General features: G+C 60.5%; 207 protein-coding genes, 3 tRNA genes and 2 pseudogenes (1 of these 212 running past the window's edge). 102 read left to right on the forward strand and 110 right to left on the reverse strand.

All coding sequences use genetic code 11. The annotated features are described in order from the left end of the window. Positions 1-1,002, reverse strand: partial view of a glycogen/starch/alpha-glucan phosphorylase gene (locus tag AC1RME_RS12265; protein WP_493091291.1) — the 5' portion only. 1,449 nt of this gene lie to the left of the window's left edge; 1,002 of the gene's 2,451 nt are visible here — the first part of the coding sequence; it begins with the start codon at positions 1,000-1,002; its stop codon lies off the left edge, out of view. Positions 1,003-1,260: 258 nt separating this feature from the next. Here AC1RME_RS12265 and AC1RME_RS12270 point away from each other — a divergent pair, with 258 nt between their 5' ends. After that, entirely contained in the window at positions 1,261-1,698 is a 438-nt protein-coding gene (locus tag AC1RME_RS12270) for a YkgJ family cysteine cluster protein (RefSeq protein ID WP_025110918.1), read from the forward strand. Between the two features lie 114 nt (positions 1,699-1,812). On the opposite strand, the gene typA is transcribed toward AC1RME_RS12270, so the two are convergent. After that, the gene (gene typA / locus AC1RME_RS12275) at positions 1,813-3,633 is read right to left on the reverse strand and encodes a translational GTPase TypA (RefSeq protein WP_096821971.1); all 1,821 of its coding nucleotides are present in this window, start codon (positions 3,631-3,633) and stop codon (positions 1,813-1,815) included. A gap of 139 nt (positions 3,634-3,772) precedes the next feature. Then, complete coding sequence (gene thiI / locus AC1RME_RS12280) at positions 3,773-5,227, reverse strand: tRNA uracil 4-sulfurtransferase ThiI (RefSeq protein ID WP_096821970.1); 1,455 nt, start codon at positions 5,225-5,227, stop codon at positions 3,773-3,775. 328 nt (positions 5,228-5,555) lie between these two features. On the opposite strand from thiI, the gene glnA reads away from it, so the two are divergent. The 6 genes from glnA (at position 5,556) to ntrC (ending at position 13,107) form a co-directional block, all read left to right on the forward strand. Further along, positions 5,556-6,962, forward strand: coding sequence for a glutamate--ammonia ligase (glnA, locus tag AC1RME_RS12285; protein ID WP_085712782.1), 1,407 nt, complete (start codon positions 5,556-5,558; stop codon positions 6,960-6,962). A 75-nt stretch (positions 6,963-7,037) separates the two neighbouring features. Beyond that, positions 7,038-9,134: a toxin-antitoxin system YwqK family antitoxin gene (locus tag AC1RME_RS12290; protein ID WP_493091292.1), complete on the forward strand. Its 2,097-nt coding sequence runs from the start codon at positions 7,038-7,040 to the stop codon at positions 9,132-9,134. Positions 9,135-9,227: 93 nt separating this feature from the next. Next, positions 9,228-9,737, forward strand: coding sequence for a DUF4124 domain-containing protein (locus AC1RME_RS12295; protein ID WP_493091294.1), 510 nt, complete (start codon positions 9,228-9,230; stop codon positions 9,735-9,737). After that, the gene (locus tag AC1RME_RS12300; protein WP_493065865.1) at positions 9,734-10,357 is read left to right on the forward strand and encodes a DUF4124 domain-containing protein; all 624 of its coding nucleotides are present in this window, start codon (positions 9,734-9,736) and stop codon (positions 10,355-10,357) included. Before AC1RME_RS12295 ends, AC1RME_RS12300 begins: the two co-directional genes overlap by 4 nt. Positions 10,358-10,588: 231 nt before the next feature. Then, positions 10,589-11,674 (forward strand): nitrogen regulation protein NR(II), encoded by a 1,086-nt coding sequence (glnL, locus tag AC1RME_RS12305; RefSeq protein WP_096821967.1) that lies wholly within the window; start codon positions 10,589-10,591, stop codon positions 11,672-11,674. After that, positions 11,671-13,107 (forward strand): nitrogen regulation protein NR(I), encoded by a 1,437-nt coding sequence (gene ntrC, locus AC1RME_RS12310; RefSeq protein ID WP_096821966.1) that lies wholly within the window; start codon positions 11,671-11,673, stop codon positions 13,105-13,107. Before glnL ends, ntrC begins: the two co-directional genes overlap by 4 nt. A gap of 410 nt (positions 13,108-13,517) precedes the next feature. Here ntrC and AC1RME_RS12315 read toward each other — a convergent pair whose 3' ends face one another. Next, positions 13,518-13,958, reverse strand: a complete 441-nt coding sequence (locus AC1RME_RS12315; protein WP_096821965.1) for a hypothetical protein — start codon at positions 13,956-13,958, stop codon at positions 13,518-13,520. On the opposite strand from AC1RME_RS12315, the gene trmL reads away from it, so the two are divergent. After that, positions 13,957-14,412, forward strand: a complete 456-nt coding sequence (gene trmL / locus AC1RME_RS12320; RefSeq protein WP_096821964.1) for a tRNA (uridine(34)/cytosine(34)/5-carboxymethylaminomethyluridine(34)-2'-O)-methyltransferase TrmL — start codon at positions 13,957-13,959, stop codon at positions 14,410-14,412. The two genes, AC1RME_RS12315 and trmL, sit on opposite strands and share 2 nt — an antisense overlap. 65 nt (positions 14,413-14,477) lie before the next feature. Here the strand turns inward: trmL and secB are convergent, their stop codons facing one another. Genes secB through AC1RME_RS12335 form a run of 3 tightly spaced genes read right to left on the reverse strand, consistent with a single transcriptional unit; the run spans position 14,478 to position 15,690 of the window. After that, a complete protein-coding gene (secB, locus tag AC1RME_RS12325; protein WP_085733279.1) occupies positions 14,478-14,963 on the reverse strand; it encodes a protein-export chaperone SecB in 486 nt (161 codons plus the stop codon). Positions 14,964-15,020: 57 nt separating this feature from the next. Further along, positions 15,021-15,275 (reverse strand): glutaredoxin 3, encoded by a 255-nt coding sequence (gene grxC / locus AC1RME_RS12330; RefSeq protein ID WP_096821963.1) that lies wholly within the window; start codon positions 15,273-15,275, stop codon positions 15,021-15,023. 1 nt (position 15,276) lies between these two features. Next, on the reverse strand, positions 15,277-15,690 hold the full coding sequence (locus AC1RME_RS12335) for a rhodanese-like domain-containing protein (RefSeq protein ID WP_096821962.1): 414 nt from the start codon (positions 15,688-15,690) through the stop codon (positions 15,277-15,279). Between the two features lie 153 nt (positions 15,691-15,843). On the opposite strand from AC1RME_RS12335, the gene gpmI reads away from it, so the two are divergent. From gpmI to AC1RME_RS12360, 5 genes are all read left to right on the forward strand, one after another. After that, positions 15,844-17,370, forward strand: coding sequence for a 2,3-bisphosphoglycerate-independent phosphoglycerate mutase (gene gpmI / locus AC1RME_RS12340; protein ID WP_493091296.1), 1,527 nt, complete (start codon positions 15,844-15,846; stop codon positions 17,368-17,370). Positions 17,371-17,506: 136 nt separating this feature from the next. Then, positions 17,507-18,811: a murein hydrolase activator EnvC family protein gene (locus tag AC1RME_RS12345; protein ID WP_096821960.1), complete on the forward strand. Its 1,305-nt coding sequence runs from the start codon at positions 17,507-17,509 to the stop codon at positions 18,809-18,811. 34 nt (positions 18,812-18,845) lie between these two features. Next, on the forward strand, positions 18,846-20,165 hold the full coding sequence (locus AC1RME_RS12350) for a S41 family peptidase (RefSeq protein ID WP_096821959.1): 1,320 nt from the start codon (positions 18,846-18,848) through the stop codon (positions 20,163-20,165). Between the two features lie 2 nt (positions 20,166-20,167). Continuing rightward, positions 20,168-20,944: a divergent polysaccharide deacetylase family protein gene (locus tag AC1RME_RS12355; protein ID WP_493091299.1), complete on the forward strand. Its 777-nt coding sequence runs from the start codon at positions 20,168-20,170 to the stop codon at positions 20,942-20,944. A gap of 108 nt (positions 20,945-21,052) precedes the next feature. After that, entirely contained in the window at positions 21,053-22,453 is a 1,401-nt protein-coding gene (locus AC1RME_RS12360) for a Vps62-related protein (protein ID WP_493091301.1), read from the forward strand. Here the strand turns inward: AC1RME_RS12360 and AC1RME_RS12365 are convergent. The 7 genes from AC1RME_RS12365 to AC1RME_RS12395 all read right to left on the reverse strand — a co-directional run bounded on the left by AC1RME_RS12365 (position 22,434) and on the right by AC1RME_RS12395 (position 28,246). Continuing rightward, positions 22,434-23,189 (reverse strand): substrate-binding periplasmic protein, encoded by a 756-nt coding sequence (locus AC1RME_RS12365; RefSeq protein ID WP_493091303.1) that lies wholly within the window; start codon positions 23,187-23,189, stop codon positions 22,434-22,436. The genes AC1RME_RS12360 and AC1RME_RS12365 overlap by 20 nt on opposite strands. Positions 23,190-23,265: 76 nt before the next feature. After that, positions 23,266-24,036, reverse strand: a complete 771-nt coding sequence (hisF, locus tag AC1RME_RS12370) for an imidazole glycerol phosphate synthase subunit HisF (protein ID WP_007897430.1) — start codon at positions 24,034-24,036, stop codon at positions 23,266-23,268. A gap of 9 nt (positions 24,037-24,045) precedes the next feature. Continuing rightward, complete coding sequence (gene hisA / locus AC1RME_RS12375) at positions 24,046-24,783, reverse strand: 1-(5-phosphoribosyl)-5-[(5-phosphoribosylamino)methylideneamino]imidazole-4-carboxamide isomerase (RefSeq protein WP_003220753.1); 738 nt, start codon at positions 24,781-24,783, stop codon at positions 24,046-24,048. A 42-nt stretch (positions 24,784-24,825) separates the two neighbouring features. Next, on the reverse strand, positions 24,826-25,086 hold the full coding sequence (locus AC1RME_RS12380) for a DUF2164 domain-containing protein (protein WP_096821955.1): 261 nt from the start codon (positions 25,084-25,086) through the stop codon (positions 24,826-24,828). Continuing rightward, on the reverse strand, positions 25,087-25,725 hold the full coding sequence (gene hisH, locus AC1RME_RS12385) for an imidazole glycerol phosphate synthase subunit HisH (RefSeq protein ID WP_085712765.1): 639 nt from the start codon (positions 25,723-25,725) through the stop codon (positions 25,087-25,089). After that, a complete protein-coding gene (gene hisB, locus AC1RME_RS12390) occupies positions 25,725-26,318 on the reverse strand; it encodes an imidazoleglycerol-phosphate dehydratase HisB (protein ID WP_085712764.1) in 594 nt (197 codons plus the stop codon). Before hisB ends, hisH begins: the two co-directional genes overlap by 1 nt. Before the next feature lie 263 nt (positions 26,319-26,581). Further along, the gene (locus AC1RME_RS12395) at positions 26,582-28,246 is read right to left on the reverse strand and encodes an OFA family MFS transporter (RefSeq protein WP_096821954.1); all 1,665 of its coding nucleotides are present in this window, start codon (positions 28,244-28,246) and stop codon (positions 26,582-26,584) included. A 353-nt stretch (positions 28,247-28,599) separates the two neighbouring features. Between AC1RME_RS12395 and AC1RME_RS12400 the strand changes: the two genes are divergently transcribed. The 6 genes and pseudogenes from AC1RME_RS12400 to AC1RME_RS12425 all read left to right on the forward strand — a co-directional run bounded on the left by AC1RME_RS12400 (position 28,600) and on the right by AC1RME_RS12425 (position 33,093). Further along, positions 28,600-30,831 (forward strand): AsmA family protein, encoded by a 2,232-nt coding sequence (locus AC1RME_RS12400; RefSeq protein WP_096821953.1) that lies wholly within the window; start codon positions 28,600-28,602, stop codon positions 30,829-30,831. Further along, positions 30,828-31,895 carry an A/G-specific adenine glycosylase gene (gene mutY / locus AC1RME_RS12405; protein ID WP_096821952.1) on the forward strand — a complete coding sequence of 356 codons (1,068 nt, stop codon included), beginning with the start codon at positions 30,828-30,830 and terminating at the stop codon, positions 31,893-31,895. Before AC1RME_RS12400 ends, mutY begins: the two co-directional genes overlap by 4 nt. Continuing rightward, a complete protein-coding gene (locus AC1RME_RS12410; RefSeq protein ID WP_007952551.1) occupies positions 31,892-32,164 on the forward strand; it encodes an oxidative damage protection protein in 273 nt (90 codons plus the stop codon). Before mutY ends, AC1RME_RS12410 begins: the two co-directional genes overlap by 4 nt. 103 nt (positions 32,165-32,267) lie before the next feature. Further along, a tRNA-Phe gene (locus AC1RME_RS12415) sits at positions 32,268-32,343 on the forward strand. 208 nt (positions 32,344-32,551) lie between these two features. Next, positions 32,552-32,707: pseudogene (locus AC1RME_RS12420) on the forward strand (Arm DNA-binding domain-containing protein); the annotation flags it as partial. Positions 32,708-32,721: 14 nt separating this feature from the next. Continuing rightward, positions 32,722-33,093, forward strand: a complete 372-nt coding sequence (locus AC1RME_RS12425) for a hypothetical protein (RefSeq protein WP_255261956.1) — start codon at positions 32,722-32,724, stop codon at positions 33,091-33,093. Between the two features lie 186 nt (positions 33,094-33,279). Here the strand turns inward: AC1RME_RS12425 and AC1RME_RS12430 are convergent, their stop codons facing one another. Continuing rightward, positions 33,280-33,837: a hypothetical protein gene (locus tag AC1RME_RS12430; RefSeq protein WP_096821950.1), complete on the reverse strand. Its 558-nt coding sequence runs from the start codon at positions 33,835-33,837 to the stop codon at positions 33,280-33,282. 323 nt (positions 33,838-34,160) lie between these two features. Between AC1RME_RS12430 and AC1RME_RS12435 the strand changes: the two genes are divergently transcribed. The 3 genes and pseudogenes from AC1RME_RS12435 to AC1RME_RS12445 all read left to right on the forward strand — a co-directional run. Further along, positions 34,161-34,946 carry a hypothetical protein gene (locus AC1RME_RS12435; RefSeq protein WP_096821949.1) on the forward strand — a complete coding sequence of 262 codons (786 nt, stop codon included), beginning with the start codon at positions 34,161-34,163 and terminating at the stop codon, positions 34,944-34,946. A gap of 708 nt (positions 34,947-35,654) precedes the next feature. Further along, positions 35,655-36,737, forward strand: a complete 1,083-nt coding sequence (locus AC1RME_RS12440; RefSeq protein ID WP_096821948.1) for a hypothetical protein — start codon at positions 35,655-35,657, stop codon at positions 36,735-36,737. 296 nt (positions 36,738-37,033) lie between these two features. Then, positions 37,034-37,228 (forward strand): annotated as a pseudogene (locus AC1RME_RS12445) (hypothetical protein); the annotation flags it as partial. 45 nt (positions 37,229-37,273) lie between these two features. Here the strand turns inward: AC1RME_RS12445 and AC1RME_RS12450 are convergent. Next, on the reverse strand, positions 37,274-38,314 hold the full coding sequence (locus tag AC1RME_RS12450; RefSeq protein WP_096821947.1) for a DMT family transporter: 1,041 nt from the start codon (positions 38,312-38,314) through the stop codon (positions 37,274-37,276). A gap of 919 nt (positions 38,315-39,233) precedes the next feature. Here AC1RME_RS12450 and AC1RME_RS12455 point away from each other — a divergent pair. Both AC1RME_RS12455 and AC1RME_RS12460 read left to right on the forward strand, forming a co-directional pair. After that, entirely contained in the window at positions 39,234-39,740 is a 507-nt protein-coding gene (locus AC1RME_RS12455; protein ID WP_217993312.1) for a helix-turn-helix domain-containing protein, read from the forward strand. A gap of 805 nt (positions 39,741-40,545) precedes the next feature. Further along, complete coding sequence (locus AC1RME_RS12460; protein ID WP_096821946.1) at positions 40,546-40,857, forward strand: hypothetical protein; 312 nt, start codon at positions 40,546-40,548, stop codon at positions 40,855-40,857. 43 nt (positions 40,858-40,900) lie between these two features. Here the strand turns inward: AC1RME_RS12460 and AC1RME_RS12465 are convergent, their stop codons facing one another. After that, positions 40,901-41,350 carry a hypothetical protein gene (locus tag AC1RME_RS12465; protein WP_096821945.1) on the reverse strand — a complete coding sequence of 150 codons (450 nt, stop codon included), beginning with the start codon at positions 41,348-41,350 and terminating at the stop codon, positions 40,901-40,903. Between the two features lie 261 nt (positions 41,351-41,611). Between AC1RME_RS12465 and AC1RME_RS12470 the strand changes: the two genes are divergently transcribed. The 4 genes from AC1RME_RS12470 (at position 41,612) to AC1RME_RS12485 (ending at position 44,617) form a co-directional block, all read left to right on the forward strand. Further along, positions 41,612-42,670, forward strand: a complete 1,059-nt coding sequence (locus tag AC1RME_RS12470; protein ID WP_493071457.1) for a PDDEXK nuclease domain-containing protein — start codon at positions 41,612-41,614, stop codon at positions 42,668-42,670. Positions 42,671-42,739: 69 nt separating this feature from the next. Continuing rightward, positions 42,740-43,714 carry an alpha/beta hydrolase family protein gene (locus AC1RME_RS12475; protein WP_096821943.1) on the forward strand — a complete coding sequence of 325 codons (975 nt, stop codon included), beginning with the start codon at positions 42,740-42,742 and terminating at the stop codon, positions 43,712-43,714. Positions 43,715-43,744: 30 nt separating this feature from the next. Further along, complete coding sequence (locus tag AC1RME_RS12480) at positions 43,745-44,158, forward strand: hypothetical protein (RefSeq protein WP_096821942.1); 414 nt, start codon at positions 43,745-43,747, stop codon at positions 44,156-44,158. Positions 44,159-44,164: 6 nt separating this feature from the next. Continuing rightward, entirely contained in the window at positions 44,165-44,617 is a 453-nt protein-coding gene (locus tag AC1RME_RS12485) for a hypothetical protein (RefSeq protein WP_096821941.1), read from the forward strand. A 70-nt stretch (positions 44,618-44,687) separates the two neighbouring features. Here the strand turns inward: AC1RME_RS12485 and gabP are convergent, their stop codons facing one another. Then, positions 44,688-46,079 (reverse strand): GABA permease, encoded by a 1,392-nt coding sequence (gene gabP / locus AC1RME_RS12490; RefSeq protein ID WP_096821940.1) that lies wholly within the window; start codon positions 46,077-46,079, stop codon positions 44,688-44,690. Between the two features lie 552 nt (positions 46,080-46,631). On the opposite strand from gabP, the gene AC1RME_RS12495 reads away from it, so the two are divergent. The 8 genes from AC1RME_RS12495 to AC1RME_RS12530 all read left to right on the forward strand — a co-directional run bounded on the left by AC1RME_RS12495 (position 46,632) and on the right by AC1RME_RS12530 (position 53,349). Next, positions 46,632-47,405, forward strand: a complete 774-nt coding sequence (locus tag AC1RME_RS12495; RefSeq protein WP_007897462.1) for an ABC transporter ATP-binding protein — start codon at positions 46,632-46,634, stop codon at positions 47,403-47,405. Positions 47,406-47,418: 13 nt separating this feature from the next. Continuing rightward, on the forward strand, positions 47,419-48,168 hold the full coding sequence (locus AC1RME_RS12500; RefSeq protein WP_096821939.1) for an ABC transporter substrate-binding protein: 750 nt from the start codon (positions 47,419-47,421) through the stop codon (positions 48,166-48,168). A gap of 78 nt (positions 48,169-48,246) precedes the next feature. Continuing rightward, positions 48,247-48,942 carry an ABC transporter permease gene (locus AC1RME_RS12505; protein ID WP_096821938.1) on the forward strand — a complete coding sequence of 232 codons (696 nt, stop codon included), beginning with the start codon at positions 48,247-48,249 and terminating at the stop codon, positions 48,940-48,942. Further along, on the forward strand, positions 48,939-49,628 hold the full coding sequence (locus AC1RME_RS12510; RefSeq protein WP_007952568.1) for an ABC transporter permease: 690 nt from the start codon (positions 48,939-48,941) through the stop codon (positions 49,626-49,628). Before AC1RME_RS12505 ends, AC1RME_RS12510 begins: the two co-directional genes overlap by 4 nt. Further along, positions 49,609-50,844, forward strand: coding sequence for a methyltransferase (locus AC1RME_RS12515; RefSeq protein ID WP_493091308.1), 1,236 nt, complete (start codon positions 49,609-49,611; stop codon positions 50,842-50,844). The genes AC1RME_RS12510 and AC1RME_RS12515 overlap by 20 nt, the downstream gene beginning before the upstream one ends. Before the next feature lie 344 nt (positions 50,845-51,188). Continuing rightward, positions 51,189-52,025 (forward strand): FkbM family methyltransferase, encoded by an 837-nt coding sequence (locus AC1RME_RS12520; protein ID WP_493071464.1) that lies wholly within the window; start codon positions 51,189-51,191, stop codon positions 52,023-52,025. Between the two features lie 75 nt (positions 52,026-52,100). Further along, positions 52,101-52,176 (forward strand) — tRNA-Thr (locus AC1RME_RS12525). 348 nt (positions 52,177-52,524) lie between these two features. After that, positions 52,525-53,349: a 2OG-Fe(II) oxygenase gene (locus AC1RME_RS12530; protein ID WP_096821935.1), complete on the forward strand. Its 825-nt coding sequence runs from the start codon at positions 52,525-52,527 to the stop codon at positions 53,347-53,349. A 188-nt stretch (positions 53,350-53,537) separates the two neighbouring features. On the opposite strand, the gene AC1RME_RS12535 is transcribed toward AC1RME_RS12530, so the two are convergent. The 4 genes from AC1RME_RS12535 to AC1RME_RS12550 all read right to left on the reverse strand — a co-directional run bounded on the left by AC1RME_RS12535 (position 53,538) and on the right by AC1RME_RS12550 (position 56,023). After that, positions 53,538-54,248 (reverse strand): SDR family NAD(P)-dependent oxidoreductase, encoded by a 711-nt coding sequence (locus tag AC1RME_RS12535; RefSeq protein ID WP_493091311.1) that lies wholly within the window; start codon positions 54,246-54,248, stop codon positions 53,538-53,540. A gap of 33 nt (positions 54,249-54,281) precedes the next feature. After that, on the reverse strand, positions 54,282-54,926 hold the full coding sequence (locus AC1RME_RS12540) for a DsbA family oxidoreductase (RefSeq protein ID WP_096821933.1): 645 nt from the start codon (positions 54,924-54,926) through the stop codon (positions 54,282-54,284). After that, entirely contained in the window at positions 54,923-55,141 is a 219-nt protein-coding gene (locus AC1RME_RS12545; protein WP_007952610.1) for a tautomerase family protein, read from the reverse strand. The genes AC1RME_RS12540 and AC1RME_RS12545 overlap by 4 nt, the downstream gene beginning before the upstream one ends. 372 nt (positions 55,142-55,513) lie before the next feature. Then, entirely contained in the window at positions 55,514-56,023 is a 510-nt protein-coding gene (locus tag AC1RME_RS12550; protein ID WP_493091313.1) for a PBECR2 nuclease fold domain-containing protein, read from the reverse strand. A 447-nt stretch (positions 56,024-56,470) separates the two neighbouring features. On the opposite strand from AC1RME_RS12550, the gene AC1RME_RS12555 reads away from it, so the two are divergent. Continuing rightward, complete coding sequence (locus tag AC1RME_RS12555) at positions 56,471-57,397, forward strand: LysR family transcriptional regulator (RefSeq protein ID WP_085712740.1); 927 nt, start codon at positions 56,471-56,473, stop codon at positions 57,395-57,397. Here the strand turns inward: AC1RME_RS12555 and AC1RME_RS12560 are convergent. The 6 genes from AC1RME_RS12560 to AC1RME_RS12585 all read right to left on the reverse strand — a co-directional run bounded on the left by AC1RME_RS12560 (position 57,314) and on the right by AC1RME_RS12585 (position 62,012). Further along, positions 57,314-57,631 carry an AzlD domain-containing protein gene (locus AC1RME_RS12560; protein ID WP_007909127.1) on the reverse strand — a complete coding sequence of 106 codons (318 nt, stop codon included), beginning with the start codon at positions 57,629-57,631 and terminating at the stop codon, positions 57,314-57,316. The two genes, AC1RME_RS12555 and AC1RME_RS12560, sit on opposite strands and share 84 nt — an antisense overlap. Next, a complete protein-coding gene (locus AC1RME_RS12565) occupies positions 57,610-58,326 on the reverse strand; it encodes an AzlC family ABC transporter permease (protein WP_192559507.1) in 717 nt (238 codons plus the stop codon). The genes AC1RME_RS12560 and AC1RME_RS12565 overlap by 22 nt, the downstream gene beginning before the upstream one ends. Beyond that, positions 58,323-58,700, reverse strand: a complete 378-nt coding sequence (locus AC1RME_RS12570; RefSeq protein ID WP_096821986.1) for a GNAT family N-acetyltransferase — start codon at positions 58,698-58,700, stop codon at positions 58,323-58,325. The genes AC1RME_RS12565 and AC1RME_RS12570 overlap by 4 nt, the downstream gene beginning before the upstream one ends. Positions 58,701-58,779: 79 nt before the next feature. Beyond that, positions 58,780-59,526 carry a 2OG-Fe dioxygenase family protein gene (locus AC1RME_RS12575; RefSeq protein ID WP_096821932.1) on the reverse strand — a complete coding sequence of 249 codons (747 nt, stop codon included), beginning with the start codon at positions 59,524-59,526 and terminating at the stop codon, positions 58,780-58,782. Between the two features lie 232 nt (positions 59,527-59,758). Next, positions 59,759-61,045 carry an OprD family porin gene (locus tag AC1RME_RS12580; RefSeq protein ID WP_096821931.1) on the reverse strand — a complete coding sequence of 429 codons (1,287 nt, stop codon included), beginning with the start codon at positions 61,043-61,045 and terminating at the stop codon, positions 59,759-59,761. Positions 61,046-61,343: 298 nt separating this feature from the next. Continuing rightward, a complete protein-coding gene (locus AC1RME_RS12585) occupies positions 61,344-62,012 on the reverse strand; it encodes a DsbA family protein (RefSeq protein WP_493091316.1) in 669 nt (222 codons plus the stop codon). Between the two features lie 266 nt (positions 62,013-62,278). On the opposite strand from AC1RME_RS12585, the gene AC1RME_RS12590 reads away from it, so the two are divergent. After that, positions 62,279-64,366, forward strand: a complete 2,088-nt coding sequence (locus AC1RME_RS12590; RefSeq protein ID WP_102620615.1) for a TonB-dependent receptor — start codon at positions 62,279-62,281, stop codon at positions 64,364-64,366. A gap of 64 nt (positions 64,367-64,430) precedes the next feature. On the opposite strand, the gene AC1RME_RS12595 is transcribed toward AC1RME_RS12590, so the two are convergent. From AC1RME_RS12595 to AC1RME_RS12605, 3 genes are all read right to left on the reverse strand, one after another. Further along, positions 64,431-64,643: a hypothetical protein gene (locus tag AC1RME_RS12595; RefSeq protein ID WP_065257771.1), complete on the reverse strand. Its 213-nt coding sequence runs from the start codon at positions 64,641-64,643 to the stop codon at positions 64,431-64,433. 245 nt (positions 64,644-64,888) lie between these two features. Next, entirely contained in the window at positions 64,889-65,995 is a 1,107-nt protein-coding gene (gene aguA, locus AC1RME_RS12600; protein ID WP_493091318.1) for an agmatine deiminase, read from the reverse strand. Between the two features lie 179 nt (positions 65,996-66,174). Beyond that, a complete protein-coding gene (locus AC1RME_RS12605) occupies positions 66,175-69,087 on the reverse strand; it encodes an aminotransferase (RefSeq protein ID WP_493091320.1) in 2,913 nt (970 codons plus the stop codon). 175 nt (positions 69,088-69,262) lie between these two features. On the opposite strand from AC1RME_RS12605, the gene rfbC reads away from it, so the two are divergent. From rfbC to AC1RME_RS12625, 4 genes are all read left to right on the forward strand, one after another. Further along, on the forward strand, positions 69,263-69,808 hold the full coding sequence (gene rfbC / locus AC1RME_RS12610) for a dTDP-4-dehydrorhamnose 3,5-epimerase (protein ID WP_096821926.1): 546 nt from the start codon (positions 69,263-69,265) through the stop codon (positions 69,806-69,808). Between the two features lie 106 nt (positions 69,809-69,914). After that, a complete protein-coding gene (locus tag AC1RME_RS12615) occupies positions 69,915-71,723 on the forward strand; it encodes a sensor histidine kinase (protein ID WP_096821985.1) in 1,809 nt (602 codons plus the stop codon). Next, positions 71,720-73,105, forward strand: coding sequence for a sigma-54-dependent transcriptional regulator (locus AC1RME_RS12620; protein WP_102620613.1), 1,386 nt, complete (start codon positions 71,720-71,722; stop codon positions 73,103-73,105). Before AC1RME_RS12615 ends, AC1RME_RS12620 begins: the two co-directional genes overlap by 4 nt. After that, positions 73,102-73,557, forward strand: a complete 456-nt coding sequence (locus tag AC1RME_RS12625; protein WP_096821924.1) for a YiiD C-terminal domain-containing protein — start codon at positions 73,102-73,104, stop codon at positions 73,555-73,557. The genes AC1RME_RS12620 and AC1RME_RS12625 overlap by 4 nt, the downstream gene beginning before the upstream one ends. Positions 73,558-73,588: 31 nt before the next feature. On the opposite strand, the gene cysQ is transcribed toward AC1RME_RS12625, so the two are convergent. Continuing rightward, on the reverse strand, positions 73,589-74,422 hold the full coding sequence (gene cysQ / locus AC1RME_RS12630) for a 3'(2'),5'-bisphosphate nucleotidase CysQ (protein WP_096821923.1): 834 nt from the start codon (positions 74,420-74,422) through the stop codon (positions 73,589-73,591). A 5-nt stretch (positions 74,423-74,427) separates the two neighbouring features. Further along, the gene (gene nudE / locus AC1RME_RS12635; RefSeq protein ID WP_102620611.1) at positions 74,428-74,994 is read right to left on the reverse strand and encodes an ADP compounds hydrolase NudE; all 567 of its coding nucleotides are present in this window, start codon (positions 74,992-74,994) and stop codon (positions 74,428-74,430) included. 88 nt (positions 74,995-75,082) lie between these two features. Here nudE and yrfG point away from each other — a divergent pair, with 88 nt between their 5' ends. Beyond that, positions 75,083-75,745, forward strand: coding sequence for a GMP/IMP nucleotidase (yrfG, locus tag AC1RME_RS12640; RefSeq protein WP_096821922.1), 663 nt, complete (start codon positions 75,083-75,085; stop codon positions 75,743-75,745). 42 nt (positions 75,746-75,787) lie between these two features. Here the strand turns inward: yrfG and lysM are convergent, their stop codons facing one another. Then, positions 75,788-76,228, reverse strand: coding sequence for a peptidoglycan-binding protein LysM (lysM, locus tag AC1RME_RS12645; protein ID WP_008080501.1), 441 nt, complete (start codon positions 76,226-76,228; stop codon positions 75,788-75,790). 137 nt (positions 76,229-76,365) lie between these two features. Between lysM and AC1RME_RS12650 the strand changes: the two genes are divergently transcribed. The 4 genes from AC1RME_RS12650 (at position 76,366) to AC1RME_RS12665 (ending at position 81,220) form a co-directional block, all read left to right on the forward strand. Continuing rightward, positions 76,366-77,253 (forward strand): LysR family transcriptional regulator, encoded by an 888-nt coding sequence (locus AC1RME_RS12650; RefSeq protein WP_085712727.1) that lies wholly within the window; start codon positions 76,366-76,368, stop codon positions 77,251-77,253. Between the two features lie 92 nt (positions 77,254-77,345). Next, entirely contained in the window at positions 77,346-78,185 is an 840-nt protein-coding gene (gene fdhD / locus AC1RME_RS12655) for a formate dehydrogenase accessory sulfurtransferase FdhD (protein ID WP_096821921.1), read from the forward strand. Further along, complete coding sequence (locus tag AC1RME_RS12660) at positions 78,182-80,530, forward strand: FdhF/YdeP family oxidoreductase (RefSeq protein ID WP_096821920.1); 2,349 nt, start codon at positions 78,182-78,184, stop codon at positions 80,528-80,530. The genes fdhD and AC1RME_RS12660 overlap by 4 nt, the downstream gene beginning before the upstream one ends. A gap of 210 nt (positions 80,531-80,740) precedes the next feature. Next, on the forward strand, positions 80,741-81,220 hold the full coding sequence (locus tag AC1RME_RS12665) for a glycine zipper domain-containing protein (RefSeq protein ID WP_248738654.1): 480 nt from the start codon (positions 80,741-80,743) through the stop codon (positions 81,218-81,220). A gap of 64 nt (positions 81,221-81,284) precedes the next feature. On the opposite strand, the gene AC1RME_RS12670 is transcribed toward AC1RME_RS12665, so the two are convergent. The 3 genes from AC1RME_RS12670 to AC1RME_RS12680 all read right to left on the reverse strand — a co-directional run bounded on the left by AC1RME_RS12670 (position 81,285) and on the right by AC1RME_RS12680 (position 85,010). After that, positions 81,285-81,716 (reverse strand): acyl-CoA thioesterase, encoded by a 432-nt coding sequence (locus AC1RME_RS12670; protein WP_096821918.1) that lies wholly within the window; start codon positions 81,714-81,716, stop codon positions 81,285-81,287. Positions 81,717-81,747: 31 nt separating this feature from the next. Next, positions 81,748-82,971 (reverse strand): 3-hydroxyacyl-CoA dehydrogenase, encoded by a 1,224-nt coding sequence (locus AC1RME_RS12675; protein ID WP_192559501.1) that lies wholly within the window; start codon positions 82,969-82,971, stop codon positions 81,748-81,750. 110 nt (positions 82,972-83,081) lie between these two features. Then, the gene (locus AC1RME_RS12680; RefSeq protein WP_493091324.1) at positions 83,082-85,010 is read right to left on the reverse strand and encodes a RecQ family ATP-dependent DNA helicase; all 1,929 of its coding nucleotides are present in this window, start codon (positions 85,008-85,010) and stop codon (positions 83,082-83,084) included. Between the two features lie 234 nt (positions 85,011-85,244). Here AC1RME_RS12680 and AC1RME_RS12685 point away from each other — a divergent pair, with 234 nt between their 5' ends. Beyond that, the gene (locus tag AC1RME_RS12685) at positions 85,245-85,379 is read left to right on the forward strand and encodes a hypothetical protein (RefSeq protein ID WP_255261955.1); all 135 of its coding nucleotides are present in this window, start codon (positions 85,245-85,247) and stop codon (positions 85,377-85,379) included. 17 nt (positions 85,380-85,396) lie between these two features. Here the strand turns inward: AC1RME_RS12685 and AC1RME_RS12690 are convergent, their stop codons facing one another. Beyond that, positions 85,397-85,900, reverse strand: coding sequence for a polysaccharide deacetylase (locus AC1RME_RS12690; protein ID WP_096821915.1), 504 nt, complete (start codon positions 85,898-85,900; stop codon positions 85,397-85,399). 304 nt (positions 85,901-86,204) lie between these two features. On the opposite strand from AC1RME_RS12690, the gene AC1RME_RS12695 reads away from it, so the two are divergent. From AC1RME_RS12695 to AC1RME_RS12715, 5 genes are all read left to right on the forward strand, one after another. Beyond that, positions 86,205-86,486: a hypothetical protein gene (locus AC1RME_RS12695; protein ID WP_176504883.1), complete on the forward strand. Its 282-nt coding sequence runs from the start codon at positions 86,205-86,207 to the stop codon at positions 86,484-86,486. Between the two features lie 102 nt (positions 86,487-86,588). Further along, positions 86,589-87,716: a hypothetical protein gene (locus AC1RME_RS12700; protein WP_493091326.1), complete on the forward strand. Its 1,128-nt coding sequence runs from the start codon at positions 86,589-86,591 to the stop codon at positions 87,714-87,716. 347 nt (positions 87,717-88,063) lie between these two features. Beyond that, positions 88,064-88,363 (forward strand): hypothetical protein, encoded by a 300-nt coding sequence (locus tag AC1RME_RS12705; RefSeq protein ID WP_096821913.1) that lies wholly within the window; start codon positions 88,064-88,066, stop codon positions 88,361-88,363. 294 nt (positions 88,364-88,657) lie between these two features. Then, the gene (locus AC1RME_RS12710) at positions 88,658-88,828 is read left to right on the forward strand and encodes a YhfG family protein (RefSeq protein ID WP_096821911.1); all 171 of its coding nucleotides are present in this window, start codon (positions 88,658-88,660) and stop codon (positions 88,826-88,828) included. Then, on the forward strand, positions 88,828-89,427 hold the full coding sequence (locus AC1RME_RS12715; RefSeq protein WP_096821910.1) for a Fic/DOC family protein: 600 nt from the start codon (positions 88,828-88,830) through the stop codon (positions 89,425-89,427). The genes AC1RME_RS12710 and AC1RME_RS12715 overlap by 1 nt, the downstream gene beginning before the upstream one ends. Before the next feature lie 121 nt (positions 89,428-89,548). Here the strand turns inward: AC1RME_RS12715 and AC1RME_RS12720 are convergent, their stop codons facing one another. Together AC1RME_RS12720 and hslO are read right to left on the reverse strand one after the other, a co-directional pair. Next, positions 89,549-91,090 carry a phosphoenolpyruvate carboxykinase gene (locus tag AC1RME_RS12720; RefSeq protein ID WP_096821909.1) on the reverse strand — a complete coding sequence of 514 codons (1,542 nt, stop codon included), beginning with the start codon at positions 91,088-91,090 and terminating at the stop codon, positions 89,549-89,551. 181 nt (positions 91,091-91,271) lie between these two features. Then, positions 91,272-92,174 carry an Hsp33 family molecular chaperone HslO gene (gene hslO / locus AC1RME_RS12725; protein ID WP_096821908.1) on the reverse strand — a complete coding sequence of 301 codons (903 nt, stop codon included), beginning with the start codon at positions 92,172-92,174 and terminating at the stop codon, positions 91,272-91,274. A gap of 104 nt (positions 92,175-92,278) precedes the next feature. Between hslO and AC1RME_RS12730 the strand changes: the two genes are divergently transcribed. Then, positions 92,279-93,079 carry a phosphatase PAP2 family protein gene (locus tag AC1RME_RS12730; RefSeq protein WP_493071484.1) on the forward strand — a complete coding sequence of 267 codons (801 nt, stop codon included), beginning with the start codon at positions 92,279-92,281 and terminating at the stop codon, positions 93,077-93,079. A 67-nt stretch (positions 93,080-93,146) separates the two neighbouring features. Here the strand turns inward: AC1RME_RS12730 and AC1RME_RS12735 are convergent, their stop codons facing one another. Then, positions 93,147-93,554 (reverse strand): RNA-binding S4 domain-containing protein, encoded by a 408-nt coding sequence (locus AC1RME_RS12735; protein ID WP_096821906.1) that lies wholly within the window; start codon positions 93,552-93,554, stop codon positions 93,147-93,149. A gap of 218 nt (positions 93,555-93,772) precedes the next feature. Between AC1RME_RS12735 and rimB the strand changes: the two genes are divergently transcribed. Both rimB and rimK read left to right on the forward strand, forming a co-directional pair. After that, positions 93,773-94,252 (forward strand): retropepsin-like aspartic endopeptidase RimB, encoded by a 480-nt coding sequence (rimB, locus tag AC1RME_RS12740; RefSeq protein WP_102620599.1) that lies wholly within the window; start codon positions 93,773-93,775, stop codon positions 94,250-94,252. After that, complete coding sequence (gene rimK, locus AC1RME_RS12745; RefSeq protein WP_007949201.1) at positions 94,249-95,154, forward strand: 30S ribosomal protein S6--L-glutamate ligase; 906 nt, start codon at positions 94,249-94,251, stop codon at positions 95,152-95,154. The genes rimB and rimK overlap by 4 nt, the downstream gene beginning before the upstream one ends. 35 nt (positions 95,155-95,189) lie before the next feature. Here rimK and AC1RME_RS12750 read toward each other — a convergent pair whose 3' ends face one another. Both AC1RME_RS12750 and ompR read right to left on the reverse strand, forming a co-directional pair. Continuing rightward, a complete protein-coding gene (locus AC1RME_RS12750; protein WP_096821905.1) occupies positions 95,190-96,503 on the reverse strand; it encodes an ATP-binding protein in 1,314 nt (437 codons plus the stop codon). Between the two features lie 114 nt (positions 96,504-96,617). Then, positions 96,618-97,358 carry an osmolarity response regulator transcription factor OmpR gene (gene ompR / locus AC1RME_RS12755; RefSeq protein ID WP_007952694.1) on the reverse strand — a complete coding sequence of 247 codons (741 nt, stop codon included), beginning with the start codon at positions 97,356-97,358 and terminating at the stop codon, positions 96,618-96,620. A 360-nt stretch (positions 97,359-97,718) separates the two neighbouring features. Here ompR and AC1RME_RS12760 point away from each other — a divergent pair, with 360 nt between their 5' ends. From AC1RME_RS12760 to AC1RME_RS12800, 9 genes are all read left to right on the forward strand, one after another. Next, entirely contained in the window at positions 97,719-100,043 is a 2,325-nt protein-coding gene (locus AC1RME_RS12760) for a Tex family protein (protein WP_096821904.1), read from the forward strand. Further along, on the forward strand, positions 100,043-100,426 hold the full coding sequence (locus AC1RME_RS12765) for a PaaI family thioesterase (protein ID WP_085712709.1): 384 nt from the start codon (positions 100,043-100,045) through the stop codon (positions 100,424-100,426). Before AC1RME_RS12760 ends, AC1RME_RS12765 begins: the two co-directional genes overlap by 1 nt. 214 nt (positions 100,427-100,640) lie before the next feature. Next, positions 100,641-102,224: a glutamate--cysteine ligase gene (gene gshA, locus AC1RME_RS12770; protein WP_493091330.1), complete on the forward strand. Its 1,584-nt coding sequence runs from the start codon at positions 100,641-100,643 to the stop codon at positions 102,222-102,224. 247 nt (positions 102,225-102,471) lie between these two features. After that, entirely contained in the window at positions 102,472-103,449 is a 978-nt protein-coding gene (gene tauA / locus AC1RME_RS12775) for a taurine ABC transporter substrate-binding protein (RefSeq protein ID WP_192559494.1), read from the forward strand. A 16-nt stretch (positions 103,450-103,465) separates the two neighbouring features. Next, positions 103,466-104,260, forward strand: coding sequence for a taurine ABC transporter ATP-binding subunit (gene tauB / locus AC1RME_RS12780; RefSeq protein WP_493091332.1), 795 nt, complete (start codon positions 103,466-103,468; stop codon positions 104,258-104,260). Beyond that, positions 104,257-105,096 (forward strand): taurine ABC transporter permease TauC, encoded by an 840-nt coding sequence (gene tauC, locus AC1RME_RS12785; RefSeq protein WP_493091334.1) that lies wholly within the window; start codon positions 104,257-104,259, stop codon positions 105,094-105,096. Before tauB ends, tauC begins: the two co-directional genes overlap by 4 nt. A gap of 57 nt (positions 105,097-105,153) precedes the next feature. After that, positions 105,154-105,996, forward strand: coding sequence for a taurine dioxygenase (gene tauD / locus AC1RME_RS12790; protein ID WP_493071493.1), 843 nt, complete (start codon positions 105,154-105,156; stop codon positions 105,994-105,996). Positions 105,997-106,110: 114 nt separating this feature from the next. Then, the gene (locus AC1RME_RS12795; RefSeq protein ID WP_222833883.1) at positions 106,111-106,788 is read left to right on the forward strand and encodes a hypothetical protein; all 678 of its coding nucleotides are present in this window, start codon (positions 106,111-106,113) and stop codon (positions 106,786-106,788) included. 3 nt (positions 106,789-106,791) lie between these two features. Then, positions 106,792-107,994 carry a helix-turn-helix domain-containing protein gene (locus AC1RME_RS12800; protein WP_493091336.1) on the forward strand — a complete coding sequence of 401 codons (1,203 nt, stop codon included), beginning with the start codon at positions 106,792-106,794 and terminating at the stop codon, positions 107,992-107,994. Between the two features lie 74 nt (positions 107,995-108,068). Here the strand turns inward: AC1RME_RS12800 and mgrA are convergent, their stop codons facing one another. Genes mgrA through AC1RME_RS12815 form a run of 3 tightly spaced genes read right to left on the reverse strand, consistent with a single transcriptional unit; the run spans position 108,069 to position 112,692 of the window. Then, positions 108,069-109,106, reverse strand: a complete 1,038-nt coding sequence (mgrA, locus tag AC1RME_RS12805; protein ID WP_493091338.1) for an L-glyceraldehyde 3-phosphate reductase — start codon at positions 109,104-109,106, stop codon at positions 108,069-108,071. A 39-nt stretch (positions 109,107-109,145) separates the two neighbouring features. After that, positions 109,146-110,465: an LLM class flavin-dependent oxidoreductase gene (locus tag AC1RME_RS12810; RefSeq protein WP_493091340.1), complete on the reverse strand. Its 1,320-nt coding sequence runs from the start codon at positions 110,463-110,465 to the stop codon at positions 109,146-109,148. Position 110,466: 1 nt separating this feature from the next. Next, positions 110,467-112,692 carry a TonB-dependent receptor gene (locus AC1RME_RS12815; RefSeq protein ID WP_493091342.1) on the reverse strand — a complete coding sequence of 742 codons (2,226 nt, stop codon included), beginning with the start codon at positions 112,690-112,692 and terminating at the stop codon, positions 110,467-110,469. Positions 112,693-112,898: 206 nt separating this feature from the next. On the opposite strand from AC1RME_RS12815, the gene AC1RME_RS12820 reads away from it, so the two are divergent. Both AC1RME_RS12820 and AC1RME_RS12825 read left to right on the forward strand, forming a co-directional pair. Then, a complete protein-coding gene (locus AC1RME_RS12820) occupies positions 112,899-113,936 on the forward strand; it encodes a LacI family DNA-binding transcriptional regulator (RefSeq protein ID WP_493091344.1) in 1,038 nt (345 codons plus the stop codon). 64 nt (positions 113,937-114,000) lie between these two features. After that, the gene (locus tag AC1RME_RS12825; RefSeq protein WP_096821896.1) at positions 114,001-114,261 is read left to right on the forward strand and encodes a hypothetical protein; all 261 of its coding nucleotides are present in this window, start codon (positions 114,001-114,003) and stop codon (positions 114,259-114,261) included. Positions 114,262-114,285: 24 nt separating this feature from the next. Here AC1RME_RS12825 and betT read toward each other — a convergent pair whose 3' ends face one another. Both betT and epsC read right to left on the reverse strand, forming a co-directional pair. Further along, entirely contained in the window at positions 114,286-116,247 is a 1,962-nt protein-coding gene (gene betT, locus AC1RME_RS12830) for a choline transporter BetT (protein WP_173861336.1), read from the reverse strand. A 288-nt stretch (positions 116,248-116,535) separates the two neighbouring features. Then, positions 116,536-117,462, reverse strand: a complete 927-nt coding sequence (gene epsC / locus AC1RME_RS12835) for a serine O-acetyltransferase EpsC (protein ID WP_096821894.1) — start codon at positions 117,460-117,462, stop codon at positions 116,536-116,538. A 190-nt stretch (positions 117,463-117,652) separates the two neighbouring features. Between epsC and AC1RME_RS12840 the strand changes: the two genes are divergently transcribed. The 12 genes from AC1RME_RS12840 (at position 117,653) to AC1RME_RS12895 (ending at position 129,655) form a co-directional block, all read left to right on the forward strand. After that, a complete protein-coding gene (locus AC1RME_RS12840; RefSeq protein ID WP_493091346.1) occupies positions 117,653-118,645 on the forward strand; it encodes a D-cysteine desulfhydrase in 993 nt (330 codons plus the stop codon). Between the two features lie 246 nt (positions 118,646-118,891). Continuing rightward, a complete protein-coding gene (gene tcyJ, locus AC1RME_RS12845; protein ID WP_096821892.1) occupies positions 118,892-119,692 on the forward strand; it encodes a cystine ABC transporter substrate-binding protein in 801 nt (266 codons plus the stop codon). Beyond that, on the forward strand, positions 119,692-120,357 hold the full coding sequence (gene tcyL, locus AC1RME_RS12850; RefSeq protein ID WP_085733348.1) for a cystine ABC transporter permease: 666 nt from the start codon (positions 119,692-119,694) through the stop codon (positions 120,355-120,357). Before tcyJ ends, tcyL begins: the two co-directional genes overlap by 1 nt. A 4-nt stretch (positions 120,358-120,361) precedes the next feature. Further along, a complete protein-coding gene (tcyN, locus tag AC1RME_RS12855) occupies positions 120,362-121,111 on the forward strand; it encodes an L-cystine ABC transporter ATP-binding protein TcyN (RefSeq protein WP_493071503.1) in 750 nt (249 codons plus the stop codon). A 473-nt stretch (positions 121,112-121,584) separates the two neighbouring features. After that, positions 121,585-122,349, forward strand: a complete 765-nt coding sequence (locus AC1RME_RS12860; protein ID WP_493091348.1) for a hypothetical protein — start codon at positions 121,585-121,587, stop codon at positions 122,347-122,349. Positions 122,350-122,558: 209 nt separating this feature from the next. Next, positions 122,559-123,800, forward strand: a complete 1,242-nt coding sequence (locus AC1RME_RS12865) for an SfnB family sulfur acquisition oxidoreductase (protein ID WP_102620589.1) — start codon at positions 122,559-122,561, stop codon at positions 123,798-123,800. Between the two features lie 38 nt (positions 123,801-123,838). After that, positions 123,839-125,032, forward strand: coding sequence for an SfnB family sulfur acquisition oxidoreductase (locus tag AC1RME_RS12870; RefSeq protein ID WP_096821888.1), 1,194 nt, complete (start codon positions 123,839-123,841; stop codon positions 125,030-125,032). Beyond that, on the forward strand, positions 125,032-126,396 hold the full coding sequence (locus AC1RME_RS12875) for an LLM class flavin-dependent oxidoreductase (RefSeq protein WP_493091350.1): 1,365 nt from the start codon (positions 125,032-125,034) through the stop codon (positions 126,394-126,396). Before AC1RME_RS12870 ends, AC1RME_RS12875 begins: the two co-directional genes overlap by 1 nt. A gap of 13 nt (positions 126,397-126,409) precedes the next feature. After that, a complete protein-coding gene (locus tag AC1RME_RS12880) occupies positions 126,410-127,219 on the forward strand; it encodes a MetQ/NlpA family ABC transporter substrate-binding protein (protein ID WP_096821886.1) in 810 nt (269 codons plus the stop codon). A gap of 2 nt (positions 127,220-127,221) precedes the next feature. Then, entirely contained in the window at positions 127,222-128,346 is a 1,125-nt protein-coding gene (locus AC1RME_RS12885; RefSeq protein WP_085712685.1) for a methionine ABC transporter ATP-binding protein, read from the forward strand. Beyond that, a complete protein-coding gene (locus AC1RME_RS12890; RefSeq protein WP_096821885.1) occupies positions 128,336-128,980 on the forward strand; it encodes a methionine ABC transporter permease in 645 nt (214 codons plus the stop codon). Before AC1RME_RS12885 ends, AC1RME_RS12890 begins: the two co-directional genes overlap by 11 nt. Positions 128,981-129,028: 48 nt before the next feature. Further along, positions 129,029-129,655 (forward strand): class I SAM-dependent methyltransferase, encoded by a 627-nt coding sequence (locus AC1RME_RS12895; RefSeq protein ID WP_096821884.1) that lies wholly within the window; start codon positions 129,029-129,031, stop codon positions 129,653-129,655. 34 nt (positions 129,656-129,689) lie between these two features. Here AC1RME_RS12895 and AC1RME_RS12900 read toward each other — a convergent pair whose 3' ends face one another. Genes AC1RME_RS12900 through AC1RME_RS12910 form a run of 3 tightly spaced genes read right to left on the reverse strand, consistent with a single transcriptional unit; the run spans position 129,690 to position 134,898 of the window. Continuing rightward, complete coding sequence (locus AC1RME_RS12900) at positions 129,690-132,737, reverse strand: efflux RND transporter permease subunit (protein WP_096821883.1); 3,048 nt, start codon at positions 132,735-132,737, stop codon at positions 129,690-129,692. Then, the gene (locus AC1RME_RS12905; protein WP_096821882.1) at positions 132,734-133,798 is read right to left on the reverse strand and encodes an efflux RND transporter periplasmic adaptor subunit; all 1,065 of its coding nucleotides are present in this window, start codon (positions 133,796-133,798) and stop codon (positions 132,734-132,736) included. Before AC1RME_RS12905 ends, AC1RME_RS12900 begins: the two co-directional genes overlap by 4 nt. Further along, positions 133,795-134,898 (reverse strand): efflux RND transporter periplasmic adaptor subunit, encoded by a 1,104-nt coding sequence (locus AC1RME_RS12910; protein WP_096821881.1) that lies wholly within the window; start codon positions 134,896-134,898, stop codon positions 133,795-133,797. Before AC1RME_RS12910 ends, AC1RME_RS12905 begins: the two co-directional genes overlap by 4 nt. A gap of 144 nt (positions 134,899-135,042) precedes the next feature. Here AC1RME_RS12910 and AC1RME_RS12915 point away from each other — a divergent pair, with 144 nt between their 5' ends. Beyond that, on the forward strand, positions 135,043-136,239 hold the full coding sequence (locus AC1RME_RS12915) for an AAA family ATPase (RefSeq protein WP_096821880.1): 1,197 nt from the start codon (positions 135,043-135,045) through the stop codon (positions 136,237-136,239). 46 nt (positions 136,240-136,285) lie between these two features. On the opposite strand, the gene AC1RME_RS12920 is transcribed toward AC1RME_RS12915, so the two are convergent. The 13 genes from AC1RME_RS12920 to AC1RME_RS12980 form a co-directional block, all read right to left on the reverse strand. Next, positions 136,286-137,164 (reverse strand): transporter substrate-binding domain-containing protein, encoded by an 879-nt coding sequence (locus tag AC1RME_RS12920; protein WP_096821879.1) that lies wholly within the window; start codon positions 137,162-137,164, stop codon positions 136,286-136,288. Next, positions 137,161-137,943: an amino acid ABC transporter ATP-binding protein gene (locus tag AC1RME_RS12925; protein WP_096821878.1), complete on the reverse strand. Its 783-nt coding sequence runs from the start codon at positions 137,941-137,943 to the stop codon at positions 137,161-137,163. Before AC1RME_RS12925 ends, AC1RME_RS12920 begins: the two co-directional genes overlap by 4 nt. Continuing rightward, positions 137,940-138,599, reverse strand: coding sequence for an amino acid ABC transporter permease (locus AC1RME_RS12930; RefSeq protein WP_096821877.1), 660 nt, complete (start codon positions 138,597-138,599; stop codon positions 137,940-137,942). Before AC1RME_RS12930 ends, AC1RME_RS12925 begins: the two co-directional genes overlap by 4 nt. Continuing rightward, positions 138,580-139,245, reverse strand: coding sequence for an amino acid ABC transporter permease (locus tag AC1RME_RS12935; RefSeq protein WP_096821876.1), 666 nt, complete (start codon positions 139,243-139,245; stop codon positions 138,580-138,582). Before AC1RME_RS12935 ends, AC1RME_RS12930 begins: the two co-directional genes overlap by 20 nt. A gap of 472 nt (positions 139,246-139,717) precedes the next feature. Further along, entirely contained in the window at positions 139,718-140,515 is a 798-nt protein-coding gene (locus AC1RME_RS12940) for a MetQ/NlpA family ABC transporter substrate-binding protein (RefSeq protein WP_493091354.1), read from the reverse strand. A gap of 164 nt (positions 140,516-140,679) precedes the next feature. Beyond that, the gene (locus AC1RME_RS12945; RefSeq protein ID WP_096821874.1) at positions 140,680-141,612 is read right to left on the reverse strand and encodes a sigma 54-interacting transcriptional regulator; all 933 of its coding nucleotides are present in this window, start codon (positions 141,610-141,612) and stop codon (positions 140,680-140,682) included. Positions 141,613-141,668: 56 nt separating this feature from the next. After that, positions 141,669-142,250, reverse strand: coding sequence for an alpha/beta hydrolase (locus AC1RME_RS12950; RefSeq protein ID WP_085712674.1), 582 nt, complete (start codon positions 142,248-142,250; stop codon positions 141,669-141,671). Between the two features lie 169 nt (positions 142,251-142,419). Next, a complete protein-coding gene (locus AC1RME_RS12955) occupies positions 142,420-142,821 on the reverse strand; it encodes an ExbD/TolR family protein (RefSeq protein WP_003220570.1) in 402 nt (133 codons plus the stop codon). Between the two features lies 1 nt (position 142,822). Then, the gene (locus AC1RME_RS12960) at positions 142,823-143,548 is read right to left on the reverse strand and encodes a MotA/TolQ/ExbB proton channel family protein (protein WP_011331927.1); all 726 of its coding nucleotides are present in this window, start codon (positions 143,546-143,548) and stop codon (positions 142,823-142,825) included. A gap of 45 nt (positions 143,549-143,593) precedes the next feature. Further along, positions 143,594-144,406 (reverse strand): energy transducer TonB, encoded by an 813-nt coding sequence (locus AC1RME_RS12965; RefSeq protein WP_041475106.1) that lies wholly within the window; start codon positions 144,404-144,406, stop codon positions 143,594-143,596. Between the two features lie 379 nt (positions 144,407-144,785). Next, the gene (locus AC1RME_RS12970) at positions 144,786-145,112 is read right to left on the reverse strand and encodes a hypothetical protein (RefSeq protein ID WP_007952780.1); all 327 of its coding nucleotides are present in this window, start codon (positions 145,110-145,112) and stop codon (positions 144,786-144,788) included. A 189-nt stretch (positions 145,113-145,301) separates the two neighbouring features. After that, the gene (locus AC1RME_RS12975; protein WP_493091356.1) at positions 145,302-146,645 is read right to left on the reverse strand and encodes an aryl-sulfate sulfotransferase; all 1,344 of its coding nucleotides are present in this window, start codon (positions 146,643-146,645) and stop codon (positions 145,302-145,304) included. Positions 146,646-146,668: 23 nt separating this feature from the next. Then, positions 146,669-149,029: a TonB-dependent receptor gene (locus tag AC1RME_RS12980; protein WP_096821872.1), complete on the reverse strand. Its 2,361-nt coding sequence runs from the start codon at positions 149,027-149,029 to the stop codon at positions 146,669-146,671. A gap of 165 nt (positions 149,030-149,194) precedes the next feature. Between AC1RME_RS12980 and AC1RME_RS12985 the strand changes: the two genes are divergently transcribed. Next, a complete protein-coding gene (locus tag AC1RME_RS12985; protein WP_096821871.1) occupies positions 149,195-150,139 on the forward strand; it encodes a LysR family transcriptional regulator in 945 nt (314 codons plus the stop codon). A gap of 101 nt (positions 150,140-150,240) precedes the next feature. Continuing rightward, entirely contained in the window at positions 150,241-151,851 is a 1,611-nt protein-coding gene (locus AC1RME_RS12990; RefSeq protein ID WP_096821870.1) for an alkaline phosphatase family protein, read from the forward strand. Positions 151,852-151,900: 49 nt separating this feature from the next. On the opposite strand, the gene AC1RME_RS12995 is transcribed toward AC1RME_RS12990, so the two are convergent. Further along, positions 151,901-152,821, reverse strand: a complete 921-nt coding sequence (locus tag AC1RME_RS12995) for a TauD/TfdA dioxygenase family protein (protein ID WP_096821869.1) — start codon at positions 152,819-152,821, stop codon at positions 151,901-151,903. A gap of 181 nt (positions 152,822-153,002) precedes the next feature. Here AC1RME_RS12995 and AC1RME_RS13000 point away from each other — a divergent pair, with 181 nt between their 5' ends. Beyond that, positions 153,003-153,923: a LysR family transcriptional regulator gene (locus tag AC1RME_RS13000; protein ID WP_039764497.1), complete on the forward strand. Its 921-nt coding sequence runs from the start codon at positions 153,003-153,005 to the stop codon at positions 153,921-153,923. 39 nt (positions 153,924-153,962) lie between these two features. Here AC1RME_RS13000 and AC1RME_RS13005 read toward each other — a convergent pair whose 3' ends face one another. Next, positions 153,963-154,976, reverse strand: coding sequence for an ABC transporter substrate-binding protein (locus AC1RME_RS13005; RefSeq protein ID WP_011331920.1), 1,014 nt, complete (start codon positions 154,974-154,976; stop codon positions 153,963-153,965). Positions 154,977-155,280: 304 nt separating this feature from the next. Between AC1RME_RS13005 and AC1RME_RS13010 the strand changes: the two genes are divergently transcribed. The 3 genes from AC1RME_RS13010 to AC1RME_RS13020 are packed head-to-tail and all read left to right on the forward strand — an operon-like array spanning position 155,281 to position 159,316. Further along, entirely contained in the window at positions 155,281-156,879 is a 1,599-nt protein-coding gene (locus AC1RME_RS13010; protein WP_493091360.1) for an ABC transporter permease, read from the forward strand. Continuing rightward, positions 156,876-157,691 carry an ABC transporter ATP-binding protein gene (locus tag AC1RME_RS13015; RefSeq protein ID WP_096821867.1) on the forward strand — a complete coding sequence of 272 codons (816 nt, stop codon included), beginning with the start codon at positions 156,876-156,878 and terminating at the stop codon, positions 157,689-157,691. The genes AC1RME_RS13010 and AC1RME_RS13015 overlap by 4 nt, the downstream gene beginning before the upstream one ends. Before the next feature lie 14 nt (positions 157,692-157,705). Next, positions 157,706-159,316, forward strand: coding sequence for an arylsulfatase (locus tag AC1RME_RS13020; RefSeq protein ID WP_096821866.1), 1,611 nt, complete (start codon positions 157,706-157,708; stop codon positions 159,314-159,316). A gap of 52 nt (positions 159,317-159,368) precedes the next feature. Here the strand turns inward: AC1RME_RS13020 and AC1RME_RS13025 are convergent, their stop codons facing one another. Then, positions 159,369-160,442, reverse strand: coding sequence for a fatty acid desaturase (locus AC1RME_RS13025; protein WP_096821865.1), 1,074 nt, complete (start codon positions 160,440-160,442; stop codon positions 159,369-159,371). Positions 160,443-160,542: 100 nt separating this feature from the next. Here AC1RME_RS13025 and AC1RME_RS13030 point away from each other — a divergent pair, with 100 nt between their 5' ends. Beyond that, positions 160,543-161,547: an AraC family transcriptional regulator gene (locus tag AC1RME_RS13030; RefSeq protein ID WP_096821864.1), complete on the forward strand. Its 1,005-nt coding sequence runs from the start codon at positions 160,543-160,545 to the stop codon at positions 161,545-161,547. A gap of 3 nt (positions 161,548-161,550) precedes the next feature. On the opposite strand, the gene AC1RME_RS13035 is transcribed toward AC1RME_RS13030, so the two are convergent. Next, positions 161,551-162,234, reverse strand: coding sequence for a Crp/Fnr family transcriptional regulator (locus AC1RME_RS13035; protein WP_096821863.1), 684 nt, complete (start codon positions 162,232-162,234; stop codon positions 161,551-161,553). A gap of 85 nt (positions 162,235-162,319) precedes the next feature. Here AC1RME_RS13035 and AC1RME_RS13040 point away from each other — a divergent pair, with 85 nt between their 5' ends. Then, complete coding sequence (locus AC1RME_RS13040) at positions 162,320-162,844, forward strand: Mpo1 family 2-hydroxy fatty acid dioxygenase (protein WP_096821862.1); 525 nt, start codon at positions 162,320-162,322, stop codon at positions 162,842-162,844. Between the two features lie 84 nt (positions 162,845-162,928). Here AC1RME_RS13040 and AC1RME_RS13045 read toward each other — a convergent pair whose 3' ends face one another. The 6 genes from AC1RME_RS13045 to dibA all read right to left on the reverse strand — a co-directional run bounded on the left by AC1RME_RS13045 (position 162,929) and on the right by dibA (position 169,135). Beyond that, positions 162,929-163,918 carry a sulfate/molybdate ABC transporter ATP-binding protein gene (locus tag AC1RME_RS13045; RefSeq protein ID WP_096821861.1) on the reverse strand — a complete coding sequence of 330 codons (990 nt, stop codon included), beginning with the start codon at positions 163,916-163,918 and terminating at the stop codon, positions 162,929-162,931. A gap of 3 nt (positions 163,919-163,921) precedes the next feature. After that, positions 163,922-164,794, reverse strand: a complete 873-nt coding sequence (gene cysW / locus AC1RME_RS13050; RefSeq protein ID WP_064361637.1) for a sulfate ABC transporter permease subunit CysW — start codon at positions 164,792-164,794, stop codon at positions 163,922-163,924. 13 nt (positions 164,795-164,807) lie between these two features. Then, positions 164,808-165,626 carry a sulfate ABC transporter permease subunit CysT gene (gene cysT / locus AC1RME_RS13055; protein ID WP_007952818.1) on the reverse strand — a complete coding sequence of 273 codons (819 nt, stop codon included), beginning with the start codon at positions 165,624-165,626 and terminating at the stop codon, positions 164,808-164,810. 70 nt (positions 165,627-165,696) lie between these two features. Next, positions 165,697-166,710, reverse strand: a complete 1,014-nt coding sequence (locus tag AC1RME_RS13060; protein WP_096821860.1) for a sulfate ABC transporter substrate-binding protein — start codon at positions 166,708-166,710, stop codon at positions 165,697-165,699. Positions 166,711-166,842: 132 nt separating this feature from the next. After that, a complete protein-coding gene (oscA, locus tag AC1RME_RS13065; RefSeq protein WP_085733386.1) occupies positions 166,843-167,025 on the reverse strand; it encodes a sulfur starvation response protein OscA in 183 nt (60 codons plus the stop codon). A 190-nt stretch (positions 167,026-167,215) separates the two neighbouring features. Next, the gene (gene dibA / locus AC1RME_RS13070) at positions 167,216-169,135 is read right to left on the reverse strand and encodes a phosphodiesterase DibA (protein WP_493091363.1); all 1,920 of its coding nucleotides are present in this window, start codon (positions 169,133-169,135) and stop codon (positions 167,216-167,218) included. Positions 169,136-169,281: 146 nt separating this feature from the next. Between dibA and desA the strand changes: the two genes are divergently transcribed. Beyond that, positions 169,282-170,466 (forward strand): delta-9 fatty acid desaturase DesA, encoded by a 1,185-nt coding sequence (desA, locus tag AC1RME_RS13075; RefSeq protein WP_096821858.1) that lies wholly within the window; start codon positions 169,282-169,284, stop codon positions 170,464-170,466. Between the two features lie 145 nt (positions 170,467-170,611). Then, positions 170,612-171,601 carry a GGDEF domain-containing protein gene (locus AC1RME_RS13080; protein ID WP_096821857.1) on the forward strand — a complete coding sequence of 330 codons (990 nt, stop codon included), beginning with the start codon at positions 170,612-170,614 and terminating at the stop codon, positions 171,599-171,601. Positions 171,602-171,626: 25 nt separating this feature from the next. On the opposite strand, the gene AC1RME_RS13085 is transcribed toward AC1RME_RS13080, so the two are convergent. From AC1RME_RS13085 to gabD, 3 genes are all read right to left on the reverse strand, one after another. Then, positions 171,627-172,838 (reverse strand): response regulator, encoded by a 1,212-nt coding sequence (locus tag AC1RME_RS13085; RefSeq protein ID WP_096821856.1) that lies wholly within the window; start codon positions 172,836-172,838, stop codon positions 171,627-171,629. A gap of 141 nt (positions 172,839-172,979) precedes the next feature. Further along, positions 172,980-174,257, reverse strand: coding sequence for a 4-aminobutyrate--2-oxoglutarate transaminase (gabT, locus tag AC1RME_RS13090; protein WP_007957613.1), 1,278 nt, complete (start codon positions 174,255-174,257; stop codon positions 172,980-172,982). Positions 174,258-174,442: 185 nt separating this feature from the next. Continuing rightward, the gene (gabD, locus tag AC1RME_RS13095; RefSeq protein ID WP_085712649.1) at positions 174,443-175,885 is read right to left on the reverse strand and encodes an NADP-dependent succinate-semialdehyde dehydrogenase; all 1,443 of its coding nucleotides are present in this window, start codon (positions 175,883-175,885) and stop codon (positions 174,443-174,445) included. 445 nt (positions 175,886-176,330) lie between these two features. Between gabD and AC1RME_RS13100 the strand changes: the two genes are divergently transcribed. Next, positions 176,331-176,407, forward strand: a tRNA-Arg gene (locus AC1RME_RS13100). A gap of 66 nt (positions 176,408-176,473) precedes the next feature. On the opposite strand, the gene AC1RME_RS13105 is transcribed toward AC1RME_RS13100, so the two are convergent. The 16 genes from AC1RME_RS13105 to AC1RME_RS13180 all read right to left on the reverse strand — a co-directional run bounded on the left by AC1RME_RS13105 (position 176,474) and on the right by AC1RME_RS13180 (position 194,535). Further along, positions 176,474-176,752 (reverse strand): hypothetical protein, encoded by a 279-nt coding sequence (locus tag AC1RME_RS13105; RefSeq protein ID WP_255261954.1) that lies wholly within the window; start codon positions 176,750-176,752, stop codon positions 176,474-176,476. Positions 176,753-176,772: 20 nt separating this feature from the next. Continuing rightward, positions 176,773-177,390: a hypothetical protein gene (locus tag AC1RME_RS13110; RefSeq protein WP_096821854.1), complete on the reverse strand. Its 618-nt coding sequence runs from the start codon at positions 177,388-177,390 to the stop codon at positions 176,773-176,775. Then, a complete protein-coding gene (locus AC1RME_RS13115; protein WP_255261958.1) occupies positions 177,387-177,968 on the reverse strand; it encodes an RNA polymerase sigma factor in 582 nt (193 codons plus the stop codon). The genes AC1RME_RS13110 and AC1RME_RS13115 overlap by 4 nt, the downstream gene beginning before the upstream one ends. A gap of 29 nt (positions 177,969-177,997) precedes the next feature. Continuing rightward, positions 177,998-179,689: a vWA domain-containing protein gene (locus AC1RME_RS13120; protein ID WP_096821983.1), complete on the reverse strand. Its 1,692-nt coding sequence runs from the start codon at positions 179,687-179,689 to the stop codon at positions 177,998-178,000. An 87-nt stretch (positions 179,690-179,776) separates the two neighbouring features. After that, positions 179,777-180,337 (reverse strand): YbhB/YbcL family Raf kinase inhibitor-like protein, encoded by a 561-nt coding sequence (locus AC1RME_RS13125; RefSeq protein WP_085733396.1) that lies wholly within the window; start codon positions 180,335-180,337, stop codon positions 179,777-179,779. A gap of 103 nt (positions 180,338-180,440) precedes the next feature. Continuing rightward, positions 180,441-180,971 (reverse strand): poly-beta-1,6-N-acetyl-D-glucosamine biosynthesis protein PgaD, encoded by a 531-nt coding sequence (gene pgaD, locus AC1RME_RS13130; RefSeq protein ID WP_096821852.1) that lies wholly within the window; start codon positions 180,969-180,971, stop codon positions 180,441-180,443. Continuing rightward, positions 180,968-182,323, reverse strand: coding sequence for a poly-beta-1,6-N-acetyl-D-glucosamine synthase (gene pgaC, locus AC1RME_RS13135; protein WP_096821851.1), 1,356 nt, complete (start codon positions 182,321-182,323; stop codon positions 180,968-180,970). Before pgaC ends, pgaD begins: the two co-directional genes overlap by 4 nt. Before the next feature lies 1 nt (position 182,324). Continuing rightward, positions 182,325-184,322, reverse strand: coding sequence for a poly-beta-1,6-N-acetyl-D-glucosamine N-deacetylase PgaB (gene pgaB / locus AC1RME_RS13140; protein ID WP_096821850.1), 1,998 nt, complete (start codon positions 184,320-184,322; stop codon positions 182,325-182,327). Between the two features lie 12 nt (positions 184,323-184,334). Continuing rightward, positions 184,335-186,818, reverse strand: a complete 2,484-nt coding sequence (gene pgaA / locus AC1RME_RS13145; protein ID WP_096821849.1) for a poly-beta-1,6 N-acetyl-D-glucosamine export porin PgaA — start codon at positions 186,816-186,818, stop codon at positions 184,335-184,337. 258 nt (positions 186,819-187,076) lie between these two features. Next, entirely contained in the window at positions 187,077-188,588 is a 1,512-nt protein-coding gene (locus tag AC1RME_RS13150; protein ID WP_096821848.1) for a YdgA family protein, read from the reverse strand. A 200-nt stretch (positions 188,589-188,788) separates the two neighbouring features. Beyond that, entirely contained in the window at positions 188,789-189,424 is a 636-nt protein-coding gene (locus tag AC1RME_RS13155) for an NADH:ubiquinone oxidoreductase subunit N (protein ID WP_096821847.1), read from the reverse strand. A gap of 93 nt (positions 189,425-189,517) precedes the next feature. Then, entirely contained in the window at positions 189,518-190,960 is a 1,443-nt protein-coding gene (locus tag AC1RME_RS13160; protein ID WP_096821846.1) for an efflux transporter outer membrane subunit, read from the reverse strand. Then, positions 190,957-191,844, reverse strand: coding sequence for an efflux RND transporter periplasmic adaptor subunit (locus tag AC1RME_RS13165; protein WP_096821845.1), 888 nt, complete (start codon positions 191,842-191,844; stop codon positions 190,957-190,959). The genes AC1RME_RS13160 and AC1RME_RS13165 overlap by 4 nt, the downstream gene beginning before the upstream one ends. Further along, positions 191,841-192,050 (reverse strand): DUF1656 domain-containing protein, encoded by a 210-nt coding sequence (locus AC1RME_RS13170; protein WP_007957657.1) that lies wholly within the window; start codon positions 192,048-192,050, stop codon positions 191,841-191,843. Before AC1RME_RS13170 ends, AC1RME_RS13165 begins: the two co-directional genes overlap by 4 nt. Further along, positions 192,047-194,110: an FUSC family protein gene (locus tag AC1RME_RS13175; RefSeq protein ID WP_096821844.1), complete on the reverse strand. Its 2,064-nt coding sequence runs from the start codon at positions 194,108-194,110 to the stop codon at positions 192,047-192,049. Before AC1RME_RS13175 ends, AC1RME_RS13170 begins: the two co-directional genes overlap by 4 nt. Continuing rightward, positions 194,107-194,535, reverse strand: coding sequence for a MarR family transcriptional regulator (locus AC1RME_RS13180; RefSeq protein ID WP_176504882.1), 429 nt, complete (start codon positions 194,533-194,535; stop codon positions 194,107-194,109). Before AC1RME_RS13180 ends, AC1RME_RS13175 begins: the two co-directional genes overlap by 4 nt. 203 nt (positions 194,536-194,738) lie before the next feature. On the opposite strand from AC1RME_RS13180, the gene AC1RME_RS13185 reads away from it, so the two are divergent. Beyond that, on the forward strand, positions 194,739-195,017 hold the full coding sequence (locus AC1RME_RS13185; protein ID WP_096821982.1) for an antitoxin of toxin-antitoxin stability system: 279 nt from the start codon (positions 194,739-194,741) through the stop codon (positions 195,015-195,017). Beyond that, entirely contained in the window at positions 195,014-195,295 is a 282-nt protein-coding gene (locus tag AC1RME_RS13190; protein WP_096821842.1) for a type II toxin-antitoxin system RelE/ParE family toxin, read from the forward strand. Before AC1RME_RS13185 ends, AC1RME_RS13190 begins: the two co-directional genes overlap by 4 nt. Before the next feature lie 3 nt (positions 195,296-195,298). On the opposite strand, the gene AC1RME_RS13195 is transcribed toward AC1RME_RS13190, so the two are convergent. Next, positions 195,299-195,544 carry a DUF2789 domain-containing protein gene (locus AC1RME_RS13195; RefSeq protein WP_096821841.1) on the reverse strand — a complete coding sequence of 82 codons (246 nt, stop codon included), beginning with the start codon at positions 195,542-195,544 and terminating at the stop codon, positions 195,299-195,301. A 130-nt stretch (positions 195,545-195,674) separates the two neighbouring features. After that, positions 195,675-196,136, reverse strand: coding sequence for an aminoacyl-tRNA deacylase (locus tag AC1RME_RS13200; protein ID WP_096821840.1), 462 nt, complete (start codon positions 196,134-196,136; stop codon positions 195,675-195,677). 195 nt (positions 196,137-196,331) lie between these two features. Here AC1RME_RS13200 and AC1RME_RS13205 point away from each other — a divergent pair, with 195 nt between their 5' ends. Both AC1RME_RS13205 and AC1RME_RS13210 read left to right on the forward strand, forming a co-directional pair. Then, entirely contained in the window at positions 196,332-196,862 is a 531-nt protein-coding gene (locus AC1RME_RS13205; protein WP_096821839.1) for an NfeD family protein, read from the forward strand. 2 nt (positions 196,863-196,864) lie between these two features. After that, a complete protein-coding gene (locus AC1RME_RS13210) occupies positions 196,865-197,623 on the forward strand; it encodes a slipin family protein (RefSeq protein ID WP_007957673.1) in 759 nt (252 codons plus the stop codon). On the opposite strand, the gene AC1RME_RS13215 is transcribed toward AC1RME_RS13210, so the two are convergent. From AC1RME_RS13215 to AC1RME_RS13245, 7 genes are all read right to left on the reverse strand, one after another. After that, the gene (locus AC1RME_RS13215) at positions 197,589-198,563 is read right to left on the reverse strand and encodes a sulfotransferase family protein (RefSeq protein WP_096821838.1); all 975 of its coding nucleotides are present in this window, start codon (positions 198,561-198,563) and stop codon (positions 197,589-197,591) included. The two genes, AC1RME_RS13210 and AC1RME_RS13215, sit on opposite strands and share 35 nt — an antisense overlap. Beyond that, the gene (locus tag AC1RME_RS13220) at positions 198,551-199,336 is read right to left on the reverse strand and encodes an aspartyl/asparaginyl beta-hydroxylase domain-containing protein (protein WP_096821837.1); all 786 of its coding nucleotides are present in this window, start codon (positions 199,334-199,336) and stop codon (positions 198,551-198,553) included. Before AC1RME_RS13220 ends, AC1RME_RS13215 begins: the two co-directional genes overlap by 13 nt. Then, positions 199,333-199,938: an adenylyl-sulfate kinase gene (cysC, locus tag AC1RME_RS13225; RefSeq protein ID WP_096821836.1), complete on the reverse strand. Its 606-nt coding sequence runs from the start codon at positions 199,936-199,938 to the stop codon at positions 199,333-199,335. Before cysC ends, AC1RME_RS13220 begins: the two co-directional genes overlap by 4 nt. Next, positions 199,922-201,436: a TolC family protein gene (locus AC1RME_RS13230; protein WP_096821835.1), complete on the reverse strand. Its 1,515-nt coding sequence runs from the start codon at positions 201,434-201,436 to the stop codon at positions 199,922-199,924. Before AC1RME_RS13230 ends, cysC begins: the two co-directional genes overlap by 17 nt. Positions 201,437-201,483: 47 nt before the next feature. Then, positions 201,484-208,782 (reverse strand): Ig-like domain-containing protein, encoded by a 7,299-nt coding sequence (locus tag AC1RME_RS13235; protein WP_493091370.1) that lies wholly within the window; start codon positions 208,780-208,782, stop codon positions 201,484-201,486. 52 nt (positions 208,783-208,834) lie between these two features. After that, a complete protein-coding gene (locus tag AC1RME_RS13240; RefSeq protein ID WP_096823018.1) occupies positions 208,835-209,671 on the reverse strand; it encodes a sulfotransferase family protein in 837 nt (278 codons plus the stop codon). A 145-nt stretch (positions 209,672-209,816) separates the two neighbouring features. Then, entirely contained in the window at positions 209,817-211,412 is a 1,596-nt protein-coding gene (locus tag AC1RME_RS13245) for a glycosyltransferase family 39 protein (RefSeq protein ID WP_493091372.1), read from the reverse strand. A 242-nt stretch (positions 211,413-211,654) separates the two neighbouring features. On the opposite strand from AC1RME_RS13245, the gene AC1RME_RS13250 reads away from it, so the two are divergent. The 7 genes from AC1RME_RS13250 (at position 211,655) to AC1RME_RS13280 (ending at position 219,512) form a co-directional block, all read left to right on the forward strand. Further along, on the forward strand, positions 211,655-212,242 hold the full coding sequence (locus AC1RME_RS13250) for a phage tail protein (RefSeq protein WP_192559447.1): 588 nt from the start codon (positions 211,655-211,657) through the stop codon (positions 212,240-212,242). Positions 212,243-212,298: 56 nt separating this feature from the next. Beyond that, positions 212,299-212,610 (forward strand): DUF6916 family protein, encoded by a 312-nt coding sequence (locus tag AC1RME_RS13255; protein ID WP_096823021.1) that lies wholly within the window; start codon positions 212,299-212,301, stop codon positions 212,608-212,610. 178 nt (positions 212,611-212,788) lie between these two features. Continuing rightward, positions 212,789-214,858 carry a type VI secretion system Vgr family protein gene (locus AC1RME_RS13260; RefSeq protein ID WP_493091374.1) on the forward strand — a complete coding sequence of 690 codons (2,070 nt, stop codon included), beginning with the start codon at positions 212,789-212,791 and terminating at the stop codon, positions 214,856-214,858. Next, positions 214,855-215,703: a DUF4123 domain-containing protein gene (locus tag AC1RME_RS13265; protein ID WP_096823023.1), complete on the forward strand. Its 849-nt coding sequence runs from the start codon at positions 214,855-214,857 to the stop codon at positions 215,701-215,703. The genes AC1RME_RS13260 and AC1RME_RS13265 overlap by 4 nt, the downstream gene beginning before the upstream one ends. After that, positions 215,700-216,476 carry a hypothetical protein gene (locus AC1RME_RS13270; protein WP_096823024.1) on the forward strand — a complete coding sequence of 259 codons (777 nt, stop codon included), beginning with the start codon at positions 215,700-215,702 and terminating at the stop codon, positions 216,474-216,476. Before AC1RME_RS13265 ends, AC1RME_RS13270 begins: the two co-directional genes overlap by 4 nt. Before the next feature lie 12 nt (positions 216,477-216,488). Beyond that, complete coding sequence (locus tag AC1RME_RS13275) at positions 216,489-217,313, forward strand: hypothetical protein (RefSeq protein WP_255261979.1); 825 nt, start codon at positions 216,489-216,491, stop codon at positions 217,311-217,313. Between the two features lie 12 nt (positions 217,314-217,325). Next, the gene (locus AC1RME_RS13280) at positions 217,326-219,512 is read left to right on the forward strand and encodes a lipase family protein (RefSeq protein WP_096823025.1); all 2,187 of its coding nucleotides are present in this window, start codon (positions 217,326-217,328) and stop codon (positions 219,510-219,512) included. Position 219,513: 1 nt separating this feature from the next. Here the strand turns inward: AC1RME_RS13280 and AC1RME_RS13285 are convergent, their stop codons facing one another. The 8 genes from AC1RME_RS13285 to AC1RME_RS13320 all read right to left on the reverse strand — a co-directional run bounded on the left by AC1RME_RS13285 (position 219,514) and on the right by AC1RME_RS13320 (position 229,391). Next, positions 219,514-220,011: a GNAT family N-acetyltransferase gene (locus AC1RME_RS13285; RefSeq protein ID WP_096823026.1), complete on the reverse strand. Its 498-nt coding sequence runs from the start codon at positions 220,009-220,011 to the stop codon at positions 219,514-219,516. A gap of 11 nt (positions 220,012-220,022) precedes the next feature. After that, positions 220,023-222,119, reverse strand: coding sequence for a site-2 protease family protein (locus AC1RME_RS13290; RefSeq protein ID WP_096823027.1), 2,097 nt, complete (start codon positions 222,117-222,119; stop codon positions 220,023-220,025). Further along, positions 222,120-223,439, reverse strand: coding sequence for an efflux RND transporter periplasmic adaptor subunit (locus AC1RME_RS13295; protein WP_096823028.1), 1,320 nt, complete (start codon positions 223,437-223,439; stop codon positions 222,120-222,122). Continuing rightward, the gene (locus AC1RME_RS13300) at positions 223,436-224,215 is read right to left on the reverse strand and encodes an efflux RND transporter periplasmic adaptor subunit (RefSeq protein WP_096823029.1); all 780 of its coding nucleotides are present in this window, start codon (positions 224,213-224,215) and stop codon (positions 223,436-223,438) included. The genes AC1RME_RS13295 and AC1RME_RS13300 overlap by 4 nt, the downstream gene beginning before the upstream one ends. A gap of 83 nt (positions 224,216-224,298) precedes the next feature. Next, positions 224,299-225,750 carry an efflux transporter outer membrane subunit gene (locus AC1RME_RS13305; RefSeq protein ID WP_096823030.1) on the reverse strand — a complete coding sequence of 484 codons (1,452 nt, stop codon included), beginning with the start codon at positions 225,748-225,750 and terminating at the stop codon, positions 224,299-224,301. After that, positions 225,747-226,817, reverse strand: coding sequence for an HlyD family secretion protein (locus tag AC1RME_RS13310; RefSeq protein ID WP_096823031.1), 1,071 nt, complete (start codon positions 226,815-226,817; stop codon positions 225,747-225,749). The genes AC1RME_RS13305 and AC1RME_RS13310 overlap by 4 nt, the downstream gene beginning before the upstream one ends. Before the next feature lie 18 nt (positions 226,818-226,835). Beyond that, positions 226,836-228,371 (reverse strand): MFS transporter, encoded by a 1,536-nt coding sequence (locus AC1RME_RS13315; protein WP_096823032.1) that lies wholly within the window; start codon positions 228,369-228,371, stop codon positions 226,836-226,838. 102 nt (positions 228,372-228,473) lie between these two features. Next, on the reverse strand, positions 228,474-229,391 hold the full coding sequence (locus AC1RME_RS13320; RefSeq protein WP_011331856.1) for a LysR family transcriptional regulator: 918 nt from the start codon (positions 229,389-229,391) through the stop codon (positions 228,474-228,476). Between the last annotated feature and the right edge of the window lie 25 nt (positions 229,392-229,416).

Below are 229,416 nucleotides of genomic sequence, written 5' to 3' on the forward strand. Positions count from 1 at the left end.
CAGTTCGGCGACGGCGATCGAGGGGTGAGTGTCGTTGAGCTGGATCGCCGCGTGATCGCCCAGGGTCAGCACCGAGGTGTGCATGTTGCGATGACGGCGCAGCAGATCCTGAAGCGAGGCGGCGACGAAGAAGTATTCCTGACGCAGGCGCAATTCCTGGCCGGCCTCAGTGCTGTCCGCCGGATAAAGGACGCGGGAGATGCTTTCGGCCCGGGCCACTTCGGCGACGGCGCCCAGGTGGTCACCCGCGTTGAAGCGCTCCAGGTGCAAATCTTCCATGGCCCGGGCCCGCCACAGGCGCAAGGTGTTGACGCTCGCCCCGCGCCAGCCGACCACCGGGGTGTCGTAGGCAATCGCCCGGACAGTTTCCGCCGGGTGCCAGACCTGTTTGCTCTTGCCGCTGACATCAGTGACGGTCTCGACACTGCCGCCAAACCCGATGGAATACACAACCTCCGGCCGTTCGAATTCCCACGGGTTGCCGAAATCCAGCCAGTGCTCGGTCTGTTCCTGCTGCCAGCCATCGACTATCGCCTGACGGAACAACCCGTGTTCGTATCGGATACCGTAACCATGACCGGCGATGCCGAGGGTCGACATGCTTTCCATGAAGCACGCTGCCAGCCGTCCGAGGCCACCGTTGCCCAGTGCCGCGTCAGGCTCCAGCAGGCGGATGCGCTCCAGATCCACGCCCAGTTCGGTCAATGCTTCACGGGCGACGTCGAGCAGGCCGAGGTTGCTCAGGCTGTCGTACAGCAAACGACCGATGAGGAATTCCAGCGAGAGGTAATACACCCGCTTCTGACCTTTGCGGTAGATCTGCCGGGTGTGGTCCATCCAGTGCTCGACCATGTGATCGCGCGCCGCCAGGGCGATGGCTTCGAACCAGTCATGGTCAAAGGCGTGATCCGGGTCTTTGCCCACCGCGTAGGTGAGTTTGGTCAGGACGGAGTCGCGGAATGCGGCCACCTCTGCTTCGCGAACTAGTGGTTCTTGAGTCATCGATAGGACCTCGAGCGAGCGGGGAATTGTCAGAGCCTAGACGGTCTGACCGACGGTGTTGGCTCTGGTTCGGCAGTTTTTCCTGAGAGTGAGCGTTCGTCCGGCACTACCCTGGCGAATGCCTGAATGAATGCAGGGGCCGTGCCGAATTGCCGACCTTGGTCGCGGCATGAATAAAAAATCTGGCGAAAGGTTGTTCAAAAATCCACCAGTCCCGGTATGATCGCGCGCCCTGATGCACATGCCTGGTAAACCCCGATGATGAAGCCCAACCTGATCGCCGCAGCCGAGATCGACCGTCTCGATACCTGGGCCAAATATTCGGCCCCGATGTGCGGTTCGTGCATGTCCAGCTGCTGCACGCTGCCGGTCGAGGTCAAGATCAAGGATCTGGTGCGCATCGGTGTGGTCGACGAATTCGAACTGGGCGACCCGCCGAAGAACATCGCCAAGCGCCTGCAAAAGGAAGGCCTGGTGGAACGCTTCAACCAGAAGTCGGGGATCTTCACCCTGCAACGCATGAGCAACAACGATTGCTACTACCTGGATCGTAAGAGCCGGCTGTGCACCATTTATGACAAGCGCCCGGACACCTGCCGCAACCACCCGAAAATCGGCCCGCGTCCGGGGTATTGCGCGTACAAGCCGAAGGAAGTGGAGCGGGTGCAGAATTTCCGGGCGATCGAGAAGTTCTGATCTGCCCTTGATCATTCCCACGCCTTGCGTGGGAACGAGACATCAAAAAAACCCGGACAAACAAAAACGCCCCCGGTCTCTCGACCGGGGGCGTTTTTTTAAGCCTGGGCTAAATTACGCCTTGGCTTTCTTGGCAGCGCGGGTACGCTCGCTTTCGTCCAGGATCTTCTTGCGAAGACGGATGGACTTAGGAGTAACTTCGCACAGCTCGTCTTCCTGGATGTATTCCAGAGCCTGTTCCAGGGTGAAGCGAACAGGTGGAACCAGAGCGATGGTTTCGTCTTTACCCGAAGCACGCATGTTGTCGAGCTTCTTGCCTTTGGTTGGGTTTACACCCAGGTCGTTGTCGCGGGAGTTCTGACCAACGATCTGACCGTTGTAGATCTCCTGGCCGTGTTCTACGAACAGCTTGCCACGAGCCTGCAGGGTTTCCAGGGAGTAGGTCAGCGCCTTGCCGGTTTCAACCGAAACCAGAACGCCGTTCTGACGGCCGGACATGTGGCCCGACTTCACTGGAGCGTAACGATCGAAGATCGAGGTCAGGATGCCAGCACCGTTGGTCAGGGTCAGGAACTGGTTACGGAAACCGATCAGACCGCGAGCAGGGATGTTGTATTCCAGACGAACACGGCCCTTGCCATCCGGCACCATGTTGCTCAGGTCGCCTTTACGCAGACCCATCTCTTCCATGACCTTGCCCTGGGATTCTTCAGGGATGTCGATGGTTACGTTTTCGAACGGTTCCTGCTTCACGCCGTCAACTTCACGGATGATCACTTCAGGACGGCCCAGGGCCAGCTCGAAGCCTTCGCGACGCATGGTTTCGATCAGTACCGAGAGGTGCAGCTCACCACGGCCGGAAACCTTGAACTTGTCAGCCGAGTCGCCTTCTTCAACGCGCAGTGCAACGTTGTACAGCAGCTCTTTGTCCAGACGATCCTTGATGTTACGGGAGGTCACGAACTTGCCTTCTTTACCGCAGAAAGGCGAGTCGTTTACCTGGAAGGTCATGGAAACGGTTGGCTCGTCAACGGTCAGAGGCTTCATCGCCTCGACGGTGTTGATGTCACACAGGGTGTCGGAGATGAACAGCTCGTCGAAACCGCTGATGCAGACGATGTCGCCGGCCGCTGCTTCTTCAACGTCGATGCGGTGCAGACCGTGGTGACCCATCAGCTTCAGGATACGGCCGTTGCGGCGCTTGCCGTTGGCGTCGATAGCGACAACCGGAGTGTTCGGCTTGACGCGACCACGAGCGATACGGCCAACACCGATAACACCCAGGAAGCTGTTGTAGTCCAGAGCGGAGATCTGCATCTGGAACGGGCCGTCACGGTCAACAGCAGGCGCTGGAACGTGGTCGACAACCGCTTGGTACAGCGGGGTCATGTCTTCCGCCATGGCGGTGTGGTCCAGACCGGCGATGCCGTTCAGGGCCGAAGCGTAAACAACCTGGAAGTCCAGTTGTTCTTCGGTTGCGCCCAGGTTGTCGAACAGATCGAAGATCTGGTCCAGAACCCAATCAGGACGCGCGCCCGGACGGTCAACCTTGTTGATAACCACGATTGGACGCAGGCCGGCTTCGAAAGCCTTCTTGGTCACGAAACGGGTTTGCGGCATAGGGCCGTCTTGAGCGTCGACCAGCAGCAGCACGGAGTCAACCATGGACATTACGCGCTCAACTTCGCCGCCGAAGTCGGCGTGGCCCGGGGTGTCCACGATGTTGATGTGGTAGCCGTTCCAGTTGATGGCGGTGTTTTTCGCCAGAATGGTAATGCCGCGCTCTTTTTCCTGGTCGTTGGAGTCCATCACGCGCTCGTCGTTGAGCTCGTTGCGCTCCAGAGTGCCGGATTGACGCAGGAGTTTGTCTACCAGGGTGGTTTTACCATGGTCAACGTGGGCAATGATGGCGATGTTGCGTAGATTTTCGATCACTTGTGTATCTCGATCAGAGGATTCGGTTTGCTGACAAGTCTTGGCAGCGATTAGCAGTAGTGTCCGGCATGGCCGTTACAGCTTGACGGCGGTGTCGGGGGGCCGGTGACGCAGGCCACAGGCAAACAGCCCCGGGCACTTAGCTCGGTCGATAAACGCGCACATTGGCATGCCCCTCACTGAGCAAATGGTGAGCATGCAGGCGACTCATCACGCCTTTGTCGCAATACAGCAGGTACTGGCGAGTCGGATCCAGCTCCTTGAAACGAGCGTTCACTGCGTAGAACGGCATCGTCTGTACTTCTATGCCCTCGAGCTCCAGCGGCTCATCCTCGGCGGCATCCGGGTGACGGATGTCGATGACGATCTGGCCGGCCAGTGCTTCGCTGACTTCTTCGATTTGCAAATCCTGGCCCAATTCGTCGATCACCCGATCGATCGGCACCAGTCTGGCGTTTGCGAGCGCACGCTCAAGCACCGCCATGTCGAATTCCTGCTCTTCGTGCTCAACGCGACCACGCTTGGCGGCGGTCTTCGGATTGACCGAAATGACCCCGCAGTACTCCGGCATGTGCCGGGCGAAATCGGCGGTGCCGATCTCGTTGGCCGTGTCGATGATGTCCTGCTTGTGGGCGACGATCAGCGGACGCAGGACCAGTTTGTCGGTCACGCAATCGATCACCGACAGGTTCGGCAGCGTCTGGCTCGACACCTGGGAGATCGCCTCGCCGGTGACCAGCGCATCAATGTGCAGACGCTCGGCGATGGCCGAGGACGCGCGCAACATCATACGCTTCAATACGACGCCCATATGACTGTTATCGACTTTGCCGAGAATTTCGCCCAACACTTCTTCGAACGGAACACTGACAAATAGCACGCGTTGCGAGCTGCCGTACTTCTTCCAGATGAAATGCGCGACTTCCATCACGCCCAATTCGTGGGCACGACCGCCCAGATTGAAGAAGCAGAAGTGCGCCATCAGGCCGCGACGCATGATCTGGTAGGCGGCAACCGTCGAGTCAAAGCCGCCGGACATCAATACCAGCGTCTGCTCCAGCGCACCGAGCGGGTAGCCGCCGATGCCATTGTGCTGGCTGTGGATCACGAACAACCGTTTGTCGCGAACTTCGATGCGGACTTCGATTTCCGGCTGTTTCAAGTCGATTCCGGCAGCACCGCACTCACGGCGCAGCTTGCTGCCGACGTATTTTTCGACGTCCATCGAGCTGAACGCATGCTTGCCCGCACGTTTGCAGCGCACCGAGAAAATCTTCCCGGCCAGTGCATCGCCGTAGTGCTCTTTGCACTTCTCGGTGATGTCGTCGAAGTCGCCCAGCGGGTACTCGTCGATCTGCAGAAAGTGCGCGATACCCGGCATGCAGGTCAGGCGCTCGCCCATCTCTTTCAGGGCCTTGGGGTCGGTAACGCGGGTTTCCAGCTCGAGATTGTCCCACACACCGTTCACCACCACGGCCGGGTCCAGGTCGCGGAGCACGGTGCGGATGTTCTTGGCCAGCTGGCGGATGAATTTCGTCCGGACAGGTCGGCTTTTGATGGTGATCTCGGGGAAGACTTTTACGATTAGTTTCATGAAAACAGCGCGCGCAGGGCCAGCCGAAAAAGGGGGGCGCGGATTATAGCGGAAATTGCTCAAGGTTTAACCAGTTAATGTGCAGAAGGTTTTGCATGCACCAAAACGGGTCATTTTCGACTTAAAGCGCTACATTAAAGGGCGAGATTTTCACCCTTTATGCACTTCGCACCTTTATAAGCGTGAATTTGGGGCAAAAAACCCATGCTGGGGCACTGGCATGCAATTTGCTCCCTTGTGAGGCAGGTTGCCTTGGCAGAGTATTCGCGCCGGCATCACCAACATTTAAGGGCATCCACTACCAGCCCTAAGCCACCCGGAGGACACTATGTCGAAGTCGGTTCAACTCATCAAAGATCATGACGTCAAGTGGATTGATCTGCGCTTCACGGACACCAAAGGCACTCAGCACCACGTGACCATGCCGGCTCGCGATGCGCTGGAAGACGACTTCTTCGAAGTTGGCAAGATGTTCGACGGTTCCTCCATCGCTGGCTGGAAAGGCATCGAAGCCTCCGACATGATCCTGCTGCCGGACGACGAAACCGCCGTTCTCGACCCGTTCACCGAAGAGCCGACCCTGATCCTGGTCTGCGACATCATCGAACCGTCGACCATGCAAGGCTACGATCGCGACCCGCGCGCCATCGCCCACCGTGCCGAGGAATATCTGAAGACCACCGGTATCGGTGACACCGTTTTCGCCGGTCCAGAGCCTGAGTTCTTCATCTTCGACGAAGTGAAGTTCAAGTCCGACATCTCCGGCTCGATGTTCAAGATCTACTCCGAGCAAGGCTCGTGGATGTCCGACCAGGACGTGGAAGGCGGCAACAAAGGCCACCGTCCAGGCGTGAAAGGCGGCTACTTCCCGGTTCCGCCGTTCGACCACGACCACGAAATCCGTACCGCCATGTGCAACGCACTGGAAGAGATGGGTCAGACCGTTGAAGTTCACCACCACGAAGTGGCAACTGCCGGTCAAAACGAAATTGGTGTCAAGTTCAACACCCTGGTGAAGAAAGCTGACGAAGTTCAGACTCTGAAATACGTTGTACACAACGTGGCCGATGCCTATGGCCGCACCGCGACCTTCATGCCGAAGCCTCTGTACGGCGATAACGGTTCGGGTATGCACGTTCACATGTCCATCGCCAAAGATGGCAAGAACACCTTCGCTGGCGAAGGCTATGCCGGCCTGTCCGAAACCGCCCTGTACTTCATCGGCGGTATCATCAAGCACGGTAAGGCCCTGAACGGCTTCACCAACCCGGCCACCAACTCCTACAAGCGTCTGGTGCCAGGTTTCGAAGCTCCGGTGATGCTGGCCTACTCGGCTCGCAACCGTTCCGCCTCGATCCGTATTCCTTACGTCAACAGCCCACGTGGCCGTCGTATCGAAGCACGTTTCCCGGATCCGGCTGCCAACCCGTACCTGGCTTTCGCAGCACTGCTGATGGCCGGTCTGGACGGTATCCAGAACAAGATCCACCCAGGCGATGCGGCTGACAAAAACCTGTACGACCTGCCGCCTGAAGAGGCGAAAGAGATCCCGCAAGTTTGCGGCAGCCTGAAAGAAGCCCTGGAAGAGCTGGACAAGGGCCGCGCGTTCCTGACCAAGGGCGGCGTGTTCTCCGACGACTTCATCGACGCCTACATCGCGCTGAAATCCGAAGAAGAAATCAAGGTTCGCACCTTCGTACACCCACTGGAATATGAGCTGTACTACAGCTGCTGATCCGGTAGCGCTGCACTACGCGGCGTGACAAAAGAGAGGCCTCCTTCGGGAGGCCTTTTTTGTGCCCGCTCATCCATGGATAATCCGCCGCTTTCGCGCCATGACCGGCGCCTTGACGAAGGGATTCGCATGAAGTGGTTACGGGCTATCGCCCTGATGGCGGGCCTCGCCTGCTCGACAGCCGGCGCTGCCGAGTTCTATGAAGACAAGCCGCTGGCTCACCCGCTGATCGAAGGGTTACAGGAAAGCTCGGCGACCCTGGCGTTCATAAAAGAGCCAGGTGGCGTCAAAGGCTACTACTGCCTTTGCAACACGTCCGAGGGAAGCCCTCAGTTGCTGGATGACTTTGGTCAGGCGAACATCGAGTCGGTGTTCCTCACCCAACTCGACAGCGAAGGTCCTATCCGCCTCGTTCTCTTCAAACAGCAGGCGAAGTACCGGGTTTATGCCTACAAATACGACCCCAGCCAAGAACGCTACAGTCGCCTCCAGGGGCTGCAAAAAGCCCTTGACCGTATTACCGAAGGCCAGAAACGCCTCGACGCCCTCACCATCAAGAAAGCCCTGGCCCAGCTCACGCCCATCAACTACGGCATCCGCTACCAGACCTCCGGCATCGACGAGTTCGACCAACTCGACCTGACTCAGGGAACACTGGTGAGCTATTACGGCCAATACCACGACCCTCTGCACAACCCGACGCCGGATGACGAACCGTACTTCTTTAAAAAGACCTATCAGGAAAAGGACGGGCGCTTCCTGACCGTCACCTTCTGGCGCGCCGCCGATACTACCGTCGGTGAAGGCCAACACACGCTCTACAACTACCAGGTCAGACGCATCGCCTGGGAGACCGCGCCGGCGCAGTTCACGGGCAGTGAAGACGGTCAATCGGCGTCCTACTACTTCGGCAATGTCTCGGCCCAGGGTGCTTACCAGCACGGCTTGCGTAGCGGTACGTGGATGCTTTCCAACGACGAAAAACAGTCGGAGTCCGGTGAATACGTCAACGGCAAACGCGAGGGGCAATGGACCGAAGATGACGATGCGCAAGGCAAGAGCGGCGAATACCGCAATGACTTGCGCGAAGGTCGCTGGGTGTTTTCCAACGAAGCTGAAATGGGGTGGATCGCTACCGGGTTCCAGACCTATGCCCACGGCCAACTCAACGGCCCCAGCGAACTGACCGTCGGCAGCACCACCGAACATGGCAACTATCTCGACGATAAACGCCAGGGCCCATGGGTGACCGATTCAGGCAGCGGCAACTACACCGATGGCCTGCAAAGCGGTCCGTGGACACTCAAGGCCGGCGACGGTCATCGCCAAGCGGTGAACTTCGTCGCCGGCAAAAAGGACGGGGAATTGCGCGACACCGACGCCAATGGCGTACTGATATTCATCGAGCATTACAAGGCAGGCGTCCTGTCAGGCAGTCGTGAAGGCTACGCGCCAAACGGCAAGCTTACCTTCGTGGAAAACTACACCGACGGAAAACTCGACGGGCACGCCCAGCATTTCAGTGCCAATGGGGAACGTTTGCTCAAGGACTTCAACTGGCGCGCCGGTGTGGTCGATGGGCCTTATCGCGATTTCTTCGATGATGGCAGGCTCGCCAGCGACGGCGTCTACGAAAACGGCAAGTTTATTGGCCTCTGGATTGACCAAAACCCCAAAAGCCCCCTGCTGATAGAAACCCGCTGGTGCAGCTTCGATGAAAACGGCCCAAAGGTAGACCGCTGCGGAAAATACCGTGTTTTCGAGAATGGAAAACTGAGAACCGAAAGCGACTATCTCTATGGCCGGGAACAAACCAATGTGGAATACAACGTCCAGACGGGGAAAAAAACCAAGGAAACGATTATCGGCGAGGACGATCAGGTGACCGTCAATGGCTATGGCCCTGATGGCACTCTTTCCTGCAAACAGTCGAAAAAAGGCTTCACGCTGATGACCATCAACCAGCAGCCCGTCAAAAATTACGACGGTGCAAAACTGTATGGTGAACAGCTGTGTTATTACCCGAGCGGTGTTGTCCGCAATCGCTACTATTTTGACCGTGGCTATCTCGGCTGCGTGATCGATTACGACGAGTCGGGCAAGGAAATCCCGCAACGCTGTGCTCCATTGACACCGGAAATGGAACGACGCATGCAGAAATTCCTCCACTGATATTGAGGCTGCGTAAACCGGAGAGTGTTCTATGCTGGCAGCCAGGGAATTCCATTGTCGGAGCCATCCTTGCTGCTCACCGGGGGGGGCTTGATGCGGCCATTTTTGTTGTTTTTGATGCTGACTTTCGCATTTCCAGTGACGGCGCAGATCTACAAATACACCGACGCCAGCGGCAACACGGTGTACAGCGATCATGCGCCGGACGGCGTGAAGGCGCAGCCGGTGGAGTTGCCGCCGCTCAACAGCGTCCAGCCTCAGGCACCGAGCGCGCCGTCGTCGGACACGACCAGCCGGGCGTCTGCGCGCAATGCCTATGACGTGCTGGAACTGACCGGCCTGCCCACCGAAGAGGCCCTGCGCGCCAACAACGGCACGTTCACCGTCAGCGTGCTGATCAAGCCGCGCCTGCAACCGCCACATCAATTGCGCCTGCTGCTGGACGACGCGCCTTATGGCCAGCCGAGCAACGTGCCGATCCTGCAGCTGGTGAACATTGACCGGGGCGAGCATCGGCTGGCGGTTCAGGTGATCAATGGCGAGGCGATCATTCAGCAGAGTCCGGCAGTGGTCTTCACTGTGCAGCGGGTGCACAAGCCATGACTCGCGGATTGATTGCCGTGTGTCTGGTTCTGTTCGCGCTTGGCGCATCCGCCGAGGTCTTCACGTATGTCGATTCGCAAGGCAATCGGGTCTACACCGATCAACCGCGCGGCAATGCCAAGCGTGTGCCGCTGGCCACCAGCAATCGCATGGCCTCCAACCCGACCGGGGCGGCGCCCATTACCAAAGCTAAAAAATCACCGGAGCAACCGCTGTTCCGCTACGACATGCTGCGGGTGCTGGTTCCCGAACCGGACGCGACCATTCGCAGCAGCGCCGGCGAATTGATCGTCAGCATCACCAGTGAACCGGGCCTGCAAAAAGGTCATCGCTATCGCCTGCTGCTGGACGGCCAGGCCACCGGCGAGCCCGGCCTTAGCCCGGTGTTCCCGCTGAGCAATATCGATCGCGGCAGCCATAACCTGTCGGTGGAGATTCTCGACGCGCAGGATCGCATCGTCGAGCGCACCGCCAATCAGCCATTCCATATGCAGCGCATCTCGCTGGCGCAGAAACGCCAGGTCAAACCCTGCACCACCGAAGACTACGGCGTTCGCCCGGAATGCCCGCTGAAAGACAAACCCGCCGAACCGAAAAATCCCTTCCTGCGTTTCTTCTAACGCCGTTCAGCTTTGCGCACTATATTGGTGCAACAGTCTGCACCGTACCCACATTGCAACCCATTTTGGTTCGAAAGTACCCGCCAGGGCCGGCCGATCGCCACGCAAACGAGCGTCAAACGCCCGTTTCAGGGGTCGAACGCTTCTTTTCGGAGCCTTGGTTTGGTTTTTGCATTTTCCTGATATCGGCGCTTGGTTCCTTGCGCACGCCTTGCTCCAAAAGAGGTCCTGATGACCATAAGCGACGCACTCCACCGTTTGCTGCTCGACAACCTGACCACCGCCACCATCCTGCTCGATGCCGAATTGCGCCTCGAGTACATGAACCCGGCGGCGGAGATGCTGCTGGCCATCAGCGGTCAGCGCAGCCATGGCCAGTTCATCAGTGAGCTGTTCACCGAGTCCACCGAGGCGCTCAATTCGTTGCGCCAGGCGGTTGAACAGGCGCACCCGTTCACCAAGCGCGAAGCAATGCTCACAGCCCTCACCGGCCAGACCCTGACCGTGGACTACGCGGTGACGCCGATCCTCAGCAACGGCGCGACCCTGCTGTTGCTGGAGGTTCACCCTCGCGACCGCTTGCTGCGGATCACCAAGGAAGAGGCGCAACTGTCGAAGCAGGAAACCAGCAAGATGCTGGTGCGCGGCCTCGCCCACGAGATCAAGAACCCGCTGGGCGGCATCCGTGGCGCCGCGCAACTGCTGGCCCGGGAACTGCCGGAAGACAGCCTGCGCGACTACACCAACGTGATCATTGAAGAGGCCGACCGCCTGCGCAATCTGGTCGACCGCATGCTCGGCTCGAACAAACTGCCGTCGCTGGCCCTGTGCAACGTCCACGAAGTGCTGGAGCGCGTTTGCCAGTTGGTCGAGGCCGAAAGCCAGGGCTGCATCACGCTGGTGCGCGATTACGACCCGAGCATTCCCGACGTATTGATCGACCGCGAGCAAATGATTCAGGCCGTGCTGAACATCGTGCGCAACGCGATGCAGGCGATCAGCAGCCAGAACGAGTTGCGCCTGGGCCGCATCAGCCTGCGCACCCGCGCCATGCGCCAGTTCACCATTGGCCACATCCGCCATCGCCTGGTGACCAAGATCGAGATCATCGACAACGGTCCGGGGATCCCGGCGGAACTCCAGGAAACCATTTTCTTTCCCATGGTCAGCGGCCGTCCGGACGGTACCGGGCTGGGCCTGGCCATCACCCAGAACATCATCAGCCAGCACCAGGGCCTGATCGAGTGTGACAGCCATCCAGGCCACACCACGTTCTCGATCTTTCTGCCACTGGAACAAGGAGCCACATCGACATGAGCCGTAGTGAAACCGTGTGGATCGTCGATGACGACCGTTCTATCCGTTGGGTCCTGGAAAAAGCCCTGCAACAGGAAGGCATGACCACCCAGAGCTTCGACAGTGCCGATGGCGTGATGAGTCGCCTGGCGCGCCAGCAGCCGGACGTGATCATCTCCGACATCCGCATGCCGGGTGCCAGCGGTCTGGACCTTCTGGCGCGGATTCGCGAGCAACACCCACGACTGCCGGTCATCATCATGACCGCTCACTCCGATCTGGACAGCGCTGTCGCCTCCTATCAGGGCGGTGCCTTCGAGTACCTGCCCAAACCGTTCGATGTCGACGAAGCGGTGTCTCTGGTCAAACGCGCCAATCAGCACGCCCAGGAACAACAGGGCCTGGAAGTCGCGCCGACCCTGACCCGCACCCCGGAAATCATCGGCGAAGCGCCGGCGATGCAGGAAGTGTTTCGCGCCATCGGGCGCTTGAGCCACTCCAACATCACCGTGCTGATCAACGGCGAGTCGGGCACCGGTAAAGAACTGGTGGCTCACGCCCTGCACCGCCACAGCCCGCGTGCGGCCTCGCCGTTCATCGCGCTGAACATGGCGGCGATCCCGAAGGATCTGATGGAGTCCGAGCTGTTCGGCCACGAGAAAGGCGCCTTCACCGGCGCGGCCAACCTGCGTCGCGGGCGTTTCGAGCAGGCTGACGGCGGCACGCTGTTCCTCGATGAAATCGGCGACATGCCGGCGGACACCCAGACCCGACTGCTGCGGGTACTGGCCGACGGCGAGTTCTACCGCGTCGGCGGGCACGTGCCGGTCAAGGTCGATGTACGAATCATCGCCGCGACTCACCAGAATCTGGAAACCCTGGTTCACGCCGGGAAATTCCGTGAGGACTTGTTCCACCGCCTCAACGTGATCCGCATCCACATTCCGCGCCTGTCGGACCGTCGCGAAGACATCCCGACCCTGGCCAAGCACTTCCTCAGCCGCGCAGCACAAGAACTGGCGGTAGAGCCAAAACTGCTGAAAAGCGAGACCGAGGAATACCTGAAAAACCTGCCATGGCCGGGCAACGTGCGTCAGCTGGAAAACACCTGCCGCTGGATCACGGTGATGGCGTCCGGGCGCGAGGTGCACATCAGCGACCTGCCACCGGAACTGCTGAGCCTGCCGCAAGACTCGGCACCGGTGACCAATTGGGAACAGGCGCTGCGTCAGTGGGCCGATCAGGCGTTGGCGCGTGGCCAGTCGAGCCTGCTCGACAGCGCGGTACCGGCGTTCGAGCGGATCATGATCGAGACGGCGCTGAAGCACACCGCCGGGCGTCGTCGTGACGCTGCCGTGTTGCTGGGCTGGGGCCGGAACACCTTGACCCGCAAGATCAAGGAACTGGGAATGAAGGTCGATGGCGGGGATGACGACGAAGGCGAAGAAGGCTGACCTTCAGCGCCCGCCTGCACCGCCGCAAGGCACCGTGACCCGTAATCGGGCACGGCCGCTGGCTCATTCCTGCACCGCAACCCGCTGAAAAAACCATCCGGTGAAAAGACGAAGGCCCCGTATTACGGGGCCTTCGTCGTTGTATCGGGCTTTTTTGTTTCAAAACGATAAAAACTGGCACGCCCCCTGCAATAACCCAATCAGGTGATTCGTTTCACCAACCCTTTCGGGGGCCTTGGTACAGGCAGGCCGGGGATTCCCCTCTTTACACCGGACTCATCGAGTCCACCCTTTTGAGGCCCTTGATACAGGCAGGTCAGGGGTTCCTTCTTTACACCGGCTCAGTACGCAATGCGATGAGCCCGCCCGTTTCGGGAACCTTGGTACAGGCAGGCCGGGGATTCCCTCTTTTATTGCTCCCGGAGATGGATCTCCAGCCGCCAGCGGTCATCGACCTTGCTGCCGGCCCACTCCCCTTGCAGCGGTCGCGCTGCTACCAACGTCAGCAACAGGCCCCCATCACTCAATCGCGTCCGCCAGTTCACGTCCTTGCCGTTGAGCTTGAGCTGGCCCTTCTGCGCCTTGCCTTCGGCCTCGAACAACAGCGCAACGCTGCCATCGACGATCTCGCCGTGCAGCTTCGGCTCGTTGTTGAACCAGACCGTCAGACCGCCATCAGCCACCTCGACCTGTTGCAAGACGCTCGGGTCAGGCGTGGTCAAACGGCCGATCATCATCCCGACCATCACACCGACGATCGCCAGCGACGCCATCACCCGCGGGAATAGTTTCGAACGCGGGTCGGCTTGCGGCGTAGAATGCGCGTCATCTTTACCTTCGGAGCCGTGCATGTTTCACGTCATCCTTTTTCAACCGGAAATTCCACCGAACACCGGTAACGTTATCAGGCTGTGCGCCAACAGCGGCTGCCACCTGCATTTGATCGAACCGCTGGGCTTCGAGATGGACGACAAGCGCCTGCGTCGCGCCGGTCTCGACTACCACGAGTATGCCACTCTGCAGCGCCATGCCGACCTGGCCAGTTGCCTGGAAAGCCTCGATAACCCTCGGTTGTTCGCCTTCACCACCAAGGGTTCGCGACCGTTTCACGATGCGGCGTTCGTCCCCGGCGATGCCTTCATCTTCGGCCCGGAAAGCCGTGGCCTGCCGCCGGAAGTGCTGGATGCCCTGCCCGCCGAACAGCGCCTGCGCCTGCCAATGCGTGAAGGTTGCCGCAGCCTGAATCTGTCGAACACCGTGGCAGTGGCCGTGTACGAAGCGTGGCGGCAGAACGACTTCAAGTAACACCATACGATCGCCCAAGAAAAAAGCGCCTGTAACGGCGCTTTTTTCGTTGTTGCATCGACCGCTTACTGAACGGTCGGGGTCTCGCCGGCTTCCTGCATGCGCTGCAGCTCTTGCGCGTACAGGGCGTCGAAGTTCACCGGGGCCAGCATCAGGGCCGGGAACGAACCGCGGGTCACCAGGCTGTCCAGGGTTTCGCGAGCGTACGGGAACAGAATGTTCGGGCAGAACGCACCCAGGGTGTGGCTCATCGAAGCCGCGTCCAGGTTCTTGATCAGGAAGATACCGGCCTGTTGCACTTCAGCGATGAAGGCGACTTCTTCACCGTTTTTCACGGTGACGGACAGGGTCAGTACGACTTCGTAGAAATCGCCTTCCAGCGCCTTCTGACGGGTGTTCAGATCCAGACCGACCGCCGGGTCCCACTGCTGGCGGAAGATCGCCGGGCTTTTCGGGGCTTCGAAGGACAGGTCGCGTACGTAGATGCGCTGCAAGGAGAATTGCGGTGCGGTTTCTTCTTCGCTGGCTGCAGTGTTCTGTTGGTCAGTCATCTCAGATCCTTTCTGATCTTGGGTCTTTTAGGGTTCTTGGTTTGCAGGTGCAGCAGTTCAGGCCTTGAGCAGCGCGTCGAGCTTGCCGGCGCGCTCCAGGGCAAACAAATCGTCACATCCGCCGACGTGGGTGTCGCCGATCCAGATCTGCGGCACGGACGTGCGTCCGGCCTTCTGGGCCATGGCGGCGCGCACTTGCGGCTTGCCATCGACCTTGATCTCTTCGAAGGCCACGCCTTTGTTCGCGAGCAGGTACTTGGCGCGCGAGCAGTAAGGGCAGTAATCGCTGGAGTAGACGATGACTTCGCTCATGTCACTTCACCAGCGGCAGGTTGTCGCCTTTCCAGCTGGAAATCCCGCCGGACAGCTTGGCAGCGGTGAAGCCGGATTTCATCAGCTCGCGGGCGTGGGTGCCGGCCGTCTGGCCCAGGGCGTCGACCAGAATGATGGTCTTGGCCTTGTGTTTTTCCAGCTCGCCGATACGGGCGGCCAGTTTGTCCTGGGGAATGTTCACCGCGCCAACGATGTGACCGGCGGCGTAATCCTTGCTCGGACGGATGTCCACCACCACGCCGGCTTCCTTGTTGACCAGTGCGGTCAGCTCGCCCGTGCTCAGGCTTTTACCGCCGCCCTGCACTGTGTGCGCCAGCAGCAATGCCAGCAGTACGACGAAGATACCGACAAGAATGTAGTGGTTAGTGGCAAATTCAATCAGGTGAGCAACCATCGAAGGAGGTTCCAGGGCGTTAAAATGTCGGCCAGTATACACAGCCACTATGGTGGGCCAAACCCCGTCCGGCGGTGACGCGGTCGGAACTTCGCTTTAAACTCCAACTCCCTTTTCCATCGCCCTCTTCTTTATTAGCCACGAGTGGATTCCATGACTACCACGCCTAAACCTTTGGTCCTGATGATTCTCGACGGCTTCGGTCACAGCGACAGCCCCGAATCCAACGCCGTCTTCGCGGCCAAAAAGCCTGTGCTGGATCGCCTGTGGGCCACCGTGCCGAACGGCCTGATCTCGGGCAGCGGCATGGACGTCGGCCTGCCGGACGGCCAAATGGGCAACTCCGAAGTCGGCCACATGAACCTCGGCGCCGGCCGCGTGGTGTATCAGGACTTCACGCGCGTGACCAAAGCGATCCGCGACGGCGAGTTCTTCGAGAACCCGACCATCTGCGCCGCCGTGGACAAAGCCGTGGCCGCCGGCAAGGCCGTGCATTTCATGGGTCTGCTGTCGGACGGCGGCGTTCACAGTCACCAGGATCATCTGATCGCCATGGCCGAACTGGCCTTCAAGCGTGGCGCCGAAAAAATCTACCTGCACGCCTTCCTCGATGGCCGTGACACGCCGCCGAAAAGCGCCGCTTCGTCGATCGAGCTGCTCGACGCGACCTTTCAGGCACTGGGTAAGGGCCGCATCGCCAGCATCATCGGCCGCTACTTCGCCATGGACCGCGACAACCGCTGGGATCGCGTTTCCCAGGCCTACAACCTGATCGTCGACGGCAAGGGCGAATTCAATGCCGCCACCGCTCAGGAAGGCCTGGAAGCCGCTTACGCCCGTGGCGAGAGCGACGAATTCGTCAAGGCCACCAGCATCGGTGAGCCCGTGCAAGTCGAAGACGGCGACGCCGTGGTGTTCATGAACTTCCGCGCCGACCGTGCCCGCGAGCTGAGCCGCGTGTTTGTCGAAGACGGTTTCAAGGAATTCGAACGCACCCGCCAGCCAAAAGTGCAGTACGTGGGCCTGACCCAATACGCCGCCAGCATCCCGGCCCCCGCAGCCTTTGCGCCGGGCAGCCTGGAAAATGTTCTCGGCGACTATCTGGCGAAAAACGGCAAGACCCAGCTGCGCATCGCCGAAACCGAAAAGTACGCCCACGTGACCTTCTTCTTCTCCGGCGGTCGCGAAGAACCGTTCCCGGGCGAAGAGCGCATCCTGATCCCGTCGCCGAAAGTCGCCACTTATGACCTTCAGCCGGAAATGAGCGCACCGGAAGTCACCGACCGCATCGTCGATGCCATCGAGAATCAGCGCTACGACGTGATCGTGGTCAACTACGCCAACGGCGACATGGTCGGCCACAGCGGTGTGTTCGAGGCGGCGGTAAAAGCCGTGGAATGCCTGGACACCTGCGTCGGCCGCATCGTCGAGGCGCTGGAAAAGGTCGGCGGCGAAGCGCTGATCACCGCCGACCACGGTAACGTCGAACAAATGGCCGACGAAGCCACCGGCCAGGCGCACACCGCTCACACCACCGAACCGGTGCCGTTCATCTATGTCGGCAAACGCGACCTCAAGGTCCGTGAAGGCGGCGTGCTGGCGGACGTGGCGCCGACCATGCTCAAACTGCTGGGGCTGGAAAAACCAGCGGAAATGACTGGCACTTCGATTCTGGTCTGATATCAAAAACGCCCTGTAATCAGCCTGAAACGGCTTTTTATGACGAACGCCTCAAAGCAGTTGGCTTTGAGGCGTTTTTTTTGCCGCGTGGGGCGGGCATACTAGGCCGTCCCTTACCCTGGTGCCGCCCGCCTCTATGCTTCGCGTCCTGATCGCCCTCGCTCTGACATGCCTGCTCCAACCGGCCTTCGCTGACGAGCGCGCGCAAACCCAACAACAGTTGGACGCCACGCGTCAGGATATCGCCGAGCTGAAAAAGCTGCTGGGCAAGCTCCAGGAAGAAAAATCCGGCGTTCAGAAAGAGCTCAAGGGCACTGAAACCGAGATGGGCAATCTCGAGAAACAGGTCGACGCCCTGCAAAAAGAGCTGAAAAAGAGCGAATCCGAGCTGCAGCGGCTCGATGCGGAGAAAAAAAAACTCCAGAGCGCGCGCACTGAACAGCAACGACTGATCGCCATCCAGGCCCGCGCGGCCTATCAGAACGGCCGGCAGGAATACCTCAAGCTGCTGCTCAACCAGCAGAATCCCGAGAAATTCGCCCGCACCCTCACCTATTACGACTACCTGAGCCAGGCCCGCCTGGAGCAGCTGAAGAATTTCAACGAAACCCTGCGCCAGCTGGCCAATGTCGAAAAAGACATTTCCACGCAGCAAGCCCAGTTGCTGGTGCAGAAAAGCGACCTGGATACCCAGCGCGACGCACTCGACAAGGTTCGCAAGGAGCGCCAGCAGGTGCTGGCCAAGCTCAACGACGACGTGAAGGCGCGCGATCAGAAACTGGCCTCCCGCGAGCAGGATCAGGCAGACCTGTCTAAAGTCCTTAAAACCATTGAAGAAACCCTGGCCCGCCAGGCCCGTGAGGCAGAAGAAGCGCGACAGAAAGCGCTCATCGCCCAGCAGGAAGCCGAAAAAAAGCGTTTGCGTGAGGCCCAGGCCCGCGCCGACGCGGACTCGGACACCAGCGACGCCCCGCGAAAACAAGCCAGACCCACACCTGGCGCGCTGGTTTCCAGCAGCGGCGAGACATTCGGCGGCCCTTTTGCCGCCACCCGGGGAAAACTTCCATGGCCGGTTGATGGTCGACTGCTGGCACGCTTCGGTGAAACCCGTGGCGACGATGCCCGCACCAAGTGGGATGGCGTGATGATCAGCGCCTCCGCCGGCAGCCAGGTGCACGCCGTACACGGCGGGCGCGTGGTGTTTGCCGACTGGTTGCGCGGTGCCGGGCTGCTGGTGATCCTTGATCACGGCAACGGTTTTCTGAGCCTTTACGGTCATAACCAGACGCTGCTGAAGTCGGCTGGTGACGTGGTAAAAGCCGGTGAGTCCATCTCCACTGTCGGTAGCAGTGGCGGGCAGGACACACCAGCGCTGTATTTCGCAATTCGTCAGCAGGGTCACCCGAGTGATCCGGCGCAATGGTGCCGCGCGCAAGGATAGGCGTTGAGTCACCAACTTTAGGAGTTCGTTCGACATGCTGCATTTGTCCCGTCTTACCTCGCTGGCCCTGACGATCGCCCTGGTGATCGGCGCGCCTCTGGCGTTCGCCGCTCAACCGGCTCCGGCTGTCGCTCCGGCAGGCACTGCCGCGACTTCCAAGGCCCCGCTGCCGCTGGAAGAGTTGCGCACCTTTGCCGAGGTCATGGACCGGATCAAGGCCGCTTATGTCGAACCGGTGGACGACAAGACCCTGCTGGAAAACGCCATCAAGGGCATGCTCAGCAACCTCGACCCGCACTCGGCCTACCTCGGCCCGGAAGATTTCACCGAGCTGCAGGAAAGCACCAGCGGTGAGTTCGGCGGCTTGGGCATCGAAGTCGGCTCGGAAGACGGTTTCATCAAGGTTGTGTCGCCAATCGACGATACGCCAGCGTCGAAGGCCGGCATTCAGGCCGGTGACTTCATCGTCAAGATCAACGGCGCGCCGACCCGTGGCCAGACCATGACCGAAGCCGTGGACAAGATGCGCGGCAAGATCGGCCAGAAAATCACCCTGACCCTGGTCCGCGACGGCGGTACGCCGTTCGACGTGACCCTGGCCCGTGCGGTGATCCAGGTGAAGAGCGTCAAGGCGCAACTGCTGGAATCGGGTTACGGCCTGATCCGCATCACCCAGTTCCAGGTCAAGACCGGCGAGGAAGTCTCCAAGGCCCTGGCCAAGCTGCGCAAGGACAACGGCAAGAAGCTCAACGGCATCATCCTTGACCTGCGCAACAACCCGGGCGGCGTGCTGCAGGCAGCGGTGGAAGTGGTCGACCACTTCATCACCAAAGGCCTGATCGTCTACACCAAAGGCCGGATCGCCAACTCCGAACTGCGCTTCTCCGCCACCGGCAAGGACGAAAGCGAAGCCGTGCCAATGGTCGTGCTGATCAACGGTGGCAGTGCCTCGGCCTCGGAAATCGTCGCCGGCGCCCTGCAAGACCAGAAACGCGCCGTGGTCATGGGCACCACCAGTTTCGGCAAAGGCTCGGTGCAAACCGTGCTGCCGCTGAACAACGACCGTGCGTTGAAGATCACCACCGCGCTGTACTTCACGCCGAACGGCCGCTCGATCCAGGCCCAGGGCATCGTCCCGGACATCGAAGTGCGCAAGGCCAAGATCACCAACGAAGCGGACGGCGAATACTTCAAGGAAGCCGACCTGCAGGGTCACCTGGGCAACGGCAACGGCGGCGCAGACAAACCGACCGGCTCCGGCGCGAAACCGAAAGCCATGCCGCAGGATGACGATTACCAGTTGGCCCAGGCCCTGAGCCTGCTCAAAGGCCTGAGCATCACGTCCGGCCGTTGAGGATGTCTTTGCGTCTTGTCTTTGTCCTGCTGTGCTGTCTGGCGGGTGCTGCTCACGCAGAGCCTGCCAGACCGACACCACAAAAAGCCTACCTGACACTGATCATCGACGACCTGGGGCAGAACCTGCCCCGGGATCGCCGCGTGCTGGCCCTCCCCGGGCCCGTCACCACGGCAATCATGCCCGACACCCCGCACGCCACCGAATTTGCCCGCGAAGCCCATCGCGCCGGCAAGATCGTGATCCTGCACATGCCGATGGACCCGGCCACCGGCCCGTTTGCCTGGCATCCTGAACTGCCCATCGAAGAACTTGAGAAACGCCTCGACGCCGCATTCAAGAGGGTCCCCTACACCGCCGGCATCAACAACCACATGGGCAGTCGCATGACCGCACAACCAGTGGCGATGGCCTGGTTGATGGGTGAGTTGCAGCGCCGTCACAAGTTCTTCGTCGACAGCCGCACCAGCGCGCAAACGGTCGCTGCTCAACAGGCACAGAAGATCGATCTGGCGAGCGTCTCGCGGGATGTGTTTCTCGATGACGAGCGCACTGAAGCGGCGATTTTCACCCAGTTGCAGACGGCGATCAGCCTGGCTCGCAAGCAGGGTTCGGCGGTGATGATCGGCCATCCTTATCCACAGACTCTGGCTGTGCTGGAACGGGAACTGCCGAAGCTGAAAGCCCAAGGCATCGACTGGATCGACATCAAGCAGATGATCAGCGTGCGCAGCAATCGCGCCACGGCCGCTCATGGCAAAGACGGCGTCTACCGGTAACAAGCTGTCACGAAGCAATAGATAGATACCGCAGCCAGCCCCCTCCATACCCGGATATTGAGACCCGTCGCGGCGACACCAAGCCGCTTTCTTTATTCGGGATCAATCATGAACACCCAAACTTCTCTCAACTCATCTGTTCGGCAGATGGAGCCCATTGCAGTTGAAAACCTGCTGATCAATTTCACCACCGAGTTTCACCGGATCTGGGACAACACAGGCTCGAATTCAAAACCCGGCAGCTTCTGGCGCCCGACACCGGCTCCCGACCTGCTGCCCGGCTATTTTTCCTTGGGCGATCTCGTTGTCTCCGGACGGGACAATATCAACGACAGGCAGGTGATGGCGGTTGTCCGCGAGGGCGATCCGCAGAATGCCGAAGCCGGCAAGGGGCCGGCACTGAGCAGGCCTGATGATTACCAACGGGTATGGAGCGATTCAGGTTCGCGCGCCAACGGTGACTGCTCCGTATGGCGGCCGATTCCTCCCGAAGGCTATGTGGCAGTCGGAATGGTATGTTCCAACGACCGCAACAAGCCGTCCTTCAACGCCGTTCGTTGTGTACGTGCAGATCTGGTGGTCGCCGCAAGCGCCAACGCACTGATCTGGAGCGACAAGGGTAGCGGAGCCGACCGCGATTTCAGCACCTGGAGCGTCAAGCCTCCGACCGCACCTGCCGGGGAGATATTCTTTGCACCCGGCACGTTTATCGGTGCCAACGGCTACAGCAAACCTGCTGCATCCATCACGGCCTATGCCTTACGGATGCCTATTGCGCTTCAGGTCGATACGCCTCCGGCGGCCCCTGTACTGACCGGGCATGATGCCTCCGCCATCCTGACGCCACCCAAGATTACACAGGTCGTCCGATTGCCGTGGTTCACGGTCAGCGACCCGGCGATGACAAGCCTTGTACAGCTACGCACTTCACCGTTTTATCGTATGGAAAGAACTGATCGCTACTTGCTCGTCGGCCAAGACCAGAACAGCACAGACATGCATCGCCCTTTCAGGTGGAGAGCCGGCCGAGCCCAATCCTTCGAAATGGTGCGCACGTTCACGCGCAAAACCGGAATCGACATCGGCAGCCAATGGCCGTCGGCATTGTCTGCGCCTGAGTCGGCCATCACCTGCTCAGCCAGGTTGGGCGACAGTTTCTGCAACACCGAATCGGCACCCTATGAATGGGTGAACTCCGAACAGGCAGAAGTTATTGCGCTGGTTGCGAAAAACCGGTTCGCAGCGATTTATCTTATGCAGAGCGACTACCGATTGCTGCGCGAAGACGGTTCACAAGTGGAAGGCCATCTCAGCTATACCGATATGAATAGCCTGCATCTGACTGACTACCCGGCCGAGCCGGAACCGTCAAAGGATACGAAGAAAGAACTTGAGAAACCGACTGCCATCGAGCCAGAGAAGGAACCTGAAAAGCTGCCGGCTGCGGAGCCCGTGGCAGGTCCGCAATCAACGAAAGAATCAGCAACAGTTACAGATACCGCCCCATGATCTCGTCGACCACGCCGTCCTTGCGCATCTGATCAAGCGCTGCCTGAAGCTTGGCAACGGCTTCGTCCGGCACTTCCTTGTTCAGCGCCAGATACAGTTCGGCGCTGTTGAAGCGAAGTACGGTTTTCAACCCGGTCACGCCATCCTGCCGCGCCAGATAACGGCCGGCGGGATCGCCGGTAGCCCACAGGTCGATCTGACCGCTGACGAGCTTTTTGGCGTTGTCCTGATCGCGCAACACCACCACCGGTTTCAGGCCCTGCTTGGCTAGGGTCTCGGCAATCGCATCGCCTTTGTAAGCGCCGATCTTGTACTTGCGCGCATCGTTCAGGGTTTCGAGGGTGATCTTGCTGTCGGCTTTGGCCAGCATGACCCAGTCATCCGGGCCGATGGGGCCGACCCACTTGAACAGCGTCTCGCGATCCGGCAGGCGTGCCATGACGAAAGCACCGTAACCGGGGTTCTCCAGCGCGAGCTTGTAGACCCGTTCCCAGGGGAAGCGCAGGGTCAGACTGTAAGTGATGCCGGCACGCTTGAACATCTCGCGCACAATGTCTGTGGCGATGCCGTTGATGTTTTCGTCTTGAGCGAAATTCTTGCCGTTCTTCGCCATGTTGTACGGCGGGAAGTTTTCGGTGAGGAGCACCAGATCGGTGTCGGGACTTTCTTCGGCGTGGCCAGTGTTGATCAACAACACGGAGGCACTGGCGAGAGCGAGAAGCAGGCGTTTGATCATGTCGGGCTACCGAAATCCATGGCGTGCCCAAGAGTGCCTTGGGTACGCCATGCTGTCCACTGGCCTGTATGGATGTTTAACGCATTACGATGCCGCGGTGAGCCATGTAAGCCTTGGCTTCCTGAACCGTGTATTCGCCGAAGTGGAAAATACTCGCCGCCAGTACGGCACTGGCGTGGCCTTCGAGGATGCCATCGGCCAGATGCTGCAGGTTGCCGACGCCACCGGAAGCGATCACCGGGATCCCCAGCGCATCGCTGATGGCGCGGGTCACACCCAGGTCGAAACCGTTTTTCATGCCGTCCTGATCCATGCTGGTCAGGAGGATTTCACCGGCACCCAAGCCTTCCATTTTCTTCGCCCACTCGACCGCGTCGAGGCCGGTCGGCTTGCGACCGCCGTGGGTGAAGATTTCCCAGCGCGGGGTTTCGCCCGGGCCCGAAACCTTCTTCGCGTCGATGGCGACGACGATGCATTGCGAGCCGAAATGCTGCGCCGCTTCGCCGACGAATTCCGGGTTGAACACGGCAGCGGTGTTGATCGACACCTTGTCCGCACCGGCATTGAGCAGATTGCGAATGTCCTGCACGGTCCGCACGCCGCCGCCGACGGTCAGCGGAATGAACACCTGGCTGGCCATGCGCTCGACGGTATGCAGCGTGGTGTCGCGACCATCGACACTGGCGGTGATGTCGAGAAAGGTAATCTCGTCGGCACCCTGCTCGTCGTAGCGACGGGCGATTTCCACCGGATCGCCGGCGTCACGGATGTTCTCGAATTTCACACCTTTGACGACCCGGCCGTTGTCCACGTCCAGGCAAGGGATGATGCGTTTGGCCAGCGCCATGGTCAGTCCTCAGCCTTGGTACGAGTCGCAGAAAGCTTGCGCTTCGGCGACGTCGAGAGTGCCTTCGTAGATCGCCCGGCCGGTGATGGCGCCGATGATGCCTGGCGCCTTGGCGTCGAGCAGCGACTTGATGTCACCCAGGTTGTGAATGCCGCCGGACGCGATCACCGGGATCTTAGTGGCAGCAGCCAGCGCAGCGGTGAACGGTACGTTGCAGCCCTGCATCATGCCGTCTTTGGCGATGTCGGTATAAACGATCGAGGACACGCCGTCGGCTTCAAACTGTTTGGCCAGGTCGATGACCTGCACGGTGCTGATTTCAGCCCAGCCATCGGTGGCGACAAAACCGTCTTTGGCATCCAGACCGACGATGATCTTGCCCGGGAACGCACGGCAGGCTTCCGCGACGAACGCCGGATCCTTCACCGCTTTGGTGCCGATGATCACGTAGCTCACGCCGGCCTTGACGTAGTGTTCGATGGTTTCCAGCGAACGGATGCCGCCGCCGATCTGGATCGGCAAAGTCGGGTAGCGCTTGGCGATGGCGGTCACCACTTCGCCGTTGACCGGTTGGCCTTCGAAAGCGCCGTTCAGGTCGACCAGATGCAGACGACGGCAACCGCCCTCCACCCACTTGGCAGCCATGCTCACCGGGTCATCGGAGAACACTGTGGAATCTTCCATGCGGCCCTGGCGCAGACGTACGCAGGCACCGTCTTTGAGATCGATAGCGGGAATAATCAGCATCTGGCAAACCTTCAAATTTGAATGTTCAGCTTGGCTCGGAAATCAGTTTTTCTCGAGCGCCCACAGGTCGCTTTCGATGCTTTCAAACCGCTCCTTGAGGTGGGTCTGCACATCGAAAATCGCCCTGTTGTAATAGTGCGGAGCAATTTCGCGGGTAAACAGCTCAAGAATTTCCGCCGCCTCGAACGAACCCAGGTCCAGTTCGAAACGATCCTCCATGAACCGCTGGATCTTGCGATTGGCGTCGCTTTCCTGCTCGGGCGTGAGGGTCAGGATCGGCGGCTTGGATTTCTTGACGGCCATTTACCAGCGACCATCCCACGCAGCGAAGTTCTGCAGCAATTGCAGGCCATGGGTATGGCTCTTCTCCGGGTGGAACTGCACGGCGAAACGCGAACCCTCGGCCAGCGCCGCGGCGAAATCGACACCGTAATGACCGCTGCCGACCACCTGCCGCGGGTTACCGGCGGCGATGTAGTAGCTGTGCACGAAGTAGAAACGCGCCAGGTCCGGAATGTTGTGCCACAGCGGGTGATCCACCGACTGTTTCACTTCGTTCCAGCCCATGTGCGGGACTTTCAGGTGCTCGCCGTCTTCATGCAGGTCTTTGCCGAAGAACTTCACCGCGCCCGGGAACAGACCGATGCAGTCGACACCGTCGTTCTCTTCGCTGGTGTCGAGCAAGGCTTGCATGCCGACGCAGATGCCGAGGAACGGGCGATCCTGGCTGACTTCACGTACCAGCGAGTCGAAACCGAGGCGACGGATCTCCGCCATGCAATCGCGAATCGCGCCGACACCGGGAAAAACCACGCGGTCGGCTTCGCGGATCACGTCCGCATCGCTGGTGATCAGCACTTTGCCGGCGCCAACGTGCTCGAGGGCCTTGGCCACCGAGTGCAGGTTGCCCATGCCGTAGTCGATTACCGCAACCGTCTGCATTACAGCACGCCCTTGGTCGAAGGCATCTGGCCGGCCATGCGGTCGTCCAGCTCGACGGCCATGCGCAGCGCGCGGCCGAAAGCCTTGAACACGGTTTCGATCTGGTGGTGAGTGTTGGTGCCACGCAGGTTGTCGATGTGCAGGCTGACCAGCGCGTGGTTGACGAAGCCCTGGAAGAATTCCTGGAACAGGTCGACGTCGAAGCCGCCGACGGTGGCGCGGGTGTACGGCACGTGCATCTGCAGGCCCGGACGGCCGGAGAAGTCGATCACTACGCGCGACAGCGCTTCATCGAGCGGCACGTAGGCATGGCCGTAGCGACGGATGCCTTTCTTGTCGCCGATGGCTTGCGCGAAGGCCTGGCCGAGAGTGATACCGACGTCTTCCACGGTATGGTGGTCGTCGATATGCAGATCGCCCTTGCATTGGATATCCAGGTCGATCAACCCGTGACGGGCGATCTGATCCAGCATGTGCTCAAGAAAAGGAACACCGATATCGAATCGGGCCTTTCCGGTGCCATCAAGGTTGATCGAGGCTTTGATCTGGGTTTCCAGAGTGTCGCGCTCGACAGACGCCTTACGTTCGGCCATCACCAGCTCCGCAAAATCATTGGGCGAAAAAGGCAGCCATTATAGGGGCGTGGGGCCGAAACAGAAACACGAGACGTGATATGGCAGACGGATAGAAGCCCGTACTGTCGGGGATAGACATGTCCATACAAGCCATTTCGGACAGCCCAAAACAACTGTGGGAGCGTGCTTGCTCGCGATGAGGGCCACACATTCAACATCACTGTCGACTGTCAGACCGCTATCGCGAGCAGGCTCGCTCCCACAGGGTTACGACGTTTTACTTAGTGGAACAGCACCGCCGTCTTCTGCAGGGTCACCCACACACCCCACGCCAACGGAATCCCGACCGCCAGCCACGCAGCAACCGCCAACGGCTTGCTGCCCGGCGCGGCTTTCCACTCAAGCACGGTACTGCTGTCAGCACCCTTGTCGTGGCCCAGCGCCTGCTCGGCAGCCAGTTCGGCGTCGGTCATGAAGTACTTGTCTGCCACCGGACGCACCAGCAGGTTGCACAGAAAACCCAGCACCAGCAGGCCGGCGAGGATGTACAGGGTGATGTCGTAAGCCGCCGCGCGTTCAACGCCGATGCTCAGTTGATACTCACGCAGGTAGTTCACCAGCACCGGACCCAGCACGCCAGCAGCAGCCCATGCCGTCAGCAGACGACCGTGGATCGCGCCGACCATCTGCGTGCCGAACAGGTCGGCCAGATATGCCGGAACGGTTGCGAAGCCACCGCCGTACATCGACAGGATGATGCAGAACGCCGCCACGAACAGCGCAACGTTGCCCAGATGGCCGAGGTTCGGAATCAGCGCGTACAGCGCAAAGCCCAGCGCGAAGAACACGAAGTAGGTGTTCTTGCGACCCAGGTAGTCCGAGAACGACGCCCAGAAGAACCGGCCGCCGATGTTGAACAGGCTCAGCAGACCAGTGAAACCGGCCGCAATCGCTGCGATCGACGCCAGTTGCCCGGCATCCAGCTGACCGAACGGCAGATCATTGCCCAGCAGCTTGCCGCCGAACACTTCCTGCAACAGTGGCGAAGCCATGCCGAGGATGCCGATACCGGCGGACACGTTCAGGCACAGCACCAGCCACACCAGACGGAATTGCGGGGTTTTCCACGCCACATTCACGTGTACGTGACGGTGGGTGATCATCGCATTCGACGCTTTCTTCGCTGGCGCGGTCCAGCCTTCAGGCTTCCAGCCGGTCGGCGGGACGCGGTACGACAGCGCACCACCGATCATGAACACGAAGTAGATCGCGGCCATGGCCACAAAGCTCTGCCACACACCCACGCCAGCCGGCGAAGCGAAATGGCTCATCAGAGCGGTCGCCAGTGGCGCACCGACCATCGCACCACCACCGAAGCCCATGATCGCCATGCCGGTGGCCATGCCGCGCTTGTCCGGGAACCATTTGATCAGGGTCGACACCGGCGAGATGTAGCCCAGGCCCAGACCGATACCGCCGATCACGCCGGAGCCGATCCACATCAGCCAGATCTGATGGGTATAAATACCCAACGCCGAGATCAGCAGACCGCCACACCAGCACAGTGCCGAGACCACACCGGCCTTGCGCGGGCCGGCGTGTTCGAGCCAGCCACCCCAGATCGCTGCCGAGCAGCCGAGGAAGATGAAGAACAGGGTGTAGATCCAGCCGAGCATGGAGATCGGCCAGTCGCATTGCGACGAGAAGACTTGTGCGATGAAGCTCATGTCCGGCGCGCAAGCCACCGGAGCGGTGATGCCCAGCGCCTTGGACAACGGCAGCCAGAACACGGAAAAACCGTAGGCCATGCCGATGCACAGGTGAATGGCCAGAGCGGCCGGTGGTACCAGCCAGCGGTTGAAACCGGGCTTGGCGATGATGCGTTCCTTGGACAGGAACGCAGGCTGGGCGGCGCTGAGGCCGTCCGCCGTAATGCTCGTGCTCATTGTGTATCCCCCAATTATTAGTATGGTTCGCCAGCCACTGCTCACCCCCGGCCTTTATGCACGCAGGCATGACCGTGTTGGTGGGTGAAGCTCCTTGAGGCGCGACCAAAAGTCGCAGAAGGGCGGACGAACGGGCGAAGGTTACCATCTGCACGTGACAGAAAAACCAAACTGATATCACCTTTTTTGAGTCATCTGATCTCCTGTGACCGGGGAACCCTCCTGCCGACCGTTGTCGAAGCGCTGCACGTCGCGGATCAACAGGTTCCTCAGGACGCCGCACCAGCGCGGGGTTATGCAGCGCTATACTCCCCGGCTAAATTACGAATTCGACTAACTACAAGGACTCGCCCATGAAAGCGTTCGGCAAAATCCTGGGTCTGGTACTTCTCGGGCTGTTGCTGATCATTGTGGCGGCGGGCTTCGCCCTGACCCACCTCTTCGATCCCAACGACTACAAAGACGAGATCCGCCAGATAGCCCGCGACAAGGCCCACATCGAGCTGACGCTCAATGGCGATATCGGCTGGAGCCTGTTCCCGTGGCTCGGCCTGGAATTGCACGAGGCCAGCGTCGCCACCCTGATCAAGCCTGCCGAACCGTTTGCCGATCTGCAGATGCTCGGTCTGTCCGTGCGCGTGCTGCCGCTGTTGCGCCGCGAAGTGCAGATGAGCGATGTGCGTGTCGAAGGCCTGAACCTGCGCCTGAACCGTGACAAGAACGGTCACGGCAACTGGGAAGACATCGGCAAGCTGCCTGCCGCAGCGCCTGCGCCGGGCAGCACCCCGCCGGTTGCCGCTGGCGAACCGGTTGCTGAAACGCCTGCCCAGCCGGAAAAACCGCCGCAGCCGATCCGCCTCGACATCGACAGCCTGACCGTCAACAACGCCCGCGTTGAATACAACGACGAGCAGACCGGCAAGCAGTTCAGTGCCGAAAGCATCCAGCTGAGCACCGGCGCTGTACACGATTCAACCAACATTCCGCTGAAAGCCACGGCGTTCCTCAGCACCAATCAGCCCGTGTTGCGAGTACGCACCGAGCTCAATGGCGAGTTGCGCATCGAGCGCGCCCTGCAACGCTACAAGTTCGAAGACTTGAAGCTGTCCGGCGAACTGACCGGCGATCCACTGCAAGGCAAGGCCATGACGTTCTCCGCCCAGGGGCAAATGCTGCTGGACAAGGCTGCGAACGTCGCCGAATGGACCGGGATCAAGATCTCCGCTAACCAGTTGCGCGCCTTGGGTGAGCTGAAGGCCAACGATCTCGACAAGACCCCGCAGATCACCGGCGGGATTTCCATCGCCCAGTTCGATCTGGCGAAATTTGTCGACAGCATCGGCCAGACCCTGCCGGCCATGGCCGAAGGCAGCCTGAGCAAGGTCGAGCTGGTCAGTCGCGTGTCTGCCACGCCCACCAGCGTGGCGCTGGACAACATCAACCTGAAACTCGACGACAGCAGCTTCAGCGGCCGCATCGCCGTCGAAGATTTCGCCAAGCAATCGCTGCGGGCGATCCTCAAGGCTGACACCTTCAACATCGACCGCTACCTGCCGCCAAAATCGGAAAAAGCCACCAGCGCCACCCAGGCACGTCAGACCGAAGTCGCCAGCACCGAAGCCGATGCCATGGCCGGCGCCGGCAGCACCCCGCTGCCGGACAAACCGAGCAAAAGTGCCTGGAGCACCGAGCGACTGTTCCCTGTTGAGCGCCTGAGCAAACTCGACGTGAACGCTGATCTGACCTTCGGCCAGTTGACCCTCGACAAGCTGCCGATCCAGAACGCTGCACTGAAAGCCACCGGCCAGGGCGGCCTGTTGACCCTGGAGAATCTGCGCGGCGAGCTGTACAACGGCGACTTCGAAGCCAAGGGCACGCTGGATGTACGCCAGACCGCGCCAGTGCTGAATCTGCAAACCCGGATCAACCGCGTGCCGGTGGAAAAAATCCTCGAAAGCCAGGGCAAGAATCCACCGGTCAAAGGTCTGGTGAACCTCACCAGCACTGTCACCGGTAGCGGCAACAGCCAACAGGCGCTGATCGACACCCTCAACGGCAACGCCAGTTTCGTGATCAACAACGGCGTGCTGCTCAATGCCAACCTTGAACAGCAACTGTGCAAAGGCATCGCCACGCTCAACCGCAAATCCCTGAGCGGCGAGCCACGCGGCAAGGACACGCCGTTTCAGGAGCTCAAGGGCAACCTGACCTTCCGCAACGGCGTCGCCAGCAACCCGGACCTGAAAGTGCGGATCCCGGGCATGACCGTCAACGGTGACGGCGACATCGACCTGAAAGTGCTGGGCATGGACTATCGCGTCGGCATCATCGTCGAGGGCGACACCAGCGCCATGCCGGACCCGGCCTGTCAGGTCGGCGACAAATTCGTCGGCATCGAGTGGCCGCTGCGCTGCCGTGGCCCGCTGGAGCTCGGTGCCAAGGCTTGCCGTGTGGATAACGAGCGGCTCGGCCAGGTCGCGACCAAAATGGCCGGCGACAAACTCAGCGAAAAAATCGAAGAGAAACTGGGCGACAAAGTCAGCCCTGAACTGAAAAACGCATTGAAGGGGCTGTTCAAGCGATGAGAGCGGAGCAGTTTTCCACGGCGGTGCTGGAATGGTTCGACCGCCACGGCCGCCATGATTTGCCTTGGCAACAGGACATCAACCCATACCGGGTGTGGGTGTCCGAGATCATGTTGCAGCAAACCCAGGTCAGCACCGTGCTCAATTACTTCGACCGGTTCATGGCCGCGTTGCCGACGGTCGAAGCCCTGGCCGAAGCGCCGGAGGACGAAGTGCTGCACCTGTGGACGGGCCTGGGTTACTACACCCGCGCGCGCAATTTGCAGAAGACCGCGAAGATCGTCGTCAGCCAGTACGGCGGCGAGTTTCCCCGCGATGTCGAGAAACTCACGGACTTGCCGGGCATCGGCCTGTCCACCGCTGGCGCGATTGCCAGCATCAGCATGGGCCTGCGCGCACCGATCCTCGACGGCAACGTCAAACGGGTGCTGGCGCGCTTTACCGCGCAGGAGGGCTACCCCGGCGAGCCGAAGGTGGCCAAACAGCTGTGGGCCAACGCAGAACGCTTCACGCCGCAGGACCGAGTCAACGCCTACACTCAGGCGATGATGGATCTGGGCGCAACGCTCTGCACCCGCAGCAAGCCGAGCTGCCTGCTGTGTCCGCTGGAGAAGGGCTGCGAAGCGCATATGCTCGGCCTGGAGACGCGCTACCCGATTCCCAAACCGCGTAAAGCCATCCCGCAGAAACGCACGCTGATGCCGCTGCTGGCCAACGAGGAGGGCGCGATTCTGCTTTATCGCCGCCCCTCCAGCGGATTGTGGGGCGGTTTGTGGAGCCTGCCGGAACTCGACGACCTCGACGACCTGCAACACCTCGCCGCGCAGCACTCGCTGGAACTGGGCGAGCAGCAGGCGCTGCCAAGCCTTGTCCACACCTTCAGTCACTTCCAGCTGTCCATCGAACCCTGGCTGGTTCAGGTGCAGGAAGCCGGCGGTCACGTGGCCGAGGCCGACTGGCTCTGGTATAACCTCGCCACCCCGCCGCGCCTGGGCCTCGCCGCCCCGGTCAAAACCTTGCTCGAACGCGCGGCCGCCGTCTTGAATGCAGGAGAGTCGACATGACCCGCACCGTAATGTGCCGCAAGTACAAAGAACAACTCGAAGGTCTGGAGCGCCCACCGTACCCGGGCGCCAAGGGCCAGGACATCTTCGAACACGTCTCGGCCAAGGCCTGGGCCGACTGGCAGAAACACCAGACCCTGCTGATCAACGAAAAACGCCTGAACATGATGAACGCCGAAGATCGCAAATTTCTGCAGGGCGAAATGGACAAGTACTTCTCCGGCGAGGAATACGCCCAGGCGGAAGGCTACGTGCCGCCAGCGGAATAACCCCCGAAAATCGGGGGTCGGATCGTAAGCGACGGAATTAATTTAAGAAATTTTAAAAAAGTGTTTGACGTAAATCCGAAAAACCCTTTTAATGCGCCCCGTTGCCCAGATAGCTCAGTCGGTAGAGCAGGGGATTGAAAATCCCCGTGTCGGCGGTTCGATTCCGTCTCTGGGCACCACCTTTCGTTTTCAGGTGATGCCAAGCACACCAGAAAGCACACAAGAAGCCCGCCTAGTGCGGGCTTTTTGCTTTCTACGGTTCCCAACCGTTCCCTTGTAAGCCCAAACATATGTGAGTAGATTCGTGAGTAGATCCAGTTCGGTCTAGAAATCTACTTACACCGTAGCGGCAAGATGCCCGCCTGGTGCGGCCTGCAAGGAGGCTGCGTGCCACTCTCAGATACCACCATCCGTACTGCCAAGCCGAAGGACAAGCTATACCGGCTGACTGACGCCAATGGCCTATGCCTAGAAGTGACCCCGACCGGCTCTAAGCTGTGGCGCTATCGATACCGCTTCAACGGCAGCGCGAACTGGCTGGCTGCTCCAGTACACCGGTGAACCAGGCTTCGGCGAAGCAGGTACCCGCATCGCGAACATTCGCTTTTCAGGCTGACGTGCCGGGCGGTGCGAAGTTGGTGGTTAGTCGAGACAAGGGATTTTTGGCATCAGGCGGGTGCTATGCGATGGTACTGGTCGACGGCAGGAAAGCGGCTCGAATCGACACAGGCGAAACGGTGAGTTTCAAGCTCAAGCCGGGTCGTCACATCATCGGCATAGCAGGTGATGACGACGGCAACGGTGTATGCGCTCTACAGATCGGCCAACCAGTGAAGGAGACTTCAGGCGACCTGAGCGTGGGGGAAGTGCAGAAGTTCAGAGTGTCCGGTACCCCAAACGGAACGGATATTCATCCTAGCTCACTTTGAAAAAATGGAGCGACTCACGGCCGCATGAATAATCCGATCCAACGCTTATGATCGAACTGCGCGGAACTCACCAGGCTGCCCCTACAGCCCGGTGGCCTGTTATCCAATTTAAGCAAACACCTCGGAGAGTGGCAGTGCGTGACATTGAACCGTCACTGTTGCCACCCTACGACGGGAAATATGCTCTCAATAAATTGAACAAACGTTCCGATCGGGGATGATTTCCCCGGCAATTTGATTCTGCGCACAAACTGCAACATCCACTCCGAATGGAAGCGGCAGATGTACGATCTCGCCGTAGGCGACATTGATTGTCTTCGAGATCACATGGTTGGCTTGCAATGCATGGACATCAGAAGGTATCTCCAACTTGAAGCGCTGACCGTTGGAGTCAGCTGAGTAGCTACGACCTACCCGGTAATTCAGGTTGATTGCCACTGTTGCGCCGGTTGCGCTCGCCGAGATGATTTCAGCGTTCCCATCAACGACACCAATACCCAACGAGCAGCTTGTATTAGATTGGTTGCAACTGCGCACATCCATGGGTGGAAAGCTGAGCTGGGAGGCCACTCCCTCACGCACATCTAAACGTCCTCCTACACCATGCGCGTGCTTACCGAACAGATCCGGCCCGTACGCGGAAACGGTGACAACTGCCGCATCCCTCGCGACAGGCTTCCCCCCAGCACAGCCAGCAATCAGTGCGAATGCAAAAAACGCAGCGAATCGAAAACCCATCTGCATGTAGCGAAATCCTTGAAATTGAACGGTTGCGCCTCCCTGAATGTTCGGCGCCAGGAGGTAACATATCGAGTCAGCAGGAAGAATGCATTCCAACTGCGTGCAGTTGTGAGGGCTGGAAATTCGACGCGTAACTGAGATGGTCGCCGCCCTTTTCTATGAGCTCAGACCGTTCGCTCGGTGGTGACCATGCGCGGTGACCACCGTTGGTGACCGCCCCTCCTAGTCACTGACGCATCGAATCCCCTTTGCCGAAACAACCCATGAAAGCTAAGGGCAAGTCCCGACTACACTGCGACACATTCGCTAAGCATACGGAGATGTCTATGTATATTTACGAGCTCGTGGTTCCTGGCACCTGGTTGGATTACGAGGATCGGGACTGGTCCTGGAGCGTCGAAGGGCTGCTACGCAATCTCCAGTCGCAGTTTTTTGAAGCTAATTTAGCGCTCAACCTATTTTCGAGCTCGCAACAGGGCCGACCCTTTCCCACCATGAATCAAGAGAAATGGGAACGCGACACCCAGCGTCGTAGCGAAATTCAACAAGTCGTTGAAATGGAAAAGGGAAGCATGAACTCTCATGAAAACTGGGAAGAAGTACGATTTGAAACCGATGTGCGTTTTAAGCGGGAGCAGTGGGCCGGGGGGGCTATTCCCAGAGAGTTCGAGTACAACACCTCGTTCCTTTATGCGCGGGCTTTTTTGTACGCCCTCGACGGGTTCGACAAGTTTTTAAGAGTTCTGGCGAAAACTGAAAACGTCCCACCTCAAGTAACTGATATCCACCAACGAATGGCCAAAGCTTTTCCAAACCTTCGTGGAGTTCGGAACTCGGCACAGCATCAGGAAGATCGCGTCCGGTCGCTGGGAGTCGGTGGCAAGCCCCTCGACCTTAAGCCAATAAACAATGGGATGGTGAGCGCCCCAAGAGGCGGCGTGCTCATGCTCAACTGCCTAAACGGTTCAAATTATGGATCTACTATGGCCGATGGGCATTACGGTGAGGTCGATGTGTCTCCAGATTCGATGAGCGCCCTTCAAGAACTGCTCTCGGAAGTACTCAACGCATTTATATGGAAGGGCCCCAAGCAGCATGCGCCAGGCTTCTAGGACATTGCTGCTCGGTATCCGCTCCGGTACACACGGTTTGGAGTTGATCATGGTTGATGCCCGGGCGGTGACCAGACGCAGTGACCGCCTTCATTGGCCACTTTGGGCCGGTCACAACCATCAGGATGCCCGATTCGCGAAGTTGTGCCCCCAGCAAGATTCACGCAGTGTCTTCACGCACGCGGGAAGCTGGAAACGCCTGTGGGAGCGAACTGTTTGGCGTTGGTGCGCATCCAGGTACGCACGATAGGTACGCGTCCTCCGGTGCGTATCAGCACCAGGTTCGCACTTCTGGTTCGCACCCTCCTACGCGAGGCTAATGCGAACCCCGCAAGTAGTTACCACGCTGGTTAACGCCAAAAATCACCATTTCAAAGGGTTTCCATCAGTGGTTTCCTCTACGGTTTCCACAAAAAGTGGTGAATACGCACGCAAGGCACGTTGCTCATTGCCTTCGCCACTGAGTAACAGTCGCTGGATGAGTGGTGGCACACTTCACCGGGCAGTAATCTACAATGCCGCCCGCATTGCTCGACGCAATGCTTCGAGATAGCGCAAAAACGATAGAACGATCCTTTTTTATGAGGTGTCGACTTTCGCAGAGCTCAAGCTGTAAGGTGATTAGGGCTAAGAACCATCTGGGCTTGACGAAATTCAGCCTGACGCTGTTACTCAACTTACAAAATCTGAAAACGCAAAGGACTGACAATGAAGCCACTAGTAATCTCAAATGACAGCGAAGCACTAGATCTGCTTGAAAGAATTCTCGACGGAGAAGCAAAGCTGCCAGAGGTTGAATTTAAAAACTGGCCGCGATTTGAGATGAAAGTGGAGGGGGAAATCTATAAGTCAACGATCACCCCAGATTTAATGAAAGGATTTCTTGAACTCCAAACAGCAATTAACAAGTCTTATGCGCTTGCAAGATACTCCGCATCAAGTCGAAATCTAAAAGATGCAGACAGAGAAGAGCTTCAGCTTATTTTGCAAGTAAAAGATGGTAGCTCCGAATTCTTTGCTAAACTCATCGAGCAAATTGATAAAATTGGTGATGCTTTCATGCAAATGGAATCCAAAGACAAAGTAAAAACGATACTAATTATCGGCTTATTCGTTCTTGGAGGAATATCCTATAACTCTTACCTTAATAACAAGGTGGAACTCCGCACGCTGGATGTTCAAGCTATCACCCACGAGGCAGATCGCAACGAACGCCTTGAAACACTACGTCTAGTAGCGAAACAGAGCTCTCCGGAATCCGAAAGAGCGGATGTAGTTTATTCCAAAGCTGTCGAGCAATATCCAGAAGTTAAGTCCATGGAAGGATACGTAGCCCAAGCTTACGACAAGCTTCTATCAGGAACCAAGGATGCTGACTCCGTTAATATCCAAGGTAGAAAGCTACCAGGCGCTGCGGTTAATGAAATTAGCAGCAGTAAGCGCCAAGCCTCTATTGGCGATGTTGTAACGGGCGTATACAAGATTTTAGGCGTAGATCACAGCGTTGACGCGCATTACAAATTCAAACTGCGCGACGTGCTTCGCGGCGAGGAGTTTTCTGCGACTCTTCCAAAAGATGGCGCAATGGTTACAGATCAAATACTTGATGTATTGCAAGACGCGGAATGGAATAACAAAGTTGTATTAATGAAGGTGCTAACAAAAAACAATCACGGCAAAATTGTAAACGCGCAAATTGAAAAAGTAACAGAAATAACAGACCAAGAAATATATAGCGATTCCTCCAAGCAAGCCAAGCCAGACAGCACTTCGAAGGTGGCAAAGAAATAAATTTTAGCCCGGCCAAGCGCCGGGCTTTTCAGTTAAATGGTCTCAGCCAACGAGAGCTGCCTTCTTGTGAGTTTAAGACGAGAGCTAGGCGCATCAACGCCGGACCAAAACACTTTGACCACGCTTTGACGGAATGTGAGACAGGCATGAGACGAAACCCGCGCCTAGTCGGCGTTTGAGGCTTTATCCATGCGGGAGCCGTCAAACAGGCGGGCTTGGTCGTCTCATACCCCTGTCAGGCCCAAGACAATGATCGAGGCGTCAGTGCTAGGCTTCCTCAAAACTCGGAGCACACCATGACGGACACCAACTTAATCGCCAGCCTTTTTGATCGCTTGAACCATAACCAGATCGCGCTCGGCGCCGCGATCGAGGAGCTTTCCAACTGGGTCGAACAGCGTGGATCGGCGGATATCGCCAGCAACGTGCGCGGGGCACTCGAAACGCTCGACGAGAACCAGGTGTTCATTCGTGAGGGTATCGCTGAGCTGACCGTCGCCGGCAGTCTTCGGGATCACCGACTCAATCAAGCCCAATCAGTGTTTGTGGCGATGATGAATGTCGGGAAAATGCGCGTGACTGTGTCGGATCGGCGCGTGCTCATGCGGGTGGCTGTGTGGCTCGGTGCCATCCCACTCAAAGCCATGCTCATGCTGATGGTGCTCGTCGTGCGTATGGCGATGGCCGTGTTTGAGGGGATCATGCTGGTGCTCGTGAGCATGATTTTCCATCAAGTGAATCCAGACACCGATGGCCATTAATGCGGCAGCGAGCAAGAACATGAGCGATGCCGACTCGCCTAGGATCAGGATCGAGATAACCGCTCCCAGGAAAGGAGCCGTGGAAAAATACGCCCCGGTGCGCGCGCTTCCTAGCCCGCGAAGGGCAAGTACAAACAACACTAAACTGACTCCATACCCGAGAAACCCAACCAACATAATTGGCCCCAACGTGGTCATGGGTGGCAGTTGTGAACCGATGGCCAATGCCAAGCAGCAGTTGACTACGCCCGCCACCAGGCCTTTGCTGCCTGCTATAAAAAGCGAATCTGAGGCAGAGACTTTGCGGGTCAAGTTGTTATCGATAGCCCAGCAAAGACAGGCAAACGCCACCGCCAGCGGCCCAATCCAATCATGAGCGGTCGCAGTCTCTTGCGGCCATGACAGAACGATACCGCCCAAAACAATAGCGATCATGCCGATTACGATCCGGCGATCAGCGTTTTCCTTGAACACCACCCACGCCAGCACCGCCGTGAGGACTGATTCGAGATTGAGCATCAACGACGCGGTTGCCCCCGCTGTGCGGGTGAGGCCGAACATGAGAGCCACAGGAGCAAGCACTCCCCCAAAGACTATGGCACCAATCAACCAAGGCCATTCTCCAGCGGGAAGCCCGGGCCGCTGCCAGCCGTGATCGCGAGCAAAGCGGACAATGGTCAGACCGAGGCCACTGCCCAGATAGAGCAGCCCTGCCAGCAGGATGGGCGGAGTATCCACACCCAATAGCTTGGCGAGCGGTGTGCTTGCGCCGAACAACGCCGCTGCAACTAACGCGTAGAGAACACTCAAATTCATAATGGGGCCGCCCTATCAGGCTCATTACATACCGGAGAGCATCTTAGCTTTGCCCGGGTAAGAATTATGTGAAGAGCAGATTCGCGCCCGGATGAATTCTGGACAGGCTCTAGACAGCCGAAGAGGTCTCAAATCATGCACCTCGGCCCAAGAGTCAAAACCAGCACGGGCTAGCGGCAGATCGGATGGGTGGCCGGATAGCTACTTGTCCAGAAACACGTAGGGGCCGCGACGGGCCCTTACGGGGCAAAGTCGCACGGCCACCCCCAAAATACTCCGCCATTATCCTTGACCAGCCTTGACGGATTTTTTGACAGGTCTTGACGGATTTCTCCGGCGCCACCACTAGTTTGAACGCTGAAAGCCACGTAGTTCATGACTTTGCTGGCATTCACGTAGCTTGGCCAGCACCAGCCTCGTCAAAAATCCTAGAGGTTACCGTCAAGGTAACTGCTCTATCATTTGCCAGGTCCACGCTGTCGGGATGGGGTGGTGAAATACCGAGCCAGATAAATCCTTAGCGCGCCAGGCAATACTAGACAGGCTCTAGACGGACTTTCGCATCTGACCAACCCACCAAGCTCCTGAGCCTCTCTCCTGCGCGCACTCCAGCGGGAACGAACCGAGATGATGACCCATGCCCGTCTGTAGCGGTCAGCTACCAAGGTGCCCCAGAAACCTAAAACCAGAACAGACTTTCCATACATGGCTTCCTGTGCATGGTACTGGATTTTTTCCTTACTTAACCTCCCAATTTTTACGCGCCCTTGACGTCAAGCGGCCTTGTTTTTCATAGCTTAATGTTCCCGTCAGGAATATGAACATTCTATTAAGTACACAATATAGGAACACTGCAATTCCCATAGAGACGTCGCCATGATAGGATTTCTTCGTTAATCGCCAACCAATGAGAACCGTAATGACCGACTACCCCAAAATCACTACCTACACCAGCATCTGCGTGATTCTTCTCAGAGAACTGCGCATCGAGCGAGGAATTCATCAAGCCCAAGTCGCTGACTGGATTGGGAAATCACCCAGCGCATGGACCAAGGTGGAGGCAGGTAAGAGCCCCCTCCAGTTTGAGACGTTCGCTCGCGTATGCTTGAGCTTCCAGGTACAACCATCAACCGTCATGGCCGCAGCCGAGCGCTATTCGCAACTCCTGCGCCAGCATCAATGGGCAGTATTGGCAACCGAGCTTAGCCTCGATGAAGATGGCCTACTCCGGGCGGCTCAGGACTATTGGGTATCTCCGGGATACCGGAACTTTGTTCCTACTCCATGGGCTCCGTCGGTCCTGAACGGCCCGCTGTATAACCCCGACAACAGCATCACCTTGGCCTTATCAGTAAGATTTGCTCTTGATAAGGCTTTCCACGAAGCGCAGCTGGTTACGAAGACTTCGCTTAATGGCCCTGCGTGAAACACCATCCCACCGCAGCGGAGCGGCAATGCGCCGTTCCACTGGTCGGTGACTTTTCTCGACAGAGCAGACGAGAGAGATGCTCAGCTCTGCTCGCAAGACCGTGTCGTCGCCAAGTGAACGATTCGCCTTCCCCGCCTCAGACTTGGAAAACTTCAAATCCCTGCGGTCAGAAATGTTTACGAAATGGATTGATATCTAGTAATCCGCGAATGGATCTACAAACCAGACCGGCATCATCTGCGTGCGTCATAAAACGGCAAGACCTAATTCAGTGACGCCTGTCTTGTCCATTAATCAAGCGATACCGTCGAACTTGCCGGTCTTGCAACGAAAGAAACACCTCGGGCGATTGACAGGAATATCCGCTCCCCTGATTCGGGGTAGTGCTGACTAGGCACCTGAGTATGGAAGCATCAAACAGCGCCACCATCTCCGCAAAAATATAGCTACGCCTTTGCACCGGCGCCGGGTTTATCAAGATGGGGCTACCGCTCGTCGGGCATCGACAGAGGAAATCAGCATGGCTTTGGTCGCCACCGACAGGTTCAAAACAGAGCAGCATTTGAAAAAGAAAGTAGATTCGTGAGTAGATTTACATACCAAACAAAGGAAAACCCTTTAAAATCATGCCAAGTAGACAGTCGTTCGATTCCGTCTCTGGCACCAAATACCGAAAACCCTGAATCGCAAGATTCAGGGTTTTTTTATGCCCGCGATTTGATGGAGGCTGGATCCCGCGCTTCTTGCAGGCCGGAATTCGCGATATTTTTCCCAGCCCTTACGGAAGAGGGTCATCCAGTCGATGAACCAGAAAAGAACCCGCATCCCCCTGCCCCATCCACCACCCTATCGCCAGAGCCGGACTTCGTTCTGGCTGACGCTTCTTGTTGGACTTTTGTTAACGTTCGCCATTGGCGCGTCGATCTACATGATCATCGACAGCCTGATCAGTGGCTCGATCACCACAACCAATCGCGGCCCGCGCATGACTTACCTCCGGGATCTGCAACCGCACAGGTACTGGTTCGAAGTCGTGTGGCAAAGCCTCGTCCCCCTGTTGCTGGTGAGCGTTGCGCTGTTCGGGTTACGGATCTACCTGAAGGTACGCAAGTGATCGTAACGGACGGGATTCAGCCCGAACCCCGTCCCGGTCGACGCTATTGATGCCAATCCCAATGGAACACCAGGTTACTTGCCCCGCCGCTGCCAACATTGGCAACGTCCCGCCGCACCTCACCATTGCGCGTGGCAACCACGGTGTATTTGCCTGGCGGCAGTTGCGCATAGACCAGCGGCCCGATCTGACTCAGGTTCAGCACCGGTTGTCCTGTCGCTTTCTGGACAACCAGGTCGACGTCCGAGGTGTACAGATTTTGTGCGCCGACGGAGAAGGTCATGTGCAGGTTGTAGCCGGCGGCTTGCTGAATGGCTCGCGACTCGTCCAGGCCAATCCCTCCGGACAGGTAATTGATACCGTTTTGCTGTTGTTGCTGGACTTGCACACCGGCACTGTCGATCGGCTCGGCGCTGCTCGCCTGCGCCATGAGCGGGAACATCAGAACAGCCACTGCAGCGACCGGCAGCATGAATGAAATGACGCGTTTCATGATGAGTACTCCCGGGTTCTCGCAGAACCCAATCGTTACTCCTGTTTAGATTTTGCGATGCAAGGCTGGTTTTAGATTGATTGGGAGTTGTCTTGAATGCGAAAAGGACTACGCGTTGTATTCCCCAATCGCTATCTTCGTCGGTCGCATCCTGCAAAACCCGCCCCCTCTTCCTTCGGTAGAGCCAGACACGGCCGGCATCGCCAGTCCGTGAATTATTGGCATGCTCTTGCTTCTGTTTCTCCTGAGCCGGAAGACCTGATGAGCCAACTTGAACCTGCTGATACGCAAGATCCAAAACTCGATTCGCTGTTGGGCGATCTGGGTGACCTGATACGCCAGGCGCGGCAGAAAGTGTTGCGAACGGTCGACACGATTCAGGTCCAGACCTGCTGGCAGATCGGGCGACATATTGTCGAGTTCGAACAACAGGGAGCCCGACGGGCGGGGTATGGAAAACAACTTCTGGCTACGTTGGCAAAAGAACTGACTGCGGACTTTGGGAAAGGCTTCGATTCTTCAAACCTTCGCTACATGCGTTTGTTTTATCAGGCATTTCCAATTCGTGACGCACTGCGTCACGAATTGAGCTGGACCCACTATCGCAAGCTATTGGGGATAGAAAGCGAATCAGCCCGCCAGTGGTACATGAACGAAGCCGCCACGCAAAACTGGTCAAGCCGCGCCCTGGATCGCCAGATCAACACGCTCTACTACGAACGTCTGTTGATGAGCCGAGACAGAACCGACGTCTATGCAGAGGCAGCGACCAACATTGCCGCGATGAAAAGCAATCCCCGGGAATTCATCCGCGACCCCGTCCTTCTGGAGTTTCTCGGCCTGCCATCACCGGGCAAGCTTCAGGAATCAGAACTGGAACAGGCCTTGATCGATCAGCTCCAGGGTTTTCTCCTCGAACTGGGCAAGGGCTTCGCTTTTGTCGGCCGTCAGCAACGCATCAGCGCTGGAGACGATGATTTTTACATCGATCTGGTGTTCTACAACTATCTGCTCAAATGCTTCGTCATCCTGGATCTGAAGCGCGGCAAACTCAGCGCTCGGGACGTGGGACAGATGGACATGTACATACGCATGTACGACGACCTGAAACGCAGTGAGGGCGACGGGCCTACGGTGGGGATCATTCTCTGTGCACAACAAAATGAATCGGTTGCGCGCTACACAATCCTCAAGGGCAATGAACAACTGTTCGCCAGCAGCTACAAACTGGTGCTGCCGAGCGAAGAGGAATTACGAGCGGAGCTAAACCGGGAACACACACTGCTGGAAGAACGCTTGATTGATCAGCCGGATGATTAACCGACGACGGATTGTTCACCGAGCCGCCTGAGACTATCGTTGGCAGCTACTCCGCGAAGGTCGAGAGCCATGGGTTTTCAAGAGACGCACGCACTGGAAGATGCCCGGAACAGAACCGCGCTCGCAAGCGATGTTCAGGACGCACCCTTTCAGGAGCCCGCCGCCGATGGCTATCGCCTTGGTGGTTTCACCTGGCGCCACGCTTCGCCCGCCCCACAGCGCCCGGTGGTGATCATCAACGCCGCCACTTCCGTGCGCTGCCGTCACTACTCGCGCTTCGCGACGTATCTGTTCGCCAACGGCTTCGACGTGATCATTTATGACTACCGGGGAATTGGCGAGTCGCGCCCGAAGTCGATGAGGCATTTGCAGGCCTCGTGGACGGACTGGGGCGCGCTGGATTTCGAAGCGATGCTCAAACGCGCGCAGCGGGAGTTTCCCGGTCAGCCGATCGATGTGGTCGGGCACAGCTTCGGTGGCTGCGCAGCAGGTCTGGGGGCCTCCGGGCAGGTAATCCGACGATTGGTTATGGTCGGCGCGCAATTCGCTTACTGGCGCGATTACGCGCCCGAGCATCGCTGGCGGATGTTCGGCAAATGGCATCTGCTGATGCCACTGGTCACGCTGCTCTGTGGCTACTTTCCGGGCAAACGCCTCGGCTGGCTGGAAGACACGCCCGCGGGCGTAGTGCGCGACTGGAGCACGCCTGGCGCACGTTATGAGCAGCGTCCGAGCGGTCGGGCGATGCTGGCGAAAAACGGCCGCCTGCCCTTCTCCAATGTCCACGCAAACACCCTGGCAATCAGTATCGGCGACGATCCTTACGGGACCATTCCGGCAACCGAACGCCTGCTCGATTACTTCCACAACGCCCGAAAGATCCACCTGCGAATCGAACCCCAGGACATTGGCGAACAAGAAGTCGGACATTTCGCCTTTTTTCGCAGCGCATACCAAGCCACACTATGGCCCATCGCTCTGACCTGGCTGCAAACCGGCGCACTGGCCCCCGACACACCGGGGCGGCAAGTACCGCGCAGCTGAACCCCTCCAACGCACCACGGAACACACACCATGGCTTCCGCCAACAAGCAGCAAAAACGCGCCGCCCGGGCCAAGACCAAGGCCAAGCAGAACCGCACCAAACGTGCGGAAGCGCCGGTCGAGCTGGACCCGAACGACGACCGCATCGATTTCGAATCGGTGGACCTGACCGAGCTGTTCAAGAAAATGATCGACGCCGAGAAGATCAGCCAGCAGGCCATGTGCGCTGCGTTCCTCGAAGACCCGTTGCTGGAACTGGTGTACGAACAGGAAGGCGAAGAAGGCGCGATGGACTTCATCCTCGCCGCACTGATCGAGTACCGCCAGTGGTCCACCGAGACCGACGAGGCCGGCGCCTTGGCGTGGATTGAATCGCCTGCCTTCCAGAAAGACTATGTGGCCGCGTCCGACGCAATCGCCGCACAAACCCAACAGAAAAACTGAGTCCCCATGGCATCCCTTAACAAGCAGCAGAAACGCGCCAAACGCGCCAAGGCCAAAGCCAAGCAGATCCGCATGGTCGGCCGCAAACCTCTGGCCCAGGACGATGACCTCGGTCACCTGGCCGAGCCGATCCCGGAATACACCCTGGCGATGTTCAGCAAGATGCGCGACGCCGAAGCCGTCAGCCGCAACGACATGCTGCTGACGCTGCTGCGGGAGCTGGCGTTCATCATCGTTGATCATCCTGAACTGCTGGACATGGAAAACGCCGACAACGAAGGCATGGCCGCCACCCACCTGGCCGCCGACATGCTGATCGACTACCGCATGTGGGCCGACGGCATGGACCGCGAGACCGCCCAGGCCTGGCTGAGCGAACCGCAGTTCATCACCGACTTCGGGATTGCGCTGGATAGCTACGGTCAGTCGGTTGATGCACCGGAAGAGAAGAGCGAATAAACCCCGCTCAGTAACAAAAACGGCCGCTTGTCATCACTGACAGCGGCCGTTTTGCATTACGCGATACGGATCAGTTCAGAACCGCCGCACCACGGTTTTCCGCCTTGCGACGGCGAGCGACCAACAGACCGGTCGCCACAACGACCAGACTCAGCAGGCCGGTCGCGAGGATTTCCACACGGTGGGCGTCCTGGAACAGCATGATGGTCAGGGCTGCCACGATGAAGGCGATCACCGCGTAGGTCAGGCCCGGGAACAGCCACATGCTGAAGACGATTTTTTCGCCGCGAGCCATGCGTTGTTTACGCATGCGCAGTTGCGAAATCGCGATCACCAGGTACACCAGCAGCGCGATGGCGCCGGAGCTGGCCAGCAGGAACTCGAACACCGCAGCCGGGGCCACGTAGTTGGCGAAGGTGCACAGGAACGCCGCGCCAGTGGACAGCATCACCGCCCAGTAAGGGGTGCCGCTTTTGTTGGTGCGGGTTGCCATGGCAGGAGCATCGCCACGCTTGCCGAGGGAGAACAGCATGCGCGACGAGGTGTACAGCGCCGAGTTCAGGCAGCTGGTCACCGCGACCAGTACCACGATGTCGACGATCATCTTGGCGTTCGGGATGCCCATGCGCTCAAGCACAGTCTGGTAGGAGCCGAGGCTCGCCAGAACCGGGTCGTTCCATGGCACCAGGGCCACAACGATGAAGATCGATACGAGGTAGAACAGGCCGATCCGCCAGATCACCGAGTTGGTGGCCTTGGAGATCTGCTTGCCAGGGTTCTTCGATTCCGCGGCCGCGATGGTCACGATCTCGGTACCCATGAAGGAGAACATGGTGGTCAGGATCGCGCCCAACACCGCGCCCATGCCGTTTGGCAGGAAGCCCTGGGTGTCGAAGATGTGCGAAACGCCGCTGACCTGGCTGTTCGGCAGGAAGCCGAAAATGGCCGCGATACCGAGGATGATGAAACCGATGATCGCCACGACTTTGAGCAGGGCGAACCAGAATTCGAACTCACCGTAGTTTTTCACGCTGAACAGGTTGGTCACCGTCAGCAGCATGGTGATGATCAGCGCGAAGGCCCAGATTTCCACGCTCGGGAACCAGGCGTGCAGGATGGTCGCGGCGGCGTTGGCCTCCAGCGGGATCACCAGTACCCAGAACCACCAGTACAGCCAGCCGATGGTGAAACCGGCCCAATGGCCGATGGCGCGGTCGGCGTAAGTCGAGAACGAGCCGGTGTCAGGCGAAGCAACAGCCATTTCGCCGAGCATGCGCATCACCAGCACAACCAGCGCGCCAGCAGCGGCGTACGCCAGCAGAACAGCGGGACCAGCGGCGGCGATGGCGTGGCCGGAGCCTACGAACAGACCTGCACCGATCACCCCGGCGATCGACAGCATGGTCACATGACGCGGTTTGAGCCCCTGTTCGAGGCCATTGGAGCTTTGGGTACTGCTCATTGAAACTACCTTTGCGAGGAAAGCGATTCAGTCCGTCCCGTCTGGCGTTCTTTCTCGTAAAAAGAATCCAACGGGGCGTTCCGGATTCTGCACGCAATAATTGCGCCAAAATGTTTCAAACTCTTCTGGCCTGCGGTTTTCAGCGCGACCGGACAGTCATCGCAAGTCCTTGAGAATACTGGCCTTTCGCCAAAGCGTTACCCTGCGACTCACTTTTTAAACGAATCAGCGCACCAGAAACACACTGAAAAAGTGTGGGATGCACAATAAAAGGGCGAATGAGGAACGTTCGGCCGGTTAGCGCTTCCAACACCCCGCCAAAGGTGGCAACATCGCGCCTTTTTTTACGCGGCACCCACGGGAATCAACGTTCAAACACCCGTTCGGTTGTTGATGGGGCGACAGTCTGCTGCGCCGATGCGACAACCTGCCACACGCCATCCGTTTACCGCCCGAAGCGCTGTTGGCTGCCATTGAAACGCTATGCTAGCTTGGCCGCCTCGCCAGGAAGGCCAACCAACAGCAGGAGCGCAACATATATGAGGAACGCACATGGCTGAGGCCACGCCCGCGCTTGAAATCCGCAACTTGCACAAACGCTACGGACAGCTTGAGGTGCTCAAAGGCATCTCGCTGACCGCCCGCGACGGCGATGTGATCTCGATCCTGGGTTCCTCCGGTTCCGGCAAGTCCACGTTCCTGCGTTGCATCAACCTGTTGGAAAACCCGCATCAGGGCCAGATCCTGGTGGCCGGGGAAGAACTCAAGCTCAAGGCCGCCAAGAATGGCGAGCTGGTTGCCGCCGACGGCAAGCAGATCAATCGCCTGCGCTCCGAGATTGGTTTTGTGTTTCAAAACTTTAATCTGTGGCCACACATGAGCGTGCTCGACAACATCATCGAAGCCCCGCGCCGCGTGCTCGGCCAGAGCAAGGCCGAAGCCATCGAAGTCGCCGAAGCCCTGCTGGCCAAGGTCGGCATCGCCGACAAGCGCCACGCCTACCCGGCGCAACTGTCCGGTGGCCAGCAACAACGCGCGGCGATTGCCCGCACGCTGGCGATGCAGCCCAAGGTGATCCTGTTCGACGAGCCCACCTCCGCCCTTGACCCGGAAATGGTCCAGGAAGTACTTAATGTCATCCGCGCATTGGCCGAAGAAGGCCGCACCATGCTGCTCGTGACCCACGAAATGGGGTTCGCCCGTCAGGTTTCCAGTGAAGTGGTATTCCTCCACCAGGGCCTGGTCGAAGAGCAAGGATCGCCACAGCAGGTGTTTGAAAACCCGCTTTCGGCGCGCTGCAAACAATTCATGTCCAGCAACCGCTAACGGAGCTACCCGCATGCAGAACTACAAAAAGGTCTTCCTGGCCGCCGCCGTCTCCCTGGCGTTCAGCGCCGGCGCCATGGCCGAGACCCTGAAGATGGGCATCGAAGCGGCTTACCCGCCGTTCAACAACAAAGATGCCAGCGGTAACGTCGTCGGCTTCGACAAAGACATCGGCGATGCCCTGTGCGCCAAGATGAAAGTCGAGTGCTCCGTGGTCACTTCCGACTGGGACGGCATCATCCCGGCCCTGAACGCCAAGAAGTTCGACTTCCTGATCTCTTCGATGTCGATCACCGACGAGCGCAAGCAAGCGGTGGACTTCACCGACCCGTACTACTCCAACAAGCTGCAATTCATCGCGCCGAAAAACGTCGACTTCAAAACCGACAAGGCTGCACTGAAGGGCAAAGTGATCGGCGCCCAGCGCGCGACCCTGGCCGGCACCTTCCTGGAAGATCACTTCGGTGACGACATCACCGTCAAGCTCTACGACACCCAGGAAAACGCCTACCTCGACCTGACTTCCGGTCGCCTGGACGGCATCCTCGCCGACAAATACGTCAACTACGAGTGGCTGAAAAGCGACGCCGGCAAAGCCTACGAATTCAAGGGCGACCCGGTGGAAGAAAGCGACAAGATCGGTATCGCTGTACGTAAAGGCGACGCCATCCGCGAGAAGCTGAACGTCGCGCTGAAGGAAATCGTTGCCGACGGCACCTACAAGAAGATCAACGACAAGTACTTCCCGTTCAGCATCTACTGATCCTGACCTGCCGGATCGACGCCGCTACAGAGTGGCGCCGATCCCCGGCCTTGCCTGCCGCGATTTGAAAAGAAATCCATGATTATCGACCTCTACGGATTCGGCCCGGCGCTCGCCGCCGGCGCGCTGATGACCGTCAAACTGGCACTCTCGGCCCTGTGCCTCGGGCTGGTGCTCGGTCTGCTCGGCGCCTTGGCCAAGACTTCCCCGTACAAGCCGCTGCAATGGCTTGGCGGCACTTATTCGACCCTGGTGCGCGGCGTCCCGGAATTGCTCTGGGTGCTGTTGATCTACTTCGGTACGGTCAACGCCATGCGCGCCCTCGGTGAGTTCTTCGGCAATCCCGATCTGGAACTCAGCGCCTTCGCCGCCGGCGTCATTGCGCTGGGCCTGTGCTTCGGCGCCTACGCCACGGAAGTGTTCCGCGGCGCGATCCTCGCCATTCCCAAAGGCCACCGTGAGGCCGGCGTGGCCCTGGGCCTGTCGAAATGGCGGATCTTCACCCGGCTGATCATGCCGCAGATGTGGCGCATCGCCCTGCCCGGTCTGGGCAACCTGTTCATGATCCTGATGAAGGACACCGCACTGGTGTCGGTGATCGGTCTGGAAGAAATCATGCGTCACGCGCAGATCGGCGTGACCGTATCCAAACAGCCGTTCACCTTTTATATGGTCGCCGCCTTCATGTACCTGGGCCTGACCGTACTGGCCATGACCGGCATGCACTTCCTGGAAAAACGCGCCGCACGCGGCTTCGCGAGGAGCGCTCAATGAACTGGGAAGTCATCATCAAGTGGCTGCCGAAACTGGCTCAGGGCGCGACCCTGACCCTGGAACTGGTGGCCATCGCCGTGATCGCCGGATTGCTGCTGGCAATCCCGCTGGGCATCGCCCGTTCTTCGAAGCTGTGGTACGTGCGCGCATTGCCCTACGCCTACATCTTCTTTTTCCGTGGCACGCCGTTGCTGGTTCAGTTGTTCCTGGTCTATTACGGCCTGGCGCAGTTCGACGCGGTGCGTAACAGCTCGATGTGGCCGTACCTGCGCGATCCGTTCTGGTGCGCTACCGCGACCATGACACTGCACACCGCGGCGTACATCGCCGAGATCCTGCGCGGCGCGATCCAGGCGATTCCCCCGGGTGAAATCGAAGCGGCGCGGGCGCTGGGCATGTCCCGGCCGAAAGCGCTGTTCTACATCATCCTGCCGCGTGCTGCGCGCATCGGCTTGCCGGCCTACAGCAACGAAGTGATCCTGATGCTCAAGGCCAGTGCCCTGGCCAGTACCGTGACTTTGCTGGAACTGACCGGCATGGCCCGCACGATCATCGCCCGCACTTACTTGCCGGTGGAGATCTTCTTCGCGGCCGGCGTGTTCTATCTGGTAATGGCCTACGTGCTGGTTCGCGGTTTCAAGCTGCTGGAACGCTGGCTGCGCGTCGATGCCTGCCAGGGACGCTGATTCTTCTTACGTGCTGACGGGCGAGGACCTGCTCGCCCGCTTCACGGCACTGGATACATTTCTCACGGCGCATCAGGCGCTGTGGAAACCCCGCCCGTTCACTCATCTGCAACTGCCCTGGGAATCGTTCTACCCGGAGCTGGCCTTGTGGCTACGTGGACGGTCGCTGGAAGATGCGGAAAACGCCCATAACCAACCTGCCGAGCTTTTGAATGCGCCGGAGCCGTTTGCTTCATTGGCGGCGTTGTCGCTTGAGTTGAGCTCGGTGGGTGAATTACCTGCACAGGAGCTGGAAGCTTCCAGCCATCGACTGAATGTCGATGTGCCGGGGCGCAAATGGCAGCAGATCGAGGCCTTCGCCAGCCGTTTGTCGTTTGCCTCACAACCGAAGCACTGGCTGGATTGGTGTTCGGGCAAAGGTCATTTGGGCCGGCGTCTGCTTGGGGCTGACCAGCAACTCACATGCCTTGAATATGACCCGGCGCTGGTCGCCAGCGGTCAGGCATTGAGTCAGCGTCATCGCCTGCATGCGCTGCATGTCGAACAGGATGTGCTCGCGGCGAACACCGCTTTATTACTGAACGCCGAGCACACACCCGTCGCCCTGCACGCTTGCGGCGACCTGCATGTGCGGCTGATGCAACTGGCTTCCGACGCTGGCTGCCGACAATTGGCGATCGCACCGTGCTGCTACAACCGGATCAGTCGTACTGAATATCAGGCATTGTCCTCCGCTGGTTCGCGATCAGACCTACAGCTCTCGCTGGAAGATCTGTCCCTACCGATGAGCGAAACCGTCACTGCCGGGGCCCGCGTCCGACGTCAACGTGATACCTCCATGGCCCGTCGGTTGGCCTTCGATCTGCTGCAACGGCAAGTGCGGGGCATCGACGAGTACCTCCCGACGCCTTCCCTGCCGAGCGCCTGGCTGGACAAGCCGTTCGCCGATTTCTGCCGCGATCTGGCGGCGTTGAAAGAGTTATCCACAATCGGCGAGCAAGACTGGCCGGCACTGGAAGCCGCCGGTTGGCAGCGATTGGCCGAAGTTCGCAACCTGGAATTAATGCGTGGACTGTTCCGACGCCCGCTGGAGCTTTGGCTGAATCTTGATCGGGCACTTTTCCTCACCGAACAGGGATACTTCGTACGTCTCGGCACCTTCTGCGAAGCGTCGCTCACACCCCGCAATTTCCTGCTGCTGGCCGAACGCGCCTAATTCTTTACAGCCTGTGGATAACTCTGTTGATGGATTTCTCGTGGATCCAATATCCACGGCTGTTTCAAGCCATTAACAGCCCTGGTCATTTTTTGTTCATATGAATAAAAAACCGGTAAAACAGGGATTTGCGATTCAAATGAGAACCCGTCCACAAAATCCCGCCTGAGCCTGTCGAATTAAACGCCTGTTGTGCATAAGCCCTCAAGCAAAAGGACATAACCGCCGAATCACGGACGCCGGCAACCGAAAATTGCGCCTGCCCACCACCCTTGCTATACAGGCTCACACCGTGCCGGCAGCGCACGCACGAACAAGAAGAACCTGACCGACAGGGAGCGACCGTGACGTTCATCTCTTACGCACAGAATTTCGAAGACATCCGCCTGTGGCGCGCCCTCAAGTTCTTTGAAAACGGCTTCTACATCGATGTCGGTGCCAACGACCCGACTCACGATTCGGTGACCAAGGCGTTCTACGATCGCGGCTGGAGCGGCATCAACGTCGAGCCGATGCAGAACTTCCACGACGCCCTGTGCGAACAACGCCCGCGCGACACGACCTTGCAATGCATCGCCAGTGATAAGCCCGGTGAAGTGACCTTCTACGGCATTCCCGGGACCGGCCTGTCCACCGCCGACCCCGTCACCGCCCAGGAGCGCCGCGATCTCGGCCTCGATGTGCGCAGCCTCACTGTCCAGGCCCGGACCCTGACCTCGATTTGCGAAGAACACGCCAGCGGCCGCGAAATCCATTTCCTGAAAATCGACGTCGAAGGCCACGAGGAAACCGTGCTGCGCGGCATGGACTTCAGCCGCTTCCGTCCATGGATCATCCTCATCGAAACCCCGTTCGAACGCGACCACACCTGGGAACACCTGGTCACCGACGCCGGCTACACCAACGTTTGCTTCGACGGCCTCAACAGCTATTTCCTGGCCGACGAACACCTGAATCTGAAACCGGCCTTTGACATGGCGCCCTGCCAACTCGACAACTTCCAGCTATGCCTCGGCCACCCCTTCGCCCACCCCGTCAGCCCCGGCGAAGCCGACGCCTTGGCGCAAATCAGCGCCGCTCTGCAACGCGCCGAACACGCCGAAGCCCAACTGCGCGCCATCCAGAACAACCGCGCCTGGCGAGCGATCCAGAAACTGCGCAACGTCCTGCGTCGGGCTTGATCGGAGCCCGCGCAAAAATAGTCTGAATTCAGGGGTTTACAGAAGCAACCGAGTCGCTATAATCGTCGCCCACACGCCGGTATAGCTCAGATGGTAGAGCAACTGACTTGTAATCAGTAGGTCCCGGGTTCGATTCCTGGTGCCGGCACCATACAAAACGAAGCCCCTGCAGAAATGCAGGGGCTTTGTTGTTTCTGGAGTGTCCAAATTTCGTCTACATCTCCGATCATCAGTAATCGTGTTGCCAGTTTTAATCGGAACAATCCATAGACTGATCACTTCAAGCCGGTTGCAGATTCCTGAGCACCTTCATGGATGTCACGCTTGCCGAATGGCCATAACGGCGCTTGTACTGCTCGGCATCGAGTGCATTGATGGGTGCTCTTATCCGGCAATCCCAGCGTGGTCGCAAATGCAACCCGCTGCTTCCGTTTGAATACGATGATCCGTTTCGGGGAGAATGTTGGTCGCTCAAATGCCACCAGGCCAAGGATCTCAAATGGAAGTCACACAAATCGCTGCGCTTATCGTCAATCGGCTTGACGAAATGGGCACTGACATTCAGAGACAGTGGAACAATCCCGAGGGCACCCACACTCGCCACTTCTTCGTTGACGACCTGCTCACGGACGAAATGGCCGAGGCGATTTATGAGGCGTTCCCGCGTAATGCTGATGGGTTCTTTGACCGCCAGTCGTTCCGGGAGAAGAAAAAAACGCTGACCAATCTCTCCGACTATCCGCAGATCCTGAGCGCCGTGACCTACGCAATGCAGCACGAATCTGTTGTGGCCAAGGTTGCACAACTGGTCGGGATGGATGATGTCGTGCCGGACCCAAGCCTGTACGCCGGCGGTCTGTCGATGATGTTCCAAGGCGACTTTCTGAACCCTCACATCGACAACAGCCACGACGGCACACGCAACCTGTACCGCCGCCTGAATCTGCTCTATTACGTGTCACCCGACTGGGCGCTTGAAAATGGCGGCAACTTTGAGCTGTGGGATCCGAAGGTCAAGCAGCAGAAAACGATCGTGTCCAAGTGCAATCGCCTGGTGGTGATGGAAACCAACAAACACTCCTGGCACTCGGTGAGCGGTGTTCGCGCCGAAATGCCTCGGTGCTGCGTTTCGAACTATTACTTCTCGGCAACTTCGCCGGATGATCACGAGTACTTTCACGTAACGTCGTTCAGTGGCCGCCCGGAGGAAACAGGTCGTCGCCTGCTGGGTATTGTGGACAACAGCCTTCGTAATGTGGTCTCGAAAGTGCTGCGAGTGGGACGAGGAACCAAGCTGATCAACAAAAAGGATCAAAATGATTGAGCCGAATTTCAGCGATCCGTTCGGTATCAAATTGATTCTGCAATCCTGGTTTCATTGACAGGCTAAAAGCAAAACAAGCCCCTCTGCGGCTTGATCCTATCGCTCACGATTCTGTATGGATGCAGCTGACCGAAGCCTCGGCCAGCCGCATCAGGTCAATCAACTGCACCCGATCGACACACCAACGGTCAGTGCCCGGCGCTCTGCCCGCCATCCACATGCAGAATCTCACCGGTCACAAACGCCGCGTTATCCAGATACACCACGGCCTGCGCGATATCGTCGACCTCGCCCATGTGCCCAACCGGGTGCAAAGCCCCCAGTGCCGCGTGGGTTTCCTCGCCATGCATCGGCGTCTTGATGATGCCAGGCGAAACCGCGTTCACCCGGATCCCGCGTTTAGCGTATTCGATGGCCAGGGATTTGGTGGCGGCGTTGAGACCGCCCTTGGTCAGTGAGGCGAGGACCGAGGGCACGCCGTCGACCGCGTGGTCGGTCAGGCTGGTGGTGATGTTGACCACGTGGCCCTTGCCCTGTTTTTCCATTTCGGCGATGGCCAGTTGGGTGATGTAGAAGAAGCCGTTGAGGTTGACCGACAGCACTGCGGCGTAGTCTTCCGGGGTGTAGGCGGTGAACGGTTTGGCGACGAAGATGCCGGCGTTGTTGACCAGGGTGTCGATGCGGCCGAAGCGGGCCACGCCTTCGCTGATCACGCGTTGAGCGGTGGCCGGGTCGCCGATGTCGCCGGCGATGGTGAGGATCTGCGGGTCGCTCGACGGTTTGATCGTGCGCGAAGTGGCGACGATGTTGTAGCCCAGCTCACGGAAGGCCTTGACCATGCCTTCGCCCAGACCTTGGGAGGCGCCAGTGATGACGACGGTTTTTTTCGAGTGGCTCATGATGAAATCCTCAATCAATAAGTAGGTGTTGAATCAGGCCGCAGCCAGTTGTTTAAGCATTTGTTCGTAGTACTCGACCGATTGCGAACCGGACACCAGGTGCTTGCCGTTCAGGATCAGCGCGGGCACCGAATTGATCCCGTGCTGCCGGTAGAACGCCTGCAGTTGCCGCACTTCGCTGGCGAATTCGTCGCTGGCCAACACCTTGCGGGCCCTCGCCGTATCCAGCCCTGCTTCGCTCGCCAGACGTATCAGCGTCGAGTGATCGTTGGGGTTGTCGCCGTCGCGGAAATAAGCCCGCAGCAGGATCTTCTTCAGCGCGATCTGCCGCCCTTCCTGCGCCGCCCACATCAGCAAGCGATGGGCGTCGAAGGTGTTATGGAAGTGCGTGCGTTTCTCCAGGTCGAACTCGAAACCGATGGCCTTGCCGCGTTCGATTTGCATCTTCTTGCCGGCGGTGACGTCTTCGGCTGTACGGCCGTATTTGCGCATCAGGTGCTGCACTGCCGGTTCGCCTTCGGCGGGCATGTCCGGGTTCAGTTCGAAGGGCTTGTAGGTCAGCTCCACCGAAACCTCGCCGGCCAGATTGCCGATCGCCTGCTCCAGCGCTGTCGCCCCGAGTGCGCACCAGGGGCACACCACGTCGGAGACGAAATCGATGGTCACGGTCGGGGTCATGACTGGCCCCGTTCCGCCAGTTGTCGGCGGTATTCGGTGGTGGTGATGCCAGCGTAACCCCAGTTATCGGTGTCGACTTCTTCGATCACGATGTGGGTCAGGTCCGGGCGCTTGTTGAGGACGCGTTCCAGGGTTTCAGTGATTTCGGCGATCACCTGAGCTTTCTGCTCGCGGGTAACACCGTCGCGGGTGATGCGTACGCTGACAAATGGCATGACGACGACTCCAGTGACCTGCCCTCGGGATGATGGTCAGGTGTTGGAGCTCAATTTAGGCGTGTGCAGAGAGGGGAAAAAGTAGGGGTGGGGTACTTCATTTGTGATGCGGTGTAATGAATTGAAACACCTACGTCGCTCCCACTTACCCCCTGAAGTCTTGGGTTGACACATCGAATTCAGTGGCCGAGAATCGGCCCCAAGAGCGCGAAACCGACTGTCATCAGGTGGCTATAGTCGGCGTTAGGAACCCCGTTGATGACCTGAAAATCAGCGTTCGGGTGAGACCTCTTCTCCCCGGCTTGAGGGAGCACAATATCAAGCAACTTTTTCGTGAAGGGCAGCCTGTTAAGGCTGCCCTTTTTGTTTGGGTCATCGGTAACGTTGAAACAGCAGCTCTCCATGCCGATGCTTGTTCAGTCCCTTTTTGTCACAGTTCATGAAGTTCCAGAGTACGTTGCCATGATCGACATGGATCACGACCAGCATCTGGTATTTCGTGTTGTAGGCCCCGATATATGAGAGCCGGAAAGAGTCGTCATCGTAGGAAATCTTCCAGATTTCTAACGGCTTTTTCAGGGTGTCCTGCGCGAAGTCTGTGAAGCGCTCCCGAGCATTCGGACGTTTTTCCACAATGTGCAACAAGTGCTCGCGCCTCACCAGAACTGGGCAAATGGGTGTCTCAATCACTTTTGAATTGAGGCCGTCCTGAAGTCCGAAGCCTTCGGCAACTTGCTCCCATGCAGCCTCCAGACTCTCGGCGCCCGGACGCTCTCTGATCGCAGAAGTCAGCAACTCGGGATCAATGTCCCGAATGTCTGGTAAATCAAGATCCTTCCAGTTCTTTTGTTCAGGTAACGCCCTGCTCCCAGGCACACTCATTGGCATCTTCTCGCTAGCTTCGCGGATGCCGGCATTGCCTGGATATCCAATGGCCTCGGACTGAAAAAGTCCCGAAATTAACTACCTGATATTTCAGCTACTTGTGCTGCGGTAATAAATCAGCCCGTTCTTGTCTTTCAATAGGACGCTTCCGGCATCAACGCTGAACAGCGCGAGATAGCTGTACGAAATAGTCCCAGCCGCTGTAACCCAACCGCACAAAAAAAGTGCCCGCCTCCTTCGAGTCGGGCACTTTTTTTGACCCCAATCACCCCCGCGTCACCAAAAACCCCGATCCTGTGTCAGCCTCCAGCCATCGGCAGGGACATCAATTCGCTACTAATTGCGCGACAACTATGCTCAGGTGCAGGAATATAGCCGGCAAATGGAGCCGTTCAGGCCGTCACGTACACAACAATACCCAGCCCACTTCAGAGGGCATTACCCATGGATAGCAGAACCTTACGCAACCTCATGCGCATCGTGCAGACCGGCTCGTTGTCGGCCGCAGCCGAGCATTCGTGCCTGACTGTGCAGGCCCTGGCCGCGCAGTTGAACAAGGTCGAAGAACAGTTCGGTTTCCGCTTGTTTCGCCGTTCCAACAAAGGGCTGACGCTGACGCCGCAAGGCACGGAGCTGACGCCCTATATGGACCGAGTGCTGATAGCCACGCGGCAGATGGAAGAGAAAGTCGAGGCGTTGAAGGTGCCGGGACAGCGCACGTTGAAAGTGGCGCTGAACACCACGCTGGACCCGGATTTCAACCGACGATTGATCGGACGCCTGATCGACGTGTTTCCCGACTACCAGATGGAATTCAGCTACGCCGAGTCGATGGAAAACCTCAGCAAGCTGAAGAACGAGGACTTCGACCTCGCGGTGTTGATCGGCCCGCAGCGTCCGGGTTTGCCGAGCATTGTCCTGCCTGAAGTGCAGGTGCAAGTGGTCGGCGCGCATTGCGGTCAGGAAAACGATCCGCTGACGTTGCTCGGCAACAAGTTTCAGGTGCGTCCGGCAGAGGATTGTCCGTATTCCCACAGCTTTTTGCGTTTTCTCGACGCCGGGCTGGGCAATCACGAGAACAGCCAACGGACGATTTATTCCTGCAGCGAAACGCTGACCCTGTCGCTCATCACGCAGATGGACGCGGTCGGCATGGTCTCCCGCGAGGCCGCACAGAAGAACGGCCTGACGATTTTCCCCGGGTTCGAGGATTTCCTCGAAGTGCGCCTGGCGGTGAACAACCCGGATCTGTCCGGCCAGGCGTTGAACGATGTGGTCGATCTGCCGCTACATGAACGAGCCGAGCGCAATGTACGCAGCCGTCCCAACCGCCACACTGAGAAAGAGGTTTTTGCTGAAATACGCACATAACAGCGTCGGAATCGCTGCATAGAATTCCGGGCGATCGAGCTGTATGTGCTGATCCTTGATCAACAAGGGAGTCAGGCTGATCGCAGCGACGATCGCCACCGGCAGGTATTCCAGCGCCCGGGCGATGAAGGGCGGCCAGTGCTCGGTGTTGACCTGCAGCGGCAAGGCACGCGGCAGGAAGGTCACGGCCATCATCAGCGCGACCACCAGAATCAGGAACGTTTGGTCAGGCATACACCCACTCCGCAGCCCACAAACGTGGCGATGAAAACGTTGAATGGCGAGCTGCCGACCAGGCTCAGTGCGCCCATGCAGACCACAGCGGCCAGTGCGGCGATGAGTTTGTTGCGGGTGTTGCACAGCGAGACCAGCACGTAGAGCATCATCGCGGTCAGCGCATAGTCGAGCTGGTATTTGATCAGATGCGACGCGTACTGCGCGCACAGGGCGCCGAGCAATCCGCCGATCACCCAGGAGGTGTGGCAGAACAGGTTGAAGCCGATCAGATAACGGATGTTCACCGGCACCCCGGTGCCGAGCTTGACGCTGTGGAAGGCGAACGATTCATCGGTCAGGCCGCCGGCGTAGCACCAGCGCTCCATGCGGCTCAGGCCCAGCGCCCGCAGGGCCTTCGCCATGTAAACCGACATCAGCATGTGCCGCGCATTGATCAGAAATGTGGTCAGCACGATGGTGGTCAGTGACGCCCCGCTGCTGATCAGCGCCAGCGCCGCGAATTGCGAAGCCCCGGCATACACGAACAGACACATGGCCACCGGCAGCCACAGCGGCAACCCGGCGTTGACCGCCATCAGCCCGAACACGAACGACACGGTGAAATAACCGGCCACCACCGGGCTGGCTTCGGCAAAAGTGCGCGACGGCTGACGGTCGACCATCAGCGGCGCACTGCCGGATGTTTCATTCATAGATCCCTCTCAAATGTCCGCTCGCCGTGTGGTTCGCAAAAACCCTGGGCAGTCCAGAAACGCTTGCCCGCGAGGTTAGCATCATCGACGAACAGGAACATCCGCAGCACACCGACCCGTTTCATGTCGGCCGACGCCGCTTCCACCAGCCGCTGGCCGACGCCTTGGCTGCGATAGCGCGCGCTGACCGCCAGATGGTTGATCGTGCCGCGACTGCCCAGCATGCCACCCAGCACCGCGCCGACGATCTCGCCTTCGACATCGAAGGCCAGATACGCCGTGGTGGTTTTCTGGATCAGCACACCGCGCAGGCATTTGGCGTCCTGCCATTCGCAGAATGACACTTCGTCGAACTGGCGGAAGAAGCGCTCCATGCGCTGCGCATCCTTGGCCGTCGCGCGCCGCAGCACCACCGGCGTCGAGCATTCGACGCCGTCAATTTGAGTGATCTGATTAGCGAACAATGTCGAAAGCGGTCCCGGGCCGCGAGAAGGAAATCGCCAGAATCTGCCGGTACGCCATGGCATGGGAGTGGGTATTGCGTGCCGGTGTTACGTAGTGGCGCATGTCGCGGTCGAGGAAGTAAGTGGTGTCGAGGATTTCCAGGTAAGTGGTCGACGCCAGTTGCTGCTCGTGAATGTCGTACAAACGACTTTCGGCGCCCTCGACATTGTTGCGGCCCCAGAAGTGCACACCGCTGAACGGGTAACCGTCGCAATGAATGCCTTCCGGCGTGATTTCCAGTTGTTTGCCGGGTTTGATCTCGATGCGGATCTGATGGATCTGGCATTGCCAGATTTCATCGTGCAGCTCTTCCGGCAACACGCTTTTGTACACTTCGAAATCGGTGTCGATCAGGCTGCGCATCACCGGCGAACTGATGACTTCATCAGAGAAGTCCTGGAAGTGCCGTACAACGCCGCCCACGTAAGCATTGTTTTCCTTGGACTGCACGTACGCGCGATGTTCCAGTTGCTTCAGTTCGCGTGTCTTGGGGTTGTACTCAAAGTCGCTGTAACGACGGTAACGCATGCCGGCTTCGGCCTGACCGTAGTAACTGTCAGGCTCCATGTTTTCCCAACTTTTGGTCAGTCTGACGAAGTCGGCGAAATGACCGTAGAGATTGAAGTCAGCACCCTGCACATTGGCGTACTTGTCACGCCGTAGCGATTCGCCCACTTCTCTGGTTAAAACGATCATTACCAAATTCTCCGCTGCATTGAGCGGCCTAATCTATTAGGTGGAGAATTTGCGTCCATGAGAAAGAATTTCAGGCATTTAAAGCCCTGTTTGAAACGCGATTTGAAACGCCTTCAAAGTGCGTTTCAAATGACAAAAACACGGGTTTTTATGCTTTTTTTTCAAAAAACGTCAAAAAAAAACCCCGAACCAGTCGGGGTTTTTTATGGCGTTTCGCAGCCTTAACCGATCATCAGAAGATGTTGATCGGGTAATCCACGAACACACGCAGCTCGTTGCCGCTGACGTTGTATTCGCTGGACTTCTGCGAAACACGCAGGATCGAGCTGCGCAGTTTCACGCTCAGGTCTTTGGCCGGGCCACTTTGCACGACGTACTTGAACTGGTTGAAGATTTCGCGCTCGGTGCCGCCTTCGCTGGTGGACGTGGTGATGTTGTCGCCACGCACATAAGCGAAGTTGTAGCTCAGACCCGGTACGCCGAATGCGCCGAAGTCCAGGCCGTAGCCCAACTGCCAGCTGCGCTCGTCTTCAGCGTTGAAGTCCGACCAGTAGGAGTTGGCCAGGTAGATGGTGTTGCCACCGTCACCCACGCGACCTTGACCTTTCTGGTAGCCGCCATAGGCGTAACCCAGGTTGCTGTCGCCGGTGGAACGCTGGTGCGCCACGGTGAACGAGTGCGGACCGGTGGCGAAGGTCGCTGCCAGGCTCCAGATCTTGTTGTCGTCGCCGGTCACACCGTTTTCGCGGACATAGGAGTTGTCCAGCTTGGTGCGGTAACCGTTGAAGTCCAGGGTCAGGGACTGATCCTTGTCGATCGGGAACACGTAGTTGGCGTTCACGTATTGCTTCTTCAGCACGTCTTCGACGTCGGAAGCGTACAGCGCAGCCTTGAACTGTTCAGTGAACTGGTAGCTACCGCCCAACACGTTGATCGACTTCAGACCACCGCTGTCACGGCCTTCAGCGCTTTTGCGCGATTCGGCAGTGAAACGACCGGCATCCAGTTGCAGACCTTTGATCTCTTTGGAAGTGATCAAGGTACCGGTGTAGCTTTCCGGCAGCAGGCGCGAGTTGTCGTAGTTCAGCACCGGCAGGGCCGGCATCTGGTCACCGTAAGTCAGGGTGGTGTTGGACAGGCGGAATTTCACCGCTGCGCCGCCCTTGGACAGGTCGTTGGCCGGGTGGCCGCTGTCGCCCTTCTTGAAGAAGTCGATACCCTGGGCGCCGCTGCGATCTTCGCTGCGCTCCAGGTTCAGGGCGTACAGACCGAATGCGTCAACGCCGACACCGACAGTACCTTGGGTGAAACCGGACGAGAACGTACCGATGGCCGCTTGGCCCCACTCGGATTTGTCCTTGTTGCCGTCTTTGTAGTCACGATTGATGTAGGCATTGCGCAGCAGCACTTTGAGGCTGCTGTCTTCAACAAAACCCTTGGACTCGGCCTGGTCGTTAGCCATGGCCTGAGTGGCGCTCAACATCCCCAATGCGATCAGACTGATCCGCTTGTTCAACATTTTGTTTTCCTTATTACGGGTTGAAACGCGCTGTGTCGAACGGCTGAAACGGCGCTAATGCACTCTTTTTTCACCCCGAAACAAAAAGGCCCGCCCACGACAAAGTCGTGGCGGGCCTTCTTATTATTTTTGAGTCATGGCGGTTGGCCACAGGCGTTGGGCCGAATCGTAGCCGCGCCCTGAACAATGTGTCAATTTCAAGAATCGTCTTTAAATAGGCAAAAATCGTCTAAAAAAAGTAAATTTTTCGATGGCTGCGTGCAGGGAAACGCCTGTAATCAGGGATTTTGATGCCGTCTCACGCGCAACCGTCGAGGCCGCAAACCGGCAAGGTTTGCGCCGATGGTGCCGACGGAATCGACTCGCTCAACCATTCTGCAAAGGCCTGCGGTTTGCCGAGCCACGGACCGATATCGATCAGGGTGAACTTGCCGTCCTGCTCCAGCGCGAAGGTGGGAAAGCCTTGGCCGCCGAGTTTCGCCAGCAGTGCGCGGCTGTTCTTTATGTGTTGATCGGTGTCAGTCGCTTTGAGGGTTTTGAGGAACGTATCCGCCTCGTAGCCCATCTCTGCCGCGCACTCCACGAGCACGGCTTCATCGGCAATTCGCCGGCCTTCTACATAGTGTGCGGTTTGCAAACGGCCAAGCAGTTCCAGGCCACGCTCATCGATGCTTTCTGCTGCCATGACAGCAGCAATCGGTGGCGCGGAATCAAAAACCGCCGTGTGATCGCGCAACAGACCTTCGAAATAGGCTTCTCCGAACGGCTGTCCGGTGTATTCGGCGATGCGTCGGTCGTGAGGCATCACGTAATTGCGCAGTTGCGGTGAAACACTCTGGCGGTTGGCACCGGTCATCATGCCGCCCGCGTGGGCGATCACCGGCAGCACTTGTTGTGCGGCTTGTACCAGCGGTTTGGCGCCATAGCACCAGCCGCACAGAGGGTCGTAGATGTAATGAAGCGTCATCGGAAAGCTCCGGCAAGAAGGTGGGAAAAACGATGTCGCCACCTTAATCCTCTGGTCGTTGCGGAAAAACGCCGGAATGGCTTTCAGTCTGTTTCGGCAATCGGTCGAATGGGGTCGTTGTCATTCTTGTAACAGTCTTGAAAAAGACCTGAAACAAAATGAAACAATCAAACAACGGAACCTTTCAGGAATAATTAACGGAAGTAAATGCAAAGCATTACCATTCGCGCACTCGAATTCTTCCACCCTTCCGGATGCGCTTTTCAATGCCTGCCCCGTTCCGTCTCACGCCCGTCACGCTTGGGCTTTCTGCCTTTTTGTCCTCTGGTTTCGCTTACTCCGCGACCGAACTTCCCGCCACTTCGATCAGTGCTGAAGCGCAGGCCGACGACCCGCGCGTAAAGGTCAGCAACACCGCAACCCGCACGTCCACCCCCGTGCGCTACGTGCCGCAGGCGATCGATTCGATCAAGACCGCCAACGTCGCGGATTACGGCGTCAATGACATCGAAGATGCCCTGAGCGGGATTCCCAACGTCAGCGGCGGAGGCGACACGCGCTTCGACAGCCTGCGCATCCGTGGTTTCGACGCCAGCAACGACTTCTATCTGGACGGCATCCGCGACGACAGCCAGTACAAGCGCGATCTGCACAACATCGAACGCGTCGAAGTGCTCAAGGGCCCCGCCGCCGTGCTGTACGGCCGTGGCAGCCAGGGCGGGATCGTCAACCGTGTGAGCAAGGCGCCCGAGTTCGGCCGCCGCTCGACCATTGAGGCCCAGGGCGGCAGCGAGGATCTGCGCAGCCTGTACGCCGACCTCAGCGCCGACCCGAGCGAGAACATCAGCCTGCGCCTGAACATGGGCAACATGGACGAGAACAGCTTCCGCGACGGTGTCAGCGGCAACCGCAAACTGTTTGCGCCGTCGATGAGCTGGCAGCTCACGCCTGACCTGAACTGGCTGGTGCAATACGAATACAGCCGCTACAACCGCACGCCGGATCGCGGCATTCCCGGGGTCGGTGGACGTCCGGCGGATGTTGGCCGGGACACGACCTACGGCAACGATCACGACTTCATCGACGACAAGACGCAGTCCCTGCGCTCGAAACTGAGCTATGAAATCAACGACAACTGGCAACTGCGCCACACGCTCGGTGTGTTCAAGCTCGACAGCGATTTCGACAACACCTACCTCACCGGCTTCGACGCGAAGACCAACAAGGTCACCCGCCAGCACTGGCAACAGGACCTGACCACCCGCAACGTGTTCAACAACGTCGAACTGGAAGGCGGCTTCGATACCTTCGGCCTCGAACATCGACTGCTGACCGGAATCGAAACCGGCAGCCAGCGCCGCGACCCGACGCTGTACAACGCGGCCACTGGCCGTGGCACCCAACCGGTGCCGTCGCTGGATCTGTACAACCCGGATCGCAGCCAGCGCCACACCGGGCGCATGCAGGTGTCGAGCAGCAGCCACACCGAAGTCGAAAGCCGCGCGATCTATGTTCAGGATCAACTGCGCCTGAACGATGAATGGCAACTGCTGGCCGGTCTGCGCTACGACACTTTCGATATCGAGTCGACCAACAAACTGCGCAACATCTCCGAGGACCGCGACAGCCACAGCACCAGTCCGCGTTTCGGCGTGGTCTGGACGCCGCTGCAGAATCACTCGTTCTACGCTTCATGGACCAAGACGTTTTCACCGGTTGGCGGCGGTCTGATCGGTATCACCCCCGGTGCGGCCGGCAACACCAACGACCTGAGTCCGGAGCTGACCAAGCAAAAGGAAATCGGGGTCAAGAGCGACTGGCTCGACGATCGCCTGAGCACCACCCTCGCCGTCTACGAGCTGGAACTCTACAACCGCCGCACTACCGACCCGGTCGATCCGACGCTGACCGTGATGAGCGGTTTGCAGCGCTCGCGCGGGATCGAACTGACCGGTACTGGCAAGATCGTCGGCAACTGGTACGTGCGCGGTGGCGTTGGTGTGCAGGACGCGACCATCGAGAAGGACAACAACGGCCTGGAAGGCAAACGCGTCAACAACGTCGCCAAGCACAACGGCAGCCTGTTCCTGACCTGGAAACCGGAGATGGGCTGGTACGGCGAAACCGGTCTGACCATGGTCGGTCAGCGTTACGCCGACAACGCCAACACCACCGTATTGCCGGGCTACGGTCGCTGGGACGCCCTGGTCGGCTACCGCCACAAGGACTGGGACTTGCGCGCAGCGCTGAACAACATCACCGACCGCGAATATTACTCGTCGGCCACCAGCGCCTTCCAGATCCAGCCAGGCGCACCACGCAGCCTGGTCATGACCGGCACCTACAGCTTCTGATTCACGCCCATAAAAAAAGCGCTGCCATCCCGGCAGCGCTTTTTACAATCCTTGTCTGTTCTTCTTATCCTTCCATCACATCCCACAATGCGTCCAGTTCGGCCTCGCTGAACAGGCCAGCGGGGTAACGCTCGATCATCATCCGGCGCGGATCAGGTTCCCTGATCTGACGCGTTCCATTGGATTTCAACCAGTGCGCGACAATCTGGAGCGACTCACTATTTACAGCCATGGGATGCAACGTCCGCTCGCTGATTACGTTCACTTCGGCGTTCATTTCAGCGCTCTCTCCCCGTTCGTGAGCGGCTACGTTATCCAAGGTTTATGACAGAACTGTTGAAGTTCTCCCCCCTCCCTAGTGCGTCATGAGCGATACAAGAGCTATGCCAATGTGTTGAAAATACCGACAGGCGGATATAAAGAAACCCGCAGTCCTGACGGGCTGCGGGTTTCTCTTCAAGCGTGGGCAACAAATGACTGCCCGGTCGATTTTTCAATCAACTCAAGCTGTTACATCCGCACTCACTCTTTGTGCGGCGCGGGTTGCTGTTGGGTAAGGCAGTGAATGTTGCCGCCACCCAGTAACAGTTCACGACCCGGCACCATCACCACTTCGTGTTGCGGGAACAGGTTCTGCAGGATTTCGCGGGCCGGGGCGTCCATTGGATCGTCGAAACTCGGTGCGATGATGCCGCCGTTGACGATCAGGAAGTTCACGTAGGACCCGGCCAAACGCACGCTCGGGTTGCGCTCCTGAGTGCCGTCCACCGGGTCCACGCCCGCGCATTCTTCTTCGGTGGCAAACAGCGGCCCCGGAATCGGCATCTTGTGCACCGTGAACGGGCGGCCCTTGGCGTCGGTGCTGCTTTCCAGCACTTTCATCGCAGCCTGGCATCGCGGGTAGTTCGGATCCTGCGGATCGTCGGTCCACGCCAGCAGCACTTCGCCCGGACGCACGTAGCAGCAGAAGTTATCCACATGGCCGTCGGTTTCGTCGTTGAACAGGCCATCCGGCAGCCAGATGATCTTGTCCACCGACAGGTTTTCGCTGAGCACCGCTTCGATTTCGTCGCGGCCCAGGTGCGGGTTGCGATTGCGGTTGAGCAGGCATTCTTCGGTGGTGATCAGGGTGCCTTCGCCGTCGACGTGAATCGAGCCGCCTTCAAGCACGAAACCTTCAGTGCGGTAGCGTGGGCTGCGTTCGATCTCGAGGATCTTGCCGCCGACCTGAGAATCACGGTTCCACGGCGAATACAGGCCGCCGTCAAAGCCGCCCCAGGCGTTGAAGTCCCAGTTCACACCGCGCACTTCGCCGCTGTTGTTGATCACGAAGGTCGGGCCGCTGTCGCGGACCCAGGCGTCATCGCTGGACATCTCGACCACGCGGATATTCGGCACGTCGAGGCGAGCGCGAGCGTTTTCGTACTGGCCGGCGGACACCGCCACGGTCACCGGTTCGAAACGCGCGATGGCCTTGGCCACGGCGGCGTGAGCGGCCTGCGCGGGCTTGCCGCCCAGACGCCAGTTGTCCGGACGCTCGGGCCAGATCATCCAGGTCTGGGTTTGCGGCGCCCATTCGGCCGGCATGTGGAAGCCATCGGCGCGTGGGGTACTTTTCAAGGTGGTCATGTCGATCAGGACTCCAGGGAACGGTCGAGGGTGTTCAACGCGCCGAACAGGTTTGGACGACGGACTATGGCGACTTTATAAACGATAAATATCGACTTTAAAAGCTAAAAACAAATGATCGCTTTTGAATCTACCGATTAATGCCGATACAAATCGGCATTAATCGGCCTATCACAGGCTCAGAGGCCTTCTTCCAGCACCTTCGACAGCATGTCGACAAAGAAATCCACGCTCTGACGCGAAGTGACCATCGGCGGTTTGATCTTGAGGATATTCAGGTCATCGCCGGTCGGCTGCATGAAGATGCCCAGCTCTCGCAGGCGATCGCACAGCAACGTGGTTTCTTCGGTTGCCGGCTCCAGGGTCTGCCGATTGCGGATCAGTTCGACCCCCAGATAGAACCCCGAGCCATGCACCGCGCCGACCAGCGGATGTTTATCGATCAATGCCTCCAGCCGCTGCTTGAAGTGCCCGCCGACCACCTGGGCGTTTTCCCAGAGTTTTTCTTCTTCCATCACATCGAGCACGGCCATGCCGATCTGGCAACTCACCGGACTGCCGCCCGCGGACGAGAAGAAGTAACCCTCGGCTTCCAGCGCTTCGGCGATTTCCCGGCGGGTGATCACGGCGCCCAGTGGCTGGCCGTTGCCCATGCCCTTGGCCATGGTGATGATGTCCGGCACCACGCCTTGCTCTTCGAAGCCCCAGAAGAAGTGGCCCATGCGCCCGTAACCGACCTGCACCTCGTCGGCGATGCACACACCGCCCCGGGCGCGCACCAATTCATAGACTTTTTTCAGATAGCCCGGCGGCAGCGAGATCCCGCCCGCATTGCCGTAGACCGGCTCGCAGATGAACCCGGCCAGTTGGCGTTTCTGCTCGTCGATTTTGGCCAGGTTGTGTTCGACGCTGCGCACGTAGTCAGACGCCGAATCAAGCCCACGGAATTCGCCGCGATAGATATTCGGCGCAGTCACCGGGTGCACCCAGTCCGGACGACTGCTCAGGGCCTGCGGGTTGTCGGCAATCGAGGTCGACACTGCATCCGCGCCGACCGTCCAGCCGTGATAGGCCTCCAGCACACTGAGCATGTCGCGCCCGCCGCTGTAGGCCCAGGCCAGACGGATCGCCAGATCATTGGCCTCGCTGCCGCTGTTGACCAAAAACACCCGGTCCATGCCTTCCGGCGCCAGTTTCAGCAAGCGTTCGGAAAACTCGGCGACCGCCGCATAGTTGAACCGCGAGTTCGTGTTGAGCAACGACCACTGCCGGCTCGCAACCGCGGCCATGCGCGGATGACCGTGCCCGAGCACCGCGACGTTATTGAGCATGTCGAGGTAGGAACGGCCCTGCATGTCGATCAGGTGATTGCGCCAGCCGCGTTCGATGCGCGGCGGGTCGACGTAATAATGTTTCTGGGTGCGGGCGAAACTGGCATCACGGCGCGCCAGCAGGGTTTGCGCATCCAGTTCCGGCTCAGCGTCGCAGGCCAGGCCCAGTAGCGCCGCTGGCGATGGCGACAGCGCCTGCCACGCCGGCGCGCGGGTCGGCGTGCAGAACAGCGGTGCCTCCAGGTGCGCATCGCGAACCAGTTGCACGATCAACGGGCCCTCCACCGAACCCAGCACCTGGCCTTTGACCAGCGCCGCGCCGCTGTGCAGCGACGGCGTCACACCCCACAGGCGCACGCTCAGTTGCGGGCCGTCGAGTCGCAGCGCGCCGTCAGCCGACAGATGCAGAACGCCCGCAAACGGCGCTTCCACCGTCGTACCCTGAGGTACGCGCAACTCAACGTGCAGCGGGAATGTTTCTGGCTCCTCGGCGCTGTCAGGCCGGGTGCGGGACAAACGGTATTGCCCGTATCGACTGGCGGCCAGACCGTGGATGGCGGCGGCCTCGTTCAACAGACGTTGATCAATGCCCGATTGCTCCCAATTGCCCGCCTCGAAGTGCGCACTCAACACACCCAGATCAATCAGCGCGAACTCGCGCCCGACCAGACCGGGCAACAACGGCGCGAAGCCTTCACTGTCGATGGCCGGCAACGTCCGCCCGACCGCCGAGAGGATCGCCGCCTCCATCAGCGCCAGCGGCACCGAGGTGGCGACCCGAAAGATTTCCCATTCATGGGTGAGGTTGTCGCGACTGTAGGTGTTGCCCGGATCAATGCTGACCTGTTGCTCGCCACTGAGCACCAGCACCGCCGCGCGCGCCACGATCAGCGGCCACAGCGCCTGCAATTCTTCGTGTTGCAACGGATTGACCGCGTGGTAGGCCTGCACTGCCGGCAGGATCACGAACGGATCGCCCCCGGCGTGATGCAGCAACGCCGCACAGGTGACCGACAGATCGGTGATACGCCAGGTGCGCACCAGATCACCGAAATCGATGACGCCCTGTAACTGCCAGTGTCGCCGGGCATCACGCTGCCAGACCACGTTGTCGTCGGTGATATCCATGTGGATCGCCTGCACCGGCAGCTTTTCCAGCAACGGTTGCAGACGGCGACCAGCCTGTTCGGCGGCCTCGGCGATCAGTGCGCGCTGGCGCTGATCCTCGATCACCGGCAGCAGGTGCTCGATCAGGGCACTGGCGTGGCGCGCATCCCATTGCAACGTGCGCGCGAGCCCCGGATGGTCGAACCCGGCCAGGGCCAGGTCCATTTCACCGCAGAGCCGGCCGAATCCGGCGACGACTTCGTGGCCAAGATGATCGAGCGCCGTCAGCGGCTGGCCTTCGATGTAATCGAGCAACCGCACATGCACCGCTTCACCGCCGATCTCCAGCGACAACAGGTCCTGGCCGTCATTGGCCGGGATGACCCGGGGAACATGGACATCGCAGTGTTCGGCCAAATATTTCAGGCCAGCGTGCTGGGCCTGCAACTCCACCAGCGAATAGTCGCCCCGGCAGATTTTCAGCACGAATCGCCCGCGCTCGCTGTCCACGCGATAGTTGAGGTCCTGCTGGCTACCCAGTGCCTGCAACGTGCCGTTCAGCCCGTAATGCTGCGCCAGAACCTGCAACGCCTGCTCCGCAGTGACCTGTGGGCCTGGCAGACTGGCGCGATGAATCAACGTGGCGAACGACATGGAACGACCCCTGAAATTTTATTAGGCGCCTATATCGCCATTGCTTTGGACGATTCGCAACCCCTGCTCCGTCGGACGGGATCGCAAGTTCGGGCGAAATGTTTCAGACCACTCGCGCCCACCGGCACTTTGCGCAAGAATGTCGACCATTCACACCTCTCACTGGAAAAAACTCATGAATGTAATCGCTACCGATCTGCCCGGCGTTCTGATCATCGAACCCAAGGTGTTTGGTGACGAGCGTGGTTTCTTTTACGAAAGCTTTAATGCCAAGGCTTTTCAGGAAGCGACCGGTCTGGATACGCAATTCGTCCAGGACAACCATTCGCGCTCGCAGAAAGGCGTGCTGCGCGGCCTGCATTACCAACTGGAAAACACTCAGGGCAAACTGGTCCGTGTCACCGTTGGTGAAGTGCTCGACGTGGCGGTAGATATCCGCCGCAGCTCGCCGAACTTCGGCAAATGGGTTGCTGTACGGCTGTCGGCCGAAAACCACCGCCAACTCTGGGTACCGGAAGGCTTCGCCCATGGCTTCGTGGTGTTGAGCGAATTCGCCGAGTTCCTCTACAAGACCACCAACTACTACACCCCGTCCGCGGAGCGCAGCATTCGCTGGAACGACCCGGATCTGGGCATCGACTGGCAGTTGGACGAAGAACCGAAACTGTCGGCCAAGGATCAGGCGGGTGCACTCCTCAAGGACGCCGACGTCTTTTCCTGAATGCCTGTGTGAAACTTCAGCGCTGCTGTGCACCCGACAACGGGTGCGCAGACTGCGACTGCAAGCCTAGGCATAATGCGCCTGTATCCACAGGCGCTCGATGCTCATGACTCCGACCCTTCCCCGCCGCCCCCGCTGGCGCAGCCTCGCCCTGCTGGCCCTGTGCCTGGCCCCGCTGCTGTGGCCGCTGGAGCATCTCGCCGAGCGTTACTACCGCAGTGAGCTGGCTGGCCAGAACCGCCAGACCCTCGACCTCTACGTCGCCAACCTGCTGGGCACTCTGCATCGTTACGAAGTGCTGCCACAGATCCTCGGCGATCTGCCGGCCCTGCGCGCGGTCGTCGGCGCGCCGGACGACGGTGTCACTCAGGGCAATGCCAACCGCCTGCTGAAGAACATCGCTTCCCAGACCGGCGCCGAAGTCATGTACCTGATGGACACCACTGGCCGAACGCTGGCGGCGTCGAACTGGGACAAGCACGACAGTTTCGTCGGGCGCAATTTCTCGTTCCGGCCCTACTTCAGCGAAGCCATGGCCGGACGCCTGGGCCGCTTCTTCGGCCTTGGCACCACCTCCGCCAAACGCGGCTATTTCTTCGCAGCGGCCGTGCGCAATGGCGAGAAAATCATCGGTGTGCTGGTGATCAAGGTCGACCTCGACCACACCGAAAGCCTGTGGGGCAAAACCCCGGAACAACTGCTGGTGACCGATCACAACGGCGTGGTCATTCTCACCTCGCGCCCGGAATGGCGCTTCCGCTCCACCCGTCCATTGAGTAACGACGAACGCTCAGCAATCACCGCGATCCAGCCGTACCCGACTCGCGAGCCGCGGCCATTGAACCTCAGCCCGACCGCCTGGCTGACCCAGACCCGGGACATCGAAGAAACCGGCTGGAGCGTCAGCATTCTTGCGCCGCGCACCCTGATCGACCGTCCGGTGCGCACCGTGGTGGCCGTCGGCGGCGCCACGTTGCTGGTGGTCATGCTGTTGCTCGGGCTGATGATGCAGCGCCGCCGCCATTACCTGGAACGGATCGCTTTCGAAGCCAAGGCAAGACGGGAACTCGAAGGCCGGGTCGCCGAGCGCACCAGCGATCTGGAGGGGCTCAACCGGCGCCTGAAACAGGAAGTGCTGGAGCGTGAACAGGCCCAGCAGGAACTGGTCCGGGCCCAGGACGACCTGGTGCAGGCCGGCAAACTGTCAGCGCTCGGGACGATGTCGGCGAGCATCAGCCACGAACTCAACCAGCCGCTGGCGGCGATCCGCAGTTACGCGGAAAACGCCGAGGTGCTGCTTGACCATCAGCGCACCGACGACGCTCGTGGCAACCTCAAGTTGATCAGCGAACTGACCGGGCGCATGGCGTCGATCATCGCTCACCTGCGCGCCTTCGCCCGCCGCGATCGCCACGCCCCGGAAAGCGTGGCCCTGCAACCGGCACTGGACGATGCATTGGCGCTGCTGGCCAAACGTCGCCGGAGCATGGACGTCGAGCTGATCCGCGACCTGCCCGCCGCAACCTTGTGGGTTGAAGCCGGGGAAACCCGTCTGCGCCAGGTCCTCGGCAACCTGCTGGCCAACGCCCTCGATGCCCTGACCGAGAAAGGCCCGCCGCGCAAATTGTGGCTGAGTGCCGAATCCACCGGCGAGGGCGTCAATCTGTACATTCGCGACAATGGCCCGGGTTTTTGCATGGAAGCGCTGGGCCGCGCCAGCGAACCGTTTTACACCACCAAGACCCGCACTCAGGGGCTTGGCTTGGGGTTGGCCATCTGCGAAACCCTGATGCGCGCCTTCGGCGGTGAACTGTCGTTCGCCAACCACAAGCAAGGTGGCGCCTTGATCACCCTGCGGCTGCGCGCCGGCGCGCCCGGGGTCAGCCTGCAACCGTCCGAGGATCGAAGTGCATGACCATCGACAACCGCATTCAGGTGGTGCTGATCGACGACGATCCGCACCTGCGTCAGGCCCTGGGCCAGACGCTGGATCTGGCCGGCCTGAAAATCCTCCCGCTGTCCGAAGCCAAGGGCCTGGCCGCCCAACTGGAGCGTGACTGGCCGGGTGTGGTGGTCAGTGACATCCGCATGCCCGGCATGGACGGTCTTGAGTTATTGAGCGAACTGCACGCTCAGGACCCTGAGCTGCCCGTGCTGCTGATCACCGGCCATGGTGACGTGCCGCTGGCCGTGCAGGCCATGCGCGCCGGCGCCTACGACTTCCTCGAAAAACCGTTCGCCAGTGACGCCCTGCTCGACAGTGTGCGCCGCGCATTGGCCCTGCGGCGTCTGGTGCTGGACAACCGCAGCCTGCGCATGGCCCTGAGCGACCGCAACGAACTGAGCGCGCGACTGGTCGGCCAGTCGGCGCCGATGGCGCGCCTGCGCGAGCAGATCGGCGCACTGGCCGCGACCAAGGCCGACGTCTTGATCCTCGGCGAAACCGGTGCCGGCAAAGAAGTTGTCGCCCGCGCATTGCACGACCTGTCGAGCCGGCGCAACGGCCCGTTCGTGGCGATCAATGCCGGGGCGCTGGCCGAATCGGTAGTGGAAAGCGAACTGTTCGGCCATGAGCCCGGCGCGTTCACTGGTGCGCAAAAGCGCCGGATCGGCAAGTTCGAATTCGCCAATGGCGGCACGCTGTTCCTCGATGAAATCGAGAGCATGAGCATGGACGTGCAGGTCAAACTGCTGCGCATGCTGCAGGAGCGAGTCGTCGAACGGCTGGGCGGCAATCAGTTGATCCCGCTGGACATCCGCGTCATCGCCGCCACCAAGGAAGACCTGCGTCAGGCCGCCGATCAAGGGCGGTTCCGGGCCGACTTGTATTACCGCCTCAATGTAGCGCCACTACGTATCCCGCCATTGCGCGAACGGGGCGAAGACGCGCTGGTGCTGTTCCAGCACTATGCCGACGAAGCCAGCGCCCGCCACGGTTTACCGCCTCATGAACTGCAACCGGCGCAACGGGCATTGCTGCTGCGTCACTCATGGCCGGGCAATGTGCGGGAATTGCAGAACGCGGCAGAGCGTTTCGCCCTTGGCCTGGAGCTGGCGCTGGACAACACTCAGCCTGACGGCAGCAGCACCGCCATCGAGGTCACCAGCGGTGGCCTCAGTGAACAGGTGGAGAATTTCGAGAAGTCATTGATCGCCGCCGAGCTGGCCCGCTCGCACAGCTCGGTACGCAGTCTCGCCGAAGCCTTGGGCATTCCGCGCAAGACTCTGCACGACAAACTGCGCAAGCACGGTCTGAATTTCGCCGACAGCAGCAGCCATGGAGACGAATCCGAATGAATCGCGACAGCCGCTATCTGGAATCCGTCCTCCATCACGACATTCCGCTGACCCGGGAGATGGGCCTTAAGGTGCTCGACTGGCAGGAACAGCAACTACGCCTGCATTTGCCGCTGGAAGCCAACGTCAACCACAAGAGCACCATGTTCGGCGGCAGTCTGTATTGCGGCGCGGTGCTGGCCGGCTGGGGCTGGCTGCACTTGCGTTTGAAAGAAGAAGGCATCACCGACGGACACATCGTGATCCAGGAAGGACAGATCAGTTATCCGCTGCCGGTAACCGGCGATGCCAACGCCATCTGTGCGGCGCCGAATGCGGCCGTGTGGAAGAAGTTTCTGACGATGTATCAGCGCTACGGGCGGGCGCGATTGACGCTGCATACGCGAGTCGTCAATGCGGGGAGCGATGAGGATGCGGTGACCTTCAGCGGGCAGTACGTTCTGCACCGCTGAAGGCTGAGCGTTCCCGAGTCCGGGAACGCGCTTACGAACGGGCCAGTTCCAGCAACTTCGAACGCCACGCCGCTTTCGCCGGCAGCGCCAGAAAGAACGCGTTGCGCAACGATTCCCGCGGTGGATAACAGAACGCATCACCGTTCAAATCCAGCACCTCGCCACCGGCACCTTCCAGCACACCCTGAGCCGCCGCCGTGTCCCACTGGGACGTCGGCGCCAGTCGCGGATAACAATCCGCCGCACCTTCGGCCACCAGACAGAACTTCAGCGAACTGCCGATATTGGCCAATTGCAACTCGCCAAGGCTTGCGCTCAAACCGGCCAGCAAGCGTTCCTGTTCCGGGCTCGAATGCCGACGGCTGGCAACCACAGTGAAGGCTTCGCCAGGCCCCGGCACGTCACGAACCTGAATCGCCACCGGCGTGCCGCCCGTGTCGCCACGCCAGGCACCGAGCCCGGCACCGCCAACGTAGTAACGCCCATTGGTCGGCATCGATACCACGCCAAAGACCACCCGGCCATTTTCGATCAGGGCAATGTTGACGGTGAACTCTTCGCTGCCGCTGATGAACTCCTTGGTGCCATCCAGCGGATCCACCAGCCACCAGCGCTGCCAGCCGGCACGCACGCTTTGCGGGATGTTGGCGTCCTCTTCGGACAACACCGGGATGCTCGGATCCAGGGCGGTCAGGCCGGCGACGATCACATGGTGCGCAGCGATATCCGCAGCGGTCACCGGCGAATCATCGGACTTGGCGGTCACCGCCACATCGGCGCGCCAGAACGGCAGAATCGCCTCGCCGGCCCGCAGCGCCAGTTCAACCACCGGCGCCATCAACGGATGGGAAAAACTCATAGACATCTCACTCATGACTGGAAAAAACCGCGCTGGGTCAGCAGATCGCGGGCCAGGTACAACGCCGCCAAGGCACGACCTTCGGAAAACTGCGGATTTTGCGCCAATGAAGAGAGATCCCGCAGGTTGATCTTGTCCACCCGCATCGGCTCCGGCTCGTCGCCTTCCAGTCGCTCCTCGTACAGATCGCTGGCAAGCACCACCTGGATTTTCTGGCTCATGTAGCCGGGGGACAACGACAACTCGGTCAGGTGTTCCAATTGCCGGGCACCAAAGCCCGCCTCTTCCTTGAGCTCACGCTCGGCCGCCGCCAGCACATCCTCGCCCGGCTCGATCAAGCCTTTGGGCAGGGACAATTCGTACTCGTCGGTACCGCCGCAGTATTCCTCGACCAGCACCGCGTGCTCGGCATCGAGCATGGCCACAATCATCACCGCGCCGTAACCGGCGCCCTTGCCCACCAGCCGCTCGTAGGTGCGCTCCACGCCGTTGGAAAAGCGCAGTTTCAGCTCTTCCACGCAGAACAGACGACTGGTGGCGACGATTTCGCGGGCAAGTACGGTTGGTTTCTGGCGCATGCAAAGCTCCTTGGCGTGAACGCGCTACTATAACGCGGCTTTTCCGATTGTTTGCGTCGGATATCTTTCTACCGTTCGAGACGTTGCCATGCCTTCATTACCGTGGTCCGACATCGATACCGTTCTGCTCGACATGGACGGCACGTTGCTGGATCTGCACTTCGACAACCACTTCTGGCTGGAGCACTTGCCGCAGCGCTACGCCGAACTGCATGGCGTGAGCCGGGCCATGGCGGAAATGGAATTGCAGCCGTTGTTCGAACGTCATGCCGGTCAATTGCAGTGGTATTGCCTGGACTTCTGGAGCGCGGAATTGAAGCTGTCGGTGCGCGAGCTGAAGCTGGAAACTGCCCACCTGATTGCCCTGCGCCCGGACGCCGACACTTTTCTGGCCGCGATCAAGCGGGCCGGTAAACGCGTGGTGATGATCACCAACGCGCACCGCGATTCGCTGTCGCTGAAACTGGAACGGGTTGAACTGGCGCCGTACTTCGAGCGGCTGATCAGCTCCCACGATTACGGTTTTCCCAAGGAGAACCCGCAGTTCTGGGATGCCTTGCAGGCCGATATCGGTTTTGACCCGGCGCGCAGCCTGTTCATCGACGACACCCTGCCGATCCTGCGCAGTGCACGGGACTTTGGTGTGGCACATCTGTTGGCCGTAAAGGAGCCGGACAGTCGCAAGGGGCCGAAGGACACGGCGGAGTTTGTGGCCGTCGAAGATTATCGGGACTTGATAGCAGGACTCTGAACGTTGCAGGAGCTGCCAGAGGCGGCTCCTGCAAGTCTGTTGTTACTCAGGAATACGCAGCGTCTGCCCCGGATAGATCTTGTTCACGTCCTTGAGCAGCGGCTTGTTGGCCTCGAAAATCTTGTTGTACTGGTTGGCATTGCCATACACCGCCAGGGAAATCGCGCTGAGGGTGTCGCCCTTTTTCACCACCACGAAACGTGCGGCAGCCACTACCGGCCCAGTGACCGTGATCTGGTCATCGACACTGCCGACGCCTTCGATATTGCCCACCGCCAGCAGAATCTTTTCTTTCTCTTCCTGGCTCGCCACCTCGCCGGTGACCGTCACCTTGTCGCCATCCACCGTCGCCTGAACATTCGGGTTACCCAACCCGACCTTGCTGATGTGTTCCTTCAATTGCTCGCTGGCATTGGCGTTGCCAGGGGTCAACAGGTCGATCAGCTTCTCACCGGCCTCTTTTACAAAGCTCAAAAGACTCATAGCGCACACTCCTTGATTTAAGTTCCAGACGCCCAAGCCTAGACCACCACAAACTAACCCGGTTCCAGACCGACCAATGACCCTGTCGCCGCGCAAACGGTAGAATCGCCCACCCTTGCCAGCGCCCCGGAGCGAAGATGGACATCAAGCAGCTGAAATTCCTCATCGCCCTCGACGAAACCCGCCATTTCGGCCAGGCCGCCGCCCGGTGCCACATCACCCAGCCGACTCTATCAATGCGCCTGCGCAGCCTCGAAGAAGAACTCGATCTGCCGCTGGTCAATCGCGGCCAGCGCTTCGAAGGTTTCACCGCGCCAGGCGAGCGAGTGCTGGCCTGGGCCCGTACGGTGCTGGCGGCTTATGACGGCTTGCAGGCGGAAGCGGCGGCCTGTCGCGGCAACCTGATCGGTACCTTGCGCCTGGGAGTGGTGCCGCTGTCGAGTTTTGATCCGCTGCCGTTGATGCAACGCCTGCACGCTGCACACCCGGAACTGCGCTTCGAATTGTCGGCACTGAGTTCGGAACAGATCCTCGAACAACTGGCGGACAACCGGATCGACATCGGCGTGTCCTACCTGGATCGTCTCGACAACGAGCGTTTCGAATCCCTGGCGTTCGACGAAACCCGCATGGGCCTGCTCTACGATCAGCGTTCCTTCAGCTTCGGCGAGGCGCCATTGAGCTGGCAGGCGCTGATCGAACTGCCGCTGGGCATGCTCACCAGCGGTATGCACTTTCGCCAGTCCATCGACCACAACTTCCACAGCCGGGGCCTGACACCGCAGCCGTTGTTGCAGACCGACGCCGTGCATCAATTGTTACAAGCTGTGCACGGCGGATTCTGCTGCGCGATCATGCCGCTGGACGGCGGCCTCGAAAGCCTCACCGATCACCTGCGCCTGCAACCGATCGAAAACGCCCAGACCCTCGCCCGGCTGGGCCTGATCATGCGCCGCGGCGCCCCGCGTTCGGCACTGGCCGAGGCCTGTTTCGCGCTGTATCAGAAATCGCCAGCGGCCGCTTGATCGACGGCATCTATCGATAGATCGACACTAGCGATTAGACGCGACAAGTTGCCGCGCCTAGTCTTAACGTTGATCAATCCGTCGGTGATGCCATGAACGCCAAGCGCCCGGCCTGCGCGGCGCCTGCACTCGAAACGCCCGCGCCCGCCGCCAGTCAGACCTACAGCTACAGCGACCTGCCCCTGGCGGAGTCGGCCAGCACCGCGCTGGCCGAGGAAGTCGCACTGGCGATTGCCTACAACGGCATCAGCCAGGCCGTGATGCTGGTGACGCCAACCGACCTCGAAGACTTCATCGTCGGCTTCAGCCTGGGCAGCGGCATCATCGAAGACGCCTCGGACATCTATGACCTGCAACTGACCGGTTCAGGCTCGGCGCAATACGCCCAGGTGACCATCGCCAACCGCGCCTTCTGGAATCTCAAGCAGCAGCGTCGGCAACTGGCCGGCACCAGCGGTTGCGGTTTGTGCGGCGTGGAGGCGGTGGAACAGGCGTTACCCGATCTCAAGGTCTTGCCCGGCGCCCCTTTGCCGCCGATTGAATGGCTCGACGGTTTGCGCCAGCGCATCGGTGCGTTCCAGCCGCTGGGCCAGCATTGCGGCGCGGTGCACGCGGCGGTGTTCATGAACGCCAGCGGTGAATTGCTGCTGGGCCGCGAAGACATCGGCCGACACAACGCCCTCGACAAACTGATCGGTGGCCTGATCCGGCAAAAGATCTCCACCACCGGCGGCCTGGCGATTGTCACCAGCCGTTGCAGCCTCGAATTGATCCAGAAAGTCCTGCGCGCCGGGATCCAGACCCTCGTCAGTCTGTCCGCGCCCACCGGCCTCGCCGTGCAATGGGCCCGCCGCCACAACCTCAATCTCATCCACCTGCCGCAGAAGAACGCGCCGCGGGTGTATAGCCCAGAAATGGAGAAACACTCGTGAGCCAACACCATCAAGCCGACCAGAAACCCGTCCCGCGCTACAAGCCCTACAAGGGCGCAGCCGGCGGCTGGGGCGCACTGATCAGCGTGGCCCAGGCCTGGTTGACCAGCGACAACGCGCTGAAGAACCTGCGCATGATGCTCAAGACCAACCAGAACGGCGGCTTCGACTGCCCGGGTTGCGCCTGGGGTGACTCGCCGGAAAGCGGCATGGTCAAGTTCTGCGAGAACGGCGCCAAAGCGGTGAACTGGGAAGCGACCAAACGTCGGGTGGACGGCAAGTTCTTCGCCAAACACAGCGTCACCTCGTTGCTGGAGCAGAGCGACTACTGGCTCGAATATCAGGGCCGTCTGACCGAACCGGTGGTGTATGACGCCGAAACCGACCGCTACAAGCCGATCAGTTGGGACGATGCCTACGCGCTGATCGGCAAGCACCTGCAAGCCCTGCCGAGTCCGGACCTGGCCGAGTTCTACACCTCGGGTCGTGCCAGCAACGAAGCCGCCTATTTGTATCAACTGTTCGTGCGCGCCTACGGCACCAACAATTTCCCCGACTGCTCGAACATGTGCCACGAGGCCAGCGGCGTGGCGCTCGCGCAAAGCGTCGGTGTCGGCAAAGGCACCGTGACCTTCGACGATTTCGAACACGCCGATGCGATTTTTGTCTGGGGCCAGAACCCCGGCACCAACCACCCACGCATGCTCGAACCGCTGCGTGAAGCGGTGAAGCGCGGCGCTCAGGTGGTCTGCATCAACCCGCTGAAAGAACGCGGTCTGGAACGCTTCCAGCATCCGCAGCACCCGATCGAAATGCTCACCAACGGCGACAAGCCGACCAACACCGCGTATTTCCGCCCGGCACTGGGCGGTGACATGGCAGTGCTACGCGGCATGGCCAAGTTCCTGCTGCAATGGGAACGCGATGCGCAGAAGGCCGGTGCGCCGGCGGTGTTCGATCACGACTTCCTCAATGAACACAGCGTCAACGTGCTGGAATACCTCGGCGTCGTTGATGACACGCCGTGGGAGCAGATCGTTGCGCAGTCCGGCCTGACGCTGGTTGAAATCGAGCAAGCGGCGCGCATGTACGCCAAAGGCAAGAACGTGATCATGTGCTGGGCGATGGGCATCACCCAACACCGCCATTCGGTGCCGACCATCCAGGAAATCGCCAACCTGATGCTGCTGCGCGGCAACATCGGCAAACCCGGCGCCGGTCTGTGCCCGGTGCGCGGTCACAGTAACGTGCAGGGCGACCGCACCATGGGCATCAACGAGCGTCCGCCGGTGGCGTTTCTCGATTCCTTGGAGCGTCGCTTCCAGTTCAAGGTGCCGCGCCACAACGGGCACAACGTGGTCGAAGCGATTCACGCGATGGCTGAAGGCCGCGCCAAAGTGTTTATCGGTCTGGGCGGCAACTTCGCCCAGGCCACGCCGGACAGCCCACGCACCTTCCAGGCCCTGCGCAACTGCGACCTGACCGTGCAGATCAGCACCAAGCTCAATCGCAGCCACCTGGCCCACGGCAAAGACGCATTGATCCTGCCGTGCCTGGGTCGTACCGACATCGACATCCAGACCGAAGGCCCGCAGGCCGTCACCGTGGAAGACTCGTTCAGCATGGTGCACGCCTCCAACGGCCAGTTGCAGCCGCTGTCGAACCAGATGCGCTCGGAGCCGTCGATCATTGCCGGCATCGCCGCCGCGACCCTGGGCAGCAAACCGGTGGACTGGAACTGGCTGGTGGCCGACTACCGGCGCATCCGCGAACTGATCGCCGACACCATCCCGGGCTTCAAGGACTTCAACGAGAAGGTCAAGAACCCGGGCGGTTTCTACCTCGGCAACAGTGCCGGCGCGCGCAAGTGGAACACCACGTCGGGCCGGGCCAACTTCAAACCGAACATGCTGCCCAAAGACCTGATCCACGAACGCACTCGCGCCACCGGTCAACTGCCGGATCTGATCTTGCAATCGATGCGCTCTCACGATCAGTACAACACCACGATTTATGGTCTCGACGATCGTTATCGCGGGGTGAAGGGACAGCGTGACGTGCTGTTCGCCAACGAGGCGGACATCATCCGTCTGGGCTTCAAGCCTGGGCAGAAGGCTGACATCGTGTCGCTGTGGGACGATGGCCGTGAGCGTCGCGTGAAAGGCTTCACACTGCTGGCGTTCGATATTCCGGCGGGGCAAGCGGCGGCTTACTACCCTGAGGTGAACCCGTTGGTGCCGCTGGAAAGCACCGGGGACGGCAGCCATACGCCGACGTCGAAGTTCATTGCGATCCGGTTGGAAGCGGCGAGCGAGACAGGGCTGATCATGGCCAGGTCGGCCTGACACCAAACTTTTCAGCGCCCACAAAAAAGGCCGCTTTTGTATAAAAGCGGCCTGTCCGAAGCAGTTAAAGACCGGTGAAAATCGGTTAAGTTCCACCCAAAAATCAGTAACTTGCATAATTGTATACAAGTCGTGTTATTCGTCGGATTTCGATTGTCAGCCTTGTTACACAGCCTCAGGATCGCGCCGTCATCCCTTTGAGGCTCCTCTATGAAGTTCTCCCAGATTCTCTTGTTGTCCCTTGGCCTGGTCAGTGGCTTCGCTTCTGCCGGAGGCACCACCGAAGCAGGTGTGGGCGGCGCATTGGGCGGGGTTCTTGGCTCGGTCGTCGGTCAGTCTTTAGGCGGCAGCACAGGTTCAACCATTGGCGCGGCCCTGGGCGGCGCGGGTGGTAGCGCGGTGGGCGCCAACAAACACAGCCGTGGCGAAGCGGCCATTGGCGGTGCGTTGGGCGCAGCCGGCGGTAACGTGGTTGGCCGCAGCATGGGCGGCACCACCGGCAGCCTGATCGGCGCCGCAGCAGGTGGCGGCGCCGGTGGCGCGCTGGGTAACTACATGGGCAACGAGAGTAATCGCGAAGACCGCAATTACGATCGCGGCCGTGACCGTGGTCGCTACTACCGCGACGACCACCGTGGTCGTGGCCACGCCTACGGCCATCGCAAGCATCACCGCTACTACCGCGACTGAGGCTTGACCTCGTTGCCGGTACAGCCAGATCGCAGCTCCCCCGAGCTGCGATTTTTTTTGCCTGTCAAACCGCCAGCCGTTCCAGCGCTCCGCGTAACCCCGCAGGGATCGCCACCGGCTGATTCGATGCACGATCAACGAACACATGCACGAAACGCCCCGCCGCACAGGCTTCATGCTCGCCAGCCTTGAACACGGCCAGCTCGTATTGCACTGAACTGTTGCCCAGTTTGCCGACCCGCAAACCAACTTCGATCAAGTCCGGGAACGCAATCGAGGCGAAGTAATCGCAAGACGAACTCACCACAAACCCCACCACCTCCCCATCGTGGATATCCAGGCCACCGACCTGAATCAGGTAGGTGTTCACGGCCGTATCGAAAAAGCTGTAGTAGGTGACGTTGTTGACGTGGCCGTAGGCATCGTTGTCATGCCAGCGCGTGGTGATCGGCTGGAAATGTGGGTAATCGGCGCGTTGCGGCATCGGGTTGGACATCAGTGTCGATTCCTTGAGTGATCGGCCCAGTCTAAAGGTAAAAACCTTTGCCTCGTGCCGCCAGCTCGCCAATCAGTTGCGCCGGCCGCCATTGATCACCCTGTCGTGTTTCCAGCGCCAGCAGTCGTTTATGAATGTCTGCCAGCCCCTGATCGTCCGCCCAGGCCATCGGCCCGCCTCTCTCAGCCGGGAAGCCATAGCCGTTCAGGTAAACCTGATCGATGTCATGCGCCGACTCGGCAATCCCTTCCTGCAGAATCTTTGCGCCCTCATTGACCAACGCCAGAAGACAGCGCTCAAGGATCTCCTCAGATCCGATCTCACGGCGATGAAACCCCAGACCTTCACTGACACTCAACACCAGTGCATCCACCTCAGGATCATGTTCGGCCTGACGACTGCCCGGTTCGTAGTGGTAGTAACCATTGCCAGACTTCTGCCCGAACCGACCCAACTCGCACAAGCGGTTATCCACCTGAACCTCTGGCGCATCCTGGCCCTTGCCGGCCAGCTCACGAGCACGCCACTCAAGATCGATGCCGACCACGTCGTACATGCGAAACGGCCCCATGGCAAAACCGAAGCCCTGCAATATCGCGTCGATCTGCTGCGGCCAGGCCCCCTCAAGCAGCATCTTGCGCGCCTCGAGCACGTAAGGATGGAGCATGCGATTGCCGATGAATCCGTGGCAGTTGCCCGACACCACACTGACCTTGCCCATACGCTTGCCCAGCTCGAGTGCAGCCTCAAGCACGGCTGGCGAGGTCTGTGCACCACGGACTATTTCCAGCAGTTTCATTATATGCGCCGGGCTGAAGAAATGCAGACCCAGCACTTGCGTCGGTCGTCGTGTCGCGGCGGCAATCGCATCGATGTCCAGTGCCGAGGTGTTGCTCGCCAGCAGGGCTTCGGGTTTCAGCAAGCCATCGAGCTCACGGAAGATCTTCTGCTTGAGTTCGAGATTCTCGTACACCGCTTCGATCACCAGGTCGACATTGCGGATCGCAACATAATCCGCCGCCGCACTGATCCGGGCGATTCGCGCATCGGCCTCGGCCTGATCGATCCGACCCTGACGCACGTTGTGCGCATAGGTATCGGCCACCGTCTTCAGCGCCTGCTCAAGCATCTGTGGATTGTTATCGACCCATTGCACTGACACGCCGGCGTTGGCCAGGCACATGACAATGCCACGGCCCATGGTGCCGGCGCCGATCACGGCGGCCTGCCGAATTTCGAAGGATGTCTGGCTCATTGTTGTTCTCTTGTTGGAGATCCAAAGACAGCCTTCACCATAGTCAGCCAACGGGTATTTTTGAAGTTTATTGCTGTGATGATCGACATTCAGCAAATGGATTCGTTGCTTCAGAGATGCGCCTGAGCCCAAGCCCGCACGTCCGCGTAGGGATACGCCTCCAGCGCCGCATACCCGGAAATGGTCCGTGCCTTGAGCTTGGTGAACAGCGGCACACTGATCCCGCACAGAAAGCGCGTCAGCCGCTCCGCTGAAGGCGCACTGCCTGTCTGCTGCTCATGCCTGTGGATAAAATCGCCGCACAACGCCGAGAAACTTTTATCCACAAGCGCCAGCAATTCCGGAGGCGCCGGGAGCCGGGCAACCTGCCCGTGGCACACCGAGCAATGCCCGCACTGCTCGGGGGCGTTGTGATCACCGAAGTACTCCGCCAGTCGATAGCCCAGGCACCGCTCGGTGGCGAACAATTCGAGCATGGCGTGAATCCGCGCCACTTCGGTCTGTTCGTGGCGAGAGAAATAATCATGTAGCTCGCCACTCAAGACCTGGCTGTCGAAGGCGCTGTGCAGCACGTTGTAGACTTCGGTCATCTGCTTGCTTTCCAGCTCGACCCAGCCTTTCTCCTGGAAGTAATCCAGCGCCTTCACCACACGATTGCGCTCAGCCGAATACTGCGTGTACATCGCCTCGAAATTCACCGTGGCCCAGGTCCGCGCGCGATTCGAGGTCTGGATGATCGCCGCAACGAAATCCCTGCGCTCGCCCTCGAAACGCTCTAGCAGCGCCTCGGGTTCCAGCAGGTATTTGAAACGGTATTCGGCGTAGTACGCGTAGCGCGGGGCAATCAGCCCTCGCAGCTCCAGTTGCACCAGCAACGTCTTCAATGGCAGCGCACGAATGTTGCTCTGATCCGCCAGCGGCCCGAGCAAAAACTCCCACTGACCTTCAGGCGCAGCGGCCTGCAACTCGTCCAGCACATGGCGAATGCCATCGCGCTCCGGCGTGTCGCCGTAGACAAAGTTTTCCAGCACATTGAGGCTGTCGCGGTTGGCCAGCACCAGACAGTCGGACGGTTGCCCGTCACGCCCGGCGCGGCCGATTTCCTGGCTGTAGTTTTCGATGGATTTGGGCAGGTCGAAATGCACCACGTTGCGGATGTCACTCTTGTCGATGCCCATGCCGAACGCGATGGTGGCGACGATGCAATTGGACTGCCCACCCATGAAGCGTTTCTGAATCGCTTCCCGTTGCTCGTGGGGCAGCCCGGCGTGGTAAGCCTCGGCCTGAATGCCATTGCGCCCCAGATGCTCGGCGATGTGCTCGGCGGTTTTCTGCAGGGTGACGTAGACGATGCTCGGTTGACCCGCCCGCTCGGCCATCCACTGCACCAGCCGTCGACGCTTGTCCTCACCGCGCACCGGCTCCACCAGCAGATTGAGATTGGGCCGATAGAAACCCGTGGTCACAACGTCTTCGGCAGCGATGGCGAATTTCGCCTGCATGTCGGCGATGACTTTCGGTGTTGCCGTGGCGGTCAGCAGCAAGGTTTGCGGGATGTTGAACTGACGCTGGTAGTCCGGCAGCTTGAGGTAATCAGGCCGGAAGTTGTGGCCCCATTCGGAGATGCAGTGCGCCTCATCCACCACCAGCAGCGAGATCGGCACCTGCTGCAAAAAATTGCGGAAGCGCTCGTTCTTCAGGCGCTCCACGGAAATCATCAGGATCTTCAGTTCGCCCGATCGGGCACGAGCCATCACATCATTGGCGTCTTCACGACTCTGCGCCGAATCGATGCTGCCTGCCGAAATGCCATGTCGCTGCAGAAGCGCCAACTGATCCTGCATCAGCGCGAGCAACGGCGAGACCACCAGCGTCAGGTGCGGCAGCAGGAGAGCCGGCACCTGGTAGCAAAGGGATTTTCCGGAGCCCGTGGGAAAGATCGCCGCCGCCGAGCGCCCGGCCAGCACGGCGCTGATTGCCGCTTCCTGACCGGGTCGAAATTGTGGATAACCGAAAACCTGTTCCAGGGTGTTGTGCATTCGCTGTCACTCCGTTGACCGCTGTGATGCCAACAGCCTAGCGGGCGATCGCAGCGAGTCGAGAAAAGGTCGGGGGGCAAATCGATACGGGATGATACAGCGTCGGCAGCTCCGCCACGGGATCAAACAAATGAAACACTTTGTTCATCGCCGCGTGAATCGACCCGAGGGTAATGTCCGTCACGCCTCGAGCCAGGACGGCCGAGGCGCATGGATTTTTATCAAGGAGTGAACATGTCGAACAACCTGAAACTGCCTGTCGCCCTGGTCTTTGCATCCCTGTTGCTGGGCGCATGCACGCCAGTTCCCGATGGCTTCCCACCGCCCTTGGCGATCGCCGTGACAGCGGATGAAGCCTCGTCGACTTAGCAGCCGCAAGCGCGCTGCTATGGCCGCAATACGGCTACCCGCAATTGCTCATCCAGTACCCGCTCATGCACATCCAGGCTCTTGCTCGCCCACAGTGCATGGGCCGGGCTGATGCCGCCAGTGAATGCCGCCGCCAACTGACGCAAGTCGGCGACGCTGCGCACCCGTGGGCAAAACGCTTGCTCGTCGCAATTCTGGCTGGCGTTGCGGTAGGTGTTGAGCAAGCGATCCCACAGACCGTCGCGCACTTGCCTGATCGACTTGAGCTGCATTTGCTGCACGCCCAGTCGTTGCTTGAGTCCTGTTTCGTCCAGCGCTTCGCTCGCCAACAGAGCCTTGCCGAAGATCAGCACCTCAGCGCGGGAGGCTGTGTCGATGCTGGCCTGAGTGGTGAGTGCATCGGGCCAACCGCTGCGCTCCAGGTTGGCAAGCGCCAACCCATTGCCCGTGTCGGAGGCCACCGTCAAACGACAACCACTGGCCCACAGCAAAATGATCGAGGCCATTCGTAGCCACTGCATACCTAATTCCCTTTAAGCGTGTGTCGGACGTCTGGAAACGCCCTACGGATTCTGGCGCGCACCATACAGAGGTTTACCGGGAATCGCCCGACAAACACGTGGGAAATTTCTCTCCTCAGGGTTTGGCTGTGAAAACGCCGCAAAACCGCGTAGGGCAAATGCCCGAACCCCGGAAAAACCCCTACGAATCCTGTCCATTGTGGCTGTCTTGTCCCACTCGATGGCGCCCTTCTATAGTGGCCGGCGCGGCTGAAAACACTGTGTCGGCCCACCGACGCGACTTCGTAAAGGACACGCCTCAATCATGAACATGTTCAAACCGCTGAATACTCGTTTTCGCCCTCTCAAAACCTGCGACGGCGACATCCCGGTCATGGTCATCGACACCGAAGCCAAACCTGGGGATCTGCTCAATGCTGCCGATCAACGCCTCCGTGCCGCCAGCGATCTGCTGGAAACTCTTTACTGCCTGTGTTTCAAACAGGCCGACGTGAAAGACATCCCCAACATCGTCAATGCGCTGTATTTGTTGACGCAGGACGGCTGTGACTTGCTGGAAGTTGCCAGACAACGAATAAATAATTAACGCCACCAGCCAAACTTACAAAGTTCGCAACAACCCATCGCTTCCATTACTGCAAAGTTCAGAACTAGCCTGTTTGCTCTTACATCAACCAAGAGCAACAACATGACTACGCTGACTATTTTCTTTTGCGGTACAGGTTCGACAAAGTTTGATAATGCCCATGAAAACTATTGGGATGGCGAGCTGGTTTCAACACTCGCCTCCCATCATACCGGTCGCGAGTTTGCCGAATGGATCGTGGTCGATGGCCCCGGCACCAGCAACCTGCAGGCCGATGACCTGTTCACCAAATCCAAGGACTATGGCCTCAGCGGAACCCTGTTCGGCAAGGGCTGGGAGGAAAACGTCCAGCACGCGATGAACATCATCAAAGGCCAATGCGACTGGCAGCGCGAGCAACTGACCGAAGCAGAGTACAACCGCCTCAAAGCCGCCGGCATCCCCATTGAAGATGTAAAAGTCGAGGGCTCCTGGCTGTGGCGCAAATACAACTATGGTGATCGCAGCGTCACGCAACAGAAGTTACAAGAGCAAATCATTAAAACGTTCCGCAAGGACGGCGTTATTCCAACAAAGGTTAATCTGGTGGGCTGGAGCCGTGGCGGCATTAGTTGCCACATGCTGGCCAATTCCATGTTCAACGACAGTGCGCTGAAAAATATACCGGTGAATATCTTCGCTATTGATCCCGTGCCCGGTATCGGTAACTTTCAGGAACACCGGGTGAAGCTCAATTACAACGTAAAAGAGTACGTGGGTTTCTATGCACGGGACGAACGCTCCAAGGGTTTCAGCTGCGTCATCCCGCAAACCGCGACCGGCACCAAAACCAGCATCTTCCCCATGCCCGGCCGTCACGCCACCCTGGTCGGCAACGCCTCCGCCGATGGCAACAGTGGACCAAAAGTGCTGGCCGAACCCGGTCTCATCGTCCGCCACTTTGCCGAGGTCTGCCTGAAACGCTGGGGCACCGTGCTCGACAAGAACCTCAACCTCACCGACGCCGACCTGCGAAACCACACCGCCGCCATCGTCAACGCGGCAGCGAAATACAAGGCCATGGAGAAGTGCTCCTACACCTGGTTCACCGAACTGGATCAGGGTGAACGCTACGTTTCACTGGGCAGCAAAGGCGTCCCGTTCTCGACGGTGAAAGGCACGATCTACACACCGGCGAGCGGGCTGACGACGAGTGTGCTGGATGTTGAGGCGTATCGGGCGATTCGTTGAAAACCGTGATTGATCTGTAGGAACGGCCTGCCCAGATTTGCATCCTGTTCCTATAGGCAGCGGCGCCTTGTCTTCTATCGGCGCCGGTGGGCCAAAACCTATAGTTGTGACTGTCGCTGCCAATTCAGCGGCTCGGGCTTGGTCACCCGAATGGATCATGCATTCGCGTCCGCTGTATGCTGCCGGCACTTAATTGCCAGCAGCGTTATGGTGGCTGTGTTTGGGACGCTTTCGAGCGTGCCGGGTATGTGCATGATCCTCACCGGTTGACCAACCCGAACACAGTCGCCTCCAGTCGCTTGGTCACGATGTGGTGGCTTCATTCGAAGCAATTGAGGATCTAAAAAATGAAATCATGGAACGAGCTCCACTCCGATCGCTACCGTCCACTCGACTCCAACCTCACCGACACCAAGCCCTTGGTCATCGACACCGAGGCCAACCCGCAAGACATCCTCGAATGCGCCGTCCAGCGCCTGCGCGCCTCCAGTGACCTGCTGCAAACCCTCTACTGCCTCTGCTTCAAACACGCCGACGTCGAAGATATCCCGCACATGACCCACGCCCTCTACCTGCTGACCAAAGACGGCTATGACCTGCTCCAGGTCGCCCAGCAGCGAATGCTTAACTGGAAAGCGCCGGCCTGAGGCTGAGTGATCGAATCGCTCTCACGCATTACCTGAGAGCGATCTAAAAAACAGCAATCGAACAATGGAGATTCCGGTGAGCAAATTTTTTGATGAGCTGATGGAAAGCGTTAAACAGGCAGACGAAATCTTTCGTCGTGAGCACCGAGCCGACTGCCAATCGAGTTTCGATGGATTTCCCAAAGAACCCCATCAGCCCAATGATAGGCAACGCATATGTAAGCATCGAAAATCCCGACCGATCCGGGAACACGATTGCGCTACACTGGAATCCAGCACAAAGAGGCATATGACATGAGCGAGTTGACGTTCCAGCAAAAGCAGGCTTATTACGACAAGGTCCGCCGGTCCAACTATCTGGCGAGTCTGCGGCTTGAAGGCTTTGACACCACCCGTGCCGACGCTGAAAAACCACTTCCTTCGCGGGAATCGGTTATCGAAAAATATCGTCAAAACGGCCGTTAATGGTGGACAAGTACGGGGTTGGGCAAGACCCTTATTGTTACCCTGGCACCGATGTTTTGCGTAATTTGCTCAACATCCATTGTGAAGAACAACTTCAAAAAGCAGAGCGAGAGCTCTCTGAAATCGCAATCAGCCGATTTCATCTTCTCCCCCCTCCTTATGACCTCAGCCGCTTGCAGCACGTCCATGAAGTTCTTTTTTGCGACGTCTATGATTGGGCTGGACTGCTGCGTACCGTTAACATCCAAAAAGGCGAAACATTTTTTTGCACTGCGGAGAGGATCCTCCCGGAAGCTGACAAAATTTTTCTCTCTATGGAACGCTCCGCATGGTTCGAGGGGCTGGAAAGGTCAGATCTTGTAGTAAAAGTTGCTGAAGCCTACGGCGATCTGAACGTCATTCATCCTTTTCGTGAAGGCAATGGTCGTGCCCAACGCATTCTTTTTGAGCACATAATCATCAATGCTGGTTTTGCAGTAGATTGGTGGTTGATCAAGGATGAGGCCTGGATTCCGGCAAACATCGATGCTGTGGCATGCGATTACCGGGGCCTTGAGGCAATTTTTGATCGCTGCATTGGCGAAAAGCTTGCATCTTAAGTAGCAGAATTCTGGCAGTTCACACCGTATCGTGCGGGAATAATGGTACTTACTCGAGAACTGAACGCCCACAAAAAAGCCGCCCACAAGAGGCGGCTTTTTCATTCACCAGAACCCAGTCTTACAACTTAGGCCCGGCAGCCTTGATCGCGTCGCTCACTTCGAACTTCTTGAAGTTCTCGATGAACAGACCGGCCAGTGCTTTGGCAGCTTCGTCGTACGCAGCCTTGTCAGCCCAGGTGTTGCGTGGGTTGAGCAGGTTGGTTTCGACGCCCGGTACGGCCAGTGGCACGTCCAGGTTGATGGTGTCCAGGTGTTCGGTTTCGGCACCGATCAGTGCACCGCTCTGGATCGCTGCGATCACGGCGCGGGTGGTCGGGATGTTGAAGCGTTTGCCGACGCCGTAGCCACCGCCGGTCCAGCCGGTGTTGACCAGGTAGACCTTGGAGCCGAAGCCCTTGATGCGCTTGATCAGCAGTTCAGCGTATTCGCCAGCCGGACGCGGGAAGAACGGTGCGCCGAAGCAGGTGGAGAAGGTCGACTTGATGCCGCTGCCCGAACCCATTTCAGTCGAGCCCACCAGTGCGGTGTAGCCGGACAGGAAGTGGTAAGCCGCTTGCTCGTTGTTCAGGATCGACACTGGCGGCAGTACGCCGGTCAGGTCGCAAGTCAGGAAGATTACAGCGTTCGGCTCGCCGCCCAGGTTCTTCTCGGAACGCTTGGCAACGTGCTCCAGCGGGTAGGCCGCGCGGCTGTTCTGGGTCAGGCTGACATCGGCGTAGTCGGCGTGCTTGGCATCGTCGATCACGACGTTTTCCAGCACAGCGCCGTGCTTGATGGCTTTCCAGATGACCGGCTCGTTCTTCTCGGACAAGTCGATGCACTTGGCGTAGCAGCCGCCTTCGATGTTGAAGACAACGCCTTCACCCCAGCCGTGTTCGTCGTCACCGATCAGGTAACGGCTTTCGTCGGCGGACAGGGTGGTCTTGCCAGTGCCGGACAGACCGAAGAACAGGGTCACGTCGCCCTCTTCGCCGATGTTGGCAGCGCAGTGCATTGGCAGCACGTCAGCGGCCGGCAGCAGGAAGTTCTGCACCGAGAACATGGCTTTCTTCATTTCACCGGCGTAACGCATGCCGGCGATCAGCACTTTTTTCTGGGCGAAGTTGAGGATCACGCAACCGTCGGAGTTGGTGCCGTCACGCTCAGGCACGCACTCGAAATTGGCTACGTTCAACACTTGCCACTCGTCACGACCGGCCGGGTTGTACTGAGCCGGGTTGATGAACAGGCAACGACCGAACAGGTTCTGCCAGGCAGTCTGAGTGGTCATCTTCACGGCCAGGTAGTGATCTTCGGCCGCGCCTACATGCACGTGGGAAACGAAATGCTCTTGCGCGTTGTTGAACGCCTCGACACGAGCCCACAGCGCGTCGAACTTGTCGGCCGGGAACTTGCGGTTGATCGGGCCCCAGGCGATTGCGTCCTGGGTGGAAGGCTCTTCAACGATGAAACGGTCGACTGGCGAACGGCCGGTGCGGTGACCGGTGCGAACTACCAGAGCGCCGGTATCGGCAAGCTCGCCTTCACCGCGTTTCAGGGCTTCTTTTACCAGATCATCAACACTCAGATCGGTGTACACGGCGTTATTGGCTTGCGTCATGAGGTTCCCCGTCGGCCAGTGGCCGAGTGTGCTCCAAACGTTTTGTAGTAGAAAGTCGTGCACTACTACCGCGAAAAAAGTGGGCCGGATTATGCCAGAAAAGCCCAAAAAGAGTAGGGCCCTCCCGTCGTAACGGCGTTATTCCGTCGTTGAGCAGTGAATTTACCTGCGCTGAACCGTTTTAGTGCCGGGTATCTGACGGCGTCTCGACACCCGCACCAGCGAACAATTGAGCGATATCCGCCGCGTCGAACAGGTAGCGCTGGTTGCAGAACTGGCAATCGATCTCGACGCTGCCACCCTGCTCGGCCACCAATTGCTGCGCATCTTCCAGACCCAGGCTGACCAGTGCGTTGCCCGAGCGTTCGCGGGAGCAGCTGCAATGGAAGCGCAGTTTCTGCACATCGAACAGACGGACCTGTTCTTCATGGTAGAGGCGATGCAGAACCGTTTCGTTGTCCAGGCTCAACAGTTCATCAGCGGTCAGGGTGTTGCCCAGCGCGGTGATGTGCTGCCAGCTGGCGGCGCGTTCTTCTTCATCTTTCAGGCGATCGGCAGGCAGTTGCTGCAGCAGCAGGCCACGGGCGCGACGGCCATCGGCGCACAGCTTGAAGCGGGTGCCAACCTGCTGGGACATGACGAAGTAGTTGGTGAAGCAGTCGGACAGGGTTTCGCCGTCGAGGTCGACGATGCCCTGGTAGCGCTGGCCCACCGTCGGATCGACAGTCAACGCCAACACGCCGTTGGGCATCAGGTCGGAGAGGGTCGCATCAGCGGCGATCAAGTCGGCTTCATAACGGGCCAGGCCACGAATTTCGCGGTCACTGGAGCACTCGATCATCAGCAGCGGGATCGGGCCTTCGGAGCGCGCCTGAAGAATCAGCAAGCCATCGAATTTCAGGGTGCCTACCAGCAACGACGCAGCAGCCATCAGTTCGCCCAGCAATTGCGCAACCGGCTCCGGATACGGGTGCTTGGCGAGCACTTCGGCGTAGCTGCGTTCCAGCGACACCAGTTCGCCGCGCGTGTCGCTGTCATCGAAGATGAAGCGTTGGGTGTAATCGGTATCGAGGAAATCGGTCATAGGTCTAGGTATCTGATTTTAATGACAAAAAGGTTACAAAGAATGAAAATCCCGCGCTTCTGGCATCCATTTTGATGCCTATGTTCAGCCACGGGAGGCATTTTATGAACAATCCGGGTTTGTTCCAATCAAGGTGGAACCTCGGCCGGCTGGTTCTGTGCAATGCAGTGCCTTTGGCACTACTGGCTTTCTGGTTATGGCCTACGGGTCAGATGCTGTGTGTGATTTTCGACGAGTGGCTGTTCCGCTCACTCAATGCACCGCTGGCCAGCAACCCCATATGGCTCCACATCTGGGCAATTGCAAGTCTGCGCCCGTTCGACGTTGTCGTCGGACTGATCCTGCTGACCCTGCTGATCAAGGGCGACTGGGTGTTCAAGGCGATTGACGTGCGTCGCGCCTTCTTCGGATTTTTCTCGATCCTGCTGCTGATGGTGGTGATCCGCGCGCTGTTTTCCAAATTCGCCGACCACATGGGCTGGCAGCACAATAGCCCATCCATGGTGCTCCAGGGCGCCGTTCATATGAGCGACTACTTCCCGCATCTCGAGAAGACCTTTGAGCTGAAGGACCGTTCGAGCCAGAGCTTCCCCGGTGACCATGCTTCGGTGCTGTTGATCTGGGCGCTGTTCATGGGCGTTTTCAGTCGCTCCGCCGGCCAGTTCCTGACGATCTGGGGTCTGGCGCTGCTGTTCATGCTGCCGCGTCTGGTGGCCGGCGCGCACTGGGGCCAGGACGATTACATCGGTGGCCTGCTGTTGGCGGTGTGGGCGTTGGGCTGGGGTTACTACACACCGTTTGCCTATCACGCAGCGAACTTCTGGCTGAAGATCACAGCGCCGATTTTCAGGCTGGTGGGCAAGTTGCCGGTGGTTTCGCGGATGAGTGTGGTGGCGCTCCGCTAATTCGATGCGCCTGAAAAGATCGCAGCCTCCGGCAGCTCCTCAGGGAGCGCATGCAGGCTGCGATTTTTTATTCGCCGCTACTGTTCCCACGAAATTTAAACAAGTCCCGACGCTGTTTCTTGCTCGGTTTGCCGTCGGTGGTCACGCCCAACGCGCCCGCCTTGCGCATCGCCGCGGCCGCCTCGCGCTTGGCGATACTGGCTTCGGTTTCCGCATACAGCGTCTGCGCTTCCGGCGCGCCACGGCGCACGATCGACAGAGCCTGGACCACGACAGTCTTTTCATCGAAGCCGGTACGAATCTCGAATTCATCGCCGATGCGTGGCTCTTTGCCAGGCTTGCAGCGCTCTCCCCGACAATGCACCTTGCCACTTTCGATGGCGGCTTTGGCCAAGGCGCGGGTTTTAAAAAAACGTGCAGCCCACAGCCATTTGTCGAGACGGACCTTGTCGTCCTCTTCGCTTTTTTGTGCCATGGAATTTCCTCATTCTGAAATATTGATGAACTGTACTACCGTTTCTGTCGTGCCATGAATTGTGCTGTCCCGGATTACAATGCACACATTCCGGGGCGTGCTTGAGAGCGCGCAAATCCGGGCCGTAGATATCTGTCGCCTTTTAACCACTATTCTGCGTGAATACCGCAAATCCGGCCCCCTGCGGGCTGATCGGTTTTCACCGGTTGAGCATTTTTTTGAAGACATTTGACCATTTGACCGTTGTCGGTCTGCGCGAGTGGGTGGCGCTCCCAGGTTTGGGAGTCGCAGGCCTTCGGGCGAAAATCGACACCGGTGCCAGTACCTCCAGCCTGCACGCCACCGACATCGAACCGTTCGAGCGGGACGGCGAGAAGTGGGTGCGTTTCACCGCGCACCTGGGCACGGTGGTGCAATTGCGCCACCGGCGTTGCGAAGCACCGCTGGTCACCCGCAAGACCATCAAGAGTTCCAACGGCCAGGCCCAGGTGCGCTATGTGATCAGCACCACCCTGGCCCTCGGTGATCGGGTCTGGCCGGTCGAGTTCACCCTCGCCTGCCGCAAGTCCATGCGCTATCGCCTGTTGCTCGGTTCCAAAGCCCTGATCGACGGCCAGTTGGTGGTCAATCCGGGTATCAAGTATGTACAAGACAAGCCGGTGTTCCCGGTATCTACCTCCTCCACAGGTGTTGCATGAAGATCGCTGTGCTGTCGCGGAATCCGCGTCTGTATTCCACCCGTCGTCTGGTCGAAGCCGGCACCGAACGCGGGCATGAAATGGTGGTGATCGACACCTTGCGCGCCTACATGAACATCGCCAGCCACAAGCCGCAGATCCACTATCGCGGCAAGCCGCTGGAAGGGTTCGACGCAGTGATTCCACGGATCGGCGCGTCGGTGACGTTTTATGGCTGCGCAGTGTTGCGTCAGTTTGAAATGATGGGGGTGTTTCCGCTCAACGAATCGGTGGCCATCGCCCGTTCCCGGGACAAGCTGCGTTCGCTGCAATTGCTGTCGCGCCGGGGCATCGGTTTGCCGGTGACCGGCTTCGCCCACTCACCGGACGACATTCCCGACCTGATCGACATGGTCAACGGCGCGCCGCTGGTGATCAAGGTGCTGGAAGGTACTCAGGGCATCGGCGTGGTGCTGTGCGAAACCGCGACGGCGGCGGAGTCGGTGATCGAGGCGTTCATGGGTCTCAAGCAGAACATCATGGTGCAGGAATACATCAAGGAGGCCGGCGGCGCGGACATCCGCTGCTTCGTGGTCGGCGACAAGGTAATCGCGGCGATGAAGCGTCAGGCCAAGCCCGGGGAATTCCGCTCCAACCTGCACCGTGGCGGCAGCGCCAGCCTGATCAAGATCACCCCGGAAGAGCGCATGACCGCGTTGCGCGCCGCCAAGGTCATGGGCCTGGCGGTGGCGGGTGTGGATATCCTGCGTTCGAATCACGGGCCGCTGGTGATGGAAGTGAACTCGTCGCCGGGCCTGGAAGGGATCGAGACCACCACCGGCAAGAACGTGGCGGGGATCATCATCGAACACCTTGAGAAAAATGGCGGGCCGAACATGACCCGTACCAAAGGCAAGGGTTGAACCTTGAATCAGGCGGCCGCAAGGCCGCCTGAAACTTAAACCGCGTCCCGCGGCAGCATCAACCCCAGCGGCAAGCGCACCCGCGCCTCCAGCCCGCCACCGGAGCGGTTGCGCAGCTCGACATTGCCGCCATGCATCGAAGCAATCCGCTTCACGATCGCCAGCCCCAACCCGGTACCCTTTCCGCCCCGCGCACGGTCGCCACGGGTGAACGGATTGAAGATCGCCTCTAGCTCCGACGGATCAATCCCCGCGCCACGGTCCATCACGCTCAGCACCACGTACGGCGCACTGGTATCGCCGGACACGTAAGCCGCAACTTCGACGCCGCTGCCGGCATGATTCAACGCATTGCCAATCAGGTTGTTCAGCAAACGCTTCATCGATACCCGGCGTAGCGGAAACGGCTGGATCGGCTCCAGACGCAAGCGCACCTTCTCTTCGCTCTGGTTGTACGGCGCCGCGACTTCGCGCACCAGATCGCTCAGATCCACCTCTTCCACCGACTCGTCCCGACCATCGCGAATGAACGCGAGGAACTGGTCGAGAATCGCGTCCATGTCTTCGATGTCGCGCACCATGTCGTCGGTCAGGTCGGTGCGGTCACCCATCAGTTCCAGCGACAGCCGTAGACGGGTCAGCGGCGTGCGCAGGTCGTGGGAAACCCCGGCGAGCATCAGTTCACGTTCACGGCCGGCCTGTTCGACGTCCTCGGCCATCTGGTTGAAGGCGCGATAAACCTCGGTCATTTCGCTCGGTGTGTCACTGATCGGCAGGCGCACGCTGCGGCCCTGGCCGAGTTGCCGTGCGGCATACACGAGACGCTTCAAAGGCTGATTGAGCTGGCTGACGAAGATCCATGCCGACGCGGTCGAGAGCAACCCGATGGCGAGGAACCAGCCGAGTACGTTCCAGATTTTCTGGCCGCGCAATGGATGCGGGTACAACGGCACTTTCAGCCAGCCATCACCCAGGCTCGGCGCACGCACCCACAACGCCGGCGGCGAATGCATGCGCAAGCGAACCTCGGTGTCGGCACCCAGTTCCGCCTGCATCTGCCGCTGGTAGATTTCGCTGTACGGCCAGTGCTGCTCGCCTTCCGGCACACCGGCACCGACCACCCGGATCAGGGTCGCGGCATCAGCGATCTTCGCGCGGTTTTCTTCATCGGCAGCCCAATAGGCACGCAGCGTCAGGGCGACGCCGTGGCTGTATTGACGGTCCACCAGCACGTCCTCGTTCATCAGCAGATAAACCAGGGTCAGTGCCTTGGAAAACAATACGACGATGAGCACCAGCCAGAGGGTGCGGGAGAAGAAACTTTGGGGGAACCAGACAGGGGTTTTCATGGATAACCGCTACGCACTTGCAGGAGCGAGCAATGCTCGCATATTGCGGATAACGAGTCTGCGGAGGCGGCATTTTTGACCGTTCTACACAGACCCGCTCCTACAAATCACCCGTCACTTGGTGGAGTTGCCATCCGGCACGAACACATAACCCACGCCCCAGACAGTCTGGATGTAGCGCGGTTTGGACGGATCGGGTTCGATCATCCGGCGCAGACGGGAAATCTGCACATCGATGGAACGCTCCAGGGCATCCCACTCCCGGCCACGGGCCAGGTTCATCAGTTTGTCGCGGGTCAGCGGCTGACGGGCGTTCATCACCAGGGCCTTGAGTACCGCGAACTCACCGGTGGTGAGCATGTGCACTTCGTCGCCGCGCTTGAGTTCGCGGGTGGCCAGGGACAGCACGTAGTCACCGAACGTGACGTTCTCTTCTTCGCTGCCCGGCGCGCCCGGCACCGGTGCGGCCTGACGGCGCAGCACGGCTTTGACGCGGGCCATCAACTCGTCCGGGTTGAACGGCTTGGCCAGGTAGTCGTCGGCGCCCAGTTCCAGGCCCTTGATACGGCTCAACTCGTCGCCCTTGGCGGTGAGCATGATGATCGGGATCTGATTGTTCGCGCCACGCAGGCGACGGCAAGCGGTCAGGCCGTCTTCGCCCGGCAGCATCAGGTCGAGGACGACCAGGTTGAACACTTCACGCGACAGCAGACGATCCATCTGCTCGGTATTCGGTACGGCTCGGGCGCGGTAGCCCTTGCTGACGAAGAAGCGTTCCAGCAGGCTGCTCAGCCCCGGATCGTCATCAACAATAAGAATTTTTTCGCCTTCAGCAGTTTGTGCAGTGCTGCTCATTGGATGCTCCTTTTAGCTCGGCGCGCATTATGGCGTAGCTGCCGTTATACGCACCGTGTGCATTGTTAGCAGATTTTTCCTTCACTGCCAGAAAACCGGGGCTTGAGCCTACAGACTGTGTCGCCCCCGAATGACAGAACGCTGGTTATAATGCGCGGCCTTTTGTGTCAGGCAACGTCTGAATCGTTACCGCAGGTGGCCGTCTCTTATTTTCCGGGCCGTCGCAGTAATTGTTCGATTTCACGGGTCAATGGGATGCCTTTTGACCCAGGCAGCGGCAAGCGTCAGGCCGCCCAACCAGACTCCGGGCCTTTATTTACGTGCCTGCGAGCCTGCTTTCACAATTTGTCAGGTGGTTTTATGGACAGCATCAACAGCCGCATCGCCGAGGAACTCGGCGTACGCCCACAACAGGTCGAAGCGGCCGTCGCGCTACTCGATGAAGGCTCTACCGTTCCCTTCATCGCCCGTTACCGGAAAGAAGTGACCGGCAGCCTCGATGACACTCAACTGCGTCATCTGGAAGAGCGTCTGCGCTACCTGCGAGAACTCGACGAACGGCGCATCAGCATTCTTTCCAGCATCCAGGAGCAGGGCAAACTCACCCCTGAACTGGAGCGCGAAATCAAACTCGCCGACACCAAGACCCGCCTCGAAGACTTGTACCTGCCGTACAAGCAGAAGCGCCGCACCAAGGGCCAGATCGCCCTGGAAGCCGGCCTCGGCGAGCTGGCCGACGGTCTGTTCAACGACCCGAGCCTGGCCCCGGAAGCCGAAGCCGTACGCTTCATCGACGCCGAAAAAGGTGTGGCCGACGTCAAGGCTGCGCTGGAAGGCGCCAAGTACATCCTCATGGAGCGCTTCGCCGAAGACGCCAACCTGCTGGAAAAACTGCGCACTTACCTGAAGCAGGAAGCCACCCTCAGTGCCCGCGTGATCGCCGGCAAGGAAGAGGAAGGCGCCAAGTTCCGCGATTACTTCGAACACGACGAACCGCTGAAAAGCATGCCGTCGCACCGCGCGCTGGCGATTTTCCGTGGCCGCAATGAAGGCATCCTAAGCTCCGCGCTGAAGGTCGGCGATGAACTGCCGGGCACCATGCATCCGTGCGAAGGCATGATCGGCCAGCAAGTCGGCATCCAGAACCAGAACCGTCCGGCCGACAAATGGCTGGGTGAAGTGGTGCGCTGGACCTGGAAGGTCAAGCTCTACACCCACCTGGAAACCGACCTGCTCGGCGAGCTGCGCGACGGCGCCGAAACCGAAGCGATCAACGTGTTCGCCCACAACCTGCACGACCTGTTGCTGGCTGCCCCGGCCGGCCCGCGCGCCACCCTGGGTCTCGACCCGGGCCTGCGCACCGGCTGCAAGGTCGCGGTGGTCGACTCCACCGGCAAGCTGCTGGATCACGCCACGGTTTACCCGCACGTGCCGCACAACAAATGGGATCAGACCATCGCGATCCTGGCCGCTCTGTGCGCCAAGCACTCGGTCGACCTGATCGCCATCGGCAACGGCACCGCCAGTCGTGAAACCGACAAACTGGCCATCGAGCTGATCAAAAAATATCCAGCGATGAAAATGACCAAGGTCATGGTCTCCGAAGCCGGCGCATCGGTGTACTCGGCATCGGAACTGGCAGCCAAGGAATTCCCGGATCTGGACGTGTCGATTCGCGGCGCGGTATCGATTGCCCGTCGCCTGCAAGATCCACTGGCCGAACTGGTGAAGATCGATCCGAAATCCATCGGTGTCGGCCAGTACCAGCACGACGTGTCGCAGCTGAAACTGGCGCGCGGCCTGGACGCCGTGGTCGAGGACTGCGTGAACGCCGTGGGCGTGGACGTGAACACCGCCTCCGTGGCGCTGTTGGCGCGGATCTCCGGCCTCAACGCGACCCTGGCACAGAACATCGTGACTCACCGTGACGAACACGGCGCGTTCAAGACTCGCGCTGCACTGAAGAAAGTCGCGCGTCTGGGCGAAAAAACCTTCGAACAGGCCGCCGGCTTCCTGCGCGTGATGAACGGCGACAACCCGCTGGATTCCTCGGCGGTTCACCCGGAAGCCTATCCGCTGGTGCAACGCATCGCCGCTGAAACCGACCGCGACATCCGCTCGCTGATCGGCGACGCCGGGTTCCTCAAGCGTCTGGATCCGAAGAAATTCACCGACGAGACCTTCGGTCTGCCAACCGTCACCGACATCCTGCAGGAACTGGAAAAACCGGGCCGCGACCCGCGTCCGGAGTTCAAGACCGCCGAGTTCCAGGAAGGCGTCGAGGACCTGAAAGACCTGCAACTGGGGATGATCCTCGAAGGCGTGGTGACCAACGTGACCGCGTTCGGCGCGTTCGTCGACATCGGCGTGCATCAGGATGGTCTGGTGCACATCTCGGCGCTGTCGGAGAAGTTCATCAAGGATCCACGCGAAGCGGTGAAGGCCGGTGACGTGGTGAAAGTGAAGGTCATGGAAGTCGACATCCCGCGCAAACGCGTCGGCCTGTCGATGCGCATGAGCGACACCCCGGGCGAGAAAATCGACGGTGCCCGTGGCGCGCGTCCAGGCTCGGCGCCACGCCAGTCGCAGGGTTCGGCGCCGCGCAAGGAAAGCACCCCGGCGGCTCCGGCGAACAACGCCATGGCGTCGCTGTTCGCCAACGCCAAGCAGTTGAAGAAACGCTGATGGAGATTCCGGCCGGGCTCGTCGAGAGCGCGTTTTTCAAGCTGTTGGGCTGCCGCCTGCACAGCCTGGAAACCGGGGTGGCGCAAGTCGCCCTGGTGCTGGAACCCGAACTGCGCAACCGCGGCGGCAAGCTGCACGGCGGCGCGCTGTTCAGTCTGGTCGATATCGCCATGGGGCTGGCCTGCTCCAGCACCCACGGCTTTGACCAGCAAAGCGCGACCATCGAGTGCAAGATCAACTACATCCGCGCCGTCTCCGAGGGCGAGGTGATGTGCACGGCGCGGGTGATCCACCCGGGCCGGCGCACGCTGGTGGTCGAAGCCGACGTGATGCAGGGCGACAAACTGGTCGCAAAAGCGCAAGGCACGTTCGCTGTCCTGTAGATGTTGTTCATCATTTTGAGTTAATTTCGGCGCTGTGATCGCAGCGTCGGAGTTTTCCTCGCCCGCGTCTGCCAGATTCAGGGACTGAAGTTGGCGTTTCCAATGGGGCTTTCATGGCCCGAAAACCAGGCGAAAACGCCAGTTTCAACTTCACCCTTGTAGACCGTCCTGCCCACCCCCATATTGGGGCGACTGACGCGTGAAGGAATCCAAATTGAGCGAACTTCTCAACCGCCGCCTGGCTCTGCTCGGTGAGCGCGCCAACCTCTCTCTGCTCGAGCAGTGCCTGCACGGTATCGAACGTGAATGCCTGCGCGTGACCGGCGAGGGACGTCTGGCGCAAACGCCGCACCCTGAAAGCCTGGGTTCCGCGCTGACCAACGAACAGATCACCACCGACTATTCCGAGTCGCTGCTGGAATTCATCACGCCTGCCCTGCCAGACCCGGCCGAGACCCTGGCCAGCCTGGACAAGATTCATCGCTTCGCCTACAGCAAGCTCGGCAACGAGTACCTGTGGAGTCCATCGATGCCGTGCCCGTTGCCGGCCGAGGAAGATATCCCGATCGCCTATTACGGCACCTCCAACATCGGTCAGCTCAAGTACGTCTACCGCAAGGGCCTGGCCCTGCGTTACGGCAAGACCATGCAGTGCATTGCCGGGATTCACTACAACTTCTCCCTGCCGGAAAAACTCTGGCCGCTGCTGAAAGAAGCCGAAGGCTTCGTCGGCACCGACCGGGATTTCCAGTCGTCGTCCTATATCGCGCTGATCCGCAACTTCCGTCGCTACAGCTGGCTGCTGATGTACCTGTTCGGTGCTTCGCCGGCGCTGGACGCGGGGTTCCTGCGCGGCCGTTCGCATCAGCTGGAACAGTTGGACCCGGACACTCTGTACCTGCCTTACGCCACCAGCCTGCGCATGAGTGACCTCGGTTACCAGAGCAACGCCCAGGCTGGCCTGACCCCTTGCTACAACGACCTGGCAAGCTACACCGACAGTCTGCGCAAGGCGGTGGCCACGCCATACGCGCCGTACGTAGAAGTCGGCACGCACCAGGATGGCGAGTGGGTGCAACTGAACACCAACATCCTGCAGATCGAAAACGAGTACTACTCCAACATCCGCCCGAAACGCGTGACCTACACCGGCGAGCGGCCGATCCAGGCGCTGGTCGCCCGTGGCATCCAGTACGTCGAAGTGCGTTGCCTGGACATCAACCCATTCCTGCCGATGGGCATCGACCTCACCGAATCGCGCTTCCTCGACGCGTTCCTGCTGTACTGCGCACTGAACGACAGCCCGCTGCTGACCAACATCAGCTGCGGCAACGCCACGTCGAACTTCCTCAGCGTGGTCAAGGAAGGTCGTCGTCCGGGCCTGCAATTGCAGCGTGACGGCCAACCGGTCGAACTGAAGGAATGGGCCGCCGAACTGCTGGAAAAAATTGCTCCACTGGCGGCGCTGCTGGATCAAAGCCATGGCGGCGATGCCCACAGCAAGGCACTCGACGCACAACTGGCCAAGGTCAAGGATTCGTCCCTGACGCCTTCGGCCCAGGTGCTGGCGGCGATGGCCGAGCACAAGGAAAGCTTCGCGCAATTCTCCCTGCGCCAGAGCCAGGCTCACGCCGAGCTCTTCCGCAGCGAGCCGTTGGCGGCTGAGGAACAGGCGAAGTTTGAAGAACTGGCGCGGTCGTCGCTGGCGCAACAGGCTGAGCTGGAGCAGAACGAGGTGGGCGATTTCGACGTGTTTGTCGGGTCGTATCAGGCGAGTATTCTGGCGATCAGCAACTGACACTTCCTTCTCCGATCATTCCCACGCTCCGCGTGGGAATGCAGGTCCTGACGCTCCACGTCACTGTCACCGGGACGCAGAGCGTCCATTGAGGCGTTCCCACGCAGAGCGTGGGAACAATCTGCTCTGCCTTCCCTTAGATTTTTCCGCTCATAAGCTAAGTCTAAAAAGTTATTTATTTCTAGATTCTTAGATCATTTAGTCTCCTTTCACGCCGACGCTCGGTCGCCTGATATGGAGCTCTTCAATGAAACTGAATGTCCCGCTTCGCCTGCTGGCCGTGGCCTCTCTGGCTGCCGCGAGTTTCCTGGCTCAGGCCGCCGACCTCACCGTCGCCTACCAGACCACAGTCGACCCGGCGAAAGTCGCCCAGGCCGACGGCGCCTATGAAAAAGCCACCAAGGCCGACATCAGCTGGCGCAAATTCGACAACGGCGCGGACGTCATCACCGCCATCGCTTCCGGCGACGTGCAGATCGGTTACCTCGGTTCCAGCCCGCTGACCGCTGCGATCACCCGCAAAGTCCCAGTGGAAACCTTCCTCATCGCCACCCAGATCGGCGCTGCCGAAGCGCTGGTCGCCCGCGACGGCTCCGGCATCAAGACGCCGCAGGATCTGGTCGGCAAGAAAATCGCCGTGCCATTCGTGTCCACCGGTCACTACAGCCTGCTGGCCGCGCTGAAGCACTGGAACATCGACCCTTCGAAAGTCACCGTCCTCAACCTCGCCCCGCCAGCGATCATTGCCGCGTGGAAGCGCGGTGACATCGATGCCACCTACGTTTGGGATCCGGCGCTGGGTGTGGCCAAGGAAAACGGCAAAGTGCTGATCACTTCCGGCGAACTGGCCAAGTTCGGCGCGCCAACTTTCGACGCCTGGATCGTGCGCAAAGACTTCGCCGAGAAGCACCCGGAAATCGTTACCGCATTCGCCAAGGTCACCCTCGACGCCTACGCCGACTACCGCAAGGATCCAAAAGCCTGGATCGCCAATCAGAGCAACGTCGACAAGCTGGTGAAACTGTCCGGCGCCAAGGCCAGCGACATTCCATTGCTGCTGCAAGGCAACGTCTACCCGCTGGCGGCGGATCAGGTCAGTGACCTCGGCGCGCCGACCACCAAAGCCATCACCGACACCGCTGCGTTCCTCAAGGAGCAAGGCAAGGTCGAAGCGGTACTGCCGGACTACGCGCCGTACGTCAGCGCCAAGTACATCACCAACTGATCGGGAGTTAATTACGATGGCCTTGCTACAGCTGGAGCGCATCAGCGCACAGTATCCCGGCAGCCCGGAACCGGTACTGGCGGATATCTCTCTGACCCTGGGGCCCCAGCAATTGCTGGTCGCCCTCGGCCCGTCCGGCAGTGGCAAGACTTCGCTGTTGAACCTGATTGCCGGTTTCGTCGAACCGAGCGCCGGGCGTATCACCCTCGACGGTGTGCCGGTCAAAGGCCCGAGCGCCGAGCGCGGCGTGGTGTTCCAGGACGACGCCCTGCTGCCCTGGCAGGACGTGCTGGCCAACGTCGCCTTCGGCCTTGAGCTGGCCGGTGTGGCCAAGGACAAACGCGAACAGCGCGCCCGGGAAATGCTCGCGCTGGTCGATCTCTCCGGGTTTGAAAACCGTCGCATCTGGCAACTCTCCGGTGGCCAGAAGCAACGTGTCGGCCTGGCCCGCGCCCTCGCGGCCGACCCGCGCGTGCTGCTGATGGACGAACCCTTCGGTGCCCTCGACGCCTTCACCCGCGAACAGATGCAGGAACTGTTGCTGCAAGTCTGGCAACGCACCGCCAAACCGGTGTTCCTGATTACCCACGACATTGAAGAGGCGGTGTTCCTCGCCACCGACCTGATTCTGCTGGCGCCGAATCCGGGACAGATCGTCGAGCGCCTGCACCTCGACTTCGGCCAGCGCTACGCCGCCGGCGAATCGGCGCGAGCGATCAAGTCCGATCCGCGCTTCATCGAAACCCGCGAGCACGTGCTCGCCAAAGTGTTCTCGCAACGCAGCGCCGTTCAGCGGCAGGAGCGCGCATGAGCAGTTACGACGTTTCCGCCACCGCAGTGAAACCCGCCGCCACGTCGGTGGTGATTCCTGTGCGTCGCAGCCTCAGCACGCGCTGGATCAGCCTGCTGACCTTGTTCGCGTTGCTGGTGATCTGGTGGGCCGTCACGGCCACCGGCCTGATCGAACCGCTGTTCCTGCCGACACCGTCCGCCGTGCTGCAAAAAGGCTGGTTACTGGCGACCACGGGTTACATGGATTCGACGTTGTGGCAGCACCTGGGCGCGAGCCTGAGCCGCATCGGTCTGGGCCTGGGTTTTGCGATTCTGACCGCGGTGCCGGTGGGCATTGCCATCGGCGCCAACCGCATCGCCCGAGGTGTGCTGGATCCGCTGATCGAGTTCTACCGCCCTATTCCGCCACTCGCCTATCTGCCGCTGATCGTGATCTGGTGCGGTATCGGCGAGTTGTCGAAAGTGCTGCTGATCTACCTGGCGATTTTCGCTCCGATCGCGATTGCTACCGCCACCGGCGTGCGCACCGTCGACCCGGCCAAACTGCGCGCTGCGCAATCGCTGGGGGCGACTCGCGCACAACTGATTCGCCACGTGATTTTGCCGAGCGCGCTGCCAGACATTCTGACCGGTGTGCGCATCGGTCTGGGTGTCGGCTGGTCGACTCTGGTCGCCGCCGAACTGATCGCGGCCACCAGCGGCCTGGGCTTCATGGTGCAGTCGGCCGCGCAGTTCCTGGTCACCGATGTGGTGGTGCTGGGGATTCTGGTCATCGCCCTGATCGCCTTCGCCATGGAAATGGGCCTGCGCGCCCTGCAACGCAAACTGGTGCCGTGGCACGGCCAGGCCCACTGATTTTTCAGCACTGACTACCCCGACAGTTTCGGGGCCCCGGAATTGAAGAGAACCACCATGAGCAGCCTGAACATCACCCCGTTAAGCTCGGCCCTCGGCGCACAGATCAGCGGCGTCGACATCAGCCAGCCGCTGAACCTGGAACAGCGCGACGCCATCGAGCAGGCGCTGCTCAAATACCAGGTGCTGTTCTTCCGCAATCAGCCGATCGAGCCGTCGCAACAGGCACGTTTCGCCCACTATTTCGGCGACCTGCACATTCACCCGATCTACCCGAATGTGCCTGAGCAACCGGAAGTGCTGATCCTCGACACCGCCGTCACCGACGTGCGCGACAACGCGATCTGGCACACCGACGTCACCTTCCTGCCAACCCCGGCCATGGGCGCGGTGCTCAGCGCCAAGCTGTTGCCGGAGTTCGGCGGCGATACGTTGTGGGCCAGCGGGATTGCCGCGTATGAGGCACTTTCTGCGCCGATGAAAGCGCTGCTCGAAGGGCTGACCGCGACTCACGACTTCACCCGCTCGTTTCCGCTGGAGCGCTATGGCAACACGCCGGAAGCACTGGCGCAGTGGGAAGAGGCGCGGCGCAAGAATCCACCGCTGTCGCATCCGGTGATTCGCACGCACCCGGTGAGCGGGCGGCGTTCGTTGTTCGTCAACGAAGGCTTCACGTCGAAGATCAATGAGCTGTCGGAAACTGAGAGCGAAGCGGTGCTGAAGTTTCTGTTCGCCCACGCGACGCGGCCGGAGTTCACCATTCGCTGGCGCTGGCAGAAGGATGACATTGCGTTCTGGGATAACCGCGTGACGCAGCATTACGCGGTGGATGATTACCGGCCGGCGCAGCGGGTGATGCAGCGGGCTACGGTGTTGGGGGATGTGCCGTTTTTTCGCTGAACACTACAGAAGCTACCACTCATCAGTTTAGCTGTATAAAACAACAGTCATTGCTTCCATAACGAATAAAAACGGCGTAAAAATCCGCTTACCGATTAGTTAGTGGTGAAACGCATGGTCACAAAAGAAGAAATTCAAAGTTTCATTCGTGCACAAGTGGACAAAGAGTTTTTTGATGAGCTTGGGGTTTTGATTCCTCAAACCTTTCAAAAAGCGTTAAAGGAGGTCGAAGATCTCCTAATCCATACTCCTCATGAAGACCTGCGAGGTCACTTGCGCCATTCACTGGTTCAAGAGGCCTTGGCAGGAATGAAGCGTTGGAGCCCACTCATCAAATCGACCGATCCCAAGGGGCACAACTATGTCCTGCTTGAGATGGGGAGTCTGCGCATCACCTCAGTCGTGCTGCCTTGGCAGAAAGAAATTCGTACAGCAAAACATCGAACTGAACTGAAAACGCTCAACGAGTCTTTAGCTTCCCCCCAGATGGATTGGATTGACGGCCTCACTCAAACTGTTAACGAACAGTTGATTCATGCGCTTGTCGTAGTCCATGCCCCCCCGCCGCGCTCACAGGATCAATCAGAGCCTTTGGCAATCACAATGGCAGTGCCATATTTCAGTGGGAGAGGCTTCCATATGGATTGCACACTCGAAGACCTTCTTCAGAGCTACTCTGATAATCCGGCCACTGATCAAAAACGAGTTGAACTGGTGACATTGCGAGATAAGATGCGCCGCGCAGAAAAAACTGAAGACCAAATTGATGATGAGCAGAAGTCCGAGAGGTGAAGCATGAGAACTGGAGTCGCAGGCTTCCAATCAGCGCGTCTCAAGCAGTTACGGCTCACGTTTGGTATTACCCAGACCGCTTTGGCTGAAATGGTTGGGCGCGCCTCTGGAAACATCTCTAAATGGGAGAACGGGGTTCAGGTTCCTGAAGCCGATGCTTTCCAACGACTATGTGAGGTCTTCGGCGTCAGTGAGAATTGGCTGCTTGAAGAACAAATCGTAACGAGTGAGCGTACACCGTTCTTTTTTCGATCTCAGGTAAGCGCCACGGCAAACGCCAGGGAAATAGCGGAAGTACGCTTGGAATGGCTTCAAGACGTTTCCTACAAGCTTCAAGAAAGCCTGGAATTCGTGGCAGTAAATGTTCCTCATCTGGAAGAAAGTAACTGCTTGCTGATTTCGGACGAAGAAATCGAGAGAATGGCCAGCGAATGCCGCCGAGCCTGGGGACTTGGGACTGCTCCCATCCCCAATGTCATTCAGACCCTCGAAAACGCAGGTATCGTCTGCACTCGGACCACACTGGGTCATTTGAAAATGGACGGTGTTTCAAATTGGTACGAGTTGGATCAGCGGCCTTATGTCCTCCTTGTAGCAGACAAGGCAAACGGCATACGAAACCGATTCGATGCTGCACATGAATTGGGGCATATCGTTCTACATCGTCATGTTTCGAAGGAGCAGTACGAATCGAATTACGATCTACTTGAGTCGCAGGCTCATCGATTCGCCAGCGCATTCCTGATGCCAGCAGAGAGCTTCCTGAGAGAAATTCGATGGCCTACCTTGGATACTTTGCTAGCGCTGAAACCACGCTGGAAGGTCTCTGTAGCAGCGATGGTTCGTAGATGCCAGGATCTGGAAATAATCAACGAAACCACTACAACGAGACTGTGGAAGGCCAGGTCAGCAAGAGGATGGGTCAAAGGTGAGCCGATGGACGCTGACTTCGACTTTGAAAGGCCTCAGTTGATTGCACGAGGGGTAAAAATGCTCGTGGAAAATAAAGTCCTTTCTCGATCTCAACTCAGACAGTTGCTCGGACTACCGCTACCTACACTGGAAAGCCTATGCAGTTTGGACAAGGGTTACTTCACCCTGCCAGATCAGTCACAGGTGATCGACATGCAACTGAGAAAACGAACCGCAAGAGATTCCTTTTTCAGCGAGGCCGCAGAAGTACTCGGGTTCCCGAGCAAAAAGTAAAACTACAGAAAATCACGGAGAAACCTCGTCCAGTGAGGTTTCTCCGTAATGACGCTTCAAGTCTTCGAAACCACCTATTCCGCCGTCGAAGGCTTCTCCCAAAGATTGATCCCGCCCTCCTGGGCAAACCGGTCGATCTCCGCCAACTCTTCCGCACTGAAACTCAGGTTCTTCAACGCGCCGACGTTCTCGACAATCTGCTCCGGCCGGCTCGCGCCGATCAGGGCCGAGGTCACTCGCGGATCCCGCAACGTCCACGCCAATGCCAGTTGCGCCAGGCTCTGGCCACGACGCTTGGCGATCTCGTTCAACGCCCGCACATGAGCGATGTTGGCCTCGGACAAATGTGAAGCCTGCAACGAACCACCCCCCGGACGATTGACTCGCGCATCCGCCGGCACGCCGTTGAGGTATTTGTCAGTCAGCAGACCTTGCGCCAGCGGGGTGAACGCAATCACGCCGGTGCCGAGTTCGTCGGTGGTGTCGAGCAGGTCCTTTTCCACCCAGCGGTTGAGCAGGTTGTAGGCCGGCTGGTGAATCAACAACGGCACTTTCCACTCTTTGAGCAGCGTGGCGATCTCGCGGGTTTTCACCCCGGAGTACGACGAGATACCGATGTACAGCGCCTTGCCCTGCTGCACCGCAGTGGCGAGGGCGCTGGCGGTTTCTTCCAGCGGGGTGTCCGGGTCGAAGCGGTGCGAATAAAAGATATCCACATAGTCCAGGCCCAGGCGTTGCAGGCTCTGGTCGAGGCTGGCCAGCACGTACTTGCGCGAACCGCCGCCCTGACCGTAAGGGCCGGGCCACATGTCCCAACCGGCCTTGCTGGAGATGATCAGTTCGTCGCGATACTGCTTGAAGTCTTCGCGCAGCAAGCGGCCGAAATTGGTCTCGGCGCTGCCGTAGGGCGGGCCGTAGTTGTTCGCCAGGTCGAAGTGGTTGATCCCCAGATCGAACGCGGTGCGCAGCAAGGCGCGCTGGGTGTCGATCGGCGTGCTGTCGCCGAAGTTGTGCCACAGGCCCAGGGACAGCGCCGGCAGCACCAGACCGCTGCGTCCGACGCGGCGGTAAGGGATGGAGTCATAACGGTTTTCGGCAGCGGTGTAAGTCATCGAATCCTCTCTTGTCGGTCTTGAATTGGGTGTCGATTGCTACGCAAATCGGTTGCCAGGCCGGGCGAGGCCAAGGTTCTGGCGCAAGGTCCGGCCCTCGTATTCGGTTCTGAACAGTCCGCGCCGTTGCAGTTCCGGGACCACGCCATTGGCGAAGTCTTCGAGCCCACCGGGCAGGTGCGGCACCAGCACGTTGAAGCCGTCCGCCGCGCCCTGCTCGAACCACTCCTGCAAGCGGTCGGCAATCTGCGCCGGCGTGCCGACGACGCTGTAATGCCCGCGGCCGCCGGCGATTCTGCGGCCCAGTTCGGCCAGGGTCAGATGCTCGCGACCGGCCAGTTCTGTCAGCAGTTTCTGCCGGCTCTGCTGGCCGCTTTCAGTCAGCGGCAATTCCGGCAGCGGCCCGTCCAGCGGGTACTTCGACAGGTCGAAGTTGCCCAGCATACGCCCAAGCAGGGCGACGCCAACCTCGGGTTCGACCAATTGCTGAAACGTTTCATATTTTTCCTGCGCTTCTGCTTCTGTCTGCCCCACCACAACAAACACGCCGGGCATGATTTTCAGTGAATCGGCGCTGCGTCCGTACTTCGGCAAGCGGCCCTTGAGGTCGGCGTAAAACGCCTGGGCGCTGGCCAGTGAGGTCTGCGCGGTGAACACCACTTCGGCCGTCTGCGCCGCCAGTTCACGCCCGGTTTCCGACGAGCCGGCCTGCACGATCACCGGCTGACCCTGTGGCGAACGTGCGACGTTCAGCGGGCCCTTGACCCGGAAGTGCTCACCGAAGTGATCCAGCACATGCAATTTTTCCGGGTCGTAATACGCTCCGCTGGCCTTGTCGCGGAGGAAGGCGTCGTCCTGCCAACTGTCCCAGAGCCCGGTCACCACCTGATGAAATTCTCGGGCGCGGCTGTAGCGTTCTGCATGGCCGATGTGTTCGTCGCGGCCGAAATTCTGCGCTTCGGCGGCGTTGTCCGAGGTCACCAGATTCCACCCCGCTCGCCCGCCCGAGAGGTGATCGAGCGAAGCGAATTTACGCGCCACGTGATACGGCTCGTTGTAGCTGGTGGTGGCGGTGGCGATCAGGCCGATGTGTTCGGTCACCGCGCTCAAGGCCGAGAGCAACGTCAGCGGCTCGAAGTGATCCGAACGGGCCATCCGGCTGGCGATATCCTGGGTCGGCGCAGCGACGCTGTCGGCGACGAACAACGCATCGAACTTCGCCGCCTCGGCAATCTGCGCCAGACGTTTGTAATGGGCGAAATCCAGCCCGGCGTTGGCCGGCACATCCGGATGACGCCACGCGGCGACGTGGTGCCCGGTGGCCATGAGAAACGCGCCGAGTTTCAGCTGTCTGCTCATCTCAGAAGTCCTTGCGCAGTTGCACGCCGAAGTAGCGCTCGTCGTCGCGAGGCACGGCGCGGTAGATGTAATTGCCACCGCTGGCGAGCAACGGCGAATACGACTTGTCGGTGAGGTTCTTGCCCAGCAATGCCACGCGCCAGCCGTTGGTGTAATCGGCCAGGGCCACGCTGGCATTCCAGAGTCCGTAGGCGCCCTGCTTGGTGTCGGCGTTCTGGCTGATGTCGTACTGCACTTCGCTCTGCCAGCTGTAATCGGTGCCGAGTTCGATATCCAGGCCGTTTTCCAGCGGGATGGTGTAGTCGGCGCGCACGTAGCTTTTCCAGTCCGGGCTGAACGGCAGCGGCTTGCCATTGACGTTGCACGACGCCGCCGCACCCGCCGGGCAGGCGAACTGGTCGATGCGGGCGCGGGTGTAAGCCAGCGCGCCGGAGAACTTCAATTGCTGGGTTGCCAGCAAGGCGTAATCGAGTTCCACGCCTTCGGTGCTGACGCTGCCGGCGTTGATCAGGCGCGTTACCACTTGCCCGGCGACGGTGTCGAAAAAGTTCGCCTGATAGTTGTCGTAGTCGCTGTGGAAAACCGCGAGGTTGGTGGTCAGGCGATTGCTCCACGACGAAGCTTTGATCCCCGCCTCCCAGGTGTTGGAGGTTTCCGGTTTCAGTGCTTCGGTATCGCGCGGCTGCATGTTGAAGAACACGTTGTAGGCCGGGCCTTTGTAGCCGCGCGAGTAGGTCAGATAAGTGGTGACGGTATCGCTCAGGTCGTACTGCAAACCGAGCCGACCGGACCAGCCGTCCTCGTCCACCGAGCCAGAGCTGCTGGTCGCCGGTTGAATGCCGCTGACCGTGGTTGCAGAAGTGGAAACGCGACGGTGATCGTATTCCAGATCGTCGTGGGTATAGCGCAGGCCGGCGATGCCACGGAAATCCGAGGTGAAATTCAGCGTGCTCTCGCCGAACACCGCGTAGCTGTCGCTGGTGGTGCTGTAGTCAGCGACGCCGCGATCGGTGCGCGTGGTGGTGGTCAGCGTGCGCTGATAGGTCTCTTCATCCTTGCCGTGCATATAGAACAGGCCGCCGACGTATTCGAGGAACTCACCTTTCGGCGAGGCCAGACGCAACTCCTGCGAGTACTGGTCGAAGGCCAGGTCGCCCTTGTCCGCCGTGCCGGGGAACGCGGCCGTCACCGTGCCGAGGCGGTCGCCATCCTGATACTGGGTGTTGTCCCAGCCACGCCACGCGGTGATCGACGTCAGGGTGTAGTCGCCCAGTTGCCAGTCGAGCTGGCCGGACAGGCCCTTGTTGGTGTCTTCGACGTGGGTGCGGGTGTCGGTGTTGATGTCGCGGTTGTGGCTGGTGGCGCTGACCGGACTGAGCGCGTTGGCGAAGGCCGGGGTCAACGACTTGGTGACGACGCCGTTGGGGCCGTCATCGTGGGACTGCATGTAGTCGGCGATCAGGGTGAAGGTGACGTCGTCGTTCGGGGTGAATTCCAGTTTGCCGCGTACGCCGCGATGGTTGTAACCGTTGACCTCCTGGCCATTGTGCTTGTTATCGACGTTGCCGTCGTAAGTGCCGAACAAGGTGCTGATCGAACCCTTGAGCGTGTCCGGAATCAGGCTGCCGCCAATGCCGAAACGGGTGCGGCTTTCGTTGCCGCTGTAGTACGACTGATCGATGTAACCGTGGGTCTCGGCGGTCGGCGCCTTGCTGGTGATGTTCAGCACGCCGGCCGACGCGTTCTTGCCGAACAGCGTGCCTTGCGGGCCACGCAGAACCTCGACGCGCTCCAGATCCAGCAGATCCAGAGTCGACTGGCCAGGACGGGCGTAGACCACGCCGTCAATCACCGTGGCCACCGTCGGTTCGACGCCCGGCGAGGTGGAAATCGTCCCCACGCCACGCACGAACAACGAGGTGTCCTTGTTCGACGCGCCAGTGCGGAAATTCAGCGACGGCACTTGCTGGACGATGCTCGCCACGCTGTTGCGGTTGTCGCGCTCCAGTTGCTCGCCGTCGATCACCGACACCGCCACCGGGACCTTTTGCAGCGACTCTTCGCGGCGGGTGGCGGTGACCGTGACGGACTTGAGTGTCGGCTCCTGATCGGTGCTGTCGGCGGCGAACGCGGCGGGCAGCGGCAGCGCGGCCAGCCCGGTGAGTAGCCAGCCCGCAGCGCGGATCGATTGCGCCAGTTTGTGTGTCGCCCCAGGAATGTTGTGCATGTTTGCCCGCTCGAAAAGTTGCCCTGAACCGCTGTCGTTCTGCGACGACAGCGCCTGTCTCGGTGTCTTGGGCATTCGCTCGAGCGAGTAGCAGACAACGCGCTTTGTTAGCGCTAACATCGCCAGTATTGGCAAGCCGGACATAGACCGTCAAATACTGAAAAATTACTTTTATATGCGTTTTGGTTTTTAAGAAGGATCGAGCCTTGAGCGAAGAAAAGCCCCGAAAACGCCGTGGCGCCGGTCGCGTGACCCTCAACGCGGTGGCGCGCCAGGCCGGTGTTTCGGCAATCACCGTGTCGCGCTATTTCAACCAGCCGGAACAGGTCTCGCCCGAACGCCGCGAGCGGATCGCGGCGGTGGTCGCCGAGCTGGGTTATGTGCCGAATCTGGTGGCCGGCGGGCTCGCCTCAGCGCGGGGAAAAATCGTCGGCATGGTGATCCCGAACATCTCCGGGCCGATCTTCGCCAACACCATTCAAGGCTTCAGCGACACCCTCAGCCGCCACGGTTATCAGTTGCTGCTGGCCTCGAGTTACTTCAGCGCCGAGCAGGAAGAAAACGCGGTACGGGCCTTCCTCGGCTGGTCGCCGGCGGCGCTGGTGGTCACCAGTCACTTTCACAGCGCGGGCACGGAAAAGATGCTCGCCGAAGCGGATATCCCGGTGATCGAAACCTGGGATTACCAGCCGGATCGCGAGCCGATGCAGATCGGTTTTTCGCACTTCGAGGTGGGTGTCAGCGCCGCTCGTTATCTGCACGGCAAAGGCTATCGGCGAATCGCCTTCGTGCAGAACAGCGCACCAGGCGACTTCAGCGCACTAGAACGCCGCGACGGTTACGCAGCGACCGTCCGCGAGCTGGGCCTGGAACCCTGGGTATTCGCACCAGATGCCGATCGCGCCCCGTTCGAGGCCGGCAAGCAAGCGATGGAAGCGCTGATGAACACCTCACCGCGCCCGGACGCCATCATCTTCGCCAACGACAACCTCGCCGCCGGCGGCCTGCTCGCCGGGCAACGGGCCGGCCTCAGAATCCCCGAAGACTGCGCCGTCCTCGGCTTCGGCGACTACCCGTTCGCCGAGATGCTGCTGCCGAGCCTGAGCACGATCAAACCGCCGGCGCTGGAGATCGGCGTACTGGCGGCGACGCGAGTACTGGAAAGTCTGGGCGTGCTGCCGAGCGATGAGGTGCAGCGGTTGAATCTGCTGCAATGCACGGTCATTGAGCGGGAAAGTACCTGATGAGCACAGCGTGGGCTGAGTTGGCTATGCTCTAGGTGATACCGCACATCCCGCAGGGGCGACCATGCACACCGCAATCATCATCTTCTTCGGCCTGATCCTGCTGGCGCTGATGTTCTATATCGGCGAGCGCATCGGCTTCAGCCGGCAGACGCTGGCCTACGGCTTCGCGGCGTTGTGGCTGGCGTTGACGGTGATCAATGGCGCGGTCGGCGTGGTGCACGCCGGGCAGCCGCTGGGGTCGGAGATCGCGATTGGCAGCGCCGTGTTCGGCGTGCCGATCGCCGCGATGGTTTTGTTCATGGTGCTGAGCGCCGAGACCTGAATCCGTCCCGGCGCCCTGCCCCGATCAACGCACCAGATGCAGGAACTGCATGTGCCGTTCGTACTGGTCGAGGATGTCGTTGATGATCTGTTCTTTCGTGTAACCGACCAGATCGTAGTCCTGGCTGCCCTCGCTCAGGTGCACTTCGGCGCGGTAGTAGCGGCGGTTGTTAAGCTGCTTGGAACCCATGCCACCACGAGCGAACGATGGCGTGAAGTAGCCACGCATTTGCACCTGGTAGATGAACGGGTGCAACTCACCATGGCCGATTTCCAGGCTGACGCTGTCATGGGCCGGGTCCGGTTGGGTGACCACGTTCAGACCTTTTTCGACGAACACCGCCGTCACTTCTTCGATGGCCGGTTTTACCGTGGTGTCCATGAAGCGGTACACCTCGTCCCGCGACGGGAAGTGCACGGCCTGACTCAGGCGCTGGCGCCAGCCACCCTTGCCACGTCGTGAACCGGACACAGGCGCCAGCGAATGCAGTTGCGCGATCTGCTTCTGCGATTCCAGATAGAACGCCTTGTGCAGCCCCCACATCATCAGCAGCAGAATCAGCGAGAACGGCAGCGAGGTCAGCACCACCGCTGACTTCAGCGCATCGATGCTGCCGGAGAACAGCAGCGCACTGGTGATCAGTGCGGTCATCGCGCCCCAGAACACCCGCAGCCATTTCGGCCCGTCTTCATCCGGGTTGCCGCCCTTGGCCGACAGCGTCGAGAGCACCACCGTGCCGGAGTCGGCGGACGTGACGAAGAACACGAAGCTGATGAACACCGTCACCGCGATGACAGTTTTGCTCCACGGGTAGGTTTCCAGCAGCAGGTACAGGGTCATCGACGGGTTGTCGAGGGCCGACATGCCAAGAGCCGACATCCCGTGATTGAGCACCTGATCGATAGCGCTGTTGCCGAAGATCGACATCCACGCCAGGGTGAAACCGAGCGGGATCAACAACACGCCGAAGACGAATTCGCGGATGGTCCGGCCACGGGAAATCCGCGCGATGAACAGGCCCACGAACGGCGACCACGCAATCCACCAGGCCCAGTAGAACACCGTCCAGCCACCGAGCCAGTCGCTCGGTTTGTCGTAGGCGTAGAGGTCGAAACTCTTCATCGGCAACGCGCCGAGGTAGTCGCCGAGGTTCTGGATCAAGGTGTTGAGCAAATGCTGGGTGGGACCGGCGAACAACACGAACAGCAGCAGCGCACAGGCCAGCAGCATGTTGATGTCGGACATGACCCGCACGCCTTTATCCACTCCGGAAACGGCGACGATGATCGCCGCGCCCATCATCAGCGTGATCAGGCCGACCTGAATCCACTGGGTGTGGGCGATGCCGAACAGGTAGTCCAGACCGGAATTGAGGTGCAACACGCCGAAGCCCATGTCCGCACCGAGACCGAACACCGTGGCGATGATGCCGAAGCCGTCCACCGCGTAGCCGATGGGGCCGTTGATGCGTTTGCCGATCAGCGGGTACAGCGCCGAACGCAGGGCCAGTGGCAGGTTGTGCCGATAGGCGAAATACGCCAGCGCCATGCCGACGAAAGCGAACACGCCCCAGCCGTGCAGGCCCCAGTGCAGAAACAGAATCTGCATCGCCTGACGCGCCGCATCGGCCGTGCCGGCCTCGCCTTGGGGCGGCTGGAGCATGTGGGTCAGCGGTTCGGACACACAGAAGAAAAACAGCGTGATGCTGATCCCGGCGGCGAACAGCATGCCGGCCCAGGACAGGTAACTGAATTCGGGTTCGTCGTGGTCGGCACCGAGTTTGATCTTGCCGTAGCCCGATAACGCGGTGACCACCACGAAGACCAGATACAGGGTCATCGCGAGCATGTAGTACCAGCCGACCGTATTGGCCGCCCAGTTTTGCGCTTCAAGGAGCCAGGCACCGGCCTGTTCCGGCATGGCGATGACAACCAGGCCAAACAGCAGAATCACTGTCGCGGCGAACCAGAACACCGGCGGATTCATGCGTACCAGGCCGCTGGCAGGGGTGGACGATGCACTCATGAACGGTGCACCTCAAGGGATTGGAAAATGGCTGAAATGATCGGACTCAGCAAAGGCAAGCCTCCTGTTGTGAGCGGGCAGCGAGCTACCGGTTTAACTTGAATGAACGTTCAAGTTAAACATGGATAGCACGCTAAGGACTAATCGCAGGGCTCAGCGGTCGCTTTCGTACGCTAGCTCAAGGAGGGGTATGACGCTGTGGCGAGGGCGTTCGTTCCCACCTCGCGCGGGAACGAACGGACAGGAAAATTACTTCTGCGTCCCGTCATCATGCTGCAGGTTGGCCTGGGTCAGGTTGCACCCGGCCGGCACGCTGCGGGTCAGCCATACGTTGCCGCCGATGGTCGAACCCTGGCCGATGGTGATGCGCCCGAGAATCGTCGCCCCGGCGTAAATCACCACGTCGTCCTCGACAATCGGATGCCTAGGATGGCCCTTCTGCAACTGGCCGTCCTCGTCCGCCGGGAAGCGTTTGGCGCCGAGGGTCACTGCCTGATAGATCCTGACGCGCTCGCCGATGATCGCGGTCTCGCCGATCACCACGCCGGTCCCGTGGTCGATGAAGAAACTGCGGCCGATCTGCGCGCCCGGATGGATATCGATACCGGTCGCCGAGTGGGCGATTTCCGAACTGATCCGCGCCAGCAACGGCAGACCCGCACGATACAAATGGTGCGCCAGACGATGGTGGATCACCGCCAGAATCCCCGGATAGCACAGCAGCACTTCATCGACGCTGCGCGCCGCCGGATCGCCGTGATAGGCGGCCAGCACGTCGGTGTCGAGCAGGCTGCGCAGGCCCGGCAATGCGAGGGCGAAGTCCTGGATGATCCTGATCGCCTGCGCCTCGACTTCGGTGTCGGCCCGGGCGCTGTGGCGGGCGACGTAACGCAGTTCGAGTCGCGCCTGCGCCAGCAATGCATTCAACGCAACGTCGAGGGTGTGACCGACGTAAAAATCTTCGCTTTCTTCTCGTAGATCAACCGGCCCCAGACGCATCGGGAACAACGCGCCGCACAAGGCTTCGAGAATCTGCGCCATCGCATCACGGGACGGCAATTCGCGCCCGCCCTGTTCGCCGCTGGCGCGGCCATTTTGTGTGCGCCACTGATCCCGGGCGGTACGCAGTTGGCTGACGATGGTCTGCAATTGCCAATGGCTGGAACGCTCGCTCACGGTAAAGACTCCTCACGGGCGGCCGGACTGTCTGGCCGCGTCAACGGCCACTACTTTACGGCAACGCCTAGGAGGCGAATTAAGAACCGATAGTGCTGGCCTAAGCACATTTGGCTATAAGCGATTGGCGGTTGCCCCGGTAAATCGGCGTGCCTATAGTCCTGACATCTCCTTGCATCAGTACGGACTCATGATCAAACAACAGCTGGACCGCTTCAACCGCCTCGACCTGCTCGGCCAACCGACCCCACTGGAAAAGCTCGAGCGCCTGTCCACCTGGCTCGGCCGCGATGTCTACATCAAGCGCGATGACCTGACGCCGCTGGCCATGGGCGGCAACAAGCTGCGCAAGCTCGAATACCTCGCCGCCGATGCCCTCGCCCAAGGCGCGGACACCCTGATCACCGCCGGCGCACTGCAATCGAACCACGTTCGCCAGACCGCCGCACTGGCCGCGAAACTCGGCCTGGGCTGCGTGGCGCTGCTGGAAAATCCGCTGGGCACCGAAGACAGCAACTACACCGGCAACGGCAACCGCCTGCTGCTGGATCTGTTCGACACCAAGGTCGAACTGGTCGACAACCTCGACAACGCCGACGAACAACTGGCCGCCCTCGCCGTGCGCCTGCGCAGCAACGGCAAGAAGCCATATCTGGTGCCGATCGGTGGCTCCAACGCCCTCGGCGCACTGGGTTACGTACGCGCCGGCCTGGAGCTGGCGGAACAGATCAAGGACACCGGCCTGCAATTTTCCGCCGTGGTGCTCGCCTCGGGCAGCGCCGGCACGCACAGCGGCCTGGCACTGGCCTTGAGCGAAGCGCTGCCGCAACTGTCGGTGATCGGCGTGACGGTATCGCGCAGCGAAGAAGATCAGCGCCCGAAAGTGCAGGGCCTGGCCGAGCGCACTGCCGATCTTTTGGGCGTGGCGCTGTCGGAGAGTTTCAAGGTCGAGTTGTGGGACGAATACTTCGGCCCGCGCTATGGCGAGCCAAATGCCGGGACACTGGCGGCCGTGAAACTGCTGGCGAGTCAGGACGCCGTGTTGCTGGATCCGGTCTACACCGGCAAGGCCATGGCCGGGTTGCTCGACGGCATCGGTCGCGGGCGTTTCGATGACGGCCCGATCATTTTCCTGCACACCGGCGGAGCCCCGGCGCTGTTTGCCTACAAGGATTTTCTCTAGGCTGAAGCGCGTTCCCGCACCCTGCGTGGGAACGCTCAGCACCAGCTTGAATGCATATTCATTAAATGCATAACAAATAGAAAATTCATTATTTTCCATTCTAAAAGAACCGTCTTATAGTCTCGCCGCAGGCGAATTTCGCGAGAGACGCATAAGCTGCTTTAAGGCAGGATAGCGCTGTCGTTCAACTCCCGGATTCGCCAACTTTCCTTAAGCGTCTTCCATAAGAAAACACAGGGGCTTGTCATGATTCTTTCCGCACTACGTCGAAATCTGCTGGTAGGTTCGCTGGGCCTGGCACTGAGCGCCGGTCTGATCAGCAGCGCCGTTGCCGGTGAGCAACTGCAACAGATCAAGGACAAAGGCGTTATCAACGTCGGCCTGGAAGGCACTTATCCACCGTTCAGCTTCGTTGATGCCGACGGCAAGCTGTCGGGCTTCGAAGTCGAACTGTCCGAAGCCCTGGCCAAGAAGCTGGGCGTCAAGGCCAAGATTCAGCCAACCAAGTGGGACGGCATCCTCGCCGCGCTGGAATCCAAGCGTCTGGACGTTGTGGTCAACCAAGTGACCATCTCCGACGAGCGCAAGAAGAAGTATGACTTCTCCGAGCCGTACACCATCTCCGGGATTCAGGCGCTGGTGCTGAAGGACAAGGAAGCTGCGCTGAACATCAAGTCCGCCGCTGACCTGTCCGGCAAGAAAGTCGGCGTAGGCCTGGGCACCAACTACGAGCAATGGGTTCGCGCCAACGTGCCGGGTGCCGACGTGCGCACCTATGACGATGATCCGACCAAGTTCGCCGACCTGAACAACGGTCGTACCGACGCGATTCTGATCGACCGTCTGGCCGCGCTCGAATACGCCAAGAAAGCACCGAAAACCGTAGCGGCCGGTCAGGCGTTCTCCCGTCAGGAATCCGGTATTGCCCTGCGCAAAGGCGAGCCTGAGCTGCTGGCGGCCGTGAACAAGGCCCTCGACGAGCTGCGTGCCGACGGGACCCTGGCCAAGATCTCGGAAAAGTACTTCCAAGCTGACGTCACTAAATAATGGAAGCAGCTTTCCAACTCGCACTGGACTCCGCGCCCTTTCTGCTCAAGGGCGCGTACTACACGGTAGTCCTCAGCCTCGGCGGCATGTTCTTCGGCCTGCTGCTGGGCTTTGGCCTGGCGCTGATGCGCCTGTCGCGTTTCAAATCGGTCAGCTGGCTGGCCCGCATCTACGTGTCGTTCTTTCGCGGCACGCCATTGCTGGTCCAACTGTTCGTGATCTATTACGGCTTGCCGCAAATGGGTCTGGAACTCGATCCGCTGCCGGCGGCCCTGATCGGCTTCTCGCTGAACATGGCCGCTTACGCCTGTGAAATCCTGCGGTCCGCGATCGGTTCGATCGAACGAGGCCAGTGGGAAGCGGCTGCGAGCATCGGCATGACCCGCGCGCAGACCCTGCGCCGGGCCATCCTGCCGCAAGCGATGCGCACGGCGTTGCCGCCGCTGGGCAACAGCTTCATTTCACTGGTCAAGGACACCGCGCTGGCTGCCACCATCCAGGTGCCGGAGCTGTTCCGTCAGGCACAACTGATTACCGCCCGGACTTTCGAAGTCTTCACCATGTATCTTGCCGCCGCGCTGATCTACTGGATTCTGGCCACAGTGCTGTCGCACTTCCAGAACAAGTTGGAAGAGCGGGTCAATCGGCACGACCAGGAGTCCTGACCCCATGATTGTCGTGGAAAAACTGACAAAGCAGTTCAAGGGTCAAGTCGTGCTCAACGGCATCGATCTTGAAGTGAAGGAAGGCGAGGTCGTGGCAATCATCGGCCCCAGCGGTTCGGGCAAGACCACGTTCCTGCGCTGCCTGAACTTCCTCGAACAACCCACCAGCGGCCGGATCAAGGTCGGCGATATCGAGATCGATACCAGCCGCCCGCTGAACCAGCAGCAAAGCCTGGTGCGCAACCTGCGCCAGCATGTGGGCTTCGTGTTCCAGAACTTCAACCTGTTCCCCCACCGCACCGCCCTGGAAAACGTCATCGAAGGCCCGATCGTGGTCAAGAAGATGCACCGCGACGCAGCCATTGCCCTGGGCAAGAAGCTGCTGGCCAAGGTCGGCCTGGCGGGCAAGGAAGACGCCTACCCACGGCGCCTGTCCGGTGGTCAGCAACAGCGCGTGGCGATTGCCCGGGCGCTGGCGATGGAGCCGGAAGTTATCCTGTTCGACGAGCCTACATCGGCCCTCGACCCGGAACTGGTCGGCGAAGTACTGGCGACCATTCGCGGCTTGGCCGAAGAAAAACGCACCATGGTTATCGTGACTCACGAAATGGCGTTCGCCCGTGACGTGGCCAACCGCGTGGTGTTTTTCGACAAGGGTGTGATCGTCGAGCAAGGCGAAGCCAAGGCGCTGTTTGCCAATCCGAAAGAAGAACGCACACGACAGTTTCTCAGCAAGTTCCGCAACAACGGCTGATAACTTCGCAAGTGCTATCACTCACTTCCATGGATGGAAGTAGTGTTTTCCCCGCCATACAATCCCCCTCCAAAAATAAACAATAAAACCCTTCAAAGCGCAGTACATATATATGTCCTGCAACACGTTCCCTGTGCGTAAAATTCGCCGCGTCTTGATTTTCCGCTTCGGTAGAACTCACAGCGAAACAGGCTGAAAACCGCAGCAATCTGTAGCTCTCTTCCTTACAAAGCCTAGGCTGACAGCCGCGACAATGTAGGAACCTTCTGATTAATCCGTAATTCACGGATTAACTAATCCACTCGCTTGACACCTCTTCCGGCGAACTCTTATCTAGTCTCCAACCGGCACACACTAGTTCAACAAGACACTTTCAAACTTGTACGGAACTCCGAAGTTTTATTGCCGGGTAATTCACGCCATTCGTTCTTTCGAAAACGGACTTCGCTGCAAGGCTTCAAGGAGAGAAACCGATGACCTGCATTTCAAACACCCCGCTGCTGGCACCACCGACCCTGGAAAAATCCCACGGGGCCGGTATCAACCTCATGGCGGCCGCCAACCTGACGGTCGACATCAGGCCCTGGCACGACATGGACAGTGGCGACCTGATCGAGCTGTTCTGGGATGGCTGCTACGTTGCTTCCCGCGTGCTGAATGCCGGGGATGTCGGAAGCACGGTCAGCCTGCGGGTGCCGGAAAGCTTCATCATCAGCGGTTCGCCGCGCGTGCATTACCGGGTCATGCAGGTCGGAAGAAACCCGGCTCTGTCGGCCAGCGCACGGTTCCAGGTCAAGCTCGACTGCCCGGGCGGGCAATTCGCGGCAGACTGCGCGGAGGAAAACCAGTACCTGCTGCCGGTCAGTCTTCCCGAGGTCATTCGCCGACGCGGGATCAACCCGAACCAGATCAAGCGCGGCGTTCCCCTGACTATCGAGCCTTACCTGAACATGGCCGAGGGTGACGAAATCACCCTGCGCTGGGGCGATGTACGCATGGATCTGCCGCCTATTACCCAATCCGATATCGGTCACGGCATTCAGGTCTGGGTGCCCCCGGCAATCATCGTCGAAGCCGGCGAAGACCTGCGGCTGGATGTGACCTATTGCATCATCGACCGGGTCGGCAACAACTCGCGTTGGGCACCATCACAGACGCTGAAAATCGGTTGCGTGAATCCTTATCTGAAAGTGCCCTTGAGGCAGATTCCCATGGCCGCGGAGCGTAAAGCCGAGTGAGCTTTTGATCTTCTATGCATATTCCTAAAAGTTAGTTTATTTAATATTTATACGCGCTTAGGGTATATGAACCGGACCACCGGACATTCTTTCGTTCGCCGCACTTTTGCGGCGTTTTTCATGAGATGTGAGGTAGGTAACATGGTCCGGAACACAATCACCCCAGTGCAAATCGCCAGGGCATTGCGTGCAGCCAAGGAGTGGCACTGATGTCCAGTCTGGCAGACGCAAACGTCCAGAGTGACCTGGACATCGCCCCGCTGTTGTTGCCCGCGCAAGTGCTGCGCAACGACGCTCAAGCCATCAAGGCTGCACATGAACTGGCGCAAGTCGCCCGCGTGCAGGCCGCCAAACGTGACCGCCAGCGCAAGCTGCCGTGGTCGGAAGTCGAACAGTTCACCCGCAGCGGCCTGGGCAGCATCGCGATTCCGCGCGAGTACGGCGGCCCGCAGGTTTCCTTCGTCACCCTGGCCGAGGTGTTCGCGATCATTTCCGCGGCCGACCCGGCACTGGGACAGATCCCGCAGAACCAGTTCGGCATCATCAACCTGATCCTCGGCAGCGCCACCGAAGAGCAGAAAAAACAATTGCTGCAGAGCGTGCTCGAAGGCTGGCGCATCGGTAACGCCGGGCCTGAACGCGGCACCAAAGACACCCTGGAGCTGAAAGCGCGCATCACCGCCGATGGCGATGACTACGTGATCAACGGCCAGAAGTTCTATTCCACCGGCGCCCTCTTCGCCCACTGGGTCGCGGTCAAGGCACTCAACGATGACGGCAGGCAAGTGCTGGCCTTCGTCCGTCGTGGCACACCGGGATTGCGCATCGTCGACGACTGGTCCGGTTTCGGCCAGCGCACCACGGCCAGCGGCACAATCCTGCTGAACAACGTGCGGGTCGATGCTGGTCTTGTGGTAGACAACTGGAAGATCAACGAAAAGCCCAACACCCAGGGCGCGGTGTCGCAGCTGATTCAGGCGGCCATCGACGCCGGCATCGCCCGTGGCGCCATCGATGACGCCATCGAATTCGTCAAGACCCGCGCCCGGCCGTGGATCGATGCCAAGGTCGAACGCGCCAGTGATGACCTCTACGTGATCGCCGACATCGGCAAACTGAAAATCGAACTGCACGCCGCCGAAGCGCTGCTGCGCAAGGCCGGTCAGGTGCTGGATCAGGTGCACGCCGCGCCACTCACCGCAGAGTCCGCCGCCCGCGCCTCGATTGCCGTGGCCGAAGCCAAGGTGCTGACCACCGAAATCTCGCTGCTGGCCAGCGAAAAGCTCTTCGAACTGGCCGGCAGCCGCGCCACCCTCGCCGAATTCAACCTCGACCGTCACTGGCGCAACGCACGGGTGCACACCCTGCACGACCCTGTGCGCTGGAAGTACCACGCGGTCGGCGCCTATCGCCTCAACGGCAAGTTGCCCGCTCGCCATTCCTGGATCTGACGACCAGAACACTTTTGACCAGATCTCTGGAGAAACACATGACTCTTTCTCATCCCGTCGCGGTCATCACCAGCGACGAGCAAGCCCTGATCGTCGCCAGCGACCTGGCCGAAGACTTCCAGCGCGACAGCAACCTGCGCGACCGCGAACGCCGCCTGCCGCTGCCGGAACTCGACGTGTTTTCCCGCTCCGGCCTGTGGGGCATCAGCGTGCCCAAGGAATACGGCGGCGCCGGCGTGTCCAACGTGACCCTGGCCAACGTCATCGCCCTGATCGCCCGGGCCGATGGCTCGCTCGGGCAGATTCCGCAGAACCATTTCTATGCCCTCGAAGTACTCCGGGTGAATGGCAGCCACGAGCAGAAACAACGTCTGTACGCCGAAGTCCTCGCCGGCCAGCGCTTCGGCAATGCCCTGGCAGAACTGGGCACCAAGACTGCCCACGATCGGGTTACCAGCCTGAAACGCGACGGCAGCGGTTATCGCATCAACGGTCGCAAGTTTTATGCAACCGGCGCCATTTACGCCCAACGCATCCCGACCTCAGTGGTCGATGAAGACGGAGTGCAGCAACTGGCGTTTGTCCCGCGTGACAGCAAAGGCCTGACGGTGATCGACGACTGGAGCGGCTTCGGCCAGCGCACCACCGGCAGTGGTTCGGTGGTGTTCGAGGACGTGTATGTCGCCGCCGAAGATGTCATTCCGTTCCAGAGCGCTTTCGAACGCCCGACCACCGTCGGCCCGCTGGCGCAGATTCTTCACGCCGCCATCGACACCGGCATCGCCCGCGCCGCCTACGAAGATGCGCTGCACTTCGTGCGCAGCAAGACCCGGCCATGGATCGACTCGGGCAACGACAAAGCCACCGAAGACCCACTGACCCTCAAGAGTTTCGGCCACTTGAGCATCCGCCTGCACGCCACCGAAGCCCTGCTCGAACGCGCCGGCGAATTCCTCGATGCGGCCCAGGCCGAGAGCAACGCCGAGACGGTTGCAGCAGCCTCGATTGCCGTCGCTGAAGCACGGGCGATCAGCACTGAAATTTCTCTGGCCGCCGGCAGCACGTTGTTCGAACTGGCCGGCAGCCAGGCCACCCTGATCGAGCACGGCCTCGACCGTCACTGGCGCAACGCCCGGGTGCACACCCTGCACGACCCGGTGCGCTGGAAGTATCACGCGGTCGGCAATTACTACCTCAACGATGAAAACCCTCCGCTGCGAGGGACCATCTGATGAGCAAGAAAAAGATCCTGCTCAATGCGTTCAACATGAACTGCATCGGCCACATCAACCACGGGTTGTGGACCCATCCACGGGACACCTCGACCCAATACAAGACCATTGAATACTGGACCGAACTGGCGCAATTGCTGGAGCGTGGGCTGTTCGACGGTCTGTTCATCGCAGACATCGTCGGCGTGTACGACGTCTACCAAAACTCAGTGGACGTCACGCTGAAAGAGTCAATCCAGCTGCCGGTCAACGATCCGCTGCTGCTGGTGTCGGCCATGTCAGCGGTGACCAAAAATCTGGGTTTCGGCCTGACCGCCAACCTCACCTACGAGCCGCCGTATCTGTTCGCCCGACGCATGTCGACCCTCGATCACCTGAGCCGTGGACGGGTGGGCTGGAACATCGTCACCGGTTATCTGGACAGCGCCGCCAAGGCCATGGGCCTCAGTGAACAGGTCGAGCATGACCGGCGTTACGACCAGGCCGACGAGTACCTCGAAGTCCTCTACAAACTCTGGGAAGGCAGCTGGGAAAACGATGCGGTGCTCAACGATCCGCAGCAGCGGATCTACGCGCAGCCAAACAAGGTGCACAAGGTCGAGCACAAGGGCGAGTTCTATCAGGTCGAGGGTTATCACCTCTGCGAGCCGTCGCCGCAGCGCACGCCGGTGCTGTTCCAGGCCGGCAGTTCGGAGCGCGGTCTGCTGTTCGCCGGGCGTCATGCCGAGTGCGTGTTCATCAGCGGTCAGAACAAACCGTCGACCAAAGTGCAGGTGGACAAGGTCCGCGCCAGCGCCGTCGAGGCAGGTCGCAATCCCGAGGACATCAAGGTGTTCATGGGCCTCAACGTGATCGTCGGCGAGACCGAGGACGCGGCCTGGGCCAAGCATGCCGAATACCTGAGCTACGCCAGCGCCGAAGCGGGCGTGGCGCATTTTTCGGCGTCCACCGGCATCGATTTTTCCCAGTACGAAATCGACGAGCCCATCCAGTACGTCAAGAGCAACGCAATCCAGTCCGCCACCAAAAACCTGCAGAACAACGACTGGACCCGCCGCAAGTTGCTCGACCAGCACGCCCTCGGCGGGCGCTACATCACCGTGGTCGGCTCGCCGCAGCAAGTGGCGGATGAACTGGAATCGTGGATCGCCGAAACCGGCCTCGACGGCTTCAACCTGACCCGCATCGTCACCCCGGAAAGCTATGTGGATTTCATCGATCTGGTGATTCCGGAACTGCAACGGCGCGGCTCGTACAAGACCGCGTACGACACCGGCAGCCTGCGGGAAAAACTGTTTCACGGCGAAGCACATCTGCCGCAGCAGCACACCGGTGCCCACTACCGACACACCTCCTCGCACTGACTGGAAAACCACCATGACCAAGAAACGCCTGTCCCACCCAGTCAAAGCACTGGCCCTGGCCTTCGGCCTGTTCAGCTCGGCGGTTTTCGCCGCCGACGCGCCGTTGAAAATCGGCACCACCGCAGCCTTCGCGATTCCGCTGGAAGCGGCCGTCGAGGAAGCCTCCAAACAAGGCCTGAAAGTCGAGCTCGTGGAGTTCACCGACTGGATCGCGCCGAACGTCAGCCTCGCCGCCGGCGACATCGACGTGAACTACTTCCAGCACATCCCGTTCCTGGAAAACGCCAAGGCGGCCTCCGGTTTCGACCTGGTGCCGTTCGCCCCGGGGATCATCAACAACGTCGGCCTGTACTCGAAGAAATACAAAAGCTTCGCTGAGCTGCCGGAGGGCGCCAGCGTCGCCATCGCCAACGACCCGATCAACAGCGGTCGCGGCCTGCAACTGCTGGCCAAGGCCGGTCTGATCACGTTGAAACCGGGCGTCGGCTACAAGGCCACCGAAGACGACATCGTCGCCAACCCGAAGAAGATCAAGATCCTGCAAGTCGAAGCCGTGCAACTGGTACGCGCCTACGATGACGCCGATCTGGTCCAGGGCTACCCGGCCTACATCCGACTGGCGAAGACTTTCGACGCCGGCTCCGCGCTGCTGTTCGACGGCCTCGACCACAAGGAATACGTGATCCAGTTCGTGATCCAGCCGAAGAGCAAGACCGATCCGCGTCTGATCAAGTTCGTCGACATCTACCAGCATTCGCCGGCCGTACGCGCCGCGCTGGATAAAGCCCACGGCAAGCTGTACCAGGCCGGTTGGGAAAGCTGAGGATGACCGCGGCCATTCAACGGCGACTGGATCTTCCAGAGCCACCCGCGCTGGCACAGCGCACCGAGCTGCATCCCGAACTGAACCGCGCCCATGTGCGTTTCGTCGGGCTCGGCAAAACCTACGACGGCAAGCAAGGCCCGGTCGCAGCCCTGCAAGGCATCGACCTGGCGATCCAGCGCGGTGAAGTGTTCGGCATCATCGGTCGCAGCGGCGCCGGCAAGTCGTCGCTGATCCGCACCATCAACCGCCTCGAACAACCGACCTCGGGCCGAGTGCTGATCGATCAGGTGGACATCGGCGAGTACGACGAGGATCGCCTCGTCGCCCTGCGTCGGCGGATCGGCATGATCTTCCAGCACTTCAATCTGATGTCGGCAAAAACGGTGTGGCAGAACGTCGAACTGCCGCTGAAAGTCGCCGGTGTCCCGAAGGAGCAACGGGAAAAAAAGGTTCGCGAACTGCTGGAGCTGGTGGGCCTGCAAGCCAAGCACAAGGCGTATCCGGCGCAGCTGTCCGGCGGGCAGAAACAGCGCGTCGGCATCGCCCGCGCACTGGTGCACGACCCGGACATTTTGCTGTGTGACGAAGCCACTTCAGCGCTGGATCCGGAAACCACTCAGTCGATCCTCGGCCTGCTGCGCGAGATCAACAAACGCCTGGGCCTGACCATCGTGCTGATCACTCACGAGATGGCCGTGATCCGGGAAATCTGCGACCGCGTCGTCGTGCTGGAACATGGCCGCATTGTCGAGCAAGGCCCCGTCTGGGAAGTGTTCGGCAACCCGCAGCACGAAGTCAGCCAGACCTTGCTCGCACCGCTGCAACACGCCTTGCCCGAAGAATTGCAAAGCCGTTTGCAGGCGCAACCATCGTCGTCCGATGCCTCTGTGGTGTTGCGCTTGCAGTTCACCGGCAGCCAGCAGGACGAACCGGATCTGGCCGCGCTGTTCGCCGCGCTCGGCGGTCGGGTGAAATTGCTGCAGGGCGGCGTGGAACGGATTCAGGGGCACGCGCTCGGGCAACTGTTGCTGGCGGTGGCAGGCTCGAAGCTGAACGCCGAGGAATTGCGTCAGCGCGCCGGCCAATGGGCACAACGCACGGAGGTGCTGGGCTATGTGGTTTGATCGCTTGTTGCAGGGTTTCATCGATACGTTTCTGATGGTCGGCGTTTCATCGCTGATCGCGCTGCTGGCGGGTATTCCGATGGCAGTGATTCTGGTCACCAGCGACAAGGGCGGGATCTACGAAGCGCCGGTGCTGAATCGCGCGCTGGGCGCGTTCGTGAATCTGTTTCGCTCGATTCCGTTCCTGATCCTGATGGTCGCGCTGATCCCGTTCACCCGGCTGATCGTCGGCACCACCTACGGAGTGTGGGCGGCCGTAGTGCCGTTGACCATCGCGGCCACGCCGTTCTTTGCGCGGATTGCCGAGGTGAGCCTGCGCGAAGTCGACCACGGCTTGATCGAAGCCGCGCAAGCCATGGGGTGCCGACGCTGGCACATCATCTGGCACGTGTTGTTGCCTGAAGCGCTACCGGGGATCGTTGGCGGTTTCACCATCACCCTGGTGACGATGATCAACTCATCGGCCATGGCCGGGGCGATTGGCGCTGGCGGTCTGGGCGACATCGCTTATCGCTACGGCTATCAACGCTTTGATAGCCAGATCATGCTGACCGTGATCGTGCTGCTGGTGGCGCTGGTAGCGGTGATTCAGCTGGGTGGCGATCGTCTGGCACGAGGGTTGAACAAGCGCTGAACTGCATGGCGTATAGTCGGCAACATCCATTGCCAGCGCAGTCCGACCATGAAGCAGACCCCCACCGATCTGGAACAGATCACCTCCACTACCCTCGGCCACTACAACGCGGTGGCCGAGGATTTTCGTGAAGGCACCCGCGACCACGATGTCAGCCAGAACATCGATGCACTGCTGCGGCACATTCACGCTGAGGCGCCGTTTTCCATCCTCGATTTCGGCTGTGGACCTGGGCGGGATTTGCAGACCTTCACGCGCATGGGTCACGTCGCCGTCGGCCTCGACGGCGCGGAAAAATTCGCGCAGATGGCCCGGGAAGACAGCGGCTGCGAGGTGTGGTGCCAGGATTTTCTGAAGCTGGATCTGCCGGCAGAACGCTTCGACGGCATCTTCGCCAATGCAGTGCTGTTTCATGTGCCGTTGCAGGAATTGCCACGGGTTCTGCAGCAGTTACACGGGACACTGAAGCCGGGTGGGGTGTTGTTCAGTTCCAACCCGCGTGGGGATAACCGTGAAGGCTGGAACGGGCCGCGTTATGGCTCGTACCACGATCTTGAAGCCTGGCGCGGATTGCTGACCGCTGCCGGGTTCGTGGAACTTGAGCATTACTACCGACCGGCGGGGCTGCCGCGTGAACAGCAGCCCTGGCTGGCGAGTGTCTGGCGCAAGATCTGATTCCCCTCACCCCAGGGTGAGGGAAGCTTTTGATCTAATTTTTCTTCGGCTCGCGAATCTTGTACCAGGCCACATACAGCGCCGGCAGAAACAGCAGCGTCAGCAACGTCGCAATCACGATCCCGCCGATCATCGCGTAGGCCATCGGCCCCCAGAACACTTCCCGGGCGATCGGGATCATGCCCATGCTCGCCGCCGCCGCGGTGAGCAGGATCGGCCGGCGCCGGTGCTCGGTCGCTTCCACCACCGCATCCCAGGGCGCGTAGCCTTTTTGCTCGTACTCTTCGATCTGCGTCACGAGGATCACCGAGTTGCGGATGATGATGCCGATCAGCGCCAGAATCCCCAGGATCGCCACGAAGCCCATCGGCGTACCGGTCGGCACCAGCGCCAGCACCACGCCGATCAGCCCGAGCGGCGCGACACTGGCCACCAGGAACAGCTTCTGCACGCTGTGCAACTGGATCATCAGGAAGGTCGCCATCAGGAACAGCATCAGCGGCAAGACCTTGGCAATCGGCCCCTGCGCCTTGCCGCTCTCCTCGACCGTACCGCCAGTGGCGACCTTGTAGCCCACCGGCAGTTTGGCCGCGAAGGCATCGATGGTGGGCTTGAGGACTTTCACCAGATCGGTCGGCTGGATTTCATCGCGCACCGAGGCCTTGATGGTGATGGTCGGCAAACGGTCGCGACGCCACACCAGCGGCTGCTCCAGTTCATATCGCACCGTGGCGAAGGCCAGCAGCGGAATCGACGTGCCGTTGGGCGTGACGATCTGCAGGTTTTGCAGGGTTTCCGGTGTACCGCGTTCGGAATCCACCGCGCGACCGACCACGTTGATCAGGTAGATATCGTCGTCGACCTGGGTCAGCGGCGAGCCACTGACAATGCTGTTCATCAGGTTGGCCACATCTTCCGATGACAGGCCGAGCTGACGCGCCTTGTCCTGAGCGATGTCGATGCGCAGGACTTTGCCGGGTTCGTTCCAGTCGTAAATGATCTCGCCGATGTGCGGGCTCTTGTCCAGTTCGGTGGCCAGGTCGATGGCGTGCTTGCGCACCTGATCGACGTCCTTGCCGCTGACCCGGTACTGGATCGGACGGCCCACCGGCGGGCCCATTTCCAGGGCTTGCACGTAACTGCCAATGCCGACGAAATCCTTGCGCAGACGATCACGCAGGCGCTGGCTCAAGGCTTCGCGGGCCTTGAAGTCTTTGCTGACGATCACCAGTTGCGCGTAGTACGGGTTCTGCAATTGCTGGTCCAGCGGCAGGTAGAAACGGATTGCGCCCTGGCCGATGTAAGTGCTCCAGCGCACGATGTCCGGGTCGCCCTTGAGCGAGGCTTCGAGCTTGTCGACGGCCTTGCGGGTTTCATCGATCGAGGCGTTTTGCGGCAGGTTCAGATCGACCAGAATTTCCGGACGATCGGACGACGGGAAGAACTGGTTCTGCACAAAGCGCATGCAGAACACTGCAAGGACAAAACACAGCACCGTGATACCGATCGCCCACCAGCGATTGCGCATGCACCACAGCAGACCGCCATTGAACGCCCGCCCGATGCGTCCGGGTTCGGCTTCATGGGGTTTTACGTTGGTGCTGAGGATGTGCACGCCGATCACCGGTGCGAAGAACACCGCCACCACCCACGACACGATCATTGCCACCGCGATCACCGCGAACAGCGTGTAGGTGTACTCACCGGCGGAGCTGGCGTTGAGACCAATCGGCACGAAACCGGCCACTGTCACCAGCGTACCGGTAAGCATCGGAAACGCTGTGGAAGTGTAGGCGAACGTCGCCGCCTGCTCCTTGCTCTCGCCCATCTCCAGACGCGTCACCATCATCTCCACGGTGATCATCGCATCGTCCACCAGCAACCCGAGGGCGATGATCAATGCACCCAGAGAAATCCGCTGCATGGTGATGCCGCTGTACTCCATGTACACAAACACCATCGCCAGCACCAACGGGATCGAGCACGCCACCACCAGCCCGGCACGCACGCCGAGGCTGATGAAACTCACCACCAGCACGATGACCACCGCTTCGAACAGCGCACTGGTGAAGCCGCCGACCGCCTCTTCCACCACCACGGCCTGATCGGAAACCGTGTGCACGCCAACCCCCACCGGCAGGTCGGCGGTGAGTTCATCGATACGCGCGTGCAGGGCCTTACCGAATGCCTGAACGTTGCCACCCTTCTGCATCGCAATAGCCAGGCCAATGGCCGGCTTGCCGTCGAAGCGGAACTCCGGCGTTGCCGGGTCGACATAACCGCGACTGATCTCGGCGATGTCGGCCAGACGATAGAAACGGTCATTGAGTTTGAGATTGACCTCGGCCAGATCCTTTTCCGAGGCGAACTGCCCGGAGGTACGCACCGAAATGCGTTCCGGTCCGGCCTCGATCACACCTGCCGGGGTCACGGCGTTCTGCGATTGCAGGCTCTGCACCACCTGACGCTGGTCGATGCCCAGCGCCGCCAGTTTGCGGGTCGAGAAGTTCAGGTACAGCACTTCGTCCTGCTGGCCGATCATTTCGATCTTGCCCAGCCCCGGCACACCGCGGATCTCGGCGCGGGCCTGTTCCACGTAATCGCGCAACTGGCGCATCGTCAGGCCGTCGGCCGTGAACGCATAGACCGAACCGAAGACGTCACCGAACTCGTCGTTGAATCCCGGCCCCTGAATGCCCTGGGGAAACTGGCCGCGAATGTCGTTGATCTTCTTGCGCACCTGGTACCAGATTTCCGGAATGTCCTTGGCGCTGGTGGTGTCGCGCAGGTAGACGTAGACCGTTGACTCGCCGGGGCGCGTGTAGCTTTTCACGTAGTCGAGGGAATCGAGTTCCTCGAGTTTTTTCTCGATGCGGTCCGTGACCTGCTTGAGCGTTTCTTCCTGGGTCGCACCCGGCCACTTGGTCTGGATCACCATGGTCTTGATGGTGAACGACGGGTCTTCCTCGCGCCCCAGATTGATGTACGAGAACACCCCCATCAGCAGCCCGACGAACATCAGATACCAGACGAACGACTGATGCTTGAGGGCCCATTCGGAGAGATTGAAAGACCCTTTCATTGACTGTCCTCGTCGAGTTTCACGGCTTGTCCGGGTTTGAGGCTGTTGACGCCGGCGCTGACCACACGCTCGCCGGACTTGACCCCACCGGCCAGCACCACGGTGCTGTCGGTGCGGCTGGTCACGCTGACGTCACGCGGGGCAACGGTTTTGTTTTGCGGGTCGATCACCCAGATCCGGGTTTTACCGTCGGCCTCCTGCAAGGCTGTCGCGGGCAATTCGATTCGCGGCTTGATCGCCGAACTGAGGGTCACGCTGATCGCCGTACCGAGGCGGAATCCGGGCGGCGTTGAAGCCAGCGTCAAACGCGCGCGGCGGGTACGGGTGGCGCTTTGTGCCTGAGGCTCGATTTCACGGATGACGGCCGTGGTGTTGATGCTCGGATCGAGTTGCCCGGCCACCAGAAACACCACGTCGCTGGGAATCTGGTCGACCAGCGTGTCCGGCAGATCGATCACCGCTTCCTTGATATCCGGTTGCGCCAGCGTCACCACTTGCTGGCCGGCCGTCACCACCTGACCGGCTTCGGCGTTCCATGCGGTGACCACGGCTTTATGGTCGGAGCGCAGCTCGGTGTAGCCGAGCTGATCCTTGCTCTGGTTGACCGCCGCCCGCGCCTGATCGAGGGACGCCTGGGTGGTCTTCAGATCAGTGGTGGCGATGTCCAGTTGCGCCTGGGCGCCGACGCCGCGATCAAACAGCGCCTGCTGCCGCCGAGCGTTGGCCTGGGCGTTGATCAGTTGTGCTTCGACTTTCGCCAGATCGCCCTGGGCCGAACGCAACTGGTTCTGCTGGTCGGACGGATCGAGGGTGGCGAGCAAGGTGCCCTTCTGCACCTCGGCGCCGACATCGACGTTGCGGCTGGCGATGCGCCCGCCGACGCGAAAACCGGTGTTGCTCTCGTAGCGCGCCTGAATGCTGCCGGCGAAACGGCCGAGGTTTTCCTCGCTCAGCGCTTCGACCTTGATCGACAGCACCGGGCGCACCGGCTCCGGCGGTGGCTCGTTCTTGGAACAGGCACCCAGCAGCAGCCCGATCGACATCACCCACAAAGGCTTCATGGCTGCGCTCCCGATTGCAGATCCTTGTAGGTGTTCTCGGCGATCTCGACTTTCATCCCCGGATGCAGCAGTTGCCCGCCGGCAATGATCACTTTCTCGCCGCCCGTGAGGCCGGCGCTGATGATCACGTGCCCGGTCAGGTAGCGGCCGACGGTGACGTTGTGCAGTTGCGCCTCACCTTTGTCGTCCACCATCCACACCGCAGGTTCGCTGATGTTTTTGGTCAGGGCCGACCACGGCAATTCCACCGCCGATTTGCCGCTGCCCTTGGCGGTGGCGCTGACCACCGAACCGAGCTGCATGCCCTGCGGCAGACTGTCGAGGGTAACTTTGACCTGCACCGTGCCGGACTGCGCCGACACCGCCGGGGTGATTTCACGAACAGTGCCAGTGGTCTTGATTTGCGGGTTGTCGAGCAGGCTGACGACAATCGAACGCTCCGCCGGGCGCTCGGCCAGCAGCGATTCGTAAACGTTGAACACCGCGTCGCGGTCGCCGTCCCGGGCCAGGCTGAAAATCGGCGCGGTGGCCTGAACCACCTGGCCGACTTCGGCCTGACGCTCGGTGATGATGCCGGGTGCATCGGCGATCAGCGCGGTGTAACTCAGTTGATCCCTGGCATTGGCCAACTGCGCCTGGGCCGCGCTCAAGGCACTCTGGCTGCTGCGCAATGCGGCTTGTGCGGAATCGTATTCGCTCTGGCTGGTGTAACCCTTGGGCAACAGTTTCTGCTGCCGGACGAATGCGGCGGCGCTCTGTTTGACCCGCGCCTGCTCGGCCAGCACCTGGGCCTGGGCGGAGTCGACGTTGGTCTGCAAGTCCTTGGGATCGAGTTTGGCCAGCACTTGTTTGGCCGAAACGCGGTCACCGACATCGACCATGCGCTGGATGATCTTGCCGCCGACCCGGAACGACAATTCGGTCTGCACCCGCGCCTGAACGTCACCGGTGAGGGTCACGGACGCCGCGAAGTCCGCGGGTTTGACCTCTTGTACAAAGACCCGTGGCAGGTATTCCTGAGGCGGCTTCTTTTCGCTGCAGGCCGCGAGCCAAGCGAGCAGGCTCAGCATCACCGCTGTTTTCAATCCGGGACTCGCCATGCAGACTCCTTCCTGTGTACGAACGTGCAAGTGACGGTACGACTGTGAGCTTAGAACAGGGTTCAACCTTCGTCCGGGCGATATATGCATTTATGTGCAGCAGGTATCCTGACCCGGAATTCGGGGCACCCAAGAAGGATTTTCATGCTCAAGACCCTCGCGGTAGCCAATTACCGCTCGATCAATAAATTGGTAATCCCGCTGGGTCGGCTGAACCTGATCACGGGCCCCAACGGCAGCGGCAAGTCCAATCTTTACCGGGCGCTGCGACTGCTGGCGGAAACCGCTCAGGGCGGCGTGGTCAATGCGCTGGCCCGTGAGGGCGGGCTGGACTCGACGTTCTGGGCCGGGCCGGAAACCATCAGCCGGCGCATGCGCAATGGTGAAGTGCCGATTCAATCGACGGTCCGCCAAGGCGTGAAACGTCTGCGGCTGGGGTTTGCCGGAGAGGATTTCAGTTACTCGATCAGCCTCGGGCTCCCCGACTCCAACGGGCATTTCATGCTGCCTGGAGACCGTGTACCGACCCCTTCGCGCTTCAGCCTTGATCCGCAAATCAAGCGGGAATGCATCTGGGCCGGGCCGCTCTATCGACCTGCCAGCTTGCTGGTGGACCGCGACGGGCCAATGATTCGCACCCGTGATGGTCGCACCTGGGATGTCATGGCCCAGCACACGCCGACATTCGACAGCCTGTTCGATCAGGTCGGCAGCCTGCGCACCTCTCCGGAAGTGTTCCAGATGCGCGAGTTCATCCGCCGCTGGCGCTTCTATGATCACTTTCGCAGCGACGCCGACGCCCCGGTGCGCCAGCCACAACTGGGCACGCGCACGCCGGTGCTGCATCACGACGGCCGGGATCTGGCGGCAGCCTTGCAGACCATCCGCGAAATCGGCGACCCCGAGGCGCTGCAGGCCGCGATCAGCGATGCGTTTCCCGGCGCACGGTTGAACATCGCGCCGCTGGCGGGCGGACGCTTTGCCATCGAGTTTTTTCAGGAAGGGTTGTTGCGACCGCTGTCGGCGGCAGAGTTGTCGGACGGCACGCTGCGTTATCTGCTGCTGGTCGCCGCACTGCTGACGCCACGCCCGCCGTCGCTGATGGTGCTGAACGAACCGGAAACCAGTCTGCACCCGGACCTGTTGCCGGCGTTGGCGCGGTTGATCATTCGCGCATCGCAAGAGTGTCAGGTGTGGGTGGTTTCACACGCACGGCGATTGATTTCGGCGTTGCAGGAAGATGAGGAATGCAATTGCATCGTGCTGGAAAAAACCCTCGGCCAGACCGGGATCGTCGGGCAGAGGGTGCTGGATGAGCCGGCGTGGAACTGGCCGGATTAGCTTGTTGATCGATCGTTCCCACGCATGCGTGGGAACGATCATCGGCTTAGCCCTGCCACTTCCCACCCTCAACAATCACGCTCTCAGGCTTGGTGTCATCACTCAGCTCTTTACGCACATATTGGTCATACAGCTTGAGCAGGTATTTCTCTTCACCCAGCTTGGCCAGCTCGGTGTTCACCCAATCGCGCAATTCGATGTTGCCCTTCTTCACCGCCGGTGCAATCGGGGCTTCGGCACCGAGTTTTTCATCCAGCACGCGGTAGCCCGGGTTTTGCTTGGCCCAACTGAACAGCACCAGATTGTCCTGCGCGTAAGCATCGCCACGGCCGTTGGCCAGGGCTTGCAGGGACTCGGAGTTTTTCTCGAACTTCAGCAGCTTCCAGTCCGGGTGATTCTTGGTCAGCCAGATATCGGCAGTGGTGCCGGTGGTGACGATGGTGGTGCGGGTCGCCAGGTCATCCAGTTTCTTCACTTCGCTGCCCTGAGCCACCAACGCCTGCACCGCGACTTTCAGGTTCGGGTTGGTGAATTCCACCGCTTCCTTGCGCTCCGGGGTCACGGTCATGTTGGCGAGGATCAGGTCGACCTTGTCGCTTTGCAGGAACGGAATGCGGCTCGCCGGCTCCACGGCCACGAACTCGACCTTGTTTTCATCGCCCAGCAGATCCTTGGCGAATTGACGGCCGATGTCGGTATCGAAGCCAACATAGCGACCGGCTTCATTGACAAAACCGAACGGCGGCTTGTCGGTGAACACGCCGACGATCAGTTTGTCGCGGGCCTTGATCTTGTCCAGATAACCGGCCGGCGCGGTGCTTTCGCTGGCGACTTTCGGCTTGGCCGGTTCTTCGGTCTTGTTGCAGCCGGCCAGCAACGCGAGGCTGATCAGCGGTAATGCGAATAAAGCTTTGGCAGTTTTCATGGCAGTTCCAGTTCCTTGGTTTGAGTCGTTGTGGGCAGTGCTTCAACGTAGGAGAACTTCTCCAGGAACTGCTGCGCGCGTGCGGTTTGCGGGTTCGTAAAGAAAAGCTCGGGCGGGTTCTGTTCAAGGATGCGCCCGGCATCCATGAACACGATGCGATCGGCCACCGCGCGGGCGAAGGCCATTTCGTGGGTGACGATCAACAGGGTCATGCCTTCGCGGGCCAGGCCCTGAATCACTTCCAGCACTTCCTTGACCATCTCCGGGTCGAGGGCAGCGGTGACTTCATCGAAGAGCATGACCCGCGGGTTCATGCACAACGAGCGGACGATGGCGATGCGTTGCTGCTGGCCGCCGGAGAGCTGGCGCGGGAAGGCATCACGTTTGTCCAGCAGACCAACGCGTTCGAGCAACGCTTCGGCTTGCTGCCGTGCTTCGCGACGTTCGCGTTTCTGCACCTTGAGCGGGCCGAGCAGCAAGTTATCGAGCACGCTCATGTGCGGAAACAGGTGATAACTCTGGAACACCATGCCGATCTGCTGGCGCACTTCACGCCAGTCGGTAGCCTTGTCCAGCAGTTCGCGGCCGGCGAATTTCAAGTGACCGCTGTGGGCGGTTTCCAGACCGTTCAGGCAACGCAGCAGTGTGCTTTTGCCGCAGCCGCTGGGGCCGAGGATGACGATGACTTCGCCGGATTTCACTTGCAGGTCGATGCCCTTGAGCACCTGCTGTTCGCCGAAGAATTTGTTGAAACCCTGAAACTCGATCAATGCGCTCATGCTTGCGTCCAGCGCCGCTCCAGCACACGCGAAGCGGCCGACAGCGGGTAGCAGATGAAAAAGAAAAACAGGAACAGAGCACCGTAGATCAGCACCGATTCGTAGGTGCGCTCGATGATCTGCTGGCCAACCTTGATCACATCCACCACGCCGATCAGCACCGCCAGCGAACTGGTCTTGATGATCCGCGTGTAGACGTTGATGGTCGGTGGCGTCATGCGTTTCAGCGCCTGGGGCAACAGCACGTAGCCATAGAGCTGCGCCGCGTTCAGACCGATCGACAGCCCCGCTTCACGCTGCCCGCGCGGCAACGAATGCAGCGCACCGCGCGCCACTTCGCCGACCTCGCTGGCGCCCCACAGCGACAGCACCAGCACCGCGCACCAGAAGCTCGGCAGGCTCAGGCCAAAGAAAATCGGCAAGCCAAAAAACAGCAGGTACAACCAGACCAGCACCGGAATCGCCCGGAACAGCTCCAGATAAATTCGCAGCACCGCGTTCAGCCACGTCACGTTGAGCGTGCGCAGCACACCGTAGAGCACGCCGCCGACGGTACTGATGGCGATGCTGAGGAACGAGATCGACAGGGTTTGCCCGGCGCCTTTTGCCAATTGCGGCAACGACACCCAGAGCAGTTCAAGACCCGAACTGGCCATGCTGGAGCCTCCTTTCCAGACGGCTCAACAGCAGCGACAGCGGCAGGAACAACAGCACGCAGATCAGCGTCAGCACGGCGAGCATTTCGTAGGTTTTGTAGTAGAGCGCGATGTAGCTCTTGGTGGTGTAGAGAATCTCCGGCACCGCCACGGCCGAGACCACGGTGGTCTCCTTGAGCAGGAAAATGAAATTGGCGAACAGCGACGGCAGGCTGAGGATCCCCGCTTGCGGCAGGATCACGTAGCGCAGCAACTGACCGTGGGACAAGCCGATGGAACGGCCGGACTCCAGTTGCGCCTGAGGCACCGCATCGACGCCGGCGCGCAGCACTTCGGTGAGGTAGGCGCCGCCGAGAAAAGTCATGGTGATGATCGCCGCCGTGAAACCGGAAACCTTGATCCCCAGTGCCGGCAAGGCGAAGTAGACGAAGAACAACTGGATCAGCAGTGGCGTGTTGCGCGCCAGCTCCACATACAGCCCGACCAGCTTTTGCAGGTAAGGCGTGCGGAACACCAGAATCGTCGCATTGAGCAACGCCACCAGCAGCGAGGTGCCGATGGCGATCAAACCGACCTGCAGCGTCACGCCCACGGCTTTGAGAAACGCCGGCAGGGTGCTGAGGATAAATGCGTAATCGAAGTTCATGAAACATCCTGACGCCGCTCGGTAAGCGACGGTGGTGCAGTCCATGGGCAGCGGATAGCTGTCCGGCAGGCACCGACTTTAAAGGTATAAAAAAAAGAATTTAAATACCGATAAAGAATATTGATATCACACAAAAAACTAATCGACGGGTTTGCCGGGAAGGAGGAGGAAGGCTATTGTCCCCAGCGCTGTAGGACGGATCTTTTTTTCATCAAAGCCCTCCAAGGACGAACAGCTTTTGGCCAGACTCCCTCGGCCGAACCCCATAACAAGGAAGAAAACATGGACGTAAAAGTGCCGCAGCGACTGGATCCGCATGAGATTGTGAAATTGTTGGTGGCGTTGCGCCGGGCGTTGAAGACCGGGATAGCCTGAGCTTAAAAAACCCCTCACCCGCACACACAAAAACGCCGATGACCATCACTGGCCATCGGCGTTTTCATACCTGAAGGGGTTGTGTTGCTGCGTCAGATCAGAACGCCGGCAGTACCGCGCCGTTGTACTTCTTCTCGATGAACGCTTTGACTTCCGGGCTGGTCAGGGCCTTGGCCAGCTTCTGGATCGCGTCGCTGTTCTTGTTGTCCTCACGGGCCACCAGGAAGTTCACGTAAGGCGAATCGGCACCTTCGATCACCAGAGCATCCTTGGTCGGGTTCAACTTGGCTTCCAGCGCGTAGTTGGTGTTGATCATGTCCAGGTCGACTTCTTTCAGAACACGCGGCAGCAGGGCCGACTCCAGTTCCTTGAACTTGAAGTTGTGCGGGTTCTTGGCGATGTCTTTTGGCGTGGCCAGGGCGTTCTTCGGATCTTTCAGTTCGATCAGGCCAGCCTTCTGCAGCAGGATCAGTGCACGACCGCTGTTGCTGCCTTCGTTCGGAATGGCGATGGTGGCACCGTCCGGCAGCTCGGCCAGGGTCTTGTACTTGCTCGAGTAGCCGCCAAACGGTTCAACGTGCACACCTTGCACGGTCACCAGGTACTTGGCTTTGTCGTCCTTGTATTTACCCTGGTTGAAGCTGTTCAGGTACGGCAGGGTCTGGAAGTAGTTGGCATCTAGACGCTTCTCGCCAACCTGTACGTTCGGCTGAACGTAGTCGGTGAAGACTTTGATTTCCAGATCCACGTCTTCTTTGGCGAGGGTCGGTTTGATCAGTTCGAGGATCTCGGCGTGCGGAACCGGGGTCGCCGCGACAACCAGTTTCTCGCCGGCCTGCGCCAGGGAAGCCGTCAGAGCAGCCGCCAATGCGGTAAACAACAGAACCTTTTTCATGCAGTGTCCTTATCGAAAATCGGTCGTCATCGACGACGGCATTAATACGTGTGCCAGCGATGTGCTACTGCTGGCGTGAAGCGGACAATACCGGGATTTTTTATTCCCGGACAATAACGTTTATTCAGCTTCATATTCCATTTTGTTCATGTTGAACAAAATGGTTACAACGCCTCGCTCAGGCTCAACAGTAATTTTTTCAATGCCTTACGTTCCTCGGCTGTCCCTTTGGCAGTGATGCTCGCCACCTGACGTTCAATCTGAACCAGCGTCCCAAACACCTCGGGCAGGTTCAGGTGCTCTGGCAGAATTTCCTCGCCAGTGCTCACCAGCAACGCAAAATGAATGACGTTTTCCAGCTCCCGGGTGTTGCCCGGCCAACTGTGTTGCTCCAGCACCTCCTGCGCCGCTTCGCTGATCAGCGGCACCGGCAGATCCAGGCGCTGGCTGTAGATGCCGAGGAAGTACTCGGCCAACGACAGAATGTCGCCGACCCGCGCGCGCAACGCCGGCAGTTCCAGATGCCCCTCGCTGAGATAGTGATAGAGCCGCTCGTGGAATTTCCCCGCCGCCACCGCTTGGGCCAAATCGATGCTGGTCGCCGCCACCAGGCGCACATCCACCGGGCTCGGTTGATGGGCACCGACGCGGGTGACTTCGTGGTTTTCCAGCGCGGCGAGCAACTTGATCTGGATCGGCAACGGCAGGTCGCCGATTTCGTCCAGGTACAAGGTGCCGCCGTTGGCCGAACCGAACCAGCCGGCGCGACTGCTGGCCGAACCGCTGTAACTGCCGGCGGCATAGCCGAACAGTTCGGCATCGGCATACGTCGGGCTGATCGCTCCGCAGTTGACCGAGACAAACAAGCCGCTGCGATCACTGGCGCGGTGGATATGGCGGGCGAGCAATTCCTTGCCGGTGCCGGTCTCGCCGCGAATCAGCACCGAAATCGAGCGCGGTGCGAGTTGGGCCATTTCCTCGCGCAGTTGGCGCGAGCGTGGATCGACGAACACCAGCGCTTTGGCGCGAATGCTCAGGGGACTTTTTTCCGCATCGGGAAAGGTCAGCAACGGCTGACCGAAGGTTTCGAAACTCATGGCAGACTCCCGCCCCAAATCGCCGGGAGACGGGGGCGCTGAAAAAATAAAAATGGTCAGGCACGACGCCGGGCGTGGTGTTCCATGCGGTTTTGCAGGCGATACAGATAAGCGAATCCCTGCTCCCAGCGTTGATGCCCGGACTTCACGTTGATATGGCCGGCGCCCGCGAGAATTCCCGCCTCGGCACCCCAGTTGCGTGCCAGCTCCAAGGCACGCGGCGCGCTGACGGCGGCGTCGTTGTCGGAGCTGACGACCTGGCTCGGGAAAGGCAGCAGGTCGGTTGGAATCGGTGCGAAATTGCGCAGTGCCGGCACGCAGGCCGGACGTTCTACATCCGCCGGCGCGACCAGCAGCGCACCGCGCACCTGACGCAAATGCTGCAACGGCGCGGTGGCCGCCCAGTGCGCCACGGTGATGCAACCCAGGCTGTGGGCGATCAGGATCACCGGCGTGCTGTCGGCGGCAATCGCCTCGGCCAGCGCCGCGACCCAGTCTTCACGACGCGGCGTCAGCCAGTCGGCCTGCTCCACCCGCGCGCTGTTCGGCAGGCTGTTCTGCCAGTGGCTTTGCCAATGATCTTCTGGCGATCCTTGCCAGCCCGGCACAATCAGATAGCGGATTGATTCGTTGCGCATGGGGGAGCTCTCCTGCGTCGTGTCTGTTCCTGAAGGAGTATAGGGACGGGATTTATATTCGTTAAGGAATAAGAAGCTATTTATTAAGACCTGAAAAGAATATAAATCCTCAGGCAAAAAAAGGGGCCGCACCCTGCCAAGGAGACGGCCCCGGAAAAACGTGAAACCCTTATCGTGCAGTGATCACCGACAGTTTGGTGATGCCTGCCCGCTCAATCGAAGCCATGGCTCGCGCCACTTCGCCGTAATTCACCCCGTCGTCAGCCTGCAATTGCACGCGCACTTCCGGGTCCTTGGCCTTGGCCGACTTGAGGTTGAACTCCAGCAGGTCCGGCTGGATTTCGTCCTTGTTGATAAACAGTTTTCCAGCACCGTCGATACTCACCACCAACGGGTCTTTCTGCTCGACCGGCGCCACCGCTTCGGTCTTCGGCAGGTTGATCGGTATCGCGTTGGTCAGCAGCGGCGCGGTGACGATGAACACCACCAGCAGCACCAGCATCACATCCACCAGCGGCGTCACGTTGATCTCGCTCAGCACCTCGTCGCTGTCTTGCGTGGAGAAGGCCATATCAGGACGCCTCCTTCACTTTTGTTGCGTTGCCCTGGGCCGCAGCCTTGTGCGCGGTCGGGTGGATCAGCACGCGGAACGAACTCTTTTGCGCCAGGCTGTAGAAGTCGTGGGCAAAGTCGTCCAGGTCCGCCGCCGTCAGTTTCAGACGACGCAAAAAGTAGTTGTAAACCAGCACCGCCGGCACCGCGACCGCGATCCCCACCCCGGTGGCGACCAGCGCTGCACCGATGGGACCTGCGACCGTTTCCAGACTCGCCGAGCCTGCCGCGCTGATGCCTTTCAACGCTTCCATGATTCCCCACACCGTGCCGAACAGGCCAATGAACGGCGAGGTGCTGCCAATACTCGCAACCACCGCCAGACCGGTTTCCAGCGAACGACGCTCGCGGACGATCTGCTGACGCAAGGCACGTTCGAGGCGATCCTGATGGTTGATCGCCTGGCTCAGGTCATTGGCCTGCGGCGCCTCGCCCACTTGAATCGCCGCATAACCGGCCTGTGCCACCCGCGCTGCCGCGCCGGGCTGGGTTTCGCTCAACTCGGCGGCGGAGTCCAGACTCGACGCCGCCCAGAAGCGCTTGTGAAATTTGCGATCCTGCGCCTTCAACCGGCCAAACTGCACAGCCTTGAGCAATGCCAGGCCCCAGGTGGCGACAGAGAAGACCACCAGCAGCCAGATCACCGCGCTTTCGATGGATTCCAGTGGAGATGCCAGTAACGTCATGATGTGTTCCCTCGTGTAAACGTTTAGCGCGAAATTGGTTTCGGTTTAATGAATCTTGAAATCGATGGGCACGCTGACCCAGCCGTCCTGGGCGACATCACCCTGCTTGGCCGGCACGAAGCTCCAGCGCTTCACGGCGTCCAGCGCCGCGTCGTCGAGCTGTTGCCGGCCACTGCTTTTCTGAATCTGGATCTCACCCGGTTTGCCGCTGGCCAGTACGTGCACCCGGAGCAACACTGTGCCTTCCCAACCGCGACGCTGGGCCAGCGACGGGTATTCCGGCGCCGGGTTCTTCAGGTACGCGGCGTTGGCCGAAGCCGGGGTCACCGGAGCAGGCGCCGGTGGTGCAGGTGGCGCTGGTGCGGCGACCGGGGCCGCCGGTTGTGGCGGAGCCGGGGGTTGCTCGACGGCTTTGGGAGCCGGTTTTGGTACGGGTTTGGCGACCGGTTTCGGCTTGGGAATCGGCTTCGGTTTTGGTGGTGGCTTGGTTGCCAGTTCGTCTTCCACCGGTGGCGGTGGCTCGACCACAGGTGCCGGTGGCGGCGGTACAACCACAGGTGGTGCCGGTGGTGCCGGGCGCGAAAACTCGATGGTCATCGGTGGAATTTCCGGCGGCACGATCGGCAGCGCCGGTGTCGGATGCTGATTGATCCAGTAGATCACCGCGCCATGCACCACCAGCGCCAGAACGCCGAGCAGAATCGTTTCGCGGCGGCTCAGAATGCCCTTGGGCGCGCGCTGCAAACGCAGTTGCCCCAACGGCACACGATGGGGCCGGCCGAGATCGACCAACTCGCCGCTCGGCGCCTGGCGCCACAGCACCTCCTGTGCACTGGCGGCGGTCTGGACATTGCCCATTGATTTACTCCCTGCGGTCTCTTTGCGTTTTTTCGCGTAGCCGATGCGCCGCTTGTTGAATCCCCCACGGCGTGATCGATGGGTTAATCATTGGGCTAGAGGCTTATCTCCGAAAGTAATCTTTCATGTTATGGATAGATGTTTATGGAATATAAAAAACGGTCATTTCCGCCAAAGCCACGGCCCGCAAGGCTTCCAGCGATTCGCCAGAATCGACATGCTTTCCCGGCATAAAAAGTATTCATCCAAGGCATCGGGTTATCGACGCCCCGGCATTCAGTGACAACTAATACCAAGGTGATAGTTGACGAACTTTTCAAGAGGCAAATAAAAAGGCCGATGCATGTTTAATGCATCGGCCTTCGACTTACAGAATTTCTTATTGTTTCACAAACTCCCCGGCCAGACCGACTACATCACCGTCAAAGTTGGTGCGCGAACCCACCGCACGAACTTTCGAGTAGTTGTGATCCGGCGAGAACAGGGTCCAGGACTGATAGCCAGTGCCGTCATTCAGAGCCGCGAAAGTAATGATCGTAGGCTGCCCGGTGCTGTTCTGGAAGTGGTAGTGACCGTACGCGATGTCGTAGTTCACGCCGTTCTGGCTGAATTTGCCGCTGAAGGTGCCGTTGGAGTCGTTGCCATCGGTAATCGTCAGTTTGGCGCCAGCGTTAGCGTTTACATAGTTGCCATTAATGCTCGACATAACGAGATTTCCTTTATCGTTGGATAAGTGTCTTCCGATGAGAGCAAGTTTCCTCCTGGAAACTCACGACACTCAGGATGGTTGGACATTTACTTATTGTCCACGCGACTTTTCAACGATATTGCTATATGCACTATTCATGTCGCTCATAACTTATTTCGAATCTGAAGAGTGTTAATAGCATTTAAACTAACGGCTGGCGTTGGTCTGTTGCACACCGACTACCGGCGCAATCACTGCCGTCTCCGAACGCGGCGTTCCGGCCGGTACCCAGTCATAACTCACAGGCAGTGCTCGATACACCCAGTTGCTGATCGCATCGCTGCCTGGCGCCTTGCCCAGATATGGGCTGACGTATTCCCAGACGTTTTCACCGCTGGCCGTTACCTGGAAAAACCGCCCGTTCATGCCCTCGTCGATCAACGTGTTGCCGTTGGGCAAACGCCGCGCGCTGCTGATGAACGAGCTGTAGAACGCCCACCCCGGCTGCTTCGAATTGGCGGCGCTGTACTGCCAGACGATTTCGTTTTTCACCGGGTCGATTTCCAGCACCCGCGAGCCGGAAATCAGCCCCAGCGTGACGTTGGGATAACCCGCCGAACCCTGGTTGTCGAACACCAGCAGATTGCCGGCGCCAGGCAGCCCGGCCGGGATGATGTGCGCATCATGCTGACCGACGAACTGGTCCACCGGGCGCGGTATTTTCTGCGCGGTTTTCGGGTTGGCCAGCGGCAGGTTCGGCCCCAGGCGCCAGACCACTTTGCCGCTGTGTTTGTCGATGATGGCGATGAAATTGGCGTTGCGTGAGTCGAGCAGCAGATTGTCCGGATTGAAGCGCTTGTCGCCTGCGTCAAACCATTTGTTCGGCCCGACCAGGCTGAGGTTGTTGATGTGCAGGTAATCCGGATTTTCACTGGCACGCACCAGCTTCAATTGCTCGGCAGTGAAACCGAATTCGTTCAAGTGATCCGACGCCAGCCACTGCCATTTCACCTCGCCTGCGGGGCTGACTTCATAGATCGCATCGTCGATCACCTCGGGCACTTTGAAGCCTTTGACCTTGTGCACCTTGTTCGCCAGCACCACGGTGTTGCCGTTGCTCAGGCGACGCTGGTCGTGATGCTGTTGCGCAGCGCCACCGGGTGCCTTGTCGCCCCACTGCCAGACGACTTTGCCGTTCCAGTCCAGCTCGCCGACACTCTGATTGCCCAGGCCGTTACCGGCGGAACCGAGCTTGCCCGGATCCTTTTCGCTCAGTTGCAGCAGGACGTGACCGCGCTCACCACCGACCAGTTTCGGGTCGATGACTGCTGACGGGAAACCGGCCTGAGGCCAGCTCTTCACTTCGTTGCCGTTCATGTCGATCAGGTGCGTCTGCTTGTCGGCACCGCTGAAGATCACATATTGGTTGAAGGCCTTGGCCGGGTCGTATCGGGTGACGCCTGTGGGATAGACGCTGGGCGCGGCGAGCGCTCCGGCACTGAGCACTGCGCCGGACAACAACACCGGTAAAGCGGTTTTGATGCGCAACATGATGCAGCTCCTTGAAGGATCGATCAGAAGTCGTAGCGACCGGTGACGCCGAGGGTGCGCGGCGTGCCGAGCAGGCCTTCATAACCGCCGTTGCCGCCGGTCCACAGGGTCGTGTAGTAGGTTTTGTCGAAGGCGTTTTTCAGCCACAGCGAGACGTCCCACTGGCCCTGATTGAAATCACCGCGCAGGCCGGTGGAGAGATTGACCACCGCGTAACTCGGGATCTGGCCGTAGTCGGAATCCTCGACGGTGCCCACCGCTTTGGATCGGAATGCGTAGCTGCCGGTGACGTAAGGTTGCAGCCCGTTGGCCAGATTCCATTCGTATTTGCCGTTGGCATTGCCGATCCATTTCGAGGCACCGACGACCTGATGACCGCTGAGGTCGCAAGAGGCCGGAGCCCCCGGCGCCAGACTGACTTCCGGCGGGCACGGCGCGTCTTTGTACGAGAGGTAACTGACGTCGTTGAACGAGCCGTTGAAGTTCAGGGTCAGGCCACGCAGCGGGATCACGGTGCTTTCGAATTCCACACCACGCGAGCGCACAGAGCCGGCATTGGTCAGGTATTGCACGCGGTTGACGTCGTCGTAGGCGTTGGTCTGGTAGGCGTTGACCTGAGTCCAGAACAGGTTGGCGTTGAGCTGCAGGCGGCGGTCCCACAGGGTGCTCTTGAAGCCGAGCTCGGCGTTGTTGGCGCGCTCGGTGCCGATCAGCAGCGAGTCGGCGCCAGCGGTCGGAGCGGAACCGACCACGAGGTTGACCCCGCCGGATTTTTCGCCGTGGGACAGCGTGGCGTAGCCGAGCAGATCATCGGTAATGCGATAGCTGAGGTTGAGCAATCCGGATGGGCTGGAGCTGTACTGGTTCAGATCGCCAGAGTCGTAAGCGCCGGTACGTCCGCGTCGTGCAGTGGCCGCTGCACCGGTGACAGCGGCGCCACCGACCGGTGCATCGCGAGTGACCCAGGCATTCTTCTCTTCATAGGTGCCGCGCACCCCGGCGGTGAAATCCAGACGCTCGGTGAGGTGCCAGGTGCCTTGGGCAAACAGGGCGAAACTGTCGGTCTTGATGTGACCGTTGCCGACGCTGCCGACATTGGCCAATGCGCCCCGTGGCGTGCCGTTCCAGATGTCGGCCTGCGGGCCGTAATAGGCGAAGGATTTGTTGTCCAGATCCGAACCGAAGTAGTACGCGCCTAGCACGTAATCAAAGAACTCCCCCTTGGGCGATGCGAGGCGAAATTCCTGCGAGTACTGTTTGTCCTCGACGGAAACCCCGGCGTTGTAGGTCGCCGCGACATTGAGGCCATCGTCGTTGGCCGGGGTGAAATTCCAGAAGCGATAGGAGCTGATCGACGTCAGGGTGAAGTCGCTCGGCAGCGTCCAGTTAGCCTCCACCGACGTGCCGCCCTGATGCACCGTGACGTGCTGGTCGTTGTCCAGATTGACCTTGCGGTGCGAACCGTTGACCAGCGTCGCGCCGGCGGCGTTGGCCCGCGACTGATAGAGGTTGACGCCGTTGATGGTCGGCCCGGTGTTGTACAGCACGCGGGTGCCGGCGCTGGAGTCCTCTTCGTTGTAGTCACCGATCCAGCGCAGATTGAAATCTTCGTTGGGCTTGAACAGCAACTGCGCACGGAAGCCGTCGCGGGAACCGCCGTTCAGGTCATGACCGTTGAATTCGTTTTTGATGTCGCCGTCGCTGCGGGTGCGATAAGCGGAAATGCGCCCGGCCAATTGATCGTTGAGCGGTCCGGAAAGGGTGCCCTTGGTCTGGAAATAACCGTCCTCGCCGACCGAGGTTTCGATGCTGCGCTCCGGGGTGAAACTCGGCGCGCGGGTGCTGATGTTGATCACCCCGGCGGTGGTGTTTTTGCCGAATAAAGTACCTTGCGGCCCGCGCAGGACTTCGAGCTGTTCGATGTCCATCAGGTCGAACACCGCCATCCCCGGACGGCCCAGATAAACGTTGTCGATGTACAGGCCGACGCTGCCTTCCAGACCGTCGCTGGCCGGGTTGTTGCCCAGGCCCCGGATCGACACGCTGGACTGGCGTGCATGCATGTAGGCGACGTTGACGCTGGGCACCAGTTGCTGCAGATCCTGAATCCGATAGACCCGCTGCGTCTCCAGGGTCTGGCCGCTGACCACGCTCATCGGCGTCGGTACATCCTGCGAACTTTCTTCGCGACGGCGAGTGGTGACCGTCACGGTTTCCAGTTGCGAAGTGGCGGTGGCGTTTTTGCCTGCCGGGGGCGGTACAGGGTTTTGAGCTTCATCGGCGTAACCCTGATTCCAGCTGGCACTCCCCGCCAGCAAAAGGGCCAGAGGCAAGCGTTTGAGCCGTCGTGGCGGCGGCGGTGAAGCGAGGTTCAACGGACTCATGGGGCTGCTCCTGGTCAAAAAACACGCTGACATCTTCCGTGCAGCATATTCTTTTAAGTTATTTATTTATGTTTTTACAAAGATTTACTGCATAAGAGATTGCCTTTATAAGGAGTCGACCTAATGCATATCCAATGCATTTCCCGGATATTTTTTATGTGAAAAATGCATATCGACTTGCGCCAGCTCAGACACTTCATCGCCCTCGCCGAACAACGCAGCTTCGTCGCGGGCGCGCAGGCGGTGAACCTGTCGCAGTCGGCATTCAGCCGCAGCATTCAGGCGCTGGAACACAGCGTCGGTTGCCAGTTGGTGGATCGCGGGCGCAAGGAATTGCCGCCGACCAAACAGGGCCAGGTGCTGCTTGAACACGCACGGCGACTGGTCAGCGGCGCCCAGCAAATGGCCAATGAGATCAGCCAGTTCAACGGGCTGGAGGCGGGAGAGTTGCGCTTCGGTTGCGGCCCGGCGCCGGCGGCAGGATTGATCCCACGGGCGATCGGCAGTTTCATCGGCCGATACCCGAAAGCGCGGGTGCATTACCAGGTCGATGACTGGCAGAGTCTGAGCAAGCGGCTGCTGAGTGAAGAGTTTGAATTTTTCGTCGCCGACACCCGCCACTTCGAGGCGGATCCGGATTATCTGACCTACCGATTGCGGCCACGCAAATGGCATTTCTGCTGCCGCGCCGGGCATCCGTTGGCTGCTTTTGAGCGGGTCTCGGCCGAGCAATTGATGAGTTATCCACTGGCGGTCAGCATTCGCCCGCCGAATCTGCGCAAGGTCATCGTCGACCTCAGTGGCCGCCCGGATTTCATACCCAATGTCGAGTGTGAGAACAGCGCCAGTCTGCTCGGTGTAGTGCTGCGCTCCGACGCGATCGGCATCGTCGGTGCCTATTCGGATGCGCTGCATCAGGCCCGGGGTGAACTGGTGTGTTTAAAAATCGAGGGGTTGGCGGATGATCTCGAGGAGCTGTACACGCGCTACGGAATTGTCAGTCGCGCCGGGTATCGGTTGTCGCCATTGGCCGAGGCAATGATCGAGCAAATCAAGGCGATTGATGCGGTGGATGAGGAGGTGTGCTCGCTGGCAAACCTCGCCGTCTGAGTCCATGCGTTTCATGCATCACAAGCATTCCCCGAATGCACTTGCCGAACACCCTCGCCGAAAGCGAAAAACCTCGCCTGTCTTTCTGACTGGTGAACCCCATGTCCAACCCGCAAAACCCCGTGCGCAACGTGCTGTACATCATGTGCGATCAACTGCGCCGCGATTACCTGTCCTGCTACGGCCACCCGCACCTGCACACCCCGAACATCGATCGCCTGGCCGCTGCCGGCGTGCGCTTCAGCCGCGCCTACACCCAAGGCACGATCTGCGGGCCGTCGCGGATGTCGGCCTACACCGGGCGTTACGTCAGCAGCCATCAGGTGGCGTGGAACGCCGTGCCGCTGCCGCTGGAAGAACTGACCATCGGCGATTACCTGCGGCCCCACGGCATTCGTACTGCGCTGGTCGGCAAGACCCACGCCACGGCCAACGTGGATGCCTTGCAGCGGCTGGCGATCAACCCTGAAAGCGCACAGGCCGAAGTGCTGAATGAAGTCGGCTTCGAGCCGTACTTTCGCCACGACGGCATCTTCCCCGACGACCCGCTGTTCGATGACAAACGCGAATCCGCGCCGTACACCCATTACCTGCGCGAGCAGGGGTTCGAGGGGCGTAACCCCTGGCACGACTGGGCCAACGCTGCCGAAGGCGAAAGCGGCGAAATCCTCAGTGGCTGGAAAATGCGCAACGCCCATTTGCCGGCGCGAATTCCCGAGCAACATTCAGAGACTGTCTACACTACAAATCGAGCCATCGACTTCATCGGTGAGCAAGGTGAAAAACCGTGGTTTTTACACCTGTCCTATATCAAACCCCACTGGCCCTACATCGTACCTGAGCCGTACCACACTTTGTACAGTACGAAATCGATTCTCGAACCGGTACGTAATGCCTCTCCAAGCGACCACCCGGTCTATCAGGCCTTTCGCCAGCATGAGGAAAGCCTGAACTTCTCCAAAGATCCGGTACGACTGAACGTGATCCCGACGTACATGGGCCTGGTCAAACAGGTCGATGACCAGTTGGGGCGGCTGTTCGATTTCCTGCAAAGCAACGGTCGCTGGGATGACACCTTGATCGTGTTCACCAGCGATCACGGCGACTTCCTGGGCGATCACTGGCTGGGTGAGAAGGAGTTTTTGCTGGAGCAAGCGGTGGGCGTGCCATTGATCGTGCGCGACCCGCGTGCGGCGGCGGACATCACACGGGGGACGGTGGACGAACGCCTGGCGGAAACCATCGACGGCGTGCCGACCTTTCTCGAAGCGCTTGGCGTGACTGGCGCGGAGCATCGACTGGAAGGTCGCTCGTTGATTCCATTGCTGCACGGTGAAAACCCTGACTGGCGCCGCTATGCGATCAGCGAATACGACTACGCCTTCCAGGCCCCGGCACGGGAGCGACTGGGCCAGCCGATCGACCGTTGCCGCATGACCATGGTGCGCAGCGAACGCTGGAAATACCTGGCGTACGACGGCTTCCGGCCGCAGCTTTTCGATCTGTTGAATGATCCGCAGGAGCTGCAGGATCTGGGCGCTGATCCTACGTATGCGGCGGTGCGCGAGGAGCATGCGGGGTATCTGTTCGAGTGGGTGCGCGGGCTGAAGCGGCGCACGACGATCAGTCATCAGGAGATTGATTTGCGTGGGCAGCGGTTTCGTTATGGGGAGCCGGAGACCGAGAAGCTCGTTCAGATTGGCGTCTGGTGAAAGGACTGCGGGCAAGCCGGATAGCCGGCTTGCCCGCGATGAGGTCTTATCAGACGCCGACGATTTCAGCGCCTTTGATGGTCTGGCTACGCTGCCCATTCGCCCCAACCGGCACTTCCCCCTTAAGCGTCACCCGACGCACCACCCGATCCTGAGTGCCGTAATCATCAATCGCATAATGCTGCGTCGAACGGTTATCCCAGATCGCCACATCACCGGCCTTCCAGCGCCAACGCACGACGTTCTCCTGGCGAATCACATGACTTTGCAGCAAGCCGAAAAGGTGCGCCGAATCCGCCTGGGAATAGCCCTTGATGCGCTTGACGAAATGCCCCAGCAGCAAGCTTTTTTCGCCGCTGATCGGGTGTACACGCACCACCGGATGCTCGGTCTCGTAAACCGTCGAGGTGAAGATCTTGCGATAGCGCTCAAGCTTCTCCGCCGACACGTCCGGCTTCGCCCCGGCGTAGTCGTATTCGTTGCTGTGCACGGCCACCAGCTTGTCCGCCAGCTCGCGCAATTCGGTCGGCAGTTCGTTGTACGCGGTCGCGGTGTTCGCCCACAGGGTGTCACCGCCGAATGCCGGAGCCACCACCGAGCGCAGGATCGACGCTTTCGGGTAGGCATCAACGAAGGTCACGTCGGTGTGCCAGGAGTTGGCTCGCTGCCCTTCGGCGCCATCCAGCTCCAAGAGATAACGAGTGCCCTCGCGGGACGGCACAGTCGGATGCGCCACCGGCTCGCCGAGCAGATGTGCAAAGGCTTCCTGGCGCTGATCGTCGAGCTGAGTCTGCTCGCGGAAGAACACGACCTTGTATTGCACCAGCGCCTGTTGAATGGCTTCAACCGTCGCGGCATCCAGCTCACCGGACAGGTGCACACCACGGATTTCGGCGCCGATACGGCCGGCCACCGGATGAATCTCCAGCGCGTGGACAGCGGGTTTTACAGCGAGTGCGGCATTGCTCATGGGTAGACCCTCATCGACTGCTTGCGGTTGGACGGCAGCGAAACAACGCTCTATCTATATTCCATTTACATCTAATAGATATTCACATGCTTCGTTGACGGAATAAGAGCTTGCATTTAAAACCTCAAGCAACCCTCGTCGCAAATGCCTTCGAGCTATTTTTAGGATGCCGGAAAAGCATATGGATCTTCGCCAGTTGCGCTACTTCATCGCCCTCAACGAACACCGCAGTTTTGTCCGCGCGGCCGATGCCATGGGCATCACTCAACCGGCGTTCAGCCGCAGCATTCAAGGGCTGGAGCAGGAGTTCGGCTGCGTGCTGGTGGATCGCGGCAACAAGGATCTGCGCCCCACGCCCGAAGGCCAGGTGGTGCTGCAACACGCCCTGACCCTGGTGCAGGGCGCGGCATTGCTCAGCGCCGAGGTGACGCAGATGACCAAGCTCGACGCCGGCGAACTGCACTTCGGTTGCGGACCGGCGCCGGCGGTGAAACTGGTGCCGGATGCGGTGGCGCAATTCATCAATGCGCACCCGAAAGTGCGCACCTGTTTTCAGGTGGATAACTGGGAAAAACTCAGCCGCGCCCTGAGCCGCGAGGAGATCGAGTTCTTCATCGCCGACATCCGCCATTTCGAATCCGACCCGAACTTCCAGACCCAGCCGCTGACACCCAAGCGCGGGGTGTTTTTCTGCCGGCCGGGGCATCCGCTGCTGGCCAAGGAAAGCTTGTCGACCAACGACATGTTCGACTACCCGCTGGCGACCACGCTGATCCCGCCGGGCATTCGCAAACTGCTGGCAAACCTCAGCGGCCGGATCGACTTTTCCCCCACCATCGAGACCGAGCATTTTCCGGCGCTGGTGAAAGTGGTGCTGCAATCCAACGCGATTGGCGTGGGCACTGAAGAGGCGTTTGTCGAGGACATCGCCCAGGGCTCACTGGCGCTGCTGCACTGGCGCAACCTGCCGCAGAATCTGGAAAGCATGAATGCGCGGTGCGGGATTGTGAGCCGCACGGGATTCCGGCTGTCACCGGCGGCGCGGGCGATGATCGAGACGTTGGTGGCGGTGGATAAACAGGAAATCAGTGTCGCGGTTTAAGGATCCTTCCCACGCTCAACGTGGGAAGGATCACATCACTCAGAGCTTCGCAGCCGCCAGCTCAGGCGCCACCCACTCGTTCACCTTGAACGGCTTGCGGATCAGCTTCTGCTGCGCCGCCAGATCCACCTTGCCCTGCAGGTTTTCGAGGAACAGAGGATCCAGTGTCGACGGGAACACTTCGCTCAGGTTCTGATCCTTCAGATCCTGAGTCAGGATGACCGGCGGATAGCTCGCCAGCCCCGAAACCAGTTGCACGTAGGCGTCCTTGTTGCTGTCCTGAGTCAGCCACTCTACCGCCTGTTGCTGCGCCTTGAGCAGCTTCGCCACGGCTTCCGGGTGCCCGTCGACAAACTTGCCGGTACCCACCAGCACCGACTGCACACTGCCGGCACCACCGAGGTCCTTGGTGTTCAGTGGCAACTCGGCCAGGCCCTTGGCCTGCAAGGCGGTGAGCCCGGAGCTGCCCCACGACGCATCGATCTGCTTCGCCGCCAGCGCGGCAACCGCTGCGTTGAAATCGAGGTTGATCACCTTCACGTCCTTCTCGCTCAGGCCCACGCTGGCCAATGCCGCATCGAACGACAACTGGGTCGCGGTGCCCCGGAAGATCGCCACGCGCTTGCCCTTGAGATCCTGCAACGTTTTGATCCCCGAACCCGGCACCACGCCCAGGTATTGCTTCACACCCCGGGCGCTGGCGCTGAGCAGACGCGTATCCAGCCCGTTGGACTTGCCGATGATGGCCGCCAGATCACCCAGATACGCCAGGTCCACCTGACCGTTGGCGAACGCCTCGTTGATCACCGGCCCGGCGCCCTTGAAGAAACTCCACTGAATCTTGATGCCCTGATCGGCGAAGGCCTTTTCGAAGATCTGCTGATCGCGCAGCACGTCCACGATGCCCCCGCCGCTGTGCTGGGTGCCGGCGCTCAGATCAGGCACGGCGATCCTGATTTCCTTGAGTTCGTCGGCCTGGGCAGAGAACGCCAGCAGACCCGCCAGTGCCGGCGCGGCAAACAGGCTGATGACACGTTTGAAGGGAAGGTTCATGGGTGCGGCTCCTGATCACGGCGGGCATTGAGGAGCCGAAAGTAGGCGCAATCCGTACCAGCGCTTAAATACTTAAAAAGCACATTTTTATAGCTTTTAAAGCTAAGCCAGCAAAGTCGGGACATACAGGCCGGTATGCATGGAGAGCATCGAAAATATTCTTCGAATGCATTGGATGCGTGCAGGGCTGGAGGCCTTAAATGGCGCTGCTTATCTCCAAAATGATTATTTTTTAATTTATTTATAACAATTGGTTTTTAGCTAATTCCGCTGACTCGATCCAACCCGACAACGGAGGTCACCCATGGCCCGTGAATCCCTGCTCAGCCTGCCACTGGCCGCACCGCAGTTGAAAAACCGGCGCACTTGGCCAAGTCTGAGCCACCGCGTTTTACCCTGGCTACTGCCGCTTGGACTGTTCGCCCTGTGGTGGCTGGCGGCGCGCAATCAATGGATGAGCGAACAGATCCTGCCGGCGCCATCGCTGGTATGGAGCAGTGCCGTCGAGCTGTCCCAAGGCGAGTTGTGGAGTCACTTGTGGATCAGCCTGCAACGACTGTTCTGGGGCCTGCTCGCCGGGATCTCGGCTGGTGCCGTACTCGGTGCAGCGCTGGGGTTCAGCCGTCGCCTCGAACGCCTCATCTTTCCGACCTTCGCCGGTCTGGCCCAGGTGCCGACGCTGGCGTGGATTCCGCTGTTCATGGTGTTTTTCGGTATCGGCGAAACACTGAAACTGGTGGTGCTGGTCAAGGCCATCGTGGTGCCGGTGACCCTGCACACACTGGTCGGCGTGCGTGACGCACAACCGAAACTGCGCGAAGCCGCCGCCGTGTTGCGCCTGCCGCCACGCCTGCTGATCCGCCGACTGGTGCTACCCGCCGCCCTCCCGGCGTTCATGGCCGGCGTGCGTCTGGCGCTGGCCGCTGGCTGGACTTCATTGCTCGCGGTGGAACTGCTGGCCTCCAGCGAAGGCATCGGTTACCTGATGGTCTGGGCGCGGCAGCTGTTCATGCTCGACATCGTGTTCGTGTGCATCGTGGTGATCGGCCTGATCGGCGTGGCGATGGATCGCGGCATCGGCCTGCTGGACAGAAAACTGGTGCACTGGCCGCACCCGGCCACGGCAGAAATTCGTCGCGGGCCGCGCTATGAAGGCTGGCAGCGCGTGCAGCCGTGGCTGTTGCCGCTGGGGTTGTTTGCGCTGTGGCAACTGGCGGTCGATCAGCAATGGGTCGACGCCAACATTCTGGTCAGCCCGTTGGCGGTGCTTGAGGCGACGAAAAACGGATTGCTCGATGGCACGTTGATCTCGGGCATGGCCCTGAGCCTGGGTCGCACACTCGGCGGCCTGTTGATTGGCGGCGGCCTCGGCCTCGTTCTGGGTTTGCTGCTGGGTCTTTCGCGCACCAGCGAACGCGTGCTCGGCCCGACTCTCGCCGCGCTGCGGCAGATCGCGATTTTCGCCTGGGTGCCGCTGTTGACCGCATGGTTCGGTCTGGGCGAGTTGGCCAAGTGGGTGTTCGTCGCCCTTGCCGCGTTTTTCCCGCTGTTCATCGCCACCCAACGCAGCGTTGCCAACCTTTCGCCGCAACTCAATGAAGCCGCGCAGGTGCTGCGCCTGAGCCTCACTCAACGACTACGCCGACTGGTATTGCCGGGCGCCGCGCCGGGGATTTTCGCCGGGCTGCGCCTGAGCCTGATCTACGCCTGGCTCGGCACCATCGGCGCCGAATATTTCATGCCGTCCAACGGCGGCATCGGCAGCCAGATGATCGGCGCCCAACAACTGCTGCGCATGGACCTGATCATGGCCGGGATGCTGCTGGTCGGCCTCACCGGCGCCCTGCTCAACCTCATTGGCCAACGCCTGGAAATCCGCGCCACCCGCTGGAGACACGCATGAACGCACCGATTGTCAGCTTCACCCACGTAGGCAAATCCTTCGACGTCGACGGCTTCGAACTGGAGGCGATTCGCGAATTCAACCTCGACATTGCCGAGGGCGAATTCGTCGCCATCGTCGGCTCCAGCGGCTGCGGCAAATCCACTCTGCTGCGCTTGCTGGTGGGCCTCGACACACAGTTTCGCGGGCAGATCACGGTCGATGGAAAAGCCGTCAGCGGGATCGGCGGCGAGCGCGGCATCGTGTTTCAGGAACACCGTTTGTTCCCGTGGCTGACGGTGGCCGACAACATCGGCCTGGGCCTGGTCAACGAGCCGCTGGCTGCCTCCGAAAAGCAGCAACGCATCAACGACTTCATCGAACTGGTGGGCCTGCGCGACTTCACCCGCGCCTACCCGCATCAACTCTCCGGTGGCATGGCGCAGCGCGTGGCGATTGCTCGCGGGCTGGTGGCGAGCCCACGGATCCTGCTGCTCGACGAACCCTTCGGCGCCCTCGACGCGCTGACCCGCCAGCAGATGCAGGACGAGCTGCTGGCGATTCGTGAACGGGCAAAAATCACCACGATTCTGGTCACTCACGATGTCGAGGAAGCGATTTTCCTCGCTGATCGCGTGGTGGTGATGGAACCGCGCCCCGGCCGGATCAAACAAGTGGTGGACATCGCCCTGCCCCATCCGCGCCAGCGCAGCAGTTTTGACTTCCATCAGTTGCGCGAAGAACTGCTGCACGAACTGACCAGTGATGACCATTACCAACCGAGCGTGCCGGTACAGATCCGTGATCTGCCGTTGTCGTTCATTGCCTGCTGAACAGGAGCCTGTTGATGCCGCAACGTCCCAACTTTCTGGTGATTCTGGCCGATGACCTCGGCTTCTCCGACATCGGTGCCTTCGGCGGCGAAATCGCCACGCCGAACCTCGATGCCCTGGCCAACAACGGCCTGCGCCTGACCGACTTTCACACTGCACCGACCTGCTCGCCGACCCGCTCGATGCTGCTCACCGGCACCGATCACCACATCGCCGGCATCGGTACCATGGCCGAAACGCTGACGCCGGAACTGATCGGCAAACCGGGTTACGAGGGTTACCTCAATGATCGTGTCGTCGCGTTGCCGGAGTTGCTGCGCGAAGCGGGTTACCAGACCTTGATGAGCGGCAAATGGCACCTGGGCCTGACCGCCGAACTGGCGCCCCACGCCCGTGGCTTCGAGCGCTCGTTCTCGCTGCTGCCCGGCGCCGCGAACCATTACGGATTCGAACCGACCTACGATGAGCACACGCCGGGATTGCTGAAATCCACCCCTGCGCTGTACATCGAAGACGACACTTTCATCGACGAATTGCCCAAGGATTTTTATTCCTCCGACGCTTTCGGCGACAAGCTGTTGCAGTACCTCAAGGAGCGCGATCAGAGCCGGCCGTTCTTCGCTTACCTGCCGTTTTCCGCGCCGCACTGGCCGTTGCAGGCACCCGCCGACATCGTCGAAAAATACCGTGGCCGCTACGACGCGGGCCCCGAAGTCTTGCGCCTCGAACGTCTGGAAAAACTCAAATCGCTGGGGCTTATCGAGCCGGATGTCGAGCCGCATCCGCTGATCCAGCTGACCGCGCAATGGGCTGCGTTGAGTGATGAGCAGAAGCAGATTTCCGCGCGGGCGATGGAGGTCTACGCCGCGATGGTCGAGCGCATGGACTGGAACATCGGCCGCGTCGTCGACTACCTGCGCCAGCAAGGCCAACTCGACAACACCTTCATCCTGTTCATGTCCGACAACGGTGCCGAAGGCGCGCTGCTGGAGGCTTTCCCGAAATTCGGCCCGGAGCTGGTGACCTACCTGAGCCAGCATTACGACAACAGCCTCGACAACATCGGCCGCGCCAATTCCTACGTCTGGTACGGGCCGAACTGGGCGCAGGTGGCGACCGCGCCGTCACGCCTGTTCAAGGCGTTCACCACCGAGGGCGGGATTCGTGTTCCGGCACTGCTGCACTATCCACAGCTGCCGTTGAAGGGGCAGATCAGCCATGGTTTCGGCACGGTGATGGACATCACGCCGACCATCCTCGATCTGGCCGGCGTGCGCCATCCGGGCAAGCAGTGGCACGGCAAACCGGTGGCGTCGTTGCGTGGCAAATCGTGGCTGGGTTTCTTGTCCGGCGAAACGGCGCAGGTGCATGACGAACACACCGTTACCGGCTGGGAACTGTTCGGGCGCCGGGCGATTCGGCAGGGGCAGTGGAAGGCGGTGTGGATCCCCGGGCCAGTGGGGCCGGCGACCTGGCAGCTTTATGATCTGGGCAGTGATCCGGGGGAGATTCATGACCTGGCGTCGAGTCAGCCGCAGAAGCTTGAAGCGCTGATCGAGCATTGGCAGCGGTATGTGGAGGAGACCGGGGTGATTTTGAGTGAGTCGCCGTTTCAGCCGGATTGAGGGTGACGGATGCCCGCTATCGCCGGTTGGCCGGCGATAGCTTCGAATACCTTCAAGCCTGAGCCGTCTGCACTTCTTTCTGCACCACCTCTTCTTTGCGAACGAACCGGTTCGCCCGTCCAAACGTCCCGAAATCGTTGAACCGAACCCCCATCTCCCGCATCACCTTGTGCGCCACCGGCACCGTCAGCTGGCGAATGTAGAACGGCTCCTTCACCACAAAATGATGAATCCCGTGACTGCTGCCGAAGTTGAAGCAGAACGCCTGCAACGGCCAGAGCCACCACGGATTCAACACCTGGCACTGCTGCAGCACATTGCCCGCTTCGATGTCGCCGTAGTAATGCATGTTCGAACTGATGAAGTGCAGGCAGAAGGTGCGCAACACGTTCGGCCCGATGATGACCACAGCGGCGATGTCGATCACTTGCATCACCGACAACGTGGTCGCTGACCATTCAATCGGTGAGCCCATCAAGTAAGCGATGCCGTTGGCCGCATGGAAGCCGAGAAACACATACCACGCACCCCAATGCACCAGCGCCAGCGGCGCGTAGACCTTCAGCGAACGCTTGATGATGCTGAACTTGTGCGTCCATGTCCTGGCCCGCAGCATGCGGATGAACGCCGACATCACGTTGTCGCCGACCATCAGCAACCGCGCAAAACCCCAGGGTTCACCGTTGGTGATCGCCCGCTCTTCCATGTCGGTTTCGGTGCCGGACACCTTGTGGTGATTGAGGTGCAGATGACGACGGATCCACGGGTTGATCGTACTCGGCCGCGCCAGCCACACCAGGCCCATCATCAGATTGTGCGGCACGCGCTGTTTGCGGAAATACATGCTGTGAATCAGGTCGTGTTCGAGCTCATGGGTCAGCGAAGCAAAAAACGCGTTCAGCAACAGGCATACCCACCAAGCCATGTGCCCGCTGATGTAGAGCGCCGCCGAACCGATCATCCCGGCCAGCGCGAAGGCCAGAATCCCCGCGCCGAGGGCGTCCTGATGGTTGAGAATCGGGTAGCGCTCACGCAGCTCGACGCCTTTGGCCAGCACCACTTCGCGAATATGCGCTGATCGCTGGGCAGCATTGTGTCGCTGGGGACTTGCAGAAGTACGGTCCATGCTTCCATCCTCTGGTTATTGATGTTCGCATCCTGCCCTGTGCAAGTTCCGAACGCGGTAGCCGAGAACGCCAACCTGTTGACCGGAAGCGCCAATCAGCATGAAGGAACCGACTTCTCTCGCCAGCTGGACCCGTGCCCTGCGCAAGCAACTCGAAGCGCTGGGGCTGGACAGCACTGCCCTGTGCCAGCAGGCCGGGCTCGATCCACAATTGATGGACGACCCGAACGCCCGCTATCCGTTGTCCGCCACCACGCGCCTGTGGGAAATCGCGGTGCAGGTCAGCGGTGATCCGGCGATCGGTTTGCGCGTGTCGCGATTCGTCAGCCCCACGACATTTCACGCGCTGGGATACGCGTTGGTGGCCAGCGGCAGCCTGCGGGAAGTGTTCGAGCGGATCGTGCGTTATCACCAGGTGGTCAGCGACGCGCTGGAGCTTGAGCTGACCCGCACCGAAGACCGCTACCGGTTTCGCCTGAAAATCCCGGCCGACAACCCGGCCCCGGCGTTCGAAGCCATCGACGCCTTCGCCGCAATCTACGTGCGCACCTGCCGCAATCGCCTGGGCCGAGACTACGCGCCACTGGCGGTGTATCTGCGTCGGCCTGCACCGGCCGATGAGCACCAGTGGCACAAAGTGTTCCGCTCACCCGTGCATTTCGCCGCCGAAGAAGACCGCATCGAATTTGCCCTCACCGACTTCGACAGCCACCTCGACGACGCCAACCCGGAACTGGCCGAGCACAACGAAGCGGTGCTCAAGCGCACCCTCGCCCAGCTCAAGCCGCTGACCTGGGAGCGCAAGGTGCGCGACGCCATCGAAGAACAACTGCCCGAAGGCGAACCCAGTGCCGAACGCATCGCCCAGGCCTTGCACCTGAGCCTGCGCAGCCTGCAGCGGCACTTGGCGGACGAGGGTTGTCGCTTCGACACGCTGCTGAATGAGAGCCGCGAGAACCTGGCGCTGCTGCACCTGCGGGATCCGCACTGCTCGTTGAGCGAGGTCAGTTATCTGTTGGGGTTTGCTGATACGAGCAGCTTCAGTCGCGCGTTCAAACGCTGGACGGGGATGACGCCGGGGCAGTTTCGGGATCAGTTGCGTTGAGTTTCAAACGGTAGCCAGCGCTCGCAATCGCGCAGCGTCGAGGATTTCGATTTCGCCATAACTCAAGCCGATAATCCCCTGCCCCTGCAGCTCCTTGAGGATCTGGTTGGTGGTCTGGCGCGACAGCGACAGCATCGATGCCAGTTGCTCCTGAGGCAGTTGCAGCACCCGGCGTGGCGGATCGAGTTCGCCGTAGCCTTCGGCGATCATCAGCAAGCGATGAGCCAGACGCGCCGGGGCCGGCAGCAGGCTCAGCTGTTCAAGGTTGATGAAGGTCAGACGCAGTTTGTGGCTCATCAGCAAGGCCAGATGCCGCCAGTAAACGGGGTGTTCGTCGAGCAGCTTCAGTAGCGTTGCCTGAGGGATGTTCAGCAGGGTGCAAGGACCGACCGCATAAGCATCGTGGGTGCGTGGCTGAGCGTCGAACAAGCAAATTTCGCCGAACCAGTGCGGCGCCTCCACCAGGCTCAGCAATGCCTCCTTGCCCTGCTCGCTGACCGCACCGATGCGCACTGCGCCGTCGAGCACCGCGTACAACCCGCATGGCGCATCGCCGCGCTGGAACAGCCGCTGCCCCGCCGCCAGCCGCCGCTCCTTGGCCGTCGCCAGCAGACTATCCTGAAAGGACGAAGGCAGATGACTGAACCATTGCCCGGTCAGCAGGCGCTCGCGCAAGACCTTATCCATGCGTTCTCCTAAAGATTGTCGCCTGCCTGACAGAGCGAACCGTTTACCCGGGGCATGATTCGATCACCCTACAGGAGGAACAACAATGAAAAGCCTCGTCGATCATTTGAGTCAATACGCCGCTTACCACCGTGACCCGCGCAACATCGCCAGCCACTTTATCGGGATTCCGCTGATTGTGGTGGCGGTGGCCGTGCTGTTGTCGCGGCCGGAATGGTCGGTGGGCGGATTGTGGATTTCGCCTGCCGTTATCTTGGCGCTGGCCTCGGCGTGGTTTTACCTGCGACTGGAAGTGAAACTCGGTGTGTTGATGACGGCGCTGATGGGGCTTTCCGTCTGGGCCGGGCATGCTTTGGCACAGCAAAGCACCCTGGTCTGGCTGAGCAGCGGCCTGGCGATGTTTGTGATTGGCTGGGTGATCCAGTTTGTCGGGCACCACTATGAAGGGCGCAAACCGGCGTTCGTCGATGACTTGAGCGGGTTGATTGTCGGGCCGCTGTTTGTGGTGGCCGAGTTGGCTTTCATGCTCGGGATGCGTCATGAGCTGAAAGAGCAGATTGAAGCGCGGGCAGGTGTGGTGCGGGTCAATCCGAATCGTGCGGCTGTCTGAATACAGGCTGATTCGCTCGTGCCCACGCTCTGCGTGGGAATGCATCCCGCGGCGTTCCCACGCAGAGCGTGGGAACGCGCAAGATCAAACGTTGGCGACTTTCTGCCAAACCTTCGGCTTGAAGAACAACGTCTCCCCCTTCGCCAACCCGGTCAGGCTGTCGTGATCCTTCACTACTTCAGCCTCGATCAGATCCGCCTGGCCTTCAACCTTCAACGTCACTCGCGTGGTCGCACCTAGCGGCCGGATATCGCGGACTTCAGCGGCGTGGTGATCCTCCAGCTCATGCCGCGACAGCGACACTTCGTGTGGACGGAACAGCACGTGGTTGTCATCGCCCAGATGCAGACGGTTCGAATCGCCAAGGAAGTGATAGACGAAATCGCTGGCCGGGTTTTCGTAGACGTCGCCCGGTGAGCCAATCTGCTCGATCACACCCTTGTTCATCACCACGATACGGTCGGCCACTTCCATCGCCTCTTCCTGGTCGTGGGTCACGAACACCGAGGTCAGGTTGATGTCTTCGTGCAGACGCGCCAGCCAGCGGCGCAGCTCTTTACGCACCTTGGCGTCGAGGGCACCGAACGGCTCGTCGAGCAGCAGCACTTTCGGTTCTACCGCCAGGGCGCGAGCCAAAGCGATACGCTGACGCTGGCCGCCAGACAGTTGCTCCGGATAACGATCCGACAACCAGTCCAGTTGCACCATGTTCAGCAGCTCGTGAACCTTGGTCGCGATCTGGCTTTCGCTCGGGCGCTGGTTTTTCGGCTTCATGCGCAGGCCGAATGCGACGTTGTCGAACACGGTCATGTGGCGGAACAAAGCGTAGTGCTGGAACACGAAACCGACGTTGCGATCCCGCACGTCGTGGCCGGAAACGTCTTCGCCGTGGAACACGATATTGCCGTTATCCGGGGTTTCCAGACCGGCAATAATGCGCAGCAAAGTGGTCTTGCCGCAGCCGGACGGGCCGAGCAGCGCCACCAGCTCGCCGCTGTGGATATCCAGGCTGATGTTGTCCAGCGCCTTGAACGCGTTGAAATTCTTGCTGACGTTACGCACTTCGATCGACATGAATTATTCCTCCGCGGCGCTGGCGCGCAGGCGGTTGATACGGTTTTCGCTCCACTGCTTGAGCAGCAGGATGAAGAGCGCCAGGATCAGCAACAGGCTCGCCACGGCGAACGCGGCCACGTGGTTGTATTCGTTGTAGAGGATCTCGACGTGCAGCGGCAAGGTGTTGGTCACCCCGCGAATGTGCCCGGAAACCACCGACACCGCACCGAACTCACCCATGGCCCGCGCGGTACACAGCACCACGCCATAGATCAGGCCCCATTTGATGTTGGGGACGGTCACGTGCCAGAACATCTGCCAGCCATTGGCGCCGAGCAGACGCGCGGCTTCCTCTTCCTGAGTGCCTTGTTCCTGCATCAGCGGGATCAGCTCACGGGCCACGAACGGCACGGTGACGAAGATCGTCGCCAGCACGATGCCCGGCAGGGCGAAGACGATCTGGATGTCGTGATCCTGCAGCCACGGCCCGAACAGGCCCTGGGCGCCAAACATCAACACATAGACCAGACCTGCGATCACCGGCGACACCGAGAACGGCAGGTCGATCAGCGTCACTAGCATACTCTTGCCACGGAACGAGTATTTGCTCACGCACCACGCGGCGCTGACACCGAACACCAGGTTCAGCGGCACCGAAATCAGCACGGCGATCACCGTGAGTTTCAGCGCCGACAAGGCATCCGGTTCAAAGATCGCGGTGAAGAACGCACCGAGGCCGTTCTTCAAACCCTGCGACACCACGATGAACAGCGGCAACAGCAGAAACAGGAAGAAAATCAGCCAGCCGAGGCCGATCAGGATTCTGCGCGAAGTGGCGCTGCCACGGCGGGCGGCGTTGGCCGAGGAAGCGGCCGCAATAGACGATTGGGACATGGTTCGCGCCTCCTTATGGGGTTTCGATGCGCCGCTGCAGCAAGTTGATCAGCAGCAACAGGACGAAGGAAACCACCAGCATCAGCACGCCGATGGAGGTAGCGCCGGTGTAGTCGTACTGGTCGAGCTTGACCATGATCAGCAGCGGCAGGATCTCGGTTTTCATCGGCATGTTGCCGGCGATGAAAATCACCGAACCGTACTCGCCGACGCCCCGGGCGAACGCCAGGGCAAAACCGGTCAGCCAGGCTGGCAACAATGCCGGCAGCAGGATGTGGCGGAACACCTGCAACGGCTTGGCACCGAGGCACGCCGCCGCTTCTTCGACTTCACGCGGAATGTCAGCCAGCACCGGCTGCACCGTGCGCACCACGAACGGCAGGGTCACGAAGGTCAGCGCCAGGGTAATCCCGAGCGGGGTGTAGGCAATCTTGAAACCGAGGTCGGCGGCGAACTGCCCGACCAGCCCGGTCGGCGTGTACAACGCAGTGAGCGCGATACCGGCCACTGCGGTCGGCAGGGCGAACGGCAGATCGATCATCGCGTCGATCACCTTGCGCCCCGGGAACGTGTAGCGCACCAGCACCCAGGCCAGCAACGTGCCGATGATGCCGTTGATGATCGCGGCGCACAGCGCGGTGCCGAAGCTCAGCTTCAGTGCGGCGAGAACGCGGGGCGCGGAGATGATCGTCCAGAACTGATCCCAGGTGAGTTGGGCGGCGTGGACGAACATCGCCGCCAGCGGGATAAGCACAATCAGGCTGAGGTACACCAAGGTGTAGCCCAGCGTCAGCCCGAAGCCGGGTATGACGGGGGAGATACGACGCGACATAAAAGTCCTTGGTTTGAGAACGCGCAAAGCCCCGAACATAAATCCGGGGCTCGTTTTAGGCTATTGAAACTTACTGCGCCTGATAGATCTGGTCGAACACGCCACCGTCGTTGAAGAATTTCGGCTGTGCGGTTTTCCAGCCGCCGAAGTCCTTGTCGATGGTCACCAGCTCCAGTTTCGGGAACTGCTGGGCGTACTTGGCTGCCACGTCCTTGTCACGCGGGCGGTAGAAGTTCTTCGCTGCGATTTCCTGACCGGCCGGGCTGTACAGGTGCTTGAGGTAGGCTTCGGCGATCTGCTCGTTGCCCTTCTTCTCGGCGTTCTTGTCGACCACCGCCACCGGTGGTTCGGCGAGGATCGACAGCGAAGGCACGACGATGTCGAACTTGTCCTTGCCGCCGTCTTCTTTCAGCGCCAGGAAGGCTTCGTTTTCCCAGGCCAGCAACACGTCACCCTGACCGTTGTTGACGAAGGTGATGGTCGAGCCACGGGCACCGGTGTCCAGAACCGGAACGTGCTTGAACAGGGTCTGTACGTATTCCTTGGCTTTGGCTTCGTTGCCGCCGTTGGCTTTCAGGCCGTAGGCCCACGCCGCGAGGAAGTTCCAGCGTGCACCGCCGGAGGTTTTCGGGTTCGGAGTGATCACCGAGACGTCGTTCTTGACCAGGTCACCCCAGTCCTTGATGCCTTTCGGGTTGCCCTTGCGCACCAGGAACACGATGGTCGAGGTATACGGGGTGCTGGCGTCCGGCAGACGCTTCTGCCAGTCGGCCGGCAGGGTCTTGCCGAGCTTGGCGATTTCGTCGATGTCGCCGGCCAGGGCCAGGGTCACGACGTCGGCGCGCAGACCGTCGATCACCGCACGGCCCTGCTTGCCCGAACCGCCGTGGGATTGCTGGATTTTCACGGTGTCGCCGGCATGCTCTGCCTGCCAGTACTTCACGAATTCGGCGTTGTAATCCTGATACAGCTCGCGCGTCGGGTCATACGAAACGTTGAGCAGTTCGTAATCCTTGGCAACCGCGGAACCGGCAAACACAGCGCTGGCCAGGGCGGCCAAAGCGTAACGGCGAATCGACGACATGGTGAAAGCTCCTGGAATTCTTGGTGGTGGCTTTTTCTTATGTATTGCTGGAATCGGGTTGCTCATTCAACGACCGCAGCCTGTGGCAGCTTCTGCCAACAGCTCCCCGCAGGAGCTGCCGCAGACTACGAATCAGGCCGGTTTGTTACCCGGTTGCTGCAGACGGAATTTCTCTTTGCGTTCGATCTGGACCACTTGGGCGTTGTGCACAGTGATTTCCACCGCGCCGAAACGCAGGTCGCGCAAGGCGCTCTGGATTTCGCGCAAGATGGTGGTTTCGTCCTGACCGTCAACGCTACGCAGGGATGCGCTCATGGTGCTGCTCCTTTGTATGGGATATGCCTGGCAGTGGGCGGCACTGCGTTCGGCGTGGGAGCAATATAAGAGAGGCGCGGATATTCTTAAAAAGACTATTTAAGAATGTTTATATAACTGGAAAACATTATGTGATGCAGCAAGGGTTTGCGGCGGATTTGCCCGATTACAAACCCGCTGTGCACATCCGTCAGCCGATTGCCGGCGCTCGAGTCCAGTCGATTTGAGCTTCGGGCACTGGCCGCCCGAACCAGTAGCCCTGCCCCAGATCGCACGCCTGCTCCAGCAGGAACGCCGCCTGCTCGGCCTGCTCGATGCCCTCGGCATGCACCTGCATGCCCATGCTGCGGGCCAGGGCGATGATTACCCGGACGATCGCTGCATCGTCCTCGTCCCACGGCAGGCCGGCGACGAACCCCTGATCGATCTTGAGCTTCTGCACCGGCAGGCGCTTGAGCCGCAGCAGCGACGAATAACCGGTGCCGAAGTCATCGATGGCCAGACGAATGCCCAGTTCGCGCAGACGATGCATCTGTTCCAGTGCGACTTCCGGATCGTCCATCACCGCGCTTTCGGTGACTTCCAGTTCCAGATAGGCCGGGTCCAGCCCGGTGTCGTGCAGCACCTGCGCCACCTGTTGATACAACTCACGGCGGGCGAACAGCCGTGAAGACACGTTCACCGCGACAAACGACAGCACGACCCCGGCCTGCTGCCATTGGCACATCTGCCGGCAGGCTTGCTGCATGACCCAAGCGTCGATTTCCGAGATCATCCCGGTGCGCTCGGCAATCGGGATGAACTCCGCCGGCGACACCAGCCCCCGCTGCGGATGCTCCCAGCGCACCAGCGCCTCGACGCCGATCAGGCGGCTGGTTTTCAGGTCGTGCACCGGTTGGTAGTAAACCCGCAGTTCTTGCTGCTCCAGCGCACGGCGCAGTTCGAAGGCGATCTCGACCCGCTGCTGGGCGTGGGCGGTGAGTTCTTCGGTGTACAGCGCGTAGCCGTTGCGGCCGCTGCTCTTGGCCTTGAACAGCGCCGCATCAGCGTTGCGCAACAGCTGTTCGGCGCTCAACGCATCGCTGGGAAACAGACTTATGCCGAGGCTGGCGTTGATGAACAGTTCATGGCCGTCGAGGCAGAACGGCTCCTTGAGCGCATCGAGAATGCGTTGGGCCAGCGCCGCGGCCTGCGCAGGCTGTGGACAACTTTCCGCCAATACTGCGAATTCATCACCACCCAGCCGCGCCAGGGTGATGCCAGAGCCGAACAGCGCCTGCAAACGCACGGCGACCGCCTTGAGCAAGCGGTCACCGATGTTGTGGCCGAGGCTGTCGTTGATCAATTTGAAGTGATCCAGATCGACCATCAGCAGCGCACAGCCGCGCTTGTGGGTCTGCGCCGACGCCAGCGCCTGTTCGGCGCGATCGCTGAACAGCAGGCGGTTGGGCAGATCGGTCAGCGGATCGTGGTGGGCCAGGTGCTTGAGTTCATGCTCGGAATCCTTGATCGCGCTGATATCGGAAAACACCGCGACGTAGTGGCTGAGCCGACCGTCTTCGTCCCGAATGACGCGGATCGTCTGCCATTGCGGATAAATCTCGCCGCTTTTACGACGGTTCCAGATCTCGCCGCTCCATTCATCCTGCGCCTGCAACGTGGCGAACATCGCCTGATAGAACCCTGGAGGATGGTGCCCGGACTTGAACAGGCTGGGCTGCTGGCCAATGACTTCTTCACGCTGATAACCGGTGATTTCCATGAAGGCGCGATTGACGTGCACGATCAGCCCCTGCCGATCCGTGACCAGCACGCCTTCGCGGGTGCAATCGAACACAGCAGCGGCCTGACGCAGGCGTTCGCGATCGGCCTGGCGCTCGCGCAACCGGGCACCAATGCCAAGGCATTCGAACAGGCGCGCCCGGGCAAGAAAGATCAAACCGGCGCTGAACACCACAAAGGCATAGCCGTTGATCAGTTGCCAACGCAGCAACTCATCAGAGCTATCGAAGAAACTGTTCAATAAATAGCCAATGCCTTGCAGCCAGACAACGGCAAGGACCAGGTAAAGCAGCGCTGCACGCAAGGCATCGCGGTATGAGGCAGACATTCGGCCGTCCATGTCCCTACAAAAATGTCGGGATTATAGGTCAAGAAACATCCAGCCATCTCTTATCTGAAAGGGCGACTGGTTTTATCTGTGTGCTTGGTGATAATGCAACGGCTGTTTTTTCTTTATCGAGGGCCCTATAGCCTATGTGGTACGAAGGTTTTCTTGGCTTGTCGGCCTGGTCACTGGTCGCCGTCACCCTGCTGATGACCCATGTGACGATCGTTGCCGTCACGGTCTACTTGCACCGCTACTCGGCCCATCGCTCCCTGGAGCTGAATGCCGGCCTGAAGCATTTCTTCCGTTTCTGGCTGTGGCTGACCACGGCGCAGAACACCCGCGAGTGGACGGCCATCCACCGCAAACACCACGCCAAATGCGAAACCGTCGATGACCCGCACAGCCCGGTCGTCAAGGGTCTGTCGACAGTGCTGCGCAAAGGCGCCGAGCTGTACCGCGAGGAAGCGCAGAACGCCGAGACCCTGCGCATCTATGGCAAGAACTGCCCGGAAGACTGGATCGAGCGCAACCTCTACAGCCGCCACCGGTTGCTGGGCATTGCAATCATGGCGGTCGTCGACCTGCTGCTGTTCGGCACCATCGGCATCACCATCTGGGCGATCCAGATGATGTGGATCCCGGTCTGGGCCGCCGGCGTGGTCAATGGTCTCGGCCATGCCATCGGCTACCGCAACTTCGAATGCCGCGATGCCGCGACCAATCTGGTGCCATGGGGCATCCTGATCGGCGGCGAAGAGCTGCACAACAACCATCACACCTACCCCAACTCGGCCAAACTGTCGGTCAAGAAGTGGGAGTTCGACCTCGGTTGGGCCTGGATCCAGGTCTTCAGCTTCCTGCGCCTGGCCAAGGTGCAGCGCGTTGCGCCGATCGCCCACCGCGTCGAAGGCAAGGGCAGCCTGGACATGGACACCGCCATGGCGATCCTCAACAACCGCTTCCAGATCATGGCCCAGTACCGCAAGCTGGTGATCGGGCCGCTGGTCAAGCAGGAGCTGGACAAGGTCGATCATTCGGTACGCCACCAGTTCCATCGCGCCAAGCGTCTGCTCTCCCGTGAAACCAGCCTGCTGGAGGATCGCCACCACGCGCGCATCCAGAACATGCTCGAGCACAGCCAGGCGCTGAAGGTAATTTACGAGAAACGCCTGGCCCTGCAGCAGATCTGGGTCAAGACCAGCGCAAATGGCCACGACATGCTCGCGGCCATCAAGGAATGGGTACACGAGGCCGAGGCCAGCGGTATCCAGTCCCTGCGCGAATTCGCCGACCAGTTGAAAACCTACTCGCTGCGCCCCGCCGCCGTCTGATGCCGTTGATCGGTGCGCCCGGTTCCCGGGCGCACCCTTCGGAACTTCACCCCCGATCCCCTATCTCAAAGACACTTCGCCACCCCCGGCGGGCTGTCCCGTGGCCGTTGTCGACTGATCGGCACGCCCTTTGAGATCCGTGTCGATGGTCAACAACAATCAAAAAGACTCATCCCTTCCCCAGTGGCCCGAAGCCGCACAAACCCTGATGGCGCTGATGCACGCCCAGGGCGAAGTGGCGCGCCTGAGCGAACGCGAACAGCTGTTCAGCTCGCTGCTGGTCAGCGTCAACGCCGTGCTTTGGGCCTTCAACTGGGAAACCCGTCAGGTGCTGTACGTCAGCCCCGCCTATGAACGGATTTTCGGCCGTTCGGCCGCCCTGCTGCTCGCCGACCATAACCAGTGGCGCGACAGCATCTACCCCGAGGATCTGGAATACGCTGAACGCAGCCTCGCCGAAGTGCTGCACAAAGGCGCCGTGGAAGACCGCGAATACCGGATCATCGACGCCGACGGTCAGGTGCGCTGGATCAGCGACAAGTGCTTCATCAACCGCCAGGAAGAACCGGGACAACCGGTGATCATCGTCGGCATCGCCGAAGACATCACCGAGAAAAAACAGATGGAAACCGAGCTGCAACGCCTGGCCACCACCGACGTGCTGACCCAAAGCAGCAACCGTCGACACTTCTTCGAATGCGCCAACCGCGAGTTTGAAGAAGCCCGTTTGCAGGGTGCGCCACTGGCGTTTCTGTTGCTGGACATCGATGACTTCAAAGTGATCAACGATACCTACGGCCACCCGGAAGGCGACCACGTGCTGCAACGAATCGCCGAAAGTGGCCGCGCCTCGTTGCGTCGGGGGGATCTGTTCGGACGGATTGGCGGTGAGGAATTTGCTGCGGTTTTTCCGGGCTGCGCGCCGGACATGGCGATGCAGGTGGCCGAGCGCCTGCAACAGGAAATCCAGCGTCTGAGCTTCAGCCACGGTGAACAGACCTTCGGCATCACCGTCAGCCAGGGCCTGACCAGCCTCACCCCGGAAGACGAAAGCCTCGACGACCTGTTCGCCCGAGCCGATGCGGCGATGTACGAGGCCAAGCGTCAGGGCAAGAACCGGATCATTTCCGGCTGAACACAGCGCTGATGCGGAACAAGCGCTATTTGCGCATCCGCATCAGCTCCGGCAGCCCGATCTTGAGCAGGCGCGCCGTGCGGCTCTTCGCCAGCTCCTCGACGCCCTCGTGCTCGGTCAGCCGCGCCATTTGCGCCGCCATGTTCATCACCAGCGCTTCGCGGGAGTACACCCCGCCACCGAGCTGGTAGACGGATGCAATCAACTCGCGCAGCTCCAGCGGCAAACGCCAGCGAGTACGCAACGCCGAGCCGTACGCCGCACCGAATTCCGCCAGCGCATCGCCGACTTCCTCCAGTTCATCCAGCTCGCCACCGGCCTGCTTCCACTCCTGCAAACAACGCAGCAACGCCAGATCGCCGAGACGATGGAGCATCCCGGCGCAATAGCAGCGTTCCTGATCCAGATCGAGCAGACGCGCCAGGGTACGCGCGTATTCGGCGGTGTGCAGCGACAGGCCCCAATAACGCTCCGCGTAGTCCGCCAGGCATGGATCGCTGAGTCTGGCGCTGCGCTTGAGGGCCAGGCCGAGGATCAGGTTCATGCTTTGGCCGGTGCCCAGGCGATGCAGCGCCTGAGCCAGGGTCTGCACCGCCGCACCGTGATGCTGAGCGGCACTGTTGGCTGCGGCGATCAACACGGCGGTGATCTGCGGGTCGGTGCGGATTTCCTCTTCCAGCAGCTTCAGATCCAGCCCGTTGGGGTTGAGGCTGCGTTTGACCGCCACCTGTACGTCGGTCATCAACGGTGCGCCGTCGGCCTGCTCGCGGCGACGCTCGAGGAACACCGACAGGGTCATGCCCGGCGCCAGTGCGGGCACTTCGCAGAACACTTCCTCGCCGGCATTGAGCAGCAGCCCCTGCAAACGCTCGGTCAGGCTTTCCATGTTCAGGGGTTTGGCCAGATAGGCCGTCGGCGCCAATGGCAGGGCTTCGCGCACACTGGCGCTGTCGTTGCGGCTGCTCATCAAAATGAACGGCAGCGGCGGATTGCGTTTGCGCTGGCGGACACTGCGCAACACATTCAAACCGTCGACACCGGGCAGCTCCCAGTCGACGATCGCCAGGTCATAGGGGACTTCGCTGAGCAGCGTCATCGCCTCCTGGCCATCGGCGCACAGATCCAGCCGCGCATCGCAGCGCACGTTGAGCAAAACCTGTTTGAGCAGGTCACGAGACCATGGGTCGGCCTCGGCAATCAGGACTCGGGGTACAGCGGGTAATTCGACGGCAGGCATGCTCGCCCTCCCTTGCAATGCTTGAACCTTAGCCAATGCTGGCGTTTCGATACAGCTCGAATGCGGGGTATGTGTTTCAGCAAGCGTAAAAAAACCCGCCGAAGCGGGTTTTTTGTCGATCCGATCACACAGTGCCCGGGCTTACAGCTCCGAGAAGCACTCTTCGATGATCGCCAGGCCTTTGTCCAGTTGCTCGTCCGGCGAGGTCAGCGGTACCAGGACGCGCAGAACGTTGCCGTAGGTGCCGCAGGACAGCAGGATCAGGCCCTTGTCACGCGCCTTGGCCACGACGGCAGCGACTGCGGTCGGGTTTGGCTTGTGACTGTCGCCGTTTTCGAACAGCTCGACGGCAATCATGGCGCCCAGGGCACGGACTTCGCCGATCACCGGGTACTTGGCCTGGATGGCCTTCAGGCCGGTTACCAGACGCTCGCCGACAGCCTTGCAGCGGTCCAGCAGTTTTTCTTCTTCGAACACTTCCATCACGGCCAGGGCCGCGGCGCAAGCGATCGGGCTACCGGCGTAGGTGCCGCCCAGGCCGCCTGGCGCGATGGCGTCCATGTATTCGGCCTTGCCGCAGACACCGGCCAGCGGGAAACCGCCAGCGATGGATTTGGCGAAGGTGGTCAGGTCGGCGGCAACGCCCATCTGTTCCATGGCGAAGAAAGTACCGGTACGGCCAGCGCCGGTCTGCACTTCGTCAGCGATCAGCAGGATGCCGTGCTGGTCGCACAGGGCACGCAGACGCTTCATGAATTCTTTCGGTGCGACGTAGAAACCACCTTCGCCCTGAACAGGCTCGATGATGATCGCGGCGATGTCTTTCGGCTCGGCGTCGTTCTTGAAGATGCGCTCGATGGAAGCGATCGAGTCGTCGATGCTCACGCCGTGCAGCTCGTTCGGGTACAGCGCGCGGAAGATGCCGCCTGGCATCAGGCCCATGCCGGCCGAGTAAGGCACGACTTTACCGGTCAGGCCCAGGGTCATCATGGTGCGACCGTGGTATGCGCCAGTGAAAGCGATCACGCCAGCACGGCCAGTGGCAGCACGGGCGATCTTCACGGCGTTTTCAACGGCTTCGGAACCGGTGGTCACCAGCAGGGTTTTCTTGGCGAAGTCGCCCGGTACGCGAGCGTTGATTTTTTCGCACAGCTCAACGTACGGCTCGTAGGCCAATACCTGGAAGCAGGTGTGAGTCAGCTTGTTCAGCTGTTCGGTCACGGCGGCGATGATTTTCGGGTGCACGTGGCCGGTGTTCAGCACGGCGATACCGCCGGCGAAGTCGATGAACTCGCGACCTTCAACGTCGGTCACGGTCGCGTTCTTCGCGGACTCGGCGAAAATCGGGTGGATCTGGCCAACACCACGTGGAACAGCTGCGGTACGACGGGCCATCAGTTCAGCGTTAGTCTTGCTCATTACAGTCCTCATTCACCGCTCATCGGGCGGCGTGGTTCAAGGATTAAGCGGGAGGAATCGGCGGTGGCAGCATGCGATGATCGACTGCCACGGCGTTCCCGGCCGCAGAGAAAATTCCGGTTTGAAACGACGCAAAGGGACAGCGCTCTCGTGCCCTTTGCGTTTGCAGCGATCCCTTTCCCGGCTTAGATGCCCAGGCAGAGGTATTTGATTTCCAGGTAATCTTCGATGCCGTACTTGGAGCCTTCACGGCCCAGGCCCGAGGCCTTGATGCCGCCGAACGGCGCGACTTCGTTGGAGATCAGCCCGGTGTTGACGCCGACCATGCCGTACTCCAGGGCTTCCGCCACACGGAATACACGGCCCAGGTCGCGAGCGTAGAAGTAGGAAGCCAGACCGAACTCGGTGTCGTTCGACATCGCGATCACTTCGGCTTCGTCTTTGAAGCGGAACAGCGGCGCCAGCGGACCGAAGGTTTCTTCCTTGGCCACCGCAGCGTTTTTCGGCACGTTGGTCAGGATGGTCGGCTCGAAGAAGTTGCCTTCCATCTGCTTGCCACCGGCCAGCACGGTTGCGCCTTTGGCAACGGCGTCAGCGATGTGCTCCTGCACCTTGGCCACAGCTTTCTCGTCGATCAGCGGGCCAGTGGTGGTGCCATCTTCCAGACCGTTGCCGATCTTCAGTTTGGCGACGGCCGCTTTCAGCTTCTCGGCGAAGGCGTCGTAGACCGAATCCTGAATGTACAGACGGTTGGCGCAGACGCAGGTCTGGCCGTTGTTGCGATACTTGGAAATGATCGCGCCTTCGACGGCCTTATCCAGGTCCGCGTCGTCGAACACGATGAACGGTGCGTTACCGCCCAGTTCCAGCGAGACTTTCTTGATGTCCTTGGCGCATTCCGACATCAGCTGACGACCGATTTCGGTCGAACCGGTGAAGGACAGTTTGCGCACGATCGGGTTGCTGGTCAGCTCGCTGCCGATGTCGCCGGCGCTGCCGGACACCACGCTGAACACACCTTTAGGGATGCCGGCGCGCTGGGCCAGTTCGGCCAGGGCGAATGCAGAGAACGGAGTTTGCGAAGCGGGCTTGAGCACCATGGTGCAACCGGCAGCCAGGGCCGGGCCTGCTTTACGGGTGATCATCGCCGCCGGGAAGTTCCACGGAGTGATGGCGGCGGTCACGCCAATCGGCTGCTTGATCACGATCAGGCGCTTGTCAGGCTGGTGGCCCGGAATCACGTCACCGTAGATGCGCTTGGCTTCTTCGGCGAACCACTCGATGAACGAAGCGGCGTAGACGATCTCGCCCTTGGCTTCGGCCAGTGGCTTGCCCTGCTCGAGGGTCATCAGGCGAGCCAGGTCTTCCTGGTTCTCGATGATCAGTTCGAACCAGCGACGCAGTTTGCCTGCACGCTCCTTGGCGGTCAGTGCACGCCAGGCCGGCAGCGCCTTGTCGGCGGCTTCGATGGCACGGCGGGTTTCGGCAGCGCCCATCTTCGGCACGGTGCCCAGGATTTCGCCAGTGGCCGGGTTGTTGACCTTGATCGTCTGACCGTTGTCCGCGTCGACCCAAGCGCCATCGATGAAGGCTTGCTGGCGGAACAACTGGGTGTCTTTAAGCTGCATGTCGGCTTTCCTTAACAGCACCGCGGCCAGCGCGGAGCAAAATTATGATTGTAGAAAGGCGCCTCGCAAGGCTGCCGTCAGGGAAATCATTCACCGGACTGAAGCACCTGAAGAGTGCACGGTTGCAAACACGTGCGGCTCGGCACCCGATCAAAGAGCGTTTGAAATCTCAAACGGATCGTAGGATCAAAGGGGGTAAAGGACAATAGGTCGTTCGAAAAAAAGAACAAAAACGCCGCTTTTGCCGGATTTTTCAGATCAACGAGCAAACCAGCCTGCGCCGCAACGAAACCTTAGTTCAGTCCCGCCAAAGCGCCAAGCGAGCCTTTTGCAGGACGTTACAGCTTTATGGAATGCAGCGCTTTCGACCGACACGCGCACTGACAATAAGCGCCAAAACCCGGCATGGACGCCCCGAGCCGACCTAGGTATGATGTCGCCCGCTGCACCAGTAGCTCAGCTGGATAGAGTACTGCCCTCCGAAGGCAGGGGTCGTGGGTTCGAATCCCGCCTGGTGCACCATGAACAGAAACGAAAAAGCCTCAGGCCGTAAGGTCTGGGGCTTTTTTGTGGGTGCTGATTTGCGACTCACTCCGTCGTCCAGTCAAACTCGTCGTATTCATCATCGTCTTCGTCGTCTTCGTCGTCCTCGATCAACTCATCATCAAGAACGTCTTCCTCCAGATCCTCTTCTGCCTGTTTCGCCAGAAGAAACTCCTTACGACTCTCGGTCACTGCTCGCCGCAGTTCCTCACCCTTCACCGGGCAGTTGAGCATTTGGGCGATGCGGTCGATTTTTTGGGCCACGGCATCCTCCAGCGCATCGGCAATGGCCTGATAGTGCGCGTTTTTATGGGGCAATGCCAAATGGCTGAGAGATCACCCGGTCAGTTCTGGCGGATTTGTTCGAGGCGCAGGTCCAGATTCACGCTCGGGTAACGCTTGTGCAGATTGTTGTACAGGGTATCGGCAGCCTGTGATTGACCGGATTCGCGCAGGCGCAGGACTTCGCGCAGTTGCTCGTCGAGGCCATTGGCCGGGGTGGCAGCGCGCTTGCTGACTTTGGCTTCGTCCGCGCTGTCGGCGCTGATCGATTCGCTTTGCATCGGCGCAGCCATTTCCGCCTTCGGCGCAGGCGCAGGCGCAGGTGCGGATAACGCGCCAGCGGGTGCTGATAATGTCCGGGATTCGATGGCCTCTTTACGAGCCATTGGCGCAGCAGGTTTGGCGGCTGGGGCGAAATCGTAATGAGCCACGGGTTCCGGGGCGCGATGCACCAGCGACAGCATCAGCGCGATGCCGACCAGACTGGCGAAAGCTACCTGGTAGCGCGGTGTCTGGCAGGCCTTGATCCAGCGTTGCCAAAGGTTCGGTTTCGGTACCGGGATCTGGCGATGCGCGGCGCTGAGAATCAACGCGTCGAGATTTGCCGGCGGTTCGCCGGTCTGTTGCTCGCGGTAATGCCTGAGCAGTTGCTCTTCGGGTGTCTGGCGGGTGTCCGTCATGTCAGTACCTCCTCGGCCAGCAGCCGACGCAGTTTTTGCTGGGCGTAGCGCAAGCGGCTCTTGACGGTTTCCAGCGGTGTTTCGGTGAGGCTGGCGATTTGCGCCAGGTCGAGGTCGCCGTGGGCGCGCAGCAGGAATACTTCGCGCTGGTCGGCGGGCAAGGTTTGCAGGGCGCTGTCCAGGCGCTGACTGTCGCGGCTGAGGCTCAGCAGTTGCTCGGGGTCGCTCGCATGGTCACTGACCGCATGGGTCTGTTCGTCGTAACTGTCATGCAGCGGTTGATGGGCGCCATGTTTGCGCCAGTGATCGATCAGACGGTTGCGGGCAATCTGGAACAACCAGGTACGAAAAGTCGCCCGGCCTTGTGGCTGACTGCTGCTGCGGATCAGGCTCAGCCACGTTTCCTGATACACCTCTTCGGCCAGTTCCGGTTTGCCGCTCAACCCGAGCAGAAACCGGTACAGGCTCTGGCGATGGCGGGCGTACAAGATCTCGAACGCCTTGCCGTCGCCCTCGCGATAACGGGCCAGCAGCGATTCGTCGCTGCTGGCCTCAAGGCTGTCTGCGGAGGCAAACAGCTGTGTGATGAAGCCTTTGAGGCGGCTCACTATTCAATCCGTCGCTCAGTGGACATTCCGTTGGATGCTGTGGAAGTACGCAGGCTCTGCGCCAGTTCCACCAGTTGCACGAACTCGTTACGCAGGCCGAAGCGGTCATCGCCACGGGCACCTCGGGCCAACGCTTCGGTGTCCTTGAGGCTGAAATCACCGGTATAGCGGCCATCCTTGAGCTGCTGGGAAAACGCGGCGACGGCGGCGGCAAATCGCAGATCCTCGCTGGCCGGCGCGACTTGCTTGGTAATTAGCCGCTCGATCAGAAGACTTTTCCCACCTTCAGGCTTTTGATATCGCACACGCAGCATTGCCAGTTCTCCTTTCTTTTCAGAAACCCCTGCATCGGTTTTTCCGTAACGCAGCGGTTCCAGCCAGCCCTTCTCGCCTGCGGGGACAATTTCATACAGCGCCGTCACCGTATGCCCCGCACCGATCTCACCGGCATCGACCTTGTCATTGCTGAAATCCTCACGCTTGAGCGCGCGGTTTTCGTAACCCAGCAGCCGGTATTCGCTGACCTGCGCCGGGTTGAATTCCACCTGCAATTTGACGTTTTTCGCCACCACGGCGAGGGTCGAACCGAGCTGATCCACCAACACCTTGCGCGCTTCACGCAGATTGTCGATGTAGGCGTAGTTACCGTCGCCGGCATCCGCCAGTTGTTCCATCAGATGTTCATTGTAGTTATCCACACCAAAACCCAGGGTGGTCAGGGAAATCCCGGTCTTGCGTTTATCCACAGCCATTTGCTTGAGGCTGTCGAAGTCGCTGACACCGACGTTGAAGTCACCGTCGGTGGCCAGCAGGATGCGGTTGATGCCTTTGGGGATGAAGGCTTGTTGTGCCATTTGATAGGCCAGTTCGATGCCGGAGGCGCCTGCGGTCGAGCCTCCCGCCGTCAACTGCTCGATGGCTGTGCGAATTTTCGCTTTTTCTCGTCCGGAGGTTGGCTCCAGTACGACTCTGGATTCGCCGGCATACACCACCAGCGACACGCGATCCTGCTCGCGCAGTTGATCGACCAGCAGCTTCAGGGTGCTTTTGACCAACGGCAGCCCTTCGCGACGATCCATCGAGCCGGACACGTCCACCAGAAACACCAGGTTGGCCGGCGCCAGTTCCGCCACCGCACGATCGGACGCCTTGATGCCGATGCGCAGCAGGCGGGTGTGCGAGTTCCACGGCGAAGTGGCCAGCTCGGTGGTCACGCCGAACGGCGATCCGTCAGTGGGCAACGCATAGTCATAGGGAAAGTAATTGACCATCTCCTCCAGCCGCACCGCACCTTCCGGTGGCAGGCGTCCCTGATTGAGCAGACGGCGGACATTGGCGTAGGCGCCGGTATCCACATCGGCACTGAAGGTCGAAACGGGCGATTCGGCAACGCTGTGGATCGGGTTATCCGCCAGGGTTTCGTATTGCTCACGCGGCTCGGCGCGATAGTCCTGTGGATAACTTTCCCCGGCCGGCATCGGTGCAAAACTGGCCATCGGCGCCGCCAACGCGCTGCGCTTGGCCAAGGAGTGATCGGCCATGACCACTTCTTGCTGCACCACGGGTTTCGAGGGGAGCTGTGCCGGTGGCGGCACGGCGGCGGATTCCGGACTGGAGGAAATGCCGCAACCGGCGACGGCCAACAGCACACCGGCAGCAAGGGGTCGCAGAAGCATCGAAGGAAGAGACATGGGGCTGACCTCGAGGAAGAATTGATCCATTCAACCTCTGAGACGGACAGCCCTTTCAGTTCGGGTTAAACGCCGCCGAAAATTTTTTCAGCGGTGATAACGCCGCACTGCACTGCTGTTGCGCAGCACATGGCCTTTGATTTTCTCCAGCAGCTGCGCGCGAGTCAGGCCGGCCGGCAAGGCGTCGGGGGCCAGGTCCAGGGCGTAGATCTGAATGATGTAGTGGTGCGCACTGTCGCCAGTCGGCGGGCATGGGCCGACATAGGTGGTCGTGCCTTTGCTGTTGGTGCCCCCCAGGCCTTCGAAGGTCGGCTTGGTGCCAATGCCGGCCGGGATCTGCCGGGTCGTGGCCTTGATGCCGTAGTGAACCCAGTGATCGACGCCCAGGCCTTTCTGGCCGTCCGGATCGTGCATCACGATGGCGTAGCTCTGGGTCGCGGCCGGGCCGGCGTTCCAGCTCAACGCCGGCGACTGGTTCTTGCCGCCGCAACCGGCGGCGTCACTGGCTGCCGCCGCAGTGAACAGACGGTTGTCCGAAACACCGGGAATGCTGAGGGTGAAGCGCTCCTGGGCCTGCGCCGGAAACTGCACGCAAAGGGCGACGGCAACGGCCGCCAGCCAAGGGTTGAGAGAGGTCAATCGGGTCATTCCGGGAGCACCTTGTGCAGTTGGGCCGTCTTCGGCCTGCAGACTATAGCTGTACCGTTCGTGCCGTGGCAGTGGCAAATGACGCCCATTGGTATCACCGCGCTTACAGACGGTTCACCGGCTCACGGTTATCGTCGTCCTCGGCATGCAGAAAGATCACCCGCGGATGCTCCAGTGGCGCCAGCGGTGGCGGCAATTCCGCCTGTTCCACCGGCCACAGGTGCGGCACCACATGGCTGACGTCACCGTCCTGATTGTTGTGGATGGTAATGACGCCCGGGCTGCGAAGCTTCTGCAGGCGGTCATCGCACAGCTTGAAGCTTTTGCTCAGGCCATCATCGTCGACCACAGGAGCCGCCAGCCGACGCTGAGCAAAACTGCGGCTCTTGCGTTGTTGATAACGCGCCCAGGAAATCAGAATGACGGCGTTGACCAGCGCCACCCACAGGTAGATCTGCAAGGTCCCCAGCGCTTCGAACGCCGAGTTATCGATGCGCGGCCCGCCGGCATGGGTTTCGATCAGCGGCCACAGCCCGCGCACCAACAGATACAGCAGGCCAACCCAGGCCAGCACCGTGAGGAACACATCGACCACCACCAGGAATGGTCGCTGGCGGGTCCGGATGATTTTCATTTGATGACCTCCTCTTCGTCATCCCCGACCGGTTTGATACCCCGGTCCGGGCTGACCCAACGCGCACGCTTCTGATGCTGGCCGAACAGCACCTTGGGAAAACTGACCAGCGTGGTCAGCAGGCTGATGAACCAGAACACCAATGGATACCAGACCACCCAGAACATGGTCTTGCCCAGACCCGGCTCGTAGCGCCGGTCGATGATGATGCTGACCGCGAACTGCACCAGGCAGACAAACGCCAGCAGCAACCCGGTAAACGCCGGGGGCATCAGGTGATGCACGGCGATCGCTTCGGGCATGACCATGAATTTGCCCATCACCCAGAAAATCACCGACAACAGGAAAGTGAACGCCCAGCCGGTCGACAGGCAGTATTCGAACAGCAGCGGCCACAGGTAACGGTGACGGTATTGCCAGATGCCGCGAATGTTCTTGAACAGCACTTCGGCACCGCCCTGGGCCCAGCGCAGGCGCTGCTTCCACAGCCCGCCCAGGGTTTCCGGCATCAGGATCCAGCACAGGGCGCGGGGCTCGTAGAAGATGCTCCAGTGGTCCAGTTGCAGTTTCCAGCTGATGTCGATGTCTTCGGTGATCATGTCCGGGCTCCAGTAGCCGACCCGGTTCAGCGCCGTGCGGCGGAACGCGACGATCACACCCGACACGGTGAAGATCCGCCCGAACACTCGCTGGGTGCGTTTGATCAGCCCGATGATCGACGAGAACTCGCCGACCTGAACCCGCCCGACCAGCGTCGAACGCGTACGGATCCGCGGGTTACCGGTCACCGCGCCCAGTCGCGCGTTGTCGAGCATCGGCGCCACGAGGTAAGCCGCCGTGTTCGGCGCCAGCAGCGCATCACCGTCGATGCACACCAGATATTCGCTGCGTGCAGCGATGGCGCCCATGCGCAGTGCCACGGCCTTGCCCTGGTTCTCCGCCAGGTGCAGCACGCGCAACCGTGGATCTTCCTTGGCCAGCGCATCCAGCACTTGCGCGGTGTTGTCCTTGGAGCCGTCGTTGATCGCGATGACTTCGATGTTCGGGTAATGCTGGGCCAGCGCCGCGTGAATGGTGTCGGCGGCGTTGTCGCCCTCGTTGTAGCAAGGGATCAGGATCGAAATCAGCGGTTCGCCTTCCAGCGGTGGCGGCAGCGTGTCGTCCTTCCACGGCCAGTGCCGCTCCCAGTGCAGCCAGAAATACAGGCCGCCGGAAATCCACAACCCGGACATGAACAGCGGGTAGAAGAACACGAAGTCCATCAGGAATTGCCCGGTGACCAGGAAGATCAGCCCCAGCGGGACGCCGAGGACAATCGCCAGAACAAGCAGGGCCAGCAGTCTATCCAGCATGTCATGGGTTCCATTTGTTGGAGAGCGCAGGCCGCACGGTTTTCAGGTCCGGCAGGTTCTCGAGGAAGTTGTCCGGGTAGTAGCCGAAACTCGTCGCGCCCTGACGCTTGAGGCGGCCCATCCAGTCGGCCAGTTGTGCACCGTCGATGTCGGCCTGGTCCTTTTTCGTCCAGTCCCGGGCCTGCAATTCGAACACCGTGCGATCCAGCGCACCGGGGCGCTGTTTGATCTTCGCCACCAGTTCTTCCAGCCACGGGCCGGATTGCGCATGGGTCTGCTTTTCCATGAGCGGCATGGCCATCGGCGCCGTCCAGTCGTAGCTCACGAGGAAGTCGTCGAGGTTCTGCGCGAACCACGCTTCGCTTTGCGGATTGAGCACCGGCTCGGCAAAGATGTTGCGTGCGGTCAGCACTTGCGGGCCGCGAATCGCGCGGACCTTGGCGGTCAGTTCGTTGGTGAAGTCGATCAGGTAGCGGCTCTTGAATCGCGTCCAGCGCTGCATGGCCGCCGGATCGTCGCGCAGGGCGGCAATCGAGCCCGGCAGACCGTGGGCGGCATAGGCCTTGAGAGCCTCGGGGCTGGCGTCCTCGAAGTCCGACAGCACGGCGTCGTCGTGGTAGAGGATGCCGTCGACCGAGGTCAGGCGCGCCACGTCTTCGTAGATTTCACCGATGATCCGTCGCACTTCGGGGTCGAACGGCGACAGCCGTTTGTACTGATCCGGGTCGACCGACGTGGTGCCGGTCTTCGGATCCCAGCGCGTGACCCGTGGCAATTTCGAATCCAGCGCAAAACTCAGCACCGGCATCCAGGCGAACACTTTCACGTGAGCCCGAGTGCGCAACTGCCAGGCGACACGGTCGAAAATGTCGGCACGCATGGGCAGATGACGGTTGGGGAAGTACAGCGAATGCACCAGGCCATCGCCTTTCGGATCGGCGAAGGCTTGCAGGAACACCGTGTTGGCGCCCATGTCGGCCATGCGCTGGATCAGTTTGCCGAGGTTCACTTCCTGTTGCGCAGGATCCGGGTCGTAGACGTTGTCCAGGTCCACATGCACCACGCGCATGGCGAAATCGGACTGCACCGCCACGATACTGTTGGCGAAATGCTCGCCGTCCGGGTCGGAGGCGACGAGGAATCGTGGGCTGCTCATCAGGTTGTCTAAGGCATCGAGACCGTCGTCGAGGGTCAGGGCCATTTCATAACCCTGCTCGCTCACCACGGTCAGCGAAGTGCCGTCCGCCGTACCGTATGGCCAGACCCAGATACGCGGTTTCTTGCCGGTGGCCTTGCGGATTTTCTCCGAAATGGTGGCCACGTCGGTGCGGATCCGCGCCTGGAAATCCGCCTCGGTTTCATAGCGTTTGGTCACCGGATCGTAGCGCCGGGTCGCGGCGGCCGGCTGCAGGTTGCCTTGCGGGTTGGCGAGGATGCCTTTGTGGCTGGCATCGGTGTGAGCGGCGATTTCCACGAGGCCGGATTGCGAGATTTCGCGCACCTGATCCCAGGTCAGGAAGTCAGAGCGCTGACGCGGAGTGCCGGCGAAATCCACCGGTTGATTCAGCGGTGTGTCGATCCACACGCCGACCGGCGCCAGCAGCGCATGCCAGTTGTAGGCACGCAGCACCGGCAGCACACGGGTGTAGAAGCTCGCATAACCGTCGTCGAAGCTGAGCAGGATCGCTTTGGGCGGCAGTTCCGGCCCGCCCTTGCGCGCGGCCATGATCTGATCGACCGTCACCGGCTTGTAGTTGTTTTCCCGCAGCCACGCCAGTTGCTCGATCATGCGCTCGGTACGCACCGCCACCACCGCCTGATCGGGATCACGGTCTTCGATGTCGTGGTAGGCAATGCCCAGCACGTGGTTTTTCGGCCATGGTTTTTCATTGGCCGCCACCGGGCGCTCGGACGGCGGTGCGAAGGCCGGAGCTTGCTGGGCGCAGGCGCTGACCAGCAGCACTCCCAGCAGAAGGATGAAACGCGAAATAAAAGGCATCTTCAAACTCTTCTAGAAGCGGAAAGTGAGGTCGACGAGCAGACGCAGATCGGTTTCCCGGTCACCGTCGTAGGGCCGGTTGATCACACTGAACAAACCGCCCACCTCGAACACGTCGTTCCAGGCATAGCGCTGGCCGTAGCCCAGCAACGCCATGCCGCCGGTGCCGTGGTCACGCTGGCTGTACGTACCCGCGCCGGCCTGGAACTGCTGGCTCCAGGAGGTTTCGTAGCGGTGGTAGAGCACGTGGTTGACGTTGACCGTCGGCATCACGCTGAGATCCGCCTTCGGGTTGTAGTACGGCACGTCTTCGGAATTGGAGTTGTGGCTGGTGGCGACTTCCAGACCCGCGTCGACCTGCACGTGGGTGGTGCTGTAGACGCCTTCGCGCCCGGTCAGCAAGGCTTCGACGCGGTTGTTGCCGTCACTGAAATGCGACGGGCTGACCGACAGTTTCCACTCGCGGCTTTCGTTGGCGCGCCAACGGATGAAACCGCTGCCGCCGTTGGCCTTTATGTTGCTGTTCAACGCGCGCAACGGGGTGTCGGCCGACAGGTATTCAAGGCTGCCGCCGTACTGCCAGTTGTCGTTGATGTCCCGGGCAATCGCCAGACGAGCGCCCTGCTTGTCGCCGTAACCGTAGGAATGGTTGGAGACCTCGGCTTCAAGGGTCATGTCACGGGTGCGGCGCTCCAGGCCGACGCGCTGGAAGCGGTGGTTGCCGGTGCCTTCGGCGAAGTCGCCGGTGGCATAACCGACCCCGGCGAACACACGCCAGTCTTCATCGATCGGCGGGCTGTACAGCGTGCTCTGGATGCCGAAGTCCCGACTGCCGCTGACCGCGCCGGCATTGCCGCCGCTGCCGCCATTGGCCTTGCCGCCGTAGGCTTCGACGCGCAGCTCGGACATGTCATGCACTTCGCGCTCGCGTGCGGCGCGCTGAACCTGGCGGTTGTCCGGGAAACGCTCGACGACGTCGTCGGTCAGCGCATCCATCTGCCGCCATTCCTGCAAAGTCATGGCCGTGCGGGCCTGAGCGACTTCCAGGCCCATGTCCCGTGGTACCACGCTCTCGACTTCCTTGAGCTGGCTTTCTGCGCGACGCGGCCATTGGCGGGCCAGGTACAGATCGGCCTGGGACAGGCGCAAGCCGACGTTACCCGGCGCCTGATCGACCAGCGTCTGCAAGCGATCCTCGCCGTGGGGCAAGTCCGCGCCGTAGGTACCGGCAGCCTGTGCCGAGAGCAATTGCGCGTCCATCCAGTCGTCGCTGGGGTTGCCGATTGGCAGTCCCTTGAGTTCGACGCGCGGTTTCTCGTTTTTGGCCAGGTCTTCGGCGACCTTGCGTGCCTCGTCGGCCCGGTCGCTCTCCAGCAGCGAGTAATACAGCGCGGTGGTGTCTTCGAGGCGATCGCCGGCATCGGCGTCCGGCGCCGAGAGCACCTGGCGATAGAGATCGGTGGCGACTTCCGGTTGCCGTCGATCCAGATAAGACGCGGCGACCCAACGCAAAGCGTAGGTCGGAATCTTCACGCCTTCCGCTTGCAGCTTCTGGTATTCGGTGATGACGTCGGCAGTGCGCGCCCGGGCCTTGAGGGCGCCCATGCGGTCGATGCGCCAGCGGGTCACATCATCGTGGGCGCTGGCGTCCGGGGTCCAGGTGGCGAGCAGTTTGTCGTAGTCGGCCAACGCACGGTCGGCGATCACATAACGTTCTTTTTCGCTGCGGGTGGCGAATTCGGCGAGACGCACGCGTTCGGCAGCCAGATCGCCTTCGAGACGGCGCAGCGTCACCGGATCGATCAGCCCCGGACGCTGGTTGGCCAGGCGTAGCGCAGGCTCAGGCAGACGGGCTTTTTGCAGAGCGACCACGTACTCACGGGCAACTTCCGGTTTGCTGCCGGCACGAGAGAAGGCCTGATCGTATTCGAACAGCGCGTCGTATTGCTTGCCGGCGCGGGTCAGGGCATAGCCCAAGGCGAGACGGCGGGAAGGATCGTCGGGCTTGGCCGCCACCAGCGCTTTCGCACGGGTCACAGCCTCGTCGGGTTTGCCGGAATCAGCCTGGGTCAACGCCAGACCCAGTTGCAGGTCGGCATTGTTCGGTTCCAGCGCCAAAGCCTTGTTGTAGACCTCGGAGGCCTGATCCCAGCGCTTGAAATTGCGATAGGCGCGGGCGGTGGCGGTCAGGGCCTGGATCGGCAATGCGCGGCCGCGTCCCAGGGTCTCGTAGACCTGTACCACTTCGGCGTCGAGCCCGGCCCAACTGGCGATTTGCAGGTGATCGCTGACCTGCCCGGTGGAAGCCTGGGCCGGCGGCACTTGACGCAAAGCGGTCAGCGCAGGCGTGTAATGCCCTGCCCGGGCGTCGAGCACCATTTGATCGTAGGCCGTATCGGCCAACGCGAGTACCGGCCAGAGCAACTGGCTGCACAGCGCGACTCGAAACAAAGGGCGTAAACCACGATGTAATACGGGAACATCAGTACGCGGCATTCGTCAGCATCCTTACATGGCCAGCCGGGTTGCAATGCCCCCCCTTGCCCAATTCGTAACGGAGGCCAAGTCAGAATCACTTGGCCAAGCTTATCCAAGCAGTCTTGCACGCAAGCGTAGACCAATATTCAGAACACAATATTTGTTCAGATTCGTGACCGGAAACGCTGGCGCGCGCCGCAAACGCAGAGTCCAGACAGCAAAACGCCCGGCGTCTGCGGGAAGCAAAGGCCGGGCGTTGAGGTGTAGCGAGGGGTTTTACTGTTCCTGGCTCACGTTGACGCCAGCGAATTTGCTCATCAGGAAACCGACGAACTGCTCGACGGTCATTTTCTGGCCGTTGAACTCCACTTGATTGGCGGCGTAATGCAACTTGGTCGTCACATTGGTGCCATCCAGCGTTGCCAGCTGCGAACCCACGGCCATGCCGGAGAACATGTCGGCAGCGGCGCTGGCCTGGTCAACGATGGCTTTGGCGTCGGTCTGACCATCGATCTGGGCCTGAACGCTGAGCAGGTCCACCAGCATCGGCTTGGACACCTGCACATTGACGTCGAGCAGCGCGATCAGCTGTTTGCCCAGTTGATCCGGCGGCAGGTCCATCGAGGCCGGTTTGGTCAGGTCGAGCACCAGATTGGCCCGGCTTTCACCGTTGGCGGTTTTCAGCGACAGGTCTTCCAGCGCCAGCTGCGGGCCGGCTGCCAGCAGTTTCTGCAGGTCAGCCTTGACCTGAGTGGACTCGGCTTCGGTCAGGTTCAGCTCGGGCGCCGGCAGACCGGCGGCGGTGGCTTCGGCGGCGGCTTTTTCGTACGGCTGCAGCTTGGTCTGGTAGATCTGCATCAGCGACAGGGCCGACGGGATGTCGAGGTTTTTCAGGCTCATGGCCAGATTGGCCGAACCGATTTTCTTGTCGTTGAGGGTCACTTCACCGATTTTGTAGTCGGCACGGCCGGAAGCATTGGTGCCGTTTTCTTCGGTGAGGTTCTTCATTTCGAAGTTCTTCACACCCAGCACGGACTGCTTGGCGCCGAAAGTGGTCTTGCTGCTGGTCAGTTCCAGGGTGTTTTCGCCGGTGTAGTAGCCGTAGCTGCTCTTGGCGAGGTTGCTGGCCAGGGTCAGGCCGCTGAGTTCGATCTGCACCGGCGCCTGGTCTTCAGCCACGGTGGTCAGGTGCAGGCTGTCCATATAGCCGTTGGCCTTGACCTTCTGCGCCTGGGCACTGGCGGAGATATCCATGTTCAGGCCGGAGAATTTCAGGCTCGACTGCTCGTCCAGTGCGGTTTCCAGTGGCAGCAGTTCGATGTTGCCGGTGGTGGACTGGTCGTAGCCGATATTGACCACACCTTTCAGTGGCGCGGCGCCCTTGGTGGCAGCGAACCATTTTTCGGTGATCGGGGTCTTTTCCAGCTCATAGTGACTGGTGGCCATGACCGGCAGCCATTTCAGCGAGACCAGACGCGAGAACGGCAGCGGGCCATGTTCGATGTGATCGACGAACAGCAGCTCGACCGGCGCTTCACCGAACATCTCGCCTTCGCCCTTGAGGCGATAGTGCGCGGTGCTGCTGAAGGTGTGACGTTCCAGCGACACCAGCTCCAGCGACGCACTGCCGTTGGAACCGGCCATGGCGGCTTGCAGCTCTTTGTTGGCATCGACGACGGCGTTGTTGAGCACGCCTTCGATCTTGGTGCCGGTGTACCAGGCCCCGCCGACGCTGATGGCGCCGATGGCAACAACGATTCCGAGAAGCACGCCTGCTGATTTATTCATGAATGACCTGATCGATTTCCGTGGCTGAAAGTGTGGTCGTCTTCCGTGAACCCGTGACCGGGCCGTGGCTCGACTCCGCTGAATTTAGCGGTGGAGATTAGCACTGGCAGCGCGGGGCGGCCCAATGTTTAAAGGTTAAAGAGTGTCCACGGGACATGGACAAACAAAAAGATCGCCGGGTTCGGCGATCTTTCGGGAGGTCAGGAATACTGCACCTCGATCTCATCGAGCTGATGATCGAAGCTTTTCAGGCGCGCGGTCCACGTATACACCAGCACCTCGAAATCCCGGTCGATCACCGCCCCGCCCGGCCCGTCGCCGCGCGGGTCGCAGAAATCCAGTTGATAGCGCTCACGGGCCATGGCCGTGGCGACGTCGGACAATTCACGCGCATTGTTCAGCCAGTGCCAGCCTTCATCGGCGACTTGTCTGTCGAGTGCCAGGCATTGTTTTTTCAGGGCTTCGAGGCTTTTTTCCAGTGGGGTGCCGGTGAGTTCGCCCATGACCTCGGCGAAGGTGCGTCCCGGTTGCCAGTAGCTGCCCCAGAAGTAGCGGTCGAACACAGTTTCGACTTTGCGCAGCGCGACCTTGGTGTCCCAGATCAGCAGCAGGGTCTTGCTTTGTTCAAGCTGCCTTTTTTTGAGCTTTTGCACCTGCACCAACGACCAGGCCACCACCACGATCGCCATCACGGCGATCAACGCAGTCGCGCTGTCGAGGAAGACCATCGCCTTGTCGATCTGGTGGGCCAGCATGATGCCGTAGAAATAGGTGGCCGACAGCAGCACCAGTGCGACCAGGGCGCACCAGAAGCCGAGAGCGTAAGGGTTTTTCATTATTGGTTTCCCCTAGACCTGCGCTAGCAATGTGCACTGAAAAGGCGCCTTGCTCAGGGCGCCCCTTCAATACTTCAAAGCATAGCAACGGCCTCAGGGTTTGCTGGCGCTCGAGGCTTGCGTTCGTCCGCTTTCCCAACCGCCGCCCAGGGCGAGGAACAAATCGATCTGGCTCATGGCAACCTGAGTGTTGGCGGCGGCCAGTTGCGCGGTGACATCGGTGTAGGTGCGGGTGGCTTGCAGGTCGGCGAGGAACGACTCGCGGCCCGCCTGGAAGAAGCGGTGAGTCTGGTCAGCCGCCAGCTTCGCCGACTGCTCGGCATCGGCCAACGCATCGCGGCGTTGCAACAGCGCGGTGTACTGGGCCAGACCGGTCTGGGTTTCGCGGATGGCGTTCAGCACCACACCGTCGAAATGCGCCAGTGCGCCCTGGGTCGAGGCTTCGGCTTCACGGATCCGCGCCCGGGCGCCGTTGGTCGGCACCTTCCAGCTCAACGACGGGCCGAAGCCCCAGCGGTTGGTCGACGGGTCGCCGAGGTCGGAGACAATGCCGACGGTGCCAATGGTCGCGCCAATGCTGATGTCCGGGTACAGCTCGCCGGTGGCAATGCCGATCCCGGCAGTCGCGGCCGCCAGTCGACGCTCGGCCTGACGGATATCCGGACGGCGCTTGAGCAGTGCAGCGCCGTCACCGACCGGCACCAGTTGGGCGATTTTCGGCAGTTCGGCGCAGGTCGCGGTGCCGGCCGGCAATTGATCGACCGGTTTGGCCAGCAGCATCGACAGGCGGAACAACCCGGCCTGACGCGCGGCCTCATAACGCGGCATGTCGGCGCGCAAGGACTTGAATTGGGTCTGCGAGCGGGTGACCTGGGTTTCGTCCCCGCGCCCGGCGTCGCGCAGACGCTGGATCAGCGTGGTGCTCTGGGATTGCAGGTCAAGGGAATGCTGGGCGATTTCCCGTTCTTCGTTGGCCGCACAAACCTGGGTGTAAGCCCGAACCACGTCGGCCACCAGGGTGATGCGTGCGGTGTCGGCAGCGGCCTGGGTCGCATCGGCGTTGGCTTTCGCCGCTTCGATCCCACGTTGCAGAACGCCCCACAGGTCGAATTGGTACGAGGCGCTGATGCCGATGTCGGCGACGTTGGCCACCGGGACTTTCTCCGGCAGCAGGAACGCCTGACCGGATTCCTGCAAGCGCTGGGCGCCCATCTTCACACCGCCACTCCAGCCACCGGCTGCCTCGGCCTCATCGACCTGGGCGCGGGCCCGCGACAGGTTCGCCGCCGCCACCCGCAGATCGGTATTGGACGCCATGGCCTGCTGCACCAGTTGATCCAGTCGCGGATCGCGATACAACCGCCACCAGTCCGCCGGCACCGGCGACGAGACCACCGGCTTGCCGGCCACCGCCAGATCGCCCTGAAAATCCTTGCGCTGGATGGCCGCGTCACCCGGCAGGTGATAGTCCGGCCCGACCATGGAACAGGCCGACAACATCACGCCCAGCCCGGCGATCATCAGGGCCCTGTTCATTGCTCGGGCTCCTGCTGTTTATCGTCGATGATCGACACCGTGGCGGTACGCCCGGCGATCATGCGGAAGTCATCCGGCACGTCATCGAAGGCAATGCGCACCGGAATCCGCTGCGCCAGGCGCACCCAGCTGAAGGCCGGGTTGACGTTGGGCAACAGGTTGCTGCCGCTCGAGCGGTCACGGTCTTCGATGCCGGCGACGATACTTTCGACATGCCCACGCAAGCGGGCGCGGTCGCCGATCACGCGGATATCCACCGACTGGCCGACGTGGATGCCGTCGAGTTTGGTCTCTTCGAAATAGCCGTCGATGTGGAACGAATTGCTGTCCACCACCGACAGCACCGGACGCCCGGCCGTTACGAATTCCTGGGTGCGCGGCGCGCGGTCGTTGACGTAACCGTCCACCGGGCTGCGGATCACCGAGCGGTCGAGGTTGAGCTGGGCACTGTCCACTGTCACCAGCGCTTCGGCCAGTGCCGATTGCGCGCGGGCGACTTTCGACTGGCTTTCTTCCAGCTGTTCGGCCGGCACCAGATTACCCAGCCCCCGGTTACGCTTGGCTTCACGCTGGGCCTGGGCGAGGGTTTCTTCGCGGTCGGCAACGGCTGCCTTGGCTTGACGCAACGCCAGTTTGAAACGGTCCTGATCGATGCTGAACAGCACCTGGCCGCGCTTCACCAACTGGTTGTCCTTGACCTCGACCTGCTGGATCAGCCCGGACACATCCGGAGCGATCTGCACGATATCGGCGCGGATGTGGCCGTCACGGGTCCAAGGCGCGAACATGTAATACATCACCATGCGCCAGACCACGACGACGGCGAAAGTCACGATCAGCAAAGTCAGCATCACGCGACCGATAGTCAAAAACGGTTTTTTCATGTCATCAGGTATCGACTGAGTGAGTCCACGCCGTACAGCATCACGGCGTAGAGGGCCACGTTGAACAATGCCCGGTGCCAGACCAGACGGTAGAAATGCAGGCGTGTAAGCACGCCATGTACCAGCACAAACAGCACATACGTGATGCCCATCAGCACCAGCAGGGTCGGCAGGAAAATGCCGCTGATGTCCAGGTCACCGATCATAGGGGCGCTCCCTCGGGCAGCGGTTCTTCGGGCTCGGCGCTGGAGACGAATTCGACGCCGGGCAACAGCGCCAGACGCAAACCGCTCAAGGCGTGCAACAGGTGTAGTCGGGTTTCTTCATCGCCGTGGCCGTTGAGCGCGCGACGGGTGCGGTCCATGGTCATCAGCAGCGGGCTCGGAGCCGGCAAGCGTTCGCCGGCCTTGAGACAGGCCCGGAAGTAATCGCCGACCTCGGCCACCACTTGCTGCAACAACGCGTTCGGCGCGCCTGTCACGCGCGGGGTGTAGGCCAGCAGATCGAGCAGATTCAGACCCACGCGCACTTCGCGCATGGCGATGCCGGTGTCCTGGCCGGTCAGCGCCAGACGCGGCAGGTGCTGCATCAGGCGGTCGAGCAGTTGCACGCCCAATTGCCGGTGCTCGGCGAGGTTCGCCGGTTCGGTCATGCTGACGATGTCTTTCCAGCTGAAACGGGTCAGGCGCTTGGCCGCCAGTTCGGCACCGAACGGCCGGGCGATCAGCGTCCAGATAAACGCAAACAACAACCCCATCGGGCCCGCCAGGTTGGAGTTCACGAAGGCGAAGAAGTCCGCATCGTAAGCGCCCGAGATACTGATGAACGACGAGGTGTTCACCAGGGTCAGCAGCATGCCGAGGTAGAACCGTGGCTGAACCGTCAGGGTGCCGACGCAGATGAACGGGATGGCAAATGCCAGCACCAGCATCGGGAAGTCATGCAGGTTTGGCAGCACCAGAAACAGGTACAGACTGGCGAACAGCACCGACATCCCGGTCCAGAAAAAGAACCGGTAAATCTGCGGCGCCGGGTCGTCCATCGAGGCAAAGAAACTGCACGACACCGCTGCCAGAATCACCGCGCTGCCGCCGTCGGTCCAGCCCAGCAGAATCCACAATGTCGAGGCGACGATGATCGCCAGAATGGTCGAGGCCACCGAATACAGCATCAGCCCACGGTCGAGAAACGGCGTCAGGCGACCAAGGCGCCAGTGACGATAGACCGCGCGCCAGCTGTCCTGGCGATCGCACAGGATCGCGTCCTGCAGACTGCGGCAGTCCTGCCACAGATCGATGAATTCGCCGAGGCGGTACAGCGCGTTGGAAAACAGCAACTGTTTGCGATCTTCGAGGGCTTCGGCGCTGGGTTGCAGGGCTTCGAGCTGATCGCGCAGGGCTTGCCAGCGGTCGAGATCGGCATCTTTGTGGCCGAGCCATTCGCGGGTGGCGGTGAGCAGCGGCGCGAATTTTTCCACCAGTTCCGGGGTGCGCCGTTCTAGGGCGTAAAGCGAGTCTTCCAGAGCGTCGATCACCGGCAGCAGGTGGATCATCCGCCCGCGCAGTTCCTTGGTGTTACGCACCGTCTGCGGCCGCGCGCCTTCGTGCGGCAACTGGCCGATCATCAATTCCAGGCTGTTGAAACTGCCGACCATGGCCATGCGCAGGGCGGTGACTTCTTCGGGCTTTACGTCGCGGCTGAGGAATTTCAGGCTGTAGGTCGTCGCATCGGCAAACCACTTGCCCACCGCATCGTTGAACACCGGCGCCAGGCGTCTAGGCCAGAACATCGCGCCGACCACCGCCGCCACCGCGATGCCAAGGAAGATCTCTTCGGTACGCGCCTCAGCCACATCCCAGACCGCCAGCGGGTTATCCACCGTCGGAAGGGCGATCAGCGGCAAGGTGTACCCCGCGAGCATCAGCGCGTAATTGTTGGCGGTGCGCAGGTGCAGCGACAGGAACAGCAGAATCCCGGTCCACAACGCGATGACCACCACCAGCACGTACGGGCTCTGGACGAACATCGGCACGAACAGCACCGCCGCCGCAGCGCCGAGAAAGGTCCCGATCGCCCGGTACAACGCCTTGGAACTGGTCGGCCCTAGGAACGGGCTGGAAACGATGTACACCGTGGCCATCGCCCAGTAAGGACGCGGCATCTGCATCAGCAAGGCGATGTACAACGCGATCATCGAGGCTGCAAACGTACGGATCCCGTAGAACCAGTCCCGGGCCGGAGGAATGCCGGAAAAAAAGCCGTTCACGGATAGATCACCGCTGGCGGACTGGCCGCCTCAAAAGCTCTCAGTACACGAAGCGTAGCCTCCAGATCACTCCGGTCGATGCCTTCGAGCACCTCATTGCGCAGACGCACCAGCTCGACTTCCACCGCTTGCACCAGCTCGCGACCGGTGTCGGTCAGGCTCAGGCATTTGGCCCGGCGATCCTGCGGGTCTTCAGTGCGGCAGACGTAGCCGGCGTGGCACAACTGATCGAGCAGCCGCACCAGCGAAGGGCTCTCGATCCCCGCCGCCTGCGCCACCTGCACCTGATGCACGCTCTCCCCCAGACGCCCGATCATCAAGAGCGGGACGGCGCAGGCTTCGGAAATTCCATAGTTGACCAGCGTGGTCTGGCAGATCTTCCGCCAATGCCTGGCGGCCACCACCATGGCGCTGCTGATGTTCATCTGGAGGGCGTCGAGGGTATTCGGCACGAGGGAATGCACACACTGTTAGTTTGCTAACTATCAATATGGCATTTGAGGGGAAATTCAGTCAAGTTTTGAAACAAATTGCCCCGTTGGTCGTTAGAGCGATCAGGTGGTTCCTAATTAGGAACTTACAATGTATATACCTTTTCAGTACGAACCCCCTTTCGAAGGAGTTGAGCATGTCAAAACAAGCCGTTTTCACAATGAAGCTGGAGCCGGAGTTGCGTGAGCAATTCATGGCCGAAGCTGAAGCAACGCATCGCCCTGCCTCGCAAATCGTAAGAGAAATGATGCGGCACTTCGTCCAGACTCAACGTGAGGCTCGCGAGTACGAGGCGTTTCTGCAGCGGAAGGTAGATATCGCACGAGCCTCTATACGCGACGGGGATGGCTTGTCGAATGAAGAAGTAGAAGCAGAATTCGCCGCAAGGCGCAGGCGGGCAGACAATCAAGAATGAGGATTATCTGGACGAAAACCGCCAAAAAGGATCGTGAAAAAATTTGGGATTATCTTCACTCCGTAAACCCAAAAGCCGCTGTAGATATGGATAACCGCTTCAGCGAAGCGGTTTCCCGAATTTCTCAGAATCCGGAAATTGGCCCAGTCGGTATCATTGCCGGCACGCGAGAAGTCATTCCACACCAAAGCTATCGGCTCGTTTATCAATTGGAACACGATGCAGCCTGGATTCTGGCACTGGTCCATACCGCTCGATTATGGCCGTTACCACGGTGACTGCTACCCCGCCCGCCCCTTCCTCAACATCACATCCAACTGATCCACCACCTCCGCCCAATCCGCATCATCGAGAATCTCGTCCCGCAAAAAATCCGCCTGGCTCTTGGACCAGAAAAACGCATCGCACAGGTGCAGTTCGGGCTTGAGCGGGGAATGGGTGGCGATGAACTGGTCGATGCTGACCGGGTCGTTGGGCAGGCCGAGTTGTTTGAACAGGGATGGGAGGCTGTGCGTCGGATTTTCCATTGTTCTACTCCTTCGAAGATTCAGTGGATGAAAACATTTCGCGAGCAAGCCACATTGCCACAGGTTCATTGCAGAACCTGTGGGAGCGGGCCTGCTCGCGATTGGCGTCAGCGCAGACGCTAACAAAAACCTACTGACTCAACTCCCGCACCTGGGCATGGGGCACCATTTTCAGGAACTCGGGCATGCTCATGTGCAGCAGGTTGTTGTGGTTGCCGGCCTCCAGGTAAATGTCTTTTTGCCGGGTCACCAACGGGTCGATGACCATGTCCAGCCCGTAGGAGTCGCCCAGCGGCGGCACTGCGCCACGTTCGCAGTCGTCGAACAGGTGCGCCAGGGTGCTTTCGCGGGTGATCTGCCACTCGCCGCTGGTGCGCACTTTGCTCAGGTCCAGATGGCGGCTGGCGGGCAGCACGGCCATCAGGTAATGCCCGTGGTGGTCGTCGAGGATCACCGATTTGGCCACCCTGTCCGCCGGAATCCCCGAAACCCGCGCCGTTTCAAGGCTGCTGCTCGAGTGCGGATGGGAGAGGACATCATATTCGCATTGCGCCCGGGTCAGGCTGCTTTGCACTTTTCTTGCCATACGCATGATGCACCTCGGTGCCCGCCGACGCTGCGCGGCGGGCGGTGATGAACATTGTTCCTGTCCTTGAAAGTCTAGTCGGGCACGCTGCGAGTGAAGGGAATTCCGCCCACTGGCGGCACGAGCAATTTGATCAAAATTCATCCAGCTCCAGGCTCAACTAGACTGTAAAGAGAACCCCTGACTCTCCCGGAGGGTCACGTGAACACCCGTCGCTGTGCGTTTGTCCTGTTGATGCTGCTGAGCGGATCGGCCCTGGCTGTGGACACCCCGCTGCACGCTGTCGACCCCATCGGCCTGTGGCTGATCACCTTGGGCATCGCGTTCCTGATCGCCGAAGCCGCGCTGCCCAACTACGGCGTGATCGGCCTGGGCGGCATCGTCATGTTCGTGATCGGCGCGCTGATCCTGGGCAACGCCGAACTGCCGGTGCCGATGATGATCGGCCTCGGGCTGGTCAGCGCCCTGCTGTTGATTGCGCTACTGATCCGCGCTTTGAAGACTCGACCGCGCCATCCGGTCAGCGGCGACGCGGGCCTGCTTGGCAGCGTAACGGCCGTGACGGTCGTGCAGCCGCAGGACGCTCGCAACGGCTGGGTGCAATTACAGGGAGAACGCTGGCAAGTTTTGAGTGCCACACCGCTGCACACCGGGCAACCGGTGCGGGTGGTCGGGCGCAAGGGCTTGTTGCTGCAAGTGGCCGCGGCTGACGCGGCACCGCTCGGAGAGTGATCATGGGTCTGCAAATCGGTTTTGTCGCGCTGCTGCTGTTGCTCATTGCCCTGGCCGGCTCGACGTTCCGCATCCTGCGTGAATACGAACGCGGCGTGGTGTTCCAGCTCGGGCGCTTCTGGCAGGTCAAGGGACCGGGGCTGATCCTGTTGATTCCGGTGGTGCAGCAAATGGTCCGGGTGGATCTGCGCACCATCGTCCTCGACGTGCCGCCGCAAGACGTGATCACCCGCGACAACGTGTCGGTGAAGGTCAACGCGGTGCTGTATTTCCGGGTGCTCGACCCGCAGAAAGCGATCATCCAGGTCGAGGACTTCCTCATGGCCACCAGCCAACTGGCCCAGACCACCCTGCGTGCAGTGCTCGGCAAACATGAACTGGACGAACTGCTGGCCGAACGCGAACGCCTGAACATCGACATCCAACAAGTGCTCGACGCCCAGACCGACGCCTGGGGCATCAAGGTCGCCAATGTCGAAATCAAACACGTCGATCTCAATGAATCGATGGTCCGCGCCATCGCTAAACAGGCCGAAGCCGAACGGGAACGGCGAGCCAAGGTGATCCACGCCGAAGGTGAATTGCAGGCCTCTGAAAAACTCATGCAGGCCGCCGAAATGCTCGGGCGCCAGCCAGGCGCCATGCAGTTGCGTTACATGCAGACCCTGAGTTCGATTGCCGGCGACAAGAGCTCGACCATCGTCTTTCCGTTGCCGATCGAATTGCTCAAGGGGATGGCGGATCTGTCGGCGAAATCGTGAGCGCGCGCAGGCGTTCAAGCGCTTCGTAGGGCGCCCGCGCACAACGTTCCACTTGCGCCTGCAACAGCGTGGAAGCCTCACGGCGTTTGCTTTCGCCATCGGCGACAAACGCCTGTGACGGCTGTTTCGCATGTTGCGCGGAGCCTGCCATGGCGCGTTCACATTGCGCGGCATTCAGCTGGAAAAACCCCGCCAAACGTCCCGTTATCGCCTCGGGCAACTCGCTGTAATTGACCGTCAGCCCGCCGAAATCAGCGCAGTGCAAGCGCCCCGCCTCCAGCAGACGTCCCAGCCTCCGGGCGATGAAATCCTCACGCCCTTCGAATGGCAAGTTGTCGTCCAGCACGCACTCGCCGAGCATGCCGGGCACCATGTGCATGCCCGGGCGACGCAGATGCGAAACAGCGATTTCCAGCGGATCGCGGTAGACGAACAACCAAGGCGTATCGGGGAAGCATTCGTGAAGCAGAGGCCATTCACCGATGTTCCAGGCGTCGAGCTTGATCACCAGCCGTTGCTCCACACCGCGCCGGCGCTGACCGTAGGCCGAGAGCAACCCGGCGATGGCCGCACGGCGTTCGACGGCCGGCAGATCACTGCGCAGCAAGGCATCGAGGGGGGGCGGTTCCGAGATCACGATGTGATCGTCGAGGCGGGCGAGCATCTGGCTGATCAGCGTCGATCCGCAACGCGAGGCGTGCAGGATGAAGGCGCTCGGCGCCAGGCCAGAACTGAGCGCCTGCCAATCCGTGAGTGCCAATAAGGGTGTTTGCCGGCGAAACGCCTGATTGAACGGCAGCCGCAGCGCTTCTTCCACCGCATCGCGAAAAAATGGCTGATGCAGCGGCGTATCGCCAAACCAGCACCAGTCCACCTGCCATTGGCCGGTGTCTTTCCAGATGCGAATCGGCAGCCAGCCGTCGAAATTCAGGCTCGCCATTGTTCGTTCCACGACCGGCGCCCCTTGCGCATCGCCGCCTCCAGTTCTTCCCGGGAGAATGACAAGCCATGCTCTGCGGCCAACGCCAGTGTCTGGCTGATGAACGCTTCGGGGTCGTGCAGTGCCTGCAAGGTCGCCGACAACGAAGGATCCACGGCCAGCAGACGATGAAACCGCTGCAACGCCGAGTCTTCGGCATCAGGCTGCGGCGTGTTCGGTAAACCCTCGGCAATCATCTGCTCCAGCCAGACGCCGGGACGGCAATCGAGTACCAGATGAATGCGCGCCGTACTGTCGCGATTATCGACCCGATGCGGCCGCGCAAGGTCGAGAAACCAGCACTCGCCCGCCGACATCGGCATGCGCAGACCGTCGAGCCAGAAGTCCACGGCAGGTGGGCTGAGCAGCGGAATATGCAATCGAAAATCCGCGTCCGGCCCCTCGAGGTCATAGTCGCGATGCTCGTGAATCTGCCCGCCCGGCCCCAGCCGTAGCAGCCGGGCACTGACGATATCCAGCGGCAGATCACGCAACGCCTGCTGCCAGCGGCGGTCCTTCAGCCAAGGCACACGCTGTACAGGTTCGGCGGTTCCTGGGGACAGTTCAGTCAGCGCATCGGCAGCGGAAATCAGCGCCACGCCGCTCCAGTCACCCGCGAAATAGGCCGTGTTGAAATGCCCGCGCCAGGCATCGTTTTCAATCGCCGCCAGCGCCTGCAACAGCAACGGCAGATCCACCGTCACCGGCAGCCGCGAAAACGCCGGCCGGCTCATGTCCTGGGCAACACCGCGGATTCGCCGAGCCAGGTCAGCAAGCGGTCAAGGCAGGCCTCGACCGTCAGCGATCCGGTATCGAGTACCAGCGACGCCTGGGCCGGTGGCTCGTAAGGTGCCGACACGCCGGTAAACCCGGCCAGCTCGCCGCGTCGCGCCCGGGCGTAATGCCCTTTCGGATCGCGCTGTTCGCACACCGCCAGCGCGGCGCTGCACCAGACTTCGCGATAGTCATCGCCCAGGCGTTGAGCGAACACTTCACGCAACTCCACCAGTGGCGCGATCATCGCCAGAATCACGATCTGCCCGTTCTCCACCAGCAGCGTCGCCAGTTCACTGGCCCGACGGATGTTTTCCAGGCGGTCGGCATCGGTGAATCCCAGATCGCGGTTGAGCCCGACGCGCAAACCATCGCCGTCGAGCACAACGCTTTGCAAACCACGGCTGAACAACTCGGCATGCAGCGCCTGAGCCAGGGTCGATTTGCCCGCCGCCGGCAAACCAGTCAGCAACACGGCCGTGCCGCGATGGCCATTGCGGGTCTCGCGCTGTACACGGCTGATGCTGGCGGCCGGCGCCAGCACATCACTTCGCGGAGGCATGGGCCACCGGCACCGAAATATCCCCCGACGCCCACGCCGCTTCGCGGTTGGCCAGCGCCGTGGCGATCGACTGCACTTCGGTCGACTGCACCTGATCCGGCAACGGATCGAGCCCGGCACTGGCGAAGATCTGGCCATAGGCATTGCGCAGATCGGCGTAGGACAGGTCGCGACGCAAGTCCGCTTGCAGGTTGTTCAGTTCGCCCTGGATAAGGTCCAGCTCACCGATGCCCGCCGCCTGATGACGGTTGCGCAGCTGACCGACGATTTGCCCGTCGATGTCCGACAACTGCTGGTTGGTCTTGAACTGACGCAGCGCCTCCTGATAGTTGGCGTTGGCCACGTACAACTGCGCCAGCACCGCAATCGACATCGCCTGGCGACGTGCGGTGGCGACCTCTTCGCCGGCCTTGGCCACGTCGATGGCCGCCGGAGCGGAGATCACGTTGAACAGATTCCAGGTCACTTTCACGCCATAGTCGGCCCAGCGGTCGTTTACCAGGAACGAGTTGCTGTCGTAGTGTCCGCCAGCAGAAAACTCCAGGCCCGGCAGCATGCGCAACATCGCCTTGCGGGTTTCGGCGGCGCTGATTCGGGTCTGGTAATCCTGCTCACGCAGTTCCGGACGGCTGGTCAGGGCTTCCTGTTCCAGTTTGGAGATATCGACCTTGAGTTCCGGGATCTGATAACCGTCGTCGGTGGCCAGCGTCAGGTTGGTGCCCATCGGCAGGTTGATCAGGGTCGCCAGCTCGGTTTTCGCCAGCGACAGCGCACGGCGCTGCTCTTCCAGCTGTCGGGTGGCTTCGATCAGCGAACGTTGATAACCGAGGGACTGCACCGGATCGCCGATGCGCTGCTCGCTCATGCTTTCGCTGTTGCGCCGGGCAGCGTCGACCCGCGCCATCAGGCTGTCGATCTGCTTGAGCAGACGTTCGGCCGCCATCGCCCGCCAATAGGCCGAGCGCACGTCCTGAACAATGGTGTTGATCACCTTGCGCCGGCGTTCCTGCACGATCAGACGCTGGTCGCCCTGTTGTTTGGCGTTGATGTAGCTGACACCGAAATCGAGAACGTTCCAGACCATGGTCAGGTCCGCGACGTTGCGGTCGCGGTCCTGGGAGGTCGACGGTTCCAGAGACTGGGTGCCGGTGCGTACGCTCTGGCTGCTGGAAGCGCTGACGTTGTTGCGTCCGACGTAACCGGCGTCCAGCGCCATGCGCGGCAGCATGTCGAAACTGGCGAGGTCGAGCTGCCGTTTGGCCAGCGCTTCCTCCATGATTTTCAAGCGCCCTTCAAGGTTGTACTTCACGGCACGGGCCATGGCCTGATGCAGGGTCAGCGGACCGCGCAGCGGTTCCTGGCCCTTGTACATGGTTTGCAGGTCGGCTCGGGCCCGTTGCTCACTGACGCTGCGTTCGATCGGTTCACTGGTGACTGCACATCCGCTGATCGCCAGCGCCAGCAGGCTGGCGCCGAACAACTTCTGACTTTTCTTCATCCCTGGATCGCCCCTAGGTCCCGCACATATTGAGTTGTTGTGTATTGTCAGGCCGGCATTTCGCTGATGCCGACCTGTTGCAGAGCCGCCGCCAGGTTGTCCACCCGGTGCTGCTCGCTGTCCTTGATCTCTTGCAGTTGCTGGCCCAGGGTCGGCGCGCCGAACACACCGCGCAGGCCCTGGGACACGTCGCCGCCCCGGATCGAGTGGCTGTCGAAAGCGTTCAGCGAACCCCGCTCGGCGGCGCTGTCCTGGTTGAACAGACTCGACAGCGTGCTGCTGCCGAATACCCCGCCATCACCACCGCCGAATCCGAGGAAACCATGGCCGGAACCGTCACCGCTGCTGTCGCTGCTGGTGAAGACCTGGGCAATGAAACTCGGGCTCAACGCACCTTGGTTGATGAAAATATCGCCCAGCGGACGGATGCCGTCGCCGATCACCCGCTGTTCGAACAACGGTGCGAAAGTCAGCGGTGAACCGAGGTTGCCGGTGGGCGGCATGAAGACGATCGGTTGCAGCGGGACGTTCGGCGGTGGCGGCTGCACGACCGGATCGCTGCTGCGGAACTCCGGATCCGGCGTCACCACGACTGACGGTGAAGTCGGTGACACTGCCGGTACTGTATTGATCACGTAGTTGCCGGAACTGCTGACACCACTGCCGCTGTTTCCGGACAGATCGCTGACCCCGGCACTGTTGATGCTGATCGCATTGCTGGCGCTGTTGACGTTGGCGTTCGGCGTCAGGGTCGCAGTCCAGGTCTTGCCGCCGTCGCTGCTGCTCAGGTTGGACAAGGTGCCGTTGGCCACGCTGAGGTCTGACAGATCGAAACCGGTCACCGCTTCGTTGAAGGTGATGATCACCTGCGAGGTCTGGCCGACGCCCAGGTTCGGGTTGGCGACCACTACCGTGGCGGTCGGCCGCTCACTGTCGAGGGCATAGTTGTTCGACACCGCCACCGTGCTGCCGACGTTGCCCGCCAGGTCGGTGACGTTGCTGGTGTCCAGGGCAATGAAATTGCTTGGGTCGGTGACATTCGCGGTCGGCGTGAAGGTCGCGGTCCAGGTCTTGCCGCCATCGCTGCTGGTCAGGTTGCTCAGGTCACCGTTGGTCACGCTCAGGTCGGACAGGTCGAAATTGCTCACTGCCTCACTGAAGGTGAAAGTCACCGTGGTGCTCTGGCCGATGCCCAGATGCGGGTTGGCGACCACGATGTTCACCGTCGGCCGGGTCGCATCGAGGATGTAGTTATTGGAGATGGCGATGCTCGCGCCAAGGTTGCCGGCCAGATCCTGGACACCTGCGGTGTCGATCAGGATCAGGTTGGTCGCGTCGTTGACGCCGGCTGTTGGCGTGAAGGTCGCCGTCCAGGTCACGCCGCCGTCGCTGCTGGTCAGGTTCGACAGCGCACCGTTGGCGACGCTGATGTCGGACAGGTCGAAGCCGCTCACCGCTTCGCTGAAGGTGATGGTCACGGTGGTGGTTTCACCGATGCCCAGCCGGTTGTCGGCGACCACGATGGTGGCGGTCGGCAGCGCGGTGTCGATGGCGAAGTTGTTGGAATCGGTGTTGCCGATGCCACTGTTGCCCGACAGGTTGGCCACCCCGGCGTTGTTCAGGGTGATCAGGTTGGTGGCGTCAGAGATATTGGCCGTCGGCGTGAAGGTCGCGGTCCAGGTGATACCGCCGTCGCTGCTGCTGACATTGCTCAACGTACCGTTGGCAATGCTCAGGTCACTGTTGTCGAAACCACTCACCGCTTCGCTGAAGGTGATGGTCACCAACGAGGTTTCCCCGGCCTTGAGCGAAGTGTCGGCAACCACGATGGTGGCGGTCGGCACCAGGGTCTGCACCTGGTAGTTGGCCGAACTGGTGGTGCCAGTGCCGGTGTTGCCGGCCAGGTCGGTGATGCCGGTGTTGTTCAGGACAATCAGGTTGGTGAGGTCGGTCACACCGATGTTTGGCGTGAACGTGGCCGTCCAGGTGATGCCGCCGTCGCTGCTGCTGACGTTGCTCAACGTGCCGTTGGCGACGCTCAGGTCGGAATTGTCGAATCCGGTCACGGCCTCGCTGAACGTGATGGTCACCAGCGACGTTTCACCCGGCCGCAGGCTGGAGTCGCTCATGACAATGGTCGCGGTCGGGCGCTGACTGTCGACCGCGTAGTTGTTGGAGTCGGTGGTGCCACTGCCGGCGTTGCCCGCAAGGTCGGCGATGCCGGTGTTGTCCAGCGTGATGATGTTGGTGGTGTCGGTGATACCGGCCGCCGGGGTAAAGGTGGCCGTCCAGGTGATGCCGCCATCGCTGCTGCTCACCGCACTCAGCGTGCCGTTGTCGATGGTCAGGTCGGTATTGGTGAAACCAGTCACCGCTTCGCTGAAGGTGATGGTCACCAGACTGGTCTGGCCGACGCCGAGTGCGGTGTCAGCCACTACGATAGTGGCGGTCGGGCGCACCGTATCGATCGAATAATTGTTCGAATCGGTGGTGCCGCTGCCGGCATTGCCCGACAGGTTTTGAACACCGGCGTTGTCCAGCGTAATCAGGTTGGTGGCATCGGTGATGTTGGTGGTCGGCGTGAAGGTGGCCGTCCAGGTGATGCCGCCGTCGCTGCTGCTGACTGCCGACAACGTGCCGTTGGCAATCGTCAGGTCGGCGTTGGTGAAACCGGTCACCGCCTCGCTGAAGGTAATGGTCACCAGCGAGGTCTCGCCGATCTTCAGACTGGGGTCGGCCACGATGATGGTCGCGGTCGGCAGCACGGTGTCGATGGTGTAATTGGCCGAGCTGGTGGTTCCGCTGCCGGCGTTGCCGGCCAGGTCGGCGACCCCGGCGTTGGCCAGGGCGATCACGTTGGTAGCGTCGTTGACGCCCACGTTCGGGGTGAACGTCGCCGTCCAGGTGATGCCGCCGTCGCTACTGCTCACGGCCGTCAGCGTACCGTTGGCAATCGTCAGGTCGGCATTGGTGAAACCGCTCACCGCTTCGCTGAACGTGATGGTCACCAGCGAGGTTTCACCGGCGCTGAGGCTGCTGTCGGAAAGCACGATGGTCGCGGTCGGGCGCTGGCTGTCGATCGCATAGTTGTTGGAATCGGTGGTGCCGCTGCCGGCGTTGCCCGCCAGATCGGCGATACCGGTGTTGTCGAGTGTGATGATGTTGGTGGTGTCGGTGATACCGGCTGCCGGCGTGAACGTCGCCGTCCAGGTAATGCCGCCATCACTGCTGCTGACGGCCGACAACGTGCCGTTGGCGATGGTCAGGTCGGCGTTGGTGAAACCGGTCACCGCTTCGCTGAAGGTGATGGTCACCAGGCTGGTCTGGCCGATGCCGAGCGCGGTGTCGGCGACCACAATGGTGGCGGTCGGACGCACGGTATCGATCGCGTAATTGTTCGAATCGGTGGTGCCGCTACCCGCGTTGCCCGACAGGTTCTGTACGCCGGTATTGTCCAGGACGATCAGGTTGGTGGCGTCGTTGATGTTGCTGGTCGGCGTGAACGTTGCCGTCCAGGTGATGCCGCCGTCGCTGCTGCTGACCGCCGTCAACGTACCGTTGGCGATGGTCAGGTCGGCGTTGGTGAAACCGGTGACCGCCTCGCTGAACGTGATGGTCACCAGCGAGGTCTCGCCGATTTTCAGTGAGTTGTCGGAAATGATGATGGTAGCGGTCGGCAGCACGGTGTCGATGGTGTAGTTGTTGGAGTTGGTCGTGCCGCTGCCGGCGTTGCCCGCCAGGTCGGCGATGCCGGTATTGGCCAGGCCGATCACGTTGGTCGCGTCGTTGATGCCCACGTTCGGCGTGAACGTTGCTGTCCAGGTGATGCCGCCGTCGCTGCTGCTGACCGCCGTCAGGGTGCCGTTGGCAACCACAATGTCGGCATTGCTGAAACCGGTCACCGCTTCGCTGAAGGTGAAAGTCACCAGAGTCGTTTCACCGGCCGTGAGGTTGCTGTCAGCGACCACGATGGTCGCGGTCGGACGCTGGGTATCGATGGCGTAGTTGTTGGAATCGACGGTGCCGCTGCCGGCGTTACCGGCCAGGTCAGCGATACCGGTGTTATCCAGCGTAATCAGGTTGGTGGCATCGGTGATGTTGGCGCTCGGGGTGAACGTCGCGGTCCAGGTAATGCCGCCGTCGCTGCTGCTGACGGCCGACAACGTGCCGTTGGCGATGGTCAGGTCGGCGTTGGTGAAACCGGTCACCGCTTCGCTGAAGGTGACGGTTACCAGCGAGGTTTCGCCGATTTTCAGAGCGTTGTCAGCCACCACGATGGTCGCGGTGGGACGCTGGGTGTCGATCGCGTAATTGTTTGAATCGGTCGTGCCGCTGCCGGCGTTGCCGTTCAGGTCAGCGATGCCGGTGTTGTTCAGGGTGATCAGGTTGGTCGCGTCAGTGATGCTGGCGGTCGGCGTGAACGTTGCCGTCCAGGTGATGCCGCCGTCGCTGCTGCTGACCGCCGTCAACGTGCCATTGGCGATGGTCAGATCAGCGTTGGTGAAACCGGTCACCGCTTCACTGAAAGTGATGGTCACCAGCGAGGTTTCGCCGATTTTCAGAGCGTTGTCAGCCACCACGATGGTCGCGGTCGGCCGCGCGGTGTCGATGGCGTAGTTGTTCGAGTTGGTGGAGCCGCTGCCGGCGTTGCCGGCCAGATCGACGACCCCGGTGTTATCCAGGGTGATCAGGTTGGTGGTGTCCGTGATGCTGCCGGTCGGCGTCAGCGTGGCGGTCCAGGTAATGCCGCCGTCGCTGCTGCTCAGACCGCTCAGGGTGCCATTGGCCACCGTCATGTCGGCGGTGGTGAAGCCGCTGACCGCTTCGCTGAAGGTAATGGTCACCAGCGAGGTTTCACCCGCCGCCAGATTGGTGTCGGCAACGACAATGGTCGCTGTCGGCCGCACGGTATCGATCACGTAATTGGCCGAATCCGTCGTGCCGCTGCCGGCGTTGCCGGCAAGGTCAGCAATACCGGTGTTGTCCAGGGAGATAAGGTTGGTGGTGTCGGTGATGCTGGCGCTCGGGGTAAATGTTCCGGTCCAGGTGATGCCACCGTCGCTGCTGCTCACCGCCGTCAATGTGCCGTTGGCGATGGTCAGGTCGGCGTTGGTGAAACCGGTCACCGCCTCACTAAAGGTGAAGGTCACCAGCGACGTATCGCCGATCTTCAATGCCGTATCGGACATCACGATGGTCACGGTCGGCCGTGCGGTATCGATCGCGTAGTTGACGGAATTGGTCGTGCCGACGCCCGCCACGCCGTCGCTGATCGCGGTCACCCCGGTGTTGTCGAGGGTGATCAGGTTGGTGCTGTCGGTAATGTTGTTGGTTGGCGTGAAGGTCGCGGTCCAGGTCAGGCCGCCGTCGCTGCTGCTGACCGATGTCAGCGTGCCGTTGGCGATGGTCAGGTCGGCGTTGGTAAACCCGGTGACTGCCCGGCTGAAGGTGATGGTCACCAGCGAGGTTTCGCCGATTTTCAGGGCTGTGTCCGACATCACGATGGTCGCGGTCGGTGGTTCCACATAGGCGGTATTGAGCGTGCCGCCATTGTTGTAGATCGCCGCGAAGGCCAACGGTACAGAGCCCGTCACGCCGCCGCCCAGTTCCGTACCGCCGGCGCCGCTGCCGGCCGCGTTGCCGCTGATGGCGCTGAAGTTGGCGGCGGTGATCAGTACCGTGCCGCCCTGGTTCCAGATCGCACCGACCCCCCGACCACCGTCGCCGCCGTTCAGGTTGTTGCTGCCCTGGCCGCTGCCGCCACCACCCCCGCCGCCTGCACCGATGTTGTTGCTGATGACCGAGGTGCCGACGATTTTCAGGGTGCCGGTCGAGGCGTTGTAAATGCCGCCGGCCGCGTTGCCGCCGACGCCGCCGACCTTGTCCCAACCGGAGCCGCCACCGCCGCCGCCAATGGAAATGGTGCCGTTGTTGGCCGTGCCGCCGTTGCCGCCGTTACTGTAATAGGACACGCCCACACCGCCGGCGCCGCCGGTGGTCGAGCCGCCGCGTCCGCCCATGTGCGTTGCGTCATAGCCACCGCCGTAGCCGCCGACACCGCCGCTGCCGGCCTGGCCGCCTAGCGTACCGGTGCCTGGCCCGGCAGTGCCGCCATGGCCGCCGCCCTGACCGCCTAGGCCACCGCCACCGCCGCCACCGCCGCCGTAGTTGGCGCCCGTGACACCGCCGCCGCCGCCACCGCCGGCCGCCGCGTTACCCGTGACCGAAACGTTATTCAGGGTCAGGATACCGGCGTTGAAAATCCCGCCGCCCATGGCGCCGGTTGCGCCGTAGCCGCCATTACCACCGTTGCCCGAGACCAGGCCCCGGGTGATGACCAGGCCATCGAGCGTTACCGTACTGCCGGAGGTAATTTCCACCACCCGGGTCTTGTACTGGCCATCGAGCGTGACGTCGGCGACACCGTCGTTGTTCAGGTCGCCATCGACCGTGATGTTCTTGTTGATCAACAACTCCGAAGTGAGCTGCACCGTCATGCTGGTGCCGAAGGTCACGATGTCGCCGTTCTGCGCCGAGGCCAACGCTGCGCGCAGCGAGCCGACCCCGGTGTTCGCGTTGTTGGTGGCGGTCCAGGTGGCGAGGCCCCACTGGTATTCGCTCATCGACAGGGTCGACAGCACGTTGGCGCTCTCGATCTTGCCCGTGGCGATTTCCAGATCCCAGTCGCCGCCCACACCGGTGCGGTTGTTCGATGCCGCCACGTCGCGGCCGGTCAATTGTGCCAGCGAGTCGACGAAGCTCAGGCCTCGGTCACCCTCGGCGGTGTAGCAGCCGTAAATGAGGATGTCGCCACCGACGTTCATGTCCTTGCCGATTTCCGCCAGCACCGCGCTGCGCTGCGCGACGTTGTCCGCCGACAGGTAACTGTTGCCGAGCCACAGGTCACCGGCGTTGCCGTGGGCAATAATCTGCACCGAGCTGACGCCCGAGTGCTGGTCGAGGTAATCGGCGATCTGCTGCAAACCATCCTTGCTGGCATCGAGCTTGACCACTTGCGTGCCGGGAGCGACGCCTTTGAGCAGGCTGTCGGCATCCTTGACCCGGGCATCGACGAACACCACGCTTTGGCCCGGTACCGCGACAGGGCTGGCGGCAGGCGTGGCATCAGCCTGGCCGTGGGTGTCCTTGCTGGCCACCGGATGATCGGCCGTCGGCGCCTTGGCTGCATCGGCGGTGGGGTGGCTGTCGGCCTGGGCGGCTGTATCAGCGACAGTGGCCGCGACGGCACCGTCGAACAGCATGCGCGGTTCCAGCGACATGATCAGCGGCGCAGCCAGCGTCCGTTGGCCTTCGGTTACCCGCGACTTTTGCTTGCTCCACCACATGTTGCTCACCCGGACTCGAACAGTTGTAACGCATCAATGAAAAACGCCGCGATCAACTGATCGCGGCGTCGGACTTCATACGAATGACATTGGCAGCGCTGGCTGAGCCATCGAGCCAAAAGGACAAATCGGCGTATTGCTTGAACAGGTCCGGCGGCAGAATCGTGCGCCGGGACTGCAGGGCGACCTTGGGTTTGACTTTGTGCAGGCCGGCCACGCCAAGGGCCTGGTCGAACTCTGGCGCGTCATAGGCCAGGTGTTCGAAATCGTGTTCGAACCAGGGTTCGCCAATGAAGTCGTAGACCAGCCGCAGCACGCGCTCCGGGGCCTGGGTCAACAAGTCGTAATCGACGATCAACAGCGAATCGGCGTGCTCGCCGTAATAGGCTTCCTTGAGCGCCGCCCAGGCGAATCCCACCAGGCGGTTGCGCTGGGCCAGGGTTTCGCAGCGGCTGTAGACCGTGTTGCGCTCGACGGCATCGCCGAACAGCTTGGTGTTTTCATAGGGATTGGCGCGGTACAGCCGTTCCAGGCTGTCCATCACCCAGGCGACGTTGCGCACGCAGGCAATGACTTTGGCTTGGGGAAACAGGTCGCTGATGGCCGGCAGGCGTGAGCTCCACTGCCGATTGGTGTCGAACACCACCGGTTTGTCGGCCTTGTCGGCGTAGTAGGAATCGAAGAGCCCGCGCAGCAGGCGACGGCGCATCTCGGTGTCGATCACCGCGCCGAATTCGCTGCCGGCGCTGCATTGTTCAAGGACACCGGAGAACAGTGCGCCGACCGGGCTGGTCATGCCGGCATGAAAGCGCGGATTCTGCAGAAGGATCGCAGAAAGCAGGGTCGAGCCCGAGCGCGGCAAGCCGGAGATAAAGTGGAACTGCTGCATCCCTTCACCGTATTTGTAAGTCCCTTTGTCCGACGAGCGTAGTCCAACAATACCCTTTCGACTAGTAGTGTTTTGATATCAAAATAGAGCAAAACGGATTATTAAAATCCATTTTTATCGCGAATAAAAAGGTGAAGCGTTTAAGTCATCTGGCTTCTGTTCCTTGCGCTGTTTTCAGCGAAAAAAGTCGCGCTTTCGCTCCACCGGCGTGGGTCTGGTCACGCAATTCCCAGGTCGGCGGCAAGGGTACGAATGGATCGGGTACATCCACATCCAGATCACCGATCAGCCAGACTCGAGCGCTGTCCTTCGGCAGGTCCCCCAGCCGATCCAGATAGACCTCATCGGACACCAGCGTGCCGAAACCATAGTGGTTCGGACGCGTCGAACGGCCATCGGCGGCGGGCGGTGTATACAAGCGGATCTGGGCATCCGTGCGGTTGTAGTAAACGTAGCTCAAGTACCAGAGCATGTCGCTGGTGACGATCCGGTCGCCGCTGACGAAGTGGCGGTTGATGTGATCGACCATGACATTGAACTGGTCGTTCGGATCGACCGTGGCGTTGGTGTTCACCCCGATCATCTCGACACCGATCAGCGATACCAGCACCGCTATCGCGAGCACACGAACATGGCTGTACAAACGATCGATGGCCAGCCCCGCCAGCATCGGCAATCCCAGCGCATAGGCTGTCAGATAACGCTCGATAAACACCGGGCTTATGAAAGACACCGCGAACACCAGCAACAACGGCACACCGGTGTAGAGCGCCAGCAGCACACTGCCATGATTCACGCTGCGGTCGCGGGCAACGGCCACGCCCGCCAGCACCAGCAAGGCCAGCGGCACACCGCCGAACAGCAACAGCGGAAGATGGTCACCATCGTTCTGGATCAACCACAGCCAGATCATCGACGGCAGGGAAGACAGGATCACCGGATCTTCCCAGCCGACATCGCCACCGGCCTTGAGCTCTTCCATGTGTTGCATCAGACCGAGCAGGTTCGGCAACCACGGCAGGTAGAGCACGACAATGGCCAGGTTAGCCAGCCACCAGTCCTTGCGCTGGAGATGCCGCAGGCGATAACCCGGCAGCAAGCGGATCAGCCCCAGATACAGCCAGTGGCTCAACGCAGCCAGCACGGCGAAATAATGGGTGTACAACGCGGCGGTCATCAGCAGCGCATAGATCAGCAGATACCGGCGACGCTGCGGGCGCCTGATCCAGCAGATCAACGCCAGGGTGGTGCCGATCAGCAGCAGGCCGAGCAGCGAGTACATGCGCACTTCCTGGCTGTAGCGCACCGCCGTCGGCAGCAGCGCCAGCAGCACCCCGGCGATGATCGCGGCGCGGCGGGTGGCCAGACGGTCGACCAGGCACACACCCAGCCCGACCGTGGCGATGCCGGCCAGGGCGCTGAGGCTGCGGATCGACAGGATGCCGTCGCCGAACAACCCGATCCAGCCATGCAGCAGCATGAAGTAAAACGGCGGATGCACATCGAACGCCGCATGCTCCCAGATGCCGCCCAGCGAATAGTTCGCCAGCAGCAGGCTGGAGCCTTCGTCGCCCCAGATCGCGGCAGCGGTCAGGTCATAAAAACGCACGACCGTCGCCAACAGCAAAATCGGTATCAGCCACTGCTGGCGAGCCCAGCGCAGCAAACGCCGGACACCGGCATTCGGTGCGGCAAACGGGTCCTGGGTATCCCCCAGCGGAGTCTCGCGACGCGCTTCCATCAACCTTCCCTTACGGTATTCCGAGTAAAAAAACAGCGCCATTCATTGCGCACACTGTAGGCCAGAGCTGAAGCCGACGCGCGGCCACGACGACGTCCGGCAAGTCCGTCGATCCGGGTCTACGCTACGGCTTGGCGTGACCTGCCCGCGCAAATGGAAGGAGTCAGTAAAGCGTTTCGACCTGCCCGGCAGTAGAGGCTACCGCGCGGCGCGCCGACCACATAACAGAAGGATGAGGAACCATGGAAGTCTTTATGGGTACGATTCAACCGTTCGCCTTCAACTTCGCTCCCAGCGGCTGGGCCTTGTGTAATGGACAAATCCTGGGCATCTCGCAATACCAGGCATTGTTTGCCTTGCTGGGTACCTACTACGGCGGCAATGGCACGACCAACTTTCAGTTGCCCAATCTGCAAGGGCGCACGATGGTCGCTCAGGGGGCCGGACTGGGGCTGACGCCGCGTGTCATCGGTGAAGTGTCCGGTACCGAAAGTGTCACCGCCACCATTGCCAACATGCCCAATCATACGCACGCCATGACCGGTCTCACCGCCAATACGGCCTTGAAACTGGCCGTACCCGCGAGCAATCCGGCGACCACGCCAACCGCCACCAACTCCTACATCGGCGCCTCCGGTGGCGGCCCAGGCTCGGCGAATATCTACTCCGACGCCCAAGGCGCCACGCCGATTCCGATCAAAGGCCTGACCACCACCGTCACCGGGGACATTTCCTCCACCGGCGGCAGTCAGCCGCTGGGCATCATGAACCCCTTCCTGGTCCTCAACTTCAGCGTTGCCCTGAACGGCCTCTTCCCTTCGCGCAACTGAACAACCGCCGGGGGCTTCGGGCCCCCGGCCGTTTCTCTCGTCACTGGAGTCAGACCATGCTGCAAGCGGTTCAGATCCAACACGCCCAGGCATTGCTGGGACAACAACACACGCTGCACCTGCCGGACGGCACAGCGCTGCCGATTCAGATCGAATACCTCGAAGAAGTTCCTGCGGCGAAAACCCGCTTCAGCGAACGCATGCCCTTCTGCCTTGAATTCAACAGCCTGGTGCCGACCGAGTTTGTCGACGGTTTGTGCGCACTGGAACTGCCGGAACTCGGACGGGTAGAGGACATCTTCGTGTCACGGGTGCCGGCGATGGGGCGAGATCCGCAATTGGGCTACTTCTGTATTTCCTTCAACTGATGCGCTACCGGCGCCCTACAAAATCTGCGCGAAGCCCTGTAGGAAAAAGATGTAGGAACAAGGCCGGCCCCTTGTAGTCCGGGCACTTCAACCCATTTTATTGGGAAATATCCGACATCATTTCGCGATTCACCTTGATAGCGTTGTTCCGAATCCGTCACAGGACAAGGAACAACGGATGTTCAATGCCAATGCTCGTTTTCGCCTCACGACCGACGATTTTAAACACGATTTTCAGGTGCTTTCCTTCACCGGCACCGAAGCCGTCAGCGAACCCTTTGCCTTCGAGGTCGAGCTGGTCAGCACCAGACCGGATGCCGATCTTCCAGGCCTGATGCACCAACAGGCCTTTCTTGCTTTCGATGACCAGGGCCACGGCATCCACGGACAGGTCCAGCACATCGCTCGGGGAAACATCGGCAAGCGATTGACGCGATACAGCCCGACCCTGGCCCCTCGGCTGGCCAATCTGCGTCATCGCATCAATCAACGGATTTTCCAGAACCTGAGCGTGCCACGAATCCTCGCGCAGATTCTCGAAGAACATGGCATTCACGCTGACCTCTACCAGTTCAAGCTCGGCGAGCCGTTGCCGGATCGTGAATATTGCGTGCAGTACAACGAATCGGACCTGCACTTCATCCAGCGCCTGTGTCAGGAAGACGGCCTGCACTACCACTTCCGACACAGCCGCGACAGGCACCTGCTGGTATTTGGCGACGATCAGACCGTGTTTCCCCGCCTCTCTCGGCCAACACGCTTCAAACCCCACAACGCCATGGTCGCCGACAGGCCGGTGATCCAGCGTTTCGACTACCGTCTCGAAACCCGGCCCAACCATGCCTCCAGCCGCGCCTATGACTTTAAAAAGGCGCGGATGGCGCTGGAAGCGGATGCCCGAAAACCTGATCAACACCTTCAGCCAGAGCTTGAGGTGTACGAGTATCCGGGACGCTACCTCGTCCGCGAGCACGGCAAGCGGTTGGCCCGGCGGGCCCTGGAGCGCCAGCGCGCCGATGACTGCCTGGGCGAAGGCGACAGCAACGAACCGGCGCTGGTGTCGGGACATTTTCTGTCACTGACCGAACATCCCGATCCGGCATTGAACGACTTGTGGCTGCTGACCGAAATCCGGCACGAGGGCAAGCAACCGCAAGTGCTGGAGGAAACCGGCAGCCACACGCCACTCAGCCCGGAGAAGGACTTCATTCAGGGCTATCGCAACCACTTCAAGGCCACGCCCTGGGAGGCGATCTACCGCCCGCCGTTGCGCTTTCGCAAACCCCGCATCGGCTCGACCCAGACCGCTGTGGTCACCGGCCCGGAAGGCGAAGACATCCATTGCGACCGGTATGGCCGGGTCAAGGTGCAGTTCTTCTGGGATCGCGAGGGCCGTCATAACGACAAGAGCAGTTGCTGGCTGCGGGTGGCCTCGGGCTGGGCCGGCAATGCCCATGGCAGCGTGATCATCCCGCGCGTAGGCATGGAAGTGCTGGTGACCTTTCTCCACGGCGATCCCGACCATCCGGTGATCAGCGGCTGCCTGACCAACAGCGCCAACCCGATGCCCTACGAGCTGCCGATGCACAAGACCCGCAGCGTGTTTCGCTCCCGCAGCTCGCCGGACAGCGCGGGATTCAACGAGCTGATGATCGAAGACCGCGCAGGCCAGGAACAGATTTACCTGCGCGCCCAGCGCGATCTTCAGCTGAAGGTCGAGAACGACAGTCATCTGGAAATCGGCAACCAACGGCGGGAAACCGTCCGGGGCAACAGCTTCAGCGTGCTGCATGCCGAGGAACACCGCACCGTCGCCGGTGATCGCAAGACCCGGCTCAAGGCCAGCGACTACCTGCATGTCGGCGGAAGCAGCCACATCAAGACCGGTCAATCGCTGACGGCCGAAGCCGCCGGGCAAATGTGCTTCAGCGCCGGCGAACATCTGGTGCTGGAAGCCGGAAAAAGCATCAGCCTGAAGGTCGGTGGCGAGCATTTTGTCCTCGACCACAGCGGCCTTTACGGCAGCAGCGACCTGCTGATCGGCGGCGCACCGGTGCCCTCGCTACGAGCCCCGCTGTTGCAGCCCGACGGTATTGAAGACCTGTCGGCTCCCGCACCTTTGCCGCCATTGGTCGCACCCTCGCAACAGGCATTGATGACCGCCAGCAAAACCCTGGGCGCGGATTTCTGCCCGATCTGCGAAGCCTGCCGCACAGGTGCGTGCCCGATCCCGGAGGCTGCCGCATGACCGACGCCCTTGTACGACGCTGGCTGATCGAACAACACCGCGCCGGTTGCCTCCTGTGCCTGGTCCTCGACTCGCAGAACGAGCGCGACATGCGCCAGCGCTGGCTGAAAAGCAGCCGTTACGAGCAATACGCCAGCCTCTACAGCGAAACCGTAGTCGCCGAACTGGCAGACACCGGCCCGTTCCTCTTCACCTTCGATCAACCCGACGACCGTCGTCTCGACGCCCTGCTCGACAGGCCGGACAGCCATTGGGGATGGTTCGCCAGCCTGGGCAAAGATGAGCTGAAGACCTGGGTCCGGCACTGGCAGGACCGGCTGATCGTCGGCGCCCGTCCGCATCAGGCGCTGTACCGCTTTCACGACAACCGGGTGCTGGCCCGGGCGCTGGAGCATCTACCGGTGGATGCTTTGCCGGCGTATCTGGGGCCGGCGATCAGCGTTTGCCATTGGCAGGGCTCGCACTGGCAGATGACCGATAACCCCGCGCCGGGCAGCTACCCCGTGCCGGCCGCGCCACCGTGGCTGCAACTGCCGATGCCTGATGAGCAAGCCATGGCGATTCGCCTGGCCAATGCCCACCGCTTTCTGCTGGCCGGGCATGTGCAGGCTTATTCCGCGTTGGCGTGCGCTCAGGATCCGCATGTCTGGCTGCGTGAACGACTGGAACTGGCCGAAGCCTGGGGCTGGCTGGCGCCGGAGCGGCTGGAGTTTCTGCTGGTCCAGAGCCTGCAAACTCCGAATCTCGCGCCCCATTGGCAAGCCCGACCGGACGAAACGCCGGATGAACACTTTGATCGGGTTTACCAGCTCTCGAAGCACTGGAACGGGGAGACGCCATCATGAAAATTCCGCTCAAAAGCCTCGGTCTGATCGGCTGTTTCGCGGCACTGGGAGGCTGCAGGACCGAACCGCCCAACACCTTCAAATTCACGGCAGAGTTACCGCCAGGGTTCGCCTATGAGGCTCTCGCAGAATATGAGCCGATAAATAGTAGTGAAACCTGCAAAGCCATAGACCTTCGCAAGACAGCCAACAGATTCAACAGGAACTGGCGAGAAAAGTACGAGCCTGTTTCCGAAATTGTCATCCGAAAGACCATCAATGGTTGCCCGATGGTTATACGTCGAATTGATCTGGACATCAGAGCCGCCTATGGGAAGGACTGGAGCGACATCAGCGCTGATAGTGCAGCGGTTGTTATACGGTCTGAATTGGACGATCGCTACAAAGGCACTTTCAACGAACGGGGTTTAAGCACCTTCTACGGTCAATGCCAGTGGCTTTTTCGCACCTCCGGTAAGCCGCGAATTTTAAGAAAACTGCTCGACTGCAAGGAAACCGATGCTCTGGGTACGCCAGAGCCGGGGCGCCCGTTTTCGGCATACACCCACGATCAACTTCCGGGCAAAACCGTGAGGATGAAGATCAAGCTAGCAAGGGAAGAACAACCTTACATCAGAGACACATGGGTCAAGTTTCCAAACGGCTGGAAACGGTGCATGGGTGACAACTTTGAGGATCAGTACGCCTTTTGTTACGGCAACTACACCGACTTCAGCACATTCAAAATGCCTGATGGCCGCGTCTGCACTATTTATCCAAGTTGCACGGAGTAAGGAGGGCTCGCCATGGAATTATTTGAAAAGGATCTGCAATCTCCAACACTGCCCCCCGCGACGATCAGACTCGCGATACTAAATGTGACTTTGATGGGTTGCCTTGCCCTCATCGCAGGCTGCAAAACCGAACCGTCAAATTCATTCACTTTCACAGCCGATTTGCCACCGGGTTTTACCTATCAGGCTTTTGTCGAATACACACCCGCCAAAGACGAAACGTGCAGCGTGCCGGACCGCAGAAAGACAGTCTCAGCACACAATCAGAAGTGGCGTGAACGGTATGAACCAACCTTTGAAATCCCTATTCGCCGGACGATCAGTGGCTGCCCGATGGCGATACGCAGAATCAGCCTCGATATCAATTCGGTCTATGGAAAATCTCGCGGCGACTTCAGTGCAGACAGTGCCGTAGTCGCCGTTCTTCCTGATATCGAGGAACGCTACAAAAACAGCTTCGACAGCCGGGGCGAAAGCACCTTCCATGGCCAATGCCAGTGGCTGTTTCGCACCTCGGGCAAGCCGAGAATCCTGCGAAAAATACTCGACTGCAAGGAAACCAATGCTCTGGGTACGCCAGAGCCGGGGCGCCCGTTTGCGGCATACACCCACGATCAACTTCCGGGCAAAACCGTGAGGATGAAGATCAGGCTGGTGAAGGAAGAGCGGCCAGGATGGAGGGACACGTGGGTGAAGATGCCGAATGGCTGGAAGCGATGCCTGGGTGATGGATATGACGATCCGCATGCCTATTGCAACGGCAATTACACCGACTTCAGCACATTCAAAATGCCTGATGGCCGCATCTGCAGCATTTACCCCGCCTGCACCGAATAAGGAGCGTTCAACATGTCATCACTCGAGAAAGAACTTCAATCTTCACTGGGTAGCCGCATGCTGTCTTGCCCGGAAAGCGGAAGATGGACCAGTTTTCAGCTGATCGATGAATCTGGCTCAGGAGCGCCGTATGCCGGGCTCGCGTATATCGCAACGGATTCAGAAGGGATGAAATACAACGGGCATCTGGATCCCGCAGGCATCGGTAAAGTAGAGAGCCATTTTGCCGGGCCGATTGCCCTTTTGTTCAGCCAGGAATATGAAGGTACAGAGAAGCTTTACAAGGATTTGCAGACAAGAATTCACTACCCTCTTCCAATCACAGACCTTCAGGTACGCGCCGAAAAAACTCGTTATCTGAACCTGAATGCCACCCGCACACGGGAGCGACCCGAGATCGCAGACGGCTCAGACTACTTTCAAGTCGAAGTCCGCCATCTGGTGAGATATGCCTCGCATCTGCCACCCGAGGTTTATCGCGATTACCCCCTCGATTCCGGGTGCGCGGCCATCATGCGTGAACACGGAAAACTTGGCGTAGCGCTGATGCCGCAACGTCACACAGTTCTTGAAGTGCGCCCGCTACGCGCGTTGCGTCCGATGTTATCCACAGCTCAGGAATTCTGTGCACTCAATCTGTACCAGCTTTCATTGATGGCGACCTTGAGTTACTGCCCCTTCGGCCAGAAACCGGAAACCGTTCCGATCAAAGAAAATCGGGTCACCTTTCCTTTGCATCCCAGCGTGGGCAATTGGTTTGGCGATGCCCTGGCCAAATCCGACGAACTATGGAGGGTCGACTCAAGTCAAATCAAAGCCTATTACCCTCTGTACGAAGACGTGCCGTATTCCAAACGCCTGGAAATCGTTCCATTCGACTCGGATCTGTACGAAGTGAATGACCCGAAGAGGATGGAGTCGCAAGAACATCCAGCCAAGGTTCATTTCCTTGATGACAGAAACGAAGGAAATGAGTCTACAGACACCCAAGCCTTCATCACCCACAACGACGAACTGATCCTGATCGCCGTGCGCGGCACTGCCGAGATAATCGCCGACGGTCTACGTGATGCAGACGCCCTTCAAGTGCCGTTCAAGGAAGGCGACGGCCAGGTACACCGAGGATTTTATGAAGCAGCGCAGAAAGCCTACGACTTCACCGTCAAATACCTCGAAAAGTTCTACACCGGCCAGAACCTCCTGATCTGCGGCCACAGCCTCGGCGGCGCTATCACGTTGCTGCTGTCCGAAATGCTCCGGCGTCGGCCCGAGGGCTACAACATCCAGCTCTACACCTACGGCGCCCCCCGCGCCGGCGACGCGGATTTCGTGAAGGCCGCAGCCGATCTCGTGCATCACCGCATGGTCAACCACAACGACCCGGTGCCCAGCGTGCCCGGCAGCTGGATGAACACCAAGGCCGACATCTACGGCACCGGGGCGGCGCTGACGTTCGTCAATGTGCCGGTGGGTCTGTCGGTGTTCGTCGCCGGTATCACCAATTGGACCGGAGAAGCCTACGACCATCACGGCAGCCTGCGGCACGCCATGCCGGTCGAGTTCGGGCGTGGGCAAGTGTCATCGATCCTGTGGAAACCAGGTTGCGACACCATCACCCAGCACGCCGCATGCGATGTAGCGATCCGACAGCGACACGGTCTGCCGGATCGGCCGACGTTGCTCAAACAGATCTTCGACGCCGGGCACCACTCGATGACCGGGGCGTACATTCCGGCGTGCTGGGCGGCGTTACGCCGTTGGCAGGAGGCGCTGGAGGCAGGGCGCTCACTGGTCACCGATCAGGAATACGTCTTGGTCGAGAAAGCGCTGCAACGCATCACTTTACAGCTACGGGACAAGCGTAATGATTTGTCGAGCCGTCCGGACGCCTACGTCCGTGCGAGTGAAAAAGCTATCGAAGCCTTGAGTCGAGAGGTCGATAAAGTGGAGGCAACCCGCAAACGTCTGGAAATATTCCGGCATCAACGTGTCGTCGCCCAGGACGTTTACGGGCGACTGTCAGAACAACCGGAACGACTCGCCGAAAGCCTGCCGCGCTGGAAGGCCCACCCGGAGAATCTCGTCGCACATCAACTGGCCATGGCGCCGGACGCCGCCGAAGAGGATCCGCTGCTGGCGACGCTCTACGGCCACAAGATCGGCGCGCCGCACACCTTTGATATCGACTCGGTCATCTGACTCAACCCTGTGGATACCACACCAACCGCTCCGCTGCCGGATTGCGTTCTTCCACCGCGAACCCCAGCGCCAGGTAATGCTGGCGTGCATGGGGATTGTTGGCCCAGACCACCGTCGTCACCGGGCAGCGGACTTGTTGCGCGGCCTTTTGCACGCCTTGCAACACCGCACGGCCGTAACCCTTGCCCCGGGCCTGGGGGATGAAGGCGATGTACAACACGCGGATTTCGTTGGGGCCGAAGTCAGTGCTCAACGCGCCGATAGCCGTGCCGAGCTTTTCCACGACGTAGTGCATGGCATTGGGATGGTTTTCACCCACACCCTGCTCCTGCACCTGAAATTGCTGCGCGACCACGTGCTGCACCACTTCCTGCTCGCCGTCGATCCATTGCAGATCCGGGCGCGCCGACTGATAGAGGCTTTGCAAAAACGGTCCGTCGGTGGCTCGTGAAGGCCGCACCACCAATCCGTCTGCCGACACTGCTGCGTTGTCCGCCATGTTCACGCTCCCTAGAAACCGCTTTCCCTGACCCCCAGCGCCGCCAACCGACGCCAGGCCACGCCGAGCACCGACTCGCCACTGCCCTGCAACACCACCACACCGCGCAACGGTTGCACCGGCGTCGGTGGCTGATCCAGCGTAGTCAATCGCGCGCCGTATTGCGCCTGCACCGGTTCCGCCCGTTGCTGTTGATCGCGGCGCACGGCAATCGGCCCGTGGTGATCGGACGTCAGCGCTTCCTGGTCGACATAGGCCACGCCATTGGTATCGATTTCATCGAGCTTCACGGTGATCGCCGGGTGCATCGGATCATCGGCGATAAAGCGCCCGGTTGCGCCCGGTTTGACCCGCCACAGTTCAGCTTCGGCGACATAACCACGCAGGCGCGAACCGTCCTCGACCACCCGCGCCAGCGCATCCTTGCTCGACAGCCAGCGGCCCGGTGTCAGGTTCGGCAGCAAGTCACGCACGGTGCCGGCATGGGGCGCACGCAGCAGCAGGCGTTCGCGACGGGCGCTCAGGCCACGGTATTCCGCCACGGCTTCGGCGAGGCGTTGCTCGACGATGCCGGCGTCGGCAGCCGTTTCGCTGCGACCGGCCTGACGGCGCATCAGCAACTGTTGAATCTGGATTTCCCGGCGGACGATGGCCTGCCGCGAATCAAGGTCCGGCGACTCAAGCTCGATCAGCACGTCGCCCTGAGCGACCTTCTGGCCGTCCGTGACCTTCACCGTTTTGACCCGCGCCGCCACTGGCGCGTGCAACGCACTGGCTCGACCGCCCTCAAGCATCGTCGGCAGTTCGACCGCGCTGCGCCACGGCACGATCAGCACCAGCAGCAGACCCAGCACCGCCAGGCTGCTGAGCAGCACACGGGGGCCATGCGCCTGTTCGCGGCGGCTCCACCACTGGCGCCACTCACTCATGATCGGCAAAAAAATGAACCACACCAGTTCCACCAGCATCAGGAAGATCCCCAACACCTTGAAGAACAGGTGATAGACCGCCAGCGCGATCCCGAAAAACAACGCCGCACGCCATAACCATGAGCCATACCCCCAGATCAGCAAACGCCGTTGCATCGCCAGCGACCAAGGCTCTGGCGCCGGTGCGCCATAGCCGAACAAGATTTCACGCAGGCGCCAGCGGCAAAAGGCAAAGGCCCGGCCCTGAAGGTTGTCGACCTCCCACAAATCGCTGAGCAGAAAGTAGCCATCGAAGCGCATGAACGGGTTGAGATTGACCACCAGCGTGGTGATCCAGGTTGCACTGGCGAGCATGAACGCCGCCGTGCGCGCCGGGCCGTCGGGCAGCAGCGACCAGATCAGCAACGCGATGCACGCCAGCAGCAATTCCGCCATCACCCCGCCAGCGCCGATCAGCAGCCGCGCACGTCGGTCATTGACCCGCCAGGCATCGCTGACGTCGGTGTAGAACATCGGCAGCAAGACCATGAACGCCACGCCCATGCTCTGCACCCGACACCCGGCGCGCTTGGCCATGAACGCGTGGCCGAACTCATGGCAGAGCTTGGCGAAGAACAGCGCCACACCGAATGAAATCGCCCCGCCGAGGCTGAACAGGTGCGGAAAGGTGCCGACAAATCGCTGCCAGTCCCGCGAGACCAGAAACACCCCGAGCGTCAATGTCGCCGGCAAACCGAAGCGCAACACCCTTGGCCCGAAGCGCTCCAGCCACGGCCATGCCCGATTGAGAAACGCATCCGGTCGCCACAGTGGAATGCGGAAAAACAGGTATTGATGCAGCAGGATTTTCCACAGGCTCTGGCGTTGCGCGAGGGCCTTGAGCTGGTAACTGGCGCGTTGCTGATCGTCGAGGGCGCTGATCAGGTCATGCCCACGCAGAAACGTCAGCAATTGCTCCAGTTCGACGCCGTCCAGCGGCAAGCCGGGTTCGCGGTTGGCGGCGCGCAGCACTTGCTCGGGATCGCCCAGCGACCAGTGACGCAACAGGCGCATCGCCGCCGTGCCGAGTTTGAAATAGCGCCCGCGCACCGGGTCGGCCAGGGTCCAGCGCGGCGAGCCGTCCAGCGCCGGCGCCGCGGGCGACAGTTGCAGGTCGGCACGCAGGCTCGGCAGGTTCATTTACAGGCCTACGCTCTGACGCAAACCGGCCAGCGGGCGGCGCAGCAGATACAGCGCCAGCGGCGCGCGGTCGCCGAATATCTTTGCCGTGCCGCGCAGACCAATACGCGGTGGTGCGTCGGTGAAATTCGCATCCAGCCGATAGGCCAGTTGGCCGCCGGCGGTGGGCTGCGCCTCATAAGCCGAACGCTCAAGTCTGGCGACATGGCGTTGCAGCGGATCGCTGTCGAGGAACAGCGCAATGTCGGCGCCCGGCTCCAGCGAAATCGCATCGCCTACGGCCAGTTCGATGCGCAGTTCGGCCTGGTTCGGGTCGGCGATTTCCATCAATCGCTCACCGGTCTGCACCGGTTTGCCGGTCCAGCGCTCGGCGTCGGCGAACACCGCAATGCCGTCGCGCTCGGCGCGCACTTCGCTGCGGTTGAGCAGTTCGCGAGCGTAGTCACGCTCGGCGCGTTTCTGCTCGACGCGGGCGGCCAGCAGATCCACCCGTGAACTGGATTCGGCGTCAGCGAACGAGCGTTGGGAGTTGGCTTTCAATTCAGCTTCGGCCACCCCGAGCGCCCGTTCGGCAACATCGGCCTGGGCCTTGAGGGTGGTGCTTTCGAAACGCAGCAACAGGTCGCCGCTTTTCACGGTTTGATTGGGTTTGACCAGAAATTCGGCGATCACCCCGTCCACCGGCGCCGCCACCACACGACCGCCCTGTGGCACCACTTCGGCCGGGGCCAGCACCGACTGGCGTACCGGGATCAACAAGCCAAGCAACAACACCGCGACCAGCGCCACCTGGCGTTTGCGGGTCCAGCGCAGCCGCCACGGCTTGCGCGGTTGCAGCGCCAGCCAGGCGTGGCTGTAGGTGTCGCCCAGTTGCGATAGCAGCACTTGTTCGGATGGATTCCACGGTACGTCGCGGGCCAGCCACAAACCGCCGAACACCTCGCCCTCGCGGTCGATCAACGGCAGCCAGAACACCTGAGCGGCGGACAGGCTGCGCCAGTCGGCCTGGATCGATTCGCCCACCCGCTCAGGCGCGATCACCCGCGCAACCTTCAACACATCCTGCTTGAACAACTGCGCCACCGCCTGCTCGACGAACGCCACGAACGGCGCATTCGGTTCCACCGCGCTGACGCCGGTCACGGCCTGTACCTTGCCGGCGATCAGCAATGCCGCATGGCGATAACCGAACAGCGACTGCCCGTCATTGACCAGGCTGTAGGCCAGTTGCGACGCATCGCGGGCGGCGCGGGTCTGCCGTTCGAGATCAAGAAACCGCGCGAACACCTGCTCGGCGGCTCCGCTCACCGGGGCGTTCACTTGAGCTCCGGAAAACGCGCGGTGCCGCTCATGCCGGCGAGCAGGCCTTTGGCTTCAGGGAGTGTTGCGACCAGCAACAGGGTCTGACTGCCTTCATCGATCCGCGCGCCGAGGCGTTTGACCGTGGCGTCGATTGGCTGGCCGGTCTCATCGGGGACGAAGCTGAACGTCTGGCCGGGCTTTAGCCTGGCCATCCAGCGCGAGGGCACCAGCAGATGGATTTCCAGCGTGCGGTTGTCGACCACATCGAGCAGCGGAGCCCCGGCCGACACGCTTTCGTAGCGTTGCACCTTGCGCTCGACCACTTGCCCGTCGAACGGCGCAACCACGCTGCAGCGTTTGACCTGAACTTGATAAACCTGAGATTGCGCCTGAGTTTCGCTGACCTTGGCCTCGGCCCGGGCCACCTCGAAACGCCCGACGGAATTGAGCGCCGCCAGTTGCCGGTTGTGCGCCAGTTCTTCACCGGCGCCACGGCTGGCGGCTTGCGCGGCATTCAACTGGGCCTGATAGGCCGAACAGTCGAACCGCGCCAGGGTATCGCCCTTCTTGAACGACTCGCCCTCGCTGAACGGCAACTCGACAATCCGCCCGGACAACTCGCTGGCGAGCGTCGCCTGATCCCGAGCCCGCAAAACACCCCGTGCTTCGCTGCTGGCCGACGCATTGGCCGCCCCGCCACTATCCTGCAGCGGATCGTCTGGCGCGGGCGTTTGAGCCTGAACTGCACACGTTACTAAGGTCAATCCGACAACCCAACCACGAAAACGCCGCATAACCGTTACTCCCTGACGGATGCTCGGAGTCTACGACAGCGGGGATTAGCGTCAAGCGAAAGGCCATCATTCAAGTGCGAGAATCAACGCTGCGCCATCTCCCCCACCGGATACACCGACTCCCATCCCCCGCCCAACGCCCGATACAACCCGACCATCGCCAGTGAAACGCCGGTGGAGCTTTCCACCCATTGCTCCTGGGTCGCGAGCAGTGCGCCTTGTACGGTGAGGACGTTGACGAAGTCGACCACGCCTTCGACGTATTGCTGTTGCGCGGTGCGCAGGGCGATCTGGTTCTGGCGCACGGCTTCGGCGAGGCTGTCGCGGCGGCGCTGGCTGGCGTTGTAGGCGGTCAACTGGTCGTCAATTTCGTGCCAGGCGCGCAGAACGGTCTGTTGATAACCGATGGCGGCTTCCTGCTGCTGGGCTTCGCGCAGTTGCAGCACGCCACGCAAGCGACCGCCGTCGAACAGCGGCAAGCTGAATTGCGGACCGATGCCGAAGGCGCGTGAGCCCCAGGAGCCGAAATCGCTGAGCTGCATGGCTTGCGAGCCGAGATTGCCGGACAGAGTGATGCGCGGATAGAAATCCCCCTTGGCCACGCCGATATTGGCGGTGGCGGCGTGCAACCGGGCTTCGGCCTGGCGGATGTCCGGACGGCGTTCGGCCAGTTGCGACGGCAGGCCGATGGCGACTTCCAGCGGCGACTGTGGCACCGGCGCGTCTGTGGATAACTCTTTACTCAGGGCTTGCGGCGGTTCACCCATCATCAGGCTGATGGCGTTGATCAGTTGCGCCTGACGTTGCTCCAGCGCCGGCAGCCGCGATTCGATGGCCGCCACTTGCGCGGCCGCTTCGGCGACGTCGAGATCGGTGGCCACGCCGTCGTTCAACCGCAGTTGCGAGAGTTTCAGGCTGTGCCGCGCGACATCGAGATTCTGCTCGGTGACGGCGCGGGTGTTCTGCACGCCGCGCAACTGAATGTAGTTCTGCGCGGTGTCCGCGAGTACCGCCAGCAGCACGCCGCGACGGTCGTTTTCCGCGACTTCGAGGTTGGCATCGGCGGCTTCGGTCTCCCGGCGCACACGGCCCCAGAAGTCCAGTTCCCAAGAGGCGGAGAAACCGGCGTCCCACAGGTTGAAGGCGGAATCGCCGTTGTGCCCGGACGGGTCGCTCAGGCCTTCGCCGCTGTTGCGTTTGCGGGCATAACTGCCGCTGGCAGCAGTCGTCGGATAGCGGTCCGCGGTGATCACCTGGCGGGCGGCGCGGCTTTGTTGCAGGCGGCTGCTGGCCAGTTGCAGGTCTAGGTTGCTGCTCACGGCGCGCTGGGTCAGGGCTGAGAGTTGCGCGTCGTGAAAAACCTCCCACCAACGCTCGTTCAGGGGTTCGCTGACGGCCTGGCTGGGGGCGGACCTGGACGGTCTTGCCCAGTCGGCAATCTGCGTGGCTTCGGGCTTCTGAAAGTCCGGGCCTACGGTGCACGCCGCCAGCGTCGACAGACTGAGAACAACCGTCAGAGATTGAAAGCGCTTCATCGCTGCGTCACCTCACGCACCGACGCCGCCGAGCTTTTGGTATCAATGCTCGCCTCCACCGACATCCCCACGCGCAGGCGCTCGGCCAGCGGCTGGCCCGGTTCCAGCAGGATTTTCACCGGAATCCGCTGCACGACTTTGGTGAAGTTGCCGGTGGCGTTGTCCGGTTTCACGGCGGCGAAGGTCACGCCGGTGGCCGGGGCGATGCTTTCGACGCGACCGCTCAGGGCTTCGCCGCCGAGGCTGTCGACCCGCACTTGCACGTCTTGCCCGGGTTGTACGTCGGTGAGCTGGGTTTCCTGGAAGTTCGCGACCACGTAGGCCTGTTTCAACGGCACCACCGCCAGCAGTTTGCTGCCCGGCGTCACGTAGGCGCCGACCCGCACGGCGCGTTCGCCGATCATGCCGTCCTGAGGCGCGGTGATGCGCGTATAGGACAGCTCGAAACTGGCGATTTCCAGCGCCGCCTGTGCCTGTTTCAGACTGCCTTCGGCGGCATCACGCTGCGCCGTCAGAATCTCGACCTGTTTGCGTTCCGCGGCCAGTTTTGCCGTGGCGGTGTCCAGTCGAGCGGAGGCCTGATCGATCCGGGTGCGCGCCTGCTGCGCGTTCTGCACCGTGCCGGCACCGACGCCGGCCAAGTGGTTGTAGCGGTTCAGTTCCTGCTGGGCGAAGGCCATTTCAGCCTTGGCCGAGACCACCGACGCCTGCGCCTGAGCGATCACCGAGGTCTGCCGCTCCAGCGTGGCCTTGGCGTTTTGCAATTGAGCGCGGGCGACCACGGTGTGCGCATCGGCGGCTTCGGCGGCGGCGCGCAGGTCGCGGTCATCGATCAGCGCCAGCAACTGCCCGGCCTTGACCTGCTGGTTGTCTTCCACCAGCACTTCCTTGATGAACCCCGCCACACGCGGCACCACCAAGGTGAAATCGGCGGAGACAAACGCGTCGTTGGTGTTCTGCTGAGTGCGCTTGCCGAACAGGCCGGGCATCGCCAGATACACCAGCACACCGACCGCCAGAGCGGCGGCCACGGCCACCGCGAGTTTTTGCTTTGCTTGAGTCGTCATAAAAACCTTCTGTTTCAGTCAAGTCGGCGCGCGCGGCGGAAAGATCCGCGTCGGCAGCCAGAAAATCAGCAGGATCAGCGTCACTGCGACGCCAGCCATGCACAGATAAAGATCCGAAGAAGTCAGCACCACGGCCTGTTCGTGCAGGCGATGGGCGAGGCCCGGGTCGTTGCTCGCGGCCAGCGGCGAGTTGCCGAGGCGATCCACCAGCATCGTCGAGTGAAAATGCAGGCGCGCCGTGGTCAGCGCCTCGATGGCCCCGGTGGCGACCACCGCCGCCAGGCCTTTCACGGTGTTGAACCATGCAGAGGCGAATGGCCCGTCCTGTGGCTGGATGCTGCCGGTCGACAGCATCAGCAACGGCAGCACCGCCATCGGCTGGCCGAAAATCTGCAGCCATTGCAGGACGTAGAAATCGTCGCGAATCCATTCCGAGGTCAGCTGCGAACCGCCCAGGCACGACAGCGTCAACATGCTCAAGCCGATGCCGAGCACCCAGCGACAATCGACCCAACGCAGGTTGCACAACGCCGCCACCAGCGGCAGCGCGATCAGTTGCGGCAACGCCGCGAGCAACATGATCGGTGCGGTCTGCACCGGCCGGTAACCCTGCACCTGAGCCAGATAACTCGATGGAATCAGCACCACCGCCAGCAAAACCACCAGCACCCCGGCCAGCGTCATCAGCGCAAACGACAGGTTGCGGATGCCGAGCATCTGCAACTTGAAAAACGGAATCGGCTGCGACCATTCATTGATCAGGAACGCCACCAGCAACAGTGAACCAGCGCCGAGCAAACCGCAGATCAGGTTCGACTCGAACCAGTCCAGACGATTGCCCTGCAACAGACCGATCACCAACATGCAGATCGCCGGAAACCCCAGCAACAGGCCTTTCCAGTTGAACGACTTGAAGCGCTCCAGACGCAGCGGATCCTGCGGCAGGCCGTACGCGACAGCGGCCATGGCGATCAGGCACGGTACGATGATTTGCCAGAACGTCCACTGCCAACCGGCGTACTCGGTCCACAACCCGGCCAGCGGCGTACCGAGACCCGGGCCAAACGTGGCGGTGAGGGCGTAACCGGCAAGGCCGTACAGTTTGATATTGGCCGGCAGAAACCGCAGGGCCACTGTCATCAGCATCGGCGGTAACGCGCCGCCGGCCAGGCCTTGCAGGATGCGCATCAGCAGCAGGCTTTCGTAGTTCGGGGCGAACGGACAGAGCACCCCGAGCAGGGTGAACACGCCGATGGCGCACAGGGTGAAGCGACGCAGAGAAAAGGTCACCGAGCACCACGGCGCGAACGCCATGGCCGCCACCGAAGTCGCGGTATAGCTGGCGACCAGCCAGGTGCCTTCGTCGTAGCCGATGCTCAGGGCGCCGCGAATGTCGGCCAGGGCGACCTTGGTCACCATCTCGTTGAGGCCCGACACCAGCACCGCCAGCAGTACGCCGACCAGGCCAATGATGATCCGCGCCCCGAACACCGGGGGCGCGGCGGCCATCGGAGCGGCAGCGGCAATCGGCGCCGTAACCGTCAGGGATGTCATGCAGGCAAACTCCGGAGGGAAAAATACCGGAGCATCTTAGTAAGGCTTAGAACTGACGAAAATTGACTTGTTGACAGCTTATAAGTGCGTCAGACGCAATCGTCAGGGCTGCGCCGCCAGCCAGGTTTCGTCGCAGCAGGTCTTGAGAGTTTCCCGCAGCCAGCGGTGGGCCGGGTCCTTGTCGAAACGCGGGTGCCAGGCCTGGGTCAGCATCAGCGTCGGCAACGGGATCGGCAGGTCGAACGAGCGCAGCTTCAATCCCAGTCGCCGCACGCTGAGCAGCGCTTCCTTGGGCACCGGCAGGATCAGGTCGGAGTCCGGCAGGGCGAACATCGCCGCGTGGAAACTTGGCGCGATCACCGCGACTCGCCGCTCCAGCCCCAAGGCATTCAAGGCGGTGTCGATAGGCCCACGGGCGATGCCCCGGCGGGACATGCTGATGTGGGAAAACCCGGCATAGCGTTCGGCGGTAATTTCGCCATCCAGCAGCGGATGATCCTCGCGCACCAGACCGACGAAGTGGGTGGAAAACAGGTTCTGCACTTTGACTTCCGGGGTCACCGGACGCGTGTTGCTGACACTCAGGTCGATTCGCCCTTCGCGCAAGGCTTCATCGTCGCCGTCACCCTCGGGAACGAAGCGCAATTCACAGTGCGGCGCCAGTTGATCGAGGGTGTCGAACAGCTTGCCGCCGTACACGCCGACGAAAAAATCGTTGGCGCGAATGCTGAAACGCCGGCGCAGGGTGCCTAGTTCCACCGCATCCGCCGAGCGAAACAGCAGCGCCGCCTGCTCGACCACATCGCGCACCTGTTCGCGCAGTTCCAGCGCCTTGGGCGTCGGCACCAGCCCCCGGCCGGCACGCACCAGAATCGGATCACCAATGGCTTCGCGGATTCGCGTCAGCGTGCGGCTCATGGCTGCCGGGCTGAGGTTCATCCGCCGCGCGGCGCCGACCACGCTGCCCTCGTCGAGCAAGGCGTCGAGGGCGACCAACAGGTTCATGTCCGGGAGTTGCATGCTGAGCACTCGTGACCGATCAGGA

It is taken from the genome of Pseudomonas sp. GW822-FHT03F08 (assembly GCF_058801265.1).

Bases quoted from the DNA above. Each gene is read 5' to 3' on its own strand.
- AC1RME_RS13285 (WP_096823026.1), bottom strand. From the start codon at position 220,011: ATGGCGGACAACGCAGCAGTGTCGGCAGACGGATTGGTGGTGCGGCCT.
- AC1RME_RS12470 (WP_493071457.1), top strand. From the start codon at position 41,612: ATGAGCCAACTTGAACCTGCTGATACGCAAGATCCAAAACTCGATTCG.
- AC1RME_RS12535 (WP_493091311.1), bottom strand. From the start codon at position 54,248: ATGAGCCACTCGAAAAAAACCGTCGTCATCACTGGCGCCTCCCAAGGT.
- cysT (WP_007952818.1), bottom strand. From the start codon at position 165,626: ATGTCGCGTCGTATCTCCCCCGTCATACCCGGCTTCGGGCTGACGCTG.
- AC1RME_RS13110 (WP_096821854.1), bottom strand. From the start codon at position 177,390: ATGACGGACACCCGCCAGACACCCGAAGAGCAACTGCTCAGGCATTAC.
- AC1RME_RS13020 (WP_096821866.1), top strand. From the start codon at position 157,706: ATGCCGCAACGTCCCAACTTTCTGGTGATTCTGGCCGATGACCTCGGC.
- AC1RME_RS13195 (WP_096821841.1), bottom strand. From the start codon at position 195,544: ATGGAAAATCCGACGCACAGCCTCCCATCCCTGTTCAAACAACTCGGC.
- AC1RME_RS13165 (WP_096821845.1), bottom strand. From the start codon at position 191,844: ATGAAAAAACCGTTTTTGACTATCGGTCGCGTGATGCTGACTTTGCTG.
- AC1RME_RS12480 (WP_096821942.1), top strand. From the start codon at position 43,745: ATGGCTTCCGCCAACAAGCAGCAAAAACGCGCCGCCCGGGCCAAGACC.
- AC1RME_RS13160 (WP_096821846.1), bottom strand. From the start codon at position 190,960: ATGAACAGGGCCCTGATGATCGCCGGGCTGGGCGTGATGTTGTCGGCC.
- AC1RME_RS13240 (WP_096823018.1), bottom strand. From the start codon at position 209,671: ATGCAGCAGTTCCACTTTATCTCCGGCTTGCCGCGCTCGGGCTCGACC.
- AC1RME_RS12585 (WP_493091316.1), bottom strand. From the start codon at position 62,012: ATGACGCTTCATTACATCTACGACCCTCTGTGCGGCTGGTGCTATGGC.
- AC1RME_RS12875 (WP_493091350.1), top strand. From the start codon at position 125,032: ATGAGCAAGAAAAAGATCCTGCTCAATGCGTTCAACATGAACTGCATC.
- AC1RME_RS13125 (WP_085733396.1), bottom strand. From the start codon at position 180,337: ATGACCCGATTGACCTCTCTCAACCCTTGGCTGGCGGCCGTTGCCGTC.
- AC1RME_RS12975 (WP_493091356.1), bottom strand. From the start codon at position 146,645: ATGTTGCGCATCAAAACCGCTTTACCGGTGTTGTTGTCCGGCGCAGTG.
- AC1RME_RS13085 (WP_096821856.1), bottom strand. From the start codon at position 172,838: ATGCCTGCCGTCGAATTACCCGCTGTACCCCGAGTCCTGATTGCCGAG.
- mutY (WP_096821952.1), top strand. From the start codon at position 30,828: ATGAGAGCGGAGCAGTTTTCCACGGCGGTGCTGGAATGGTTCGACCGC.
- AC1RME_RS13185 (WP_096821982.1), top strand. From the start codon at position 194,739: ATGTCAAAACAAGCCGTTTTCACAATGAAGCTGGAGCCGGAGTTGCGT.
- AC1RME_RS13180 (WP_176504882.1), bottom strand. From the start codon at position 194,535: ATGAACATCAGCAGCGCCATGGTGGTGGCCGCCAGGCATTGGCGGAAG.
- tcyL (WP_085733348.1), top strand. From the start codon at position 119,692: ATGGAAGCAGCTTTCCAACTCGCACTGGACTCCGCGCCCTTTCTGCTC.
- AC1RME_RS12510 (WP_007952568.1), top strand. From the start codon at position 48,939: ATGAACTGGGAAGTCATCATCAAGTGGCTGCCGAAACTGGCTCAGGGC.
- cysC (WP_096821836.1), bottom strand. From the start codon at position 199,938: ATGCCTCCGCGAAGTGATGTGCTGGCGCCGGCCGCCAGCATCAGCCGT.
- AC1RME_RS12335 (WP_096821962.1), bottom strand. From the start codon at position 15,690: ATGGTTGCTCACCTGATTGAATTTGCCACTAACCACTACATTCTTGTC.
- trmL (WP_096821964.1), top strand. From the start codon at position 13,957: ATGTTTCACGTCATCCTTTTTCAACCGGAAATTCCACCGAACACCGGT.
- AC1RME_RS12925 (WP_096821878.1), bottom strand. From the start codon at position 137,943: ATGAGCGCATTGATCGAGTTTCAGGGTTTCAACAAATTCTTCGGCGAA.
- AC1RME_RS12530 (WP_096821935.1), top strand. From the start codon at position 52,525: ATGGAAGTCACACAAATCGCTGCGCTTATCGTCAATCGGCTTGACGAA.
- AC1RME_RS12885 (WP_085712685.1), top strand. From the start codon at position 127,222: ATGACCGCGGCCATTCAACGGCGACTGGATCTTCCAGAGCCACCCGCG.
- AC1RME_RS13235 (WP_493091370.1), bottom strand. From the start codon at position 208,782: ATGTGGTGGAGCAAGCAAAAGTCGCGGGTAACCGAAGGCCAACGGACG.
- AC1RME_RS13010 (WP_493091360.1), top strand. From the start codon at position 155,281: ATGGCCCGTGAATCCCTGCTCAGCCTGCCACTGGCCGCACCGCAGTTG.
- AC1RME_RS12980 (WP_096821872.1), bottom strand. From the start codon at position 149,029: ATGAGTCCGTTGAACCTCGCTTCACCGCCGCCGCCACGACGGCTCAAA.
- hisH (WP_085712765.1), bottom strand. From the start codon at position 25,725: ATGCAGACGGTTGCGGTAATCGACTACGGCATGGGCAACCTGCACTCG.
- AC1RME_RS12735 (WP_096821906.1), bottom strand. From the start codon at position 93,554: ATGGCACAAAAAAGCGAAGAGGACGACAAGGTCCGTCTCGACAAATGG.
- AC1RME_RS12455 (WP_217993312.1), top strand. From the start codon at position 39,234: ATGACCGACTACCCCAAAATCACTACCTACACCAGCATCTGCGTGATT.
- AC1RME_RS12540 (WP_096821933.1), bottom strand. From the start codon at position 54,926: ATGACCCCGACCGTGACCATCGATTTCGTCTCCGACGTGGTGTGCCCC.
- AC1RME_RS12730 (WP_493071484.1), top strand. From the start codon at position 92,279: ATGAACAATCCGGGTTTGTTCCAATCAAGGTGGAACCTCGGCCGGCTG.
- glnL (WP_096821967.1), top strand. From the start codon at position 10,589: ATGACCATAAGCGACGCACTCCACCGTTTGCTGCTCGACAACCTGACC.
- AC1RME_RS12465 (WP_096821945.1), bottom strand. From the start codon at position 41,350: ATGAAACGCGTCATTTCATTCATGCTGCCGGTCGCTGCAGTGGCTGTT.
- AC1RME_RS12705 (WP_096821913.1), top strand. From the start codon at position 88,064: ATGAAATCATGGAACGAGCTCCACTCCGATCGCTACCGTCCACTCGAC.
- AC1RME_RS12395 (WP_096821954.1), bottom strand. From the start codon at position 28,246: ATGAGCACGAGCATTACGGCGGACGGCCTCAGCGCCGCCCAGCCTGCG.
- tcyN (WP_493071503.1), top strand. From the start codon at position 120,362: ATGATTGTCGTGGAAAAACTGACAAAGCAGTTCAAGGGTCAAGTCGTG.
- AC1RME_RS12960 (WP_011331927.1), bottom strand. From the start codon at position 143,548: ATGACGTTACTGGCATCTCCACTGGAATCCATCGAAAGCGCGGTGATC.
- mgrA (WP_493091338.1), bottom strand. From the start codon at position 109,106: ATGACTTACACCGCTGCCGAAAACCGTTATGACTCCATCCCTTACCGC.
- lysM (WP_008080501.1), bottom strand. From the start codon at position 76,228: ATGAGTCTTTTGAGCTTTGTAAAAGAGGCCGGTGAGAAGCTGATCGAC.
- AC1RME_RS13120 (WP_096821983.1), bottom strand. From the start codon at position 179,689: ATGTCTCTTCCTTCGATGCTTCTGCGACCCCTTGCTGCCGGTGTGCTG.
- AC1RME_RS12400 (WP_096821953.1), top strand. From the start codon at position 28,600: ATGAAAGCGTTCGGCAAAATCCTGGGTCTGGTACTTCTCGGGCTGTTG.
- fdhD (WP_096821921.1), top strand. From the start codon at position 77,346: ATGAACGCCAAGCGCCCGGCCTGCGCGGCGCCTGCACTCGAAACGCCC.
- hisF (WP_007897430.1), bottom strand. From the start codon at position 24,036: ATGGCGCTGGCCAAACGCATCATCCCTTGCCTGGACGTGGACAACGGC.
- AC1RME_RS13045 (WP_096821861.1), bottom strand. From the start codon at position 163,918: ATGTCGATCGAAGTGCGTAACGTCAGCAAGAATTTCAACGCGTTCAAG.
- AC1RME_RS13170 (WP_007957657.1), bottom strand. From the start codon at position 192,050: ATGATCGGTGACCTGGACATCAGCGGCATTTTCCTGCCGACCCTGCTG.
- AC1RME_RS12890 (WP_096821885.1), top strand. From the start codon at position 128,336: ATGTGGTTTGATCGCTTGTTGCAGGGTTTCATCGATACGTTTCTGATG.
- AC1RME_RS13150 (WP_096821848.1), bottom strand. From the start codon at position 188,588: ATGAATAAATCAGCAGGCGTGCTTCTCGGAATCGTTGTTGCCATCGGC.
- betT (WP_173861336.1), bottom strand. From the start codon at position 116,247: ATGAATCCGCCGGTGTTCTGGTTCGCCGCGACAGTGATTCTGCTGTTT.
- AC1RME_RS12900 (WP_096821883.1), bottom strand. From the start codon at position 132,737: ATGAAAGGGTCTTTCAATCTCTCCGAATGGGCCCTCAAGCATCAGTCG.
- gabP (WP_096821940.1), bottom strand. From the start codon at position 46,079: ATGAGCAGTACCCAAAGCTCCAATGGCCTCGAACAGGGGCTCAAACCG.
- AC1RME_RS12840 (WP_493091346.1), top strand. From the start codon at position 117,653: ATGATCAAACAACAGCTGGACCGCTTCAACCGCCTCGACCTGCTCGGC.
- AC1RME_RS12825 (WP_096821896.1), top strand. From the start codon at position 114,001: ATGCACACCGCAATCATCATCTTCTTCGGCCTGATCCTGCTGGCGCTG.
- AC1RME_RS12270 (WP_025110918.1), top strand. From the start codon at position 1,261: ATGATGAAGCCCAACCTGATCGCCGCAGCCGAGATCGACCGTCTCGAT.
- AC1RME_RS12720 (WP_096821909.1), bottom strand. From the start codon at position 91,090: ATGACGCAAGCCAATAACGCCGTGTACACCGATCTGAGTGTTGATGAT.
- desA (WP_096821858.1), top strand. From the start codon at position 169,282: ATGTGGTACGAAGGTTTTCTTGGCTTGTCGGCCTGGTCACTGGTCGCC.
- AC1RME_RS12985 (WP_096821871.1), top strand. From the start codon at position 149,195: ATGCATATCGACTTGCGCCAGCTCAGACACTTCATCGCCCTCGCCGAA.
- AC1RME_RS12670 (WP_096821918.1), bottom strand. From the start codon at position 81,716: ATGTCCAACCCGATGCCGCAACGCGCCGATTACCCACATTTCCAGCCG.
- tauD (WP_493071493.1), top strand. From the start codon at position 105,154: ATGAGCAGCCTGAACATCACCCCGTTAAGCTCGGCCCTCGGCGCACAG.
- AC1RME_RS12605 (WP_493091320.1), bottom strand. From the start codon at position 69,087: ATGTCGTTCGCCACGTTGATTCATCGCGCCAGTCTGCCAGGCCCACAG.
- AC1RME_RS12995 (WP_096821869.1), bottom strand. From the start codon at position 152,821: ATGAGCAATGCCGCACTCGCTGTAAAACCCGCTGTCCACGCGCTGGAG.
- AC1RME_RS12930 (WP_096821877.1), bottom strand. From the start codon at position 138,599: ATGGCCAGTTCGGGTCTTGAACTGCTCTGGGTGTCGTTGCCGCAATTG.
- AC1RME_RS12710 (WP_096821911.1), top strand. From the start codon at position 88,658: ATGAGCGAGTTGACGTTCCAGCAAAAGCAGGCTTATTACGACAAGGTC.
- AC1RME_RS12545 (WP_007952610.1), bottom strand. From the start codon at position 55,141: ATGCCATTTGTCAGCGTACGCATCACCCGCGACGGTGTTACCCGCGAG.
- AC1RME_RS12990 (WP_096821870.1), top strand. From the start codon at position 150,241: ATGTCCAACCCGCAAAACCCCGTGCGCAACGTGCTGTACATCATGTGC.
- hisB (WP_085712764.1), bottom strand. From the start codon at position 26,318: ATGGCCGAACGTAAGGCGTCTGTCGAGCGCGACACTCTGGAAACCCAG.
- AC1RME_RS12695 (WP_176504883.1), top strand. From the start codon at position 86,205: ATGAACATGTTCAAACCGCTGAATACTCGTTTTCGCCCTCTCAAAACC.
- AC1RME_RS13200 (WP_096821840.1), bottom strand. From the start codon at position 196,136: ATGCGTATGGCAAGAAAAGTGCAAAGCAGCCTGACCCGGGCGCAATGC.
- AC1RME_RS13310 (WP_096823031.1), bottom strand. From the start codon at position 226,817: ATGACGACTCAAGCAAAGCAAAAACTCGCGGTGGCCGTGGCCGCCGCT.
- AC1RME_RS12895 (WP_096821884.1), top strand. From the start codon at position 129,029: ATGAAGCAGACCCCCACCGATCTGGAACAGATCACCTCCACTACCCTC.
- AC1RME_RS12880 (WP_096821886.1), top strand. From the start codon at position 126,410: ATGACCAAGAAACGCCTGTCCCACCCAGTCAAAGCACTGGCCCTGGCC.
- tcyJ (WP_096821892.1), top strand. From the start codon at position 118,892: ATGATTCTTTCCGCACTACGTCGAAATCTGCTGGTAGGTTCGCTGGGC.
- AC1RME_RS13270 (WP_096823024.1), top strand. From the start codon at position 215,700: ATGAAAATTCCGCTCAAAAGCCTCGGTCTGATCGGCTGTTTCGCGGCA.
- AC1RME_RS12680 (WP_493091324.1), bottom strand. From the start codon at position 85,010: ATGCACAACACCCTGGAACAGGTTTTCGGTTATCCACAATTTCGACCC.
- pgaD (WP_096821852.1), bottom strand. From the start codon at position 180,971: ATGAAAATCATCCGGACCCGCCAGCGACCATTCCTGGTGGTGGTCGAT.
- AC1RME_RS12410 (WP_007952551.1), top strand. From the start codon at position 31,892: ATGACCCGCACCGTAATGTGCCGCAAGTACAAAGAACAACTCGAAGGT.
- AC1RME_RS12580 (WP_096821931.1), bottom strand. From the start codon at position 61,045: ATGTTGAACAAGCGGATCAGTCTGATCGCATTGGGGATGTTGAGCGCC.
- AC1RME_RS12355 (WP_493091299.1), top strand. From the start codon at position 20,168: ATGTCTTTGCGTCTTGTCTTTGTCCTGCTGTGCTGTCTGGCGGGTGCT.
- AC1RME_RS13040 (WP_096821862.1), top strand. From the start codon at position 162,320: ATGAAAAGCCTCGTCGATCATTTGAGTCAATACGCCGCTTACCACCGT.
- AC1RME_RS12955 (WP_003220570.1), bottom strand. From the start codon at position 142,821: ATGGCCTTCTCCACGCAAGACAGCGACGAGGTGCTGAGCGAGATCAAC.
- AC1RME_RS12345 (WP_096821960.1), top strand. From the start codon at position 17,507: ATGCTTCGCGTCCTGATCGCCCTCGCTCTGACATGCCTGCTCCAACCG.
- AC1RME_RS12440 (WP_096821948.1), top strand. From the start codon at position 35,655: ATGAAGCCACTAGTAATCTCAAATGACAGCGAAGCACTAGATCTGCTT.
- AC1RME_RS13245 (WP_493091372.1), bottom strand. From the start codon at position 211,412: ATGGAAGCGCGTCGCGAGACTCCGCTGGGGGATACCCAGGACCCGTTT.
- AC1RME_RS13300 (WP_096823029.1), bottom strand. From the start codon at position 224,215: ATGCGGCGTTTTCGTGGTTGGGTTGTCGGATTGACCTTAGTAACGTGT.
- ntrC (WP_096821966.1), top strand. From the start codon at position 11,671: ATGAGCCGTAGTGAAACCGTGTGGATCGTCGATGACGACCGTTCTATC.
- AC1RME_RS12860 (WP_493091348.1), top strand. From the start codon at position 121,585: ATGACCTGCATTTCAAACACCCCGCTGCTGGCACCACCGACCCTGGAA.
- rfbC (WP_096821926.1), top strand. From the start codon at position 69,263: ATGAATGTAATCGCTACCGATCTGCCCGGCGTTCTGATCATCGAACCC.
- AC1RME_RS13190 (WP_096821842.1), top strand. From the start codon at position 195,014: ATGAGGATTATCTGGACGAAAACCGCCAAAAAGGATCGTGAAAAAATT.
- AC1RME_RS12500 (WP_096821939.1), top strand. From the start codon at position 47,419: ATGCAGAACTACAAAAAGGTCTTCCTGGCCGCCGCCGTCTCCCTGGCG.
- AC1RME_RS13250 (WP_192559447.1), top strand. From the start codon at position 211,655: ATGGAAGTCTTTATGGGTACGATTCAACCGTTCGCCTTCAACTTCGCT.
- AC1RME_RS13320 (WP_011331856.1), bottom strand. From the start codon at position 229,391: ATGCAACTCCCGGACATGAACCTGTTGGTCGCCCTCGACGCCTTGCTC.
- nudE (WP_102620611.1), bottom strand. From the start codon at position 74,994: ATGCGCCAGAAACCAACCGTACTTGCCCGCGAAATCGTCGCCACCAGT.
- AC1RME_RS13005 (WP_011331920.1), bottom strand. From the start codon at position 154,976: ATGAACCTTCCCTTCAAACGTGTCATCAGCCTGTTTGCCGCGCCGGCA.
- AC1RME_RS12595 (WP_065257771.1), bottom strand. From the start codon at position 64,643: ATGAACGCCGAAGTGAACGTAATCAGCGAGCGGACGTTGCATCCCATG.
- AC1RME_RS12365 (WP_493091303.1), bottom strand. From the start codon at position 23,189: ATGATCAAACGCCTGCTTCTCGCTCTCGCCAGTGCCTCCGTGTTGTTG.
- cysQ (WP_096821923.1), bottom strand. From the start codon at position 74,422: ATGTCTATGAGTTTTTCCCATCCGTTGATGGCGCCGGTGGTTGAACTG.
- AC1RME_RS12815 (WP_493091342.1), bottom strand. From the start codon at position 112,692: ATGCACAACATTCCTGGGGCGACACACAAACTGGCGCAATCGATCCGC.
- grxC (WP_096821963.1), bottom strand. From the start codon at position 15,275: ATGAGCGAAGTCATCGTCTACTCCAGCGATTACTGCCCTTACTGCTCG.
- AC1RME_RS12360 (WP_493091301.1), top strand. From the start codon at position 21,053: ATGAACACCCAAACTTCTCTCAACTCATCTGTTCGGCAGATGGAGCCC.
- AC1RME_RS12715 (WP_096821910.1), top strand. From the start codon at position 88,828: ATGGTGGACAAGTACGGGGTTGGGCAAGACCCTTATTGTTACCCTGGC.
- AC1RME_RS12800 (WP_493091336.1), top strand. From the start codon at position 106,792: ATGAGAACTGGAGTCGCAGGCTTCCAATCAGCGCGTCTCAAGCAGTTA.
- AC1RME_RS12290 (WP_493091292.1), top strand. From the start codon at position 7,038: ATGGATAATCCGCCGCTTTCGCGCCATGACCGGCGCCTTGACGAAGGG.
- AC1RME_RS12650 (WP_085712727.1), top strand. From the start codon at position 76,366: ATGGACATCAAGCAGCTGAAATTCCTCATCGCCCTCGACGAAACCCGC.
- tauB (WP_493091332.1), top strand. From the start codon at position 103,466: ATGGCCTTGCTACAGCTGGAGCGCATCAGCGCACAGTATCCCGGCAGC.
- gpmI (WP_493091296.1), top strand. From the start codon at position 15,844: ATGACTACCACGCCTAAACCTTTGGTCCTGATGATTCTCGACGGCTTC.
- AC1RME_RS12700 (WP_493091326.1), top strand. From the start codon at position 86,589: ATGACTACGCTGACTATTTTCTTTTGCGGTACAGGTTCGACAAAGTTT.
- AC1RME_RS13080 (WP_096821857.1), top strand. From the start codon at position 170,612: ATGGTCAACAACAATCAAAAAGACTCATCCCTTCCCCAGTGGCCCGAA.
- AC1RME_RS12315 (WP_096821965.1), bottom strand. From the start codon at position 13,958: ATGCACGGCTCCGAAGGTAAAGATGACGCGCATTCTACGCCGCAAGCC.
- AC1RME_RS12935 (WP_096821876.1), bottom strand. From the start codon at position 139,245: ATGAACTTCGATTACGCATTTATCCTCAGCACCCTGCCGGCGTTTCTC.
- AC1RME_RS12575 (WP_096821932.1), bottom strand. From the start codon at position 59,526: ATGATCGTTTTAACCAGAGAAGTGGGCGAATCGCTACGGCGTGACAAG.
- AC1RME_RS13220 (WP_096821837.1), bottom strand. From the start codon at position 199,336: ATGAGCCGGCCGGCGTTTTCGCGGCTGCCGGTGACGGTGGATCTGCCG.
- AC1RME_RS12485 (WP_096821941.1), top strand. From the start codon at position 44,165: ATGGCATCCCTTAACAAGCAGCAGAAACGCGCCAAACGCGCCAAGGCC.
- AC1RME_RS12590 (WP_102620615.1), top strand. From the start codon at position 62,279: ATGCCTGCCCCGTTCCGTCTCACGCCCGTCACGCTTGGGCTTTCTGCC.
- aguA (WP_493091318.1), bottom strand. From the start codon at position 65,995: ATGACCACCTTGAAAAGTACCCCACGCGCCGATGGCTTCCACATGCCG.
- hslO (WP_096821908.1), bottom strand. From the start codon at position 92,174: ATGACCGATTTCCTCGATACCGATTACACCCAACGCTTCATCTTCGAT.
- AC1RME_RS12675 (WP_192559501.1), bottom strand. From the start codon at position 82,971: ATGAGCCAGACATCCTTCGAAATTCGGCAGGCCGCCGTGATCGGCGCC.
- AC1RME_RS12685 (WP_255261955.1), top strand. From the start codon at position 85,245: ATGTCGAACAACCTGAAACTGCCTGTCGCCCTGGTCTTTGCATCCCTG.
- AC1RME_RS12430 (WP_096821950.1), bottom strand. From the start codon at position 33,837: ATGCAGATGGGTTTTCGATTCGCTGCGTTTTTTGCATTCGCACTGATT.
- AC1RME_RS12380 (WP_096821955.1), bottom strand. From the start codon at position 25,086: ATGGCCGTCAAGAAATCCAAGCCGCCGATCCTGACCCTCACGCCCGAG.
- AC1RME_RS12625 (WP_096821924.1), top strand. From the start codon at position 73,102: ATGAATCGCGACAGCCGCTATCTGGAATCCGTCCTCCATCACGACATT.
- AC1RME_RS13035 (WP_096821863.1), bottom strand. From the start codon at position 162,234: ATGGATAAGGTCTTGCGCGAGCGCCTGCTGACCGGGCAATGGTTCAGT.
- AC1RME_RS12945 (WP_096821874.1), bottom strand. From the start codon at position 141,612: ATGAGTTTCGAAACCTTCGGTCAGCCGTTGCTGACCTTTCCCGATGCG.
- AC1RME_RS13275 (WP_255261979.1), top strand. From the start codon at position 216,489: ATGGAATTATTTGAAAAGGATCTGCAATCTCCAACACTGCCCCCCGCG.
- AC1RME_RS12460 (WP_096821946.1), top strand. From the start codon at position 40,546: ATGAACCAGAAAAGAACCCGCATCCCCCTGCCCCATCCACCACCCTAT.
- AC1RME_RS12665 (WP_248738654.1), top strand. From the start codon at position 80,741: ATGAAGTTCTCCCAGATTCTCTTGTTGTCCCTTGGCCTGGTCAGTGGC.
- ompR (WP_007952694.1), bottom strand. From the start codon at position 97,358: ATGAGCAGCACTGCACAAACTGCTGAAGGCGAAAAAATTCTTATTGTT.
- AC1RME_RS12620 (WP_102620613.1), top strand. From the start codon at position 71,720: ATGACCATCGACAACCGCATTCAGGTGGTGCTGATCGACGACGATCCG.
- cysW (WP_064361637.1), bottom strand. From the start codon at position 164,794: ATGTCCCAATCGTCTATTGCGGCCGCTTCCTCGGCCAACGCCGCCCGC.
- AC1RME_RS13000 (WP_039764497.1), top strand. From the start codon at position 153,003: ATGGATCTTCGCCAGTTGCGCTACTTCATCGCCCTCAACGAACACCGC.
- AC1RME_RS12435 (WP_096821949.1), top strand. From the start codon at position 34,161: ATGTATATTTACGAGCTCGTGGTTCCTGGCACCTGGTTGGATTACGAG.
- oscA (WP_085733386.1), bottom strand. From the start codon at position 167,025: ATGAGCGCATCCCTGCGTAGCGTTGACGGTCAGGACGAAACCACCATC.
- AC1RME_RS13060 (WP_096821860.1), bottom strand. From the start codon at position 166,710: ATGTCGTCGATTCGCCGTTACGCTTTGGCCGCCCTGGCCAGCGCTGTG.
- AC1RME_RS13315 (WP_096823032.1), bottom strand. From the start codon at position 228,371: ATGACATCCCTGACGGTTACGGCGCCGATTGCCGCTGCCGCTCCGATG.
- AC1RME_RS12495 (WP_007897462.1), top strand. From the start codon at position 46,632: ATGGCTGAGGCCACGCCCGCGCTTGAAATCCGCAACTTGCACAAACGC.
- AC1RME_RS13290 (WP_096823027.1), bottom strand. From the start codon at position 222,119: ATGAACCTGCCGAGCCTGCGTGCCGACCTGCAACTGTCGCCCGCGGCG.
- AC1RME_RS12910 (WP_096821881.1), bottom strand. From the start codon at position 134,898: ATGGCGAGTCCCGGATTGAAAACAGCGGTGATGCTGAGCCTGCTCGCT.
- glnA (WP_085712782.1), top strand. From the start codon at position 5,556: ATGTCGAAGTCGGTTCAACTCATCAAAGATCATGACGTCAAGTGGATT.
- AC1RME_RS13265 (WP_096823023.1), top strand. From the start codon at position 214,855: ATGACCGACGCCCTTGTACGACGCTGGCTGATCGAACAACACCGCGCC.
- AC1RME_RS12475 (WP_096821943.1), top strand. From the start codon at position 42,740: ATGGGTTTTCAAGAGACGCACGCACTGGAAGATGCCCGGAACAGAACC.
- AC1RME_RS12810 (WP_493091340.1), bottom strand. From the start codon at position 110,465: ATGAGCAGACAGCTGAAACTCGGCGCGTTTCTCATGGCCACCGGGCAC.
- AC1RME_RS12750 (WP_096821905.1), bottom strand. From the start codon at position 96,503: ATGAAAACCCCTGTCTGGTTCCCCCAAAGTTTCTTCTCCCGCACCCTC.
- AC1RME_RS13230 (WP_096821835.1), bottom strand. From the start codon at position 201,436: ATGAAGAAAAGTCAGAAGTTGTTCGGCGCCAGCCTGCTGGCGCTGGCG.
- rimK (WP_007949201.1), top strand. From the start codon at position 94,249: ATGAAGATCGCTGTGCTGTCGCGGAATCCGCGTCTGTATTCCACCCGT.
- pgaA (WP_096821849.1), bottom strand. From the start codon at position 186,818: ATGCCGCGTACTGATGTTCCCGTATTACATCGTGGTTTACGCCCTTTG.
- gabT (WP_007957613.1), bottom strand. From the start codon at position 174,257: ATGAGCAAGACTAACGCTGAACTGATGGCCCGTCGTACCGCAGCTGTT.
- tauC (WP_493091334.1), top strand. From the start codon at position 104,257: ATGAGCAGTTACGACGTTTCCGCCACCGCAGTGAAACCCGCCGCCACG.
- AC1RME_RS12765 (WP_085712709.1), top strand. From the start codon at position 100,043: ATGGAGATTCCGGCCGGGCTCGTCGAGAGCGCGTTTTTCAAGCTGTTG.
- AC1RME_RS12300 (WP_493065865.1), top strand. From the start codon at position 9,734: ATGACTCGCGGATTGATTGCCGTGTGTCTGGTTCTGTTCGCGCTTGGC.
- pgaC (WP_096821851.1), bottom strand. From the start codon at position 182,323: ATGCTGGATAGACTGCTGGCCCTGCTTGTTCTGGCGATTGTCCTCGGC.
- AC1RME_RS12690 (WP_096821915.1), bottom strand. From the start codon at position 85,900: ATGCAGTGGCTACGAATGGCCTCGATCATTTTGCTGTGGGCCAGTGGT.
- AC1RME_RS12795 (WP_222833883.1), top strand. From the start codon at position 106,111: ATGGTCACAAAAGAAGAAATTCAAAGTTTCATTCGTGCACAAGTGGAC.
- yrfG (WP_096821922.1), top strand. From the start codon at position 75,083: ATGCCTTCATTACCGTGGTCCGACATCGATACCGTTCTGCTCGACATG.
- AC1RME_RS13155 (WP_096821847.1), bottom strand. From the start codon at position 189,424: ATGAAAAACCCTTACGCTCTCGGCTTCTGGTGCGCCCTGGTCGCACTG.
- thiI (WP_096821970.1), bottom strand. From the start codon at position 5,227: ATGAAACTAATCGTAAAAGTCTTCCCCGAGATCACCATCAAAAGCCGA.
- AC1RME_RS13015 (WP_096821867.1), top strand. From the start codon at position 156,876: ATGAACGCACCGATTGTCAGCTTCACCCACGTAGGCAAATCCTTCGAC.
- AC1RME_RS13255 (WP_096823021.1), top strand. From the start codon at position 212,299: ATGCTGCAAGCGGTTCAGATCCAACACGCCCAGGCATTGCTGGGACAA.
- AC1RME_RS12870 (WP_096821888.1), top strand. From the start codon at position 123,839: ATGACTCTTTCTCATCCCGTCGCGGTCATCACCAGCGACGAGCAAGCC.
- AC1RME_RS12760 (WP_096821904.1), top strand. From the start codon at position 97,719: ATGGACAGCATCAACAGCCGCATCGCCGAGGAACTCGGCGTACGCCCA.
- AC1RME_RS12350 (WP_096821959.1), top strand. From the start codon at position 18,846: ATGCTGCATTTGTCCCGTCTTACCTCGCTGGCCCTGACGATCGCCCTG.
- AC1RME_RS12915 (WP_096821880.1), top strand. From the start codon at position 135,043: ATGCTCAAGACCCTCGCGGTAGCCAATTACCGCTCGATCAATAAATTG.
- AC1RME_RS12565 (WP_192559507.1), bottom strand. From the start codon at position 58,326: ATGAATGAAACATCCGGCAGTGCGCCGCTGATGGTCGACCGTCAGCCG.
- AC1RME_RS13305 (WP_096823030.1), bottom strand. From the start codon at position 225,750: ATGAAGCGCTTTCAATCTCTGACGGTTGTTCTCAGTCTGTCGACGCTG.
- secB (WP_085733279.1), bottom strand. From the start codon at position 14,963: ATGACTGACCAACAGAACACTGCAGCCAGCGAAGAAGAAACCGCACCG.
- AC1RME_RS12970 (WP_007952780.1), bottom strand. From the start codon at position 145,112: ATGTCGAGCATTAATGGCAACTATGTAAACGCTAACGCTGGCGCCAAA.
- AC1RME_RS13260 (WP_493091374.1), top strand. From the start codon at position 212,789: ATGTTCAATGCCAATGCTCGTTTTCGCCTCACGACCGACGATTTTAAA.
- AC1RME_RS12555 (WP_085712740.1), top strand. From the start codon at position 56,471: ATGGATAGCAGAACCTTACGCAACCTCATGCGCATCGTGCAGACCGGC.
- hisA (WP_003220753.1), bottom strand. From the start codon at position 24,783: ATGCTGATTATTCCCGCTATCGATCTCAAAGACGGTGCCTGCGTACGT.
- AC1RME_RS12515 (WP_493091308.1), top strand. From the start codon at position 49,609: ATGCCTGCCAGGGACGCTGATTCTTCTTACGTGCTGACGGGCGAGGAC.
- AC1RME_RS12295 (WP_493091294.1), top strand. From the start codon at position 9,228: ATGCGGCCATTTTTGTTGTTTTTGATGCTGACTTTCGCATTTCCAGTG.
- AC1RME_RS13215 (WP_096821838.1), bottom strand. From the start codon at position 198,563: ATGGCGAGCCTGAATTTCGACGGCTGGCTGCCGATTCGCATCTGGAAA.
- AC1RME_RS13030 (WP_096821864.1), top strand. From the start codon at position 160,543: ATGAAGGAACCGACTTCTCTCGCCAGCTGGACCCGTGCCCTGCGCAAG.
- AC1RME_RS12450 (WP_096821947.1), bottom strand. From the start codon at position 38,314: ATGAATTTGAGTGTTCTCTACGCGTTAGTTGCAGCGGCGTTGTTCGGC.
- AC1RME_RS12905 (WP_096821882.1), bottom strand. From the start codon at position 133,798: ATGAAGCCTTTGTGGGTGATGTCGATCGGGCTGCTGCTGGGTGCCTGT.
- AC1RME_RS12560 (WP_007909127.1), bottom strand. From the start codon at position 57,631: ATGCCTGACCAAACGTTCCTGATTCTGGTGGTCGCGCTGATGATGGCC.
- AC1RME_RS13210 (WP_007957673.1), top strand. From the start codon at position 196,865: ATGGGTCTGCAAATCGGTTTTGTCGCGCTGCTGCTGTTGCTCATTGCC.
- AC1RME_RS12965 (WP_041475106.1), bottom strand. From the start codon at position 144,406: ATGGGCAATGTCCAGACCGCCGCCAGTGCACAGGAGGTGCTGTGGCGC.
- AC1RME_RS12940 (WP_493091354.1), bottom strand. From the start codon at position 140,515: ATGAAAAAGGTTCTGTTGTTTACCGCATTGGCGGCTGCTCTGACGGCT.
- dibA (WP_493091363.1), bottom strand. From the start codon at position 169,135: ATGTCTGCCTCATACCGCGATGCCTTGCGTGCAGCGCTGCTTTACCTG.
- pgaB (WP_096821850.1), bottom strand. From the start codon at position 184,322: ATGCCTTTTATTTCGCGTTTCATCCTTCTGCTGGGAGTGCTGCTGGTC.
- AC1RME_RS13025 (WP_096821865.1), bottom strand. From the start codon at position 160,442: ATGGACCGTACTTCTGCAAGTCCCCAGCGACACAATGCTGCCCAGCGA.
- AC1RME_RS12950 (WP_085712674.1), bottom strand. From the start codon at position 142,250: ATGCGCAACGAATCAATCCGCTATCTGATTGTGCCGGGCTGGCAAGGA.
- tauA (WP_192559494.1), top strand. From the start codon at position 102,472: ATGAAACTGAATGTCCCGCTTCGCCTGCTGGCCGTGGCCTCTCTGGCT.
- AC1RME_RS12920 (WP_096821879.1), bottom strand. From the start codon at position 137,164: ATGAAAACTGCCAAAGCTTTATTCGCATTACCGCTGATCAGCCTCGCG.
- AC1RME_RS12865 (WP_102620589.1), top strand. From the start codon at position 122,559: ATGTCCAGTCTGGCAGACGCAAACGTCCAGAGTGACCTGGACATCGCC.
- AC1RME_RS13280 (WP_096823025.1), top strand. From the start codon at position 217,326: ATGTCATCACTCGAGAAAGAACTTCAATCTTCACTGGGTAGCCGCATG.
- AC1RME_RS12615 (WP_096821985.1), top strand. From the start codon at position 69,915: ATGACTCCGACCCTTCCCCGCCGCCCCCGCTGGCGCAGCCTCGCCCTG.
- AC1RME_RS12550 (WP_493091313.1), bottom strand. From the start codon at position 56,023: ATGAGTGTGCCTGGGAGCAGGGCGTTACCTGAACAAAAGAACTGGAAG.
- AC1RME_RS12570 (WP_096821986.1), bottom strand. From the start codon at position 58,700: ATGGAGCGCTTCTTCCGCCAGTTCGACGAAGTGTCATTCTGCGAATGG.
- gabD (WP_085712649.1), bottom strand. From the start codon at position 175,885: ATGCAGCTTAAAGACACCCAGTTGTTCCGCCAGCAAGCCTTCATCGAT.
- AC1RME_RS12505 (WP_096821938.1), top strand. From the start codon at position 48,247: ATGATTATCGACCTCTACGGATTCGGCCCGGCGCTCGCCGCCGGCGCG.